Genomic DNA, 230686 nt, shown 5'->3' with positions numbered 1-230686 from the left:
GTGAGCAGGCGCACGCCGAGCAGGATGCCGACCGGCTTGCCGAGCACGAGGCCGGCAACGACGCCGATGGTCACGGGGTCCATCAGGGCGCGGACGATCCCCTCGCCGCCGCCCACGGCGACACCCGCGGCGAAGAACGCGAAGATCGGCACGGCGATGCCGCTCGAGAGCGGACGGAAGCGGTGCTCGAACTGCTCGGCGAGGTCCATGCCGTGGTGCTCCGGTTGGCGCTTGGACGCGGCAACGGGGATGGTGAACGCCAGTGCCACACCGGCAATCGTGGCGTGCACGCCCGAGGCGTGCAGGAACGCCCACGCGGCGAAGCCGATCGGCAGCAGCACGACCCAGGCACCCCACGCGTTGCGCGAGAACCACGCGCGGGCGCGGTGGGCGATCACGCCGTAGACGACGACGAGCACGGCGAAGACGCCGAGGGGGAGGAGCTGGATGTCGGTCGTGTAGAAGATCGCGATGATCGCGATCGCGATCAGGTCGTCGACGACCGCGAGCGTCAGCAGGAAGATGCGCAGCGGACCGGGCAGGTGCGAGCCGACGAGGGCGAGGACGGCGACGGCGAACGCGATGTCGGTCGCTGTGGGGATGGCCCACCCCGCCAGCAGGCTCGGCTGCGTGTGCACGATCGCGACGTAGATGAGGGCGGGCACGGCGACACCGGCGAAGGCCGCCGTCACGGGGACGATCGCGGTGCCGAATCGGCGGAGGCTGCCGGAGACGATCTCGCGCTTGAGCTCGAGGCCGACCATGAAGAAGAAGACGGCGAGCAGGCCGTCGGCCGCCCACGACCCGACGCTCAGCTCGAGGTGCCAGGGCTCGTAGCCGAAGCGGAAGTCGCGCAGCGCGAAGTACGCGTCGGCGGCGGGGGAGTTGGCCCAGATGATCGCGATGATCGCGGCGACCACGAGCAGCATTCCGCCCACGGACTCCTGACGGAGCAGTGTGGTGACGCGGTGGACTTCGCGGTAGCCCGGCCAGCTCGGCGCGCGCGTGTGGGTTTCGGTCATGGAGGAGGTCCCTTCCGGGGTCGATCGACAGATCGTCGACCAGACTTCCCGACACGCCTCGACCATTCTATCGGCCGTGCGGGCGGCATTCGCCTGGGGCCGGACCATCCGCGAGATCGCAGGTCACGGACGAACGCACACGCCCCGGCAGGTTCGGAACGTGTGCGCTCGTGCGCATCGGATGATCTCGGCACCGGATGCCGCGACCCCGGCGGCTCAGCTCGGGTCGCCGCCCAGCGGGCCGACCGCGGGGATCGGGCCGCCGTCGTCGGCGCCGGTCTTGCGGGCGCGGGCGATCGCGTTGCCGAGGTGGTAGATCACCAGGGCCGCGACCGAGCCGAGCACGATGGCGCCGAGCTGGAAGTCGCCCCACTGCATCGTGAACCCGGCGATCGCGAGCACCAGGGCCACCGCGCCGGTGTACTGGTTGACCGGACGTGAGAAGTCGACGCGGTTGTCGACCCAGATCTTGATGCCGATGATGCCGATCAGGCCGTACAGCGCCGTGGTCACGCCGCCGAGGACGCCCGGCGGGATGGTGTTGAACACCGCGCCCACCTTGGGTGAGAGGCTCAGCACGATCGCGGCGAGACCCGCGACCCAGTAGACCGCGGTCGAGTACACGCGGGTCGCGGCCATCACCCCGATGTTCTCGCCGTACGTCGTCGTGCCCGAGCCGCCGAAGGTTCCCGCGAGCGTCGTGGCGACGCCGTCGGCGATGAGGGCGCGCCCGGTGGAGCGGTTGGCGGTGGCATCCGTCATCGCCGCGACCCCGCGCACGTGTCCGACGTTCTCGGCGACGAGCACCAGGACGACCGGCAGGAACATCGCGATGACCGACCAGGTGGCCGGCTTCGTGAAGTCGGCGATCTCGAAGGTCGGGAGCCCGACCCAGGGGGCCTGCTCCACGACGGAGAAGTCGATGAGGACCTCACCCGTCGTCAGCTGGATGATGACGGTCGCGACGTAGCCCACGATCACGCCGAGGAAGATCGAGATGCGGCCGAGGAAGCCGCGGAACAGCACGCTGAACAGGATGACGGCGACGAGCGTGATGGTGCCGGGCAGGGGCTGCACCTGGAAGTTCGACCACGCCACCGGGGCGAGGTTGAAGCCGATCAAGGCGACGATGGCGCCCGCGACGACCGGCGGCATGACCTTGTCGACCCACCCGAGGCCCGCGAACTGCACGACGAAGCCGATCGCCGTGAGCAGCACGCCGACCGCGACGATGCCCGCGAGGGCGGAACCTGTGCCGGCGGTGGTCGTGGCGGCGGTGATCGGCGCGATGAACGCGAACGACGACCCCAGGTAGCTGGGGAGGCGGTTCTTCGTCACGAGCAGGAACAGCAGGGTTCCCACGCCCGAGAACAGCAGCGTCGTCGACACCGGGAACCCGGTGAGCACCGGCACGAGGAAAGTCGCGCCGAACATCGCGATGACGTGCTGGAGGCCGATCGCGACCGTCGCGCCCCAGTTCAGGCGTTCGCCCGGGGCGACGACGGCTCCGGGTGCGACGGTGCGGCCGTCGCCGTGCAGCTTCCAGCGGAACATGTGTCTCCTTGCGAGGGGTGGTCCCTTCGACAGGCTCAGGGACCTCATGGGGTGGTGCTCAGGGACCGGGTGGGGTGGGGCTCTGGGGCCTCGTGCGGCAGGGACGGTGGCTGAACTCGTCGAGGCCTCCGCGGGCGGGTCAGGACGCCGTGAGCAGGCGCAGGAGGGTCGCGTAGCGCTCGCGCGTGCGCTCGACGATCTCGGCGGGGAGGACGGGGGGCTCGCCCTGCTTGTCCCAATTCGCCGACAACCAGTCGCGCACGATCTGCTTGTCGAAGCTCGCCATGCGCTCGGCGGGGGTGGTGCCGGTGCGCCAGGCCTCGGCATCCCAGTACCGGGACGAGTCGGAGGTCAGAACCTCGTCGGCCAGGGTCAGCACGCCGTCGGCGTCGAAGCCGAATTCGAACTTCGTGTCGGCGAGGATCAGCCCGTGGGCCTCGGCGGTCGCGGAGGCGCGGTGGTAGACCTCGAGCGACAGATCACGCAGGGCGGTCGCGGTCTCGGCGCCGACGAGCTCTACGGAGCGTTCGAACGTGATGTTCTCGTCGTGCTCGCCCATCGGAGCCTTCCACGCCGGTGTGTAGAGCGGCTCAGGCAGGCGGTCGCCGTCGTTCAGGCCCTCGGGGAGGGGGATGCCGCACACCGTGCCCGACGCGCGGTACTCGGCCCATCCCGACCCGGTGAGGTAGCCGCGCACGACGCACTCGATCGGCTGCATGTCGAGGGAGCGCACGAGCATCGCGCGCCCCTGTACGGCATCCGGGATCAGGCTCACCGTCTCCTCGCCTTCGAGGCGGTGGTCGGAGACGAGGTGGTTCGGAATCGACGGCCCGCCGTCGCCGCCGGCGAGCTGGTCGAACCACCACAGGCTGAGGGTCGTCAACAGCTCGCCCTTGTCGGGGATGCCGGGTTCCAGCACGTGGTCGAAGGCGCTCACGCGGTCGCTCGCGACGACGAGGAGGTGTGCGGGAGTGGCGTCGGGGGCCGTCTCGGCGGGCACGTAGAGGTCGCGCACCTTGCCGGAGTAGACGTGGCGCCAACCGGCGAGCTCGAGGGGGGAGGCGGAGGTCACCCGCTCATTATCGCGGGTACGCGCGTCGCGTCCACGCGGCGCACCCGCGCGGATTCTCGCACAACGCCGCTCGCGGCGCCTGCCCCCCGGGCGAGGAGGGGCGGCTGACTACCCTCGGAGGAATGACCGATGACACCTCCGGACCCGCGGTAGCCATCGATCCTCACGCGGGCAGCCGGCACAAGACGATCCGCGGCTGGGTGTTCTGGCCCGCCGCCGCCATCGCGCTCGCGTTCATCGCCTTCGCGCTGTTCTTCCCCGCCGCGGCCGAGGCCACGTTCGACACGGTGCAGACGACCATCGTCTCGACCTTCAACTGGTACTACGTGCTGATCGCGGCGTTCTTCGTCGTCTTCGCCCTGGCGATGGGGTTCAGCCGCTTCGGCAACATCAAGCTCGGGCAGGATGACGACGAGCCCGAGTTCTCGACGATGTCGTGGTTCGCGCTCCTCTTCGCCGCCGGCATGGGGATCGGCCTCGTCTTCTACGGCGTGAGCGAGCCGCTCAGCCACTTCGTCTCGCCCCGCCCCGGCGTCACGGGCACCCCCGCGGAGCTCGCGCAACAGGCCATGTCGCAGACCTTCCTGCACTGGGGCGTGCACGCGTGGTCGATCTACGTCGTGCTGGGCCTCGCGCTCGCCTACGCCTTCCACCGTCGCAAGCGTCCCCGCACCATCCGGTGGGCGCTCGAACCGATCCTCGGCGCGCGCCTCGTGCAGGGCGGCTGGGGCAACGCGGTCGACGTCGCCGCCCTCGTCGGCACGCTCTTCGGCGTGGCGACCTCCCTCGGTCTCGGCGTCATCCAGATCAGTGCGGGTCTCGACTTCCTCGGGGTCGTACCGCCCAGCATCATCAGCCAGGCCGTGATCATCGGCATCATCACCGGCTTCGTCCTGTTCTCGCTGCTGTCCGGCGTCGGTAAGGGCATGAAGTGGCTCTCGAACATCAACCTCGTGCTCGCCGGGGTCCTGATGCTCTTCCTCCTCTTGGTCGGCCCCACCGAGTTCCTGCTCCGCGACGTCGTGCAGTCCATCGGCAACTACATCCAGAGCTTCGTCGGCCTGTCGTTCACCGTCAGCGCCTACGCGGGCGACGACGGCGTGGCCTGGCAGGGCGCGTGGACGGCGTTCTACTGGGGCTGGTGGATCTCGTGGGCCCCCTTCGTGGGCATCTTCATCGCGCGCATCTCGCGCGGCCGAACGGTGCGCGAGTTCGTGGTCGGTGTGATCCTCGTGCCCACGCTCGTCGGCATCCTGTGGTTCACCGTGCTCGGCGGGACCGCGATCTACGGCGAGCTGACCGGCACGGCCTCCTACACCGGTGCGGACGGCTCGGTCGACGTGTCGACGGCGCTGTTCCAGATGCTCGAGGGAGTCCCGGGTTCGGCTGTGCTGATCATCGGCTTCCTCATCCTCATCGCCGTGTTCTTCGTGACCTCGGCGGACTCGGGCGCACTGGTGATGAGCATGATCGCGACCGGCGGCGAGGAGGAGCCCAAGAACTGGGTGCGCGTGTTCTTCGCCCTCGCCACCGCCGTGATCGCCTTCGCCCTCCTCATCGCGGGTGGACTCCAGGCGCTGCAGACGGCGGCGATCAGCATCGCGCTGCCCTTCAGCGTCGTGCTCCTCGCGATCTGCTGGGCGACGGTGGTCGCCTTCCGCCGCGAGATGAAGGCGTACGACAGGGCCGAGCGTGCGCAGTTGCGCGACGCGATCGGGCAGCACTACGGCCTCGAGGTCGAGGAGCCCAACCAGCGGGGCATCTTCGGCCTGCCGGCCCGCTGGCGCCACCGCCGGTCCGCCGCGGCGCCGGGCGAGGGCGCCGCCGGCGCGCCCGTCGCCGACAAGGATGCCCACGAGACGGTGTCCGGTTCGTCCTCGTCAGGCTGAGTCCACTGTTCGACGCGAAGACGCCGCCCCGGTCCGCCGGCGCGGCGTCTTCGTCGTGAGTGGGCGGTGCGCAAGCCCACCGGCCACGGCAACCGCCGGGCGTTGACTGTCCCCGACACGCCGCACCGCGCGTGCGGGGTCGGCGTGTTCTGGACACTCGACGTTCACTCGCGCGGACTCGCGCGGCGGGCGCGTGAGGCGTATAGTCCATGTGGACTAGTCGAGACGGACCACACGAGCGGAGGAGAAGACGGATGCCGGAAAGCACTCGCCTCACGCCCGTCGCGGTCATGATCCTCGCCACCCTCCGCGAGGCGGACATGCACACCTACGAACTCGTGCGCCTGTTGCGCGAGCGAAAGGACGACCGGCTCGTGCCCCTTCAGAAGGGCACGATCTACCACACGGTCGCCCGGCTCCAGCGCGACGGTCTGCTCGCCGAAGCGGGCGTCGACCGCGAGGGGAACCGTCCCGAACGCACCACCTACACTCTGCTCGACGCCGGTCGCCGCGCGGTCGAGGAGTGGGTGCGCACCGAACTGCCGCAGATCGAGCGCTCGACCGACTTCCGCGTCGCGCTCTCCGAGGCGCACAATCTCGAGCGCGACGAAGTGGTCGCCCTGCTCGATCGACGCCGTGCCCTGCTCGTCGCCTCGGCGCACGAGCACCGCACGGGCCTGGACGGGGCGGCCCATCGCGGCGTCCCCGACCAGTTCATGGTCGAGGTCCAGCGGCAGGCCGCGCTCCTCGACGCCGAACTCGCGTGGCAGGACGCCCTGCGCGCGCGCCTCGCCGACGGCTCCCTCGCCTGGGGCCCCGACGAGATCCCGGAACACTTCACGAAAGAACGCGTCTCGAAGGAGACCACCCCATGACCGATTCCCGCGCCGCATCCGCGGCAACCTCTTCCACCGGATCGACCCGCACCGGGTCGCACGGCACCCCTGCCCGCAGCCCCTGGCCCGCCCTGTGGGCCCTGGTCATCGGCTTCTTCATGATCCTGGTCGATACCACGATCGTCTCGGTGGCCAACCCGGCCATCAAGGCGGCCCTCGATCCGGACACCAACAACCTCGACAACGTCGTGTGGGTCACCAGCGCCTACCTGCTCACGTACGCGGTGCCGCTGCTGATCACCGGCCGCCTCGGCGACCGCTTCGGCCCCAAGAACATCTACCTCGCGGGCCTCGCGATCTTCACCCTGGCCTCGCTCGCGTGCGGTCTCGCCCCCACTCTCGAGGTGCTGATCGTCGCCCGCGCCGTGCAGGGCCTGGGCGCCGCCCTCATGACGCCGCAGACGATGGCGGTCATCACCCGCACCTTCCCGCCCCAGAATCGCGGTGCGGCCATGGGTCTGTGGGGAGCCACCGCCGGTGTGGCGACGCTCGTCGGTCCCCTCGCAGGGGGCCTGCTGGTCGACGGCCTCGGCTGGGAGTGGATCTTCTTCATCAACATCCCCGTCGGCGTCATCGGCTTCATCGCCGCCGTGATCCTGGTCCCGCAGCTCCCGCGCACCGCGCACAAGTTCGACATCCTCGGTGTCGTCCTGAGTGCCGTCGGGCTCTTCCTCATCGTGTTCGGGCTGCAGGAGGGCGAGCACTACGCGTGGGCGGCCTGGATCTGGGGCATGGTCATCGCCGGCGTCGCCGTCATGGCGGTGTTCATCTGGACCCAGGCGCGCAGCACGGGCGAGCCCCTCGTGCCGCTCGACCTGTTCCGGGACCGCAACTTCTCGATCGCCAACCTGGCCATCGCCGCCGTCGGTTTCACGGTGACGAGCATGGCGCTGCCGCAGATGTTCTACCTGCAGCTGGCCCGGGGTCTCACGCCCACCGAATCGGCGCTGCTGCTGGTGCCGCTCGCGATCCTCTCGGGCGTGCTGGCCCCCTTCGCCGGCAAGCTGCTCGATCGCACCGACCCGCGCTTCCTGCTCGTGCCCGGTCTGCTGCTGGTCGGCGGATCGCTGGGACTGTACACGGCGCTCATCATGAACGACGCCCCGATCTGGGCCTTCCTCATCCCCGCGGCGTTCATGGGCATCGGCAACGCCGGGATGTGGGGCCCGCTGGCGACCACCGCGACGCGCAACCTGCCGCCGCGGCAGGCGGGTGCGGGTGCCGGCATCTACAACACCACTCGCACCGTCGGCTCGGTCATCGGGTCGGCATCCATCGCCGCCTTCATGCAGGCCCGCCTCGAGGCCAACCTGCCGGGGGCAGCGGATGCCGGAGCCAGCTTCGGATCGGGACCGCTCCCGGAGCAGGTGGTCGGCGGATTCTCGCAGGCGATGGGTCAGTCGCTCCTGCTGCCGATCGGCGTGATCGCCGTCGGCCTCGTCGCGGTGCTGTTCATGCGCCGTCCCGCAATGATCCGCCCGCACGGTGCTCCGCGCGACGCGGGCTCCGCGCAGCAGACGGCGCAGGCCGCACCCGCCTCCGCGGGGGAGTAGGACCCGGATGTCGGACGCCGTCACCCCGTGCGGGTGGCGGCGTTCGTCGTTCGTCGGCGCGGCGACGTCGAATCGCGTCCGGCTGGCGCGTGTCGAGCGAGAACCGTGTCGAGTGGAGGACGCGGAGCGAGCGGAGCAGGGATGCCGGGTGCGCTTCTTCCGCCGTCCCGGGTCCTGCTCCGGGCGCCGTCAGCGCCGTCTTTCGCGCACCCACCGCTGCTCGGCAAGGCCCGTGCCGGGGTCGATGAGAATCTCGCCGACCGGGGCGAACCCGTGTCGCCGGTAAAACCCGTGCGCTCTGCTATTGGCCCGGAAGACCAGAAGGTGTGCAGCCTCGTCGCCGATCGCCGCGTCGAGCATCCGGTCGGCGAGCCCCGTGCCCTGCACCTCGGGTAAGAGATAGAGGGTGTTCAGCTCGAGCTCCGGCAGCGAGAGCTGCGGGTCGGAGCGCGTCGTGCTCGCTACGGCGACGAGCCGTTCCCCGAGCGAGGCCGTGAAGGCTCGACGGCCGCCTGATGCGAGGCGCTCGGACCACCGCGCGGCGGAGGCGGCGGCATCCATTCCGCCCAGGAACCGGTCGGGCACGACACCCCGATAGGTCTGCTCCCACGCCGAAGTCTGGAATTGGGCGATCGCGCCCGCGTCGGCCGGGACCGCCCGCGCGATCACCATCGGCGACCTCACGCGCGCCGCTCGCAGCGCAGCGCTCCGACCGCGCGCTCGCCCCGTGCCTCACGCGTGTGCGTCTCGATCACGTCGAAGCCGGCGGCATCCACTCGACGAGCCAGCTCGCCGGCCGGCCACCGCCAGGCGCGCGTGACGGCGTGGTCGAAGGGCTCCAGCGACGTCCCGACGAAGAAGCCGACGAGCAGACCACCACCCGGGCGGGTCACGCGCGCGAACTCCCGCAACGGCGTCGAGATCTCCTCGGGCTCGTGGTGGATGGTCGAGAACCACGACAGGATGCCGCCGAAGGCGCCGTCCGCCGCGTCGAGTCCGTCGATCGAACCGACATCGAATCGGACACCGGGATGCGCCGACCGTGCGTGCTCCACGAATCGCGGCGCGAGGTCGACCCCACGCACATCCACGCCGCGGTCGGCCAGGTGTCGCGTCCAGTGGCCGGGGCCGCAGCCCGCATCGAGGACCGGGCCCGAGAGCCCCCCGGCCCACGCGTCGACGATCGCGCGGTCGACCGGGTGCACGGCATCCATCGATCCGAGCGCGGTGATGTATTCGTCGGCTCGGGCCTCGTACGCGATCGCGCTCATCCGTCGAGGGTACGGTGCAGGGCGGGGGTCGGGTCGGCCACCGAGCACGCGGGAGGCCTGTTACCCCGTCGGAACGCCTCGCCGTCAGGCGGGCGGCGGCGCGGTCGACCCGCGGACGATCAGCTCCGAGGGCAGGACCGCCGCAGCGTCGGGGGTGGTGCCGCTCATCGACTGCAGCAGCAGGTCGACGGCGAGGGCGCCGGACCGGCCGATCGGCATGCGGACGGTGGTGAGGCTGGGGGTGACGGCACCGGCGAGATCGATGTCGTCGATCCCGACGATGCTCACGTCGTCGGGGCATACCCGGCCGAGCTCGCCCATGCCGGCCTCCAGGCCGAGCGCGACGAGGTCGTTGTAGGCGATCACGGCGGTGGCTCCGCTCGCGATGGCCGCGGCGGCGTTCGCTCGCCCACCCTGGATCGACGCGGCGTGATTGCTCAAGCGGGTGAGGCGGATGCCGAAGCGCTCGCAGGCGCGCGCGACGGTGTTCGCGCGCTGGTCGTCGGCCCAGGAGCCGTGGGGGCCCGAGGCGTAGGCGATGTGTGCGTGTCCGAGGGCGGCGAGGTGCTCGACGGCCTGGCTCGGGCCGCGGTCGGCGTCCATGATTACGCAGGAGGCGCCGGGGATCAGTCGGTTGATCACGACATGGGGCGTCTCGCCGATCAGTGAGAGCACCTCCTCCTCGGGCAGGCGCGGGGAGCACAGCACGAGGCCGTCGGCCTTCATCGCGAGCTCGATGGACTCCCGCTCGCGGCGCAGATCTTCGTCGGCGTCGTAGAGCACGATGCGATGGCGCCCGTGCCACGCCTGGCCCTGGATGGCCTTCAGGAGGGTCGCGTAGACCGGGTTCGCGGCATCCGGGACCACGACCGCGATCGTGCGCGTCCCCATCGGAGCCTGGGGGGCCGCGTAGCCCAGCTCGGCGGCGGCGACGCGCACCCGCTCGAGCGTCGCGGGGGCGAGGCGGTCGGGTTCGCCGAAGGCGCGGGAGGCCGTGGCGATCGAGACGCCCGCATGCCGCGCCACCTCGGTGAGATTCGCCGCCATCCGTGCTCCTTCGTGCAGTCCTCCCATCATCGTGCATGGTTCCATGAAAACGGTTGACAAGTTTGTACAAACAACGCACACTGCTTGTATGCCGATCATCGACGATCCCTTTGGACCGACCGCGAGCCTGCACCGCGGCGCGCGGACGTCCGTCGCCTCTTCTCCCGCCCCGAGAGCCGCCGGCATCCTGCATCTCGGTCTCGGCAGCTTCCACCGGGCCCACCAGGCGGTCTACACCGCTGCGGCCCTCCGCGCCGAGGGCGGGGACTGGGGCATCGTCGGCGTGGCCTCCCGCTCGCGCCGGGTCGTCGACGCGCTGCACGCCCAGGACCACCTCTACGCCGTCGCCACGGTCTCGCCCGAGGCGACGACACTCGACATCCCCGGCGTCCACACCGATTCGTACGTCGCCGCCGCCGATCCGGCCCGAGTGGTCGCCGACCTCTCCGACCCCCGCATCCGGATCGTGACGCTGACGGTGACCGAGAACGGCTACAGCTTCTCGCCCTCGACGCAGCACCTCGACGTGACCGATCCGCGCGTGCAGGCCGACCTCCGCGGCGGCGCACCCATGTCCACCGTCGCCCAGCTCGCCCGAGGCCTGCAGGCGCGGGCATCCGCCGGCGGGGCGCCCCTCTCGATCCTGAGCTGCGACAACCTGCTCTCGAACGGCTCGCACACAGAGAAGCTCGTCCGCGAGTTCCTCCAGGAGCTCCCGGATGCCGAGGGCAGCGACGTCCTGACCTACCTCGACCGTGCCGTGACGTTCCCCTCGAGCATGGTCGACCGCATCGTCCCCTCGACCACCGCCGAGCTGACCGACCGGGTCGCCGGACTGCTCGGTGTGCGCGACGAGGTCCCCGTCCCGGCCGAGCCTTTCACCATGTGGGCCATCGAGGACCGCTTCGCCGGCGGTCGACCCGCTTGGGAGGCCGGAGGCGCCGTGTTCACCGACGAGGTCGGCGCGTACGAGCAGCTCAAGGTGCGCCTGCTCAACGGCACGCACTCGCTCATCGCCTACCTCGGCGCTCTGCGGGGGGTTCCGACGATCCCGGATGCCATCGCCCTGGCCGACATCGAAGCCGCCGCCGCGGCGGTCCTGCGCGGCGAATACGAGCCCTCGGTCACCGCTCCGGCCGGGGTGGACATCGAGCAGTACGAGCGCGACCTGTTCGCCCGGTGGGGGAACAGCGCGCTGGGGCACCGCACGAGTCAGGTGGGGTCCGACGGATCGGTGAAGCTCGGGCAGCGCATCCCGGGGCCGATCGCCCACGCCCTCGACCGCGGGGAGTTCCCGCACCTCATCGCGCTCACGGTCGCCGCCTACCTCGCCTGCGTCGCCCCGCCGGCCGGCTTCGACCCCGGCCCGCACGCCGAGGCGATGACCGACCCCGCGCGCGAACGGCTCACCGCGGTCCCGACGCGCGACGGGCGCGACCTCGCGCACCGCGCCATCGTCGACCTGCGGCTGTTCGGCGACGACGTCGCCCATCGGACGGCCTTCGTCGACCGGGTCGGCGACCTCGTCGACACCATCGTGCGGCGCGGCGTCGAGAGCGCGATCGCCGACAGCCTCGCGGCGGCCGGCAGCCTGGCGCACCCCGCGACCTGACCCCACCCCCGGTGCTCCCCGAGCGCCCCACCACCCCGGCGCTCCCGAAGCGCGAGACGACAGGAAAGAGACGCGATGAAGCTCCTCGCGATCCACGGCGCGGAAGACATCCGCTGGGAAGACCGCCCGACGCCCGAGCCGGGCGAGGGCGAAGTGCGCCTGCGGGTGCGCTACGTCGGCATCTGCGGGTCGGACCTGCACTACTACTTCCACGGCAAGAACGGCGAGTACGCCGTGCGCGAGCCCCTCACCCCGGGCCACGAGCTCTCCGCCGAGGTCGACCTCGACCCCTCCGGCCGTCTCGCGCCGGGCACCCCGGTCACGGTCCACCCGGCCCGCTTCGGCCCCTCCGTCGCCGGTCTCGAGGACCGCCCGCACCTGCGCGCGGGCGGCGACTACCTCGGCAGCGCCGCGGGGTTCCCGCACCGCCAGGGCGGGGCCGCCGAGATGCTCCTCGTCGAGGAGCACATGATCCGCGTCCTCCCCCCGGGGCTGTCCCTCGAGCGCGCCGCGCTCGCCGAGCCCCTCGCCGTCGCCATCCACGCCGTGGGCCTCGCGGGAGATCTGACCGGTAAGCGCGCTCTCGTCATCGGCGCCGGGCCCATCGGCCTGCTCGTCGTCGCCGCGGCCGTGAACGCGGGCGCCGCGATCGTGGGCGCCGGCGATGTCCGGCCCGAGCCTCTGGATCGGGCGCGCGCTCTCGGCGCGACCGAGACCTTCCTCGTGGGCACCGACGCGATCGCCCCCGAGTCGTTCGACGTCGTCTTCGAGTGCTCGGGAGTCGGCGTCGCCCTCACGCAGGCCGTTCGCGCGACCCGCCGCGCCGGCACCGTCGTGCAGGTCGGCATGCTCCCCGACGCCGAGATCGGGGTGAACCTCGCCCCGATGCTCGCGAAGGAGGTCACTCTGCGCGGCGCGTTCCGCTTCTCGACCGAGATCGACGACGCGATCGCCCTGCTGGCCTCCACCGATGCGCTCGACGCGGTCGTCTCGCACGTCCTCCCCGCGACCGACGCGGTGGCCGCGTTCGCCACGGCGCGCGACTCCTCGGCCTCCGCCAAGGTCCTCCTCTCCCTCTGACCCGCTTCACCGAACGATCATCATCACTACGAAGGAGTAATCCGATGAGCAGCTCTTCCGCCCCCGGCGTCGACGCGTCGTCGTCGACGCCCGTCGCCAAGCGGTCCGTGGGCGACCTCGCCCGCGCGGCCGTCTCGGGCTGGCTCGGCACCGCGCTGGAGTTCATGGACTTCCAGCTCTACTCGCTGGCCGCCGCCCTGGTCTTCAGCCAGATCTTCTTCGCCGGGGGCGACGCCGCGATGGCGGTCGTGCTGGCGATGGCCACCTACGGCGTGGGCTACGTGGCCCGCCCGGTCGGCGCGTTCTTCTTCGCCCGCATCGGCGACAAGATTGGTCGCAAGCAGGTGCTGTTCTACACGATCCTGCTCATGGGGGCCGCGACGACGCTGATCGGCGTGCTACCCACGTACGAGCAGGTCGGCATCCTCGCCCCGATCCTCCTCGTCATCCTCCGCCTGGCCCAGGGCTTCGGCGCGGGCGCCGAGATCTCGGGGGCGGGCGTCATGCTCGCCGAATACGCCCCCGACAACCGTCGCGGCGTCGTGGCCTCGCTGGTCGCCCTGGGCACGAACTGCGGCACGCTGTTCGCCTCGGGCATCTGGGCGATCCTGCTCGCCGTGATGATGGAGAGCGACGTCATCGCGTGGGGGTGGCGCATCCCCTTCATCGGCAGCGCGATCATCATGCTCTTCGCCCTGTGGGTGCGCTTCAACCTCAAGGAGAGCCCGGTCTTCGAGGAGCGCACCGATGTCGTCGACGGCAAGGCGCTCTCGCGCGCCGAGCTGCAGAAGGTCGCCACCGAGACCAACGACATCCGCACGCTCGAGTCGCTGCAGAAGAAGCCCCTCAAGGCCGTGCTCGTGTCGTTCTTCCTCCGCTTCGGCCAGGCCGGCAACTCCGGCATCGTGCAGACCTACCTGATCTCGTTCATCACGATCACCCTCGCCATCTCGAAGGAGGTCGGCCCCGAGATCGTCATCGTCTCGTCGCTGATCGGCTTCGTCACCATCCCCGTGGTCGGCTTCCTCGGCGACAGGTTCGGCCGCCGCCGCATGTACATCGTCATGTCGGCGCTGTCGCTGCTGCTGATCGTCCCGACCCTGCTGCTGATCAACTCGCGCGAAGTGGGTGCGATCTTCGTCGGCTACGCGCTGATCCACAACATCTCGGTGCTGGGTCTGGCGTCCATGGAGAACATCTCGATCCCCGAGATCTTCGGCGCCCGCAACCGCTACACCCTCACCGCCGTCGTCCGCGAGATCGCCGCCATCATCGCCACCGGTATCGGCCCCGTCGTCGCCGCCGCGTGGGTGGCCGCCGCCACGGGCAGCATCGTCCCGATCATGGTGCTCATGGGGGTCTTCACCGCCTCGGCCCTGGTCGCCGCGATCGTCGCCCCCGAGTGGACCGGTCGCGACCTGACCGACCCGCGCGCCGCGATGTGACCGCGGGGCGCGACGCCCCGCACCCCGGGCGGGCTCGTGACGGCGAGCCCGCCCGGCATCCCTCTTCCCTCCTCGAGAAAGACCCCGCATGAGCATCGAATCCGTCGACGTCATCGTCACCAGCCCCGGCCGCAACTTCGTCACCCTGAAGGTCACCACCAGCGACGGCGTCGTCGGATGGGGGGATGCCACCCTCAACGGCCGCGAGCTGTCGGTGGCGTCGTACCTCTCCGACCACCTCGCCTCGATGCTCATCGGCCGCGACGAGGACCGCATCGAGGACACCTGGCAGTACCTCTACCGCGGCGCGTACTGGCGCCGCGGACCCGTGACCATGGCCGCGATCGCCGCGGTCGACATGGCGCTGTGGGACATCAAGGCCAAGAAGGCCGGGATGCCGCTCTACCAGCTGCTCGGAGGCGCGAGCCGCGACGGCGTGCGCGTCTACGCCCACGCCTCGGGCACCGACTTCGCCGCGCTTTCGAACGCGATCACCGGCTACCGCGAACTCGGCTTCACCGCCGTGCGTGTGCAGACGGGCGTCCCCGGCCTTGGCCAGATCTACGGCGTCTCGGCCGCGGGCCCGGGCGTGCGCTACGACTACGAGCCGGCTAAGCGCTCCGGCGACCGCCCCGCCGAGGAGACCTGGGACACCCGCCAGTACCTCAACCACATGCCCGGGGTGTTCGCAAAGATCCGCGAGGAGTTCGGCACCGACCTGCGCCTCCTCCACGACGGTCACCACCGCATGTCGCCGATCGAGGCCGCCCGCTTCGCGAAGGACGTCGAGCCCTACGACCTCTTCTGGCTCGAGGACGCCACCCCCGGCGAGGACCAAACGGCGCTGCGCCTCATCCGTCAGCACTCGACGACCCCGCTCGCGATCGGCGAGGTCTTCAACACCGTGTACGACTACCAGACGCTGATCACCGAGCGCCTGATCGACTACGTGCGCTCGGCCGTGACCCACACCGGCGGCATCACCGCGATGAAGAAGCTCCTCGACTTCGCCGCGATCTACGGCATCCGCTCCGGCATCCACGGCCCCACCGACATCTCGCCCGTCGGAATGGCCGCTGCCCTGCACCTGGATCTGGCGATCCACAACTTCGGCATCCAGGAGTACATGCCGCACAACGAGCAGACGCTCGAGGTGTTCCAGACCTCGTTCACCTTCGACAAGGGCTTCCTGCACCCCGGCGACCAGCCCGGTCTTGGCGTCGAGCTCGACGAAGAGGCCGCCGGCGCGTTCGAGTACACGAAGGCGTACCTGCCCGTGAACCGCCTCCTCGACGGGACCGTCCATGACTGGTGAGCTCCCCTCCCGCACCGTCGCCTCGAAGCTCGTCGTCGTCGCCCGGGCGTCCGCCGCGTCGGATTACGTGCCGGTGCTCGCCGCTCTCGCCGAGGCGGGCGTGCAGAGCGTCGAGCTGACGCTCACGACGCCGGGCACCTTCGACGCCTTCGCCGACCTGCGCTCGTCGTTCGACGGCGACCTCGGCATCGGCACGGTCACGAACCTCGATCAGCTCGAGCGCGCGATCGCCGTCGGCGCCGACTACGTCGTCACCCCCATCACCTCGACCGCCCTCGTCGAGCGCGCGGTCGCCGCCGGCATGCCGATCGTCCCGGGTGGTCTCACTCCCACCGAGCTGTTCGCCTCGTGGTCGGCGGGCGCCTCGGCGGTGAAGGTCTTCCCGGCCGGACAGGTCGGCCCGGGGTACCTGAAGGACCTGCGCGGACCGTTCCCCGACATCGCCGTCGTCCCCTCCGGGGGAGTGGATGCCGACTCCGCGGCCGCGTGGCTCGCCGCGGGCGCCGTGGCCGTCAGCGTCGGCGGCCCGCTCCTCGGCGATGCGTTCCGAGGCGGCGACCTCGGCGCGCTCCGCGACCGGGCGAGGCGGTTCGTGGAGGTGTGCGCGTCGTGACGCGCGTCGTCACCCTCGGCGAGACCATGGCGCTCGCCCGCACGACCGAGATCGGCTCGCTCCGGCACGCGTCGGGGCTCGTGCTCGGCATCGGTGGGGCCGAGAGCAACGTCGCGGTCGGGCTGCGGCGCCTCGGCGTCGATGCGTCGTGGCTCGGTCGGGTCGGTGACGACCCCCTGGGCGAGCGGATCGCGCGCGAGCTGCGCGGGGAGGGCGTCGACGTCCACGCTCTCATCGATGCCGGAGCGCCCACGGGCCTGATGATCAAGGAGCGTCCGTCCGCGGCATCCACCGCCGTGCACTACTACCGCCGCGGCTCGGCGGGGTCCCGCGTGAGTGCCGCCGATGTGCCCGACGGGTGGGTCGAAGAGGCGGCGCTGCTGCACGTGACGGGCATCACGCCGTTGCTGTCCGACACCGCCCGCGCCACCGTTCTCGCGGTCGTCGAGCGGGCCCGCGACGCGGGCGTGCCGGTGAGCTTCGACATCAACTACCGTTCGGCGCTCGCCGCCCCCGAGATTGCGGGGCCGCTGCTGCGCGAGATCGCGGAGCACGCGACCCTCGTCTTCGGCGGCGTCGAGGAGCTCGAGCTGCTGGGGCCGGATGCCACCGCCTCGCTCCTCGCGGAAGGGGTCGCACAGGTGGTCGTCAAGCGCGGCCCCGAGGGGGCCGCCGTCTTCACTCCCGACGGCGTGACCGAGGCTCCGGGCTTCCTGATCGAGCCGCTCGACACCGTCGGCGCGGGAGACGCCTTCGTGGCCGGCTATCTCAGCGCCTGGCTCGAGGAGCGGTCGGGCGCGGACGCCCTCGTCCGGGGCAATGCCTGCGGGGCGATGGCCTGTCTCGTGCCCGGCGACTGGGAGGCGGCCCCGACGCGGCGCGACCTCGAGCGCTTCCTCGTCGGCGGTGGGGATCCGGTGCGGCGCTGAGCGTGACAGTCGCGCCGCACTGAGCGGTCCGCGGCCGATCGGTGCGCGGCGGGTGCGGGGCGCCGGGGATGCGGTCGTGTCGGGATGCGATCGAGGCGGCGGAGGCGTGGCCTCCTCGCCCGCTGTCAGTCCTGAGCGACCCTCGCCGCGATGTCGGTGCGGAACTGCCCGCCCTCCAGGCCGATGCGCTCGAGCCCCGCGTAGGCGGCCTCGCGCGCCTCGGAGAAGGTCGTGCCGGTCGCGACGACGGAGAGCACGCGTCCGCCCGTCGCGATCAGTTCGCCGTCGCGGTCGGCCGTGGCCGCGTGCGCGACGTGCACGCCGTCGACTTCCTCGGCCTCGTCGATCCCGGTCAGCACGCGGCCGGTGATCGGCGCTTCGGGGTAGCCCTCGCTCGCGAGCACGACGGTGACGGCGGTGGCCTCGGCGAACGCCGGGCGGGGCTCGTCCTTGAGCGTGCCGGATGCCGCGGCCAGCAGCAGGCGCGACAGCGGGTCGACAAGGCGCGGCAGCACGACCTGCGTCTCGGGGTCGCCGAAGCGGGCGTTGAACTCGATGACCTTGACGCCCTGCTCGGTGAGGATGAGTCCGGCGTAGAGGAGCCCGATGAACGGGGTGCCCTCGGCATCCATCTGCCGGATCACGGGCTCGGCGATCACGCGCGTGACGTGGTCGACGAAGGAGTCCTCGTCGCCGAAGCGGTCCGACAACCAGGGCAGCGGCGAATACGCGCCCATGCCGCCGGTGTTCGGGCCCTCATCGCCGTCGCGCAGGCGCTTGAAGTCCTGCGCGGGGCTGAGGGGGGCGACGTGATCGCCGTCGCTGAGGAAGAAGAGCGAGACCTCGGGCCCGGAGAGGAACTCCTCGATGAGCACGGCACCGGTGGGCAGGTACGTCTCGGCGTGGGCGATCGCGGCGGCGCGGTCACTCGTCACGATCACGCCCTTGCCCGCGGCGAGGCCGTCGGCCTTGACCACGTAAGGCGCCCCGTACGCGTCAAGGGCGGCCTCGACGGAGGCGAGGTCGTGCGCGCGCGCCGAGCGTCCGGTGGGCACGCCCGCGGCATCCATGATGCGCTTGGCGTAGGTCTTGGATCCCTCGAGCTGCGCTGCGGCCCTGCCCGGACCGAAGACCGGGATGCCGTGTGCGCGCAGCGGATCCGCCACGCCCGCGACGAGCGGGGCCTCGGGTCCGACGACGACGAGGTCGATGGCCTCGTCCTTCGCGAAGGTCAGCACCGCGGTGGGGTCGAGGGGGTCGAGGCCGACCAAGTGCGCCTCGCGCGCGATGCCGGCGTTGCCCGGCGCGGCGAAGATCGCGTGCGAAGCCTCTTCGGAGCGCAGGGCGAGGATGATGGCGTGCTCGCGCGCGCCCGAACCGAGGACCAGGATTCTCACGCGGCCAGCCTACCGAGCGGCGGGCGTCGGCTCCGGCGAGGGTTCGCGGGCGCAGACTGCGTGATGCGCGGACCTCGGTCGGCAAGGGCGCGGGGGAGCTGAGTTCGCGCAGATCGCCGACGTCATGCGGGGAGCCGCACAGGAACCGCCGCGCCCCGATCGCAGCGCCCCTGCCCGCCCCCTTGGGTCGTCCCGCCGCTCCGCCCGTGGCGTCGCCCATGGCCCGCCCCCGTCGCCCCCGAGTAGCGTGGATGCCATGCCTCCCCGCCGTATCGAGACCGGAGACGGACGCGCCGCGCTCGCCGCCGTGGCCGCCGGAGACGCTCCCCGCCCGGCGACCGCCACCGCGGTGCGCTACCTGCTGCAGCTGCTGGCGGAGAAGGCGCCGGGCAACTCCGTCGAGATGCGCGTACCGCCCTTCGGCGCCGTGCAGGTGATCGAGGGCCCGCGCCACACCCGCGGCACTCCGCCCAACGTCGTCGAGACCGATGCCGCGACCTGGATCGCCGTCGCCACCGGCGAGGAGCACTGGACGGATGCCGTCACCGCCGGCCGCATCGTGGCATCCGGGGTGCGCGCCGACCTGAGCGCGCTGCTTCCCCTGCGGCCGTAGGCCCTCGGCCTCCATCCCTGCCCTCTCCGTCCGGCCCGCCGCCGGTGCCTCGACGCCGAAGAACCCGACCCGCTCGCGGCGCAGCGGTGGGAGAATGTGCCTATGTCCGACCAACCCGCTCCCGAACGACCGGTGTACGTCCGCGACGACATCGAGACCGTCACGGTGCGCCGCGCCCCCAAGTACGGCGTCTTCTTGGCCGCGGGTGCCTTCCTCGGCATCCTCGTCGCCCTCATCCTCACGGTCGCCATCGACGGCAGCGACGTGAGCCCCTACACGCAGGTCGTGTACTCCGAGATGCAGGTCTTCGGCTTCACGGCGCTCATCTGCGTCGTGGCGGGAGTGGCGGTCGCCGCGATCGTCGCTCTCGTCTTCGAGCGCACCCTCGGCGCACGCACCCGCCAGGTGATCGTCGACCACGAGCAGTTCGAGGTCTGACCCTCACGCCAGTTCGGCGATGATCGGGTGGATCGCGGTGTCGAACGCGACCACGTCGCTGCGCAGACCGTCGGTCACCGCGACGGTGAGCGAACCGATCCACCACACGCCCCGCTGAGCCAGCGGCAGCACCTGCACGTTCAGCTCGAACGAGTGCGCCCGGCGGCCGACGACGCGCTCGTGCGCCGCGATCGCGCTCGCGTACGCGCGATACGACACCCCGGGGCGAGCCGCGGATTCCCGTGCGTAGCGATCATGGGCGAGTCGGGCGAAGTCGACGGCGTCGTCCGCGTGCCGGGCGATGGCCCTGCGCAGCACATCGGCGCCCTCCACCGGCAGGGCGACGAGGGTGTCGAAACCATCGACCAGTTCGAGCGGCACCGGTGAGGGGTGCGCCTGCGGTTCCACCGTCAGCGCCCAATAGCTCCGCCACTCGCGCTCGAGCTGCTGCTGGGCGGCATCCGTCCGCTCGTCGATCATCGGCGAGGGAACGCGCCGGAGTGCGGGCAGCTCCTCCGGAGAGCGGATGCCGAGCGCCTGTCGCAGATAGAGCGCGACGAGCACCGGCTGAGCCGCGTCTTCGCGGATCACCCATTCCGGCTGGCCGCCCGTCATGGCGCCATTGTAGGGAGGCGCGGCGGCGGGTGGGGCGGGCCTTGCGTCGAGCCCGGAACACCCGCGCGTGTCACCCCGGGTAGTCTGTTGCGGTGGCCTCCGCTCCCCACGAAAACCCGTACTCCGCCGCAGGCGTCGATACCGCCGCCGGAGATCTCGCCGTCGAACTGATGAAGTCCGCTGTGCGTCGCACGCACGGCCCCGAGGTGCTCGGGGGCGTGGGCGGCTTCGCCGGTCTCTTCGACGCCTCCGCGCTGCGCGACTACGCCAAGCCGCTGCTCGCGACCAGCACCGACGGCGTCGGTACCAAGGTCGCGATCGCGCAGGCGATCGACAAGCACGACACGATCGGCGAAGACCTCGTCGGCATGGTCGTCGACGACATCGTCGTGGTCGGTGCGCGTCCGCTGTTCATGACCGACTACATCGCGTGCGGCAAGGTCGTGCCGCAGCGCATCGCCGACATCGTCGCGGGCATCGCGCGCGGCTGCGCCATGACGGGCACCGCGCTCGTCGGCGGCGAGACCGCGGAGCACCCCGGTCTGCTCGGCGTCGACGACTACGACGTCGCGGGAGCCGCGACCGGCGTGGTCGAGGCCGACCGCGTCCTCGGCGCCGACCGCGTCAAGAGCGGCGACGTCGTGCTGGCCCTCGCATCGAGCGGCCTGCACTCCAACGGCTACTCGCTCGTGCGTCACATCATCACGGGCGCCGGCATCGCCTACGGCTCGGCTTCGGCGGAACTCGGCGCGACCTGGGGCGAAGCGCTCCTCGAGCCCACGCGCCTGTACACCTCGCCGCTGCTGCGTCTGCTCGACGACGCGGCGGTCGGCTCCGGCATCCACTCGCTCAGCCACGTCACCGGCGGCGGCATCGCCGCGAACCTCGCGCGCGTGCTGCCGCAGAACACGTGGGTCGACGTGGATCGTTCGACGTGGAGCCCGTCGCCCGTGTTCCGCGTGCTCGCCGACATCGGCGGACTCGACCTCACCGCGACCGAGGGCACCTGGAACCTCGGCATCGGCTTCCTCGCCGTCGTGGCGCCCGAGATCGCCGATGCCGCGACCGCGGCGCTCACGGCCGACGGCATCGCCACCTGGCAGGTCGGAGTCGTCCGCGACGACCAGCGCCCCGAGGGCGACTACGAACAGGGCGCGAAGGGCGTCGACGGCGGCGCCGTCCGTCTCGTCGGAACCTACGCGGATGCCGGTCACCCGGCGAACGGAGCGAAGTAACACCCCATGTGCGGCATCGTCGGCATGGCCGGGCAGGGCCCGGTCAACCAGGAGATCTACGACGCGCTCCTCCTCCTCCAGCACCGGGGACAGGACTCCACGGGCATGGCCACGGCCGAGTCCAGCGGCGTGTTCCACATCCACAAGGCCCGCGGCCAGGTGCGCGAAGCGTTCCGCACGCGCGACATGCGCGCCCTCCTCGGCGACATCGGCCTCGGGCACGTGCGCTACGCGACCAAGGGCACGGCATCCAACGAAGAAGAGGCGCAGCCCTTCTACGTCAACGCCCCCTACGGCATCGTGCTCGTGCACAACGGCAACCTGACGAACACGCGCGAGCTGACGACCGAGCTCTTCCACAAGGACCGTCGTCACCTCAACACCAGCAGCGACACGGAGCTGCTCGTCAACATCCTCGGCTCCGAGCTGCAGTCCGAGATCACCGGACCCGACCTCGACCCCGCGCAGGTCTTCCGCGCGGTCGGTCGCGTGCACGAGCGCGTCGAGGGCTCCTACGCCTCGATCGCGCTCATCGCCGGCTACGGGCTGCTCGCGTTCCGCGACCCGTTCGGCATCCGTCCGCTCATCCTCGGCAAGCGCCCCGCGGCGCAGGTGCCCGGCGGTGAGCCGCGCGACGAATGGATCGTGGCATCCGAGTCCCTCGTGCTCGAGAACGGCGGCTTCGAGGTCGTCCGCGACGTCGAGCCGGGTGAGGCCGTCTTCATCACCCTCGACGGCACCCTGCACGCCCAGCAGTGCGCCGAGAAGACGATGCTCGCGCCGTGCTCGTTCGAGTACGTCTACCTCGCGCGCCCCGACTCGGTCATGAACGGCGTCTCGGTGTACGAGACCCGCCTGCGCATGGGGGAGCGGCTCGCCGACACGGTCGCCAAGTACACTCCCGCGGGCGCCATCGATGTGGTCATGCCCATCCCCGATTCGGCACGTCCGGCGGCGATGCAGGTGGCCCGAAAGCTCGGCATCGAGTACCGCGAGGGCTTCTACAAGAACCGCTACGTCGGCCGCACGTTCATCATGCCCGGGCAGGCGGTGCGCAAGAAGAGCGTGCGCCAGAAGCTCAACGCGATGTCGACGGAGTTCCAGGGCAAGAACGTCCTCCTCGTCGACGACTCGATCGTGCGCGGTACCACCAGCCGCGAGATCATCCAGATGGCTCGGGATGCCGGGGCCAAGAGCGTCACGTTCGCCTCGGCCGCACCTCCCGTGCGCTACCCCCACGTCTACGGCATCAACATGCCCTCGCGTCACGAGCTCGTCGCGCACGGGCGCACGATCCCGGAGATCGCCGAGGAGCTCGGCTGCGACTACCTGGTGTACCAGGAGGTCGAGGACCTGAAGGCCGCCATCATGGAGGGCACCGACCTGGTCGACCTCGACATGAGCTGCTTCGACGGGCGCTACGTCACGGGCACCGTGTCGGAGGAGTACCTCGCCTGGGTCGAGGGCAGTCAGGAGTCTTGACCCCGGCGAGAGCGGCGGGAACGCTCGCACTGGTCGCTTCGGCCATCGTGCTGCTCGCGTTGACGCTGCGCATCGCCGTCGCGTCGTTGTCGCCACTGCTGCTGATCATCGGCCGCGACTTCGCGCTCCCGGCCGCGGTGGTCGGTCTCATCGGCATGGCCCCTCCCGTGGCGTTCGCGCTCGCCGGCATGGTCGCGCCCGCCATCGAGCGCCGCCTCGGTCTCGAGCGCAGCGTGCTCATCGCCGCCGTCGTCGCGGCGGTCATGCTCGGCCTCCGGGCGGCCGTGGTCGACGCGTGGACGCTCCTCGCCGCCACGGCGGGGGTGTTCGCGGCGGTCGGCGTGGCCAACGTGCTGATCCCCGCGGTCGTGAAGAAGTACTTCCCCGAGCGCATCGGCCTGATGACCACCGTGTACACGACCACGATGGCGGTCGCGACCTTCACGCCACCGCTGGTCGCGGTCCCGCTGGCCGACGCTGTCGGGTGGCGCGGATCGTTCGCCGTCTGGGCCGTCGTGGCGCTCGCGGCCGTGGTGCCCTGGATCGCGATGAGCCTGCGGGCGCGGGCCTCCCGCGCCGACATGGTGGAAGAGCCCCGCACCTCGGTGCTGTCGCGCGTGGTGCGCGTGCCGCAGACGTGGGCGCTCGTCGTCACGTTCGCGGTGAACTCCTCGATCGCCTACGGCCTGTTCGCCTGGCTCCCGCCCCTGCTGATCGATGTGGCGGGGGTGGATGCCGCCACGGCCGGCGGTCTGCTGGCGCTGTTCGCCTTCATGGGGTTGCCGGTGTCGCTCGTCGTTCCCCTGCTCGTTCAGCGCATCGGTCGGACGACGCCGTTCTACGCGGCGGCCGTGATCTCGGGTCTGCTCGGGGCGGGCGGCCTGCTTCTCGCCCCGACGGCGGCGACCGTGCTGTGGGTGGTGCTGATCGGCATCCCGCCCCTGCTTTTCCCGATGGTGCTCGTGCTCTTCGGGCTGCGCACGCGTGCGCACGAGACGGCGGTCGCCCTGAGCGGTCTCGTGCAGAGCGTCGGCTACGGCCTGGCGGCGCTGATGCCGCTCGCGATCGGCCTGACCCACGAGATCACCGGCGGGTGGACCGCGGCCCTCGTGCTGCTCGGGCTGGCGGTCGCGTGCGCCGTGCCGGCGGGCATCGTCGTCGCGCGGCGCGAGAGCATCGAGGACGCGTGGGAGCGCCGCACCGGGCGCACCTGGTGACGGACGCCACCGGGCGTGGTCATCGAGAGGTGCACGTGCGAACGGCGGTGACGATGTCGTCACCGCCGTTCAGCGTCGAGGGTCGGCGAATCGCGTTGTCGCTCACCCGACGCTGAGGCGTCGGCGCGTGAACGAAACGAGCGGAAGGCGTCAGGCCTTCTCGTCTTCGTATTCGTCGGAGTACTGGTCGGCCCACTTGTCGACGTACGCGTCTTCACCCGCCGCGGGTGCGCCGAGCTCGCGCTCGAGCGCCGAGTAGTTCACCGAGTAGGTGTCGTACTTCAGCTCACGGGCGATCTTGGTGTTCTTCGCCTTCTGACGGCCACGCCCCATGCGAGACCCCCTCACGATCGACGTCGAGGGCCGCATTGCGGGCCCTGCGTATTGCGGTTCCGGACCGAGCCGGTAAGAGTAACAGCCAGGATATCACGGCGCATTCCGGCCCAGCCGTCCGGCCCGAGAGGGCGCGGATGGCGGGCGGCTCGGCGCCGGTGTGGCGAGAGGAGCAGGCATGACCGAACAGTCCCGTTCGCACGGCGCCGCGGGAGCGGTGATCGCCGGAGTGGTTCCCGGGCAGTCGCCGCGGGTCGTGCGGGAGGCGGCCCGCTACGCGGCGCTCGCGGGAGCGCCCCTCGTGGTCGTGCACGTCGACACGACCCGGTTCGTCGCGTTCGAAGACCCCGACGGCTACGTGCACTCCTCCACGGTCGATGTGGCGGGTGCGGCGTCGAAGGCGGCGCTCGAGGAGGTGCGCCGCGCGGCCACCGAGGCCCTGGCCGGCGACGACGTGAGCTGGAGCGTGCAGCAGGAGATCGGTGACCCCGCGCTCGCGCTGATCCATCTCGCGGACCAGCTCGAGGCCTCTCTCCTCGTCGTCGGCACGCGCAAGCGCGGGCTGGGCGAGTCGCTGCGGGAGTTCCTCACCGGATCCGTCGCGGCTCGGCTCACGCATCGTCAGCGCCGACCGGTGCTCGTCGTCCCCGTGGGCGAGCCGGCCGGCGCCGACGATCAGCTGCCGTGGGAGTGACGCCCTAGCTCCGCAGGGCGTGCGCGACGGCGTCCGACGCCCGTTGCAGCGCCTCTTCGATCCCGTCGACCCCGGATGCCGAGAGCTCGCCGCCCCGGGCGACGTGCGCGCGGAGCTCCGAGCGCACGCGTCCGCGGAACTCCGTGATCGCCGCGTCGGCGCGCGACAGCTGCTCACGGCTGCGCGAGCGGGCGTCGTCGGCGGGAGTCGTCTGCGCCTGTTCGCGTTCCTCGCGGGAGGCGGCGGCGAGGTCGGCGCGCAGGCTGCGCATCGCGTCGCGGACGCTTCCGCGCACCTCGTCGGCGATGAGCCGGACGCTGTCGGCGAGTCCGGCCTGGATGCCCTCCAGGTCGCCGGAGCGCTCGGCGACCTCGGCGCGTCCGGCATCGGTGATCTCGTAGACGGTCTTGCGGCCGTCGACGGTCTTGGTCACCAGCCCCTCTTCCTCGAGCTTCGACAGGCGCGGGTAGATCGTGCCGGCGGAGGGGGAGTAGGTGCCGCCCGTGCGCTCGGACAGGGCCTGCATGAGGTCGTAACCGTGGCGGGGGGCCTCGTCGAGCAGGCTGAGGATGTACAGGCGCAGATCGCCGTGGGAGAAGACGGGGCTCATCACCACTCCTCCTCTCCGGCGAGCTCCTCGGGGCGCAGGCCCGAGATGCCGCGGCGTAGCACCGTGATCTCGCCTGAGACGGTGTTGGCCCGGACGTCGACGAAGCTCCCCGCGAGGGTGCCGGTCGATCCCGAATAGGTGGTGGGGCCCTTGCCCGAGCGCACGATGCCGTCGATCTGCACGCGGCCGCTCACCGAGCGCGAGACGTAGTTCGCCGGGAGCGACCGATCGAGCCGGATGGTCGCGGTGCCGCTGACGGAGTTGAGCGAGATGGACTGGGTGTGACCGCTGGAGTCGACGAGCATCGCCCCCGAGACGGTGTCGATCGAGGCCTTCGTGATGCGGCCGGTGGCGGCGACGTCGCCCGAGACGCTGTTGGCGCTGAGCGCGCCGTCGAGCTCGCGCACCTGCAGGTCACCGGAGACGGCGTTCAGGTCGACGTCGCCCTCGATGCCGTCGACGATGATGTCGCCCGAGACGGTGTTCAGGCGCACGTCGCTGCGCAGGCCCGCGACCAGGGCGCTCGCGCTGACGACGCCGAGCGTGAGGGCGACGGTGCGCGGCACGGCGACGCTGATCTCGGCCTTGGGGCCGCCGGCACCGAAATTACGGAAGACCTCGAGGAAGTTGTCCCACCGCAGCTGGGGGTGGTCGATCTCGAGACGGCCGTCGACCATCTCGATGCGGAGGTCTTTGACGGTGACGCCGTGCACCTCGATGCGGGCGTCGGGCTCGTCATGGGCGATCACGTCGACCTGCCCGCCGACGAGGCCGATCTTCAGTTCGCGCAGGGCCGCGACGTCGATGACGCGCGTCTCGCCCGGATGGACAATCCATTTCTCCATGGTCTGGTCTCCTCACTCGCGATATATCGCGTTGAGTCGAGTATCGCGATATATCGCGTTCGAGTCAACCCCCGCCGCGTGGGCGGTGGCGGCGTCCGGTGGTTTCGACGCGCTCAGCCACCTCTCGGTGCAGATGGTGACGTCCGGTGGCTTCGACGGGCTCAGCCACCTCTGTGTGGGCGTGGCACTGGGCCTCGCCATTCGCTCCGCGCCGCTCCGGAGTTCCCTGAGCCTGTCGAAGGGACCGGGACCCCCGGAAACGACGGATGCCACGCCCTCGGTGAGGACGTGGCATCCGGGGCGGGAAGACCCGCCGGGAGTCGAGGACGACGCGCACCCGAAACGCGTCGCTCCTCGATGAGGTCAGACGGGCTTGCGTCCGCTGATGAGACGGAACAGCAGCACGATGAGGGCGATGAGGCCGACGATGATGGCGATCCACAGCAGGAAGTTGGCCGCCTGGCCCAGTCCGCTGAAGATGGCGATGACGATCGCGGCGACGATGATGATGATGAGGAAGATGTTCATGGGGGGCTCCTTCTTCCCCGCGCGATGGCGCGGGACCTGGCGAGTAGGTCCATCCGCTGCGCTCCGCGCGAACGCCGCACGCACCGGATGATCGGTATCCACCGTGCCACCGGTGAGGGGCGCTGTCGGTGGGGTTGACGCTGCGCGAAACCGGCTGGTAGCCGCGTGGTTGTCAACCCCGCGGACGCCGCGACGGGCGCGCCCGTAGCGTCGGATCCTCGACGGAAGGAGACGGCCATGCCCCAGGGGCGAGGATCCAACAGCCTGAAGGACCCCGAACTGTACGAGGAGTTGCGCGCGCAGGGCGACTCGAAGGAGAAGGCGGCCCGCATCTCGAACGCCGCCGCCGCGCAGGGACGCGACAGCATCGGTGAAAAGGGCGGCCACGCCGAGAACTACGAGGACCGCACCGTCGACGAGCTGAAGAAGCGCGCGAAGGAACTCGGCATCACCGGCTACTCCGGCAAGAAGAAGGCGGAGCTGATCGACATGCTCCGCTCGCACTGACGCGAATGGCGCGACTGATCCGCGTCCGGCCCTACGAGGATCCGGGGTATCGCCGGGTGCGCTCGGGGTCGGGGTTCCGCTTCGTCGATCACACCGGGGCGGCCGTTCCCGACCGCGACGCCGAGCGCGCGCGCGGTCTCGTCATCCCGCCCGCGTGGCGCGAGGTGTGGATCGCGCGAGAGCCCAACGCCCACATCCAGGCGGTCGGCACCGACGAGGCCGGGCGGCGCCAGTACACGTATCACGCCGACTGGTCGAAGCGTCAGGACAAGGGCAAGTTCTCCCGTGCCCTGCAACTCGCCGAAGCCCTCCCGCGCGCTCGCGCTCGCGTGACGCAGTCGCTGCGGCGCAGCGACATCGATCGGGAACGCGTGCTGGCGGTGTCGTTCCGCCTGCTCGACCTGGTCGCGCCCCGCGTCGGCAACGCGCGCTACTTCGTCACGAACGGCAGCCGAGGGCTCACCACCCTCCAGCGCAGGGATGCCACGGTCGAGGGTGATCTCGTCCGGCTGTCGTTCCCGGCGAAGAGCGGCAAGCGCGCCGATCTGCGCGTGCACGACGCCGAACTGGCATCCCTCATCGGAGAACTCGCGCTGGGGCGACCGCGAGCGGCGCTGCTGAGCTACAAGCGCGGACGGCGACGCGTTCCCCTCACGCCGGGCGACGTCAACGCGTACGTGCGCTCCCTCACCGGAGGACCCTTCAGCGCGAAGGACTTCCGCACGCTCCGCGGCACGATCATGGCCGCCGAATCGCTCGCGAAGGTGGGAGCCGTCGGCGGCAAGAACGAACGCAAGAAGGCCGAGGTCGCCGCTGTCCGCGCGACGGCGGAGGCGCTCGGCAACACCCCCGCCGTGGCGCGGTCGAGCTACATCGATCCGCGCGTCTTCTCGCTGTACCGCAAGGGCCGCACGATGGAGTTGGGCGGATCGAAGGATGCCGCGATCAGACGCCTGATCCTCGGGGAGTGACGACGGCACGCGTGCCCGCACCGGTCGTCGAGCGTCTCCGGGACACCCGGACGCCGCGGAGGATCGGCCGGGTACCGTGGGCGCTCGACGACGGTGAGCGGGCCGGACGTGAGCGAAGGCCGGCGGGCGCCGGGGGAACGCGGCGGCGGCGTAGGGTGGCGCGGTGAGCATGTGGCGTGACGCGGTCCTCGTCGCGGTGGGCGGTGCCATCGGCACGGCCGTGCGCGCGGGACTCACCCTCGGTCTCGGCGACGACCTGGGTTCCGCCCTCGTGCCGATCATCAACGTCGTGGGGGCGTTCGCGATCGGCATCCTGTTCGGATGGCGGGCCCGGATGCCGGAGTCCTTGCGCGCGCAGCGCGTGCAGCTCTTCATCGGCACGGGGGTGCTGGGCGGGTTCACCACCTACAGTGCGCTCGCCGTGGAGTCGGCCGACCTCGCGCTGCTGTGGTGGGGAGTGGCGACGGTCATCGTCGGCACCGCGGCCGCCTGGGGCGGCGTGCTGCTCGGGCGCGGGGGGCGCGCACGATGACGCCCCTGGTCTTCGTCGCGGTCGCCTTCGCCGGCGGCGTCGGCGCGGCGCTGCGATACCTGCTCGACGTCACGATCCGCCGCCGCACGGGCGAGCGGTTCCCGTGGGGCATCCTCGTCGTCAATCTGACCGGCGCGCTGGCGCTCGGCATCCTGAGTCCGCTCCCGGCGGACGAGGCGTGGCGCTGGATCCTCGGCACGGGGCTGCTCGGGGGGTACACGACCTTCAGTGCGGTCGCGGTGACCACCGCCCTGCTCGCCGAAGAGGGGCGTACGCGGGCCGCGGTGTCGTACGCCCTGCTGTCGTTCGTCGGGTCGGTGCTCGCCGCCGCCCTCGGCCTCACGGTGGGTTCGCTGCTCTGAGCCGCGCCGGGCCGCGGAGGGGCATGGGATACTGGCTTCTCGATACACCCCTGTATCGAATCGTGATCCCGGAGGGTCCTTCGTGTCGTACCTGGCCGTTCTGAGCCTGAAGAACCGTGCCCTCATCGCCCTCGTCACGATCGTCGCGGCGATCTTCGGCGGCCTCGCGCTGACGAGCCTCAAGCAGGAGCTCATCCCCTCGATCGAGTTCCCCCAGCTCGCGATCGTCACGACGTACCCGGGCGCCTCCCCCGAGGTGGTCGAGGCCGACGTGTCGACGCCCGTCGAGAACGCGATCCGCGGGGTCGAGGGTCTCGAGTCCACCACCGCGACCAGCACGACGAACTCCTCGATCGTGTCGGCGTCGTTCACCTACGGCACCGATCTCGCCGCGGCGCAGCAGAAGATCCTGGCCGCGATCGCGCGCATCAACGATCAGCTGCCCGAGTCGGCCGACACCACGGTCGCTTCCGCCAGCATCGACGACTTCCCCGTGATCCAGCTCGCGGTCACCGGCTTCACCGACGCGCAAGCCACGCAGTCGATCCTGCAGAGCAGCGTCATCCCCGATCTCGAAGACGTCGACGGCGTCAACGGCGCCCAGATCGTCGGCGGCACCGGCCAGCGCGTCACCATCACCCCCGACACGACGAAGCTCGGCGACCGCGGCTTCAGCCAGCAGGCGATCACCGACGCCCTCGACGCGAACGGCGTGCTCTTCCCCGGCGGCTCGCTGACCGAGGGCGATCAGACGCTCACCGTCCAGACGGGCACCAAGCTCACCAGCGTCGACGAGATCGCCGCCCTTCCGCTCGTGCCGACGGATGCCGCGCAGTTCCAGGCGGGGCAGACGACCATCGGCGACGTGGCGTCCGTCGAGCTGCAGACGGACCCCGTGACCACCCTCTCGCGCGTCGACGGCCAGCCCGCGCTGACCATCGCCGTCACCAAGCTCCCCGCGGCCAATACGGTCGACGTCTCGCGCGGCGTGCTCGCCGCCCTGCCGGGTCTCGAGTCGCAGCTCGGCCAGGGCGCGACCTTCACCGTGGTCTTCGACCAGGCGCCGTTCGTGACGCAGTCGATCGAGGCGCTCGCGCAGGAGGGGCTCCTCGGTCTCGTCTTCGCGGTCGTCGTGATCCTGATCTTCCTCATGTCGGTGCGCTCGACGCTCGTCACCGCGATCTCGATCCCCACGAGTGTGCTCATCACCTTCGTCGGGCTCCAGGCCTTCGGCTACTCGCTGAACATCCTCACGCTCGGCGCCCTCACGATCGCCATCGGCCGCGTCGTCGACGACTCCATCGTCGTCATCGAGAACATCAAGCGGCACTACGTCGGCGACGCGGAGAAGATCCCCACCATCATCCGGGCCGTGCGCGAGGTCGCGGCCGCCATCACGGCATCCACGATCACCTCCGTCGCGGTGTTCCTGCCGATCGCGTTCGTCGGCGACGTCACGGGGGAGCTGTTCCGCCCGTTCTCGCTCACGGTGACGATCGCGATGGCGGCGTCGCTGCTGGTCTCGCTGACGATCGTGCCCGTGCTGGCGTCGTGGTTCCTCAAGCCGGGGAAGGTCGTGCGGGATGCCGAGGGCAACGCCATCGACCCCGAAGCGGCCGACGCGCCCCCCTCGCGTCTGCAGAAGGCCTACGTTCCCGTGCTCAGCTGGACGCTGAAGCACTCGTGGGTGACCCTGGGCCTTGCCGTGCTGGTGCTCGGTGGCACGCTCGCCTCGGTGCCGCTCCTCAAGACGGACTTCCTGGGCGACTCCGGCCAGAACACCTTCACCGTGACGCAGAAGATCGGATCCGCCCCGAGCCTGGATGCCGAGGACGCGGCCGCGCAGAAGGTCGAGGCGGTGCTGCTCGACACCGAGGGCGTGCAGACGGTGCAGACCTCGATCGGCTCCAGTGGTTCGGCGCTGCGCGACGCCTTCTCGGGAGGCGGTTCGGGCATCACCTACTCGATCACCTCGCAGTCGGGCACCGACCAGGTGGAGCTGCGCGAGCGCGTGCGCACCGAACTCGAGAAGCTGACGGATGCCGGTGAGATCGAGGTCTCCGCGCAGGGGAGCGGGTTCGGCTCGACCGACATCACGGTCGACGTGACCGCGCCCGACGCGACGACGCTGCAGCAGGCGAACGACGCGGTCGTCGCCGGTCTCGACGGACGCGACGGCATCGGCCAGGTCACCAGCAGCCTGTCGGCCTCGCTGCCGTTCGTGTCGGTGCGCGTCGACCGCGACGCGGCCGCCGAGCGCGGCCTCTCGGAGCAGACCGTCGGCGCCCTCGTGTCGGGCGCCCAGCAGCCGCGCCAGGCGGGCACGGTCGAGCTCGACGGTCGGGGCGTGACGGTCTACCTCGCGACGGCCAACCCGCCGCAGACCATCGACGATCTGCGTGCCCTCGAGATCCCCAGCGCCCGGGGCGCCGTGCGCCTCGATGAGATCGCCACCGTCGAGCAGAGCCAGACTCCGCCCTCGATCACCACCGCGCGGGGACTCCGCACGGCATCCGTGACGGTCACCCCCACGACCGACGACCTCGGCAGCTCTTCCGCGAGCGTGAACGCGGCCCTCGCCGACGTGCAGCTGCCCGAGGGAGCCACCGCGAAGGTCGGCGGGGCCGTCACCGACCAGCAGGACGCCTTCGGTCAGCTCGGTCTCGCGCTGCTCGCGGCGATCCTCATCGTGTACGTCGTGATGGTCGCGACGTTCAAGTCGCTGCGCCAGCCCCTCGAACTGCTCGTGTCGGTCCCGTTCGCCGCCACCGGCGCCATCCTGCTGCTGCTGGTGACGGGCGTGCCGCTCGGCGTCGCCGGGATGATCGGGGCGCTCATGCTCGTGGGCATCGTCGTGACGAATGCCATCGTGCTGATCGACCTCGTCAATCAGTACCGTGCGCGCGGGCTGAGCGTCCACGACGCCACGATCGTCGGTGGGGCGCGACGTCTCCGGCCGATCCTCATGACGGCGCTCGCCGCCATCTTCGCCCTGGTGCCGATGGCCCTCGGCATCACGGGCCACGGTGGGTTCATCTCGCAGCCGCTCGCGGTCGTCGTGATCGGCGGCCTCGTGTCGTCGACGTTCCTGACGCTGCTCGTGCTGCCGACCCTCTACAACCTCATCGAAGGAGCGAGCGAACGTCGACGGGCGCGGCGTGCCGCGCGCGACGAGGCGTCGTCGCCGTCGGTGGGCGCTGCGCCGATCGCGGACGACGGGCACCCGCTGAGCCGACGCGAGCTGCGCGAGAAGCACTGACGGCGCGCGGGCCCGCGGCGGGGCTCGCTCCGCTCGTCACGGCGGTGCGTCCGCGGCGCGGTCCGCACCCGCCCGCCTGAGCGACGATCGCGGGGCGGGCGGCGGATGCCGCGGGGCCCCGCGCCTCGAGGGGAGCCGAGGTCGTCGCGGCGTCGTCGCGGGCGTTCGCCCGAGTGGCGGTTGCGAGCGACCGCGTCGAGTGGGGGTCGGTCGTGGTCGCTCCCGCGCGAGGGCCGCGTGCCGAGGACGCCGCAGCGGAGCGGAGCCGGTCTGCGCCGACCGAGCGCATCGACGAGCCGCGGTCGATGCGTCCTTCGGCGCGGGCCGCGAGCGATGAGGCGGGGCGGCCGGCGAGGAGGGCGAGGACGCTCATGCGACGAGCGGTACGACCCGGGCCGCTGACGCGCGGGGAGCGGGTGCGCGACACGGACGCGGCGGCGGTCGTCGAGGAGACGACGCCGAGGGAGCCGGCCAGACGGCGGCTGCGCGCGCGGCGACCCGCGAGGTGGGCGCCGGAGCGCGAGGAGTCCGCGTGCGCGGGAGTCACGGCCCGTGAGGCGGCGCCGGCCAGTACATGCGTGAACATTCCCGACCAGGCGAACATCGCGGTGCACGAGATGGTCTCGAACAGAGCGAGATTGATCGTCGCCGAGACGAAGAGGGCGATCGAGACGACCAGCCACACGGTGGCGATCACGGTGCTCACCGCCATCCGCTTGCCGAGGCGGTTGAACATGATCGGCGCGCTGATCAGGAGGGCGAGGAAACCGAGGACCATCGAGCCCGCGACGCGATCGTGGAGGTCTTTGTCGGTGTTCAGCGGAATGCAGCCGACGAGAGCGAGATTGACGCCGACGACATTCAGGCAGATGAATGCCACGGTCGCAGCCCCTCGGCGCACCGGTCCCCGGCCGAGCCGACGGACGTCGCGGCGCACGCAGAACGCGAAGACCACGACGATGACCCCGCTGACCTTGAGCGTGGTGTTGAAGAACGCGCTCGAGAGGTCGCCGAAGATTCCCAGCTGGCTGAAATGCAGCTGCCACCACAGCGGGTCGCTCGTCGTCGCGATCGCCAGCAGCAGGCCCGTCACGAGCACGGTCAGTGCGGCGGCCCCGACGTGCAGCGACGGGAGAGAGCGCAGACGGCGGGTGAGGCCGGTCAGGTGCGGCGTCGACAGGGAGAAGGGGACGGCGGAGCGGAGCGCGCTGCTCATGATGGGGGATCTTTCCTCGTGACGGAACGAGGATCCCCCCACATCGCGAGACCCTCGGCCCCCGTCGGCTCATTCGGGTATGAACCGGGGCGAACCTTGACCCTTTGCCGCCCCCGGCCTTGACGGAAATCCGTCACGACGAATGGTATCGTTCGCGTCGCCCAAATAGGTACGGGGTTGTCCCAGCTTTCCCCAGGTCATATGCGAGATTTTATGTCCCCCAAATGGGGGACAAGGACACCTATGCCGAGAAGCGAACTCCCCATTCCCGGTGGAGAATGTCTCCCGGTTCGAGCCGTTCGAGATCGTCCCCCGTGGCGAAAGCGTTCGCGGGCGCCGTCATCGGCTCGATCGCGACGGCGAGGGAGTGGCCGGGGTAGCGGTCGGTCGTGAACACCTGCGCCCAGCGGAACCCCTCGTCCTGCCAGAGCTCGACGCGAGCCCCGTCGGGGGCGGTCAGGGTGTGGTGCGCGAGGCCCTCGGCATCCCTGTCCAGGCCTCGATAGCCGTTGTCGAGAGCGGCGTCGCCCAGGCGCACGCCCGCGCGCAAATCGGTGCCCGCGCCCACGGGGACCTCGTCGACGGGGATGTTGCGGTCGTCGAGGACGAGCGTCGTCGTGCCGGTCGAACGGACCACGAGGTCGGCGGTGGGAACCCCGCCGATCTGCAGGTAGGGGTGCACGCCCAGCGCGACGGGAGCGGCCGTCGCTCCGACGTTCTCGATGTCGTGGGCGACGTGGAGTCCGTCGTTCCGGAGGGAGAAGGTCACACGGGTGCGCAGGTGGAACGGATAGCCGGTCTGCGGGACGACGTCGGCTCCGAGCACGAGTCGTTCGTCGGACTGCTCGATCGGCTCGTACGCGCCGAAGCGCAGCAGGCCGTGGCTCGCGTTGCCGAACTTCGGCTCGCTGATCGCCAGCTGCAGGTCGGCGCCGTCGAAGGAGTACCGGCCGTCGCGGATGCGGTTCGGCCACGGGACGAGGACCACCCCGGATGCCGCGGGCGTCGGCACGTCATCGGGGTAGCGGGGCACGAGGTCGACGCCGTCGACGGTGAGCGCGCGCAGAGCGGCGCCGACCTGGGCGATCTCGGCGGAGGAGTGCGCGCCGCGCAGGTGGAAGCGCCGGCCGGTGGGATCAGCGGTCATGACGAGGCCTTTCGGGAGCGGGGCGGACGCTGCAACCACGGACGGAGCAGCCGGGTGACCCACGGCAAGACGGCGTAGGTCATGACGGGGGTGAGCATGAGGGTGGTGGCGAGCACGCGCAGGGGCAGGGGGATCTCGGCGAACCCCGGGACGAAGCCCAGCAACCACGACGCGAGGAGGTTCGTGGGGAAGAACCCGACCCAGATCGTCACGGCCTGCTTCCACCGAGGGGGAGCGGGGGGCACCGGCTGCTGCACGGGGGAGGTCGTGGCATCCGTCGGGGCGAGGACCGAGCCGAACGCGGCGTCGAACCACCCCTCGATGCCGGTGCGCCGCTCGGTGCGCTCCTCGCGCGCGAACGGGCGCCCGGAGTCGAGCCACCATTCACGCTGCGAGGAGGTCTCCCACTGCTCGAGCGTGGTGATGTCGCGGAAGCGGTACAGCATGTACCAGAGGTCGCTGTCCTCGCCCGCGCGCACCCAGCCCGAGCCGAGGAAGCCCGGGAACGCGGTCGCGAGGTCGGTGCCGGCCTGCATCCAGGAGGTCGCTTCGGCGGTGCGCGTCGGGTCGATGCGCCGCTCGATCGCCACCGTGATGGGGTGGGCGTCGGTGTCTGCCATGCGTCCATCTTCGGTCCTGTCGGCGCTTCCGTCGGCACCGGCCGTGACGAGAACAGGCGATGTCGCGAGAACAGGGGGCTCTCCGCCGAATCGGCCTGTTCCGGTGGCATCCCCTGTTCTCGTCGCACGCGGCGACCCGGGGCGTGGATGCCATTCCCAGGCGCGGGCTGTAACGTGGGGCGGTCGGCTCTGGACACCGCGTGTGATGCGCGGATGGGTTTGTGAGTCCAAGGGGCCGATGGACAGGACGCGATCGCGGCCTCGACCATCATCAGTGAATGGCCCCCGGCCGACGACAGTCCGGGTATCTCACCGCCACGAGCGGTGTCGCTGTTTCGCGCGAACAGAACCCAGGAAGTCCCCCATGCCCAAGAACAAGAAGCCCGCCGGCGGTCGCGCCGCGAAGAACTTCGAGCCGCGCTACGGCGCCAAGACCTCGTTCCAGGACCGCAAGCGTCGTCCCGGTGCCGAGGGCCCCGTCAAGCCCGGCAGCAAGAGCCCCAACCACCGCGGCTACCGCGCCGAGACCGAGGCCGCCCCCGACAAGCGCCGGTGGAGCGCATCGGATCGTGCCGGCCGCGACGAGGCCCGTGGCATCCGCCAGTCCGCTCGCGACGACCGTCCCGCCCGTTCGTTCGACGACCGTCCCGCGCGTTCGTTCGACCGGAACGACCGCCCCGCCCGGTCCTTCGACCGGAACGAGCGTCCCGCCCGGTCCTTCGACCGGAACGAGCGCCCGGCGCGTTCGTTCGATGGTGACGAGCGTCCGCGTCGTGACGCGGGTGAGCGCCCGGCCCGTTCCTTCGACCGGAACGACCGTCCGGCGCGTTCGTTCGATCGCAATGACCGTCCGGCGCGTTCGTTCGATCGTGACGAGCGTCCGCGTCGTGACGCGGGTGAGCGCCCGGCCCGTTCCTTCGACCGGAACGAGCGTCCCGCGCGTTCGTTCGACCGTGACGACCGTCCGGCGCGGTCCTTCGATCGCAACGACCGTCCCGCGCGTTCGTTCGACCGGAACGACCGTCCCGCGCGGTCCTTCGACCGGAACGACCGTCCGGCGCGTTCGTTCGACCGCAACGATCGCCCGGCGCGTTCGTTCGATCGGGACGACCGTCCCCGTCGTGACGCCGGTGAGCGTCCAGCGCGTTCCTTCGACCGCAACGATCGTCCCGCGCGGTCGTTCGACCGTGACGAGCGCCCCCGTCGCGACTTCGGCGACCGCCCCGCCCGTTCGTTCGACGAGCGTCCGCGTCGCGCCGACGGCCCGAGCCGCTCGGATTGGAACGCCAGCCCGAAGCGCTCGGCCGAGCACGAGCAGCGCGTCGACGTCGTGCACGAGCGACTGCAGGCCGAAGCGGTGGATGCCGCGACCGTGACCGGCGCCGGCTTCGCCGAGCTGGGTCTCGGCGACAACATCGTCCGCGCTCTCGCGGGCCTCGGTGCCGACAAGCCGTTCCCGATCCAGGCCGCGACCGTGGCGCCGATCCTCGAGGGACGCGACGTTCTGGCCCGTGGCCGCACCGGCTCGGGCAAGACCATCGCCTTCGGCGCGCCGCTCGTCGAGAGCATCCTGCGCGCCCAGGCCGGTCAGCGTCGTGAGTTCGGTCGCGCGCCGAAGGCGCTCATCCTCGCGCCGACCCGCGAGCTCGCCCTGCAGATCGACCGCACGGTGCAGGTCATCGCCCGCAGCGTGGGGCTCTTCACCACGCAGATCTACGGCGGCGTCCCTCAGGCGCGTCAGGTCGGTGCGCTGAAGAAGGGCGTCGACATCATCATCGGCACCCCGGGTCGCATCGAAGACCTGCTCAACCAGGGCAAGCTCGATCTCTCGCAGGTGCAGGTCGCCGTGCTCGACGAGGCCGATCACATGTGCGAGCTCGGCTTCCTCGAGCCCGTGCAGCGCATTCTGCGCGCCACCGCGAAGGGCAGCCAGAAGCTGCTGTTCTCGGCCACGCTCGACCGCGAGGTCGCGGCCCTGGTCGACGAGTTCCTCGTCGAGCCGGCCGTCTACGAGGTCGCCGGTGAAGACCAGGACTCGAGCACGATCGAGCACCGCGTGCTCGTGATCGAGCACCGCGACAAGGCGCAGATCCTCGACTCGCTCGTCGATCGCGAGGGCAAGACGCTCGTGTTCGCCCGCACCCGGGCCTACGCCGAGATGCTCGCCGAGCAGTTCGACGACGCCGGTATCGCCGCCGTCGCGCTGCACGGCGACCTGAACCAGCAGAAGCGCACGCGCAACCTCGAGAAGCTCACCTCGGGTCGCGTCAACGTGCTCGTGGCCACCGACGTCGCCGCTCGCGGCATCCACGTCGACGACATCGATCTGGTCATCCAGGCCGACGCCCCCGACGAGTACAAGACGTACCTGCACCGTTCGGGCCGCACCGGCCGCGCCGGTCGCAGCGGCACGGTGGTGACGCTCATCACGCGTCAGCGTCAGCGCCGGATGACCGAGCTGCTCGACCGTGCGGAGATCGAGGCGCCGTTCGAGCCGACGCAGCTGGGCGACGACGTGCTCGAGGAGATCTCGGGTCGTCAGCTCTCCGACGTCACGTCGTAATCCGTCACACCGGTAAGCCCCCGTTCGCGTTCGCGCGGCGGGGGCTTTCCCGTTGCCGTCGGTGGCCGCGACGTCCCGGCCTTCGCCGTCAGAACAGCCTCGGCTCGCTCGCCGGCGCGACCTGGGGGCGAGGGGATGCCGGGCCCCGGGTCGTGCGAACCGGCCCCAGGCTGCTGGTGGCCGGGGTGCGGGCCGCGAGTCCCGGTTGTGGGCGACCACGTGGGTGGTCGTCTTCGTCCCACCCGTCGAGTCGGTGCAGGCGCAACAGTGGGCGGAGGCGCTTGCCGAGCCACGTGCGGTACGCCTTGGGTGCGGTGACCGAGACGCCGGGATAGAGGCCGCGGTAGGACGACACGAGGTGCGGGTGCTCGCGTTCGAGCCACGCGAAGAACCACTGCTTGGCGCCCGGGCGCAGGTGCAGCGCGCCGTAGACCACCCTCGCGGCGCCGGCCGCACGCAGGCGGGCGAGGGCGTCGTCGAGCGCCGGGATCGAGTCGGTGAGGTGGGGGAGGATCGGCATGAGGAACACCGTCACGCGGAATCCCGCCGCCGTCGCGGTGCGCACCGTCTCGAGGCGCGCCTCGGCGCTGGGGGTCCCCGGCTCGATCGAGTGCTGAAGAGCGTCGTCGAAGACGGCGATCGACATCGCGAGCGAGACCTTCACCTGCTGGGCGGCGTCCGCCAGCAGCGGCAGATCGCGCCGCAGAAGCGTGCCCTTCGTGAGGATCGAGAAGGGTGTTCCGGTGTCGGTGAGGGCACCGACGATGTCGGGCATCAGGCGGTAACGCCCCTCGGCCCGCTGATAGGGGTCGGTGTTCGTGCCGAGCATGACCGGTTCGCGCGCCCAGGATCCGCGCTGCAACTCGGTCCGCAGAACGTCGGGGACGTTGACCTTCACCACGATCTGCGAGTCGAAATCGGCGCCGGAGTCGAGGTCGAGATACTCGTGCGTCTTGCGGGCGAAGCAGTACGAGCACGCATGGCTGCAGCCGCGGTACGGATTCACCGTCCAGTCGAACGGCATGGCCGACGCGCCGGGCACGCGGTTCAGGGCGGTCTTGCACAGCACCTCGTGGAACGTCATCCCCGCGAACTCGGGGGTCGTGACCGACCGGACGAGACCGTCGATGCGCTCCATGCCGGGCAGCGCCGCCGTGTCGTCGACGCCCAACTGCTGACCCTGCCACCTCATGCGAACAGTCGAACACATGTTCTACCCAGAAGCAAGGCCGACCTCTCCACATGCGTCCGCATGCACGAACCGCGAACCGCTACTGTGGCTGCGAAGCCCGCCCCGCGCGGGTGGACAGGGGGCGGACATGGATGCGGACCGGCACGTGTGGGGGCACACGCTCGTGAACGGGTCCGCGCGCCGGGTGGAGTCGCTGCATCCCTCCTTCGTGGTGCGGCATCCCACCCTGTCGGGATGGATCTGGCTCGGCGTCGCGGTGGTGCTGCTCGTGGTCTGCGAGATCTGGGTGGAAGACGAGACCGCCGGCGTCGTCCTCTCGCTGCTCGGCGCCCTGCCGTCGCTCGGCGCAACGCTGCTGGTGCTCGCGCAGACGCCGCGCACGCATCTCGCGTACGAGGAGTCCATCCTCGGTCACTTCTTCGCGCGGTTCTTCGCGGTCCTCGGCGCGCTGATCCTGTGGGTCGGCTCCGTCGTCCTCGGCGCGGCGGTCGCGGTGCAGCTGGCCGAGGACACCGGGGCCGATCCCGAGAAAGCGTGGGTCGAGGCCTTCGAGATCTTCGGTGCGGTCGTGCCGTTCATCGTCGCGATGCTCTGGGCCGTGCTCGTCTTCCGCTGCGTCGGTTACATCGCGCGCCTGCGCGGGTGGGCGGGCGTACCCGAGCGCCATCGGATCCCCGACGAGTTCCTCACCGAGCTGCCGCACACCCGGCGCGTCGTCATCGGGCTCGCGCACCCCTCGCTCCTGTTGGTCGCGGGAGTGCTGAGCATCGTGGTCGCCCTCTTCGCGGCGGCCGAGGTCGCATCCAGCGGCATCGCCTGACGCGCGGCGCGCCAGTGTCGCGGCGGGACGAGCGGTCGCAACCACCTCAGTCGGGCAGACGGGCCGCGATGAACCGCAGGGCCTCTGCGCCCGCCGTGAAGGACTCCTCTTGTTCGCGTCGTACATGGTCGGGCAGGTCGGGCTCCGCCAGGATCCCGCGCGTCACGCGCTGCCCGCCCGCGAGGATCTCCACCAAGAACTCCTCGTCCCCATCCGCCAGCGACACCGGCAATTCCGCGTCGTCGAGCGGCCACCCGCTGGGAGCGAGGGGGCCGGGATGCCGCGCGGCCGCCGCGCTGCCGGCAGCTTGAAGCCGTTCCGTGCGGGCCGCGATGACCGGGTCGCCGCCGACGCGTTCGACGGAGCCGGTGTTGCCGAGCTCGGCGTAGACGGTGTGCCAGACGGGCATCGGGAAGCTCAGCTCGTGGGTCGGCTCCGAGGTGTCGACGAGCGGGTCTTCGACCTCCTGGTCGAACGCGATCGAACCGACCGTGTCGTCGCCGACGGTGTCGAGGGCGACCCAGTGGCCGTCGGTCTCGTCGTGGTAGCCGATCTCCCCCGAGGGCGACACCTGCATCGAGGGGCCGCCGGGGCGCGGAACGAAGGGGGTCTCGGTGGCGATGTACGCAGAGGGGGACGGTGGAGGGGTTTCGGGCCGTGCCCCCAGGAGCACGCGCGTCAGAGCGGCTCCCGAGTCGAGGAGCTCGTCGAGGGCCGCCGTCAGATCGTCATCGGTCGGTGCCTCCTCGCCCCGGACGGCGGCGCGGAGCACGGTGCCGCGCAGCAGCTCCTTTGCGAACGAGCCCGTCGTGCCCTGCGCGCGGTCGGCTGCGGCCTCGATCGCCTCCGCCGACAGCGGCAGACCCTGGGCGTAGCGACGGAACAGTCGGCGTCGGTCGGCGTCGTCGGGGAGCGGGATCTCGACGCCGAGGTCGACGCGACCCGGTCGGGCGGCGAGAGCCTCCTCGAGGATCTGCACGTGATTGGTGGTCATGACGAAGGCGATGTCGGCATCCGGTTCCAACCCGTCCAGGGCGTCGAGCACGTCGAAGAGCACGGGCTCGGGCGAGAAGCCGCGATCGGCCGCCACCAGGTCGATGTCTTCGAGCACGACGAGGGCGGGGGCGAAGGTGCGCGCGATCTCGGCCGCCGCGGTGATGAAGCGGATGCTCGATCCGGTGAGCACGACGGCCGTCGTCTCCGGCGTGCGGGCGAGCAGGTGGCGCACCGTGAGCGTCTTGCCGGTGCCGGGAGGACCGTAGAGCAGGACGCCGCGCTTGAGGTGCTGTCCGGCGGAGCGCAGGGCCTCGCGGTGGTCGCCGATACCCACGACGTGATCGACAATCCGCTGCAGAACCCCCTCGCCGAGCACGATGTCGTCGGCGCCGACCTCGGGGCGGGGCAGGAAGGTGGCCCCGGCCTCGTGCCCGTACTCGGTCGGCACGAACGACAGCACGTGGCCGCGCAGCACGCTGCGCTCGATCATCAGTCGTCGGATCTCCGCGAGCGCCGCCGCCGTGGCATCCGGATCCGCGCCGATCACTTCGAGCTGGGGCTGCGACGGCATCGACCGCGGGTTCGCCGAGCGCTGCACGATCACGAGCGGGTGACCGTCGAAGGCGAGCAGCCGCACGCCGAACGAGACGACCCGCCGCTGGGCGGTGGCGCTCACGTCGCGCGACTCGTACGACACCGGTCCGGGAGCGAAGTGCGAGTAGGGGCCCGCGAACAGCTCGGATGCCGACACGTGCAACCGCTGCTCGCCCCCGGTCACGCCGATGAGGCGTCCGCCGCCGCGTTCGGTGAGCTCATCCAGGGCGATGTCGGCGTCGACGTAGCGGTGCGCCGACAGGGTCTCGGTGGTGACCGGGAGTGTGGTGACGTCCACGCCGAGATGAGCGCTCAGCTCCTCGCCGAGCGGGGTGCGCTCACCTGCCCTGTCGTCGGCGACGACGCGGTTCACGGTCTCGAAGTAGCGGCTCATGGCGCGCATGAGTGCGCGGTCGTCGTCGTCGAGCATGGTCCCCCCGGTCGGCTCACGGTGTCCCCAGACTGCCGGGCCGACGTGAGTCGGGCAACCTCCGGCCTGCCACGGGTCGACCGCAGCGGGCGTCCGGGAGACAATGGACGCAGTGATGTCCCCCGATCCCGAGCTCTCTCCCCGCCGCGCCGCGCGCGCGGAGGCCGAGCGACTCGCGACGGCGGCTGTATCGGTGGCCCCGGCGCCCATCACCCGACGCCAGTTGCGGGAAGCGGCGACCGGTGCCCTCGCGCTCCCGGCGCGGCCCGACGAACCGGCCGCGACGCCGCGGGGCGCGACGAGAGGTCGGCTCCCCGACCTCTTCGCCCCCCTGCCGCTCCGGCGCCGGCGGCGCCTCGCGCTCGTCGCCGGGGCGGCGGTCGCGGTGCTGGTGGGTGCCGTGGTGGTGGGGGCCGCGACGCTCGGGCGCAGCGCGGATGCCGAGGGCTCGGCCGCGGCGGACGCCTCCGTCGTGTCGGCTGCGGTCGCCGGTCCCCCCGCCGTCCCCGACGACGGGCTGCCGGTTCCGCAGGTCGCCGCCGTCGCCGCGACCGCCACCCCGTGCGACGACCCGGCCTTCACCACTGCCCTCTCGCAGGGCGACGACACCGCCGCGATCGCCGCTGCGGGCGGTGGGGCGGCGTTCCGCTCCGCGGTGGCATCCGGACTCGCCCCCTGCGTCTCGCTCAGCGACCCGGATCGCGAGTGGCTCGTCGTCAACAAGCAGCGCCCGCTCGATCCGCTCGACTACTACCCGGGTGACCTCGTCATGCCGTCGAACGTGCGCGCTCTGGAGCAGTCGGCCCTGCGCGCCGCTCCCGCCGAAGCCCTCAGCGCGATGGTCCGCGCGGCCTCCGACGCGGGGGTGGGCGAGATCGGCTATCTGAGCGCCTTCCGCTCCTACTCCACGCAGCAGTCCACGTACGCCGGTCGGGTCGCCGTGGGCGGCGTGGCCGAGGCCGATCGCGAGAGCGCACGCCCGGGGTTCAGCGAGCACCAGACCGGAAAGGCCGTCGACATCGTGCCGTGCAACGGCTCTTGCGCGACGCTCGACGACGTGGCGGCGTCGGCGCAGGGCGCCTGGGTGCGGGAGCATGCCTGGGAGTTCGGCTTCATCACGCGTTATGCCGAGGGACGCGAGGATGTCAGCGGCTACGAGCCCGAGGCCTGGCACCTGCGTTTCATCGGGCCGGAGCTCGCCCAGGCGTACCACGACGGCGGATACACCACCCTCGAGGAGTTCTTCGGGCTCCCGGCGGCGCCGACGTACTGAGCGTCGGGCAGGCGGCGTCCCGACGCTGCGAAGATGCACGCGGCTCCGCCGTCCCGCCCCCTGCGCACGGCCTCCGTCGAGCGGGCCGTCAGACCCGGCGTCGTCGCGCGGTGAGGCGCACCCCGGGCAGGGGCGGCGCGGGGATGCGCTCGGGTCCGTGGTCGACGACCTCGCCGAACCGGGAAGAGCGGGCCTCCCACGCCTCGCGTGCCTCGGCGATCTCGTCGTGCGAGCGGCCGACGAAGTTCCACCACATCACGATGTCGGCCTCGAAGGGCTCCCCGCCCAGCAGGAAGACCCGGGCGCCCTCGTCGCTGCGCAGCTCCAGGTGGTCGCGTCCGGTGCCGAGGTAGACCAGCCGCGTGTGATCGACGGATGCCGTCGACCCGGGCTCGATCGCGGGCGCCGGTCGTCTCGAGGCGTCGGCGTCGACGGCATCCACCCCCGTCATCGCTTCGGCGGCGCCGACCATGCCGGAGACGGCGTACTCCCACGTGGGGTCCAAGGGGATCCGCACGGTGGCACCGGCGGCCAGGCGCAGCTCCGCGCCGACGATCGGCGTGTGCACGGTCGCCGGCGACGAGACTCCGCCCAGTTCGCCCATCACGACGACCGCGTCGGATCCGTCGCCCAGGTCGAGCACGGGCAGGTCCTCGTGGCGCTCGAAGGCGGGGGCGCCGTGCCGACGCGACTCGGGCAGGGCCACCCACAGCTGCAGCGCGTCGAGAGGGATCGGTCCCTCGCCCACCGAGTACTCCGAGTGCGCGATGCCCGCGCCGCTGGTCATGAGGTTCAGGACGCCGGGCCGCACGACGACGTCGCTGCCCACGGCATCCCGGTGCCGCACCTCGCCCACGATCGGCCAGGTGACCGTCTGCAGGCCGATGTGGGGGTGCGGTTCGACGCGCATGAGGGTCTGCTGCGGACCGAACCGGTCGAGGAAGCACCACGCGCCGACCATCGGCAGCGAGCGGTGCGGGAGGGTGCGATGCACCTCCATGCCGCGCACGCCGCCCAGCGGCACCTCGCGCGCCTCGACCACGAGCGCGCGCGGCCCGTCGCACTCGACCGGGCCCTCCGCCTCGGGCGGGGCGACGTCGAGGCGGGTCACGACGCCTCGTCGGCGCCCTCGGGCCACTCGACCGAGAGGCCGTCGACGTCGTGCTCGCCGAGGTAGTGCGCGACGAACGGGCACGAGGGGATGACGGTGTCGCCGCGGCGCGCGAGGTCGGACAGTGCCTCGCCGGCTAGCTTCGAGCCGAGACCCTTCCCCTTGAAGGCCGGGTCGATCTCGGTGTGGGGGAGTTCGACGCGGTCACCGGCGGGCTCGAACTCCAGGAACCCCCCGAGCTCGTCTCCGACGTGGATCTCGTAGCGGTGCGCCTCGTCGTTGCGGGTCACGGTCAGTTCGTCGGCCATGGGGTCTCCTGTCGTCGGTGCTCACAGCAACGTATGCGCTGGCATGGATGTTCCGCCATCCCTGGACACGCCGCGCCGCTCGTCGCACCGTTCGCGCCGCTCACCGCACGATCGACGGATGCCGCGGGCGGCGGGGCACGGCATCCGCTTAGTGTCGGCGAGTCCGCAGCGCCGCGAACAGGAGGCATCATGAGCGCATCCGTCGACGACGACGTCGTCACCGACCCGAACCTTCCGCCCGTCGCGGTCCCGCCCGCCAAGCTCGAGAGCCGGTGGACCCCGGCGAAGATCGCCCTGTGGATCGGGATCGCCCTGCTGGGCGGCCTCGGCTGGACGATGCTCGCGATCGTGCGCGGGGAGACCGTCAATGCGATCTGGTTCGTGTTCGCCGCCGTCTGCACGTACCTCATCGGCTACCGCTTCTACTCGAAGGTCATCGAGCGCTACATCACGCGCCCCGACGACCGCCGCGCGACCCCCGCCGAGCGGAAGGCCGACGGCAAGGACTTCGTCCCCACCGACCGTCGCGTGCTTTACGGCCACCACTTCGCCGCCATCGCGGGCGCCGGTCCCCTCGTCGGCCCCGTGCTCGCGGCCCAGATGGGCTATCTCCCGGGCACGATCTGGATCATCGTCGGCGTGATCCTCGCCGGTGCGGTGCAGGACTACCTCGTGCTCTTCTTCTCTATGCGCCGGGGCGGCCGCACGATCGGTCAGATGGCCCGCGACGAGCTCGGGAAGATCGGCGGGACCGCCGCGATCCTCGCGAGCCTGCTGATCATGCTGATCATCGTCGCGATCCTCGCGCTCGTCGTCGTGAACGCCCTCGGCGAGAGCCCGTGGGGCGTGTTCAGCGTGTCGATGACGATCCCGATCGCGCTGTTCATGGGCCTGTACCTGCGCTACATCCGCCCGGGCCGCATCACCGAGATCTCGATCATCGGCTTCGTGCTCCTCATCGGGGCGATCGTCGCCGGCGGCTGGGTGGCCTCGACCGAGTGGGGCTACGCGGCCTTCCACCTCGACCGCTCCGTCATCGCGTGGGGCATCATCATCTACGGCTTCGTCGCCGCGGTGCTGCCGGTCTGGCTGCTGCTCGCTCCCCGCGACTACCTCTCCACCTTCATGAAGGTCGGCGTGATCGTGATGCTCGCCGGCGCCATCGTGCTCGTGCGCCCCGAGATCTCGGTCCCCGCGTTCAGCGAGTTCGCCGGTGGCCAGACGGGCCCGGTGTTCAGCGGCCCGATCTTCCCGTTCCTCTTCGTCACGATCGCCTGCGGCGCGCTGAGCGGTTTCCACGCCCTCATCGCCTCGGGAACGACCCCGAAGCTCGTCGAGAAGGAGCGCCAGACGCGCTTCATCGGCTACGGCGGAATGCTCATGGAGTCGTTCGTCGCGATCATGGCGCTCGTCGCCGCCCTCTCGATCGACCGCGGCATCTACTTCGCCATGAACTCCTCGCCTGCAGCCACCCTCGGCACCGTCGAGGGCGCCGTCGCCTTCGTGAACGGACTGGGCCTGGCCGGGGTGAACCTCACGCCCGACATGCTCACCTCCACCGCCGCAGCGGTGGGCGAGACCTCGATCGTCTCGCGCACGGGCGGCGCCCCGACCCTCGCGCTCGGCCTCGCGCACATCATGCAGCAGGCCCTCGGCGGTCAGGCGATGATGGCGTTCTGGTACCACTTCGCCATCATGTTCGAGGCGCTGTTCATCCTCACGGCGGTGGATGCCGGAACCCGCGTGGCCCGCTTCATGCTCCAGGACTCGATCGGCACCGTCATCCCGAAGTTCAAGGACCTCTCGTGGCGGCCCGGAGCCTGGATCTGCACCGCGATCATGGTCGCGGGCTGGGGCTCGATCCTCATCCTCGGCGTGACCGATCCGCTCGGCGGCATCAACACGTTCTTCCCGCTGTTCGGCATCGCCAACCAGTTGCTCGCCGCGATCGCGCTCGCCGTGGTGCTCGCGATCGTCGCCAAGCGCGGCCGCTCGTACTTCCGATGGTTGTGGATCGTGGCCGCGCCGCTGGCGTTCGCCGCGGTCGTGACGATCACGGCATCCATGTACAAGATCTTCTCGCCGGTCCCGGCGGTCGGGTACTGGGCCAACCACTTCGCGTTCCGCGGGGCGCTGGCCGAGGGCAAGACCGAGTTCGGCACCGCCAAGAGCGTCGCCGCCATGGAGGCCGTCGTCCGCAACACCTTCGTGCAGGGCGTGCTGTCGGTGATCTTCGTCACGCTCGCGATCGTCGTGATCGTCATGGCCGTGATCGTGACGGCGAAGGCTCTGCGCGCCGGGGGAGGGGAGAACCTCGAAGACGCGCCGGTTCCGTCGCGCCGCTTCGCCGCGGCGGGCTTCCTCGCCACGAAGGAGGAGCGCGCCATCGAGAAGCAGTGGGAGGCCCTCCCGGCCGACCACCCCGACCGTCCGACCGCGTCGTCGCACCACTGAGGCCGTCGATCATGGACCGCACGGATGCCACGGCCCCCGGCCCCCGCGAGAGCATGGGCACCCGCTTCGCGCGGGTGGGCCGTGGCATCCGGTGGTACGTGACGACCCTCATGGGCGATCGCGCCTACGACGTCTACGTGCGTCACCTCCGAGCGCACCACCCTCAGGCGCAGCCGCTCACGGAGCGGCAGTTCTGGCGTCAGCGATCCGACGAGCAGGACCGCAACCCCGGCGCCCGCTGCTGCTGAGTAGGCTGCCAGGATGCTCGACGCACCGTTGCTCGCGGGCGCCGTGGGTGTCGTGGTCGGCGCGGTCCTGACCCTGGCCCTCGTGTCGGCCCGGCGCTTCGCGCGCGGCTCACGCGATCTCGGCAGCGACGTCGACCGCGCCACGCACCGCACCCTGCACGTCGCCGCGGCCGCCGCGGCGGCGCTGCGCGGCGGCCGCGACGAGCCCGACGCCGAGCGTGCGGCCACGCACCTGCGCGCGCTGCTCGGAGCGGATGCCGTGGCGATCGTCGAATCGGGGGCCGACCGGGTGGCGCTCGACGGATCCGAGGCGCTGGCGACCTCCGCGCGCCGCATCGCCGCACGGGTGTACGACACGGGACGTCGGCAGGTGTTCTCCGAGGAGGGCGGGTCGGCGGTGGGCGCGCCCATCGTCGTCGACGGACGGGTGTGGGGAGCGGTCGTCGCGTTCGCCGACCAGGCGCGAGGCCCGCTCGTGCGCGCGACCGGTGACGTCGCCGACTGGTGCGCGGCCCAGATCGAGCTCGCCGGCCTCGACGCGTCGCGGGCGGCGTTGGCCGAGGCGGAACTGCGGGCGCTGCGCGCGCAGATCAGCCCGCACTTCATCTACAACGCCCTGACCGCGATCGCGTCGTTCATCTCGACCGACCCGCCGCGGGCGCGCGATCTCGTGCTCGAGTTCGCCGACTTCACGCGGTACTCGTTCCGTCGGCAGGGGGAGTTCACGACGCTGTCGGAGGAACTGCGCAGCATCCACTCCTACCTGGAACTGGAACGGGCGCGCTTCGGCGAGCGGCTCACCGTGCGGCTGCGCATCGCCCCCGAGACCCTGGCGACCGTCATCCCGTTCCTCTCCGTGCAGCCCCTCGTCGAGAACGCCGTTCGGCACGGGCTCGAACCCGGTGAGGGCGGAGGAGTGCTCACCGTGACCTCGATCGACGACGGCACGCACACCGAGGTGATCGTCGACGACGACGGGGTGGGGATGGATCCGCACGAGCTGGCGGCGCTGCTCGACCTCGACGCGCCGTCGACGCACGTGGGGCTGCGCAACGTCGACGCGCGTCTGCGCCAGCTGTACGGGCCCGCGGGCGGCCTCGTGGTCGAGACGAACGTCGGCTCGGGCACCTCGGTGCGTCTGCGCGTGCCCAAATCGCAGCCGCTGCACGAGACGGCGCACGCGTGAGCGTCGAGGTGCTCGTCGCCGACGACGAGGCTCCGGCGCTGCGCGAGCTCGCGGCGCTGCTGTCAGCCGACCCCCGCGTCGACGTGGTGCACACGGCGAGCGGCGGCGCGGAGGCGCTGCAGGTGCTCGAGCGGGGAGGAGTGGCCGTGGCCTTCCTCGACATCCACATGCCCGGGATCTCCGGATTCGACCTCGCGCGAGCCCTCGCGGCGCTGCGCGTACGCCCGGCGGTGGTGTTCGTCACAGCCGACGACTCCGGAGCGGTGCGGGCCTTCGACCTCGAAGCGGTGGATTACGTGCTCAAGCCCGTCCGCGTGGAGCGGCTGTCCCGCGCGCTCGGGCGAGCCCTCGCCACCGGGGTGGGCGCCGATGCGGCGGACGACGAGACGATCCCCGTCACGGTGGGCTCCGCGACGCGGTGGGTGCGACGGGCCGAGGTGCGCTGGGTGCAGGCCAACGGCGATTACTCGCGGCTGTACACCCCGACCGGCGATCACCTGGTGCGCGTGACCCTCTCGGAGCTCGCCGACCGCTGGGCCGACGCGGGTTTCGTGCGCGTGCACCGGTCGTACCTCGTCCATCGCGACGTGGTGCGGGAGGTACGTCTGTCGGGAACGGCCCCCACGGTCCTGCTGGGCGACATCGAGCTCCCCGTCAGCCGCCGCCTCGTCGCGGCCGTGCGGGAGGCGATGCGGCGATGACGGCGCAACCGGTCGCGGAGGAGCGACGGGAACGGCGGATGCCATGAGTCCCGACCCCCGTCCGTTGCCGCGCGTGCGGGTCACGGCATCCACCGCCGGTCGTGTCGCCCGGCCGCTCACGCGCGGGTTCGCGCTCCCGGGTCGCGTGGCCGACGAGGCCGACGCGGTGTTCTCGCGCGGTCTCGTGCGCGCGCAGCTCCGCCTCGCTCTCGCGTGCGCGACGTCGTTCGTGGTGATGGCCGCGGCGCTGACGGGGGTCATCGCGGCCCTGCCCGCGCTCGGAGACCCGGTGCTGTGGGTGGTCCCCCTGTCGTGGCTGCTGCACGCCTACGGCTTCTATCCGCTGATCCTGGTGTTCGCCGTCATCTATGCGCGAGCCGCAGCGCGCAACGAACGGCGTTATCGGCAGCTCGCCGACCCCGGGGAGGCCGGATGAACCCGGTGTTCGATCTGACGGCGGTCGGTCTGCTCGTCGTGGTCACCGCGGTCCTCGGGTTCGCCGGAATCCGCACCTCGCGCACCCGCAGCGACTTCTTCGTCGCCTCGCGCAGCGTCGGGAGCGTGTGGAACGCGTCGGCCATCAGCGGCGAGTACCTGTCGGCGGGCACGTTCCTGGGACTCGCGGGGCTCGTGCTGCTCTCGGGGGCGGAGGGCTTCTGGTTCCCCATCGGCTACGCCGCCGGCTATCTGCTGGTGCTGCTGTTCGTCGCGGCTCCCCTCCGCCGCAGCGGCGCCTACACGATCCCCGACTTCGTCGAGGCGCGCCTGGAGTCCCGCACCGTCAGACGGGTCACCAGCATCGTCGTCCTCGTGATCGGGTGGCTCTACATCGTGCCGCAGCTGCACGGGGCGGCGCTCGCGCTGGGCGTCGTGGCCGACGTCCCCCCGTGGACCGGCGGGGTCGTCGTCGCGGTGCTGGTGGCGGCGATCGTCGCCGCGGGAGGGATGCGGGCGATCACCGCGGTGCAGGCGTTCCAGTACTGGCTCAAACTCACGGCGCTGCTCGTACCCGCGGTGTTCCTGCTCGCGGCCCTGTCGGGCGGCGGCCGCGAGATCGACCCGGTGCAGGTCTTCCCCGCCGAGAGTGGACCGGGGGCGCTCGACGTGTACGCCACCGCGTCGCTGCTGCTGGCCCTGCTGTTGGGCACGATCGGCCTGCCGCATGTGCTCGTGCGGTTCTACACCAGCCCCGACGGGGCGTCGGCGCGGCGCACGACGGTGGTCGTCATCGTGCTCATCGGGGCGTTCTACGCGGTGTCGTCGACCATGGGGCTCATCTCTCGCGTCGTCGCCCCCGATCTCGCGCTCCCCGGGCTGGCGGACACGGTCGTGCTCGCCCTGCCCTCGCGCCTGTTCCCGGGGCTCGTCGGGGAGCTGCTCACGGCCCTGCTCGTCGCGGGCGCGTTCGCGGCGTTCCTGGCGACCTCGTCGGGGATCGTCGTCTCGCTCGCCGGGGTGGTGAGCCAGGATCTCTTCGGCGGCGGGGTCAGGTCGTTCCGTCTGTCGGCGGTGCTGTGCACCCTGGTGCCGCTCGCCGTCGCGCTGCTGACCGAGCCGGCCGGCCTGGTCGCGAGCGTCGGTCTCGTGTTCGTCTTCGCGGCGTCGACGTTGTCGCCGGTGCTGCTGCTCGGGGTGTGGTGGTCGCGTCTGACCGCGCGCGGGGCGGTCGCGGGCATGATCGTGGGGGCCGTGTCGTGCGGCGCGGCTCTGGTGGCGGGCGGGATGCTCCGCGGCGCGGGCGGGTGGGCGGTGGTGTTCACGCAGCCCGCGGCGTGGGCGATCCCGCTCACCACCGCGGTCATCGTCGGCGTGTCGCTGAGCGACCGCGGGGGCGTGCCGGTGCGCGTGGAGCGCTACCTCGCCCGGTTGCACACGCCCGATGCGTGAGGCCCAGGGCGGATGCCGCGGGTCGGGACCGCGGCGATCCTCAGCCGCGGGCGCGGTGGCGCCGGACGGCGGCGCGGTTCGCGCAGCGCACCGAGCAGTAGCGCTGACGGCCGTTCCGCGTGACATCGACGACGACCCGATCGCAGGGCTCCGAGGCGCACCGACCGAGGCGGTCCATTCCGCGGGTGACCAGGTGCAGTGAGGTGCCGACCGAGATGACGGCCGCGAGCACGCGCGGGAGCGCCTCGTCGCTGTCGCGGTAGTGCAGGTGCCACCCCTCGCCGTCGTGGTCGGTCAGGCGCGGGAAGGCCGCGACGGCCGCCATCTGCGCGTTCAACATCGCGGCGCGGGCCGCCGGGTCGGACTCGTCCACGACGCGTAGCCAGTCGTCGATGACCACCCGCGTCTGCGCATGGTCGTCGGATGCCACGGGGAAGCGCATCGTCATCCCCCTCTCGATCGTCCGCTCCTCGATCCCCGCGCGGTCGTCCGGCCAGTCGTTCGCGAGCGAAGCGGCGAGCAGGACCGCGTACTCCCCGTAAGGGTTGAGGTGCATAACGGCATTACATCACGCTGGTTCCATGACCGCCTCCCGAACCCGATCGGCCGCCGCTGCGGCATCCGTCCACGAACACGGCTGGATCACCGCCTCGGTGCACGCCACGAGCGTCGGTCACGTGCGCTACGTGCGCTGTGCGGGGTGCGGCGGGTGGCGCGTGGATGCCGATGTGGCGACGGCGGCGCCGCCCGCCGCCGTCTCGCGTGTCGTCGTGTGAGGCGCACGGGGCCGGCGTGCGCCGTCGCGGCGTCGGACGTCCCGCGGCGCTGTGCGGCGCCACCCGTCGGCGCCGTCCGCACGGTAGCGTCGATGAAGACCGTCGACGGAGGACGCATGGATGCCCTGACCCTGATCGCCACGATCGCGGGAGCGGTGCTGGCGATCGCGCTCGTGCTGCACGTCTGGTACGCGATCGGCCTGTCGCGCGTGCTCGCCGCGCACGGCGGCGAGCCGTGGCGTGCCTGGGTGCCGCTCGTGAACGAGGCGGAGGTCTTCCGTCTGGGCCGGCTCGACCCGGTGCGTGCCGTGCTGCTGATCGTGCCGTTCGTGAACGTCTACGGGCTCGTGCTCAAAGCGACCGCGGCGAACCGGATCGGCGAGGGCAGCGGTCGCGGGGCCGGAGCGACGGCGCTCGCGGTGGTCCTGCCGCCCGCGTGGGCCATGCTCCTCGCGCGGACCCCGCAGACGGCGGATGCCGAGGCGTCGGCTCCCGCGCAGATCACCGTTGCCGAGTCGGCCCGTGCCGACGAGGCCGACGGGCCCATCGCGGCGGTGCCGGGCATGCCGACCGCCGCAGCGACCACGGCGCCTCCGATGCCTCCCGCCGCCGGAGCAGGAGCGCGACGCGCCGCCTCGGAGCACGATGAGCCGTACGCGCTCCCCGTGCTGCCGGGGCCCCGCGAGATCGGTGCGGACGGGCCGGCGGCCGACGTCGAGCAGACCGCGTCGACGGCCCTCGACGGCGAGGTGGCGGCGACAGCGGCTCCGGCGACCGCGGCGCCTGCACCCGCCGCGCCGGTCACCGCCGCTCCCGTGACGCGGACTCCGGATGCCGGGTCGACGCCATCGGACGCCTCCACCGCAGCTCAGGCGGAGGCGGTCGACGCGCACCTCGGCGACCCGACCGGCGACCGCGTGTCGGAGACCACGGATTCCACGGCCGAACGCTCGGCCGGTCGCACTGACCTCGCCGCTCCCGTCGACGAGTCGACGCAGACCGCCCGTCCGCGTTCGCGCCGGCGGGGGGAGTGGACCGTCGCGCTCCCCGACGGTGCAGCGGTGGCGCTCACGGGTCGCACGGTGGTGCTGGGACGCAAACCCTCGAACGCCGACGAGTCGGTGCAGTACGTGGCCGTGCACGACGACAGTCGCACGATGTCAAAGGAGCACGCCCGCCTCGACTGGACCGTCACCGGCTGGACGATCACCGACCTCGACTCGACGAACGGCGTGACGCTCGTCCACGATGACGGACGCGTGGAGCGGCTGTCGGGCGGCGCCACGGCTCCGGTGCCGACCCGCTTCCGTCTCGGCGACGCCGGTCTCGAAGTGCGACCGGCGGCGGGCTGAACCCGGCGCGACAACGTCCGCGGGTCGATGCTCGCGTTTGCGGAGGCGCGCGGCCGAGCCGTCGCGTGCGCGCCGCTGTGCGATCGCGCCGTCACCCGCTGGCGCGACCGCGCCGTCGCCCGCTGGCGCGATCGCGCCGTCGCCCGCTGGCGCGATCGCGCCGTCGCCCGCTGGCGCGATCGCGCCGTCACCCGCTGGCGCGATCGCGCCGTCGTCCTCAGTCCGTGGCGGTGTCGTCGCCGTAGAGTCCGCGCCCGGTCGGCGCCGGACGGCGCGCGCCCGTGTCATCGCGGCGACGACTGACGAAGACCGCCATCGCGCCGATCGCGCCCAGCAGCACCAGCGCCCCCGCACCGATGCCGGTCGCCATCGTGATGGCCGCGGCATCCGGACCCGGGCCCACCGTGATGCTCACCGGGGCGGGCGTCGCCGTCGGGTCGGGTGAGGCGGACGACCGCACGAAGGGGTTCGAGGGTCCGCGCAGGCCCGATCCCGGGACGAGCACGAGGGCGTCGTAGGGCTGCACCACGCCCCATCCCGAGGTGTTGGACCGCGCGTCGGGCTGCCCGCGCACGGCGGTCACCTCGAGGCGGTACGCCCACTGGTCGGGCGTCTCGTCGGGATGCGCGGACGCGACGAGCGCGGCGGCGGCCGAGACGTATGCGGCCGCGTAGCTGGTCGCGGGGGCGTCGCCGGCCACCACGCAGTCGCCGCCCTGCGGCCACGACGAAGCGATCGCCTGGCCGGGCGCCGAGAGCTTGACGTGCGATCCGCGGATGCTCGCACTGGTCACGGCGCCCGACGTATTGGTCGCGGCGACGCCGATCGCGCCGGGGAAGCCGGCCGGGTAGCGCACGCCGTCCTTGTCGTCCTCCTCGACCGCGGCCTCCGAGTCGCGGTTGCCGGCGCTCGCCACGACGAGGCTTCCCTTCTCGCGCGCGTAGGCGACGGCGGAGGAGAGACCGCCGTCCTCGGCGGTCGTGCTCATCGAGACATTGATGATCTGCGCGCCGAGGTCCGCGGCGATCCGGATGCCGTCGGCCATGCGCGCGGTGTTGGGACCGAACCCCGCGTCCTTCAGCTGGTCCGACGTGCCGGCGAAGACGCGGATGGGGAGGATCTTGGCATCCGGGGCGAGACCCTGCACACCCGACTTGGAGATGACCTGTGCCGCGATCTGGCCGGCGATCACCGTGCCGTGGCCGTAGACGTCGGTGCGGGCGGTGGAGTCCGTGCCGTCGGGCACGAGGTTGATCCCGGGGAGCACGGAGGCGTCGAGGTGCGGGTTGGGCGCCACGCCGGAGTCGACGACGGCGACCACCACCCCCGCGCCCTTGGTGATCTCCCACGCGGCCGCGCTCTGCAGTTCGCCCAGGGCGGGGGGTGTGTCGGGAACGCGCGTCGAGGCGAGGCACGTGTCCTCCGAGGCCGAGAGCACCGGACGCGGCGCAAGCGGCGCGGCGTGGGCGGTCATGGGCACCGCGGCCGCCAGGAGGCCCGCGACGAGCGCGACCGCGCCGAGACGCGCGGCCCCGGCGCGACGGATCACTTCGCCTCCGGGGTGCGCTGCGCCGCGCTCTCGCTCAACGACGGACCCGTCGCCATCAGGGCCGTCCAGCCGTCGGGGATCGAACCGATGTCGTCGGACGAGTAGCCCAGGCGGGCGATGGTCTCGTCGTTCGCATTCGGGAGCGGGTAGGCGGTGCCCGTGGCATCCACCAGGGTCAGCACGCTGGTGTTCTGGTCGCCGCGCCCGCCGGCGCGGACGAGCGCGCCGTGGCTCGGGTCGACCCGCACGCCTGGCGAGACGGCGGTCGAGGTCGACTGCGTGGCCAGGGTCGAGACCGCCTGGCTCTCGGCGCCCTCGGCGCCCTCGAGCACGGCGCAGGGACGCTGACCGCTCGGGACCGTCTCGAAGCCCGTCGACGGCCACTGGTCGCCGATGCCCTTCGAGGCCGTCGCGAGACCGCGGATCTCGCTTCCGGTCACTTCCGTGACCTCGCCCTTCAGCGCGCTGCCACTGCCGAGCTGGTACAGCTGCCACGCGAGCGGAGACAGGGTCTCGAGCACCCCTCCGGTCTGCACGAGGAAGCGCTCGTCCTCGGGGGCGCCCGCCTGGCGGACCACCTGACCGACGCGCAGCGAGGTTCCCGAGACGCTCTCGCCGTAGTTCTTCAGGGTGATCGGGGTGAGCGCCGTGCCCGCGGTGAACAGGTCGAGCCACGACGCCGGAACGGTGACGGGGTCGAGCGCCGAGATCCCCGCGGCGCGCAGCACGGCGTCGGGATCCTCACTCGACACGGCGAAGCTCCGCTCGCCCTGGATCACGTGGAGGATGCCGTCGACCGAGACCACCACAGCCCGATCCGGCGCGGGAGTGGGGCCGGTGGAGGTCGAGACGCGCACGTCCAGCGCCGCGTCGTCGGACACGCAGGCGCTCCACCCCGTGTTGACGAGGCCGGATGCCGGCGGAAGCTCGTCGGGTGCGCCCGTGATGCCGAGGGTGTCGCCGACGGGGGTGCCCGCGAGGGTGGCCTGGTCGGTCGAGATCACGCCGTACTCGTTCGCCGGCAGCAGCAGACGCGCGCTGGCGGTGTTGATGACGGGGTGAAGGGTGCCGTCGACGGTCACGAAGCGCGCGCCGGTGTCGGAGACCAGCACGAGCTTGCCGTTCTCCCACCCGGTGGGCAGGCCCGGCCGGATGAGTCCGTAGAAGACCCCGACGAGGACGACGATGACCGTCAGCGCGATCGCGGCGATGACGGCACGCAGGGGAGCGGTCGGCTGCAGTTCCTTGCCGCCCGGGGCGCCGCTGACGAAGGCGGTGAGAAGGCGGCGGCGCGAGAAGTTCTGCGCCTCGATGAGATCGCCCTTGGTGGCCATCGCGTCAGGCCAACCCGGACGAGATCACCGCGAGCGGCAGCAGCGCCGCGAGCACGAGCAGCTCCGCGGTGTCCGCCACGCGGATGAGGCGCAGGCGGGTCTTCGGCGCGAGCAGGGTGATCGTCACGACGCTGACCGTCGCGACGAGCAGGACGACGAGGATGCCGACGCGCAGACCCGGCTGGGCGAGCGAGGCCACGACGCCGGCGACGACGAGCCCCAGGATGCCGGTGGCCATGACCGTCAGCACACCCGAGCGCGCGTAGGTCTGCCGCGAGGGGAACATCATGCCGGCGAAGGCGAGGGCGCACACGAGTGCGCCGGTGGCGTTCTGCGCCGCGACGAGGGGCGTGGCCACGATGATCGCCACGGCGAGAGCCAGGCGCAGCGCGATGAGGATGCGCTTGCCCTGCGCGACACGGGCGGCGATGTCGTCGGCGTCGATCGGCTGCGGATCGGCGAAGATCTCGACGTCGTTCTGCGGGGAGGCCACGCGGAGGCGGGTCGTGCTCATCGCGAGCCACGGGAGGGCGCCGGCGAGCGTCGCGACGATCCCGACCATGAGCGTCCACACCGTCGGGGCCGGGAAGAACGCGGCGAGCGTGCCGGTGACGCCGAGTGCGCCTCCGGCGACGAGCGGGGTGAGCTGGAGCTCGGCGCGGTCGCGGGTGAGCGCCAGAGCGACCCCGGCGATCACGAACGCCCCTCCGCCGGCGGCGGCGAGCGGCCAGCCCCACATGTCGAACGAGGCGGGGATCGCGAGGAACCCCGCGACGGCGGCGAAGACGGATGCCGCCATCCCGAGCCCCTGGCCCGCCTCGCGCTGACCGAGCCGGGCGACCACGGCCGAGACGACGAGCAGCACGAGGGCGCCTCCGCCGGCCACGAGCGCCCCGAAGGGCAGGGCGCGGCCCGCCGCGAGCAGCAGGACCGCGCACACCCCGAGCAGGGCGAGGCTGACGGCCAGCGCGGTGCGGGCGTTGTCGCGGGTGGTCCACGGACGGTTCTGCTGGGCGGTGGCGTCGATGACCGCCTCGACGATGTCGTCGTAGACGCGCGGCTGCGCGACGAGACCGCCGCGGACGAGCGTAAGCACTTCGCCGTCGACGATGCCCTGCGCCGAGGCGCCGAGCGAGGGGTCGATAGTGGATCCGTCGGCGCGCTGCAGGGCGTAGCCCGCGGACGTCATCGAGGCATCGAGCACTCCGAGCGAGCGGGCGAACCCGGGCAGGAACTCGATGACCGGCACCTGGGCGGGGATGGCGATGTCGAGCCGGCGCCCCTCGCTCTGCACGGAGAGTCGCAACAGCGCTCGTGTCGCGTTCATGACGTCAGCCATCCGCGGCCCCCTCTTTCCGGACCGAAGCCCCCTGCGGTCAGACCTCGAAATCCTATCGCCGCGCGTCGCGGCGGCGGTCGAGCGCCGTGCGGTGATCCCTCACCGCCGAGCCCTCGGTGTCGATCGCCCGGCGGTGAGGGATCAGCGCAGAGCGGTCACTGGAACCGCGCGGCCGAGGCCCGGTCGGCCGAGACGTAGTCGTCGGCGATCGAGTCGGTGGCGTTCGAGATGCGCGACAGGGCGTCGCGCATCTGCTCGAGCGTGGCGCTCCACTGCTGCTGGGCGTTGTTGTAGGCCACCTGCGCGGTGCCCTCCCACCCCCCGCGCAGGCGGGCGACCTCGGCATCCAGTCCGCCGAGGGCGGCGTCGATGCGGGCACTCTCGGATCGCAGCCGCGCGGCGGCGGCGTGCAGTGCTTCGGGGGTGACGCGGAGATCGCCCATGTCACTCTCCTCCGAGCAGCGAGCCGAGGCCCTGGATGGTGGTGCGGTGCTGCTCCTCGACCGCCTCCTGGTCGCTCGCGGTCGCCCGCAGGGCGGCGCTGAGGGTCACGAGCACGTCGTTCAGGCGCGTGGCTCCGGCCGTCCACTCGTTCACGAGCGCGTTGTACGAGCTCGCGGCGTCGCCCGACCAGTTGGCGGCGAGCTCGTCGAGCTCGGCGAGCACGCGGCGGGCGCTGTCGCTGATGTCGGCGTGCGCGCCCATCACCACTTCGGCGCCACGGACGAGCGCGCCCTCTTGGGCGGAGATGCGATCAGACATCGTCTTCTTTCTTGTCGGTGAAGGTCATCGGGCGACGCGGGTCACTCGTCGCGGCCGCCGGCCTGGGCGTTCTCGGACCGGGGACCGATCTGCTCGTCGTCTTCCATGCGCGGAGCGATCGGACCCGCGAGGCCGCGTGCCTCGTCCTTCTTGCGCTCTGAGCGAGAGCCGGGGCCGCCCATACCGCCCACCCCGCGCGTACCGGCACCCGCGGTGCGGCCGGATGCTGCGGCGGCACCGGACCGACCGGCACCGGCCGCGCCGGTGCCCGGGCGACCGTTCGCCGCGCCCGCGCGCCCGCCGGACGCGCCTGTGGTCGAGCCGCCCGCCCCACCGATGCCACCGGCGCGCGTGCCCGCAGCACCGAGGCCGCCGGCTCGTGCACCCGCGCCGCGCGCGGTGGAGTTCGCCGAGCCCGTTCCCGCCGCGCCGAGCCCGCCGACGCCACGTGTTCCCAGACCGCCGCCGGCGCCGGGGCGTCCGAGCAGACCGCCGGAACGCGCACCGCCGGCGCCACCCGCGCCGACCGATCCGCCCGCGGGGCCGCCGAAGAGACGGCCGCCGGGTACGCCGGGAGCACCCGCGCCGCCACCGATGCGTCCGAGCGCGAGCGCTCCTCCGCCACCGGCGATCAGGCCCGCGCCGAGACCCGATCCGAGCCCCGCCCCGGGGCCGCCGGGGGAGCCGACGAGCCCGCCGCCGCCGCCGGGGGCCGTCGGGATCCCACCCGGGAGGGTGGGGCTGCCGCTGATGGGGCCGTCCGGGGTGGGGTCGGGCGGGACGTTGCCGATGTCGATCGGCGGCTGCCCTCCCGGCGTCTGGCCGGGAGGGTTCGGGAACGGCCCGTACTCGCTCGGGGGAGGCTGGATGCCGCCGCCACCGCCACCGCCGCCGCCGCCGGGAGGCAGAGCGATCTCGCCGCCGCCGTTTCCGCCGCCCGGGCCACCGCCGGACACGTTCCAGTCGGGGTACGACTCGAAACTCCGTTGCTGCGATCCGTACCCGCCTTCCGGTACCTCTGTCTTGGTCGGCGGGAGGGCGGTACCCGAGATCACCACCGACGAGAAGGTCGGCGGCGGGTCCAGCTTCACGGCATCCATCTCACCGGAGTGCGTCTCGACCGCGGTGCGTGCGGCCTCCTCGCGCTGCGATGCCATGTAACCGTTGATCGCGCGGCTGGCTCCTTCGCCGGCCAGGAACGCGACCGGCCCGAACACGATCGACGCGCCGGCGGCCGCCCCGCGGACCATCGCTTCCTGGTTGCCGTTCATCTCGCCCGGTGGCAATGACGCCGCCGAGTCCCGCGCCCGGCGACGCACCTCATTCGCGTCGATCAGACGACCGTTGACGTGCTCACGCAGATACGTGATGTGCTCGCCGATCTCGGCGGCTGACGTCGCGAACCTCTCACGCGCCGCGTTTCCGGCATCTCCGTCGATGCCGGTGTCCTTCGACGCCGCATCGAGGACCTGCCTCAGAGATTCGAGGGCATTGGCGAGCTCGAAACGGGTGGGCATGTCCCACGGAACGCCACCCTCCGCGAGGTTCTGAAGGCGCTGCTCCCACGTACCTGTCACGGCGTGTTCCCCTTTCCGGCCTTGCGGCGTCGGGTGATGACGATGAGCACGATCACGACGGCGGCCACCACGAGGAGGATGCCGATGCCGATGACGGCCCAGATGACGAGTGATGCGATATCGAAACCGGATGACGGTGGTGCGGCGTCTTCGTACTGGTCCGCGCTGCGGGGTACGGTCACCGGGACGAAGCCATCGGTCTTGGCCGTGTCGATCTGCTCCTGCGTCGGTGCACCCACGGGCTTGCTCATGAGGGGCGACTCGTCGGGGAAGGTGGTCGGATCGACGCTCAGCAGGGTCGGGAGCCACGCGGCCCCGTACCCGTAGCCGTCTTCGGTGCGGGCCGGTTCGTGCTGCGTAGCGTTCGTGGTCGCGATCAAAGAGTGCACGAGCTGATCGCCGGTGGCGTCGGGGTATTTCTGCGCGGCGAGGGCGAGCATGCCCGCCACCATGGGCGCGGCGAACGACGAACCCACGGCTGCGCGCGACGAGTTCCAGTCGCCGTCGACCCCGACGGTCGGCAGATTGACGCCCGCAGCGACGACATCGGTCTTGGGCACGACGAAGGGCTTGCCGGCCCCGTCGGTCTGCACGGCGCCCTCACGGTCGATGGCGGTGGCGGCGACGACACCGTTGAAGCTCGCCACGTCCGTACCGCTGTCTACCGCAGTGTCCGCGTTGGGTGTGCCCACGACGATCGTCGCCCCGCGCGCGAGGGCGTACGCGATGGCCGGTGCGTCGTTCTCGTACGCTCTCCTCTGAACCGACGTCGTGATGATCTCGGCGCCGTCGTCCACGGCCTTCTTCACCGCGTAGCCGAACATCGAGACGTCGTCGTCCGTGTTCGGGCGGCAATAGTCCTCTTCCCGAAGGTCGAGGGTGCCGTATCCGTAGAAGGTCACGTCGGCGTCGGGGGCGATACCGCGAATGCCGCTCGCGCCGGCGCCGTTGCCGATGAGCAGGGCGGCCATCGTGGTGCCGTGAATGGAGGGTTCGGTCGCCGTCTCCGACACCGGTTCGGTGCGGGACTCGCAGAGCTGGGTGTCGCTGACGGTGAGGTTGCGGCCCTCGAAGATCGGCTGGCCCGGATCGATCTGTGCGTCGATGACGGCGATCTTGACGCCCGACCCCGTGATGCCGGCATCGTGCGCGGCCTGCACCTGATACGTGTCGTACCACCAGTCGTAGTCGCCGCCGGCTGCGGCCTGGGCGGTCGGTGCGACCCCCGCGATGGCGAGGACGCTGATCGCCAGCGCCCCACCCGCCGTGCGCAGGGTTCGAAGGCGGCGTCGTGTCACTGGGGTGCTCCGCCGAGAGCCGAACGGACGCCGGCCGCGCCGCCGGTGGGTGCCGGCTGAGCGGGTGCCGACTCGGGCTGCGACGCCGACTCGACGAGCGAGAGCGCGTTCTGCGCCATCGCCGAGCCCGACGTGTCGGTCTCCTGAAGTGATTGCGCGGCCTGCGAGAGGGCGTCGGCACTTCCCGCGATGGTCTGACGCAGCTTCTCGACCTCGGCGGCCACTTCCTGCGCGCACTGGCGCACGCGCTGTGTCAACGCTGCCGCCGCGGGCTCCGTGCCGTTGCCGTCGACGATCTCGATGGTGCCCGAAGAGGGGATCTCCTCCGGCACCTGCGTCAGCTGCAGAACGCGCTGGATGGCGAGGTCGAGGTTGAGGAAGATCGAGTCGGCCATGGGGGATCACTCGTTTCTCTGTGATCGGGATGCGAAGGGGGAATCCGCGCGTGACGAGCGCGCGAGCCCAGAGAACCGGCGGCCGCCGCAGCGACCGCCGGTCCGGGGTGGCTCAGGCGAAGCGGCCTGCGGCCGACTTGTCGGTCGAGGTGTAGCCCTGGGCGATCTCGTCGGTCTTGCCGGCGATCTGCTGGAGCAGCTCGTTCAGGCGGGTGATGGACTGCGTCCACTGGGCCTGCGCCTGGTCGTAGGCGGTCTGCGCCTCACCGTCCCAGGAGGAGCGCAGGGCGTTGACCTGCGACTCGAGCTCGTCGAGACGGGTGCGGATGCCGGAGGCGCCGTTGCGGATCTGACCGGAGAGGGCGATGACCTGCTCGGGACGAACGGACATGGACTGCATGAGAGTTCCTTCTTTCGTATCGAGCGGGTCAGCCGAGCAGCGAGCCCAGGTTGCCGATGGTCTGCTGGTGCGACTCTTCCGAAGCCGCCTGGTCGCGCTCGGTGCCGCGAAGGGCGTCTTCGAGCGTGACGAGCACGTTGTTGAGCTTGGTGGTCTCCTCGTTCCAGCGCTGCATGAGCTGCGTGTACGAGCCGGCCGCAGCTCCCGTCCAGAAGCCGGCCACCTGGTCGAGTTCGGTGCGGACCTTGCGCACCTGCTCGTCGATGCCCGACTTCGCGGTGTTGACCGCCTCGGCCCCGCGACGAAGCGCACCCTCCTGGGCTGCGATGAGATCTGCCACGTTGTCTCCTCGATGTTCCTCCGGGGCGCGCCCGGGCGTTGCGGATCATGTCTGCACGCACGGGATTCGGCCCCGAGCGCGGGATCGATGGAGTGGCCGGAGCCCCCCACCGGCCTTCGAACATACGTAATGCTCTGCGACGCGACAACCCTCTTGCGCATTTTGAAAGATGACAAAACTCTCATGTTTAGTCCCGGTGATGGGTGGAAACGTGAGACCCGCCTCCGTGCGGGCGGATACGCTGGTGCGGTTGAGCCGGCCCTCGGGTCGGTGGCGCGAGAACGAGGGGGACCGTTGAGCGCGGAAGTGATGCAGGGGCGACGCGTCGCCCTCATCGACGGCGCGTCGAGATTCGACCTCGTGGTGCCTCTGCGTGCCGAGGTCGGAGACGTCCTGCGCGCCGCGGGCACGGCGACCGAGCGGGATGTGCGCGTGGTGGGGCTCTCGGGTCGCGAGATCGACCGCTCGACGGCGATGACCGCGCTCGAAGACGGAGTCGTCCTCGTGCTGGTCGATCCCGCCGCCACGGTCGAGTCGGCTGAACGCCGCTCGACGCGGGCGCCGATCGCCGCGCGGGCGACGGCCGTATGGATGGTGCTCGCTGCGGCGGGCGGCATCCTGGCCTTCCTCTGTCTGCTCGACGCCGTCGCCCTTCCTGCCGACGTGCGCGCTCCCGTCGCCGCCACGTCCTTGCTCGCCGCTCTCGCCGCGGCCACGGTCTTCTCGCTGCGCGCGCGGCCGCGCACGCCGACACTCGCTCCCGTCGTGGCCGTCGCGGCCCTCGCCTTCGGCGGGGGAGTGGCGATCGTGCCCGACCTTCCGGCCTCGTCGGCGCAGGTGGCGGTGTTCACGGGTCTCCTCGCTGCGGCCGTCACCACCGGAGTCGGCGGAGTGATGGGGGCGACGCAGACCCTGCGCGCGCAGAGCCGCACCGCGACGATCGTCTCCGCCATGCTCGCGGCCGTGTGGGCGCTCGCGCTCCTGCTGCACCTCGACCCCTCGGCCCCGGCCGCCGTGACCCTCGGGCTCGTCCCCGTCGCCCAGCGGATCCTGCAGTCGAGCCTCGTCGACGTCGAACCCGGCACGTTCATCGACTACGGACGCTTCCAGAGCACCCGATGGACGGTGCGGCAGAGTCTGCCCGACGAGGTGCGCACGATCGAGGCCGATGACGCCGACGCCCTCGTCGAACGCTCGACCGCCCGGCTCACGGTCGGCGTCGTGCTCCTGGTCGCGGCGGGAGCCGCCAGCGCGTTCACCGCCCTGCCGACCTTCGCGGTCGCCGATCCCGTGGTGCTCGGCGGGCGCATCGCCCTCGCCGTCACGGTGGTGCTCGCCCTGCTGCTCGGCTCGCGCAAGAGCACGGTGCCCTTCCTCCGGTGGGTGGCCCGATTCGGCGCCGCCGTGGTCCTGGCGGCCGTCTTGACGGCGCTCGTGCCCACGATCCCGTCCGACATGCTCGTCGTCGTCGCGGGGGTCATCCTGCTCGCGGCCCTCGCCGTCGCGCTCCTGGTGGTCCCGGTGGGACGCGGCCTGCGGTCGTTGGGATGGTCGCGCACGGGTGACGTGTTCGAGGCGCTCGCGACGGCCCTGTCGCTTCCGGCGGGCATGCTGGCCGCCGGAGCGATCGAGGTCGCGCGTGCGATGATGGCGACATGACGCAGTCGCCGCCGTTCGGCGTGCCCGCGACGGTGGGGGTGCGCATCGGCGCCTTCAGCGTCGACGCCGCCCTCGTGGTCATCGCCGCCGGCGCGGCATCCCTCCTCGCCTCGCCCGTCCTCGGTGCCGCGGTCGCCGCGGAAGCCCTGCTGGGCCTGTGGATCCTCCAGGCGCGCCGCGGCTTCGGCCCGGGTGCGTTGTTGTTCGGCCTGCGCACCTCGCGTGCGGAGGCGCCGCTCGTGCCCGGTGCGGGAAGGGCCTTCGTCCGCGGGTCGCTGGTGCTGCTCGGGGGTCTCGTCCTCGTCGCCGGAGCCTGGGTCGTCGTCGCCTCGGCCGGGTTCGACCGCTCGGGCCTGCGGCGTTCCTGGGCCGACCGCGCGGCCGGTACCGTCCTGGTCGCCGCTCCCCGGGATCGGCAGGATCAGGATGCCGACGGCTCCTCCGCCCTTGCCGAACCCACCGTCCACGCGCGCTCCTCGGCCGGCCGCGAGCCGCTCCGCGTGTCCGCCGCCGCCGCGGCGCTGCCGACCGCGCCGGCGTGGGACACCCCGCTGCTGGCCGTCGATGCTCCGGCCGCGACCGATGCCCCGGCCGCCGTCGACGCCCCCGCCGCCGCGGGCGGGCGCACCCCCGCGGCCGCACCGCCCGCGCGGGCGGCCGAGGAACCGGTGGTCACGGGTGCCGTCGGACGCGCGCAGCTGCTCGTGGTCTTCGACACCGGACAGCGCGCGCAGATCGACCTGCCCGCCGCGGTCAACTTCGGGCGCGCCCCGGTCGCGACGGAGCCCGCAGACGTGCTGATCGCCGTCGACGACCCCGACCGTCTCATCTCCAAGACGCACCTGCGCCTCGAGCACGACGGCGAGACCGCGTGGGTCATCGACGCCGGTTCCACGAACGGCTCGGAGCTCATCGACGACGACGGAGCCGTCCACCCCCTGCAGCCCGGTGCGCGCACCCTGCTCGAAGACGGCACCCGGGTGCGTCTGAGCGAGCGCGTGTTCACCCTGAGCCGACTGATCGGAGGTCCGGTGTGAGCACGGGCCCGCGTATCGCCCCGCCGTCCCTGCCCAACGGGCGGGTCGTGCTGCAGCCGCCGCCCGAGCTCGTCCCGAGCGAGGGCGGCAGCGGCATCCTGACCTCCCTCCTGCCGATGCTCGGCAGTGTCGGCGCGATCGTGATGGTGACGATCTCCAACAGCGGACCGACGGGCTTCCTCATCGGCGGCATGTTCCTGCTGTCGTCGCTGGGCTTCGTGGCGGTGAACGGCTGGCGCCAGCGTGCGCAGCGCAATGCCGAGGTGCTCGGCAACCGGCGCGAGTACCTCGCCTATCTGTCCGAGCTGCGCGAGACCGTGCGCGTGGCCGCACGCAAGCAGCGCCGCCACGGCGGGTGGATCATGCCCGCCCCCTCGGCCCTGCCCTTCATCGCCGAGGAGCGCTCGCGCGTGTGGGAGCGCCAGCCCGGCGACGAGACGTTCCTGCTCGCCCGCATCGGCGTGGCCGATCAGCCCCTGAGCCTCACCCTCGAGGCCCCCGAGCTGCCGCCCCTGGCCCAGCTCGACCCGGTGGCCGCCTCGGCGGCGCACCGCTTCATGCTCACGCACGAGATCCAGCGCGATCTGCCGCTGGGCTTCCCCCTCGGCGAGTACGCGCGTATCGAACTCGTCGGCCCCGACGAGGAGGCCGTCCGCAGCCTCGCCCGCTCGCTCGTGGCCTCGGCGGCCACGCTCCACGACCCGGAGGACGTCATCATCGCCGTCCTCGCCGGACCCGCGCAGATCGGCGCATGGGACTGGGTGAAGTGGCTGCCGCACGCGATGTCGTCGCGCGTGCAGGACCGACTCGGACCCGCGCGCATGATCGCGGCATCCCCCGACGAGCTGATGGACATGCTGCCGGCCCAGCTCGCCTCGCGCGCCCGCTTCACTCCCGGCGGCGGGGTCACCCCGCACGTCGTGCTGGTGATCGACGGGGTCGAGTCGTCGTCGAACGCCCCGTTGACCGGGCTGGAGGGCGCGCAGGGCGTCACCGTCATCGACCTCCCCACCCGCTGGGACGAACTCGACGACCCGACGGTCGCTCGCGTGGCCCTCGCGGACGCCCCGGTCGCCGTCCGTACGCGGCGCGGCGAGGCCGCCCCCGCCACCGCGCCGGCGGAGTTCATCGATGGCGCCGGACGCGCGCAGTCCTTCGTCCCGGATGCCATGACCGTCGCCGAAGCGGAGGCGACCGCGCGCCGCCTCATGCCGCTGCGCCCCGCCCCGATGGTCGTCGTCGACGCCCCCACGACGCAGGGCCAGGCGGAGCTGACCGAGCTGCTCGGTCTGCCCGACGTGCGCGCGGTCGACTTCGATCAGGCGTGGACGCCGCGCCTGGAGCGCGATCGCCTGCGCGTGCCCATCGGTCAGGAGCCCTCGGGCGCGCCGCTCGTGCTCGACCTCAAGGAGTCCGCCTCGCAGGGCATGGGCCCGCACGGCGTGATGGTCGGTGCGACCGGATCGGGCAAGTCCGAGGTGCTGCGCACCCTCGTGCTCGCCCTCGCGATGACCCACTCGCCCGAGCAGCTCAACTTCGTCCTCGTCGACTTCAAGGGTGGAGCGACGTTCGCGGGGATGGCCGAGATGCCGCACGTGTCGGCGGTCATCACGAACCTCGGCAGCGAGCTCGCCCTCGTCGACCGCTTCCAGGACGCCCTGCAGGGCGAGGTCGTGCGCCGCCAGGAGCTCCTGCGCGCCGCGGGCAACTTCGCCAACGTCGGCGAGTACGAGGCGGCGCGGCGCGGAGGACGCACCGACCTGGCGCCCCTTCCGGCGCTGCTGATCGTCGTCGACGAGTTCTCCGAGCTGCTGACCGCCAAGCCCGAGTTCGTCGACAGCTTCCTCAACATCGGCCGCGTCGGCCGCTCGTTGCACGTGCACCTGCTCCTGGCATCCCAGCGCCTCGAAGAGGGCAAGCTCCGCGGCCTCGACACCTACCTGTCGTACCGGATCGGTCTGCGCACGTTCTCGGCATCCGAGTCGCGCACCATCATCGGCACGCCCGACGCCTACACGCTTCCGCAGGAGCCCGGCGTCGGCTTCCTCAAGAGCGACACCGAGAACCTCGTGCAATTCCGCGCGGCCTACGTCTCCGGGCGCCCGCGCGGCACGGCCGGTGTCGATGTCGCCGACCCCGCGTCCGTCTCGGGCGGTCCCGCCCGCGTCGAGGTGTTCACGGCCCTCGCCCAGCCCGACGACGACGGGTCCCCGGAGGAGATGGATGCCGCGCCAGCGGCCATCGCGGCCCCCGTGGCGGAGAAGCGCTCGACGTTCCAGATCGCGGTCGACCGCATGAAGGACCGCGGCCCCGAGGCGCACCAGGTGTGGCTGCCTCCGCTCGCGGAACCGTCGCCCCTCGATGCCCTCATGCCGGATCTGGCCGAGGATCCCGAGCTCGGACTCGTGTCGCACCGCTGGCGCAGCGCCGGCGCCCTCACGGTGCCGATCGGGCTCGTCGACATCCCGCTCGAGCAGCGCCGCGACCACTTGACCGTGTCGCTCGGTGGCGCCGCGGGTCACGTGGCGATCGTCGGCTCGCCCCTCAGCGGAAAGTCCACGCTGGCGCGGACCCTCGTCTCGGCCCTGTCCTTGACCGGGACCCCGCGGGAGTTCCAGTTCTTCGTGCTCGACTTCGGCGGGGGCGGCTTCACCGCGATGCAGCAGCACCCGCACGTGTCGGGCGTCGCGACGCGCACCGAGCCCGAGGCGGTGCGTCGGGCCGTCGCCGAGGTGGAGGCCGTGCTCGACGCGCGCGAGCAGTACTTCCGCCGCAACGCCGTCGACTCCATCGAGACGTACCGTTCGCGTCGCCGCGAGGGGCGCCTCGACGACGGCTTCGGCGACGTCTTCCTCGTCATCGACGGCTGGTCGACCCTTCGCTCGGAGTTCGAGCCGCTCGAAGCCCGGGTGCAGACCATCGCCGCCCGCGGTCTCAGCTTCGGCGTGCACGTCGTCGTCACCGCGAACCGGTGGCTCGAGATCCGGGCGAACCTCAAGGACCTCATCCAGACCCGCCTCGAACTGCGCCTGGGCGACCCGACCGACTCCGACGTCGACCGTAAGCAGGCGGCGAACGTGCCCGTCGGGCAGCCCGGCCGCGGTCTCAGCGCGTCGAAGCTGCAGATGCTCACGGCGGTGCCGCGCGTCGACGGATCCGACGACCCGGCCACGATCGCCGACGGCGTCACCGACATGATCGGCCGCGTGGCGGCGGCGTGGCACGGCGAGCCCGGCCCGAAACTGCGCCTGCTGCCGGAGAACATCACCCTCGACGAGGTGCGCGCGCTCACCGAGCCCGGCGACGGCCGCATGCTGCTCGGCATCGAGGAGGCGCAGCTCTCGCCCTTCGGCGTCGACCCCCGCGTCGAGCCGCATCTGTTCGTGTACGGCGACTCCGGAATGGGCAAGTCGTCGTTCCTGCGCGCGGTGGCGAAGGAGATCCAGCGCCTGTACACCCCCGCCGAGGCGAAGATCTTCGTCGTCGACTACCGCCGTGCGCTCCTCGGGGAGATCCCCGACGACTACCTCGGCGCCTACCTGACGTCGCACGACCTCGCGACCGGGGGCATGAACGACCTCGCGCAGTATTTCTCGACGCGCGTCCCCGGGCCCGACGTCACCCCGACGCAGCTGCGCGAGCGCAGTTGGTGGAAGGGGGCCGAGGGCTTCATCCTCGTCGACGACTACGACCTCGTCGCCACGAGCCAGGGCAACCCCCTCGCCGTCCTGCAGCCGCTGCTGGCGCAGGCGGGCGACCTGGGCCTGCACGTGGTGCTCACCCGGCGCTCGGGCGGCGCCAGCCGCGCGGCCTACGACCCGATCATCCAGCGGTTCACCGATCTCGGAGTGACCGGCATCCTGCTCGGCGGCAACCCCGAGGAGGGGGCGCTCATCGGCCGCGTCAAGCCGGAGCGCGCCGCTCCCGGCCGCGCGCAGATCGTGAGCCGGGAGCACGGGCTCGTGGCATCCCAGCTCGCGTTCTCGCCACCGACGCACTGAGTGCTCCTGTGCCGCGGCGTGCCGCGTGCCTCCTCCCCAGCCGCCCCGTCATCCCCATCGGATGACGGGGCGGTGTCGGTGTCGGCGGCCCGGGTTACCGTGGTGGGGTGACATATCCCGGCGCCGCCCCCGAGTCGTACGCCGACGCTCCGCCCGAGTCGTACGACGTCCCCGACGACCCGTACGCCGGCGCGCGGTGGGACCCCGACCAGCTCGCGCCGCCCGACGATTTCGATGCGCCACCGCCGCCGGTCGACCCCGCGTCGGCCTTCGCCCGCGCGGCCGCCGCGACGGGGACGGCCCGCGAGCTGCCGGCGGTGCGCGACTTCACCGGCCACGACCCGCGCGCCGTTCTGCACGAGGTGTACGGCTACGACGCGTTCCGCGGCGACCAGGCCGACATCGTCCAGCACGTCGTCGACGGCGGCGACGCGGTCGTGCTCATGCCGACCGGCGGCGGAAAGAGCGTCACGTATCAAGTGCCGGCGCTCGTGCGTCCCGGTACGGGGCTGGTCGTCAGCCCCCTGATCGCCCTCATGCACGACCAGGTCGAGGCGCTCATCGCCAACGGTGTGCGGGCCGGGTACCTCAACTCCACGCAGGCGCCCGCCGAGCGCCAGGCCGTCGAGCAGGCATACCTCGCCGGCGAGCTCGACCTCCTGTACGTCGCGCCCGAGCGGTTGAACGGCGCGCAGACCCTCGGGCTGCTCTCCCGCGGTCGCCTCAGCGTCATCGCGATCGACGAGGCGCACTGCGTGTCGCAGTGGGGTCACGACTTCCGCCCCGACTACCTGGCGCTCGGCGACCTCGCCGACCGGTTCCCCGGCGTGCCGCGCATGGCGCTCACCGCCACGGCGACGCCCGAGACCGCGCAGGAGATCGTCGAGCGCCTGCGCCTGCGCGACGCCCGCGGGTTCGTCGCGAGCTTCGACCGTCCCAACATCCAGTACCGCATCGACGCGAAGGTCGACCCGCGTCGGCAGCTGGTGCAGTTCATCCGCTCGCAGCCCGAGGGCTCCGCCGGCATCGTCTACGCCCTGAGCCGCAAGACCGTCGAGCAGACCGCCGCCTATCTGGCATCGCAGGGCCTCGACGCCCTGCCCTATCACGCGGGTCTCGACGCTTCGGTGCGCGCGGCGCATCAGTCGCGTTTCCTCCGCGACGACGGGGTGGTGATGGTGGCCACGATCGCGTTCGGCATGGGCATCGACAAACCCGACGTGCGCTTTGTCGCCCACATCGACCTGCCGAAGTCGGTCGAGGGGTACTACCAGGAGACCGGTCGCGCAGGCCGCGACGGCGATCCGTCGGTGGTGTGGATGGCCTACGGACTGGGCGACGTCGTGCAGCAGCGCCGCATGATCGATCAGTCGCCGGGTGATCGTTCCTACAAGATGCGCCTCGGTCAGCATCTCGACGCGATGCTCGCGCTGTGCGAGACGGTCGGATGCCGCCGGCAGAACCTTCTCGACTACTTCGGCCAACGCTCCGAGCCCTGCGGCAACTGCGACACGTGCCTCACCCCGCCCGACACCTGGGACGGCCTCATCGCCTCTCAGAAGCTGCTGTCGACGATCGTGCGCCTGCAGCGCGAGCGCGGGCAGGCGTTCGGCGCCGGTCACCTCATCGACATCCTGCGCGGGGCGAAGACCGAGCGCATCGCGCAGCAGGGGCACGATCGCCTGAGCACCTACGGTCTGGGTGCCGATCTGTCCGACCAGGACTGGCGCAGCGTGATCCGCCAGCTGCTCGCGCGCGGCGTCATCGTGGCCCAGGGCGACTACGGCACGCTCGCGCTGAGCGAGGCGTCGGCCGGAGTGCTGCGCGGCGAGACACCCGTCCCTCTGCGTCGCGACGCCCTCGGCCGCACGGGTGGCGGCGGGGGGAGTCGTCAGCGCAAGTCGAGCGCCGACGACGTCGCCCCCGACGATCGCGAGCTGTTCGAGGCGTTGCGCGCGTGGCGGGCCGAGAAGGCGCGAGAGCAGGGTGTTCCGGCCTACATCGTGTTTGGCGATGCCACCCTGCGCGCGATCGCCGCCGCCCGCCCCGGCGCGATCGGCGACCTCGACGGCATCACCGGTATCGGCGCCAAGAAGCGCGAGGCGTACGGCGACGGCATCCTGACGGTGGTCGCGGCGAACTGACCCCCGCCACTCCGGCGTGCGGGCCGCCGTTCGGGAATGTTGACCCCCCACAACGACCCCGCGCGGACGGATGCGCGTCCGTTGTGGTGAACCGACAGGAGGTTTGAGTGGTCGTTGTGGGACACCTACCGTGGAGTCATCCCTTTGCAACGTCGAAAGGTGCCGAAATGACCGACGCCGCCGTCCGTCCCACCACGCCCGCCACGAGCACGCGCACGCCCGTGGGCGGAGCGCCCACCGCCGCGCACACCGCGGCCGAGGCCGCCGAAGCCCGCATCGACACCGAGCGGGTCACCGATCTGCTGCTCGGCACGTGGGCCGAGACCCGCCGCGAGGCGCGCGAGATGATCAAAGACCCCGCGCTCTGGCGCGACGACAGCCTCGGCATGGATGCGCACCGCGAGCGCACCCTCAGCCAGCTCCACCTCCTCGTGCAGAACAAGGCCGTGCACCGGGCGTTCCCGAAGCGCCTCGGCGGTGAGGAGAACAACGGCGCCAACATCGCCGGCTTCGAAGAGCTCGTCGCGGCCGACCCCAGCCTGCAGATCAAGTCGGGCGTGCAGTGGGGCCTGTTCGGCTCGGCCGTGCTGCAGCTGGGCACGCGCGAGCACCACGACAAGTGGCTCCCCGGCATCATGAGCCTCGAGATCCCGGGCGCCTTCGCCATGACCGAGACCGGACACGGGTCTGACGTCTCGGCGATCGGGACCACCGCGACCTACGACCCCGAGACCGAGGAGTTCGTCATCCACACGCCTTTCCGCGGTGCGTGGAAGGACTACCTCGGCAACGCCGCCCTGCACGGCAAGGCCGCGACGGTGTTCGCCCAGCTCATCACGAAGGGCGTCAACCACGGCGTGCACTGCTTCTACGTGCCGCTGCGCGACGAGGAGGGGAGCTTCCTCCCGGGCATCGGCGGAGAAGACGACGGTCTGAAGGGCGGTCTGAACGGCATCGACAACGGTCGTCTGCACTTCGACCAGGTGCGCGTCCCTCGCACGAACCTCCTCAACCGCTACGGCGACGTCGTGGCCGACGGCACGTACTCGAGCGAGATCGCGAGCCCGGGGCGCCGGTTCTTCACGATGCTCGGCACCCTCGTCCAGGGACGCGTCTCGCTCGACGGCGCGGCCGCCTGGGCATCGGCCATCGGTCTGACGATCGCGATCACCTACGGCAACCAGCGCCGCCAGTTCGACTCGGGCAGCGGCACCCCCGAGGTGACCCTGCTCGACTACGGCAAGCACCAGCGGCGCCTCCTGCCGCGCCTGGCCACGACCTACGCCGAGATCTTCGCGCACGACGAGTTCCTGCAGAAGTTCGACGGCGTCTTCAGCGGAAAGGCCGACACCGACGCCGACCGCGAAGACCTCGAGACCCTCGCCGCCGCCCTCAAGCCCCTGTCGACCTGGCACGCGCTCGACACGTTGCAGGAGGCGCGCGAGGCGTGCGGAGGACAGGGCTTCCTGTTCGAGAACCGCCTGGTGGGTCTGCGCGCCGACCTCGACATCTACGTCACCTTCGAGGGCGACAACAACATCCTTCTGCAGCTCGTCGGCAAGCGCCTCCTCGCCGACTACGCGAAGCAGTTCAAGGGCAAGGATGCCAAGCAGCTCGCCGCCTTCGCCGTCGGCCAGACCGCCGGCAAGCTCTTCCACGGAGCGGGCATGCGTCAGTTGGGTCAGGCCGTCAGCGACTTCGGCTCGACCGCCCGATCGGTGGAGAAGGGTCTGCGCGCCGAACAGCAGCACGAGCTCCTGGCCGGCCGTGTCCAGCAGATGATCGCCGACATCGCGGGGCGCCTCCGTCCGGCATCCAAGCTCTCCCGCGACGACGCGGCGGCACTGTTCAACGAGAACCAGGCCGAGCTCATCGAGGCCGCGCGCGCGCACGGCGAGCTGCTGCAGTGGGAGGCGTTCACCGACGCCATCAACCGCGTCGACGACCGCGACACCCTGAAGGTGCTGACCTGGCTGCGCGACCTGTTCGGACTGCAGCTGATCGAGAAGCACCTCGCGTGGTACCTGATCCACGGTCGGCTCTCGACGCAGCGGGCCGCCGCCGTCTCCAGCTACATCGATCGCCTCTGCGCTCGGCTGCGTCCGCACGCGCAGGACCTCGTCGACGCGTTCGGCTACGGCCCGGAGCACATCCGCGCGTCGATCGCGTCCGGCGTCGAGGACGACCGGCAGAACGAGGCCGCGTCGTACTACGCCGCCCTGAAGGCTTCGGGCGACGCCCCGGTTCCGGAGAAGAAGCCCGCGCGCTAGCGGCATCCCTGTCGCCAGGACAGGGGATGCGACGAGAACAGGCCGATCCGTGCAGGGTCGGCCTGTTCTCGTGTGATCCCCTGTCCGCGCACGACCCGCGCTCGAGCCGTGCGTGCAGCGCGCTCCCTGATCGTTCGATGTCGGCGGTCCGGCCTAGCCTGGGAGCATGAACGACCTCGTGACCGGAGCCGACGGCGTCACCCGCTGCGCATGGGCCGGTTCCGACGCGGAGTATCAGCGCTACCACGACGAGGAGTGGGGCACCCCGCTGCACGGCGACCGCCCGCTGTTCGAGAAGATGAGCCTCGAGGGTTTCCAAGCGGGCCTCGCCTGGATCACGATCCTGCGCAAGCGTCCGCGCTTCCGCGAGGTGTTCCACGACTTCGAGCCGTCGGTCGTGGCGCGGTTCGGCCCCGACGACGTCGAGCGTCTGCTTCAGGATGCCGGCATCATCCGCCACCGCGGCAAGATCGAGGCCGCGATCGGCAACGCGGCGATCGTCGCGGCCATGGGCCCGGGCGAGCTCGATGCACTGATGTGGTCGTTCGCCCCGGCATCCCACACGCCCCCGGCGACCTTCGCCGAGGTGCCCGCGGTGACGCCCGAGTCGACCGCGTTGAGCAAAGACCTCCGCCGCCGCGGGTTCCGCTTCGTCGGACCGACCACCATGTACGCGCTCATGCAGTCGTCGGGCATGGTCGACGACCACGTTGCGGGGTGCTGGCGTGCGGCCTGACGGCCGCGCGGCCCGAAACGGGTAGACTGGACCCAGGAGCTTTCGCTCCGCGCGTCGTCGAACGCACCGGCCCCTTCTTCTCGGGCCTTTGACCTTCACGGCGAACGGATGCGCCACCCGGCGCCTTCGCCCACTTGGCCGCAGCATCGCGGCATCCCGAACCGCCGTGCGCGCGTGCGCCGCGGCAGGAGTATTCATGACGTCCCAGACTTTTGCCGACCTCGGCGTGCCCGCCCCTCTCATCGACGTTCTCGCCGCCCAGGGCAAGAACGAGCCCTTCCCGATCCAGGCCGACACCCTGCCCGACACCCTCGCCGGGCGTGACGTGCTCGGCCGCGGCAAGACCGGCTCGGGCAAGACCCTCGCCTTCTCGCTGCCGTTGGTCGCGCGTCTCGCCGCGTCCACCGATCGCCGTCGCGGACGCAAGCCCCGCGCGCTCGTGCTCGCCCCGACCCGCGAGCTCGCGAACCAGATCGACGAGGTCATCAAGCCCCTCGCCCAGCCCTTCGGACTCGTCACCACGACCGTCTACGGCGGCGTGAACCAGAAGCGTCAGGTCGACGCGCTGAACGCCGGCGTCGACATCCTCGTCGCGTGCCCCGGCCGCCTCGAAGATCTCATCGGCCAGGGCTTCGCGAACCTCGGCGACATCGAGATCACCGTCCTCGACGAGGCCGACCACATGGCCGACCTCGGCTTCCTCCCCGGAGTCACCCGCCTGCTCTCGCGCACCCCCGCCGACGGTCAGCGTCTGCTGTTCTCGGCGACGCTCGACAACGGCGTGGACAAGCTCGTCAAGCGCTTCCTGCGCAACGAGGTCCTGCACTCGGTCGACGAGGCGCACTCGCACGTCGCCGCGATGACGCACCACGTCTTCGCCCCGGCCGACGCGGATGCCAAGAAGGACCTCGTCCAGACCCTCGCCTCGGGCACGGCGCGACGCATCCTCTTCATGCGCACCAAGCACCAGGCCAAGAAGCTCGCGAAGCAGCTCACCGCCTCGGGCATCCCCGCCGTCGACCTGCACGGCAACCTGTCCCAGCCCGCTCGCGACCGCAACCTCGCCGCCTTCGGCGACGGCCGCGCGAAGGTTCTCGTGGCCACCGACGTCGCCGCCCGCGGCGTGCACGTCGACGGCGTCGAACTGGTCGTGCACGTCGACCCGCCCGTCGAGCACAAGGCGTACCTGCACCGCTCCGGCCGCACCGCCCGCGCGGGCTCCGCCGGCGATGTGGTGACGATCATGCTGCCCGAGCAGCGTCGCGACACCCTCGACATCCTCCGCAAGGCGAAGATCTCCGCCACCCCACAGCCCGTCACCCCCGCCTCGCCCGAGGTCGTGGCGCTGGTCGGCGAGGTCGCGCCGTACGTCAAGCCCGAGCCGGTCGTCGCCCAGCCGCAGGGCGGGGGCCGCTCGCAGGGCGCCAACGCCCAGCGCAAGCCCGCAGCCCGCACCCCGGGCCAGGATGCCGCAGCCCCGGCCGCCGGTGGCGGTCGCCGTCGTCGCGGACGCGGTGGCAGCGGTGGCGGTCAGGGTGCCGAGGCTCCCGCGGCCGCCGGTCACGCGCCCCAGGGCGGGCGCGGCCAGGGCCAGCGTTCGGGTGCCGGACGCGGACAGTCGGCCGGCGGCGCCCAGCGCGCCGGCGTCGCCCGTGCCCAGGGCGCGGGTCGCTCGGCATCCGGTGCCCCGACGACCGGCATGGTCGTCGGGGCCCGTTCGCCGCGCACGAATCGCCGCGCGCAGGGCTGAGCCCCCGTCCCCCGGTGCCCCCGCAGATCCGTCTGCGGGGGCACCGTCGCGTTCCGGTGGGGTCTTCCGGCTCCGCCCGTCCCGTGTGCCGGTGGGGCCTTCCTGCTCCGCCCGTCCCGTGTGCGCAATGGCGGATGCCGCGGGCGGCACGCCGCGGGCGGTCGCCGGTGTCGCGGCGTGTCGGAGCCCCGACCCGCCGCTGTGCTCGCGCCTGACCGGCCCGCCGCCTTCCGCCCGCCGCACCCCCGCCCGCCGCACCCGGCATGCCACACCCCCGCCCGCCGCACACGCCGCACCCCCGCCCGCCGCACCCGGCATGCCGCCCGGACCGGCGCACCCCGCGCCCTCGCTGGCCGATGTCGGTGGTCTGCGCCACACTGGGGACGATCCCGAGGAGGCGCCCATGACCGGTCCCGACGCCCACGACGTCATCCGCGTGCGGGGCGCGCGAGAGAACAACCTCAAGAACGTCGACCTCGACGTGCCCAAGCGGCGTCTTACGGTGTTCACCGGGGTCAGCGGGTCGGGAAAGTCGTCGCTGGTGTTCGGCACCATCGCGGCCGAGTCGCAGCGGCTCATCAACGAGACCTATCCCACCTTCGTGCAGCAGTTCATGGGCGAGCTGTCGCGGCCCGACGTCGATGCCCTCGAGAACCTCAGCGCGACCATCCGCGTCGATCAGGAGCGCATGGCCGCGAACGCCCGCTCCACCGTCGGCACGGCCACCGACGTCCACGCCATGCTGCGCGTGCTCTTCAGCCGCCTCGGTCAGCCGCACGTCGGGTCGTCGCAGGCGTTCTCGTTCAACGTGCCCTCGATCTCCGGAGCGGGCGCGGTGACGATCGCGACGGGTGCGAAGAAGGGGCAGAAGGAGCGCCGATCCTTCGAGATCACCGGCGGGATGTGCCCCGAGTGCGAGGGCCTCGGCCAGGTCGGCGACCTCGACCTCGACCAGCTCGTCGATGCGTCGCTCTCGCTGAACGCGGGGGCCATCCTCGTGCCCGGCTACACGGCCGACGGCTGGATGGTGCGCGTCTTCAGCGAGTCGGGCTTCCTCGACCCCGACAAGCCCGTGCGCGACTTCACTCCGCAGGAGCGCGACGACTTCTTCTACAAAGAGCAGACGAAGGTGCGCATCGCGAACACCAACATGACATACGAGGGGCTCGTCCCCAAGATCACCAAGAGCATGCTGCAGAAAGACCGCGACGCGCTGCAGCCGCACGTCCGCGCCTTCGTCGACCGTGCGGCCACGGTCGTCCCCTGCCCGGCGTGCGAGGGCACGCGTCTCAACGACGGCGCGCGCTCGTCGCGCATCGGCGGCGTCAACATCGCGGATGCCGCAGCCATGCAGATCACCGACCTCGCCGCCTGGGTGGGCACGATCGACGACCCCTCGGTGGCACCGCTCGTGCAGGGTCTGCGCGAGACGCTCGACGCCTTCGTCCACATCGGCCTCGGCTACCTCTCGCTCGACCGTTCGAGCGGCACGCTGTCGGGCGGGGAGGCGCAGCGCACCAAGATGATCCGCCACCTGGGCTCGAGCCTGAGCGACATCACCTACGTGTTCGACGAGCCCACCGCGGGCCTGCACCCGCACGACATCCAGCGCATGAACGAGACGCTCCTGCAGTTGCGCGACAAGGGCAACACGGTGCTCGTCGTCGAGCACAAGCCGGAGGTCATCGACATCGCCGACCACGTGGTCGACCTCGGTCCGCGCGCCGGCCGCGAGGGCGGCGTGATCCAGTTCGAGGGCGATGTCGCGGGGCTGCGGGCTTCCGACACCCTGACCGGTCGCTTCCTCGACCACCGCGCGCACCTCAAAGACAGTGTGCGCGAGGCCACCGGCGCGCTCCCCATCCGGGGGGCGAGCCAGCACAATCTCCGCGGTGTCGACGTCGACATCCCGCGCGGAGTGCTCACGGTGGTGACCGGGGTCGCCGGCTCCGGCAAGTCGTCGCTCATCCACGGCAACCTCCCCTCGTTCGACGACGTCGTCGTGGTCGACCAGACCGCGATCAAGGGCTCGCGGCGCAGCAGCCCCGCGACCTACACCGGCATCCTCGACGCGGTGCGGGCGGCGTTCGCCAAGGCGAACGGGGTCAAGCCGGCGCTGTTCAGCGCCAACAGCCAGGGTGCGTGCGCCGCATGCAAGGGCCTCGGCGTCATCGTGACGCAGCTGGGGTTCCAATCCACGGTCGAGACCGTCTGCGAACTGTGCGAGGGCACCGGGTTCTCCGACGACGTGCTCGAGTACACGCTCGACGGGAAGAACATCGCCGAAGTGCTCGCGATGTCGGTCGCCGAGGCGGGGGAGTTCCTCGTCGCCGGTCCGGCGGTGGCCGTCCTCGGTCGGCTGCGCGATGTGGGGCTCGGCTACCTCACGCTGGGACAATCACTCAGCACTCTGTCGGGCGGAGAACGCCAGCGCCTCAAGCTCGCGATCTCGATGGCGAAGTCCGGTGCCGTCTACGTCCTCGATGAGCCCACGACGGGACTGCACCTCGCCGACGTCGACACGCTCCTTCGGCTCCTGGATCAGCTCGTGGATGCCGGCAACACCGTCGTCGTGATCGAACACCATCAGGCGGTGATGGCGCACGCCGACTGGCTCATCGACCTCGGCCCCGGGGCCGGTCGCGACGGCGGCACGGTCGTGTTCGAGGGGACGCCCGCCGACCTCGTCGCCGAGCGCTCGACGCTCACGGGAGAGCACCTCGCACGCTACGTCGGCGGCTGATCGCCGGGGCGGTCGCGCGCGTCGTCGGTCTCCGGGCACGGGGACCGGCGCACGTCGCGTCGGCACGCGACGAGGTTCCGGTCCCGCAGCTCGCGGTGCGCCGCCGTCTCCGCGGGGGGCTCCGGTCAGCCGCGCGCGGGGAGCGATGCGTCGTGCAGGTGCCGGTCGCCGTGCGACAGCACCTTCACCATGACGCCGCGGCGGCGCAGGTCGGCCACCGCGCGCGTTTCGTCTTCGCGCGTCAGACCGAGCGCGTGAACGCTCGCCACCACGAGCACATCGCCGCGCGTCAGCGTGCCGAAGAATCGGTCGAGTCGGTTCGCCCATCCCTCGAGCGTCTCGGGAGCCGGGTGTCGGAAGCCCTCGATGGGAACCCCGAAGCGCGTCAGGTCGTCACGCTGCTGCACGACGGTGGGCATGTCGGGACGCGACACGACCAGTCCGACGAGGCGGGACCCCGCGGGGCGGGCACGCCACCAGTCCCGATCGCTCTGCAGCTCGGTGAAGCACTTCGGGCACTCGGCCGCGGTATGCATCACGGGCACCGCGGCGCTCCCGGCGGCATCCGTGGATGACGGCATCGTCGGGATCGGATCGCTCATGGAAACCTCCGCGACCATTGTGCCCCACGCTCCTGCGAAACCGCCCCCCGGGCCACGCCCGCGGCCCCTCGTCCCGCCGAGGGCGATGAGTGGCCCGGGAAGTGCCCTTCACGCAGTCCCGCGCCGGGCATACGTGGGACACGCTCGCTACCGCGAACGCCGACACCGACGCCACCCCCAACGCCAACGTGACCCCCACCCCGGCCCGACCCACCGCCCTCAGCCCCCGCACACGGAAGGGCCCGCCGCACGCGACGTGCGACGGGCCCGGGAGTCGGGACTCAGTGTGCCGAGTACCCGCCGTCGACGAGGTGGTAGCTGCCCGAGATGAACGACGCGGCGTCGCTGAGCAGGAACAGCGTCAACGCGGCGACCTCGGAGTCCGTGCCGAGGCGTCCGGTCGCGTGCTCGTTCTCGAGGTGCGTCAGGGCCTCGGGGGTCAGGCTCGAGCGCACCAGCGGGGTGTCGATGAAGCCCGGGCCCACGGCATTCGTGCGCACGCCCTGCTTCGTGTACTCGAGGGCGGCGACCTTCGTCAGACCGACCAGCGCGTGCTTGCTGGCGACGTAGGCCGCGTTCTGCGCGATGCCGACCGACCCGAGGACGGATGCCATGTTCACCACCGCACCGCCGCCGGAGGCGACGATGGCCGGCAGCTGGAACTTGAGGCCGTAGAAGACGCCGTCGAGGTCGACCGCGCGCACGCGGTCCCAGGCCTCGATGTCGTAGTCGCCGATGTTCTGGGGCGGGGCGCCGATGCCGGCGTTGTTCACGGCCAGGTGGAGTCCGCCGAAGGTCGAGCGGGCGAAGGCGACGGCCGCCTCGGAGTCCTCCCACTTCGCGGTGTTCTGCGCGAAGGCCGCAGCGGTTCCTCCCGCGTCGGTGATCTGCTGCACGACGCCCTGGGCGGCATCCTCGTTGATGTCGGTCACGACGACCGACGCGCCTTCCGCGGCCAGCTCCCGCGCGATCGCGGCTCCGATTCCGCTTCCGCCACCGGTGATGAGGGCGACCTTCTGGGCGAACCTGCTCATGGATGCACTTCTCTCCCGCCGTCGAGTCATCGCGGATCTCGCGGTGACCGCATGCGCGTGAATGAAAACCCCGACGCCGGCCGCGGTATTCCGCGTCAGTCGTCCTCGCCGTCGTCGATGCGCAGCTCGAGGCTGAGCTGGTCGGCATCGAGTTCGGCGAGGGCATGCCTGAGCGCGGCCGTGCTGTAGCGGCCGTCGCGGCCGACGTCGTGCAGACGGCGGCGCATCGCCTCGATCGAGGCGAGCCGCAACTCGAGGAAGTCGCGCACGCGCATCGAAGCCTCCTCGTCGGGCGGCTGCACGAGGCGGGCGCCCGCGCGCTCGATCATGTCGGCCGGGAAGGCGGCGCCGTCCCGCCGGACGAGCGAGCCCGACTGCACGGCCGCGATCGCGGCATCACGGAGCTCCGCGTCGAGGGCGCGTTGCTCCTCGCGCGACGGTCCCTCGCCCCCGTCGCCCGCGAGTCCGACCCGGCGGACGACGGCCGGCAGGGTCAGCCCCTGGAGGACCAGGCTGAACAGGGCGACCAGGAAGGCGACGAAGATCAGCAGCGGGCGTTGCGAGGTGTCCTCGGGGAGGGTCTGCGCCGCCGCGAGGGTCACCACGCCGCGCATCCCCGCCCAGACGATGACGCTCCCATGCCGCGCGCCCAACGGGGTGTCGCGGTAGTAGTCCAGATCGGCCAGGGTGCGCGAGATGCGCGTGCGCATCCACCCGATGCGCCGCGCGGCGCGAGCGGGGTCCTCGGCCCGGATGCCGAACTGCTCGGGCGCCGTGCGGTAGGCCTCCTCGAACCGGTCGAGGCGGCGCTGCGCGTCGTCGACGCGTTCCTGGTGACGGTCGGCGCGGCGACTGCGCCGCCCCTGGATCCAGATGAGCCACGACACGTACAGCGCACGGGCCGCGAGGGTGATGCCGAGCGCCGAGAGCGCCAGCCACGTCCCGTGCCAGAGGCCCTCGTGCTCGCGGAGGTTGGCCGTCACGATGTCCTTGAGCTCGAGTCCGAAGACGAGGAAGACCCCGCCCTCGAGGATCAGCTCGATCGTGCGCCAGTTGAGTCGGTCGCTGATGCGCTGCTCCGGGGTGAAGCGCCGTGCCGCGCCCTGTCCGGTCACGATGCCCGCGACCACCGCGGCGACCAGACCCGAGCCGCCCAGGTGTTCGGTCGGCAGGTAGGCGATGAACGGCACGGTGAAGCTCAACGCGGTGTTCGCGGCGGAGTTCGTCACACGCTCGCGCACGCGGAGGTTGACCCAGCCGACGACGGCGCCCAGCGCGAGGGCGATCGCCACGGCCCACGCGAACGAGGCCAGGGCATCGCCGAAGGCGAATCCGGATGCCACGGCTGCGACCGCCGTGCGCAGCAGCACGAGCGCAGTGGCGTCGTTGAGCAGGCTCTCTCCCTCGAGCATCGTCACCACGCGCGGCGAGATGCCCAGGCGCTTGGCGATCGAGGTGGCCACGGCATCCGTGGGGCTGAGGATGGCGCCCAGCGCGATCGCGAGAGCGAGCCCGAGGCCGGGGATGACGGCCCAGAAGAAGAGGCCGAGCACGAGCGAACTGAAGACGACGAGCAGCACCGAGAGCCCGGCGATGGGGGCGAAGTCGCGCCGGAACTCGATGGCGGGAAGCTGCACCGCCGCCGAGTACAGCAGCGGCGGGAGAACCCCGATGAGGATGACCTCGGGGTTGACCGCGAAGGCGGGGACGAAGGGGAGGAGGCTCACCCCCGCGCCGATGGCGAGCAGCACCAGGGGTCCGGCGATGTTGAAGCGCGGCCCGATGACCGTGGCGAGGGCGACGACCACCACGCCGGCGACGACGACGAGGAGCGGATCGATCACCCTCCGAGGCTAGCCCTCCGCCTCTTGCGTCCTCGACCGCGGGGTCTCAGCCCTCCGCGCGGAGGGCGTCGGCGACGGCGTGCAGTCCCGTCAGCGTCTCGGTGAAGCTCGTCGACAAGGGCGACAGCCCGATGCGCAGACCGTGCGGGTCGCGGTAGTCGGGGATCACGTCGTCCTCCCACAGCCGAGCGGTCACCGCACGCATCGCGGGGTGCGACAGCGTCAGATGCCCTCCGCGCTCGGCGGCATCGCGCGGAGACGCGAGGCGCACCCCAAGAGGAGCCAGGATGCCGTCCGCCGCGCGCACCGCGAACTCGGTCAGCGCGGTCGACTTGCGTCGAACCGCCGCGATGCCCGCCTCCGCGAGCAGGTCGAGGGTGTCCTGCATCGCGATCATCGCGAGCACCGGAGGCGTCCCCGACAGGAAGCGGCGCATGCCGTCGGCGGGGTGGTACTGCGGCCCCATCGAGAAGACGTCGGCCGCCCCCATCCACCCCTGCACCGGCTGGGTGAGGCGGCGCTGGTGGCGTGCGGCGACATAGGCGAACGCCGGGGAGCCGGGGCCGCCGTTGAGGTACTTGTAGGTGCACCCGACGGCGAGGTCGGCGCCCCACGCGTCGAGCTCCATCGGCACCGATCCGGCGGAGTGGCACAGGTCCCACAGCACGAGCGCTCCCGCCTCGTGCGCGATCGCGGTGAGCGCGAGGCCGTCGGCGAGGTACCCGGAGCGGTACGAGACGTGGCTGAGCAGCACCACCGCGGTGCGCGGGCCGACCGCGGCGCGCAGCAGGTCGGCATCCACGCCCCGCTCCGTGTCGACCTCCACCCAGACGACGCGGGCGCCCCGCTCGGCCGCGATGCCCTCGACGAGGTAGCGGTCGGTGGGGAAGTCGTCGCGCCCCACCACGATCTCGACCCGCTCGGGGTCGGCCGTGCTCTGCGCGTCAAGCGCGGCGCGGATCAGCTTGTACAGCAGCACGGTGGTGGAATCGCCGATCACCGTCTGCCCGGGGGCCGCACCGAGCGCGAGCGATCCGATACGGTCGCCGATCGCGAAGGGGAGCTCCATCCACGCTTCGTCCCAGCCGCGGATGAGGCGGCCGCCCCACTCCTCGGTCACGAACCGGGAGAGTCGTTCGGCGGTGGCCCGGGGCGGTCGGCCGAGCGAGTTGCCGTCGAAGTACACCAGCGGGGTCTCCGCCCCGACGAAGGCGTCGCGATACGACGCGAGCGGATCGTCGGCGTCGAGGGCCGCCGCCTCGACCTCGAGGGAGGCGTGCGGCACCTCCATGCGGTCGACGGATCCGAAGGCGGGGGAGGGGTCAGTCGACACGCGTGAGCTCCTCGGTCGGGACGACCGTCCCCCGGCTCAGCCAGGTGGGCACGTCGTCGGGGTCGGTGGGGGTCGGACCGGCGATGAAGGTCGAGACGGCGTCCGTCGCCGTGGAGCCGGGCCAGGGATCCGTCAGGGTGGCGACGAGGGCGTCGCCGCGAACGCCCGCCTCGTGCAGGGCGAGCAGCTCGCGGCGGTTCAGCCCCACCGGCAGGGGACCGTTGCCGAGGTCGGTGCCGTACAGCACCCGCCCTCCGCGCGCGGCGAAGGCGCGGACGTTCGCGATCGCCAGGCGCCGGGCCTCGCCGCGGTGGATGTCGAGGGTCGAGATCCACGCCTGCCCGGCCGCGACGGCCCGCGAGATCACCCGGCGCGACAGCGGAGCGTCGAAAGGGGCGTGGGCGAGGGCCGAGACGCCGGCGTCGATCGCGCGCTCCACCTGGCCGTCGCCTTGCGCGTGCGCGACGACCGCGATTCCGCGCTCGCGCGCGCTCTCGACGATCGCGGCGAGCGTGTCGTCGTCGGGGACGGGGCCCGCGTCGGCATGGAGGGCGACCTTGATGACCGACGCGCCGGCATCCGCTTGCGCGTCGACCGCGGTGCGCGCTCCTCCGTCGACTCCCGGATGCCGCGAACTGCCCGTCACGACGCGCACGATGCTCTCCGGTGCCCATGGCCGCCCGGCGGGGTAGCCGCCCGGGACGGTGAGGAACGCTCCCGCGTAGGCGACGTGGGGGAGTCCGTCCGGGCGTCGGGCGAGCGTGACGGGATCACCGCCGAGGTCGACGACGGCGGCGATCCCGCGCCGGGGGAGGTCGGAGGAGTCGACGAGGTGCAGATGCACGTGGTGGTCGACGAAGGCCGGCAGCATCGTGCCGCTCTCGCCGGTCAACGCCCGTCGGACCGACCGCACGGTCGTCAGATCAGCGAGAGTTCGCGGAGCTTGGCCTCGACGTCGGCGTTGGAGGGCTCGACGTGGTGGCTGGAGTCGGGGTAGACGACGACGGGGATGCTCGTGCGACCCGAGATCTCCTTGGCGACGTCGGCGGCGGCGGGATCGGCAACCAGATCGACGTACTCGTAGTCGATGCCGAGCTCGTCGAGCTGCTTCTTGGTGCGGATGCAATCACGGCACCAGTCGGCGCCGAACATACGGATGGATGCGTCGGAAGACATGGCTCCAGCGTACGCCGCCCGCGCTCGGCGGGCGCTGAGAACCCCACCCGACGGGTGGCGCATGACCGCTGGCCGGGGCTCAGGCGGTGACTTCGTCCTCGAGGGGCTCGATGGCGTGGACGACCTTCCCGACGCGGCTCTTCTTGGGCGCGTACACGACGAGCGCGTGGAAGACGAATCGCACGATGAAGGCGGCGATGAGCGTGAGCGCGGCGGCGACGACGCTCTGGATGTGCGCCTGGCTGACCAGGACCCAGATGACCGGGATGCGCACGATGGCTTCGACGCCGTTGAACGTGAACGACTTGATGAACCGGTGTCGCATGAGCCCGGACTCCGCGCGCATGTCGGCGAAGACGAGGTACTCGAGGGCGAGGAAGTTCGCCACGATGGTCACGACGCTCGCGATCACCGCGGCGATGAGGTACTGAACGCCGACGGCCTGAAGCGCCCACATGATCACGAGGTTCGCGACGGCCCCGAGACCGCCGACGAGGGCGAACGCGGACATGCGGCCGAATCGCAGCATCGTGAGCTGGGTGAGGAAGCGCATGCCCTGGCTGAACGACGCCTTCGACTCGCCGGCGAAGCGGGGAGCGAACGAGAAAGGCACCTCGGCGACGCGCATCTGCTTGCGCGCAAGGATCTCGAGCAGGATCTTGAAGCCGCGCGGCTGCAGGGTCTCGACCTCGAGGGAGCGCCGGTCGACGAGGAAGAACCCCGTCATGGGGTCGGAGCAGTTGTGCAGCTTCTTGGGGAACATGGCCTTGGTGAGAAGCGTGGACGCCCGCGACACCGTGGTGCGTACGGCGTTGGCCAGACCGTCGGAGGTTCCGCCGGCGATGTAGCGGGATGCCACGACCACGTCGGCATCGCCCACCTCGGCGCGCGCGAGCAGTTCGGCGATGACCTCCGGCGGGTGCTGCAGATCGCCGTCCATGACGACGCAGTAGTCGGACACCGCGGCCTTGATGCCCTCGACGACGGCGCCACCGAGCCCGCCCACGGGCTCGTCGCGGTGGATGAGGCGAACCGGAACGGCGGAGGTCGCTGCGACGGCCCGGATGATGTCGGGGGTGTCGTCGCGGGAGTCGTCGACGAAGATGATCTCCACGTCACGACCGAGCAGGGCGTCCGTCGTGCGACGAACGAGCTCGGCGACGTTCGGACCCTCGTTGAAGGTCGGAACGATGACGGAAATATCCATGTGTGCTCGCGTTTTCTCGGTAAGACAGAAGTACACAGCGTAGACCGGCCGACGCGTGCCCAAATTGGGATTGTGGAGGAGTTACCTGGGAGCTAGCGGGTGTTCACCCCAGCGTCCGGCCAGAAACCGCCCGTTACCGGCGCGATATCGCGTCGACGCTCAGCCGATCTTCGCTTTCAGATCGTCGACCGTCATTCCGTAATTGATACGGACGACAGGCAGGGCCAGCTTATCCGTGCCGATGCGGACATACCCCGGCTCGATGGTGCGTCCGAGCTCGAAGCCGGCTCGGCGCACGCCCTCCTTGGTCGTGTCGTTGTAGTGGCCGAACGGATACGCGACGACCTCCTTCGCCCCGAGGATCCGTGCGGACTGCTCCAGATCGGCGGCGATCGTGTCGGCATCCTCGTTGACCATGCGCCCCTTGCCGTCGGCGCCGGCGCGATGCATGTCGTGCGTGTGCGAACGCTGCAGCACGAACTTGTTCGGTGTCGGTTCGGTGCGGAACGACGTGATGACGAACGACGTGGTCAGCAGGTTCTTGCCGTCGACGATGGGAGCGGCGAGTTCGAGCCAGCTGGAGTCCGCGTCGTCGTCGGTGATGATCACGGAGTGTCGGGGCAGGAAGAGGGCTCCGTCGATGAAGGCGCTCAGCTCGTCCCACGTCGGCAGGTAGAAGTCCGCGTCCTTGATGTACGCCATCTGGGCATCGAAGTCGCCGACGTACGCGTAATTGCCGCGTAGCCAGCCGTCTTCTCCCTCGGGCTTCCGCGTGAACTGGTGGTACATGAGGATCGGGATGCCGGCATCCTCCGCCGCGTTCGCCTGGGGCGTGACCCACCCGGCGTGCAGCACCCGTTCGCGATCGGTGCAGGTCACGAGGTCGGCGCCGTTGACGCGGGTGGAGGCGGTCAGTGCGGAGGCGTCGGAGGTGGTCGGGTACCAGCCGGCGAACACCCGGCCGTCCGCGCGCGGGATCGGCAGCGCCTCGTAGCGGACCCCCTGCGTCTGCACCTGCGGGTCGAGGGCGATGCCGTCGCCCGCGAACGAGACCGCGCAGGCGTTCGGGTCGGTGGTGGTCGACAGCAACCGCTGCGCCGGGGAGAGAGGCGTCGGCGTCGGGGTGGGCGTCGGGGAGCTCGACGGCGCTCCGCTCGCGGCCCTCGTCTCGGACGGCGCGATCGGCGCACGGGTGAGGGCGAAGACGGCGACCGCCCCGGCGATCAGGGCGACGGCGACGGTCGCGACGAGGGTGCGCCGCGCGCGGACGCGGCGGCTGGCGCGCCGACGGCGGGCGGCTCGGGTGGTCGTCATGATGCCTCGGGATCGGGTGGGGCGGCTCGCCGCGATCCTAGCGGGGCGCTTCGCGCGCGCCCGGGACCCTTCGCGTCGCGATGCGCGGGCGCGAGAGGATGGGCGCATGATCCGTATCGGCATCGTCGGCACCAGCAGCATCTCCGAGCGCTTCGCCGAGGCGGTGGGTGCGGTGGACAACACGGTGGTCTCGCGAGTGGCCTCTCGAGACGAGGGCCGGGCGCGCGCCTTCGCCGACGTGATCGGCGCCCCCGGTGTCGCGGTCGGGCTCGACGACCTCCTCGCCGCCCCCGACGTGGATGCCGTCTACCTCGCCAGCCCCAACTCCGTGCACGCCGCGCAGATCGCTCAGGCGGTGGATGCCGGCATCCCGACCCTCGTCGAGAAGCCGGCCGTGCTGTCGGCCGCCGACTGGGACACCGCGGTGGGACGTGCCCGGGCGCGGGGCGTGGTGCTTCTCGAGGCCATGCGCACCGCTTACGACCCCGGGCTGTCCGCCGTGCGCGACCTCCTTCCGCGTCTCGGCGCGGTGCGACGGGTCTCTCTGCGCTACGAGAAGAGATCGGCGCGGTACGACCACGTCCTCGCGGGAGAGCAGACGAACATCTTCGACCCGGCGCTCGGAGGCAGCGCGCTGCGCGATCTCGGGGTCTATCCCCTGCATGCCCTCGTCCGCCTGTTCGGCGAGCCGAGGTCGATCCAGGGCGCGCGCGTGGGCATCGCCTCCGGGACCGACGGTCTCGGCAGCGCCCTCGCCGTCTACGACGGATTCATCGCCGACGTCGCCTGGTCGAAGATCACCGACACGGCCCTGCCGAGCGAGATCCAGGGCGAGGACGCCTCGCTCGCGATCGATGCCGTCGACGCGCCCCGACGGCTCACCGTGACCCCGCGCGGTCGGGCCCCGTACGCGATCGAGGTCGACGCCCCCGACAACCCGATGGTGGGGGAGGTCGAGCGTCTGCGACAGGCGATCGAGGGCGCCGACATCGCCGGGGACCAGGACCTCACCGCGGCGACGCTGCGCCTCGTCGACGAGCTGCTCGCCGTCCCGCTCGCGTAGACGGAGCTCCACGAGTTCACCTGTCGTTTCCCCCACGGCGAGAGGATCGACGGATGCGGCGGGCGGGATCGGTGGGCGAGGTCTTCCTCGCGTTCCTGAGGCTGGGACTCACCTCCTTCGGCGGTCCCGTCGCCCACCTGGGGTACTTCCGCGACGATCTCGTGACCCGGCGCCGCTGGATGGACGATCGGGCGTACGCCGACCTCGTCGCCCTGTGCCAATTCCTCCCCGGACCCGCATCCAGCCAGGTCGGGTTCGCGATGGGGCTCCAGCGCGCGGGCATCGCGGGCGCGCTCGCGGCCTTCGCGGCCTTCACCCTCCCCTCGGCGGTGCTGCTCGTCGCCTTCGCGGCGGGCGCGGCCGTGATCGGCGCACCGATCGGCGACGGGATCCTGGACGGGCTCAAGATCGTCGCGGTGGCGATCGTGGCCCACGCGGTGTGGGGGATGGCCCGCACCCTCGCGCCCGATGCCCGCCGAGCCGGGATCGCGGTGGTCGCCCTGGCCCTCGCGCTGCTGCTCCCCGCCGCTCCGGGGCAGCTCGGCGCGCTGGCGATGGGCGTCGTCGCGGGGCTGCTCCTGCTGCGCGGTGCGGACGAACCCCCGGGGGTCGAGCTGCCCCCGTTCGGCGTCCCCCGCGCGGCTGCCGTGTCGTGCCTCGTGCTCTTCGCGGTCGGGCTCGTCGCTCTCCCGCTGCTCGCCGCGGGTACCGGGGCGGGGGTGCTCGCCCTCGCCGATGCCTTCTTCCGCTCGGGCGCCCTGGTCTTCGGCGGCGGTCATGTCGTGCTGCCGCTGCTGCAGGCCGGTGTCGTGCAGACGGGGTGGGTCACGCCAGAGGCCTTCCTCGCCGGCTACGGCGCGGCGCAGGCCGTGCCCGGCCCCCTCTTCACGTTCGCGGCCTATCTCGGCGCCGTCTCCGACGTAGGACCGGGCGGCGTCGCGGGCGCCGCGATCGCGCTCGTGGCGATCTTCCTCCCCGGGCTCCTCGTGCTGCTCGGAGTCCTCCCGTTCTGGGACGCCGTGCGCACGCGGCCGCGTGTTCGGGCGGCCATGCGCGGGGCGAACGCCGCCGTCGTCGGCATCCTGGGCGCTGCTCTCTACACTCCCGTGTTCACCACCGCGATCACGGGGCCGGGGCCCCTCGTGCTCGCGGTGGGGGGATTCGTGCTGCTGGTCGCGGTCAAGACGCCGGCGTGGGCGGTGGTGCTCGTGGGGGCGGCCGGCGGCGTCATCCTGTCGCTCACCTGAGCGGCGGCCGAGAGCCGGTTCCGCACGGGGTGACACCGCGTCCCACCGATGCCAGGATGAGCGGACGGCCCCGGCCGCCGCGCCTGTTTTCGAGGGAGAGAACCGTGTTCCAGAGCCCCTATCCGAGCATCGACGTTCCGGATCAGAGCATCTACGACTACCTGTTCGCCTCGCTGGGGGACGACGATCTCGACCGGGTGGCCCTGGTCGACCCGTCCAGCGGGGCGGAGACCACCTACCGCGCCCTGCGCGCGCAGGTCGACGCCTTCGCCGGGGCGCTCGCCGCACGCGGGGTCGACACCGACACGGTCGTGGCGATGCTGTGCCCGAACGTGCCGGCTTTCGCGACGGTGTTCCACGGCATCCTGCGTCTGGGGGCTGCGATCACCACCGTGAACTCCCTCTACACGGCCCGCGAGATCGAGAACCAGCTGCGCGACGCCTCCGCCACCTGGCTCGTCACCGTCTCACCGCTGCTCGCGCAGGCGAAGGCCGCGGCCGACGCCGCGGGCATCGCCGACGATCACGTGATCGTGCTCGACGGTGCGGACGGGCACCCCGATCTGCGCTCGCTGCTCACCGAGGGCCGGACGCCGCCCGAGGTGTCGTTCGACCCTGCCACGCACGTCGCCGTGCTGCCGTACTCGTCGGGCACGACCGGAGTGCCGAAGGGGGTCATGCTGTCGCACCGCAACCTCGTCGCGAACGTGCACCAGTGCCGATCGGTCATCGAGATCTCACCCGACGATCGCGTTCTCGCCGTGCTGCCGTTCTTCCACATCTACGGGATGACGGTGCTGCTGAACCTCGCTCTGCGTCAGCGGGCGACGCTGGTCACCATGCCCCGCTTCGACCTCATGGAGTTCCTCCGGGTCGTGCAGGAGCACCGCTGCACGTTCCTCTTCATCGCGCCGCCCATCGCGGTTGCCCTCGCCAAGCACCCCGCCGTCGACCAGTTCGACCTCTCCAGCGTGCACAGCGTCTTCTCCGGTGCGGCCCCGCTCGACGGCGAGACCGCCGAGACGGCCGGCCGGCGCATCGGTGCCCGGTTCTTCCAGGGCTACGGCATGAGCGAGCTAAGTCCCGTCTCGCACGCCATCCCCGCCGGCTCGGGATTCCCGGTCAGTTCGGTCGGCGTGCTCATCCCGGGGTGCGACGCCAAGCTCGTCGACCCCGAGACCGGCGCGGAGCTCGAGCAGCACGGTGACGACGGGCTGACCGCGCCGGGCGAGATCTGGGTGCGCGGCCCCAACGTCATGCTCGGCTACTTGAACCGGCCCGACGCCACCGCCGAGACGCTCGACGCCGACGGCTTCCTGCACACCGGTGACATCGGCGTCCACCACGTCGACGGCTACTTCACGATCGTCGACCGGTTGAAGGAGCTCATCAAGTACCACGGCTACCAGATCGCCCCCGCCGAGCTCGAGGCGCTGCTGCTGTCGCATCCGAAGATCCAGGATGCCGCGGTCATCGGCGTGCGCGGGGACGACGGTGAGGAGATCCCCAAGGCGTTCGTCGTGGCGGCACCGGATGCCGGCCTGACGGCGGAGGACGTCATGGCGTTCGTCGCCGGCCAGGTCGCGCCCCACAAGAAGGTGCGGCGGGTGGAGTTCATCGACGTGGTGCCCAAGTCGACGTCGGGAAAGATCCTGCGGAAGGACCTGCGCGCGCGCGAAGCGGTGTGACGACGACGAAGGGCGGGGCGTCTAGCGACGGCCCCGCCCTTCGTCGTTCAGGTCACGGCGTGAGCAGGGCGCCGGTCTGCGCGGCGGACTCCTCCGCGCGCTTCTCCTCATCGTCGCGGCCGCGACGCTCGTCTGCGGCTTCCTGCAGCGCCGACTTCGCGCGCAGCGGGGGCGTGCGGAAGAACAGCGACAGCACGAACGCGAGCAGCACCACGCCCATCGCCACCCAGTAGACGCTCGTCGCCGACGAGTTGAAGCCGACCAGGAAGGGCTTGGTCAGACGCGCGTCGGCGCCCACGAGGAAGGAGGTGTCGTCCAGGGTCGAGTCGCCGATCGAGGTGTTCTCACCGCCGTCCTCGAATCGCTCCTCGAGCGTCGTCGCGACGGTGTCGACGAAGGCCGCGCGGTCGGCGGCGTTCGAGAAGTCCAGGCTCACCGATCCGTCGCTGCCCACGCGGGCGACCGGAATCTGCTGCTGGATCTGCGTCGCGGCGGCCGACGTCGCCTGGGTGATCGCCGCTTGCGTGGCCTGCGCCTGCGCGGCGGCCGGGATCTGCCCCGCGGCGACCTGCGCCGCCACGGCCCGAGTCGCGGCATCCTGTGCTTGCTGCACGCCCTGCTGCACCTGCTGGGTCACGGCATCGGTCGTCTGGGTCACGATGGGCGTGTAGATGCCCGACATGATCTTCTCGTTGGCCGGTGCCGAGGCGACCGTGGGGTCGAAGGCGGCGTCGAGGGCGTCGGTGAGGGTGCCGCGGTCGGAGAAGGACCCGATGATGTTCGACGGCATGAGCGTGAACAGCAGCGAGAGCAGGACGGCCGTGCCGAGCGTTCCACCGATCTGGCGGAAGAACGTCGACCCGCTCGTCGCCACGCCCATGTCGCGCAGACCCACGGAGTTCTGGCTGGCGATCGTGAGCGTCTGCATGAGCTGGCCGAGGCCCAGGCCGATCACGAGCATCGCGAGCGCGACGTGCCAGTAGGGGCTGTCGTACTTGAGGAAGGTCAGCAGGAAGAAGCCCACCGACATCAGCGCCGTGCCGAGGATCGGGAACATGCGGTAGCGACCGGTGCGCGCGATGATCTGACCGCTCGCGATCGAGGCGATCATGAGGCCCAGGATCATCGGGAGCATCTCGAAGCCGCTCTCGGTCGGCGTCGAGCCGAGCACGAGCTGCAGGTAGAGCGGCAGCGTGAGCATCGCGCCGAACATGCCGAAGCCCACGAGCACGCCGATGATCGTCGCCATCGAGAAGGTGGGGGAGCGGAAGAGCTTCAGCGGGATGAGCGCGTCGTCCTTCATCTTCGTCTCGGCGATGATGAAGGCCAGGATGCCGAGGGCCCCGACCGCGTAGCAGGCGATCGCGATGGGCGAGCCCCAGCCCCACTCGCGCCCCTGTTCGGCCACGAGCAGCAGCGGGACCAGCGCGACGATGACGGTCGTGGCGCCCCACCAGTCGATGCGCACCGAATGGCGCGGCTGCTTGGGGATGTGCAGGAACCGCCACACGATCGCGAGGGCCGCGATGCCGATCGGCACGTTGATGAGGAACACCCAGCGCCAGCCGGTGATGAAGAGGATCTGGTCGGCGCCGGCGAACAGACCGCCGACGAGCGGGCCGATGACGCTGGAGATGCCGAAGACGGCGAGGAAGTAGCCCTGGTACTTCGCGCGCTCGCGCGGGGCGAGGATGTCGCCCATGATCGCCAGCGGCATCGACATCAGGCCACCGGCGCCGAGGCCCTGGATGGCGCGGAAGGCGGCGAGCTCGGCCATCGAGGTCGAGAAGCTCGCGAGCACGGATCCGACGATGAAGATGAGGATCGCGAGCAGGAACAGTGGGCGACGGCCGAAGATGTCGGAGAGCTTGCCGTAGATGGGCGTCGAGATCGTCGAGACGATCAGGTAGGCGGTCGTGACCCAGGCCTGCAGGCTCAGGCCCTGGAGGTCGTCGCCGATCGTGCGGATCGAGGTTCCGACGATCGTCTGGTCGAGGGCGGACAGGAACATTCCGGCCATGAGGCCGAAGATCACGAACATGATCATGCGGTGGGTCATGACCGTGTCGGTGGTGCCGGTGTGCGCGCGCCGGCTGCGGGTGATGTCTGACATCTGTCCTCATCGAGAAGGGGTGGCGGGCGGCTCGATCGGGCGGGGCCGGGCGCCAGGTGTTTGCTAAAAGTCAACAAATAGTAGCGCCGTCCACCGGGGTCGGGGAACCACCTGCGGGTCGGCATCGCCCCGGGCCCGCAGAAATACCCCCGTGGGGGGAGTCGTGCCCCGGACCGGCGTCCGGAGTGCGGGCGGACCGTGCCCGTGCGCGCGGGGCGGGGTGCGGCGGGCGCCGGCGGCGGGCGCGGGCGCGGGCGCGGGCGGCGGGGTGCGGCGGGCGCGGATCGTGGCGGCCTCGCGCGAGAACAGGGAATCGCACCGGGACAGGGCGATGTCGGGGCTGGTCGTCCTGTTCTCGAACCCTCGCCTGTTTTCACGCGTGGCGCGTGGGGGAGGCCGACGCCCGGCGCAGCAGGTCAGCGTGCTGCGGTGGCTCGACGACCGAGCGGTCGGAGCCATGCGGGGCGGCATCCCTCGCCGGGGAAAAGCAAAACCCCCGCCATGTAGAAGCTAGGCGAGGGTTTCTGGGACCGTTGTAATGACGGTCCGTGTGGCTCCGACGGGCGTCGATCCCGTGACCTCACGATTTTCAGTCGTGCGCTCTACCAACTGAGCTACAGAGCCGAGCGGCATGTCTGCCGCTTCCTAAACGAAAGGCCTCCTCGAAAGAAGGCCCGTCGCTGTGGAGCGACCCTGACGGGACTTGAACCCGCGACCTCCGCCGTGACAGGGCGGCACGCTAACCAACTGCGCTACAGGGCCATGCATTTTCAATTGTACTTCACCGGAAAGTGACCCCAACGGGATTCGAACCCGTGCTACCGCCGTGAAAGGGCGGCGTCCTAGGCCGCTAAACGATGGGGCCGGATGAGGCGAAAACCTTGCGATTTCCTTCTCGCTTGCCGACGACCGAGCCTACTTCACATCTCGCGAGATTGCCAATTCGGGGCGTGGCGTACGCGGCTCGCGCGTGTCGGGGGCGCAGGATGGGCGCTGCCGACGGGAACTCGCCCTGTTGTGTGTGTGACTCGTGTTGCTACTGTGAGTCGAGTTGCGACCGGTGAGATGAGGTATTCCCGTGACGCTCGAGCGCCCCGTTGAGTCAGACGATTGCGGCTGCGCGCCCACCGCGAGCGAGCGGCGGCGCCTGTGGCCGACGTTCGATCGACGCAGCGCGCTGAAGTTCGGTGCCCTGAGCGCCGCGGCCCTCGGCGCGTTCGGCGCTGCGGCATCCGGGTTCTCCTCTCCCGCCGTCGCCGCCGACTACCCCTCGTGGGCCGACGTCGAGGCGGCGCGCGCGAACGAGTCGGCGAAAGCCGGCGAGATCGCCCGCATCCAGGGCCTCATCCAGGGCCTGCAGTCCGAGGTGGCGCGCACGCAGGCCGAGGTCGTCGCCCGCTCCGACGAGTACTACACCGCGCAGCAGGCCTACCTCGACGCCGATTACCGTGCGCAGCAGATCCAGGCGCAGGCCGACGCCGAAGCGGCCAAGGCCACCGACGCCGCGGCCAAAGCCGGCAAGGTCGCCGCGCAGCTCTATCGCTCCGGCGGCGACGACACCTCGCTCGACCTCTTCTTCTCGGGGTCGGCCGCCAGCGCCGACGACCTGCTGGCCAAGCTCGGCACGATGGACAAGCTCATCGAGCGCAACCGCTCGGTGTACGCGGCGGCCGTGACGGCGCGCGACTCCGCGACGCAGCTGAGCAACCAGGCCAACGACGCCCGCACCGAGCGCGATCGTCTGCAGAAGATCGCCGAGGAGAAGATGGTGGCCGCCCAGCAGGCCGCCCAGGCCGCGCAGGAGGCGCTGGCCGCCCAGCAGGCGAACCAGGTGGTCCTCGAGGCCCAGCTGGCTGCTCTCCAGGACACCACGGCCAAGACCGTCGCCGACTACCAGGCCGGTGTCGAGGCCGAGCGCAAGGCCCGCGAAGAGCGCGAGCGGAAGGCTCGGGAAGAGGCCGAGGCGCGGGACCGCGCCGAGCGCGCGCGTCGCGAGCAGGAAGAGCGCGACCGGCAGAACAACAACAACAACGGCGGTGGCGGCGGCGGTGGAGGCGGCGGCGGCTCCAACAGCGGCGGGGGTGGCGGAGGCGGCGGCCAGGCCACCGGCTCCGGCTGGGCGCGTCCGTCGTCGGCCGGAACCACCTCGGGCTACGGCCCGCGATCGAGCCAGTGCAACGGCAGCTACTGCGCGAGCTCGTGGCACCTCGGTCTCGACTTCGGCGCCGGCTGCTACTCGCCGATCTACGCGGCGTCGGCCGGGCGCGTGACCTACGCCGGATACAACGGCGGCTACGGCAACTACATCCGCATCCAGCACGACGACGGGTCGGCGACCGGCTACGCGCACATCGTCAACGGCGGCATCTACGTGTCATACGGCCAGCGCGTCGGCGCGGGGGAGCAGATCGCGGCGACCGGCCAGACCGGCAACTCCTTCGGCTGCCACCTGCACTTCGAGGTCTACCCGCCCTGGGGCGGTACGACCGATCCGGCCCCCTGGCTCCGCGATCGCGGCGTCTGGGTCTGATCCCGGTACGAGAAAACCCCCGGTCCGTCGACCGGGGGTTTCTTCGTGTCACCGAACTCAGAGGGTGTTGGGAGCCTCGCCCGCACCCTGCGTCTTGGTCTGCGCGTCGTGCTCGTCGAAGCGCGTGAAGGCCTCGGCCACGAGACGCTCGGCCTCGGCGGCGTTCGCCCACTCGTCGACCTTGACCCACTTGTTGGGCTCGAGGTCCTTGTAGTGCTCGAAGAAGTGCGAGATCTCCTTCTTGGTCCACTCGTCGATGTCGTCGACGTCCTGGATGTGGTCCCATCGCGGGTCCTTCGCGAGCACGGCGACGACCTTGTCGTCTCCACCGGCCTCGTCGCTCATCTTCAGCACGCCGACGGGACGCACCTTGGCCAGGATGCCGGGGTGCAGGTCGCGGTCGAGCAGCACGAGCACGTCGAGCGGGTCGCCGTCTTCGCCGAGGGTGTTCTCGAAGAAGCCGTAGTTGGCCGGGTAGCCGAACACCGTGTAGAGGATGCGGTCGAGGTAGACGCGGCCGGTGCCGTGGTCGACCTCGTACTTCACGCGGCTGCCGCGGGGGATCTCGATGACGGCGTCGAAAGCGCCCATACTCGTGCTCCTTAGATCTGTGGATTTCCGCGGCCCAGCCTAGCCGGAGCGTCCTTTGTCCCGCCGGTTCCCTGCCCCCCGACACAACGATGGAGATCCGTGCGGTACCCCGCGGACCCGCCCCGGACGTGCTGGAGGCTCTGACGAGGTTTCCCGTGTTGTGTTCGCGGCGGCCCTTCTGCCGGGAGGGATAGCGTGGACGCCATGCACGAACGGCGACCCGGTCTCGACCCTGCCGTCGCCGAGGTGCGCCGCGCCGTGCGCGCAGCCCTCGAGGGCCGCCAGGGTGCCGTGATCGTGGCGCTGTCGGGCGGGGCCGACTCGCTCGCCCTCACGGCGGCGACGGCGTTCGAGGCGGCGCGGCTCGGCATCCGGGTCGAAGCCGTCGTGATCGATCACGGGCTGCAACAGGGATCGGATGCCGTGGCGCATCGTGCGGCCGAGGCGGCGCGCGGGCTCGGCATCGACGCGCGCGTGGTCGCGGTCGAGGTCGGGTCCGCGGACGGACCCGAGGCCGACGCCCGCACCGCCCGGTACGCGGGCCTCACCGGCGCAGCGGCGGAGGTCGGCGCGGACGTGGTGCTGCTCGGGCACACCCTGGACGACCAGGCGGAGACCGTGCTGCTGGGTCTCGCGCGGGGGTCCGGGGCGACGAGCCTGGGCGGCATGCCGGCCGAGCGACGGGATGCCACCGGCCCGACGTGGCTGCGACCGCTGCTGGGCGTGCGCCGGTCGGCGACCGCAGCGGCGTGCGCGGCCGAGGGGCTCGAACCGTGGGCGGATCCCCACAACCTCGATCCCGCCTACACGCGGGTGCGGGTGCGCGAGCGGGTGCTGCCCGCACTCGAGGACGAGTTGGGACCGGGCGTCGCCGAGGCGCTGGCGCGGACGGCCGAGCAGTTGCGCGAAGACGCGGCGGCCTTCCAGGACATGATCGACGAGACCATCGAGGACATCGTCGAGCACGCCGAGGCGGGGATCTCGATCTCGGTCGCCGCCCTCGCCGCCAACCCCGCGGCGCTGCGCAACCGGATCGTCCGGTACGTCGTCGAGAGCGAGTTCGGCGTGTCGCTGACCCGGTCGCAGACCCTCGAGGTCGCCCGTCTCGCGGTCGATTGGCGGGGGCAGGGCCCGATCGATCTGCCCTCGTGCGTGGCGCGGCGCGTGGGGAATCGGATCGAGATCGTCGCGCGCGCGAGCGCTCCTGATCGCCGTCGGCTCAGCTGACGGAACGCTGTCGTGCGAGACGCTTCTCGACCGCCGACATCGTCGTGATCGACACCAGGGCGATCGCCGCCAGCCCGATCGTCAGCAGTGCGAGACCATCGAACAGGAGCCACTGGGCGAAGACACCGCCGAGCAGGTTGCCCAGAAGATATCCGGCGCCGACCACGACCGAGTACGCGCCCATGATGAGTCCGCGGTCGTCGCGGAACTCCGCCGAGATGTCGCTCAGATGGGTCAGTGCGGCGGGGGTGAATCCCGCCTCGAGGAACACCCCGATCATCACCAGCGGCAGCGCGACCGCCAGGGGCGCCCCGCGGTTGGCGAGCATCAGCCCGACCGAGGCGATCAGCGCACCTGCCGCCGTGACGAAGAGCACCGGGATGGTCGGAAGGCGCCCGATGAAGAAGGCCCACGCGACGATGCACAGGCTGAAGAAGAGCACGTAGACGCCGAGGACGATCGACAGTCCCGCCTCGTCGCCGCGGAACGCCCCGGGGAACAGCTGACCGTCCGCCCGTCCGTCGCCGGCCAGCACGAAGGTGATCTGCGAGGTCACCCACGTGCCCAGGATCGCGTTCACGGCGATCCACCCCGGGAGGAACGCCAGCAGGCGCGGTTGGACGAGGACACGCACGCGGTCGCCGAGCGAGGCGCGGGCGGGAGTGATCATGGACGCCGGCCCCGGCCGTAGGAAGACCAGCACCAGCAGGGACGCGACGACGTAGACCGCGGCGAGGACCGCGAACGTCCAGAGCCCGAGCGTGCCGTAGAGAAGGGGCCCCGCGACGGCGCCCAGGGCGATCCCGCCCGACGATGACAGCTCGTACAGGCTCGTGACCCGCCCGCGGCGTCGCGGATCGCCGTCGCTGGAGTCGGCGAGCAGCCCGAGCGTCGTCGGAGCCGCGATCGCCGCGCCCGCGCCGTCGAGCAGGCGCGATGTCCCGACGATCACGACGACCAGGGCGATCGACGGCACGGCCGCGAGCAGCGAGGCTCCGGGCGTGAGCAGGACGCCTGCCGCAGCGAGCAGGGGGGCGGTGACCAGAAAGATCTTCCGCCCGCGTCGATCGCTGGCGGACCCGGCGAGCGGGGCGAGCACGAGCTCGGCCAGGAAGCCGGTTCCCGACAGGATGCCGAGCAGCAACGGCCCCACCGAGGTCCCCTGTCGGGAGAGGTCGACGAAGTAGGACCCGAGCGCGAGAGCACCCGCGGCCGAGGCGATCCGCAGCATGAGTTGGGCGAGGATGACGGCGCCGGTGCCGCGCGTTCGTGGCGGGGATGACGTGGTGGAGGTCATCGATTCCCTTCCGGAGTGAGCAACGGCGGCCGGAAGGCGACGCTACCCGCCCCCGGTGCTTTCCGGGCGGCACGACGGCGATCCGCATCGCCGGGGCACGGCATCCGGAATCGAGCGACGTAGACTTCTCCAATGCGCGCGGCCGACATCTCCGACGACATCAGCGAAGTGCTCCTCACCGAGGAGCAGATCCACGACAAGCTCGCCGAATTGGCGACGCAGGTCGTCGCCGACTACGAGGGTCGCGACGTCGTGCTCGTGGGCGTGCTCAAGGGCGCGGTCATGGTCATGGCCGATTTCGCCCGTCACCTGCCCATGCACGTGTCGATGGACTGGATGGCCGTGTCGTCCTACGGCGCCTCCACCCGCTCGAGCGGCGTCGTGCAGATCCGGAAGGACCTCGACACCGACATCACGGGAAAGCACGTCCTGATCGTCGAGGACATCATCGACTCCGGTCTCACCCTGAGCTGGCTGCTCGAGAACTTCGCCTCGCGCGGGGCGGAGTCGGTCGAGGTGCTCGCGCTGCTGCGCAAGCCCGACGCGATGAAGGTCGAGGTCGACTGCCGGTACGTCGGTTTCGACATTCCCAACGACTTCGTGATCGGTTACGGGCTCGACTACGCGGAGAAGTACCGCAACTTGCGCGACGTCGCGGTGCTCGCGCCGCACGTGTATTCCTGAGGCGTTCGGAGCGGAGTCTCCGTACGCCCTCGACGAACGCACAGGCCCGGCATAGTCCACGGGCGTTAGCCTGATGCGACCGCGTTTCTGCGGAGGATCACGAAAGGGCTGGGCTCGCCCACCATGAATTTCAAGAAGATCACGCGCAACCCGATCGTCTACGTTCTGCTGGTCGGTCTGCTTCTGGTCATCGGTTTCTCCCTCATCTCCAACCTCAGTGGTGCCCGCCAGGTGTCCACCAAGGAGGGTCTGGACCTGCTCAAGGGCGGCACCGTCACTCAGGTCGTCACCAACGATCCCGATCAGCGCGTCGATCTGACGTTGTCGCAGCCCTTCGAGGGCGCGAACGACGTGCAGTTCTATTTCAGCCAGGCCCGCGCGGACGAGGTCGCCAGCGCGATCGACGCCGCGGCCCCCGCCGACGGCTTCAACGACGTCGTGCCCAAGCCCAGCTGGTTCGACGGCCTCATCGGCTTGCTGCTCCCGCTGATCCTCCTCGGCCTGCTCTTCTGGTGGCTGCTGTCCAGCGCTCAGGGCGGCGGCAGCAAGGTCATGCAGTTCGGCAAGTCGCGCGCGAAGCTCGTGACGAAGGAGACGCCCACCGTCACCTTCCAGGACGTCGCGGGCTCCGACGAGGCGATCGAAGAGCTGGACGAGATCAAGGAATTCCTGAAGGACCCCAAGAAGTTCGAGGAGGTCGGTGCGCGCATCCCCAAGGGCGTGCTGCTGTACGGCCCTCCCGGAACCGGTAAGACCCTGCTCGCCCGCGCCGTGGCCGGCGAGGCAGGCGTGCCGTTCTACTCGATCTCCGGCTCGGACTTCGTCGAGATGTTCGTCGGTGTCGGCGCCAGCCGCGTCCGCGACCTGTTCAACCAGGCCAAGGAGAGCTCGCCGGCGATCATCTTCATCGACGAGATCGACGCCGTCGGCCGCCACCGCGGTGCCGGCATGGGCGGCGGTCACGATGAGCGCGAGCAGACGCTGAACCAGATGCTCGTCGAGATGGACGGCTTCGACCCCAAGGTCAACGTCATCGTGATCGCTGCGACCAACCGCCCCGACATCCTCGACCCCGCCCTCCTGCGTCCGGGCCGCTTCGACCGTCAGATCGGCGTCGACGCCCCCGACCTGAAGGGCCGCCAGCGCATCCTCGAGGTGCACGGCCGCGGCAAGCCGCTGTCGGACTCGGTCGACCTCGAAGTCGTCGCGCGCAAGACGCCCGGGTTCACCGGTGCCGACCTCGCCAACGTGCTGAACGAGGCGGCCTTGCTGACCGCGCGCTCGAACGCGCAGCTCATCGACAACCGCGCCCTCGACGAGGCCATCGACCGCGTGATCGCCGGACCGCAGCGTCGCACGCGCGTGATGAAGGACAAGGAGAAGCTCATCACGGCGTACCACGAGGGCGGGCACGCCCTCGCCGCGGCGGCGATGAACCACACGGACCCCGTGACGAAGGTCACCATCCTCCCGCGCGGCAAGGCGCTGGGCTACACGATGGTGCTGCCGCTCGACGACAAGTACTCCGTCACCCGCAACGAGCTGCAGGACCAGCTGACGTACGCCATGGGCGGCCGTGTCGCGGAGGAGATCGTCTTCCACGACCCCACCACCGGCGCCTCGAACGACATCGAGAAGGCCACGAGCATCGCCCGCAAGATGGTCACCGAGTACGGCATGACCAACGAGGTGGGCCCCGTGAAGCTCGGCTCGTCGTCGGGCGAGGTGTTCATGGGCCGCGACATGGGACACGGCCGCGACTTCTCGGAGCGCATCGCCGAGCGGGTCGACGCCCAGGTGCGCGCGCTCATCGAGCAGGCGCACAACGAGGCGTACCAGGTCATCAACGACAACCGCGACGTGCTCGACCGCCTGGCCCTGGCGCTGCTGGAGAAGGAGACGCTCGACCACATCGAGCTCGCCGAGATCTTCACGGACGTCAAGCGCCTCACCCCGCGCCCGCAGTGGCTGTCGTCGGGCGATCGTCCCGTGTCGAACCAGCCGCCGGTCGATGTCCCGCGTCGCCAGGCTCCGGCCGGCATCGCCGCGTCCGCCGAGGCGGAGGCGCAGACGCAGGCCCAGGCGCAGCCCCGTCCGAGCGGACAGACGCGCCCGGCGACCGCCTGAGGCGCCGTGGCCGTCGATCGAGAGCGGGTCGCAGCCCTCGTCCGTGAGCTGCTGGAGGCGATCGGGGAAGATCCCGATCGCCCCGGGCTGCGGCAGACCCCGACCCGGGTCGCCGACAGCTGGGCCGAGTTCTTCTCGGGCGTGAACCAGGATGCCGGCGCCCCGCTGCAGCACACGATCTCGGTGTCACGCGGGCCCGCGCCCGACACGCTCCCCTCGGGAGCGGTGATGCTGCGCGACATCGCGTTCCGCTCGATGTGCGAGCATCACCTGCTGCCCTTCCGCGGCCGCGCCCACGTGGCGTACCTGCCGGGCGAGGAGGTCGTGGGCCTCGGGGCGCTGCCGAAGGTCATCGACATCCTGGCCGCCCGTCCGCAGGTGCAGGAGCGTCTCGGGGAGCAGATCGCCGACGCCATCGCATCCGCCCTCGATGCGCGGGGTGTGCTCGTCGTCCTGGATGCCACCCACGAGTGCGTGACCATGCGCGGCGGACGACAGCTCGACGCTTCGACCGTGACGATCGCCGCGCGCGGTGCGTACGCCGAGCCGGCTGCCCGTGCCGAGCTCGTCGCCCTGATCGGAGCACGCGCGTGACACTCGTGATGGCGATCGTCAACGTCACCCCCGACTCCTTCAGCGACGGCGGGAGGTACCTCGATCCCGACGTGGCGATCGCGCACGCGCGCCGTCTTCGCGCCGAGGGGGCCGACCTGCTCGACATCGGCGGGGAGTCCACACGACCCGGCGCCGAACGGGTCTCGCCCCGGGTCGAGCAGCAGCGCGTCCTGCCCGTCGTCGCCGCCCTGGCCTCCGAGGGGGCGTACGTCAGCATCGACACCATGAACGCCTCGACCGCCGCAGCCGCCGTCGCGGTCGGAGCCCGTCTCGTCAACGACGTCTCAGGAGGTCTCGCCGACCCCGAGATGCTCGACGCCGTGGCGCAGAGCGGTGCGGAGATGGCGATCGGCCACTGGCGCGGGCCGTCGAGCGAGATGTACGCGCGAGCGGAGTACGTCGACGTCGCCGCGGAGGTGACCGCCGAGCTCGACGAGCGCGTCGCGGCCGCGGAGGCCGTCGGGATCCCGTCGTCGCGCATCGTCGTCGACCCCGGTATCGGGTTCGGCAAGCGCGGCGAGCAGAACTGGCGGACTCTGGGTGCGCTGCCCGCGCTCGTCGCCCGCGGCCGACGCGTGCTCGTCGGCACGAGCCGCAAGAGGTTCCTCGCCGACGCGCTCGGCGACGACGCCGACCTCGCGCGCCGCGACCTGGCCACGGCCGTCACGAGCGCCCTCGCCGCCCAGGCCGGCGCCTGGGCCGTGCGCGTTCACGACGTGCCGACCACCCGCGACGCGCTCGCCGTCGCCCGCGCTTGGGAGTCCTGATGGATGCCGTCGACCACATCACCCTGACGGGCGTCCGCGCCTTCGGATACCACGGGGTCTATCCCGACGAAAAGCGCGACGGGCAGGAGTTCATCGTCGACGCGACGGTGGTCCTGCCTCTGGCCCGCGCGGCCGTGACGGACGACGTCGCCGACACGGTGCACTACGGCGAACTCGCCGAGCGGATCGCCGTGATCGTGTCGGGCGAGCCGGTCGACCTCCTCGAGAAGCTCGCCGCGCGCATCGCCGACGAGGTGCTCCGCGATGAGCGGGTCGAGTCCGTGACCATCACCGTGCACAAGCCTGCGGCGCCCATCCCCGTCCCCTTCGCCGACGTGTCGGTGACGATCACGCGCGGGCGCTCGTGAGCGTGCGGCTGGCCCACGGCATCGGAGAGGCGCCGCGCACGTCCCCCGTCGCCGCGGTGATCGCCCTGGGAGCCAACCTCGGGGAGCGGGCCGAGACGCTCGCCGCAGCCGTGACGGAGGTGCGGGCGTTGCCCCTCACCACGGACGTCGCGGTGTCGGCCCCGATCGAGACGACCGCCGTGACCCTGGACGGCGAGGACGACGACGCCCCCCGCTATCTCAACGCCGTCGCGACGCTGCGCACGCGACTCGCCCCGACGGCGCTGCTCGCCGCCCTGCACCGCATCGAGGCGCGGCACGGGCGCGTGCGCCGGGAACGCTGGGGCGACCGCACGCTCGACCTCGATCTCATCGCCTACGGCGGGGAGATCATCGACCGCGACGACCTCGTGGTGCCGCACCCGCGCGCGCACGAGCGCGAATTCGTGCTGGTGCCGTGGCTCGACGTCGACCCGGATGCCGTGATCCCCGGGCGCGGCCGGGTCGACGCCCTGCTCGCCGAACTGCGGGGAGGGGCGCGATGAAACGCACGGGTGCCGGCATCCTGCTCATCGCCGCCATCATCGGCGGCGTGGTCGGCTTCGTCCTCGACACGATGCTCACCGCGATGGGGCGCGCGACGTTCACCCCCGCGGCGAGCCTGCCCACGATCCTCGCGCTGGTCGGTGCGGTCATCGTCATCCTGGCGGTGCCGGTGTTCCGTGCGACGCGCGGGCGCAGCGAGCGGCGCATCGATCCTTTCCGCGCCCTGCGTGTCGCGATGCTCGCGAAGGCGTCGTCGCTCGTGGGGGCTGCCGCGTTCGGGTTCGGCGTCGGACTCCTCGCGTTCCTGCTGAGCCGGCCCGCGACCCCCTCGCTAGGCTCGATGGGATCGATCATCGCGACGGTCGTGTGCGCGGTCGTCCTCGTCGTCGCGGGGCTCGTGGCCGAGCAGCTGTGCACCCTCCGGAAGGACGATGATGACGACACCCCCGGGAACACCCCCGCCGGACCCGTCGGCATCTGAGGCGGTGGGCGCCGACGTGTCAGGTGCCGACGCGGTGCGCGCCGATGCGGCGGGTGCCGACGCGGTGCGCGCCGACGGGGCAGGCGCCGACGCGGTGCGCGCCGACGGGGCAGCCGCCGACGCGGTGGGCGCCGATGGGGCAGGCGCCGACGCGGTGGGCGCCGATGGGGCAGGCGCCGATGCGCTCGACGCCCGGACCTTCTCGCGCGTCCTGGAGCCGCGCGCCGCCGGCCGGCTCCCGCTCGGCGAGGGCACGTGGCACCAACTGGCGCGCGCGTACGTGTGGGTGCAGCTCATCTCGCAGGGAGCGGTATTCCTCCTCGTGCTCGCGGTGGCCATCGGCGTCCAGGCCTTCACCGGAGTGCCCTGGCCCTGGATCCCCGCCGGCATCGTTCTCGTCGTGACGGCGATCGGGCTGCTCATCACGCCGCGGCAGGCGCGCTCCTTCGGGTACCAGCTGCGTCAGGACGATCTCGTCTTCCGCCGCGGCATCCTGTGGCAGCGCGTCGTCGCGGTGCCGTACGGGCGGATGCAGCTCGTCGACATCACGCACGGCCCGCTCGACCGCGGATTCGGTATCGCGCAGCTCAAGCTCGTCACGGCCGCGGCCTCGACGGGTGTGACGATCCCGGGGCTCACGCAGGAGGCGGCCGAGCAGTTGCGCGACACGCTCGTCGCCGTGGCGGAGACGCGACGGACCGGACTGTGAGCGACACCGACGATCGCAACCGCGGCGAGGCGGTCGGGACCGGCGCAGGGGTGACGCCGCCGCCGTCGAGCGACGCGCCGGGGCCTCCCGCGGGGGCGCCCGTCGACGCCGCGGACGCGTCAGCGGGCGACGAGAGCGGCCTCGTGCCGGGTGTGGGCGTGCCGTCCGGCGACGGGGGCGTCATCGCGCCGGGCGCGAGCGGGCGGGAGGGGGCGCGGGCGGTCGTGCGCTCGCCGTACAGCGACGGTGAATGGCACCGACTGCACCCGTTGACGCCGTTGCTGCGCGGCGGCCTGTCCCTGCTCGTCATCGTGGGCCTCATCGTCGCGAATCTCCGCGAGCGGCTGCTGGAGCTGTTCTTCCCCGTCTTCACCGACCTGCCGCCCGGGGCCGTTCCGCCCGACCCGGTCGACTTCCTGCTGGCGAACAACCTCATCCTCATCGCGGCGGGAGCGGCGCTGGTGGTCCTCCTGGTGCTGCTGGGGCTCTTCCGACTGTCGTGGCGCTTCCACACCCTGCGTATCGGCGACGACGACGTCGAGGTGCGCTCGGGTGTGCTCTTCCGCACCCATCGCCGAGCCCCGCTGGACCGCGTGCAGGGCGTGAACCTGACCCGTCCGATGGTCGCGCGCCTTCTCGGGCTGGCGAAGCTCGAGGTCGTGGGGGCGGGCCTGGACGCCAACGTCAAGCTCGAGTACCTCTCGGGCAAGGATGCCGAGGCGGTCCGCGGCGACATCCTGCGGCTGGCGTCGGGTCGGCGTCTCGCCGAGGCGGGTGCCGGGCCGGGCGCGAAGCGCTCCCGCGTCACGGCGGCCGCCGACACCGTCGCCGACGGGCTGCAGGGCATCGTCGACGGTGAGGACTTCTCCGATACCGAGCCGGAGAGCATCGTCCGCATCCCCGTGGGTCGACTCGTCGCCTCGCGTGTGCTGAGTGGCTCCACCCTCGTGCTGATCGCCTTCGTGATCGGCATCGCCGTCGCGGCCTCCGTGTCGACGCTGTGGCTGCTCTTCACGGTCGTGCCGATGTTCCTCGCGTTCGGTGCGTACTACGTGCGCTCGATCGCGCGAGGGCTGCGGTACTCGATCGCGCCGACCTCGGACGGAGTGCGTGTGACGTTCGGACTCTTCACCACGGTGAGCGAGGTGATTCCGCCGGGTCGGGTGCACGCGATCGAGGTCCGTCAACCGCTCATGTGGCGTCCGTTCGGCTGGTGGGCGGTGACGGTGAACCGGCTGTCGGGACGCTCCTCCACCGACTCCAGCGCCGATCAGGTCGCGGCGGTGCTGCCCATCGGCACACGCGCCGACGTCGAGCGGGTGCTGCGGATCCTCGCGCCCGGCTTGTCGAGCGAGGAATGGACACTCGTGTTCCGTGACGGCATCCTGGGTCCGGTGGATGACGACCCCTACGTGACGACTCCGCGCCGCGCGCGGTGGCTGCGGCCGCTGTCGTGGCGCCGCAACGGCGTCCTTCTCACCGCCGACGCGCTGCTGCTGCGCCGGGGCTGGGTGTGGCGCTCGCTGACCGTGCTGCCGCTCGCCCGGCTGCAGTCGATCGGTGTGCGCCAGGGTCCGCTCGCCCGTGCGGTCCGCACCGCGACCCTCACGGGTCACGTCATCACGGGCACGGTGCAGACCCATCTCGGCGCGATCGACCGAGACGACGCGCTGCGCGTGTTCGAAGCCACCGCGCGCGGCGGCGTGGCTGCGGCCGCGGGTGACCGCACGCACCGGTGGGCCGGATGAACGCCGGTCGCGACGGGCGCCTCGGCGTCGGCGTGATCGGTGCCGGACGGGTCGGACCGGTCATCGCGGCGGCTCTTGCGGGCGCGGGACATCTCCTGACGGGGATCACCTCGGGGTCGGATGACGATCGCGTCGAGGCGATCCTCCCCGGGGTGCCGCAGCTCACGTCCGACGAGGTCGTGCGCCGCAGCGAACTCGTGGTGATCGCGGTGCCGCACGACCAGCTGCCCGGACTGGTCGCGGGACTCGCCGAGCTCGGTGCCTGGCAGCCCGGACAGCTCGTGCTGCACACCGACGCCGCACACGGTGCGCGCGTGCTCGATCCCGCCGCGCAGCGGGGGGCCATCCCTCTCGCCATCCACCCCGCGATCGTCTTCACCGGCGCGTCGTCGATCGACCTCCGCCAGCTCGCCCAGGCGTACGCCGCGGTGACGGCGCCGGCGCCCGTGCTGCCGATCGCCCAGGCGCTCGCCGTCGAGCTCGGGTGCGAACCCGTGGTCGTGGCGGAGGCGGATCGGCCGACGTACGCGGAGGCGATCGCGACGGCGACGGAGTTCTCCCGCTCGATCGTGCGCCAATCGTCGGAGCTGCTGAGCCGCGTCGGGGTCGACAATCCCGGCGGGTACCTGTCGGCCCTGGTGCGCTCGAGCGTCGACCAGGCGCTCGTCGAGGGCAGTGGCGCGGGCCGCCTCGACGGCGACGCTACGATCGACGGATGATCGCCACCCTCGAGGATCTGCGCGCCCGACTCGACGAGATCCGAGGGACCGACCGCGCCGCACAGGGACTGCGTATCGCCCTCGTGTCGACGCTCGGAGCCCTGCACGAGGGCCACGTCGACCTCATCACGCGCGCTCGGGAGCAGGCCGACGTGGTCGTGGTCTCGACCTTCGTCAACCCGCTGCGGTTCCGCACGGCGGACGACACCGCGGCCTACCCCCGCTCTCCCGAGGCCGATGCGCGCGTGCTCGACGACCTCGCGGTCGACGTGGTGTTCGCTCCGAGCGCGGCGGAACTGCTGCCGGCCGGCACGGCCACCACGCGGGTGTCGGCGGGTGACGTCGGACTCCGTTACGAAGGGCGGGTGCGCCCCTTCTACTTCGACGGAGTGCTGACCGTCGAGGCGAAGCTCTTCCACCTGGTCGCTCCCGATGTCGCCGTCTACGGGGAGCGCGACCTGCAGCGCGTCTTCCTCGTGCGGCGGATGGTGCGCGACCTGGACTTCCGCGTCGAGATCGATACGGTTCCCACGGTGCGCACCGACGACGGCCTGCCGGTGTCGAGCCGGATCGCCCTGTTGGACGAGGCGGATCGCCGCGCGGTCGCCAAGCTCCCGCGTGCTCTGGAGGCCGCGGCCTCGAACGCCGACATGGGCGTCGACGCGTGCATCGCGGCGGCCCAGTCGGCGCTCATGGGCGAACAGCGCATCTCCCTGGAGTACTTGAGCGTCGTCGATCCGGCGACCTTCCTGCCGGTCGATGAGGGCCACCGCGGCCGCGCGTTCGCGCTCATCGCCGCGACCGTCGGGGGCCATCGATTCATCGACAACGCGGAGATCTCGCTGCGCTGACGCGCCGCAGGCCCGACGCCACCGGCGCGGGAGCGCCGTGCGGGCGTGGGCTCGCCGAGGTCGACGGCCTCCGACCGGTGACGGCCGGGGGTCGCGGTGCCCCGAGGGGCCCGGGCCGGGCGAATACACTGGGGAGGACCCCGAGGAGCTTCCACGATGACCGACGCGCCCGCGAACGACGCCGCCGAACCCACCGAAGACGAGGTCTTCGAGCAGAAGGCGGTGCGCCTCGCCAAGCGCGAGCGACTGCTCGCCGAGCGCGACGACGCCGCGGGCGGCGCCTACCCGGTGTCGGTGCCGGTCACCACCACCATCACCGCGGTGCGCGCCCGCTTCGGAGAGCTCGAAGCCGGCGCGGAGACCGGCGAGACCGTCGGCGTCGCGGGCCGCGTGGTGTTCAGCCGCAACACCGGGAAGCTGTGCTTCGCCTCGCTGCAGGCCGGGGACGGCAGCCGCATCCAGGCGATGGTCTCGCAGGGCGCGGTCGGCGAGGAGTCGCTGCAGGCGTGGAAGGAGCTCGTCGATCTCGGTGATCACGTGTTCGTGTCGGGCGAGGTCATCTCGAGCCGCCGCGGCGAACTGTCGATCATGGTCGCCGAGTGGCGCATCGCGGCCAAGGCCGTGCTGCCGCTGCCCAACCTGCACACCGAGCTCAGCGAGGAGAGCCGCGTGCGCAGCCGCTTCCTCGACCTGATCGTGCGCGACCGCGCTCGCGAGACCGTGCTCGCCCGCGCGAAGGTCAATGCGAGCCTGCGCCGCACCTTCACCGAGCGGGACTTCGTCGAGGTCGAGACCCCGATGCTGCAGGTGCAGCACGGTGGTGCATCGGCGCGACCGTTCACGACGCACTCGAACGCCTTCGACACCGAACTCTTCCTGCGCATCGCGCCGGAGCTCTACCTCAAGCGCGCCGTCGTCGGCGGCATCGACCGCGTGTACGAGATCAACCGCAACTTCCGCAACGAGGGGTCCGACTCCACGCACAGCCCCGAGTTCGCGATGCTCGAGGCCTACCAGGCCTATTCCGACTACAACGGCATCGCCGATCTCACCCAGACCCTCATTCAGGATGCCGCGATCGCGGTCGCCGGTTCGACCACCGTCACGTGGGCCGACGGCACCGAGTACGACCTCGGCGGCGAGTGGGATCGCATCTCGATGTACGACTCGCTGTCGGCGGCATCCGGTCATGAGGTGACGCCCGAGACGTCGCTCGACGAGCTGCGCGCTCTCGGCGAGAAGTCCGGTGTCGACGCGCCGCCGCACGAGACGCACGGCAAGTGGGTCGAGGAGCTGTGGGAGCACTTCGTGAAGGGCGGCCTGACGCGCCCCACCTTCGTGATGGACTTCCCCGTCGACACGAGCCCTCTCGTCCGCGAGCACCGGTCCATCACGGGCGTCGTGGAGAAGTGGGACCTGTACGTGCGCGGGTTCGAGCTCGCCACCGGGTATTCCGAGCTGGTCGATCCGGTGATCCAGCGCCAGCGTTTCGTCGAGCAGGCGAAGCTCGCCGCGCGCGGCGACGCCGAGGCGATGCCGATCGACGAGGAGTTCCTCCGGGCACTCGAGCACGGCATGCCGCCCACGGGTGGCATGGGCATGGGCATCGACCGTCTGCTGATGGCCATCACCGGGCTCGGGATCCGCGAGACGATCCTCTTCCCGCTGGTGAAGTAGGCCTCTCGAAGACCCATTCCGGGAGGCGGCCCGCGTCGAGCAGGCTCAGCATGATGGTGCTCAGACCATGCTGCGAGTCGATGCGGAGCGCCTCTTCGGCGTAGGTCGCCGCGTGCGACGAGCGCCCCTGGGCCCACGCCAGCCACGAGCAGGCCGACAGGGGCCCGGGTCGGCGATCGAGCGGAACGGCCGCGGCGACTCGCCGAGAGGTCTCCAGCGCGGTGCGCAGGCGCTCGGGATCGGGCCGCTCGCCCTCTCCCCACATCGGGCGCGCGAGGTCTTCCGGGAAGGGCGTGCCCGCGCTGAACGCGGTCTGCGCGCGCAGCACCGCATCGCCGGTGGCGACGTCGGCGGCCCACTGCATGAGGGCGACGTCGCGCAGCGAGGGCCGCTCGAGGCAGAACGCCAGGGCTGCGATCACGGGCGACCGCATGCCCCCCGTCGCGGTGACCGCCCTCTCGAACAGGGCGGGCGGATCGGTCAGCAGCGACACGACCTCGTCGGCCTGCGCGCGGCGCGCGAGCGGCAGGCGACGGCGGTCCCTCGGCCGACCGAGGGCGTCGTCGACGTCGCCGAGCAGTCGTGCCACCCATTCCACGGCCTCGGCGTCGACCGCGGGCAGCGCTGCGGCGGAGAACTGATCGGTGCGGGGGAGACCGTCGGGCACCCGAGCCGCTGCGTCGGAGATCTCGGACAGCAGGCCCGGAGCCGCACCCGCGGGGTCGAGATAGCAGGCCCAGGCGTCGGGACCGACGACGAGGGCGTCGAGCACCCGCAGGCCGCAGATGCCCGCGCGCGAGACGACCTCGTCGATCAGCGCACGTTCCGGGAGCCCGGAGTCGCCGGCCACCGCCTCGTCGGTGTACACGACGGAGACGATGGCATCGGTGGAGGCGACCTTGCATGCCATGCCGATGACGGTCGACGCGATGCTCTCGGCTTCGGCGGGCCCGCCGCGGGGCAGATCGACGCGCATGGCCCCGAGCGATCGACCGTCGGCGAACGGGACGACGACGAGGCTGCGCCGCGGTGTGCACTCCAGCACGTGCGGCACGAGGGCGAGGAAAGAGGCGGACGAGGCGGTGCGGACGACGGTGGGGATCATGAGCAGAGGGTGCCGGGGGACGGGATCCCGGCGCGGCGTCGGAAAGCTCGATCGTGGATAACCCGGCGCCCCCGGCGCGTGGGGAGGAGTGGTGCGCGGGTATCCTGGACCGTATGGATGACACCTGGGTCGCGATGCTGTGGGCGATCCTGCCCACGATCGTCGTCTCGGTCGTGTTCTTCTTCATCCTCCGCAACGTGATCCGCATGGACCGCACCGAGCGCAAGGTCTATTCGCGCATCGAGGCCGAGGAACGCGCGAAGCGCGGACTTCCGCCGGTCGCCTCCCCCGGCGACGGCTCCGCGAACTGACGTACGCGCGACGGGTGTCGGGGCCCGTCGCTACGCTGGGTGGACAACCCCGCCCAGGAGGACACGTGATCAACGCCACGTTCGACGCGAGCTGGCTCGTCATCACGCTGTTCGTCGTCGATCTCGTGGTGCGCATCGCCGCGATCATCATCGTCCCGCGCAACCGCCGTCCCACCGCCGCGATGGCCTGGCTTCTGGCGATCTACTTCATCCCCTTCCTCGGGGTGTTCCTCTTCCTGCTCATCGGCAACCCGCGCCTGCCCCGCACGCGCCGCCGCAAGCAGGCCGCCATCAACGAGTACATCCACGACACCAGCGCGTCGCTGGAGTTCGGCACCCTGCGCCCCAACGCCCCCGACTGGTTCCGCGCCCTGGTTCGCCTCAACCGCAACCTCGGGGCGATGCCGATCGCCGGAGACAACGCCGCCACGCTCATCGCCGATTACCAGCAGAGCCTGGATGCCATGGCCGAGGCCATCCGCCGCGCCACGCGGTACGTGCACGTCGAGTTCTACATCCTGCAGACCGACGACTCGACCGACAACTTCTTCCGGGCGCTCGAGGAGGCGGCCGAGCGCGGCGTCGTCGTCCGCGTGCTGCTCGACCACTGGGCGAATCGTGGCAAGCCCTTCTACAAGCAGACCCTCCGGCGCCTCGAGGCGATGGGTGCGCACTGGCACCTCATGCTGCCGGTGCAGCCGCTGCGCGGGCGCTACCAGCGGCCCGACCTGCGCAACCACCGCAAGCTCCTCGTCATCGACGGCGACGTCGCCTACATGGGCTCGCAGAACGTCACCGATTCGTCGTACAACCTGCGCAAAAACATCCGTCGCGGCCTGCACTGGGTCGACCTCATGGTGCGCGTCGAGGGTCCGGTCGTGGCCAGCATCAACGCCGTCTTCCTCTCGGACTGGTACAGCGAGACCGACGAGACGCTGACCGACGAGATCGACCTGTTCTCGGTGAGCTCGGGCCCCGGAGACCTCGACTGCCAGATCGTGCCCTCGGGTCCCGGCTTCGATTTCCAGAACAACCTCAAGCTCTTCCTCGGGCTGCTCTTCGCCGCACGCGAGCGCATCATCATCGTCAGCCCCTACTTCGTTCCCGACGAGGCCCTCCTGCTTGCGATCACGACGGCGTGCCAGCGCGGCGTCCACGTCGAACTCTTCGTCTCCGAAGAGGGCGACCAGGCGATGGTCTACCACGCCCAGCGCAGCTACTACGAGGCGCTCCTGCGCGCGGGAGTGGTCATCTGGATGTACCGCAAGCCGTTCATCCTGCACAGCAAGAGCGTCACGATCGACGACGAGGTCGCGGTCATCGGCTCGAGCAACATGGACATGCGTTCCTTCGGTCTGAACCTCGAGGTGTCGATGCTGGTGCGGGGCGAGGAGTTCGTCCGCGACATGCGCGCCGTCGAGCACACCTACCGCAGCCTCAGCCGCCAGCTCACCATCGAGGAGTGGAAGCGTCAGCCCCTCCGCTCCACGATCCTCGACAATTTGGCGCGGCTCACTTCCGCGCTGCAGTGATCCCACGGCGTCAGCGCGTGGCGGTTCTCGCCGCCGGCATCCAGGAATCTCCGCCATCATGGGGCGGAACTCGCCCCGGAGGTTCGCATGTCCCGTGATCGCCTGTCCCGTCACCGTCTGACTCTCGTCGCCGCACTCGGCGCCGGCCTGCTGGCCGTCGGTGCTCTCACCGGCTGCGCCACCGGCGTGTCGTCGTCGCCGGAGGCGGCCCCTTCGACCGCGACATCGAGTCCGGATCCCGGGGCGTCGGCGTCGCCCGCGGAACTCGGCGCCGCCTGGCTCGACGCGGGTCGCGCGATCGCCGTCGTCACCCGCGGGAGCTCGACGTGCGTGCCCGTGGTCAGCGGCGAGCCGAGCGCGTCCGCAGACACCCTCACCGTCACCCTCGAGGAGTCGGCGCGTACGGACTGCACGCGTGACATGGCTCCGCGGGCCACGCTGGTGGGCGTGCCCGCGGGCGTCGATCCGACTCGACCGCTCGAGGTGACCGTGCAGGGCGCGGCCGAAGGCCGCACGACCCTCGCGGCGCTGACCACCGCCCCGTCCGACGCGGGGCAGTTCGCGCCGAGCGCCGGGTGGGTCGACGCCCGCACGATCGCCCTCGTGACTTACGGCAGTTCGGGCTGCCCGCCCACGGTGGAGTCGGTCACCACGACCGGAACGGAGATCGCGGTGCAGTTCGCCGCCCCGCCCGCCGATCAGGTGTGCACGATGGATCTCGCCCCCCGCGTCACCCTTGCCGACGTCGGAGAAGGGGCGCCCGCCGGAGCGGCGTCAGTGGTTCTGTCGGGCGACGGCGTCGACGCGACGGACCCCATCCCGGTGCTCGGCTCGCGCTGAGCGTCGCCTGAGGGGCCTCATGGGGCGACGACCAGCAGGTCGCCCACCTCGCACTCGAGCACGCGGCAGATGGCCGACAGCGTCGAGTAGCGGATCGCCCGCGCCCGATCGTTCTTCAGCACCGAGAGGTTGACGACTGAGACGCCCACGAGCTCGCTGAGGCGGGTCAGCGTCATCCCGCGTGCTTCCAGCAGCTCATCGAGACGGCAGTGGATGCCGGTGGGCCCCTCGTCGGCGACCGCCGGGCTCATACGAGCCCCTCGGTGTCGCGACGCAGGCGGTCGCCGACCGCGAAGACGGTGCTGGAGAGTCCCGCGACGAAGCCGATCACGATGAGGATCGGGAGATCGATCTGCTGGGTCAGTCCGCGGTCGTAGGTGCGATCCGACAGCCAGGCGAGGGCACCGTTCGCGACCATGTTCTGGAAGAACGGCACCGCGAAGGCCGCGATGAGCGAGACGATGCCGACCGCGACCACCAGTCGGGTGTGCCGGCGGCTGAAGATCTCTCCGCGGAGGATGCCGATGCACAGGATCAGGAGCAGAGTCACCACCGTCACGACGGCAGCGGCGAAGGTCCCCTCCGCCAGGAACAGCGCCCAGAGCGAGGCGAGGGGGAGCGAGGGGGCCGTGACGACCGCGCCGGTCAGCTCGACGGGCACCGACGCTCCGTCGGGGCCGATCGGTGCCTGGGCGATGGTGTCGAGGAAGTCGACGGGGACACGCACGTCACGGTTGCCGGCCGCCGCGACGATCGTTCCCACGGAGCGGATCACCGCCCAGAGGGCGATGGCGACGCCGGCGACGATGAAGAGCAGGAAGCTGCCGGTGTCGCCGCGGGAGAGGGTGCGCGAGGTGGATCGGGGGGATGCCATGGTCGCTCCTTAACGATATTCGTTGTTATCGATCGTCGATAAGGTATCGATGATCGATGGGTTTCACAATGCCGGGTGTCACGGCGGTATGCCCACGGCGAACACGCGTCTCTGGCATCCGGGCGCTGGTTACTCTCGATGTACGGCGCGCGGAGGCGTGCCTGTCAGCCCATTTCTGGAGGGACTGAGATGTTCGAGAGATTCACCGACCGTGCCCGTCGTGTGGTCGTCCTCGCCCAAGAAGAGGCGAAGATGCTCAACCACAACTACATCGGCACCGAGCACATCCTGCTCGGGCTGATCCACGAGGGCGAGGGTGTCGCTGCCAAGGCGCTCGAGTCGCTCGGCATCTCGCTCGACGCCGTGCGCGAGCAGGTGCAGGACATCATCGGCCAGGGTCAGCAGCAGCCGACCGGCCACATCCCCTTCACGCCGCGTGCGAAGAAGGTGCTCGAGCTGTCGCTGCGCGAGGCGCTGCAGCTCGGCCACAACTACATCGGCACCGAGCACATCCTGCTCGGCCTCATCCGCGAGGGCGAGGGCGTCGCAGCGCAGGTGCTCGTCAAGCTCGGCGCCGACCTCAACAAGGTGCGCCAGCAGGTCATCCAGCTGCTCTCGGGCTACCAGGGCAAGGAGCCCGCGGGAGTGGCGACCGGTGCCGGCGAGCAGCAGTCCTCGGGTGCGCAGGGCGGCTCGGCCGTCCTCGACCAGTTCGGACGAAACCTCACCCAGGCCGCGCGCGACAACAAGCTCGACCCCGTCATCGGGCGCGAGAAGGAGATCGAGCGCGTGATGCAGATCCTGTCGCGCCGGTCGAAGAACAACCCCGTCCTCATCGGCGAGCCCGGTGTCGGAAAGACCGCCGTCGTCGAGGGCCTCGCCCAGGCCATCGTCAAGGGCGACGTCCCCGAGACGCTGAAGGACAAGCAGGTCTACTCGCTCGACCTCGGTTCGCTCATCGCCGGTTCCCGCTACCGCGGCGACTTCGAAGAGCGCCTGAAGAAGGTCACCAAGGAGATCCGCACGCGCGGCGACATCATCGTCTTCATCGATGAGATCCACACCCTCGTGGGTGCGGGAGCCGCCGAGGGCGCGATCGACGCGGCATCCATCCTCAAGCCCCTCCTCGCCCGTGGTGAGCTCCAGACCATCGGTGCCACCACGCTCGACGAGTACCGCAAGCACTTCGAGAAGGATGCCGCTCTCGAGCGCCGCTTCCAGCCGATCCAGGTGGCCGAGCCGAGCCTGCCCCACGCGATCAACATCCTGAAGGGGCTGCGCGACCGCTACGAGGCGCACCACAAGGTGCAGATCACCGACGGCGCGATCGTCGCGGCGGCCAACCTCGCCGACCGCTACATCAGCGACCGCTTCCTGCCCGACAAGGCCATCGACCTGATCGACGAGGCCGGTGCCCGCCTGCGGCTGTCGATCCTGTCGTCGCCGCCGGAGCTGCGCGAGTTCGACGAGAAGATCGCCAAGGTCCGCGAGCAGAAGGAGCAGGCCTCCGAGGAGCAGGACTTCGAGAAGGCCGCGTCGCTGCGTGACGAGGAGAAGTCGCTCCTCGCCGAGCGTCTGCGCCTCGAGAAGCAGTGGCGCTCGGGCGATGTCGCCTCCCACGCGGTGGTCGACGAGGGCCTGATCGCCGAGGTGCTCGCCCAGGCGACCGGCATCCCGGTGTTCAAGCTCACCGAGGAGGAGTCCAGCCGCCTCATGTTCATGGAGAAGGCCCTGCACCAGCGGGTCATCGGCCAGGAAGAGGCGATCGCGGCCCTCTCGCGCACGATCCGTCGTCAGCGCGCGGGCCTCAAGGACCCCAAGCGCCCCTCGGGCTCGTTCATCTTCGCCGGCCCCACCGGTGTCGGAAAGACCGAGCTCGCCAAGGCGCTCGCCGAGTTCCTGTTCGACGACGAGGGCGCGCTGATCTCCCTCGACATGTCGGAGTTCGGCGAGAAGCACACCGTCTCGCGCCTGTTCGGTGCCCCTCCCGGGTTCGTCGGCTTCGAAGAGGGCGGCCAGCTCACCGAGAAGGTGCGCCGCAAGCCGTTCTCGGTCGTGCTCTTCGACGAGATCGAGAAGGCCCACCCCGACATCTTCAACTCGCTGCTGCAGATCCTCGAGGAGGGTCGCCTGACCGACGGTCAGGGTCGCGTCATCGACTTCAAGAACACCGTGATCATCATGACGACGAACCTCGGTTCGTCGGCGATCGCCGGTGGTCCCGTGGGCTTCCAGGTCGAGGGCAGCGCCCAGACCTCGTACGAGCGCATGAAGGGCAAGGTCGACGAAGAGCTCAAGCGCCACTTCAAGCCCGAGTTCCTCAACCGCGTCGACGACGTGATCGTCTTCCCGCAGCTGAACAAGGACGAGCTCCGTCAGATCGTCGGCCTGTTCGTGAAGCGCCTCGCCGACCGTCTGCTCGACCGCGACATGACGGTGGAGCTGTCGGACGACGCGAAGGACAAGCTCATCGAGATCGGGTTCGACCCCACGCTCGGTGCGCGTCCCCTGCGCCGCGCCATGCAGCGCGAGGTCGAGGACCGTCTGAGCGAGAAGATCCTGCACGGTGAGCTCGAGTCGGGCGACCACGTGAAGGTCGGCGTCGAGAACGGCCAGTTCACCTTCGACACCGCCCCGCGCGGAGAGAAGGTCGCGATCGGCGTCGGGACGGCCGGCGAGATCGCCGCGACCCCCGATACCCTCGCCGGGAGCTGACGCGTAACAGACAAGGGACCTGGATGCCACGGCATCCAGGTCCCTTCTGCGTTGCGGCGTACGCTGGGACGATGACCCCATCCGCGCCGTTCGTCGTCCGCCCCGCCGGAACGGCCGACGTCCGACGCATCCACGAACTGCTCGAGCCGTTCGTGCAGAAGCGCATCCTGCTGGGCAAGGACCTCGTCGTGCTCTACGGTTCGGTGCAGCAGTTCGTCGTCGCCGAGGCCGACGGTGTCGTCATCGGCTGCGGTGCGCTGCACGTGATGTGGGACGATCTCGCCGAGATCCGCACGCTCATCGTGCACGACGACTGGCTGCACCACGGCGTGGGGCGGGCGATCGTCGAAGACCTCGAGCAGCGCGCGCGAGAGCTGGGCGTCGCCCGGTTGTTCTGCCTGACCTTCGAGGTCGACTTCTTCACGCGGCGCGGATTCGCGCCGATCGGCGAGCAGGTCGTGGACCCCGACGTCTATTCGCAGCTCGTGCGGAGCCCTGACGAGGGCGTCGCGGAGTTCCTCGACCTCGCGCACGTGAAGCCCAACACGCTCGGCAACACCCGGATGCTCAAGCACCTCTGATCGTCCCCGCCTCCGCGGACAGGCCCGGAAGAGCCTGTGAGCGCGCCGTTGCGTGCGCGCCGTGGAATGCGGCCACGGCCGTGGCGCCTACCCTGGAACCATGACCGATGCCCCCCGTAGGCGGAGGCAGTCCCCGGCGGTCTACCGTCGTCGTCGTCTCGCGGCGGGCCTCCTGGCCCTCGTCGTGATCGGCCTCGTCGTGTGGCTCGTCGCGGCTCCGCCGTGGCGCTCCGCCCCGACAGCGCTCGACGCCCCCGCGCCCGCCGAGAGCACTCCCGCCGTCGCCCCTTCGTCGTCCGCCCCCGCGGCGGCACCGTCGACCTCTCCGACGCCGACCGCCAGCGCGCCCTCGGGGCCCGTCGAGTGCAGCGCGGCCGACATCACCGTCGAGGCGCTCTCCGACAAGGGCGAGTACGGCCAGGGGGAGAACCCGCAGCTGTCGATCCGGCTCACCAACACCTCGGCGAATCCGTGCACGATGAACGTCGGCACCAGCGCGCAGTCGTTCACCGTCACGAGCGGATCCGACGTCTGGTGGCGTTCGACCGATTGCCAGACCGAGCCGAGCGACATGGAGGTGACCCTGGCCGCCGGCCAGGTCGTCACCAGCTCCGCCCCGCTCACGTGGGACCGCACGCGGTCGTCCGTCGGGTCGTGCGAGAGCGAGCGCCCGTACGCCCCGGGCGGAGGGGCGACGTATCACCTGAGCGTGTCGATCGGCGGCATCCCGTCCGCGGGGACGGCGTCGTTCGTCCTGCAGTGACGCCGGGTCGCGGCATCCCTTCGGGGCGTGATCCTCGCGCCCCGAACGACGGAACGCGCCCCGAACCCGGGGGCTCCCTTGCCGAGGGAACGCGGCGGAGGGGCGGATGCCGCGGCATCCGCCCCTCCGCCGTTCTCGCTCAGGAGCGTCGGTCGCCGAAGACCTCGCCCTCCATCGCGTCGTAACCCTCCCTCTGCGGGTCGCCGTGCAGTCCGCCCGACAGGGCGTACTCCTCCTCGGGGGAGAGGACCAGGCGGTGGCGGCCGTAGACGGCGAAGGCGATGAAGATCACCGCGTAGACGACGATAATCGCGACGATGGCCAGCAGATACGCGGGGTTCAGCAGCAGCCCGAAGAACACCACCGCGGCGATGATCGCGGCCGAGTAGGCGCCGAACAGCCCCCACGGGCTCTTGTAGGGCCGGACGGCGTTCGGGAACTTCCGCCGCAGGACGATGAACGCGACCATCTGCAGGAAGTACGCCAGCACCGCGCCCCACACGGCGATGTTCAGCACGATCGCTCCGGCGGGGCTCGCGTCCCCGCCCGCCGCCTGCACGATCACCAGCGCGAGGAAGCCGAGGACCGCTCCGAACACGAGGGCGACCCAGGGCGTCTTGCGCGCCCCGGTGAGCGACAGCCAGCGCGGGTAGTAACCGGCGCGCGAGAGCGAGTACATGTTGCGGCCATAGGCGAACATGATGCCCATCAGGGACGCCAGCAGCCCGACCAATGCGAGCAGCGAGAGGAGGGCCGCGGCCTGATCGCCGACCATCGCGCGGAATCCGTCGAGCAGGGGCTCGAGCGATCCGCCGGTCTCCTCGGCTCCGAGAACGCCGGTGTTCAGGAACAGCACGATGAGGCCGGTCACGATGAGGGTGCCCCGCGCCCACAGGCCGGCGCGCGGGATGTCACGGGCCGGGTCGTGCGACTCCTCGGCGGCGAGAGGGAGCTCCTCGATGCCGAGGAAGAACCACATCGCGAAGGGGAGCGCCAGCAGGATCGAGCCCACGCCGAAGGGCAGGAACTCGGTGTTGCCGTCGGTGGGGGCGATGTTCCACAGCGAGCCCCAGTCGAACGCGCCGGACATCAGCGCCATCGCGCCGAAGACGACGATGATGCCGATCGAGATGATCGAGACGACGATGGCGAAACCGAACGAGATGTTCGCGCCCGCGGCGTTCAGAGCGATGAACAGCGCGTACAGGATGATCCACCACACGAAGGCCGGAAGGCTCACCCCGGTCAGCAGTTCGAGTGCCGAGTCGGCGTACTGGCCGGAGAAGTAGACGACGACCGCCGTGGTCGCGACGTACTCGATCGTTTCGGCCAGGCCCGTCGCGAGACCGCCCCAGGGTCCCATCGCCGAGCGGGCGAACGAATACGCGCCGCCGGTGTGGGGCATGGCGGCGGCCATCTCGCCGATCGAGAACGTGAGGCCGTAGTACATGACGACGAGGATGACGAAGGCGATCAGCATGCCGCCGAAACCGGCGAAGCCGATGCCGAAGTTCCACCCCGAGAAGTCACCCGAGATGACCGCGGCGACCGCGAGACCCCACAGGCCCCACACGCCCGCCGAGCGTTTCAGGGTGCGTTTCTCGAAGTAGCCGGCATCCGTTGCCGTATAGGTGGCTCCGGCGACCTTTTTGCGGGAACTGCTCGAGGTGGACATGTGACCTCCAGGAAGATGCGGGCAGGCGTCGGGCTCGCCTTTGCGGAAGATCATGGCCCTCTATTGGTCGACCTGTCTACCTTTGACGTGTAAGTTCCTCGTTACGTCCTCCGCACCGGAGGGCGTCGAAGAGGCGAGAGGGACACGACACATGGCGGGCAATCTCACCACCGACGACCTGGATGCCGCGATCGAGGCGGGAGAGATCGACACCGTCGTCGTCGCCTTCCCCGACGCGCAGGGCCGACTGGTCGGAAAGCGCGTGGCCGCGCGGTTCTGGCGCGACGAGGTGCGGGGGCACGGGGCCGAGGCGTGCAACTACCTGCTCTCCGTCGACGTCGACCTCAACACCGTCGACGGCTACGCGATGTCGAGCTGGGAGAAGGGCTACGGCGACATGCTGCTCGTCCCCGACCTCGACACCCTCCGTCGCATCCCGTGGCAGCCGGGTACGGCGTTGGTCTTCGCGGACCTGGCGTGGGAGGACCGCGAACGGGTCGTGCAGTCGCCCCGCGGCATCCTGAACGCCCAGCGCGAGCGGCTCGCGGAGCGCGGTCTCACCGCCTACGCGGGGACGGAACTGGAGTTCATCGTCTTCGACGACTCGTTCCGCGACGCATGGGCGAAGGGATACACCGGGCTCACCCCCTCGACCGACTACAACGTGGACTACAACCTCCTGGCCACCACGCGCCTGGAGCCGTTGCTGCGCGACATCCGTCTCGGCATGGACGGAGCGGGAATGTACTGCGAGGGCGTGAAGGGCGAGTGCAACTTCGGTCAGCAGGAGATCGCCTTCCGCTACGCCGAGGCGCTCGAGACCGCCGACAATCACACGCTCTACAAGAACGGCGCCAAGGAGATCGCCGACCGCCACGGCAAGTCGCTGACGTTCATGGCGAAGTTCAACGAGCGCGAGGGCAACAGCTGCCACATCCACCTCTCGGTGCGCGGCGACGGCGGCGATCCCGTCATGGCGGGCGACGGGGAGCACGGCTTCAGCCCGCTCATGGAGCACTGGATCGCCGGCATCCTGGCCACCCTCCGCGAGTTCACGCTGCTGTACGCCCCCACGATCAACTCGTACAAGCGCTACGCCAAGGGCTCGTTCGCGCCGACCGGTGTCGCGTGGGGCGTCGACAACCGCACATGCGCGCTGCGCGTCGTCGGCCACGGGGCATCGCTGCGGGTCGAGAACCGCGTGCCCGGGGGAGACGTGAACCCCTACCTGGCGATCTCGGCCATCATCGCCGGAGGCCTCTACGGCGTCGAGAACGAGCTCGAGCTGCCCGCCCCGCTCACCGGCAACGCGTACGCGGCGGGCGTCGACACCCTGCCCACGACCCTGCGCGAGGCGGCGCGACTCTTCAGCGAGTCGGCGATCGCCCGCGCCGCCTTCGGCGACGACGTCGTCGAGCACTACCTCAACCAGGCGCGCATCGAGGTCGAGGCCTTCGACGCCGCCGTGACCGATTGGGAGCGGGTGCGTGGTTTCGAGCGCCTCTGATCCGAGCAGGACCCCCGTGGTGGGGCTCACCACCTATCTCGAACGAGCGAAGCAGGGCGTGTGGGACGTGCGTGCATCGTTCCTGCCGCAGCAGTACTTCGACGCGGTGACCGCCTCGGGCGCCGCCGCCGTGCTGCTCCCGCCGCAGCCCCGACCCGCCGAGGCCGCCGCCGCCGTGCTCGAGGGCCTCGACGGGCTCATCCTCACCGGTGGTCTCGACGTGCAGCCCGAGCTCTACGGCGCCGAACGGCACCCGACCACCGACCCCGCGCGCGCCGACCGCGACGCGTGGGAGATCGCGCTGCTCGCGGGGGCGCGGGAGCGCGGCATCCCGGTCTTCGGCATCTGCCGCGGGCTCCAGCTCATCAACGTCGCGATGGGCGGGACGCTGCACCAGCACCTGCCCGATGCGCTCGGCACCGAGCGGTACCGCATCGGCGGCGGCGTCTTCGCCGAGAACGTCGTCGAGGTGGATGCCGACACCCGCCTCGCCGGCCTCGTCGGGGCCGGCGCGCTCACCGTCCACAGCTATCACCATCAGGGGGTCGACCGCGTCGCCGAGGGTCTCGTCGTCACCGCCCGGACGGACGACGGTCTGGTTCAGGCCGTCGAGACCGAGGGGGACGACTACCTCGTCGCCGTGCAGTGGCATCCAGAGGAGAACGCCGAGGACCGGCGGTTGTTCCTCGGTCTCGTGGCCGCCGCGGCACGCTACCGCGCCTCGCATTCCTCCGCGCACCAGGGAGTCTCCGCATGAGCACCTTCACCGTCATCGACCCCTCGACCGGATCGCCGATCACGACGCTGCCGCGCGCCGAGATCGAGCAGGTGGATGCCGCCGTCGCCGACGCCGTGCGCGCGCAACGCGCGTGGGCCGGGCTCGCCCCCGTCGCCCGCGGCGACGCGCTGCGGGCGTTCGCGCGCGTCGTCGAGGCGCACGTCGAGGAACTCGCCGCGCTCGAGGTGCGCAACTCGGGCCACCCGATCGGGTCCGCCCGGTGGGAGGCGCAGCACGTCGCCCAGGTGCTGAACTACTACGCCGGTGCCCCCGAACGCCTGATCGGATCGCAGATCCCGGTCGCCGGCGGTCTCGATGTGACTTACCACGAGGCCTACGGGGTCGTCGGGATCATCGTGCCGTGGAACTTCCCCATGACGATCGCCGCGTGGGGCTTCGCGCCCGCGCTCGCCGCGGGCAACGCCGTGGTGCTGAAACCGGCGGAGCTGACTCCGCTCACGGCGGTCCGCCTCGGTGAGCTGGCGCTCGAGGCCGGGCTGCCGGAGGGGCTGTTCCAGGTCATCGTGGGGTCGGGCTCGGTCGTCGGTCAGCGGTTCGTCTCGCACCCCGACGTGCACAAGGTCGTCTTCACGGGGTCCACCGAGGTCGGGACCGAGGTCGCTGCCGGGTGCGCGCGGATGCTCAAGCCCGTCACCCTCGAGCTCGGCGGAAAGAGCGCGAACATCGTCTTCGCCGACGCCGATCTCGAGAAGGCCGCGGCGGGGGTCCCGGGGTCCGTCTTCGACAACGCCGGCCAGGACTGCTGCGCCCGCAGCCGCCTGCTCGTCGAGCGGAGCGTCTTCGACCGGTTCCTCGAGATGCTCGAACCCGCGGTGGCCGCGTGGAAGGTCGGCGACCCGCACGACGAGTCGACCCAGATGGGCCCGCTCATCTCGGCATCCCACCGCTCCACCGTCGAGGGCTTCCTCGACGGCGTCGACGTCGCGTTCCGCGGCTCCGCTCCCCAGGGCGACGGCTTCTGGTTCGCGCCCGCGGTCGTGCTCGCCCAGCCCGGCGACCGCATCGCGCGCGACGAGGTCTTCGGGCCCGTGCTCGCGGTGATGCCGTTCGACGACGAAGCGGATGCCATCCGCCTCGCCAACGACACCGCCTATGGCCTCGCGGGCTCGATCTGGACCGAGAACCTGGGGCGTGGCATCCGGGTCTCGCGCGGGGTGCGCAGCGGTGTGCTGTCGGTGAACTCTCACTCGTCGGTGCGCTACGCGACCCCCTTCGGCGGTATGAAGGCGTCCGGCCTCGGCCGGGAGCTCGGTCCGGATGCCGCCGAGCACTTCACCGAGGTGAAGAACGTGTTCTACGCCACCGAGTGATCTGCCCCTCGCCCCCTTGTCCCACTTATGACGGTCCTCGTCCCACTTATGGCCACTTCGGAGGCTCCCAACCAGCCATAAGTGGGACGAGGTTCGGCTCGAAAGGAATCACCGCACCATGACCATCGACCTCACCCAGCGTCTGCGCGACCGCGTCGCCATCATCACCGGCGGGGCCAGCGGCATCGGTCTCGCGACCGCCCGCCGCTTCGCCGCCGAGGGCGCGCGCGTCGTCATCGCCGATCTCGACGAGACCACCGGCACGGCCGCCGCCACCGAGGTGGGCGGGGTGTTCCGACAGGTGAACGTCGCCGACGAGGCATCCGTCGACGCCCTCTTCGACGGCGTCGCCGCCGACCTCGGCAGCGTCGACATCGCCTTCAACAACGCCGGCATCTCGCCGGCCGACGACGACTCGATCGAGACGACCGAGCTGCCTGCCTGGGATCGCGTGCAGGACGTCAACCTCAAGAGCGTGTACCTGTGCTCCCGCGCGGCGCTGCGGCACATGGTGCCCGCAGGCCGCGGCTCGATCATCAACACCGCCTCGTTCGTCGCGCTGCTGGGCTCGGCGACCTCGCAGATCTCGTACACCGCGTCGAAGGGCGGAGTCCTCGCGATGACCCGCGAGCTCGGCGTGCAGTTCGCCCGGCAGGGGATCCGGGTGAACGCCCTGTGCCCGGGACCGGTGAACACCCCCCTCCTGCAGGAGCTGTTCGCCAAGGACCCCGAGCGGGCGCAGCGCCGACTCGTGCACGTGCCGATGGGCCGGTTCGCGGACCCCGCCGAGATGGCCGCGGCGGTGGCGTTCCTGGCATCCGACGACGCGTCGTTCATTACCGCGACGGCCTTCGTGGTCGACGGCGGGATCACCAACGCGTACGTGACGCCCCTGTGACCTGGGGCATGACAGGCTGAGGTGATGACCGAAGCGCCGTTGGACGATCTGCGCCGGGCCGTCTACCGACCCGTCCGCAGCGGCAACGCGCTCGAGGACACCACCGCGCGCATCGTCCAGACCGTGCGGTTGGGCCTGGTCGCTCCGGGGGAGTCGCTGCCCGCCGAGCGCGAGCTCGCGGCGCTGTACGGCGTGAGCCGCGACACGGTGCGCGAGGCGATTCGAGAGCTCGCCGATGCCGGGTGGCTCGAGACGCGGCGCGGTCGCTACGGCGGGACGTTCGTCGTCGATCCGGTGCCGCGCCCGTCGGAGCCGGCCGTGGTGTCGCCCGCCGAGCTCAGCGACGTCGTCGCCCTGCGCGGCGTCCTCGAGCCCGGGGCCGCGTGGGCGGCCGCCGGGCGCTCGCTCTCCGCCGACGAGCGCGACGTGCTGTGGGCCCGGCACGAGGCCGCCGCCGTCGCCGGGGGAGAGGACTACCGCCGGCTCGACACGCTGCTGCACCTGACGATCGCGGAGCTCGCCGGCATCCCCTCTCTCGTTCCCCTCGTCGCCGACAACCGCGCGCGGGTCAACGCGTGGCTGGACACGTTCCCGCTGCTGCCCCGCAACATCGATCACTCCACCTCGCAGCACGCCGCGATCGTGTCGGCGATCCTCTCGGGCCGACCGGATGCCGCCCACGCGGCGATGCGCGATCACCTCGCCGGATCCGAGGCGTTGCTCCGGGGGTTCCTGGCGTAGGTCGGCTGCCCAGCGGCGTCGCGGCCTCGCGGCCTCGCGTGCCCGTTCGGGACGCGTTGCTCGCCGTAGGGCGTGGGATCGCAGGTTCCGCCCCGAACCCGGGATTGCGGCAGCGGGCGGACGCCGGGGCGGGAGGGGCGGGGAATGGATGCCGCGGATAGGCTCGGAGGATGGCCGGGAGCAAGAAGCGCAAGGGAAAGAAGCACGACATGGACTTCAAGAACACCGCGCTCACCGACGCCCTGCAGACGCAGGACATGGCCGCCATCGCCTTCGCTCTCCGGCACGGACCCACGGTCGTTCCGCTCATGACCCCGGGAGACGCCGACGACCCGCGCAGCGTGGGCGAGGTCTGGACCTACCGCGACCCGAACACCGGGCAGCTGGCGCTGCTGCTCTTCAGCGACGCGGCGCACAAGCCCGAGACACTGCCGCCGCACGTCGCCTTGCAGTCGCCGCAGTGGCTCCGATCGTTCCTCGGCGCGCATCAGGATGCCATCACCACGGTGTTCATCGACATCGCGGGGCCGCACCCGATCCAGGCGTCGCCCGCCGACCTGATCGCCGCACTCGACGCCTGAGGCGACGGCCGCGGCGCGATTACCGGCGGCTCGCCGCCGTCCGTGTGCACAGCGGCGGGTGGAGGTGTCGACTCGCCGGTGGAGTGTGCGTACGGGACGGCGTGTCGTCCAGCGGGCCCGCCGTTGTGCTCGGACGGGGCGGTGGCCGAGCAGTGGGGCGTGGCGGTCGTCGCGGGTGCTCCGGCCGGGGGATGCGTCGAAGGTGAAGGACCCGAGTCGCGCGGGTGAAGGACGCGTGCGAGACTCGACGGCATGGAGTACGTGATCGCCGGCGCCGTGTGCGCCGCCGGACTTGTCATCCCCGTCGTCCTGGGAATGACCTCCCCGCACCGCCGTCGCCGGTCGGCTCCTCCGGGCCGCTGACGGCGGGGACGTTCAGCCCGCCCCGGGCACCGCGAACGGGGGGACGCTTGGCGTTGCGGTCACGGTATGCATCGCCCTCGGTGGGTCGACCGCCGCTGTCGCGCCGAACGTCGGGGGAGGGTCAGAATCCCGGGTCGGTGTCGTCGCGCGGGACGCCGCGCACCTGCAGCTCGTTCAACGCCTGCGCGAGCTTGCGCGACGAGGCGTCGAGCACGGTGTGATAGCCCAGCCGCTTCGCCTCGGACGCGCGCTGAGCGGCCTGCGTGACGTTGCGGATCTCGCCCGTGAGCGTCAGCTCGCCGATCGCCGCGAGACGCTTCGACACCTTGCGGTTCTTCACCGCGTTGGCGACGGCGATGGCGATCGCCAGGTCGGCGGCGGGCTCGACGAGGCGCACACCGCCCACGGTCGAGACGTACACGTCGCGGTCGGAGAGCGTGAGACCCATGCGGCTCTCGAGCACCGCGAGCACCATCGCGACGCGGGAGGAGTCGACGCCGTTCACGATGCGGCGGGGATTGGGAGCCGTCTGCCGCACGGCCAGGGCTTGGATCTCGACCGGCAGGGCGCGGCGGCCCTCCATCGCGATCGTGACGCAGGTTCCGGGCTCGGGCTCGCCGTGGCCGAGGAAGAGGGCGCTCGGGTCGGCGACCTCGGCGATACCGGTGCCGGTCATGTCGAAGCACCCGACCTCGTCGGTGGGGCCGAAGCGGTTCTTGAGCGCTCGCACGAAGCGCAGCGAGGTCTGACGGTCGCCCTCGAAGTGGCACACGACGTCGACGAGGTGCTCGAGGATGCGCGGACCGGCGATCGAGCCGTCTTTGGTGACGTGGCCGACGATGATCACCGGGAGCCCGCGCTCCTTCGCGACGCGGATGAGAGCGGACGCGACCTCCCGCACCTGCGCGGGCTGCCCCGCCGCCCCGTCGCTGTGGGCCGACGAGACCGTCTGGACGGAGTCGACGATGAGCAGCCCGGGCTCCACCTGGTCGATGTGCCCGAGGATCGTGGCGAGATCGGTCTCGGCCGCGAGGAACAGCTCGTCGTGCAGTGCTCCGGTGCGCTCGGCGCGCAGGCGCACCTGCGCGGCGGACTCCTCGCCGCTGGCGTAGAGCACGCGGCGTCCGGCGCGGGCGCTCTGCGCCGCGACCTCGAGCAGCAGGGTCGACTTGCCGACGCCGGGCTCGCCGCTCAGCAGGATCGCGGCGCCCGGGACGATGCCCCCGCCGAGGACACGGTCGAACTCGCCGACGCCGCTCGTTCGACGCGGGGCGTCTTGCGTGTCGATCTCGGTGATGCGCCGCGCGGCGCGGGCCGCTCCCGGCGCCACCGGCGTGATCGATCGGACGATGCCGGTCTGCTCGGCGGCCTCGACCACCGTGCCCCACGACTGGCACTCGCCGCAGCGCCCGACCCACTTCAGCGTCGTCCACCCGCACTCGGTGCACCGGTAGGGAGCGGGAGCGGTTGCCGGACGACGGGATGCCATGGGTTCAGGCTACGCGGGGCCTCCGACATCGCCCGCGCCTCGTCCACGGCATCCGGAATCGGCACGTCCGGGGAGCGCGCCGATGAACGCCCCCTGTGCGGGAAAACGGCGCGAGAGCGTATCTATCGGCAGGGAGAGCGTTCATCGCGGGTGGAGGCGAGGGCGCCTCAGCCGCGCAGCGAGTCGGCGACCGTCGTGAGGGCGTCCGCCGAGCGGCGCAGGAGCGTCTTCTCGTGGTCGGAGAACGGCGTCGCGGCGATGGGCACCGCGCCCCGTGCCGACACGATCGACGGCACCGACAGGGCCATGCCGTCGACGCCGTGGAAGGTAGACAGGACGGTGCTCACGGGGAGGATCGCGTGCTCGTCGCGCAGGATCGCCTCGACGATGCGGGCGCTCGAGAGCCCGATGGCGTAGTTGGTGGCGCCCTTGCCTTTGATCACCTTGTAGGCGGCGTCACGGACGTCGACGGCGATGGCATCCAGTTCGTCCTGGTCGAAGTAAGAGCCGTCGGGCAGCTCGAACTCCGTGATGGGGACCGAGCCGATCGTCGCGGTCGACCACAGGGGGAACTCGGTGTCGCCGTGCTCGCCGACGATCCACGCGTGGACGCTCGAGGTGGCGACGCCGGCGCGCTGGGCGATCTTCCACCGCAGGCGCGACGTGTCGAGCACCGTGCCGGAGGCGAAGATGCGCCGCGTCGGCAGGCCGGTGGCCTCCTGAGCGAGCACGGTGAGCACGTCGCACGGGTTCGTGACGATCACGTAGATCGCGTTCGGGGCGACCTCGAGCAGCTGCGGCATCATGTCGCGGATGATGCGGGCGTTGGTGGCGGCGAGCTCGGTGCGGGTCTGGCCGGGGTTCTGCTTCGCTCCGGCCGTGATGACGACGACGTGCGACCCCTCGGCGACGGCGACGTCGCTGCCGCCGGTGATGTCGCTCGATCCGGTGAACTGCGTGCCGTGGGCGAGGTCGAGCACCTCGGCCTCGACCTTCTCGGCGGCGATGTCGTACAGCGCGACGTGGCGGGCCGACCCGCGGATGAGAGCCGCGTACGCGACGCTCGCCCCCACGCTTCCCGCGCCCACGACCGTCAGCTTCGAGTTCTCGATCACGCTCATGGCTCGATCCTGGCAGCGCGCGCGAAACGGCTCCACAGGGGTGCTTCGACGGTGGAGGAACGGATGCCGGATGCCGATTCGGCGCCGATTCGCGGCATCCCGGAGAGTGTCGTAAGCTAGTCGGCGGTGACGTGTCCGAGCGGCCGAAGGTGCAACACTCGAAATGTTGTGTAGGTTCACCCCTACCGTGGGTTCAAATCCCACCGTCACCGCCACCACGAAGGCCCTGAATCCTCACGGATTCGGGGCCTTCGTCATGTTCTTCCCGAGATGTGCGGACAGGTGCGGCCTGCCACGATGAGTGCATGCCCGTCATCGAGTCCCGCTGCGTCGTCCCGGTCGATCCGAGCACGGCGTTCGCCGTCTCGCAGACCACCGGTGAGATCCGCAAGCGATGGGATCCGTTCATCCGACGCCAGTACTTCGTCGACGGCGCGACCGCCCCGGGCAAGGGCGTGCGGACCCACACCGTGCAGCGTTTCGGCTTCCGCATGGAGAGCGAGTACGTCTCATACAACCCGCCGTCGAACGTCGGCATGAAGATGACGAAGGGGTCGTGGTTCTTCGAACGACTCGCTGGCGGGTGGAAGTTCACCCCCGTCGCCCACGACCCGCACAGCACTCTCGCCGTGTGGCGCTACAACTTCGCGTGCCGCCCCCGGTGGCTGGCGCCGCTCGCCGAACGGATCGGCGCGCTGCTGCTGCAGCACGACATGGACCGGCGCATCCGGGGCTTCGCATCGAGGATGCAGCGACCCGCTCGTGCTGGCCGCGGTGCGCTGACCGCGTCGCCGGCGTACGGCGACGGGGAGCCCCGTTGTGCGGCGGCTCGTTTTCTCTCGATCCCGTCACCGATTCCGGCGAAGGAACGACACCCGGCCCGCGCTCGAGGAACCGCCTCGCGCTCAGCGGGCGGTCGAGCGACCGAGGACGAGCTGCGCGGGCTCGACGTGGCGGCCCGGGGCGTATTCGGTGCCGCCGATGACGTCGGCGAGGTAGTTCGCGGCACGGTCGCCGAGGGCGCTCAGGCGCAGATCGATCGTGGTGAGACTGTCGTCGTCCTGGCCGGTGGAGCCGGCGAGGTTGTCCATTCCGGTGATCGCGACGTCGTGGGGGACGCGGATGCCGGCCTCGGCCAGCACCCCGGCGACGGCGGTGGCGATCGTGTCGTTGCCGCAGCACACGCCGTCGAAGGCGACGCCCGAGGCGATGAGGCGCTGGGCGGCCGCGCGGCCCCACGCCTGCGACCAGTCGCCGCGCAGCACGAGGGCGGGGTCGAGCGCGAGTCCCGCCTCGCTCAGCGCGTCGGAGAGCCCCGTCGAGCGGTCGCGTGCGGAGCGGTCGTGGTCGGCGGCCGAGACGTGGGCGATGCGACGGCATCCGATCGAGACGAGGTGCTCGCCGGCGAGGCGACCGGCCCCGTAGCCGTCGTGGAGGAACGACGCGTCCTCGGCGTCGTCGGAGTGGCCGTAGGCGTAGACCACGGGCACCGTGAAGCCGGCGCTGATGGAGTGGATGTCGGAGCTCGAGCCGTCACCGATCACGAGCAGGCCGTCGATGCTGCGGGCGCGGAGCTTGCGGGCCGTCGCCGCGAACAGGGCGCGGTCCAGATGGGCGTCGGAGACGAGCACGGAGAGGTCGCGAGCGCCGAAGGCGGTGGTGGCGCCGGTGAGCACCGGCATCGTGAAGGCACCGGGGGCGTTCACGGTCAGCACCGCGACGGTGGCGCTGCGCCCCTGCGCGAGGAACTGCCCCAGGGCGTTGGGCTGGTAGTCCAGGCGCTTCGCGACGGCCAGGATGCGTTCGCGCGTGGTCTCGGAGACCTTGCCCTGTCCGCGGAGCACCTTCGACGCCGTGGGAACCGACACTCCTGCCAGAGCCGCCACGTCGCGGAGGGAGATCGCGTCTTTCGCCATTGCGGATCGATCTTAGGCCGTCGCGGCGCCGATGCCGCGGACGTGCAGGGTCACCGTCGAGCGCACCGTCGCCCCGGGGGCGACCTCGATCGAGCCGAGGGCGTCGCCCGGCTGGGCGTACGGGTCGGACGAGGGCTCGAGTCCCACGGCATCCACCTGCGCCCACCACGGGAAACCGGTCGATCCGCGGCGCTCACGCCAGACGAACAGGCGGGGGAAGAGCCGCGCGTCCCAGCTCAGCGCGAGCGCGAGCTCACGACCCTCGACGGTGAGCGAGCCCGCGGCCCCCGAGACGTCGTCGAAGCCCGCCGACGGCGCCGGGGCGACCGCGAGGCCGCCGCCGCCGGTCGAGACCACGGCGTCATCGAACAGATCGCCCGCGAAGGCCGGGTGCTCCGCCCACCCGATGCGGGCGGTCTCGGACGAGTGGTTGTGCACGGCGGTGTCGACGCGCAGCCCGCTCTCGACGAGCGAGACGACGCGGTCGACCTCGAGGGGGACCGTGCGCAGGTGCACGCGGGCGCGACACGAGGCGCCCTCCTGCGACAGCGTCCACGTGCGCCAGGCCGCCTCGCCGTGGAACGGCTGCGTCGGCGCGACGCCGGCGGGGGCGTCACCCGCGCGCGGGAGCAGGACGTGCCACCCGCCCGGGTAACGGCGGTGCCACTCGCCGCTGGAGTCGGGGAGCGAGAACGCGTCGCGCGCCTCGTCCGCCCAGGGGGTGGTCGCGAGGATCTCCCGGCCGGTCGGCACATGGGTCAGGCGGGCGATGCGCGCCCCCTCGGCGTCGACCTCGACGAGCAGGTCGTCCGATCGCAGCGCGACGCGCGCCGGCCCGGCGCTCACGCGGCGACCTCGGCGAGGCGGTCGCGGGAGGGGAAGCCGGTGTGGTCGCCCGGGTCGGCTACGACGCGGGCGGCGCACCACGCGGCACGGCGCAGGGCTCCGTCGACGGGGAGCCCCTCGAGGACCGCGGTGATCCACCCGGCGGCGAACGCATCGCCCGCGCCGACCGGGTGGTGCGGCGGGGGGATCTCCACGGCGGGCGAGCGTCGCACGCCCGCGGCGTCGCCCGCGACGGCTCCGTGGCGGCCGAGCTTGACCACCACCGTGCGCGGTCCGCGGGCCAGGAGGGTCGCGACGGCCTCCTCCGCATCGTCGAGGCCCGTGAGCACCCGCGCCTCGTCTTCGTTGCACAGCAGGGTGTCCACGTGCTCGATCACGTCGTCGACGGCGTCACGCAGCCCGGCGTCGTCGATGAGCTGCGGCCGATGGTTCGTGTCGAGCGAGACCGGGACGCCGCGACCCGCCGCCTCGTGCACCACGCGTTCGAAGAGCGCACGCGGCCCCTCGCCGAGGGAGGCCGTGATGCAGGAGACGTGCACCAGGTCGACGTCCGCGAGATCGTCGGCCGTGAAGTCGGCGGCGGTGAGTCCGGAGGCCGCCGAGCCGACGCGGTAGTGCTCGCTGCGCACCAGGTCGTCGCTCAGGCGCTGCTTGACGATGAGACCGGTCTTCTCCCCGGGCGCCGCGCGCACGAAGCGGTCGTCGATCCCCTCGGCCGCGAGCGTCGCGCGCACGAGGCCGGCGAAGGCGTCGTCGCCGAGGCGCGACATCCACGACGAACGGTGGCCGAGACGAGCCACGCCCACGGCGGTGTTCAGCTCGGCTCCGGCGACGGCGACCATCGACGGCTCCCCGCCGGCATCGACGAAGAAGGTCGCGAGCGCCTCGCCGAGGGTGAACACGTGCGCCATCAGCGGCCGATCGGTGCGAGTCCGCGGATGACGTAGAGGGCGTCGCCGGGGAACTCCGGCTGCGCGAGCCGCACGCTGCCGTCGACGAGACTCCAGCGCGCGGCGTCCGGGCGGCGCGCGGCGAGGTCGTACACGCTCACCTCGAGACCCGCGTCGGCGCGCCCGCGCAGGGTCAGGGCGAACGCCTCGGGCGCGTACACCGCGACGACGCCGTCGGGCGTGCGGCCCGCGACGGCGCCGGAGGGTTCGTCGACCAGCAGATCGTCGTCGCCGTCGAGGCCCCACAGCCGCTCGGCATCCACGATGCGCCGCACGAGGGCGACGTCGTCGGCGCCGGGGAAGGCCGCGGCCACCGCGAACGGGAAGGGATCGCCGTGCACGTCGGCCGCGGCGAAGCCCTCGCCCCGCCGGTGCCACGACCACACGCCGTGCGCGCCGTAGCCGAGGCCGGCCGCGGCGCCCGCGACGACACCCGTCCAGCTCGCCCGGCGGACGTCGGCGGCGGAGTGCCGTGCGCGCCCGGCGAAGCGCCCGAGCCCCTCGTAGCAGGGCTCGAGGTTGATGATCGGGCGGTCGACGTCCATCGCGCGGTAGTACCGGGTCAGCTCGGAGGGGAGGGTGTCCCAGGCCTCGTTGTGACCGGACTGCAGGCCGTGGAAGTCGAGCAGTCCGCCGTCGGCGAGGGGTGCCGGCATCCGGGCCGTGGGAGTGTCGTGCCAGGTGATCAGCTGGTCGGGCGCGAGCTCGCGCACCTGCGCCGCGACCGCGCTGTAGCGCGCCAGAGCAATGTCGTCGTTGAGGTCGTCGTCGCCCGAGACGATCCAGATCGGGTCGAAGCGCGCGAAGCGGGCGACGGCGTCGGCCACGTACGACGCCGTCTGCTCGGCATCCATCACGTGATCCGGGGTGAGACCGGCCCCCCACGTGCCGGGCACGAAGTTGTTCCACAGCAGCACGAGCATCGGCGTGAAGCCGTGCGCGCGGGCGGCGGCGAGCACGCGCTCGGCGTCGTCCCAGTAGGCGGGGTCGCCGGCGGCGAAGTCGAGCCGCCCGTCGCGGATCGCGTAGGGCGAGAGCGTGCCGCTGGAGCGATCGTGCTCGATCGGCAGGATGCTGAACAGCAGCGCGTTGAACCCCTGACGACGCCGGCGCTCGAGGTGATCGAGCCACTCGTCGGGGCGGGCGCCGCCGAAGGCGGCCCAGACGGTGTCGGCCAGGAGGAAGGCGGGCTCGCCGTCGCGGAGCAGCCAGCGCCGCGAGGGCGCGAGGGACCAGGTCATGCGGGATCTCTCTTCGGAGGGGGCGGAAGGGTCAGGGGGCGATCAACGCGCCGTCGGGCGCGCGCACCTTCGCGGCCCACGCGTCGTGGCCGGACAGCCCCGCGGGGAAGCGGGCGGCGGCCTTCTCGTCGACCTCGATGCCCCACCCGGGGGCGTCGTTGGGGGTCAGCCAGCCGTCGACGATGTCGATCATGCCGGGGAACACCTCGTGGGCCGCCTCGTTGTAGACGTGCCCCTCTTGGATGCCGAAGGCGGGCGAGGTGACGTCGAGGGCGACGGCGGCGGCGACCGCGAACGGCGAGGCGTCGCCGGGGGAGTGCCAGGCGGTGCGCACGCCCTCGATGTCGGCGAGGACCGCGAGGCGCCGGGCCGCGCTCACCCCGCCGACGTCGGAAAGGTGCGCGCGCAGGTAGTCGACCTGGTGCTCTCGCACGAGCCGGGCGGCATCGGTGAACGAGGTCGCCAGCTCGCCGACCGCGATCGGCACGGGTGACGCCTGACGCACCTCGCCGAGACGGTGCCAGTGCTCGGGGGCGAGCACGTCCTCGACGAAGAAGGGGCGGTAGGGCTCGAGACTGCGCGTCAGCGTGATGGCCTGGCTCGGGCTCAAGCGCGAGTGGACGTCGTGCAGCAGTTCGACACCGTCGCCGAGCTCTTCGCGCACGTGCGCGAAGAGGCGCGGCGTGGCGACGAGGTAGTCCTCGACCCGCCACCCCGCGGCGTGCTTCGCCCAGGCGAACTCGCCGACGAGCGGGGGCGCCCCGTAGTGGCCCGCGCCCTGCTGGCCGGACTGGATGCGCACGTGACGCTGTCCGGCCGCCATGAGCTTCCGGACGTGGTCGGTGGTCGCCGCGGCATCCGCGCCCTCGGCGTGCAGGTACGTGTCGGCGGCGGCGCGGACCCGCCCACCGAACAACTCGTACACCGGCATCCCGGCTCTCTTGCCGGCGATGTCCCACAGCGCCATGTCGAGCCCCGACAGCGCGTTGTTGCCGACCGGTCCCTCGCGCCAGTACCCGGTGAAGCGCACGAGGCGCGTGAGGTCGTCGATGTCGCCGGGGTAGCGGCCGACGACGAGCGGGCGCACGTGCTCGAGGAACGCCACGACCGCCTTCCAGCGCTGCGTGAACGTCGCACAGCCGTAGCCGTAGAGGCCCGGCTGGTCGGTGTCGACGCGCACCACGACGAGCGGGATCCCCTCGGGGGCGGTGACGATCGCGCGGAGGTCGGTGATGCGGACGTCCTCGCGCGGCAACCAGGGCTGTGGGAAGGCCGTGTCGGTCTCGGCGAGGGTCATCGTTCGCTCCTGATCAGGGACGCCCGTTCGGTGGCGGTGCCGTCGTGGATGGATTCGCTCGGCGCGAAGCCCAGCAGGTCGCGGGCCGCGCTCGTGTCGACGAGGGCGGCGCGCCCGACGACCGGGTGCGCGAGGACGGTGCCGGGGGCGTACCGCGCCACCAGCTCGGCCGAGTCGACCGGCAGCAGGGTGTCGGCGGCGCTGAGCGGGATCACGGGCGCGCCGACCACGTCGGCGTCGAGCGCGCGCTGCACGGCGCGGGTGGCGTCGTGCATCGTGAGGTACGCCCAGCCCTCGCGGGCGAGCCGACCCGGGTCGGCCTCGAACTCGAGGGCGACGTCGCGCAGCACGTCGGGCCACTTCACCAGGGGGAAGCGCAGCGCGACGACGTCGAGACCGTAGCGGCGGTGGGCGTAGGCCGCGGTGCGCTCGTCGACGAGCTTGGACAGCGAGTACGCATCGGCGATGTCGGGCGGCGTGTGCGCGTCGAGCGGGAAGGCCGGGGGGAACGCGCCGTGGGGGTTGTTCGGGTATCCGATGGCATTGATGCTGCTGGCGATCACGGCCCGACGCACCCCTCGCTCGCCGGCGCGGGTGAGCACGGTGAAGGTCGCGGCGGTGTTGACGCGGAACACGTCGATGGGGGTGCCGAGGGTGGGGTGCGGGATCGCGGCGAAGTGGGCGACGGCGTCGACGTCGTCCATCGCGCGGTCGACCACGTCGGGCGAGGTCGCGTCCCCCTCGACGAGGCGGTCGGCCGGGTGGTGCGACGAGAACGACAGCGACAGGGCGGTGACGGAGTGACCGGCGGCGACGAGGCTCTCGCTGACGGCGCGGCCGATCTCTCCGTCGGCCCCCGTGACGAGGATGCGGCTCATCCCTTCACCCCGCCCGCCATGCTCGCGCCCCGCAGGAACTGGCGCTGGAAGACGAGGAACAGCGCCACCGGGATGACGAGCGAGAGGAACAGCGCGGCCATCTGCACGCTGAGCTCGGTCTGATCGGCCAGGCGCGGCAGCGCCACCGAGACCGGCTGGTTGTCGGGGGTGGGCAGCACTAGCAGCGGCCACAGGTAGTCCTTCCACGACGCCACCACGGTCAGCAGGCCGACGACGCCGAGGATCGGTCGCGCCAGGGGCAGGACGATGCTCCACAGGATGCGAAGCGGGCCGGCGCCATCGATGCGCGCCGCCTCGTACAGGTCGGCGGGGATCGCCTCGAGGAAGCGCGAGATGATCAGCACGTTGAAGGCCGTCGCGCCCGCGGGGAGCCAGACCGCCCACCACGTGTCGATGAGCGAGATGCCGAGGACCGGCAGTTCGCGCACCGTGAGGTACAGCGGCACGAGCGAGACGATGCCCGGGATGAAGAGGGTGGCGAGGATCGCGCCGGAGAGCACCTTGCCCCAACGCGGGCGCAGCACCGTGATGACGAAGGCGGCGGTCGTCGAGACGAGCAGCGTGGTCACGACCGAGCCGGCCGCGAGGATCGCGGTGTTGGTGAGGTAGTGACCGATGCGGCCGCGTTCCCACGCGATGCCGAGGTTCTCCCACTGCACGACGCCGCTGGAGAAGAAGGAGAACGGGCCGCGGATGAGGTCCTGCGTCGGCGAGACCGCCGCGAGGGCGAGCCAGACGATCGGCCCGAGGCCGGCGATGATCAGCGCCGCGAGCACGAGGACGTGACCGACGCCGAGGCTGATCCGCACGGAGGGGCGCGAGCGGTCGGCATCCGAGATGTTGGTGCGGGTGAGGGGCTCGGGGGCGGCGGCGGGGCGGCGGCGACCGAGGGAGAGCAGGCTCATGAGCGGCTCCAGCTGCGCGTGAGGCGGAAGTAGGCCAGGGAGAACAGGCCGAGGACGAGGGCGAGGAGCACGCTGAGCGCGGTCGCCGCCCCGTAGTCGACGCGGGTGAAGGCGTAGTCGTAGATCGTCATGAGCAGCGTCTTCGTCGCTCCCTGCGGACCCCCGCCGGTGAACAGGAACGGCTCGGTGAAGACCTGCATCGTGCCGATGATCTGCAGCAGCAGCATCGTGCCGATGATCCCGCGCATCTGCGGGAGGGCGACGTGCCAGACGCGGCGCCAGATCCCGGCGCCGTCGAGCTCGGCGGCCTCGTACAGCTCGCCGGGGATGCTCGTCAGCGCCGCGATGTAGATGATGACCGCGGTTCCGGCTCCCGCCCAGGTGGTCTCCAGGACGATCGAGGGCATGGCGCTCGCGGGGGAGTTGAGCCAGGGCAGGGGACCGATGCCGACCCACCCGAGGACGGTGTTGAACAGGCCATCCGCGTCGGGGGCGTAGAAGAACTTCCAGAGCAGGATCGCCACGACCGGCGGCACCATGACGGGCAGGTAGGCGAGGGCGCTGAAGTACCAGGCGCGCGAGCGCATCTCGGAGATGAACACCGCGAGGGCGAGCGGCACCGGGAAGCCGAAGACGATGGCGAGCACCGTGTACAGCACCGTGTTGCCCGCGGCCTGCGGCAGACCCGGATCGCTCAGGACGTAGACGAAGTTGTCGAGACCGACGAAGTCGCTCTGCCCGGTCAACACGACGCGCTGCACGCTCATCACGAGCGAGCTGAGGATGGGTCCCCACGAGAAGTAGGCGTAGACGAGGATCGCCGGGGCGGCGATGAGCAGCGCGGTCAGGCCGGGGCGCCAGGGGCGTCGCCGGCGGGCGGTGCGCGCGGGAGTGGCGGTGGTTCGCGCGGCGGTGCGCGGACGCTCGTCGAGATCGGTCATGGACGTCTCCGGGGGAGGGAGGGGCGGGCCGCGCGGCGACCCGCCCCGGGTGGGGTGATCAGCGGCTGAGGCGCGACTGCACGTCGGTCTGAGCGGTGCTGAGCAGGGAGGGGATGTCGGCGTCCTGATCGGTCAGGACCGTCTGGACGACCGTGTCGAGGGCGCCGTACACCTCTTGCGCATTGTTGACCGGCTCGGCGACGACGGGGATGGATGCCGACGCGTCGAGGTACGAGGTGAAGTTCGCGCTCGGGACGTTGATGTAGTCCGCGATCCAGTCGAAGTACGTGGAGTACTGGTCGCTGTTGACGACGGGAAGCCCCGGGAGGCCCGTGACGGAGCCGGCCTCGTTCGACGCCTTCGCATCGTCGACGGCGGTGGTCTCGTCGAGGTAGCGCTGCAGGTAGAAGAACTTCACCCACTTGACCGCAGCGGCCTGCTGCTCGGCGCTCGCCTTCGGGTCGACGATCTGCACCGTGCCGCCGCCGAGGGTCCCCTCGTCGGCCTTGGCCTGCGGCATCCCGCCGATGCCGAAGCTGTCCGCGGGCAGCTTCAGGTTCTGCACGATGTTGTAGTACGAGTCGCTCGCGCCGATGATCATCCCGATCTTGCCGGCGGCGAAGTCCTGCCCCTGGGTGGGGATGTCGTAGAGGGTGTTCTCGGGCATGGTGCCGTCCTTCCACCGCATGTCGCTGATCAGCTGCAGCGCCTGCGTGGAGGGCTTGTCGTCGAAGGTGGCCTGCGAGCCGTCCTCGTTCTCGACGGTGCCGCCGAACGAGTAGGTCATGCCCGAGAACTGCCACCCGCCGGTGTTCGCGGTGGTGAGGATGGAGAAGCCGGCGGCGCCCGTGGCGTCGTGGATCTTCTTCGCGGCGGCGCGCACCTCGTCCCAGGTGGCGGGCGGGGAATCGGGGTCGAGACCGGCCTTGGTGAACAGCTCGCGGTTGTAGACGAGGCCGAAGGAGTAGGCGTTGGTGGGAATGGCGTAGGCGCGCCCCTCGCTGTTCTCGGCGAGCTTGAGCACCGTGGGGTTGAGGCTGTCGAGGAGGCCCTCGTCCTTCAGGACGTCGGTGAGGTCGGCGGCCTGGCCCCGCTTGATGAGACCGGCGGGTTCGGTCAGCGGCACACTCATGACGGTGGGCAGGCTGCCACCGGCCGAGAGTGCCTGGAAGGTCGACGCGTCGTAGCTCGTCTCGACCGGCTCGAGAGTGATGTCGGGGTTGGCCTGCTGGAAGGCTTCGACACGCTTGTCGAAGTAGGCGCGGTCTTCGGGTCGGTCGGCGCTGGGCCGGTCGCCGATCTGAATCGAGACCTTGCCGTCGGTGGTCCCCGTGGAGGGGGAGCTGCAGCCGGCGAGGGCTGCGACCGACAGGCCGCCGAGTGCGATCACGGCGGCGACGGAACGGACACGTTTCGTCATTGAAACTCCTTGGCGAAGAGCGGAAGCAAGAGGGAAATCGCTTGCCCTGAGATGTCTAGCACCTCATGGGCTGAGCGTCAAAGTGTGATTCGCTTCGGCGCGCCGTCGCGCATTCCGGTGTTGACAGATCGATCAGCCTCTCCCACACTGCTGGAGGGCAAACGCTTGCCTAGATTCCGAATCCGCTCGACGAGGAGAATTCGTGTCCGCCACTGCTGGAAACCGTCCCCCGCGCGTTCGCGGCGGCCTCATCGGGACGGGGTTGCTGTGCGCAGCGCTCCTGGTCCCGGCATCCCCCGCCCTCGCCGCCGCTCCGAGCGTCGCGCTCACACCGCTGGTCACCGGCAACCTCTTCCGCCAGGGGGAGACTCCGCGGATCGCCTATGCCACCGACGCCGCCCGGGTGGCGTGGACGGTCACCGACCAGACCGGCGCGGTCGTCGCCGACGGCGCCGAGGATGCCGACGGCACGCTCGAGCTGCCGGCATCCGGCCTCGGCTGGTACGCGCTCGCCGTCTCGGTCGACGACGACGCCGCGCGGGCCGAGACGAGCTTCGCCGTGCTGCCCGATCGCGATGCCGCCGACTCGGCGACCGCACGTTTCGGAGCGGCGACGCATTACGGGCAGTCGTGGAGCGTCGACTCCCTGCCCACGCTGGCCACGGGCGGCTTCGCCCAGCTGCGCGACGAGGTGTACTGGAGCGAGGTCGAGACGCAGAAGGGCGTGTACGACTGGGACCGCCCGCGCGCGGAGTTCCTCGACGCGGCGCGGGAGGCCGGCGTCCGTCCGCTCCTTCTCGCCGGCTACGGCAACCCGCTCTACGACGGGGGCGACGGGCCCACGAGCGACGAAGCCGTCTCCGCCTACGCGGCCTACGCCGCCGCCATGGCGACCGAGTTCGGCGACCAGGCCACGGGGATCGAGCTGTGGAACGAGTGGGACCTGGGGCTCGGGGGCAACACCCGCACCTCGCCCGAAGACTACGTGAACCTTCTCGCCGCGGCCTCCCCGGCCGTCAAGGCGGCGGCGCCCGACCTGCCCGTCATCGGGCCGGCGGTGGCGAACCTCAACACCGATTGGCTCGAGCAGACGTTCCGCCTCGGGGCGCTGCAGTACGTCGACGGGATCGTGCTGCACCCCTACAGCTACCCGGTCTCGGCCGACGCCCTCGACGACACCCTCACGCGCATCGACGCGCTCGTGCGGCAATACAACGGCGGGGTGAGCAAGCCGCTGTGGATCACCGAGCACGGCTGGCCCACCGGCACCAACGCCCGCGCCGTCTCGGAGCGCGAACAGGCGTCCGACATCGCCCGTTCCGCCGTGATCGCCGCGGCGCACGACGCCGCGCGCTACTACGTGTACGACCTCGTCTCCGACGGCGTCGACCCGGCCGAGACCGAGCAGAACTTCGGTCTGCTGCGCGCCGCCGACGACACGCGCGGGGCCTACACGCCGAAGCCCGCTTTCGCGTCGTACTCCGTCGCCGCCGCGCAGCTCGAGGGAGCGACCTCCGCCGGTCGCGACGACGCCGTCGCGGGGGTGCGGCAATACCTCTTCGACACGGCGGAGGGCCCGCTGCGCGTGCTCTGGGCGAATACCGCGCAGACCCTGCGGCTGAGCGGCACCGGCGCCGTGACGGTGACCGACGCCTACGGCCGAGCCGACACCCTGGATGCCGACGGCGGCGACGTGGTCGTCACGGTCGACGACGACCCGCTCTACGTGCGCGGCGACGTGACCGGCGCCGCAGCATCGGAGACGTCGGTCTCGTTGGACGGCGGTGTGGTGGGAGCGGAGGTGACCGGTCGCTGGAGCGTCGCGGGCCGCTCGGACGGCGCGGCGACCACGTGGCGTCTGAACCTTCCGGACGGGCGTGCGTTCACACAGAGCACCGACGGCACCGCACCCGCGACCACCGCCATCTCCGCGCCCGCACCCACGTCGACGGGATCGTACGAGACCGTGGCGCGGCTGTTCGACGGCGACCGCGCCGCCGGCCTGCTGCGGGCGCGCACGACGATCGAGCAGCCGGTCGCCCTGACCGGAACGCAGGCGATCTCGGCGGACGGCACGGACGTGCTCCGGCTGCGCCTGAGCAACGCCTCGGCATCCGACCTCCCCCTCCAGTCCCTGACGTACACGATGGGCGGAACGGATGCCGCGGCCGACGTGCCCGCCGTCCTGCCCGCGAGCGACGCCGTGACCGTCGACGTCCCCCTCGGCGAGCTCGACGCGCGCACGACGTTCTCCGCGGAGGCGATCGTCGACGGCGCCGCGGTACGGGTCGAGGGCGCCGTGTCGCCCCTCGACGTCGCCGCTGCCTATGGTGCGGCCCGCCACCGCGTCTCGGTCGACGGCACGCTCGACGACCTGACCGGCCTCACACCGGCGACGTTCACCCCGGAGGGGACAGACACTCCGCCCGCCGTCGACGACCAGTCGGCGCGCGCGTGGCTCACCTGGGACGACGACGCGTTGTACATCTCGGCCGAGGTCGTCGACGACGTGCACGACCAGCCGGCGACGGGCGCGAACATCTGGCAGGGCGACTCCGTGCAGTTCACCGTCGCCGGTGGCGCGCCGGGGGCGGCGAGCGTGTGGCACGAGTTCGGCATGGCGCTCACCTCGGAGGGGCCGCAGCTGTACCGCTGGCTCTCGGTCGGTCAGGGTGCGGGCGTCGTGCCCGGCACCGAGGTCGCGATCTCCCGCGATGAGGACACCCACCGCACCGTGTACGAGGTGTCGGTGCCCTGGACGGCGCTCGCCGGAGTCGATCGCGACGCCGCGCTGCTGTCGAGCGCGATCATCGTGAACGAGGCCGACGGCCAGGGCCGTGACGGCTACCTGGCCTGGGGCGGAGGCATCGCCGCCGAGAAGGACTCGGCGCAGTTCCACGCCGTGCGTCTGCTCCCCGCGGTCGAGCCGGAACCGGGCACCCCGACCGACCCGGGCACTCCGACCGATCCGGGGACTCCGACCGACCCGGGCACCCCGGCGCAGCCGGGTGGCGGCCGGGGGTCGGCGGACCCCGCGCCCGATGCCGGGGGTGCCACCGGCTCGGGGGCGCTCGCGAGCACGGGGACTCCCGCGGTGCTCGGCATCCTGTTCCCCGCCCTCGGCGCGCTCCTCCTCGGCGCGGGAGCGCTGATCGTCCGCCGGCGACTCGCCCGGCGCTGACCCCTCTCGCGATGCCGCCGTCGTGTCCGGCGGCGGCATCGCGACCGAAAGGACCCGTGTGATCCCTCCGTCCGTGCGGCTGATCGGCCCGCGCATCGGCCGCCGCCGCGACGTCTCCGTCGCCGCGGAGCCCCGCCCTCCCGTGTCGTGGACCGTCGACGCGCCGACGGGATGGCGGGCCGAGAGCGCCGAGCTGCGTCTCGACGACGCCGAACCGGTCGCGGTGCCCGCCCACGGGGTGCTGGTGCCGTGGCCCTTCGCCGACCTGGCCGCCGGCGCCCGCCACACTCTGCGCGTGCGCGTGCGAGGCGTCGACGACGATTGGATGCCGTGGAGCGGGCCCGCCGAGATCGAGGCGGTGGTCTTCCCCGGGCCCTGGACGGCGCCGCTGCTCGCCATCGACGGGCCCGACACGGAAGCCGCGCCGTTCGCCGTGCGGCGCGAGATCTCCGTGGCCGACACCGTGATCGCCGCGCGCCTGTGGGTCACGGCCCACGGTGTCTTCGACGCGGCGATCGACGGCATCCCGGTCGACGACGCGCTGTTCGCGCCGGGGTGGACGGCCTACCGGAAACGGCTGGGTCTCGCCACGACCGACGTGACCGCGCTGCTGCGCCCCGGCGCGACCCAGGTGCTGTCCGTCCGCGCCGCGGGCGGGTGGTTCACCGAACGGTACGGGTTCGGCGACACCGCCGAGCGCTTCTACGGCGACCAGGCCGCCGTGGGAGCCGTGCTGCGGCTGACGCACCGCGACGGGCGCGTCGAGGAGATCGGCTCCGACGAGCGGTGGCGGCTGACGCGGCGCACCGAGATCGTCTCCAGCGGGCTGTACGTGGGCGAGCGCGTCGACTTCCGCCGCGCGCAGGGCGGGTGGCGCGAGCCCGGTTTCGATGCGTCCGGGTGGGAGACCCCCGCGTGCATCGCGCCGATGAGCCTCCCGGCGGTGATCGACGTGGAGCCGGTGCGCCGCGTGCGCACCCTCCGCGGGTCGCGGGTGCTACCGAGCGCCGCCGGCACCCTTCTGCTCGACGTGGGCGAGAACGTCGTCGGGCGGGTGCGGCTCGTCGCCGACGGGGTCGCCGGCTCGCGCGTGACCGTGCGGCACGCCGAGGTGCTCGAGGACGGCGCACTGAACGTCCGGCCCCTCCGTGCGGCGGCGGCGGTCGACGAGTTCGTGCTCGACGGGACCGGGCCCCGCGCGTGCGGACCGGCCTTCACGTTCCACGGGTTCCGCTACGTCGAGATCACCGGCGGTGCGGTCGATCCTGGGAGCGTGGTGATCGACGTCCTGCGCACCGACCTCCGGCGCACCGGATGGTTCTCGTGCTCCGACGATCGGCTCGACCGACTGCACGCCAACATCGTGCGCAGTTTCGAGGGCAACGCGCTCGCGCTGCCGACCGACTGCCCGCAGCGCGACGAGCGTCTGGGGTGGACGGGTGACGCGCAGGTGTTCGCCGCGACGGCGATGACGCTGTTCGACGCCGGCGCCTTCTACGCGTCCTGGCTGCGCGACCTGCGCGCCGAACAGGAACCGCGCGGGGGACGGGTCCCCACCGTCGTGCCCGACCCGCTGCCGGCGGTCGGCGACGTGATGGCCGCGGGATGGGGGGATGCCGTGACGATCGTGCCGTCGGTGATGGCCGCTCGTCTCGGTGACGAGGCGATCGTCGCGGAGCTGCTGCCCTCGATGCGGGCGTGGGTCGACGCCGTCGCCGAGGCGGCGGGACCCGGGCGGCTGTGGGAGACCGGCTTCCAATACGGCGACTGGCTGGACCCCACCGTCTCGCGCCCCGACAAGGCCAAGGCCGACCCGGGACTCGTCGCGACGGCGTACTTCTTCCGCTCCGCCGACCTGGTCGCGCGCGCCGGCGGCGGGGAGGCCTACGCGCGGCTGGCGGAGGAGGTGCGCGCCGCGTTCTGCGAGGCGTACCTCACCCCGGCCGGGCGTCTGGCATCCGATGCCCCCGCCGCCTACGCTCTCGCGCTCGCCTTCGGGCTCGTCCCGGCCGAGCGCCGACAGGCCGCGGCCGATCGTCTCGCCTTCCTCCTGCGCGCCGGCGGATACCGGATGGCGACGGGGTTCCTCGGCACTCCCGTCGTGCTCGACGCGCTCCTCGACAACGGCCATGAGGCCGCAGCCGAGAGCCTGCTGCTGCAGACGATGTGTCCCTCGTGGCTCTACCCGCTGTCGATGGGCGCGACGACGATGTGGGAGCGCTGGGATGCCGTGCGCCCCGACGGGACGGTGCATCCCTCGGGGATGACGTCGCTCAACCACTACGCGCTCGGTGCCGTCGGCGACGTGCTGCACCGCCGGGTGGCGGGCCTGGGGGTCGAGAGGGCGCGCGTGCACGTGCGGCCGTGGTTCGTCGAGGCCCTCACGTGGGCGGAGGCGGTGCACGACACCCCCTTCGGTCGCGCCCGGGTGCGGTGGCGGCGCGCGGGGGAGGCGATCGCCGTGACGGCGACGGTCCCGCACGGCATGCTCGCGCGGGTCGAGCTGGGCGACCGGCCGGTGTTCGAGGTCACGGCGGGGGAGCATCGGTGGATGGTCGACGCACCGCTCGCGCCGCCGCGAGAGCCGGTCGGCGTCGACAGCGACCTCGCCGTCGTCGCCGACACCCCCGGCGCGTGCGCGGTCGTGTCGGCCGCCCTGGGCGCGCACGACGTCGACATGCAGGTCGAGTTCGACGCCTACATCCGCTGGGTGCCCGGCCGCCTCCTGCGTGCCGAACTCGCCGCCGTGGCCGCGCCGCCGGCGGTGGTCGCCGCCGTCGACGCCGCGCTGCGCGATCTGGATCGCTGAGGGCGCGCCCCCGCTCAGCCCACCTTCGGCTGCTGCTGCGTGATGCAGTGGATGCCACCGCCGCGATCGAAGATCGGACGCGAGTCGATCGTCACCACGCGTCGGCCGGGATAGGCGTCGGCGATGATCTCCGCGGCGCGCGCGTCGGCGGCGTCGTCACCGAAGCCGCACAGCACGACGCCGTCGTTGGTGACGAGGTGGTTGATGTAGCTCCAGTCGACCCAGCCGTGCTCGTCGCGCAGGGTGGAGGGGGCGGGGACGCCGGTGATCGTCACCGACCGACCGAGGGCGGCGAAGGCGTCGGTGAGCTCCCGTCGAACGAGGACCGAGACCTCGGCGTCGGGGTGCGCGGCATCCGTCTGCTCGTGCACGAGGACGTGGTCGGGCGAGGCGAAGGTCGCGACGATGTCGACGTGGCCGTTCGTGCCGAGGTCGTCGTAGTCGCGGGTGAGGCCGCGCGAGAGCCAGATGGCGTCGGTCGCGCCGATCGTGCGCGCCATCTCGGCCTCCACCCGCGCGCGGTCGGCGAAGGGGTTGCGCCGCGGGTCGAGCTGCACCGTGTCGGTGAGCAGCACGGTGCCTCGACCGTCGACGTGCAGGCCGCCGCCCTCGGCCACGAGCAGCGAGTCGATGCGCTCGGCGCCGGCGTGCGCGGCGACCACGCGCGCGAGCAGCGCCGACTTCTGCCACTCGGCCCAGTCGGGGGCGCCCCAGCCGTTGAAGATCCAGTCGACGGCTCCGAGCACGCCCGGGCGGTCGGGGTCGACGACGAAGGTCGGGCCCACGTCGCGCATCCAGAACTCGTCGAGGGGTGCTTCGACGATCTCGACGTCGGTCGACAGCATGCGCCGGGCGCGCGCGATCTCGGTCGGATCGACGACCATCGTCACGGGCTCGAACTGCGCCACGGCGTGCGCGACCTCGGTCCACGCGCGATAGCCCTCGTCGCGGGTCTCGGCACCCTCGCCGAGGGTGACGCCCTCGCGCGGGAAGGCCATCCACGTGCGCTCGTGCGGGGCGGATTCGATGGGCATGCGCCACATGGCGGGCTCCTGGGGTTCGGTACGGGGGCGGATTCAGCGGCGGGGGATGCCGCGCGGGGTCAGAAGCCGGTGCTCAGCACACGGTCCAGCGCATCGACGAAGACGTCGACCGAGGCCCGCGTGATCACCAGCGGAGGCTTGATCTTCAGCACGTTCTGGAAGTCGCCGGTCGGCTGCATGATGACGCCCCGCTCGAGCAGACGGTTGCAGATCGCCGCGGTCTCGGTCGTGGCGGGTTCGAGGGTCTCGCGGTCGCGCACGAACTCGAGCCCCAGGTAGAGCCCCGATCCGTGCACGGCGCCGACGAGGTCGTGCCGCTCGCCGAGCTCTTCGAGGCGGCGCTGCAGGTGTCCGCCGACGACCCGCGCGTTCTCCTGCAGGCCCTCTTGCTCGATCACGTCGAGCACGGCCATGCCGATGGCCGACGACACCGGCGATCCGCCGGTGGAGGAGAAGAAGTAACCCTGCGTACGGTAGCGGTCGCCGATCTCCCGGCGCGTGATGACGGCTCCGAGCGGGTGCCCGCCGCCGATGGACTTGGCGACCGCGACGATGTCGGGAACGGCATCCTGCTGCTGGAAACCCCAGAACCACTCGCCGAGCCGTCCGTAGCCGACCTGCACCTCATCGGCGATCGCGAGACCGCCGTGGCGGCGGACGGCCGCGTACACCTCGCGCAGGTATCCGTCGGGGAGCGCGACGCCGCCCGCGTTGCCGAAGTACGTCTCGGCGATCATCCCGGCGGGTCGCCGACCGGATGCCGCGAGCCCATCGATCACCGCGACCGCCTCGGGGGCGTACCGCACGGCATCCGCTCCCCGGTGTCTTCCGCGGTAGGAGTTCGCCGCGTCGACGGTGTGCACCCACTCGGGTCGCGTCTCGAGGGCGAAGGGGTTGTCGGCGATGGAGGTCGACACCGCATCGCTGGCGTAGGTCCAGCCGTGGTACGCCTCGCGCATCGCGACGATGTCGGGGCGTCCGGTCGCCGCCATCGCCAGGCGGATCGCGAGGTCGGTCGCCTCCGACCCGGAGTTGACGAAGAAGACCGTGTCGAAGCCGTCGGGGAGGGTCGCGGCGATGCGGTCGGCGTAGTCGGCGATCGCGCGGTAATGGAAGCGCGAGTTGGTGTTGAGCAGGTGCATCTGGCGCGATCCCGCCGCCACGACGTGCGGGTGGGCGTGACCGACCGAGGCGACGTTGTTGACCATGTCGAGGTAGACGCGGCCCTCGACGTCGATGAGCAGCTCGCGCCACCCGCGTTCGATGCGCGGCGGCACCCCGTAGTAGTGCTCCTGCACCTCGGCGAGCACCTCGTGGCGCCGTTGCAGGGAGTCATCGTGCGCCGGTGCGGTGGGAGGGAGGCCGAGGGCGGCTCCGGGATCGCCGGCGACCTCGCGCCACGCGTCGGCGAGGGCGCGGGTGGTGCGCGGGGGAGGGACGAGCCCGTCGACGCTCCGCCGCACCGACAATCGCGTCCGCGCGGGGAGGGTTCCGGATGCCGCAGCGGCGGCGGCTCCGCTGATCGTCAGGGCCTCGGCATCCTCCGTCACGATGAGCGCATCGCCGTCGACGCGGGTGTCGCCGTCGAGGAGCAGCGGTTCGGCGAGCCACACGAGCACGTCGGTGGGCACGGTCTCGGCGGTCGAGGGGAGCGGGTCGGTCGTTCCGGTGAGGCGCGCGCGCCACGCGGGGACGGTCGCGATCTCGGCGCCGGCGTCGAGTGCGGCGAGGGCCGCGTCGTCGAGGGTCGCGGCGTCGAGCCAGGCTCCCGCGTCGTTGAGCGGAGACTCGGTCGAGGCGTCCAGCTCGACGCGGCGCCCGGGCGGCAGCAGCGGCGTCCCGGTCCAGCCGGGCTCGCTCCGCCGCGGGCGACCGAGGGCCGCACGCGTCGCCGCGGTGAGGACGGGGAGGGGCACGGATGCCGCCTGCTCGAGGATGCGGAACTCCCGCTCGAGCGCCCCCGAGGCGTAGTCGTTGGCGTCGTCGAGGCGCACCTGCGCGCGCCCGCTGAGCACGAGGACGGATCCGCGGAGGACGACGAGGGGCCAAAACGCCGTGATCTCGTCGTCGCCGAGTTCGCGCGCCCGGTCGAAGGCGCGGATCGCGGGGAAGGCGCTCTCGGGGGTGGCGCCGTCGTGGTGCAGCACGGAGGAGACGGTGACGGCGATCTCGCCCACCCGCCACGACGCGCACACGTCGCCGAAGTCGATGACGGCGTCGGGCACTGTCGCGCCGGGGGCGCGCAGGACGTTGTCGTCGGTGACGTCGAAGTGCCCGGCCTGCAGCGGGAGGGCGTCGGCGACGGGCGCGAGGGCGGCCCGGGCCGCGTCGGTGGCGCGCTGCACGGTGCCGCGCACCTCGGCGTCCGGATCGAGGGGGAGCAGGGTGTCGATCACGCGCGCGGCGTGGCGGAGGTCCCACTGCAGCACGCGGCCGCTCGCGGGGTGCGTGAAGTCGGCGAGCGCGAGGCTCACCGCACCGGCAAGGGCGCCGAGTCCCTCCACGACCGCGGGCGCGAGGTAGCTCGAGCCGGTGAGCGTGCGCCCCGCGATGTTCTCGATCACGCGCGCGTGGATGCGCCCCTGGCTGGAATCCCACCAGGTCGACATCGGCCCGTGAGGGCCGTCGACGATGCGGGGGATGCGCACGTGCGGGCTCCGTTCGGCCACGCGGGACGCCGCGGCATCCTGCATGTCGATCTCAGCCTCGCTGAAGACGGGATTACTGAGCTTCAGCACGCCGAGGGGCTCAGTCGATCCGCGAGGGAACACACGGAAATTCTGGTCCTGCTGACTGCCGAGCGCCTGCACGTCGATCTCCACGCCGAACGTCTCGGCGAAGAGGGACTGCACCTCGTCGTCGCGGAGCGTCGGGGTGGGCAGGTCGACCTGGCGGAAGTAGTCGAACACCGGGACGGGGGTCGTGTCGTTCACGGGCTGTTCCTCGGGTGATGCGGGTGTCACAGGGGAGAGTCGGATGCCGTGCCGACGGCGCCGGCGACGGCTCCGCCGGCGTCGCGCACGGCGACGACGACGAGCGGACCGAAGGGGGCGACCCACTCGCTCACGGGCTCACCGTACGCGTCGGGCGCGACGCGGGCCATCCCGCGGAGGTGGTCGCCCTCGACCTCCACGTCGACCCGCACGCCGTCGACGTAGGCGGCGTGGTCGCGGGCCGTGCCGCCGGTGATCGTCGCGCGGAAGCGCACGAGTCCGCCGTCGCGGCGTACCTCGTCGACGACGACCGCGAGCTCTCCCTCGCCCGTCGGCCGGGGGGCGGCGAACAGCGCCTCGTCGGGCAGGGCGGGCGTGCGCGCAGGGGCGGTGCGGCGCTGCCCGAGGCCGGCGATCGCGGCTCCGAGCTGCACGAGGCGGACGTCGCTGTAGGCGGGCCCGGCGATGGTGAGGCCCACCGGCATCCCGGTGTCGTCCATGGTGCCCATCGGCACGGTGACGGTCGGGATGCCGAGGTGGCGGGGTACGAGGTTGCCGTTCGAGACCCAGACGCCGTTGCGCCAGGCGATGTCGGCCGAGGCGGGGTTCACGTCGGCGTCGGCGGGGCCGACATCGGACTGCGTGGGGAAGATCACGGCGTCGATACCCTCGGCGTCCATCCACTGCTCGACGTCGACGCGGCGGGTGTGCTCGAGGCCGCGGAGGCCGTCTTCGAGGCTTGCGACGTCGCGCCAATCCGGCTCCCACTGCGCGGCGCGGGCGACGTACTCGCCGATGTCGTACGAGATGTCGTAGTGCCAGATGCCGTAACGGTCGGGCAGGGCGCCGGGCGGGTGGGGGAAGATCAGCGCGGGGTCGGCGTCGGACAGCCGGGGCAGCGCCGGGTCGCCGTTGGTGCGGAGGAACCTGTCCATCGCCCACACCGCGAGGTCGCCCACCTCGTCGTCGAGGAACTCCCGCGTGACGAACCCGCGGTCGAGGAAGTCCTCGTCGCCGTCGTGCAGCTTCTCGTAGCGGTCGACGACGGGGAAAGCGGTCTCGACCACCTCGGCGCCCGCGGCCTCGAGGTCGCCGCGCAGGTCTTCCCACAGTCGCATCACGCTGTCGCGCGTGAGGATGGGCGAGGCGTTGTCGGGATCGCCGTTGACGTAGATGCGGGGCACCGCGAGGCGCAGGCCCGCGAGCGGCAGGGGCTCCAACCGGGTGAAGGAGTGGGGGCGCACCTCGGACGGGCGGGGGAGCGGGATCCACGGCTGGGTGCGCCACAGGTCGCCTTCGGTCTGCGGGTCGTCGGCGACGACGGCGTCCAGCACGTGCTGCAGATCGCCGATCGTGCGGGTGTGCGGCACGACGACGTCCATCGTCGGCACGAGCGGCCAGTTGCCGCGCACCGAGATGACGCCGCGCGAGGGCGTGTACGCGACGAGGGCATTGTGCGAGGCCGGCGCGCGACCCGACGACCACGTCTCCTCGCCCAGGCCGAAGGCGCAGAAGCTGGCGGCTGTGGCGGTTCCCGAGCCGTTGGACGAACCCGAGCCGAACGCCGAGGTGAGGTATTCGCCGTTGTACGGCGATTCGGCGCGTCCGTGGACGCCGCGCTGCATGCCGCCGGCCGCCATCGGGGGCATCGTGGTCAGTCCGAGGAACACCGCCCCGGCCGCGCGCAGGCGCTCGATCGCGAAGGCGTCGTCGCCGGCGATGAGGTCGCGGAACGCCGGGGAGCCGGATGCCACGGGCAGACCCTCGACGCGGTAGCTGTCCTTGGCCGTGAAAGGGATGCCGTCGAGGGGGCCGATCGTCTCGCCTCGGGCGCGACGCCGATCACTCGCCCGCGCGTGCGCGAAGGCCCGGGGATCGAGCACGGGGACGCTGGTGAGCCGGATGCCGGTGCGGTCGTACGCGGCGATGCGGTTGAGGTACCGGGCGACGAGCTCGACGCTCGTGACATCGCCGGCGTCGAGGGCGGCGCGCAGCCGGTCGATGTCGGCTTCGACGACGGTGAAGGCCTCGGTGGTCATGGCAGAAAACCTACACCGTTTGTTTTGTGAGTTCGAGAGGGATTTCCGTCCCCACGAGCGTTCCCTCCCCACTCGGCAAGAGCTACCCCTCGGCGGCGCCGTCCTGGCACGATTCGAGGATGGATGCCACGACCGACGAACCCGCACTCCTGCCCGACCGCCCACGCACCGATGCACGCCGACCCGTCGCGCTGATCGTGGGCGTCGTCGCGACCGTGCTCTTCGTGGCGCTGCGGCTCGCGGTCGACCTCGACGGGGGTGCGCCGCTCGCCTTCGACCAGTGGTGGGACGACACCATGGCCGCGCTCGCGAACCCCGTCGTGGTGATCATCGCCTGGATCCCCGCCACGGTGGGCGGCACCATCGGCATGATCGTGATCGGCATCTCCACCACCATCGTGTTCCTGCTGGTCAAGCGCCCGTGGGACGCCCTGAACGTGGCGGGGGCCATCGCCCTGGTCGTGCTGATCGGCGCCCCTCTGGCGGCCGTCATCGCCCGCGCGCGGCCCACCGACTCGCTGGCCGAGACGCAGGCGACCTCGTTCCCCTCCGGTCACACGGCGGTGGCCACGACGATCGCGATCACGCTCGCGCTCATCCTCCGCCGCGGATGGATCTGGGTCGCGGGGACGGTCTGGGTGCTGCTCATGATGTGGAGCCGCACCTACCTCCACGCGCACTGGCTGTCGGACGTCGTCGCCGGCTTCCTCGAGGGCGTCGCGGTGTCGACGCTCGTGTGGGCGCTGGTGGAAGTGTGGCGCGTGCGTCGCGCGCAACGGGTGGCCGAGGTCGACTCCTGAGCGCTAGCGTGCACGGATGACTTCCGCCTCCGCTTCCTCCGCGGCCGATAAGGCACAGGACTCCACCGCCTTCCGCGTCGCGGCGCGGATCGGCTACGTCGTCCTCGGGCTGCTGCACCTGCTCATCGGGGCGATCGCCATCTCGATCGCGACCGGCGGCGGGGGCGAGAGCGCCGATCAGAGCGGTGCGATCCAGCAGGTGGCGGCGGCGCCGGCGGGAATGCTGCTCCTCTGGGTCATCGTCATCGGTCTCGCCGCTCTGGCCGTGTGGCAGATCGCGGATGCCGTCGCCGAGCGCGATCCGGATACGAAGAAGCGCTGGGCGCACCGCGCGAAGTACGTCGGAACCGCCGTCGCCTACGGGGCGATCGGCGCCACGGCCCTCACGGCGGTGCTCGGAGGCCGTTCCGAGTCGGCCGACTCCTCCCGCACGCTGAGCGCCCAGCTCATGGCGATGCCCGGCGGCGTCTTCGTGCTCGTCCTCATCGGGCTCGTCGTGGCGGCGGTGGGCGTCGCGTTCGTGGTGCGCGGCGTCACGAAGGCCTTCATGAAGCGACTGTCGAGCCCGGGCGGGGAGATCGGCCGCGGAATCCGCATCTTCGGGATGGTTGGCTACATCGCCAAGGGCATCGCGGTCGGCGTCGCCGGCATCCTGTTCCTCGTCGCCGCCTTCGCGCACGATCCGAACGCCGCGGGCGGACTCGACGCGGCGCTGCGCGCTCTCGCCGGGCTCCCCTTCGGACAGTTCGTGCTGTGGCTCGTGGGCGCGGGACTCGTCGTGTACGGCCTGTTCTGCTTCGCCCGCGCGCGCTACGCCCGCATGTGACGAGCGTCGCTCAGGCGGCGCGGGGCCGAGCTCCGGCGATGAGCAGCGACAGGCCGAGTTCGAACGCGCGCGTGGCGACCGGATCCACCGGGTCGTGGGCGGAGAGCGTGGCGTAAGCGGCGGCGAAGCGCGGCACGGCCGCCTCCTGCCCGGTCGGGTCGAACATCACCGCCGGTCCGCTCATGTCGAGCACGCTGCCGAGGATGAACGACTCGAACGCCGTCAGCAGCGGCAGGATGTCCTCGCTCGTCCAGCCGACGCCCTCGGCCGCGACGGCGAAGTCCTCGTACTGCGACATCAACAGCGGCGCCGACGAGCGGTGCGACATGAGGAGGGGGATCGTCCTCGGATGCCGGCGGAAGGCGTCGCGGTACGAGCGGGCCCAGAGCAGGAGCCCCTCCTCCCACTCCCGGTCCCGCAGGAACGACGAGTCGATGCGCGACGACACGAGCGCGCGCACGTCCTCGACCAGCGCGGCCAGATTGGGCACGTGATTGTAGAGCGAGGTGGGGTGCACCTTGAGGCGGTCGGCGACGCGGCGGATGCTCGCGCCCTCGCTGCCGTCACGGTCGACGAGGGCGAGGGCGGCGCGGGCGATCGCGTCGCGCGAGAGCTTGGGCTGGGTCGGCCGGGGCACGGCGGGGCCTTTCGGTGGTGTCCGACCACGGTACGCGATGCGCGTGGCGCGGGCCGTGCGCGGCTGCGCGGGACGCTGCGGCATCCGCCCGCGCGGGGTGCGATCGCCGGGGATCGCAGCGGGCGTCCGGGCAACCCCCACCCGCCACCCAGGCGGGTCGGATATCCCAGGAAGACCACGCCGACGAGGAGACCCATGACCGCTCCAGCCGCTTTTCCCCGTCGACGCGCGGGTGTCGCCGGTTTCATCGCCCTCGGGCTGACGGCGCTCGCCGGGTGTGCGCCCGAGGGGCGGACGGATGCCGTCCCCACGGCGTCATCGTCCACCTCGCCCCGTGTGTCGGCGCCCGGCTCCGCGCCCGCCCTCGGCGACCCCGCGGTCGTGGTCGACGGACTGACGACGCCGTGGTCGGTGGCGTCCTCCGGCGGCGTGATCCTGCTCAGCCAGCGCGACACCGGCGAGATCCTCGAGGTCGTCGACGGCGACGCGCGCGTGGTCGGGGCGATCCCGGGCGTCGCGCCCGGCGGGGAGGGCGGACTCCTCGGCATCGCCGTCCGCGACGGCTTCCTCTACGCGTACGCGACCACCGCGGACGACAACCGCGTGCTGCGGTCGCCGCTCGAAGGCGAGCCCGGGGCACTGCGCCTGGGCGCCGCGCAGACGGTGCTCGACGGAATCCCGTCCGCGAACATCCACAACGGCGGGCGCATCGCCTTCGGGCCCGACGGGATGCTCTACGTCACCGCGGGCGACGCGTCGGAACCGCGAGCCGCCCAGGACCCGGAGGCGCTCGGCGGCAAGATCCTGCGCGTGGCCGCCGACGGCTCGATTCCCGCCGACAACCCCTTCCCCGGCTCGCCCGTCTGGAGCCTCGGCCACCGCAACCCGCAGGGGATCGGGTGGGATGCCGAGGGCACCATGTACGCGTCGGAGTTCGGTCAGAACACGTGGGACGAGCTGAACGTCATCGAGCCGGGCGCGAACTACGGCTGGCCCGAGGTCGAGGGCATCGGCGGGCGGGACGGGTTCGTCGATCCGGTGCAGCAGTGGGCTCCCGCCGAGGCGAGCCCCAGCGGCCTCGCGGTCGTGGACGGCGCGGTCGTGATCGCGAACCTCCGTGGCCAGCGGGTCCGCGTGGTGCCGACGTCCGATCTGGCGTCGGCCGAGGAGTATCTCGTGGGCGACTACGGCCGCCTGCGCGATGTGGTCGCCGCGCCCGACGGGGCCGTGTGGGTGGTCACGAGCAACACCGACCGCGGCGGAGGCGACACCGACGCCATCCTCCGGGTGCCGCTCGTTCGCGACTGAGGGCGCTCAGGGCGTGAGGACGGCGACGCCCGCCTCGGCGAGGGCCGCGGCGAGGTCGGGCGACGGCGGCGCGTCGGTGATGAGGTAGTCCGCCTTCTCGAGCGGCGCGATCTGCGCGAACAGGCGGCGATCGAGCTTCGAGGAATCGGCCAGGATCGCCGTGCGATCGGCTTTCTGGATCATCTCGGTCATCATCGTGGCGTCGCCGAGGTTGCTCGTCGAGAAGCCCGAGCCGTCGACCGCGCCGACCGCGATGAGCGCGTAGTCGCACCGGATGTCGACCTCGGGGGAGTGCGAGTTCATCGCGAGCGTGACGGGCCCCGTCGTCGCCTGCGTGATCGTGCGCACCGCGCCGCCGAAGATGAAGAGGTCGCGGAACGCCGAGGGCGAGATCTCCGCCGGGATGCGCAGATTGTTGGTCGCGATCGTCAGGTCGCGGTGGTTGCGCAGGGCGCGGGCGACGGCGAGCGTCGTGGTGCCGGCGTTGAGCATCAGTACGGAACCGTCTTCGATCAGCTCGACGGCGAGGGCCGCGATGCGTTCCTTCTCGGCGATCTGCATCTGCGAGCGCACGTCGAGGCCGCGATCGCGACCGGGAACCGACATGGCGCTGACGGCTCCGCCGTGCGTGCGCACGACGATGCCCTCGCGGTCGAGCTGGTCGAGGTCGCGGCGCACGGTGTCGATGGAGACGCCGAAGTGCGAGGCGAGGTCGACCACGGTGACCTGGCCCGAATCGGCGACGTAGGCGGCCAACTCCGCTTTGCGCCCCGCCGGCAGTCGCCGTTTCGTCGTGGCTGTGGATGCGTCCATGCGGTCGTGTCTAGCACAGGACCGCACGAACAGCGGCAGAATTCGCGGCAAAACAGCACGGAAGTGCGCTTCCGTGCGTGAATGTGCCCCGATTGCCCGCATTTGTTTGCCGGAATTGTCACGAATCTGCATCCATCCCTTGACCCGCCCGGCAGACCGGCGCATACTCGTGCTGAAAGACGCAAGAACGCGCAGAACAGCGCGAAATGCAGCAGATCTCAACGAGGAGAAACGATGGACAACAACGGGCGCCGGCGTCGGAACGCCATCAAGCTCGTCGGAGTCGCGGCAGCGGCCACGACCCTCCTGGCCATGGCGGGGTGCTCGTCGAACACCTCGGCCACCTCGGCCGACGGAGACGTCACGATCGAGTTCGCGCAGTGGTGGGAGCCGGAGCTCGGCGACGGCCAGTTCCGCGGTCTCATGGACCAGTTCGAGCAGGAGAACCCCGGCATCAAGGTCGACCTGGTGAGCGGCCCCTACGCCTCGACGAAGGAGCAGCTCTTCGCCGGTGCGGCCTCCGGCACCATGCCCGACGTCGTCGGTCTCGACGGTGCGTGGGTGAGCGACTTCGCCAAGCAGGGCGTCATCGCCGACCTGTCGCAGCTCATGAGCGACTCCGGCTACGACGACAGCCAGCTCGCCAGCCAGATCAAGGTCGACGGCAGCACCTACATGATCCCGGTGGTGAACTTCGTCTACCCGATGTTCACCAACGACGGTCTGCTCTCGCAGGCGGGCGTCTCGGCCCCACCGTCGACGCGCACCGAGTTCGCCGACGCGGCGAAGAAGATCAAGGCCCTCGGCGGCGACGTCTCGGGCTGGGTGCTCCCGCTCTCGCTCGAGGCCCCCAACGGCGTGCAGAACGACGTCATGTCGTGGGTCTGGGCCTCCGGAGGCTCCATGTTGAAGGACGGGCAGCCCGACCTCACCAACTCCGACGTGTCGTCGGCGACCGACTACATCCAGCAGCTGTGGGATGACGGCGTCATCGCTCCGGGGTCCTTCACCATGAAGGAGCAGGACAAGGTCGAGGAGTTCACCAACGGTCGCGTGGGGATGATGATCGACTCGCTCGCGCACATCAACCTCATCCGCGAGTCCAACCCCGACCTGACCTTCTCGATCTCGGCCATCCCCGCCGAAGACGGTTTCTCGGGCGAACGCGGCATCCCCTACGCCTCGTGGGGCATCGGTGTCGCCGAGAACTCCGAGCACAAGGACGCCGCCTTCAAGCTCGTGCAGTTCCTGATGAGCAAGGACGTCAACAGCGAGCTGTCGACCATGGCGAAGGCCTTCCCCGGCAACACCGAGAGCGTGCCCACGTTCGTGGAGGACGACGAGCTGTTCAAGACGGCGTTCGACATCTACAAGGAGGGCTACCCGGCGAACGAGTTCACCGGTCTCCCCGTCGCCGAGGAACTCATGCGCCAGTTCGGCGAGCAGTTCCAGTCCGCGCTCGACGGTCAGCAGTCGATGAGCGACGCGCTGAAGAAGACGCAGGACGAATGGACGTCGGAGTTCTGATCCGACCCCGATCCGGGATGCCGCACCGCCTTCGCGGTGGTGCGGCATCCCGCCCATCGAAAGCCGCACACCATGACCATGCGCACCCTGACTCCCCCCGACACCGAGGTCATCGTCACCGGACGACCGGTCTCGCGCCGCACCCGGCAGCTCCGCAAGGCAGGCGAGGCCTACGTCTTCCTCTCGCCCACGCTGATCCTGCTGTTCGTCCTGATGATCGTCCCGATCGTCATGGTGATCGGCTACTCGTTCCAAGACAACGTCATCCTGAACAAGAGCCCCGAGGTCGTCGGTGCCGACAACTACGTCGCGATCCTCACCGACCCCGGTTTCTGGAAGGCCACCGGCAACACCCTCTTCTTCACGCTCACCAGCGTCGCCGCCCACCTCGTCCTCGGGCTGTCGTTCGCGATGATGCTGAACTCCCGCCTCATCGGCGCCGTCCCCCGGGCGATCTTCCGCGGCCTGTACGTGCTGCCGTGGCTGTTCACCGTCGCCGTCATCGCGGTGCTGTGGCGGATGCTGCTCGCCCCCAACGGCATCGTCAACTTCCTGCTCAACACGAACATCGAGTGGCTCGCGTCGCCGCAGCTCGCGCTGGGCACGGTGACCTTCATCAACATCTGGGCCGGCTACCCGTTCTTCATGGTGAGCCTGCTCGCAGGACTCCAGGGCATCCCGAGCGACCTCTACGAGGCGGCGACCGTCGACGGCGCCAGCCCCGCGCAGCGCTTCTGGAACGTCACCATCCCTCAGCTGCGTCCGATCATCGTCAGCCTCGTCCTGCTCGATCTCATCTGGACCTCGCAGCAGTTCGCCCTCATCTGGCTGACCACGGGCGGCGGGCCGATCGACGTCACCGAGATGCTCAGCACCTTCACCTACAAGCTCGCATTCGCCAAGTACGACTTCTCCATGGCCTCCACCTCAGCGGTGCTGGTGCTGGCGATGTCGATGATCATCGCGGTGCTCTACGTCCGCCACCAGAAGGCGAGGGACTGACATGGCCCTGACCACCCCCGCGCGCCCGCGCGTGTCGACCGCACCGGCACGCCGGCGCCCGTCGAGCACCGCCGCCCGACGACGCCTCGCCAAGACCGCGGTCATGGTCGGTCTCATCCTCGGCGCCGTCTTCGCCGCCGGTCCCGTGCTGTGGATGCTGTCGAGCTCGTTCAAATCGAACACGCAGATCTTCGAGCTGCCGCCGCGTCTGATCACCGACACCTTCTCGTTCGACGCGTACGTGTCGATCTTCACCAACCCCGAGACCGTGCGGTTCTTCATCAACAGCTATGTCGTGGCGGGAGCGGTCACGATCCTGACGCTCCTCGTGGCCATCCAAGCCGCCTACGCCTTCAGCCGCTTCGAGTTCCGCGGCAAGCGCATCGTCAACGTCATCATCGTCAGCGTGCAGGCGGTGCCGCCCATCACACTGCTGATCCCGTACTTCGGTCTCATGGTCGGGCTGGGGCTGTACAACACCTACCCCGGGCTGATCTTCACCTACATGGTGTTCACGCTGCCCTACGCGATCATCATGATGACCGGGTATTTCAACACCCTGCCGAAGGAACTCGACGAGGCCGTCCGCGTCGACGGCGCCGGCTCCTTCACGGCCCTGTGGCGCGTGCTCGTGCCGATCTCGATCCCCGGGATCGTGTCGGTCGGCATCTACACGTTCATGATCGCGTGGAACGAGTTCCTCTTCGCCCTGACCCTCACGCGGACGATCGACATGCGCACGGTGCCGATCGGCATCCAGCTGCTCATGGGCCAGCACTCCTACGAGTGGAACCAGATCATGGCGATGAGCATCCTCGGCTCGATCCCGGTGCTGGTGCTCTTCCTCTTCTTCCAACGCTTCTTCATCAGCGGCCTCACGGCCGGCTCGGTGAAGAGCTGATCCCGACCAACCACCCCGAACAAGGAGAAATCCGTGCTCTACACCGGCAAGTCCATCCTCGACGTGGCGAACGCCCACAGCTTCGCCATCCCGGCCTTCAACATCAGCGACTGGGCGATGTTCACCGGGATCATGGACATCAGCGAGGAGAAGAACGCTCCGGTCATCATCGCCATCCACCCCGACGAGGTGTCGCACATCACGACCGACCTCATCCCCGCCATGCACGCCCGCGCCCACCGGTCGAGCGTGCCCGTGGCCATCCACTGGGACCACGGCGGAACCTACGAGCAGATCATCACCGCGATCCAGGCCGGGTTCACCTCGGTCATGATCGACGCCTCGCTCGAGCCCTTCGAGCAGAACGTCGCCCTGACCCGCAAGGTCGTCGAGGCCGCGCACGCGGTCGGCGTGCAGGTCGAGGGCGAGCTCGGCACGATCGGGGCGAACGACAGCTACGGCGAGTCGGGTGCGGCCGAGATCATCTACACCAACGTCGACGACGCCGTGCGCTTCGTCGAGCAGACGGGCGTCGACAGCCTCGCGATCGCCATCGGCACCTCGCACGGGCTCTACCCCTCCGACAAGAACCCCGAGCTGCGCCACGACCTGCTCGAGCAGATCAAGGCGGCCGTCGGCATCCCGCTCGTGCTGCACGGCGGCTCCAGCAACCCGGATGCCGAACTCGCCCGCGCCGTGTCGCTCGGCATCAACAAGATCAACATCTCCAGCGACATCAAGGTCGCGTACCACGACCGCATGCGCGAGGTGCTCGGCACCGACCGTCGTCTGCGTGAGCCCAACGCCATCCAGCCCGAGCCGATCGCGGCGATGAAGGTGACGGCGGCCGAGAAGATCGACCTGTTCGGCGCCGCCGGCAAGGCCGACCTGTACTGATCGGAGGATGATCGGCGCCATGGCAGAAGACCTCGTGCTCGGGCTCGGCGGAACCGTCGACTACGAGATCCGGTGGGATGCCGCCGTCCTGTCCGCACTCGCGGAGGGGTACGGCATCCGTTCCGACGAGCTGACCACCACGACGCCGATCATCGACGAGCGGGCGCTCGTCGTGACGGTGCTCGCCTTCCTCGCCACGGGCGGGGGAGGCGAGCGCTTCGTCCTCTCCTCCGACATCGTGGAGCGATTCGCGGCGCACTTCGACGTCGAGATCACCCTCGGCGGGACCGGAGTACGGGCGGGGATCGCCCTCGACCGCATCGGCGTCCCGACCGTGCAGCACCTCGTGAGCATCGACGACAACGTGCGTAGGCTGCTCCCGCGGTCGATGCGGGTGGTGTCCTCGGCCACGCGCGACACGCTCGATCCGCACCTCATCGTGCAGTACCCCGAGGGGACCACCGTGCGCCTGGTCGACGCGGAGGTGACCGCTCCCTCGTCGAACCGCCTCATCTTCGCCAATGACGCCCCGAACCGCGAGATGGCGATCGCCGCCGAGCTCGCAGACGCCCTCACCGACGCCGCCGCGTTCCTCGTCTCGGGCTTCAACACGATGCAGGATGCCGACCTGCTGGCGCGCCGGCTCGACGACCTCGTCGCGGCGATGCGGCGTCTTCCCGCGGACGCCCTCGTGTACTACGAGGACGCGGGGTTCTATCAGCGCGACCTGTCGGCGGTCGTTCGCGCGCGCCTGATCGACCGCATCGACGTCTACGGGATGAACGAGGACGAGCTCCAGGAGTACCTCGCCCGGCCCGTCGACCTCCTCTCCCCCGACGACGTCGTCGCGGCGCTCGCCGAGGCCCACGCCCTCATCCCGGCCCGCGCGCTCGTCGTGCACACGAAGTACTGGGCGATCGCGGTGGGGCCCCGCGCCGTGGCCCACCGGCCCGGGCTCGAGAGCGCGGTGCGCACGGCGGCGACGCGCTACCGCCTCGGCGACGCCTGCACCGCGGCCGACCTCGACGAGACGGCGCGTCTGCCCCGTCACGCCGGGGGAGCGGCGGTCGTCGCGGAGGCGGAGCGGGTTCTGTCCGCCGCCGGGGTCGCCGCGTTCGAGGTCGACACCCCGCACCCCACCACCATCGGTCTCGGCGACACCTTCGTCGGAGGGTTCCTCGCGGCCGTTCCGGTGGCGGCGCGGATCGCGACCGCCGCGGCCCTCGAACGGGCCCTCGACGCGGCGGCGATGATCGCGCGCTGATCGCAATCGCTCGGATCAGCGCGCCCCGGTGTCGGCATCCGGGTCGGAGAACGGCCCGCACGCCGCGATGACCCGGCGCAGCGCCACGGCGGCCTCCCACCCGTCGAGAGGCTCGTCATCGGCATCCAGCCGTCGAAGGCGCTGCGTGTAGGCGGTGAGCGCGGTGTCGGCCTCGTGGAGCTGCGCGGCGGTGCCCTCCGGCTCGGGCGGTGTGGTCACCAGGCGCGACACCGCGCGAACGGCCGCGGCGAGGGTGCGGCGCGCGTCGTCGGGGAGACGCGTGTCGGCGTCGGGTCCCGCCGTGAGCCGGGTGAGGGCGGCGACGAGCTCGCGGGTCGCGTCCGCGGTGCCGGTCAGCGCGTCTAGACGTCGTCGGCCGAGGTCGCGAGGCGCGTGGAGGCGGCGCCCGCGGGGGTTGTACCGACGGCTCTCGTCGGCCAGCTCCACCTCCTCGCGCACGTCGGCCAGCGTCGCCATGAGCCCCTCCGTCGCGGCCTCCGCGGCCTCGGGGTCGAAGGCGTGACCGGCCAAAGCGTCCGCCATGCGGTCCAGGGCGGCGCCCAGCGCATCGCGCAGCCGCGTCAGACGATCGTCGGCCCGCCCGACGCGCAGCGGAGGCACGACGACGAGGTTCACCACCACGCCCACCAGCACGCCGAAGGCCATCGTCATGAGGTACGACGACGAATAGCCGTCGGGGTCCGCGCCGCCCAGGAGCAGCACGAACAGCGCCGCGATCGCCACCCAGTCGCGGCCGACGCCGAGGGCACGCACCCCGGCCAGCAGCACGCCGATCAGGATCACGACCGCGACCGCGACGATGCGGGGGAGGCCCGTTCCCACCACCGCGAGCGATCCGAGTCCCAACCCGATACCGAGGGCGAGTCCCACCAGCGCCTGGACGCCGCTGGACGCCGAGCGCGCGACCGTGGGGTACATGCTCACGAGCACACCGAGTGGAGCGTAGTACGAGTACTCGCTCTGGGCGAAGGGGACGAACGGCGCGAGGTACCAGGCGAGGGCGGCGGCCACAGCGGTCTTGGCCGCCAGCAGCAGCCGATCGGCGGAGACGGCGTCGGCCCACCAGCGACGGGGATCGAGGGCGGGGGGAACGGTCATGGGCGCGGAGTGCGGGGGCGAGTCGGCACGTTCCCATGCTGAACGTCGGGCGCCCGGTCGTCGCGGGGGTTGCCGCGCCGGAGCAGTCGAGGTACGTCAGCGCCCGGGACGGTACGCGTTCCACAGCACGTGCGCGTGCCGGGCCTTCGCCTTCTCCACCCCGTCGTCGTCGTCGCGCGCCGCGCTGAACCACTCCGCGAGCCGGCTGCCCACGGCCCCGAGCACCATGCGCACGTCGGCGTGCTGCGCCGGCGGGACCGCGGCCTCTGCCGCCGGCATCCGCCCCTTCCGGGGGAGGTCGTCGTCGATGTGGCGCAGCACGAGCCGGGCGACCCCCACCGCGTGGCTGTTGACGACGCAGTGCGCCGCCCCCTCGATCTCCCACCGTCGCGCATCGCGGGCGCGCGTGACCAGGCGCGAGTGCAGTCGCCGTGGCGAGGGGCGGTCGAACTCGCCGCGCAGCAGCAGCAGCTTCGCGTGACCCGCCCCGATGCGGTCGGAGATGCGGTACCGCAGCATGTAAGGGAGCGTCTCGAGGAAGTAGACCAGGCCGCACAGCAGGTACGCCGAGACCGCGAGCAGTGCGACGTGCAGGGATTCGCGGGCGGTCGACTGCACGAAGCGCACCGCCTGCACCACGGCTCCCGACTCCTCCTCGTCGACGACCGGGCTCACGAGCACCGCGTGTGACAACTCGGGCCGGCGCGAGAGCACCTCCGTCACGACCTGCGTCCCCATCGAATGCCCGATGAGCACGGGGTCGGTCAGGCCGTAGTGGTCGAGCACGCCCTCCACCTGGTCGGCGAAGAAGGAGGCGGTGGGCTGTGCACCGGATGCCGGCACCCCGGCGAACCCGGGGAGGTCGAGGGCGTAGACCTCGCCCCTCTCGGCCAGTAGCGGCGCGAGGAATTCGAAGTAGGTCGACGCCACCCCGATGCCCGCGATCAGCACGAAGGAGCGCCCCTCGGTCGCGCCGGTCGACAGGCGCGTGATGCGCGTGCGGGCACGGGAGGAACGGTACGACTCGACCTGCACGTCGATCGAACGGTGGTCGGAGGCCATCCTTCAAGGATGCCGCACCCGGTGGGGCGACCTGTCAATCCCGGGGGGTGTGCCGGACTCCGCCGCCTAGCCTGCCGGAATGAGCGATACCTCCCGCGAAGAAGAGACCCTGGGTGCCGTCCGCGAGGGTGAGAACCCCGCCGAGAAGGACCCGTCCGACTGGGTCACCGGTGATGAGCCGATGACCGCTCCCCAGCGCAGCTACCTCGACACCCTCGCTCGCGAGGCAGGCGAGGAGATCCCGGCCGACCTCACGAAGGCCGAGGCCTCGGAGCAGATCGACCGCCTGCAGAACGAGACCGGTCGCGCCACCGAGTGACCGGCGTCGCCGAGCGTCCCGTACGTGCCGATCAGGCCGTGCGGGACGCTTCGTCGTCCGCGGCCATGGCGTCCGTGTCCGCTCGCTCGCCCCGCGCGATGTCGTCGAGGAAGTCGGCGACGATGCGGCGCTCCGCGGGCCCGAGCTTCGCCGCGGCCGCGGTGGCCGACGCGCGCCGTACCGACAGGATGCGGCGGGCGGGGGAGGAATCGGCGATCGTCTCGCGCACGACGATGGACCGTCGGTCGCCGGGGTAGGGCTCGCGCTCGACCCACCCGGCTTCGGCCAGGCGGTCGATGAGCGCCGTGGTCGCCGCCGAGGAGATCCCCAGCATGGCGGCGAGCATCCGCGGCGTGACCGGCTCGTCGTCGGGCAGCCGCTGCAGCAGGAAGCGCAGCACCTTCGCGTCGTTCGGGCCGATCCCCAACGTGGACAGAGCCGCACGCTCGGAGGCGATGCCCGAGTCGGTGAGGTCGTTGAGGGCCTTCACCACGTCGTCCGTGCTCGCCGTGCCACTCATTTCGCCTCCCCCCCGTGTCTCGCTGCGCTAGAGTCTCCGATGTCGATCTACGCGTGTGTCGAGTAGATAGCTGATCTACTTACCATCGTACCTGTGCACCACGCGCACCGGCAGGGGGCTGGACGAGCTCCCCTGACGTAAGCTGCCCTGGTGGAAAACGGGTCCGAGTCGTCGCGTTACTGGTACGGCGCGAGCGAAGAAGATCGCCGCCGCCGCGCCGTCGACGTCCTGCAGGCCTTCCGCGTTTACCGTGCGGCCGAGGTCGCGATGCGGCGTCGCACGCGCGAATCGATGTCGATGGGCGAGAACGAGCTCCTCGTTCTGCGATACCTGCTCAAGGCGGCCGGGCAGGACCGCCAGGTCTCGCCCAGCGAGCTCACGCGCTACCTCGGCGTCTCCACGGCTTCGACCACCGCGATCGTCGACCGTCTCGAGAAGACCGGCCATGTCACGCGCGTGCCGCACCCCACCGACCGTCGCAGCATCTTCATCGTGGCCACCGCGGCGAGCGACGAGGAGGTGCGCGCCACCCTCGGGTCGATGCACTCCCGCATGATGGCGGCCGTCGTCGACATGACGCCCGAGGAGAGCTCGGCCGTCGTCGCGTGTCTCGGTCGTCTGCAGGATGCGGTCGATCAGGTCGACCCCCACCCCGTGACGGTGGACGCCGCGCAGTGAGCGGATGCCGGTCGCACGGGCGCTAAGAAGGTAGGCGACCTTCCTTCCTCCGTAGCATTAGGCGCCCCGGCGGAGCCGTGAAACCATGAAGTCATGGATGACAAGGCGGTGGATGTGACCGAGACCGCTCGTGCGTCCGATGCCCTGCCGTCGGTCGACGGCGTGCAGGTCGCCTCGTTCCGCGGCGTCCTCTCGCGTCTGCGCGAAGACTATCCCGGCGAAGATCCCGCCCGCATCGAGGCGATCGTCCTCCGCGAGTGGGAGGCGTTCTCGGCAGGTCGGCCGCTGGTCGTTCCCGCCGCCGTCGAAGAGGGAGCTCGCGAGATCCTCGGTCAGCCGCCGGCCTGAACCGGACGGCACGCGAGGGCGTACGCGGGCGCTGCGGCCGGCTCAGGCTCCGGGCTGATCCGGTTCCGGAACGAGCAGCAGACCGCCGGAGGAGTTCGCGGACGTCGCGAGGGCCTCGATCCAGGCGCGGCTGAGGAGGGCGGGCTCGGGCTCGTCGAACACGAACCGCAGCGGAATCGACGGGTGCAGCCAGACGGTGCTGCGCCCCACCTCCTGTCCGGGGCCGTGCGTCCACGACAGGGTGAAGCTCTCGCCACGACGCAGCTTGGTCGCGATGACCACCTTGACGTGCGCGAGGGCGCGGTCCTCGATCTCGATCGGCGTCGCAACGTCGCCGTAGTACAGCGTTCCCACACCCGAACGCTACTCGCCGAGAGACCGACGGCTCCCGGGGGTTGCCCCACGGGCGGTGCGCGTGGCACCCGACCGGCCGGATCGCGGTTCCCGGACGAAGCTGCGTTCCTCGACTAGGATTTTCCGCATGGGCCGATTCATCTACGACACCGTCGCGAACGCCGTCGACATCGATGACCGCACGCTGGCGCACCTTCGCATCGTGGTGATGAACAAGCTGCGCCGCTCCGAGTCGTTCATGTTCGATGTCGAGGTCGGCGACGGCAGCGGTCGCCGCAGCTTCTGGATGCACCCGTCGGTGCCGATCCAGTTCCACTTCTACGGCAGCCGTCAGCCGCGCATCAACCGCGTGTGGGTCGAAGACCTCATGCTCGCGGCATCCGGCCCCAACGGCCTGGCCATCACGCCGGAGCCGAGCGAGGACGCCCACGTCGAAGAGGGCTGACCTCTAGCGCTTCTCGGCGTCCTGCGCGGGAGCGACGTCCTCGGGGACGAGCATGATGCCGCCCGAGGAGTTCGCCGAGTCGGCGAGCCGCTCGATCCATTCCCTGCTGAGGGTCGTGGGTTCGGCATCGTCGAAGACGAACCGCAGGGGGATCGCCGGGTGCAGCCACAGCGTGCTGCGACCGCGCTCCTCGTCGTCGCGGTGCCGCCACGAGAGCGTGAAGCTCTCGCCGCGGCGGAGCTTCGTCGAGATCACGACTTTCAGGTGGGCCAGAGCGCGGTCCTCGATGTGCACCGTGGTGCCGCTTCCGCCGTAGTGGATGGTCCCCATGCCCTCACGATACGCCAGGGGCCGCGCGGATACGCCCGCCATCGACGGGTGTCAAGACCACCACTCGCGTCCCGAGGGCCTGTCACAGTGGAGGCACTGCACGGAAGGAGGCGCCGTGACACATCCCCCCACCCCTCGGCATCCCGAACCGGCGGGCGACCCCGACGACCTGCCAGAGGTCTTCCGCGGACTGATCGGCATCGACGTCGTGGACGGTGAACTGGTTCCGCGCGCGACGGAGCCGCCGCGCGCAGCTCCGCCCGCATGATGCTCCCAGCGACCTCGTAGCCGCCGCGGCTACCGTCGGAGGCATGTCGGACCCGCTGGACGATCAGCAGATCACCGTTTCCGGGGCGGCGTTGCGGGCTCTTCGCGACGAGTTCCAGCGTTTCCTCATGGAGTACCGTTTCGGGCTCGCGGAGGTCGAGACCAAGATCTCGATCCTGCGCGAAGAGTTCCAGGAGATGCACGCCTACAACCCCATCGAGCACGTCTCGAGCCGGGTCAAGTCGCCGGACAGCCTGGTCGACAAGGTGCGGCGGAAGGGCATCGACGCCGACTTCGACTCCATCCGCTCCGCCATCACCGACATCGCCGGCATCCGGGTCACCTGCAGCTTCATCGACGACGCCTACCGGCTCTCCGATCTGCTCACCCGGCAGGACGACATCACCGTCCGCGACGTCAAGGACTACATCGCCGAGCCGAAGGCGAACGGGTACAAGAGCCTGCACGTCATCGTCGAGGTGCCGGTGTATCTCTCGACGGGGCGGGTCGACGTCCCGGTCGAGGTGCAGTTCCGCACCATCGCGATGGACTTCTGGGCGAGCCTCGAGCACAAGATCTACTACAAGTACGACCGTCTCGTGCCGGCGGACCTGCTGGCCGAGTTGAAGAACGCCGCCGACACGGCCGCCGAGCTCGACACCCGGATGGAACGTCTGCACCGTGAGATCCGCGGTCCGCGCCCGGGCGTCGTCTCGCTCTGATCAGCAGGTGGTCGAGGCGGCCGAGGGCGACGACAATGAGGGGATGAGCGACGACGCCGCCCGCCTGGACGAAGCCGCCGCCGAGCTGCTCGCCCTGCCTCCCGCACGGTTCACCGCCGCCCGGAACGAACGCGCTGCCGCCGCGGGCGGTGCCCTCGGGCGCGGTATCGCGAAGCTGCGGAAGCCGACGGTGGCGGCGTGGGCCGTGAACCTCCTCGTCGTCGACGGGCAGCTGGGGGAGGCCGTGGAGCTGTCGCGCGCGCTGCACGAGGCCCAGGACGACCTGGACGCCGCGGAGCTGGCGCGTCTGGGGCGCCAGCGCCGCCAGCTCGTCGCCGCCCTCGCGCGCCGCGCGGCCGACCTGGCGGCCGAGGCGGGCACCCCGCTCAGTGCGGCCGTCACGGACGCGGTCGAGAAGACCGTCAACGCCGCGGTGGTCGATGCGACCGTGGCGGCGGTGGTGCTCACCGGCAGACTCGTCGCCGCGATCGACCTGGCCGATCTCGACGCCTCCGCCCTGGGCGCCGCTGTGGCGGGCTCGGTCCCCGCCGCCGCCCCTGCCCCCGCTCCGCCCGACGACCTGGCGGCGCGTCGCGCGCGCAAGGCCGCGGAGCGCGCGGTGCGCGAAGCGGAGCGCGCGCAGGCGGACGCCGAACGCGAGAAGGCCGCGGCCGACAAGCGTCTCGCCACGGCCCGTGAGCGTGCAGATCGACTGCGCGAGCGGGTCGACGGGCTCCGCGCCGACCTGCGCCGTGCCGAGGCTGAGGCGACAGAGGCCGAGGGGACGGTGGCCGAACACGAGAAGACGCAGCGCGACGCCGCGGTGGCCGCCCGCGACGCGGCGCGCGCACGCGAACGCGCGGAGGCCGCGCGAGACGCGGGAGCGGACGCATGATCGACGCCGCGACCCTGTTCGATGCCGCCCGGGCCCGTCTCGTCGACGCCCCGCGCGAGCGGATCGGCGAGCTGCAGGAGGGGCGGCGGCTGCTCGGCATCCGGCGTGCTCCCCGCATCGTGCCGCGTGGAACGGCGTGGCACCTCGGGGTGCTGCTCGTGACCGATGACGAGGTGCTCGCGACCGGCGACATCGTCCGAGCCCGCGCCGAGGTGCGTCGTGGTTTCGCGGCGGAGTCGCAACGGCGCCGCGCCGAGCTCGCCGCCGCCGCCGCTCGGGGCGGTGTTCCCGAGGGCGAGACGGTGCACATCGGGTGGCATGCGGTGGATCCGACCCGGCTCGAGGCGGCCTCGCGGCCGCTCGCGGTGCGAGAGGGAGAGCCGCTCGTGCGGTGGAGCGTCGCGGGCGGCTGGATGCCGCTGGCGAGGTACCTCGACGAGCGCGTCGAGCTGCTGCGGCATCCGCCCGAGCGCGCGTGAGATCCCCCGTGCACAAAGACCCGCGCGCATAGTCGGGGGCGCCCCGGGTGTCAACAGCCGTGACCCCGCCCGTTCGCGGAAACGACGCTGGTCTATCGTGAGCGACGTGCAGCAGGTATGGCCAGGATCCAGTTATCCCCTCGGGGCCACTTACGACGGTAACGGGACGAATTTCGCCCTGTTCAGTGAGGGGGCAGAGAAGGTAGAGCTCTGCCTCTTCGATGAGGACGGAACGGAGACGTGCTTCGAGCTGATCGACGTCGACGCGTTCGTCTGGCACGCCTACCTCCCCAACATCCTCCCCGGGCAGCGATACGGCTATCGCGTCCACGGCGAGTACGACCCGGCGAACGGCAAGCGCTTCAACCCCGCGAAGCTCCTGCTCGACCCGTACGCGAAGGCCGTCGAGGGACAGGTCGACTGGGGCCAGGCGGTCTTCAGCTACGAGTTCGGCGACCCCGACTCGTTCAACGACGAGGACTCCGCCCCGCACATGATGAAGGGCGTGGTCGTGAACCCGTTCTTCGACTGGTCGGGCGACCGCCAGCCGAAGATCCCCTACGCCGAGAGCTTCATCTACGAGGCGCACGTGAAGGGCCTCACCCAGCTGCACCCCGACGTCCCCGAGGAGCTGCGCGGCACCTATGCCGGCATCGCGCACCCGGCCGTCATCGACCATCTCAGGAAGCTCGGCGTCACGGCGATCGAGCTCATGCCGGTGCACCAGTTCGTCAACGACTCCACGCTCGAGGAGAAGGGGCTGTCGAACTACTGGGGCTACAACACCATCGCGTTCCTCGCCCCCCAGAACACCTACTCCTCCACCGGCGACCACGGTCAGCAGGTGCAGGAGTTCAAGGCCATGGTCAAGGCGCTGCACGCGGCCGGCATCGAGGTCATCCTCGACGTGGTCTACAACCACACGGCCGAGGGCAACCACATGGGCCCGACGCTGTCGATGCGCGGCATCGACAACGAGGCCTACTACCGCCTCGAAGACGACGACAAGCGCTACTACACCGACTACACCGGCACCGGCAACAGCATGAATGTGGGCAACCCCCACACGCTGCAGCTGATCATGGACTCGCTGCGCTACTGGGTGCTCGAGATGCACGTCGACGGCTTCCGCTTCGACCTCGCCTCCACCCTCGCGCGCGAGTTCTACGAGGTCGACCGCCTCGCGGCGTTCTTCGAGCTCGTGCAGCAGGATCCGATCGTCTCGCAGGTCAAGCTCATCGCCGAGCCGTGGGACGTCGGCCCCGGGGGCTACCAGGTCGGCAACTTCCCGCCCCAGTGGACCGAGTGGAACGGCAAGTACCGCGACACGGTGCGCGACTTCTGGCGCGGTGAGCCGCAGGCCCTGGGTGAATTCGCCTCGCGCCTGACCGGTTCGGCCGACCTCTACGAGCACTCGGGCCGGTTCCCGGTGGCATCCATCAACTTCGTCACCGCTCACGACGGCTTCACGCTGCGCGACCTCGTGTCGTACAACGACAAGCACAACGACGCCAACGGCGAGGACAACAACGACGGCGAATCGCACAACCGCTCCAGCAACATGGGCGTCGAGGGTCCCACCGACGACCCCGAGGTGCTGAAGCGTCGGGCGCAGCAGCAGCGCAACTTCATCGCGACGCTTCTGCTCAGCCAGGGCGTGCCGATGCTGCTGCACGGCGATGAGCTCGGCCGCACGCAGGGCGGCAACAACAACGGCTACGCCCAGGACAACGAGATCACGTGGGTGGACTGGTCGAACATCGACGCCCCGCTCATCGAGTTCACGGCTGCCCTCGCCCGCCTGCGCAAGCAGCACCCCACCTTCCGCCGCAGCCGGTTCTTCGACGGCCGCCCCGTGAAGATGGAGGAGGGTGCGCCGGTTCCCGACGTGGTCTGGCTGCGCCCCGACGGCTCGCTCATGCAGCCGGAGGACTGGGACAACGGCTTCGGTCTCGCCGTGGGCGTCTTCCTCAACGGCCAGGGCATCCGCGAGCGCGACCGCCGCGGCGAGTCGATCAGCGACGACCACTTTCTCGTGCTGTTCAACGCCGGCGACGACAAGGTCGACTTCCAGCTCCCCGACTTCGACTACGCCCCCAAGTGGGACGCGTACGTCGACACCGCGGGGGAGCGGGCGAACACCGAGCCGCTCGGGCCCGGCGAGACGCTGCCGCTCGAGCCGAAGTCGCTCATCGTGCTGCGCGAGCACCACCTGCCCGAGCCCGAGGTCGACCACTCGGTCGCTGCCTCGCTCACGGCGCAGATCCCGGTGGTCGGCACCGACGACCTGCCCGGCCAGGCGCCCAAGCCGGAGCTGTGAGCGACATGCGGACTCCGCTCTCGACCTACCGCCTGCAGATCCGCGAATCGTTCACCCTCGACGACGCCGCCGAGGTCACGGGATACCTCCGTGACCTCGGGGTCTCGTGGGCGTACCTGTCGCCGATCCTCGAAGCCACGCCCGGCTCCGACCACGGCTACGACGTCGTCGATGTTTCGCGCGTCGATCCCGCGCGCGGGGGTGCGGAGGGTCTCGACCGTTTCGTGCGTTCCGCGCGCGCCGACGAGCTCGGCATCCTGATCGACATCGTGCCCAATCACATGGGCGTCTCGGAGCCGCGCAGCAACGCGTGGTGGTGGGACGTGCTGCGCCAGGGCCGCGCGTCGACGCACGCGGACGCGTTCGACATCGACTGGGACTTCGGCGGCGGCAAGGTGCGCGTGCCGGTGCTCGGCGATCACCTGGACGCGGTGGTCGATGAGATCTCGTACGACCCGGCGCCCGCCGACGACGCACCCGACGGTCTGATCCGCTACTACGACCACGCTTTCCCGGTCGCGCCGGGAACGGGGACGGATGCCGCGGCCTCGGGCTCGCGCGACGCGATCGAAGCCCTCCTCGACGCCCAGAACTTCGAGCTGCGGTTCTGGCAGGACGAGGCGGACGACCTCAACTATCGGCGCTTCTTCGCCGTCACGACCCTCGCGGGTGTGCGCGTCGAGGTGCCCGAGGTGTTCGACGCCACGCACGTCGAGATCCTCCGCTGGGTGCGCGAGGGGCTCGCCGACGGCCTGCGGGTCGACCACCCCGACGGTCTCGTCGACCCGGGCGGCTACCTCGACCGGCTCGCGGTCGCGCTCGAGGAGGCCGGTGACGGCGAGGTCGGCTACGTGCTGGGCGAGAAGATCCTCGAGCACGGCGAGGCGCTTCCCTCCTGGTGGAAGACCGCCGGCACGACCGGCTACGACGCCCTCGCCGAGATCGACCGCGTGCTCACCGACCCCGCGGGCGAGGCGGCGCTCGACGGCCTCGATGCGCGCCTGCGCGCCGACAGCGACCTCGCGCCGCTCACCGGCTGGCACGACCTGATTCACGACACCAAGCGCAAGATCGCCGATTCGATACAGGTCTCGGAGATCCGCCGGCTCGTGCGCGGCCTCCCGACGGCCCTCCGCGAGGAGTTCGAGGCCGACGTCCTCCAGGACGCCCTCGCCGAGATCCTCGCGTGCTTCCCCGTCTACCGCTCCTACCTTCCCGCCGGTCGTGCGCACCTCGACGCCGCCGCGGGCGAGGCCGAGGTGCGCCGGCCGGAGCTCGGCGACGTGATCGAGAAGCTCGTCCCGGTGCTCGCCGACACGAGCCTCGAGGTCGCGTGGCGATTCCAGCAGACGACCGGGCCCGTCATGGCCAAGGGCGTCGAGGACACGGCGTTCTACCGCTACACGCGGCTGGGCTCGCTGACCGAGGTGGGCGGCGACCCCGGCGAGTTCTCGCTCGGCGTCGCGGGCTTCCACACCGCGCAGGCGCTGCGGCACGCGTCATGGCCCACCGCCATGACGACCCTGTCCACGCACGACACCAAGCGCGGCGAGGACACGCGCGCCCGCATCGCGGTGCTCGCGGAGATCCCGGAGCGCTGGGCCGAGGTGCTGGCGGAGTTCCGGGGTATCGCCTCCACCGGGCACGGCCCCTTCGACGCGCTGCTGTGGCAGGCCATCATCGGTGCCTGGCCGGCCTCGGCATCCACTCCTGAGGGGCTGAAGATCTACCGCGAACGCCTGCACGCCTACGCCGAGAAGGCGGCACGCGAGGCGAGCGAGGTCACCGGATGGTGGGAGCAGGACGAGGCTTTCGAGGAGCGCATGCACGCGGTCGTCGACGCGGCCACCGGTCCCGCCGCCGAGCGCGTCCGCGCCTTCGTCGACGAGATCTCGCCCGCAGGCTGGTCGAACGGTCTCTCGGCGAAGCTGCTGCAGATCATGGGCCCCGGCGTCCCCGACGTCTACCAGGGCTCGGAGCTGTGGGAGCAGTCGCTCGTCGACCCCGACAACCGTCGTGCTGTCGACTTCGCCGAGCGGCGTCGGATGCTCGCCGAGATCGACGCCCCGGGGGCCCGCCCCCCGCTCGTGGATGCCATGGGGGCGGCGAAGCTGCTCGTCACCTCGCGCGCGCTGCGGCTGCGTCGGGAGCACCCGCTGGAGATCTACCGTCCGCTGGAGGCTGCCGGGGTGGCATCCGATCACGTCGTGGCGTTCGATCGCGGCGGCGTCTTCACCGTCGCGACGCGCCTGCCCCACGGGCTGCAGGCCGCGGGAGGGTGGCGCGACACGGTCGTGCTGCTGCCGGACGTGCCGGTCGTCGACGTGCTGACCGGTCGCTCGTTCGCCGGTGGCCCGACCCCCCTCGCCGACCTGCTGGCGTTCCTCCCGGTCGCCCTGCTGATCTTCTGACGCGAGCGCGTGAGGCGCCGAGATTCGTCGCCTCACGCGCTCCCGCAGCGACAATTTCTGGCACCTCACGCGTAAGGACATCTCATGAGCATCGACGTTTGGGCACCCAAGAGCACGCGGGTGCGGCTGCGCCGGCTGGACGACAGCGGCGACACCGTCGTGGAGGACATCGAGATGACGTCGGCATCGGACGGCTGGTGGACCGCGCCGATTGACCTCGCCGACGGCGAGCGCTACGGCTTCGTCCTCGGCGACGGCGACGACCTGCGTCCCGATCCGCGGTCGCGGCGCCAGCCCGGCGGCGTGCACGAGGCATCGGCGTGGTTCGACCCGTCCGTCTACGCGTGGAACGACGACGCCTGGACGGGGAAGCAGCTCGCGGGCGGGCTGATCTACGAGCTGCACCTCGGCACCTTCACGCCCGAGGGGACCCTGGATGCCGCGATCGGGCGCCTCGACCACCTCGTTGACCTCGGCGTCACCCACGTGGAGCTGCTGCCGGTGAACGGCTTCAACGGCACGTGGAACTGGGGCTACGACGGCGTGCTCTGGTACACGGTGCACGAGGCGTACGGCGGACCCGAGGCCTACCAGCGCTTCGTCGACACGGCGCACGCCGCGGGCCTGGCCGTCATCCAGGACGTCGTCTACAACCACCTCGGACCCTCGGGCAACTACCTGCCGGAGTTCGGCGAGTACCTCCGCGAGGGCAGCCGCAACACGTGGGGCGACTCGGTCAACCTCGACGAGGATGCCGTGCGCGCCTACATCGTCGAGAACGCCCTGATGTGGATGAGCGACTACCACGTCGACGGGCTTCGCCTGGATGCTGTGCACGCGCTGCTCGACCACCGCGACCCGCACGTGCTGCAGGAGATCGCGGAGCGCACCGACGCCCTGTCGGCGCACCGCGGCATCCCGCTCACGACCATCGCCGAGAGCGACATGAACGACCCGAAGCTCATCCTGCCTCGCGAGGCGGGCGGGTACGGGCTCACCGCGCAGTGGTCGGACGACTGGCACCACACCGCGCACGTCGCCCTCACCGGCGAGACGATCGGCTACTACGAGGACTTCGCCGATCTGGATGCGTTCCGCAAGGTGAGCGAGGGCGGCTTCTTCCACGACGGCACGTACTCGTCGTTCCGTGAGGAGAAGCACGGCAAACCGATCCCGGAGGACGTGCCGAACTGGCGCCTGGTGACCTTCGCCCAGGACCACGACCAGATCGGCAACCGCGCCGCGGGCGACCGCCTCTCGCAGTCCCTCGACTACGACCACCTCGCCGCGGCAGCCGTGCTGACGCTCACCGCTCCCGGGACGCCGATGCTCTTCATGGGGGAGGAGTGGGGCGCCACCACGCCCTGGCAGTTCTTCACCTCGCACCCTGAGCCCGAGCTCGGGAAGGCCACCGCCGAGGGGCGCATCGCCGAGTTCGCGAAGATGGGCTGGGACGAGTCCACCGTCCCCGACCCGCAGGACCCGTCGACCTTCGAGAACTCGAAGCTCGACTGGGACGAGGTCGGCGAGGGCGATCATGCGCAGCTGCTCGGTCTCTACCGGGAGCTGGCGAAGCTCCGGCGCGAGCGCCCTGAGCTGACCGACCCGTCTCGCGACGGGTTGTCGGCGGCGGCCCGCGAGGCCGAGGGCGGACGCGTGTACGAGCTGCGTCGCCGTGACCTCGTGGTCGTGGTCAACCTCTCGGATGCCGAAGCCTCGGCATCCGTCGCCTCCGGTGCGCGCGTGCTGCTCGCCACCGCGGAGGGCGTGGTGCTCGACGGCACTGCGCTGAGCGTGCCGGCGGGGGCGAGTGCGATCGTGGGGCCGGTGCTCTGACGTCTCGCTGACGGCCCCGTCCCGCGCCGGACGGGGCCGTCAGCGTGTCTGCGGGATGCGCCCCATCTCGGCCTGGATCGCCACGGCTGCGGCTCCCCGCGCCCACGCCGAGAAGCCGGCACGGTCGACGTGCACCCGCACCGGTGTCGAGCCGCCGGGACGGACGCGCGCGAGGGCCTCGTCGACGCGGTCCCGCGCGAGGTCGACGATCGCGGTCGCCTCGCCGGCGAGCACGATGTCGGCCTGCAGCGACAGGTTCGCGGCCAGAGCGCACAGGATGCCGAGGGCCTCGCCGGCGTCGTCGATCGCGGCCCGGGCCGTCGGTTCCCCGTCGCGGGCGAGCGAGAACACGTCGTCCGCGCCCCCCGTGCGTCCGAGGTCCCGCGACACCCGCGCGGTCAGCGCGCCGGTGGTCAGCAGGGCGTCGGCGCAGCCGCGATGTCCCTGCGGGCAGGTGGGGCCGTCGGCGAGGAGGGGGAGGTGACCGACGGTGCCGTGGGCCGCGTCGGGGGAGCGGACGGTGCGCCCCTCCACGACGAGGCCGAGACCGACACCGGCGCCGATCGTCACGACGGCGAATCCGGGGATGCCCCGTCCGACGCCGAACCAGCGCTCGGCGTCGGTGAGGGCTACGACGTCGTTCTCGAGCGCGACCGGGATTCCGAGCCGCTCGGCGAGCATCTCGGCGAACGGCACGTTCCGCCACTCGAGGAACGGGGCGTCCAGGGCGACACCGCCCTGCACGTGCCCCCCGAGTGCGACGCCGACGCCGCGTACCCCGCTCACGGCCTCCACGAGGCCCGCGATCGTCGTGGCGACCGCGTCGGGGGAGGTGTCGGCGAGGGCGCTCTCGTGCGCGGCGATCACCTGGGCGCGCATGTCGGTGGTGACCAGGTACAGACGCTCACCGGTCAGCTTCACTCCCACGAAGGTCCCGGCGGTGGGGGAGAGGTCGAGAGGACGCGATGGGCGGCCGACCGATCCCGGACCGCCGCCGTCGTCGTCGCGCTCGACGAGCAGCCCCGCGTCGAGCAGCGGACGCGTGAGACGGGTCAGGCTCGCCGGTGACAGGTGCAGGCGCGTCGCGAGGGCGCTGCGAGAGAGCGGCCCGTGGATGAGCACCTCGCGCGCGACGGCGGCTTCGCTGTCGGTGAGCATGGCGGCCTCCTCGTCGATCAAGCGCGAATAACTTCCGTGATAAAAATAATGCCATGTCGCATCCCGTCACCGCCGCCGAGACCGCCGTTCATCTCCGCAACGGCGGGACGAGCGTCGTCGTCGACCTCACCGCGCACCCGGCGCCCGCGATCATCCACTGGGGCGCCGACCTCGGCGAGCTCGGCGCGGAGGCCCTGTCGTCGCTGGTCGTCGCCGCGCAGCCGCAGCGCGTCTCGGGTGGCATCGACCAGACGCCCCGCCTCGCGATCGTGCCGACCGCGGCGGCCGGGTGGCCCGGCGCCCCCGGGTTCGTGGGAGGGCGCGGCGGCGTGGTGCAGGGAACGGTCTTCTCCCTGGCATCCGTCGATCCGACCGTCGACGCCGTGACGCTGCATCTCGTCGACGCGCAGCGCTCCCTGCGCCTTCGCGCGGAGCTGCGGGTGGACGCCGCGGGAGTGTTCACGCAGCGGCTCACGCTGGTCAACGACGGCGCCGACGACCTCGTCGTGCAGGCGCTGCAGCCGACCTTCCCGGTGCCGTGGGAGGCGACCGAGATCTTCGACACGACCGGGCGTCATCTGCGCGAGCGCTCGGCGCAGCGTCATGCCTTCACCTTCGGCACGCACCTGCGCGAGAGTCGTCGGGGGCGACCGGGTGCGGACGCCACGCTGCTCCTGGCCGTCGGACGGCCGGGCTTCGGGTTCGAGAGCGGGCTCGTGCACGGCATCCACGTGGGGTGGAGCGGCGATCAGCGCGTGTTCGCCGAGCGGCTGCCGCTCGGCGAGGCGCTGCTCGCGGGAGGCGAACTGCTCGCGTGGGGCGAGATCGTCGTCGCCCCCGGCGCCGAGGTGTCGTCGCCGATCGTGTACGGCTCGTGGGGCGAGGGGCTCGATCAGCTCGCGTCGCGCTTCCACGCCACGTGGCGCGCGCGTCCGCAGCACCCGCGACGCCCGCGCCCGATCACCCTGAACACCTGGGAGGCGGTGTACTTCGACCATCGTCTGCCGAAGCTGCTCGAGCTCGCCGACGTCGCCGCCGAGATCGGCGTGGAGCGCTACGTGCTCGACGACGGGTGGTTCCGCCACCGCCGCGACGACACCGCGGGCCTGGGCGACTGGTTCGTCGACGAAGGCGTGTGGCCCGACGGTCTGAGCCCGCTGGCCGATCACGTGATCGACCGGGGCATGGAGTTCGGTCTGTGGTTCGAACCCGAGATGGTCAACCCCGACAGCGACGTCGCCCGCGCGCACCCCGAATGGATCCTGCGCGGGCGCGACGAGCTGCCGCCCTCCGCCCGCCAGCAGCAGGTGCTGAACCTCGCCCGCCCCGACGCCTACGCCTACCTGCTCGAGCGCATGACGGCGGTCCTGCGGGCCTACCCGATCGCGTACGTGAAGTGGGATCACAACCGCGACCTCGTGGATGCCGCGACCGGGCCCGGCGGAGGCTCGGCCGTGCACGCCCACACGCTCGCCGTGTACCGCCTCATCGACGAGCTCAAGGCCGCGTTCCCCGGACTCGAGATCGAGAGCTGCGCCTCGGGGGGAGCGCGGGTGGATCTCGGCATCCTGGACCGCACCGACCGCATCTGGACGAGCGACTGCCTCGACCCGGTCGAGCGGCTCGAGACGCAGCGTCACACCGCGCTCGTGGTTCCGCCCGAGATGATGGGCATGCACCTGACCACCCCGCACGTGCATTCGACGGGGCGCACCGTGTCGCTCGCGTTCAGCGGCGCCGTGGCCCTGTTCGGCCATTTCGGCATCGAATGGGATCTCACGGCCCTCTCCGGCGACGACCGGGCGCTCGTGGCCGAGTGGGTGGCGCTCGCCCGTCGGGTGCGGCCGCTCGTGGCGACCGGGCGCCTGGTGAACGTCGACACGACCGACCCCGGGCTCGACGTCCGAGGCGTGGTGTCTCCCGAGCGCGACCACGCCTTCTTCACGATCGCGCAGACCGAGACGCTCATCGCCTCCCCGGCGGGCCGCGTGCGCCTGCCCGGGCTCGACCCCGACCGCCCGTACCGGGTGCGGCTCGTCACCCCGGGTGGGCTCGTGCAGGAGCCGGCGCAGTCTCCGCTGCCCTGGGCCCACCACGACACCGTGCTCACCGGGCGGCAGCTGGCCGTCGCGGGCCTGCGGCCGCCCGTCCAGAACCCCCAGCAGGCGGTGGTCGTCGAGCTCTCCGCGTGATCGGGTCGCGATCGTGATGGCTGCGGCTCAGGCGGAGATCGCGAACAGCCCGCCGACGCCCACGGCGTAGAGCACGAGCACGACGAACGAGTCGACGCCCATTCCGATGATCCGTCGCTGCGGACGGAAGATCAGGCCGACGACGTACACGAGCGTCAGGAGAGCCGCGAGCGCGGTCAGGTAGATGTCGGCGCCGTTCGCGCGCGGGAGCACCGCCGATCCCGAGATCACCGTGGCCAGCAGGAACAGCACGGGCAGGAAGGCGTTGCCGCCGAAGATGTCGCTGATGGCGAGGCTGTCGTCGCCCTGACGGATGGCCTGCAGGCCGGTCGAGATCTCGGGCAGGGATGTCGCCAGGGCCAGCACCGTCGCACCGAACAGTACGCCCGACAGACCGATCTGGGAGGAGGCCGCGTCACCGGCGCGTTCCAGGACGACACCGGCGACGAGCGTGGCGAGCGCGGAGACCGAGAAGACCGTCGCGGCCTTCTTGGTGCTCATCTTCTTCTTCGCGGGCGCGGGCTTCGGGCTCGCGTCGGGGGCGCGGCCGTCCTCGTGCCACGGCAGGTGCTTTCCGGCCCGCTGCACGAGCACCAGCCCGATGATCCACAGCGCGGCGATGAGGACCACGTCGGGCGTCAGCCGCAGCACCTCCAGGCTGTCGGGCAACTGGCTGCCGGCGATGACGACCGCAAGGACCGCCACCACGACCAGCCCTTCCAGCACCAACGTGAGCGAGGCCGCACGGTAGGTGAGCGGCTTGACGCCACGACCGCGTTTGCCGAAGGCGTCGAGGATGACGAGGACGACGGTCTGCAGGGCGATCCCGCCGAGGATGTTGCCGACGGCGACCTCGAGGTTGCCCGACATCGCGGCCGACACGGTGATGGCGATCTCGGGCAGGTTGGTCGCCACCGCGAGCACGATGAGCCCGCCCAGGGCGCTGCCCAGATGCAGCCGCGCGTCCAGAACGTCGGTCGCCTTCGAGAGCTGGATGCCGGCGACCCACACCACCGCGGCGGCGGCGACGAAGATGACGACGAGAAGGGCGAAGGGCAACGAGTCCACGCACCGATCAGACCACCGGTCGCCGTGGCATCCGATGCTCTTGTGCGGCGGATGCCGAGGGGTTAGGCGTCGTGGCTCCGCCGGAGCCCCGTTCGCCCAGGCCGTCGACGCGGCAGCGGATCGGGCGCCCCGCACGCCCTCGCGCGCTCGTGCCCGGTCAGTCGACGTTCGGGCGGATCAAGCGCAGTGTGCTCACGATCGCGGGGGGCACCAGCACGACGACGGCCACGATGATCGCGGTCACCCCGATCGGTGCGCTCTGGGGCTGTCCGCCGAAGCGCTCCACGGCCAGCCAGCTGAGGCCCCAGGCGAGGGCGAGCGCCGGAGCGACGCGCCACGAGCTGCGCCAGGCGATCGCGAGTCCGATGAGCGCCACGACGATCAGCACCGCGATGCCGATGACATCCGCTCCCTCTTCCCACGACGGCGGGACGACGGTGGTGAGCCACGCGGCGGTGTTGGCCACGGTCGCGAGGGTCACCCATCCGAGGTGCAGGCCCGTGACGCCGTCGATGAGCACGGAGTCGACCACGCCGCCGCGCGGCTCGCGGGTGGCGACGGCGACGCGGAAGGTCCAGCCGAGAGCGGCGAGGAGCAGGATGATCACGACGACGGTGAGGAACAGCGTTCCGAAGCGGGCGGCGACCAGCCAGAGTCCGTTCAGCGTCATGGTGAGCGCGATGAGCCAGCCCAGGGCGCGCTGGCGCGGGTTCGTGCGCTGGCGGGGGAGGGCCTGCCAGATCGCGTAGACGATGAGACCGAGGTAGATGATCGACCAGATCGAGAAGGCGGGTCCCGCCGGCGCGAGGTACGACCCGTCGGTGTCGAGGGCGCCGCCCTGCTGGTCTTCGACGGCGGAATTGCCGAAGGCGCCGGCTCCGATGACGGCCGCGATGAGCATGAACGACACCGCGGAGAGGACGACGATCTGGCGCGCGAGGTCTGCGCCCCGCCACTGAGCTGTTGCGTTCATACCGAGAACACTAGAAAAGCTAGGTAAATCCGTGCCTCGGGCTTGACTTTCCCGACCCCGACGTCACGTCGCCGGGCCGTCGTCCCTGCACATCGGCAGCATCCGCCCGCGCCGGCGTGCGGGCCGAGCCGCGCAGCGTGTCGCCGCGTCGGCCCGCCGTCGCGCGCTCCGCCGTTGCGCGGCCCATCGCTGAGCGGCCCGTCGCTGCGCGGCCCATCGCTGCGGCGCGGAACGGCGCCGGCTAGGCGGCGACGGCGCGAGCGGCGAACGAGCGCAGAAGCCGGGTGGGCTGCTCGACCGACGCGGTGCGCACGTGCGCCGACACCTCGTCGAACGCGTCGGCGTCGAAGTACCCGGCATCCCGGTACACGACCATGCGCTCCACGAACGCTTCGGTCGTCGGTTCGGGGTGGAACTGCGTCGCCCACAGCGCGCGCCCCGCCCGGTAGGCCTGCACCGGACAGGCCGCGTTCTCGGCCAGCAGCGTCGCCCCCGGCGGCACGCTCGCGGTGCCCTCCTTGTGCGCGGTCAGGGCCTCGAAATGCGGTTCCAGGATGCCGAACAGCTCGTCGGCGCGGCCCGCGTCGGTGAGCGAGATGTCGGCGGGGCCCGTGCCCTCGGGATGGCCGAGGGTCACTTCGCCGCCGAGGAAGCGCGTGACGACGCCGATCCCGAAGCACGTGAACAGCGCGCTCGTCCGGCCCTCGATCGCGGCGGCGGCCAATCGCTCGAGATCACTCTCGAGGCGGCGCTGCACGTCGGTCTTGTCGGGGTCGGTGACGTTGAACGGGCTGCCTCCCACGACGACCGCGGCGAACCGGTCGAGGTCGGCCGGGAGCGGCTCGCGCACGAGGTCATGGTGCACGAGCTCGTCGTCGCGCACCCCCAGCCCGTCGCGGAACGACGCCCACTCCGCCACCGCCGCGACCCGCTGAGGGCGCGCGCAGACGTACAGGAGGGGGGCGGTCACTCAGGGATTCTATGCGCGTCCCGTCGAGACCGCGCCGGAGGGGACACACGGTGACACCTGCGCGCGGGTCGCCCGGGGCGGAGCATCGGCCGTCCCACCCTGGTGGCGGGGAGGGCGACAGGATGCCGCCGACACGCCCCTCAGCCGGCGACCGGGCGCGCGAGCACCGCGACGTCGTCCAGCCGTACCCGCACGCGTTCGCCCACGGTCAGTGCGAGGTCGGCCCCGTGCTGCACGTCCACGCGCGAACCGTCCTCGGTCGTCAGCGACGAGCGACGGGCGTTGCCGAGGAACGTGCTCTGTTCCACGACACCCGCGACGCCGTCCTCGCCCGCACCGACGAGTCGGATGTTCTCCGGTCGCACGAACACCTCGCATGCCCCGTCCGGTGCCGGTGCGATGAGGGGCAGGCGTCGACCCCACACCTCGACCGTCCCGCCGTCGACGACGCCCGGGACAAGGCTCGACGCGCCGACGAACGCCGCCACCTCGGCGTCGGCCGGGCGCAGGTAGAGGTCTTCGGGACTGCCCACCTGCAGGATGCGACCGGCGACCATCACCGCGACGCGGTCGGAGACCGCGAGGGCCTCCTCCTGGTCGTGCGTCACGAAAACGGTGGTCGTACCGAGACGGAGCTGGATGCGGCGGATCTCGTCGCGCAGTTGCACGCGCACCTTGGCATCCAGGGCCGACAGGGGCTCGTCGAGCAGGAGGACGCGCGGCTCGGTCACCAGCGCGCGAGCGAGGGCGACGCGCTGCTGCTGGCCCCCGGAGAGCTGGTGCGCGTATCGATCGGCCAGATGCCCGAGCCCCACCAGATCGAGGGCGTCGCCCGCGCGTCGCCGCGCCTGCGCGGTGCCGACCCCCCGGCGCCGCAGCCCGAAGGCGGCGTTGTCGAGAACGCGCAGATGGGGGAAGAGAGAGTACGACTGGAACACCATGCCGATGTCGCGCTTGTTCGTCGGCACGGTCGAGACGTCGCGTCCGCCGATGCGCACGTCGCCTCCGCTCGCCCTCTCGAGCCCGGCGATCACGCGGAGCGCCGTGGTCTTGCCGCAGCCCGAGGGCCCGAGCAGTGAGACGAACTCCCCGGGGGTGACGTCGAGGTCGACGCCGTGGAGCACGCGGGTCGTGCCGTAGTCCTTCACGACACCGCGCAGCTGCACGCCGGCGCTCTCGCGCTCGCCAAGCAGCAGGGCGTTCGCGGCGGTGTCGGGGAGCGCGCGGATCGGGGAGTCGGCGGTGGTCATGAGGTCTTCCTTCCGGCGCCGATGCGTCCGACGCGTCCGATGACGAGCAGCAGCACGAACGCGAACGCGAGGGCCAGCAGCGTGAAAATGGCTGCGACCCAGCCGTCCTGCTTGTTGACGACGAGAAGCGCGGTCTGCAGCGTCTGCCGGTTGAGCAGCGACGCGATGGTGAACTCGCCGAGCACGACCGCCACCGAGATGAGCGAGGCCGCGAGCAGGCCCGACCGCAGGTTGGGCAGAATCACCCGCAGCAGCACGGCGCTCCATCCCGCGCCGAGCGTGCGCGCCGCCTCGGCCAGGGTCGTGACGTCGATCGCGTCGATCGAGGCCTGGATCGAGCGGTAGGCGAACGGGAGGACGAGGATGCCGTAGGCGAAGGCGAGCGTCCACGCTCCGGTTCCGAGGCTGCGGCCGATCTGCAGGTAGATGGGCGTGAGACCCACCACCAGCACGATCGCGGGGAGCGAGATCGGCAGCAGGGCGACGAACTCGAACACGCGACGCAGCCCGGGGAACGCGAGGGCGACGAGCACCATCGTCGGGGTGAACAGGCACAGCACCAGGGCCACGGTCACGGCAGCGAGCACGAGCGAGTTGCCCAGGCCCGTCCAGATCGGACGGTACTTCGCCGCGTTCGCGGGGTCGAAGATACCGGCCCAGTGCGTCAGCGACAGGCCCGAGGCGCCGGGGGCGGGCGCGAGCGTGAACAGCAGCGTGGCGACGAAGGGCACGGCGACGACGGCGGTCACGACGACGCCGATGATCCAGCGCGCTGCGCGCGGGGGAGCGAGGGGGTTCACGACCGCCACCTCGAAGCGCGTCTTTGCACGAGGGAGTACAGCGTCATCGCGAGGGCGACGACGACGATCATGCCCAGGGCGAGGGCCCCGGCGAGGTTCTCCCGCCCCAGAACCGTCTCGCTCGTCAATGCCGAGCGGATCTGCAAGGGCACGATCTGCGAACCCTGGCTGGCCAGGGCCGCGGCCGTCGCGTACGACGAGAAGGCGTTCGCGAACAGCAGCAGCGAGCTCGCGAGAAACGACGGGGCGAGCACCGGCATCCCGACCTGACGCCAGAACCCCGCGCGCGTGCCGCCGAGGGTCAGGTGCGCCTCCATCCACTGCGGCTTCAGTGCGGCGAGGGCGGGCATGAAGGTGATGATCATCAGCGGCACCTGGAACAGCAGGTAGGCGATGGCCACCCCGGGCAGGTCGTAGAGCCACATCCCGTTCTCGTACAGCGAGATCCCGGTCAGCTCGACCAGCGCCACGGTCACGACGCCCTTCGCGCCGATCGCGGCGATGAGCACGAAGGCGAGCATCACCCCGCCGAACTGGGCAAGGACTCCGGATGCCGCATCGACGGCTGTGCGCACCGCGCCCGACTCGGGAAGCCCCAGCATCGCCCAGCACACCAGGGCGCCGATGACCGCTCCGATCGCGGCCGTCACCAGCGACAGCATCGCGGAATTCGCGAACGTGGACAGCACCAGCGGGTCGCCGAGGGCGGCGACGTTGTCGAGCGTGAAAACCCCCGCTTCGTCGACGAAGCCGGAGGCGACCGCGAGGACCGTTGGCAGGACGAGGAAGAGCGCGATGTAGAGGACGAACGGCAGGAGGCCGACCGCGCTCCACCCGCGTCGCGCCGCGCCCCGCGGTGCCGGAGCGGACGGCTCCGGCACCGCGGGGGCGACGACCTGGTCGAGGACCGTCACTGGACCGCCGTCGCCCACTTCTGTCCGAGGGTCTCGCCGGCGGCGGTCGACTGCTGCTCCGTCGGGACGACGGTGTCGCCGGGGGCGGTCGGCAGCGCCTCGGCGAGGGCCTCGTCGATCGTTCCGGAGGAGGTCATCGCCTCCATGCGGGCCGGGCGCGCTCCGCCCTTGAGCCAGAGGTTCTGCACCTCGTCGCTGTAGAGGAACTCCTGCCACAGGCGCGCCGCCGCGGGGTGCGGGGCGTCCTTGTTGATGGCCTGGTTGTAGTACCCGGCGTAGCCCGTGCCCGGCAGTACCACGGTCTTCCACGTGGGGACGGCGGAGGCCTGCGCGGCGTTGAGGTAGTCCCAGTCGAAGACGACCGGGGTCTCGCCGCTCGCGATCGTGGCGTCGGTGGGGTCGACCTTGAGGAAGTTGCCGGCCGCGTTGAGCTCGCCGAAGAAGTCGATTCCGGGCGTGAAGTCGTCGAGCGTGCCGTCGTTCTGCACGGTGGCCAGGCCCACGGCGGCGAACGCCGAGCCCGCCTGCGTGGGGTCGCCGTTGATCGCGACGGCGCCCTTGTACGCGGGCTTCAGCAGGTCGCTCAGCTGCGTCGGGGCGGGGAAGCGCGCCGAGTCGTATCCGATCGACATGTACCCGCCGTAATCGCCGACGAACAGCCCCGAGGGCTCCTTCAGCGCGTCGGGGATCTCGTCGAAGGTCTCGACCTTGTACGCGGCGAACCGGTCGGTGTTCTGCAGGGCGACCGCCAGGCCCAGGTCGAAGACGTCGGGCGCGGTGTCGAGGCCCTCGTTGGCGGTCGCCGCCTGGATCTCCTCGGCGCTGGAGACGTCGGGGGACTGCTCGTTGACGGTGATCTCGGGGTAGCGCTGCGCGAAGAGGTCCAGGATCTCCCCGTAGTTGGCCCACGTGCGCGGCAGGGCGATCACGTTCAGCTGGCCCTCGGCCTTCGCGGCGGTCTCGAGGTCGGTCAGAGCGCCGAAGTCGGCGAGGCTCGTCGCGGTCGCGGCATCCGTGCCGCCGTCGGCGGGGGACGCCGCGCTGCCGCCCGCGCATCCGGCGAGGGCGAGGGCCGCGACCGTGACGAGGGCGATTCCGGCGATCGGGCGTCCGGCGAAGAAGCTCGGGAATGACATGGGGGTTCCTCTCGGATCTCTCGGGAGTGCCGGCGGCCTCCGCCGCGGGCATGAGACGGAGCGAACCTATGGGGCACTCATGACCGCCCGGAGCGCGCCGGGTGAACTCAGGTCATCCGCGGGTGAAACGGATCGCGCACGGGCGACCACACGAGAGGGGCCCCGCCGGTCCAGGCCGGACGGCGATCACGGTCCTCAGCGGGAGGAACGAGCGGTGCGGCCGCGCACGATCCCGACGAAGGTCTCGACGTCGTCGGTGGTGTTCTCGCGCAGCCACGCCAGGGCGACCGTGGAGCGCGGGCCGTCGGCGAGGACGCGGTAGTCGACGTCGCGGCGCTGATGAGCGCGCGCGAGCGACATCGGAACGATCACGACGCCGACGCCCGCGGCCACCGTCGCGATGGCCTCGGCGGTGTCGGCCGGGGGTGCGAACGCCGGGGCCACGGCATCCGGGACCTCCGTGTGCAGCACGTCGTCGGCGGGGACGATCACGATCTCGCCGGCCAGGTCGGCGAGGGTGAGCTCATCGGCTGCGAGGAGGTGCGACTCGGTGGCCGCCACCACCACGGGGAGTTCTTCGTACAGCTCGATGACGTGGACGTCGTCGGATGCCGCGAGGGGAAGCCGCACCAGGGCGGCGTCGACGTCGCCGAGCGCCTCCCGCTGCGCGGCGACGGGGATCTCGCGGAGCTCCAGCGACACATGCGGCAGGCGCTCGCGCCAGACGCCGATCCATTTGCCGGGCGTCGCCCCCGGGACGGCGCCGAGGCGGAATTCGCGCGGCTCGGGGGGAGGCGTCGGCTCGGCGCGGCGCGGGGTCTTCGGCGCGGGGCGCGGCCGTCCCTTCGACGCCGCACGAGCGGGCCCCCCTCGTCGCGATGCGCCGCCGCGACCGCGGGAGCCCGAACCGTTCGCCATGGTCCCAGGCTAGTCGCGCGGCTAACGTGAGGGGATGACCAGCGTCCTGGCACTCGTCTTCGCGGGGCTCGCGGCCCTGCTGCACCTCTACATCTTCGTGCTCGAGAGCGTGCGGTGGACGCGGCCCCGGACGTGGAAGGTGTTCGGCATCGCCGATCAGCGCGCCGCCGAGATCACGAAGCCGATGGCCTACAACCAGGGGTTCTACAATCTGTTCCTCGCGATCGGCGCCGCCGTGGGCGTGGTGCTGTGGATGGTGAACGGCACGGGCGACGTCGCGGGGCGGACGCTGCTGATCTTCTCGCTCGGTTCGATGCTCGCGGCCGCACTCGTGCTCGTCACCTCGGGGCGGAAGTACCTCCGCCCCGCCGCCATCCAGGGGACGCTCCCGCTCCTGGGACTCGTGCTGACGATCCTCGCCTGACCGGCCGGCCACCACACGCCCCCGGCGGCGCGCCGGCATCCCGCCCGGGGAAAACGAAGACCCGCACGCTCCGTGGAGTCGTGCGGGTCGATGAATGCCCCCTCGGCGGGGTCAGGCCGCGAGGCGCAGGCCCCGGCGATCGGTCGCGACGGCTTCGCCGTCATTGATGATCTCGTCGTCACCAATGAGCGACCCCACCGCGATCCGCGCGTTGTGGCCGACCTGGGTGCGGACGCCGATGTGCGCGCCGGCGCCGATGACCGCTCCCGCACAGATGTGCGCGTGCGGTTCGATGCGGGCCTCCGGACCGATGACGGCGTCGGATTCGATCCATGCGCCGCGACCCACTCGAACACCGGCCGCGATCTGAACGCCGGGTTCGACGTAAGCGCCGTTCTCCACGAGCGCCGACGGGTGGACCTTCGCGCCGTGCGCGACGAGTCCGCGACCATTGACGTGCTTGCGGTAACGCAGCGTCTCGCCGTGGTCGTTCTCGATGTCGATGTAGTTCTTTCCCACGATCCCCTCCGGTCGGCCTTCGGGTATGCCGACATGTCTGACAACGGGTGGGGAATGCTCTTCATTCCCTCGAATGGTTCTTCGTCGCCCCTCCCGCTATCGGTTTCCTCGATATCGAGAGATCGTCCGCGGGCCGTCGTCCGGCGTTGTGTTGTCCCCTTGTTCTCGCATGTCGAACCGACAGCTGCGGCCGGGTTGACAGCGGCCTGCGGGAGCGTCGGTTTTCGAGCGGATGCCGTGACGCGGGCGCATGCTGTGGACCCGCCCGGTGCGAGGCGGATCCGCGGGCAGCCGGGCGCGCGACACGGGCGGGAGATCCGGACTGGCGTGGTGCGAGGCGGGCCCGCGGTGCGTCGCCGCGCGTGAGGCGGACTCCCGTGGTGCGGGGCGGGCCGCGGTCAGCCGGGTTGGCAGGTGGGGCACCAGAACACGTTGCGCTCGCTGGTGTCCGTCGCCCCCAGGGTCGTGGCGCGGATCGGGGTCCCGCAGCGCCGGCAGGGCGCGCCCTCTCGCCCGTAGACCCAGAAGCGGCGACCGGGCCTGCTGTCGCCGGTGAACGTGCGCTCCGGGCGCGGCAGATTCGCTCGGATCATGCGCTCGCCGAGGGCGATCGTGGCGCGGGCGTCGATCTGCGTCGCGGGGGTCGTGGGGGCGATTCCCCGCACGAAGAGGAGCTCGTTGGCGTAGACGTTGCCGAAGCCCGCCACGTTGCGCTGATCGAGCAGGGCGACATGGGCGGCCCTGTCGTCGACCGCGACCCGTCGCACCGCCTCCGCCTCGTCCCAGTCGTCCGCGAGCAGGTCGGGGCCCAGGTGCCCGATCACGGTGTGCTCGTCGGCGGTGCGCAGCACCTCGACCATGGCGAGGTCGAAGCCGACGGCATCCACGCCCTCGACCCCGACGATCGCGCGGGCCTTGAACGCGGGGCGTCGCCATCGCTCGCCGGGACGGTAGAGGTCCCAGCGGCCCTCCATCTTGAGGTGCGAGTGCAGGGTGTACCCGCCGATGCGGTGGAGCAGATGCTTGCCGCGGGCCGCGACCTCGTGAACGGTCTCGCCGCGCAGGTCGGCGGTGGCGCTGCCGGGCACGCGGATGTCGAAGCGCGTGACGACCGTGCCCGCCAGAGCGGCGTTGAGCTTCGCGGCGGCGCGGTAGACGGTATCGCCCTCAGGCACGGGCGGCCTCTCGCAGGGTGTCGCCCGCGGTGAGCTTGCGCAGCGTCAGGCCCTTCGGCGACTCCACGAACCCCGCCTCGCGGAGGGCGCGCCCGACGGCCGTGCCGTAGACGAACTCGCCGTTCACCTGTTCCACCGTCAGCGTGTCGAGCCGCCTCTTCCGCGCCGTCTCCGCGAGATGGCGGGCAGCGGCCTGTAGCGACGCCTCGTCATCGGTGAAGGCCAGGGCGCTGCGCCCCCCGCGCTCGAGGTACAGCGTCAGCTCGCCGTCGACGAGCACGACCAGCCCTCCGGCCTTCCGTCCGGGCCGGTGCGTGACCCCTTCGATCGCGGGCCAGCCGAGCGCGGCGCCGTAGGGGTTGGCGGGGTCGGTCGCCGCGAGCGTGACGGTCCGCAGCGGTGGGGGATCGGCGACCGCGGCGAACTCGCGCAGGCGGTCGACGGTCGCGGATGCCGCGAATTGCGCGGCGCCCAGCTTTTCGATGACGTAGCCGCGTCGGCAGTGCCCGGCCTCCTCGAACCCGGCGAGGATGCGGTAGACCTGTGCGAACCCGCCCGGCACCCCCTCCGACTGGACGGCGCCGCGGGTGACGACGCCGTATCGGTCGAGAAGGAGGCTCGCGGTCGCGGTCGCGCGCGCCGCGGGATCCGGTTCGCGCTCGGGCAGGAGCGACCAGCGTCCGCCGAGCGAGGGCGGACGCGGAGCCGAGGTCGCGCGGGGCATGGCCGCGCCGCGGTACATCCGGGCTCGCGGAGCCCGCCGTGCGACGCGGTGCGACTGCCCTCCGCCACTGAGCAGGGTGCGCACGGGAGCGAAGGTGTCGTTCGTCACGCGCCCCGCCCAGGTGAGCGCCCACAGGGCGTCGTTGACGGACTGCTCGTTCTCGGCGCCGGCCAGCTGCTTCAGCTGCGCCGCGAAGTACGCTCCGCCCCCGGTGAGCGCCGCGAGCAGCCGCGCCTCGAGCGAGTCGGGGGCGGGGTGGTCGGCGTCATCCGGATCTTGCAGGGTGAAGGGCGCAGCCTCCGCTGGATGCAGGGCGATCCACCCGTCGCGGCCCGGCAGGGTGCCGTGGCCCGACCAGACGACCTCTCCTGTGGCGGTCAGCTCGTCGAGCAGGGCGGGGGTGTAGTCGGCGACGCGCGAGGGGAGCACGAGCGACTCCCACGCGCTCGCGGGGATGGGAACCCCCGCCAGCTGCTCGACGACGGCCAGGACGCCGTCGATGCCCTCGAGCGGTCGACCGAGGTGCTGCCACACGGGCAGGAACCGCGCATAGGCGGCGGGCGGCACGGGCTCGACGCTGCCCCGGATCGCGGCGAGGGAGCGCATGCGCAGCCGCCGCAGCACCTCGACGTCGCACCACTCGGTGTCGTCGCCGCGCGACCCGCCGCCGGTCCCTGAGCCCGTCGAAGGGTCCGGGAGGAAGAACCCGCTCGACAGGCGCCCCTGCGATTCGAGGCGCTGCAGAGTGAGACGCGCGACCGCGACACCCACTCCGAGGCGCTCGGCCACGGCATCCGTCGTGAACGGGGCGTGCGTGCGGGCGTAGCGGGCCACGAGGTCGCCGAGCGGATCGGCGAGCGGTTCGAGGAAGGCGTTCGGGATGCCGACGGGCAGCGCCGCGCCCAGCGCGTCGCGCAGACGGCCGGCGTCTTCGATGCCCGCCACGCGCGCGACACCGGCGATCGTCACGCGGATGGCGCGACGATCGTCGACGAGCGTCGCGAGGTGCTGTTCCGCCTCGGCGACGGCGTCCCCCTCACTGTCGAGACGGGCCGCCACCTCGGCCGCGTCGAGGGGGCCCAGGATGCGCAGCAGGTCGGCGACCCCCTCCACTCCCCGAGCGCGTCGGTCGGGGTCGAGGCGTTGCGCTTCGCGCTCGAACTGCGCGATCACCTCGGGGTCGAGCAGCTCGCGCATCTCGACCTTGCCCAGCAGCTCGCTCAGCAGGGCCGGATCGACCGAGAGTGCGGCGGCTCGACGCTCGGCCAGGGGGGAGTCGCCCTCGTACATGAAGGCGCCCACGTAGCCGAACAGCAGATCGCGGGCGTACGGCGAGGGCTGCGAGGTCGTGATCTCGACGAGGCGGATCCTCCGCTCGCCGATCTGCCGGGTGAGGCGCAACAGGGCGGGCAGGTCGTAGACGTCTTGGAGGACTTCGCGCAGCGTCTCGAGGATGATCGGGAAGCTGGGATGCCGCTTCGCCACCTCGAGCAGCTGAGCGGAGCGCTGCCGCTGCTGCCAGAGGGGGGAGCGGCGATTGGGGTTGAGCCGGGGGAGCAGCAGGGCACGAGCGGCGCATTCGCGGAACCGCGAGGCGAACAGCGCCGAGCCGCCGACCTCGTCGGTCACGATCTGCTCGAGCTCGTCGGGCTCGAAGACGAAGAGGTCGGCGCCGGGCGGTTCGGCCGCGGCATCCGGAACGCGCGCGATGATGCCGTCGTCGCTCGCCACAGCGGCGCCCTCGACGCCGAGCCGTTCGCGGATACGCGCGTTGACGGCCAGGGCCCAGGGCGAGTGCACCTGCATGCCGTACGGGGAATGGAGGATGATGCGCCAGTCGCCGACCTCGTCGCGGCTGCGCTCGACCGTGAGCGTCTTGTCGGTGGGAAGGCTCCCCGTGGCCTCGCGCTGCTCGGCCAGGTAGGCGAGGAGGTTGGTGATGGCGTTGTCGTCGAGTCCGGATTCGCGCAGCCGCTCCTCGGCCTTGGCGCGGTCGACTCCGGCGATGTCTCGCGAGAACTTTCCCAGCGCCTCGCCGAGTTCGGCGGGGCGCCCGATGCCGTCACCGTGCCAGAACGGGAGCTTTCCGGGTTGTCCGAACGCCGGGACGACGTTCACGCGGTCGTGGGTGATCTCCACGATGCGCCAACTGGTCGTGCCGAGGGTGAACACGTCGTTGACCCGCGATTCGTAGACCATCTCTTCGTCGAGCTCGCCCACGCGGGCGTTCTGCGATTCTCCGGCGACGAAGACGCCGAACAGGCCACGGTCGGGGATGGTGCCGCCGCTGGTCACGGCGACGCGCTGGGCGCCCGGGCGCCCCGTCAGCGTTCCGGCATCGCGGTCCCACACCAACCGGGGACGCAGCTCGGCGAACTCGTCGGAGGGGTAGCGGCCGGCGAGGAGGTCGAGCGTCGCCTCGTAGGCCGACCGGGGGAGGGACCGGAACGGTGCGCTGCGCTTGACCGCGTCGAACCATTCCTCGACGTCGATCGATCCCAGGGCCGATGCGGCGACGGTCTGCTGCGCGAGGATGTCGAGCGGGTTCTGGGGCACGGAGATGGCCTCGATGCGCCCGCCCAGCATGCGTTCCGTGACCACGGCCGTGTGCAGCACGTCGCTGCGGTGCTTCGGGAAGAGGGCGGCGCGGCTCACCTCGCCGACCTGGTGGCCCGCGCGCCCGACGCGCTGGAGCCCGGATGCCGCGCTCGGCGGCGACTCGACCTGGATGACGAGGTCGACCGAGCCCATGTCGATCCCGAGCTCGAGACTGCTCGTGGCCACCACGCAGCGCAATGCGCCCGACTTGAGCTCGTCTTCGACCTGGGCCCGCTGTTCCTTCGAGACCGAACCGTGGTGAGCCTTCGCGAGGATCGCGGACACCCCGGCGGACGAACCCGCCTGCGCCATCTGGACCGCCGGCACGGTCGGCTCGGGCACGTCGATGCCCTGGCGCTCGGCGTAGATCTCGTTCAGTCGTCCGGTCAGCCTCTCGGCGAGCCGACGGGAGTTCGCGAACACGATGGTCGATCGCCGCTCCAGGATGCGATCGACGATGGCCTCCTCGACGTGGGGCCAGACCGACCCCGCCATCTCGGTGCTCTCGGGGCGCTCGGAGAACCACTCGCCCTCGCCGGCGTCGTCGGGCGCAGGGGATCCCGGCGGCGGAGGCGGGTTCAGCATGTCGTCGACGGGCACGACGACCGAGAGGTCGAAGGCCTTCGTGGCCTTCGGCGCCACGATGTCGACGGGCTGCGCTCCGCCGAGGAACCGCGCCACCTCGTCGATCGGCCGCACCGTGGCCGACAGACCGATGCGCTGGGCGGGCGCATCGAGGAGGGCGTCGAGACGCTCGAGGCTCACCGCGAGATGCGCGCCACGCTTGGTGGCGGCGACCGCGTGCACCTCGTCGATGATGACCGTGTGCACGCCGCGCAGGGTCTCGGCCGCCTGGCTCGTGAGCATCAGGTAGAGCGACTCGGGGGTGGTGATGAGGATGTCGGGCGGATCGGTGACGAGCTTTCGGCGGTCGCTCGAGCTGGTGTCGCCCGATCGCACGCCCACGCTCACGGCCGGGACGTCGATGCCGAGCCGTCGTGCCGACTGGCCGATGCCGACCAGGGGAGAGCGGAGGTTGCGCTCCACGTCGACGCCCAGCGCCTTCAGGGGAGAGATGTACAGGACGCGGGTGTTCGTCGCCGGGGTCTTGGCGGCGGTCTTCCTGCCCCGGCGCGCGGGCGCGGCATCCGCAGCCTCGGGGGCCTTCTCGCGGAAGATCCGGTCGATCGCGAAAAGGAAGGCCGAGAGGGTCTTGCCCGAACCGGTCGGGGCGACGACGAGCGCATTGCGACCGGACGACACGGATTCCCACGCGCCCTTCTGCGCGTTGGTGGGCGCGGAGAAGGCGCCCCGGAACCAGTCCTGCGTCGCAGGACCGAATTTCTCGAGCACGTCGGCCATGCCGACATCCTCTCCCGGACCTCCGACATCGGCTCGGGCTTGACGTTCGCTGGTCGCGGAACAGCGGCATCTCGTCACACCGAGCCGTGAGAGCGGACGAGGAGCGAGACCGTCCGGGATCGGGCGCGGGGGCGGGAGATCTCGGAACAGGCGCGCGGCCTCGGCGCCCAGCCGCCCGCCTCATGGCGCGTTCTCGGACAGGCGCCCGTCGTCCACCCGCAGCCGGAGGTCGAGGCCGAGGCGCGCGAGGAACGCGTCGTCGTGGCTGACCACGAGGACGGCGCCCCGGTAGGCCTGGAGCGCCGCAACGAGCTGATCGACCGTGTCGAGGTCGAGATTGTTGGTCGGCTCATCGAGCACGAGCAGCTGCGGCGGGGGATCCGCGAGGAGCAGCCGCGCGAGCGCGACGCGGAAGCGCTCGCCGCCGGACAGCGACCCCACGGGTCGACCGACGGCATCCCCGCGCACGAGGAACCGTGCCAGTCGATCGCGCACGAGCGCCACCGGAACGCGCGGCGCCGCCGCGCACACGGTGTCGAGGACGGATGCCGCGTCGTCCAGGCCGTCGAGACGCTGCGGCAGATAGCCGATGTGCTCGACGCTCGCTCGCGCGCGGATCGGCCCTGCGGTGTCTACTTCGCCCACGAGGCTCTCCAGCAGCGTCGTCTTGCCGATGCCGTTGCGACCCACCAGGGCGACGCGCTCGCGACCCGTGACGATCCACTCGCGTTCGCCGTCGCCGAGGGACAGGATCCGTCTCCCGGCCGCGTTGCCCGGATCGGGCAGGTCGATGCGCACCACGTCGTCATCGCGCACCCGGGCCGACGCTTCGCTCAGCGCCGCGCGCGCGGCATCCTCCTTGCCCGTCATCTCCGTGCTCAGCCGCCCGGCGCTCACCTGCGCCGCGTTCGCCCGTCCTCCCGCGATGATCTTGGGGACGCGCTTCTCGACCTGCGCCTTGTGCGCGACGCGCGATCGGGTGGCGAGCTTGTCGTACGACTCGATGCGCTGGCGACGCTCGCGGCGCAGGGACTGGGCCGCGTCGCGCTCGGCGCGCACGGCGGCCTCCTGTTCCGCGTCGCGCTGCGCACGCCACGCGCTGTAGGGGCCGCCGACGACGCTCAGGGTGCGGCCGTAGAGCTCGGCCGTGGCATCCATGCGCTCGAGCAGGCCGACGTCGTGACTGACGACGATCAGCGTGACGGGCCAGCTCTCGACGAGCTCGCTCACGCGCGCCCGGGCGTCGCGGTCGAGGTCGTTGGTCGGTTCGTCGAGGAGCGTGATGTCGGCCGCGCGGGCGCGGAGCCCGACGAGCGCGGTGAGCATCGTCTCCCCTCCCGAGAGCTCCCCGACCGTGCGGTCCAGGGCATCGGATGCCAGACCTGCCTCGGCGAGCAGGGTGTGGGCGCGGGCCTCGACATCCCAGTCGTCGCCGACCGCGTCGAAGTGGTGCGGTGCCACGTCGCCCGACTCGATGGCGCGAAGGGCGGTGAGCGCCGTCTCGACGCCGAGGAGTGCCGAGACGGGCCGGTGCGGATCCGCCGCCGGACGCTGCGGGAGCATGACGACGTCACCGGATGCCGAGACCGTGCCGGACGTGGGGGTGAGGTGCCCCGCGGCCACGCGCAGGAGCGTGGACTTGCCGGCTCCGTTTCGGCCGACGAGACCGGTGCGCCCCCGGCCGAGGGCGCCGGAGACCTCGTCGAGGGCGACGGTTCCGTCGGGCCACACGAGGCGGACGCGGTCGAGAACGAGAGAAGGGGAGAGAGCTGACATGACGGGACTCCGGGGACGCGGGATGCGCGGACACCGGACCCGTCCGCGTCAGCGGAGGGCGGCCGAGAAAACGGCGGGTCGACGGGTCAGCGCGCGGATAGGGGCGCGGAAGCGTCGACGTTCTTCACCGGAGGAGACCTCGTTCTCGGGGACAGGAATATCCACCGTAACCGCAGACCGGTCGTGGGGGAACCCCCGGCCGCATCGAGGGAGGGCGCCACGACATCCGTGAGCGTGGGCACGGCCGCCGGTGCGCGAGGTCGCACCGGCGTCACGGCTCACCCGGTGCTCGACGGCGACGCGAGCGCGAGTCGCGCGTCGAGGAACGCCCGTACGTCGTCGAGCTCGTCGTGCGAGATCGAGTGGGTGAGACCCGGGTAGACACGGCCGCTGAGCTCGCTGTGGACGGGGAGCCACTGCGCCGTCGCGTCGACGAGGGCCGCGGGGATGACGTCGTCCGCCGCTCCGCGTCCCCAGAACACCGGGGGTCGACGCGCGGCGAGGACGGCGTCTCCCGGGAGCTCCCCGCCCGCGGCGTACCCCGCGAGGACGACTGCGAAGGAGACGGCGTCGGGATCGGCGCGCAGCGTCTGCAGGGCCACCGCGCCGCCCTGCGAGAACCCGAGAAGGCCCACGGGCGCCTCGCCCACGGCATCCCGGACCCAGGCGAGCACCGCGCGCGCGGCCAGGGTGACGGCGTCGGGGTCGCGACCGTCGAGGCCCTCGATCGGGTACCACGACGCGCCCGGCATGGGCCACGGCGGCGCGAGGGGCGCCCGCACGCTCGCGACCACGAACCGTTCGGGCAGGTACGGCGCGAGACCGAACAGGTCGTGCTCGTCGGAGCCGTAGCCGTGGAGCAGGAGGAGCACCGGCCGGTCGCCGCGCTCGCTCGGGGGGACGGACCACCGCACGACGGACGGGTCGAGGGAGGGATGCGCACTCATGCCGCCATTGTGGCAAAGGCCTCCGACACGGCGGCATGCGCGAGGGGTGGCGCGGGCGAGGACCCGGGAGCCGTCGCGCGCGGACCGCACCGGCGGATCGCCCGGCGACCGCGCCGGCATCGGAAACGCGGCATCCGGAGCAGACGTTGATATACAGGGAGCATGCCCGTGCGCACCCCCGACCCCGAACCCGGCGACAACGGCGACGAGCGCGAACCGCTCTCCGCCTCGTTCTCAGGCGCGCAGGGAGGTCCCCACCCCAATCCGGGCTGGCTGAGCGAGGTCGAGCTCGCGGAGGCGCGTCGACGCCTGCCGATGCTCTACGTCGAGGCGCTCCCGGTGCGCACCGACGGCATGGGCGCGGTGACGCAGGTCGGTATCCTGCTGCGGGCGACGCCGCTCGGCGAGATGACCCGCACGTTGGTGTCGGGCCGCGTGCGCTACGGCGAGACGGTGCGCGACGCGCTCTTCCGCCACCTCGAGAACGACCTCGGACCGATGGCGTTCCCCCTGCTGCCTCCGCAGCCCACCCCGTTCACGGTGGCGGAGTACTTCCCGCTCCCGGGCGTGAGCGCCTTCCACGACGACCGGCAGCACGCCGTGTCCCTCGCGTACGTCGTGCCCGTCACCGGCACGTGCGAACCGCGCCAGGACGCGCTCGAGGTCACGTGGCTGTCGCCGCAGGAGGCGGCATCCGACGCGCTCTCCGACGAGATGGAGGGCGGTCGCGGCACGCTCATCCGGCTCGCGCTGGCCTCGGTGGGCGCCCTGCGCTGACCTTTCCTCCCCAGCGGCGGGTCGCCCGGAGGTTCTCCACCGCCCATTGCCCGGCGTCGGAGGCTCTGCCTAGGGTCGAAGGATGCCGGATTCTCCCCTGGAACCCCTGACCCTGCCCCGCGACCTCGACGGCTGGCGCGCCTTCGCCCATGAGCGCCCGCGCACTCTTCTCGATCGGGTGGCCGAGATCGACGCGCGACTCGTCGCCGAGGCCGAAATGACGCTGCGGGAGCGTCTCGCGCTCTGGAACGAGGCGGATCTCGCGCTCGCCGAGGCCGCGGCGCCCTCCCACCTCCTCAGCGAGTCGCACCCCGATGCCGGTGTCCGCGACGCCGCCGAGAAGCAGGCGCAGGCCGTGGATGCCGTGCAGTCGCGCCGCCTCCTCGATCGCGGGCTGTGGAGCGTCTTCGCCGAGGCCGACCCCGACGGGCTCGACGCCGACGAGCAGCGCTTCCTCGAGCACGTGCGGCGCGACTTCCGTCGCGGGGGCGTCGACCTCGCGGATGCCGACCGAGAGCGCGTGCGGGAGCTGACCGATCGCGACACCGAGCTATCGCTGACGTTCTCGCGCAACATCCGCGAAGGCCGTCGCGAGATCAAGGTCCCGGCGTCGGCGCTCGACGGCCTGCCCGACGACTTCCTCGCGGAGCACCCCGCCGACGACGAGGGGATGGTCACGCTCACCACCGAGTACACCGATCTCATGCCCGTGCGCGAGTATGCGCGCGACCGGTCAGTGCGCCACGCGCTGGTGGGCGCGTACAACGACCTCGCGTGGCCCGGTAACGAGCCCGTGTTGGCCGAGCTGCTCGCCGTCCGTGCCGAGCGGGCCCGGATGCTCGGATACGGCGACTGGGCCGATTACGAGACCGAGACGCGCATGATCGGCTCGAGCGCCGCGGTCGCCGCGTTCCTCGAACGGGTCGCGGAGGCGGCGGCCCCGGCGGCGACCGCCGAGTACGAGCGCGTCCTCGCCCGCCTGCGCCGCGACGACCCCGCCGCCGACGCCGTCACGATCGCGGACTTCTGGTACGTCCTCAGCGCGCTCAAGCGCGAGGAGTACGACGTCGACGCGCAGCTGGTGCGATCGTACTTCCGCTTCGACCGCGTGCTCGACGGGGTGCTCGCCACCACCGGGCGCCTGCTCGACGTGGAGTACGTGCCCGTCGAGGCTCCCTCGTGGCACGACGACGTGCGCACGTACGACGTCGTCCGCGCGGGCGAGCGACTCGGTCGCATCCACCTCGATCTCCACCCCCGCGAGGGCAAGTACAACCACGCCGCATGCTTCGGACTCGCCTCCGGCATCGCGGGACGCGCGCTGCCGGAATCGGTCCTGCTGTGCAACTTCTCGCGCGGACTGCTCGAGCACGACGAGGTCGTGACCTTCTTCCATGAATTCGGTCATCTCGTGCACGACATCCTCGGCGGCCACCAGAAATGGGCGCGGTGGACGGGGGTCGCCACCGAGTGGGACTTCGTCGAGGCGCCCAGCCAGCTGCTCGAGGAATGGGCGTGGGACGCCGAGGCGCTCGCCGCCTTCGCCGTGAACGACCAGGGCGACTCCATCCCCGCCGACCTCGTCGCGCGCATGCGCACGGCCGACGCCTTCGGGCGCGGTCTCGAGGTGACCAGGCAGCTCGGGCACGCGACGACCTCGTACCGCCTGCACGTCGATCGGCCCGCCGACCTGCAGTCCGCGGTCGACGGCTACTACCGCGCCGCGAGTCCGGTGACCCCGCTCGACGGCTCGCACTCGTATGCCGGGTTCGGTCACCTGACGGGCTACGGGGCCTGCTATTACACCTACCAGTGGAGCCTCGTCATCGCGCGCGATCTGCTGTCGGCGTTCGGCGACGACCTCTTCGACGTCGACACGGCGACGCGTTACCGTCGCGAGATCCTCGAGCCCGGCGGCACGCGCGACGCGCGTGAGCTCGTGGAGGCCTTCCTCGGACGCGAGAGCACGTTCGACGCCTACCGCGACTGGCTCGCGGGGGCCTGAGACGACGAGGGCCGCGGCATCGGCGATCCGGATGCCGCGGCCCTCGCTCTCGCGTCGTTCCCGCCCGCGACGGGTGTCGATGCGTCAGATCACGCGGCCGTCTCGCGCGCGATCGCGGCGACGAAGGCGTCGATGTCGTCTTCGGTCGTGTCGAAGGAGCACATCCAGCGCACCTCGCGGCGCATCTCGTCCCAGTCGTAGAACCGGAAGCTCGCGCGCAGGCGATCGGCCACTCCGACCGGCAGGGTCGCGAACACGCCGTTGGCCTGCGTGGGCTGCGTGAATTCGACGCCCTGGATCGAGCCGTCGGCGAGACCCGCCTCGACGCCCGCGCGCAGGCGCTGCGCCATCGCGTTGGAGTGCCGGGCGTTGCGCAGCCACAGGTCGCCGTCGAGAAGGGCGACGAGCTGAGCCGAGACGAAGCGCATCTTGCTCGAGAGCTGCATGTCGAGCTTTCGGAGGTACGTCAGACCGGTCGAGGCTTCGGGGTCGAGCACGACGATGGCCTCGCCGATCATGGCGCCGTTCTTCGTTCCGCCAAAGCTCAGCACGTCGACCCCCGCGTCACGGGTGAAGGCGCGCAGCGGCACGTCGAGGGCGGCGGCGGCGTTCGCGATGCGCGCGCCGTCCATGTGCAGCCGCATGCCGTGCCCGTGCGCGTGCGCCGCGAGCTCGCGGATCTCGTCGACGCTGTAGAGGGTGCCCAGCTCGGTCGACTGCGTGATCGAGACCACCAGCGGCTGTGCGCGGTGCTCATCACCCCAGCCCCAGGCCTCGCGGTCGACGAGCTCGGGTGTGAGCTTGCCGTCGTCGGTGGGGACCGTGAGCAGCTTGATGCCGCCCACGCGCTCGGGTGCTCCGCCTTCGTCGACGTTGATGTGCGCGGTGGATGCCGAGATCACGGCGCCCCAGCGGGGGAGCATCGACTGCAGCCCGACGACGTTGGCGCCCGTGCCGTTGAAGACGGGGTACGCCTCGACGCCGTCGCCCAGCAGCGAGACGAACAGCTCCTGCAGGCGCGCGGTGTAGACGTCTTCGCCGTACGCGACCTGGTGGCCTTCGTTGGCCGTCGCGATCGCGGCGAGCACGTCGGGGTGGATGCCGGAATAGTTGTCGGACGCGAAGCCGCGCACCGACGTGTCGTGGAGGGAAGTCACCCCTCCAGCGTAACTTTTCCCGGCTCCTCCCCAGGGGGGATCGCTCCACGGATATCCGCACACCGCGTCGGGGTGTCGGCGGTCCCGACCACAATGGAGGCATGCGGTTGGACCCCGAAGCACTCAGCATCGCCGGCGAGATGTTCTCGGCATCCGCGATGATGCGCGCCGACCGCCTGCTCGTCTACGGTTCGGTCGAGGTGGGCGACGCCCGATCCGTCAGCGGCGTGCTGGTCGTCACGGCGCAGTCCTTCGGGGCGTCGGGGCACGAACACCTCGAGCTCCGCGTCCCCGACGATCTGTCCCGCCTGTCGGGCTGGTGCTCGTGCGGGCGCGGCCCCGAGTGCGAGCACTCGTGCGCGGCGGCTCTCGTGCTGTTCGACCGCCTCATCTCGGCGGGGCGCCCGCCCCGCGCCGAGTGGCAGCGCTCGCTCGACGAACTGTTCGCCGCCGCCCCGGTCGTCAACGACGAGGCCCCTTTCGATCTCTGCCTGTTCCTCTCCATCCGTCGCGGCGGCGGGCGCGGACACGGAACGGCGCTCACCCTCAGCGCGCGGCCGGGGGTCCGGGGCTCCCGCGGCACGTGGATCAAGGGCCGGGCCGGCTGGTCGGCCCTGGCGGCCCTTCCAGCTGATCCGCGGGCACGCGCCGCGCTCGACAGCCTGGGGCGATTGGGGCGCTTCAGCGCCGGCGCGTACCTCTCCGACGAGTGGATGCCGCTCTCCGCGGTCCCGCCCCACTCGCTGTGGCTGCAGTTGGAGGCGGTCGTCGCCGCCGGGGTCCCGCTCGTGTCGGGTGCCGGTGTCCATCACCCGGTCCGCGTCGTCGACGAGCCCGTGACCGCGGCGGTGTCGCTCGACCGCCGCGGCTCCACCCTGCACGTGCGCGGGACGGTGGAGGGCGTCGACGTCGAGACGGCCGCCCTGCCCTCCTGGGTGGTGGGCGACCCCGCCGTGGCCGTGGCCTTCGTCGCCGACCGCGACGGCGACGACGAGCGGATCACGCTCGCGCGGCTGGCGACACCCGCGTCGGGACCGGTCCGCGGGCTGCTCGCCCGATCGAGTGCGCTCACGGTCGACGAGCGCGGATCCGAGACCTTCCTGCACGACTACCTCCCGCGGCTGCAGCTCGACGCGCCGGTGGTGTCGCCGCGGGGCACGGTCGAGGTTCCTCCGGCGCCGCGCCCCGTGCTCGAGGTGACCGTCGAGCATCTCGAGGGGTCCACGTCGCTCGCGACGCGGTGGGACCGCTCATCGACGCAGGGCCGTCGGCACGACGAGCACGAGGGCGCCGTGTGGCGCGCGGTCTCCGCCCTCGCCGATGAACTTCGGATCGACATGCCCGCGCCCTTCACGACGGGGACCGCGCCGGCCCGCGCGATGGCGCCCGCGACGGCGGCCGTGTTCGCCGGCGAGATGCTGCCGCAGCTGAGGGCCCTCGCGTCCGTCCGCGTGGAGGTGCGCGGCGACGACCCCGAGTACCGCGCATCGGCCCAGGCTCCCGTGGTGCAGCTCAGCACCGGCCCCGACGACGGCAGCGACTGGTTCGACCTGAACGCCCGGGTGACCGTGGGCGACGTCGAGGTCGACTTCACCGCCCTCTACACCGCCCTGGCGCTCGGCGACCGGGTTCTCTTCCTGGGCGACGGGGAGTACGTCCGGCTCGACAGTCCGGAATTCGATCGCCTCCGGTCCGTCATCGACGAGGCCCGGACCCTCGCCGATCGGCCGGGCGACGAGCTGACGATCAACCGCTACAACGTCGGGCTGTGGGACGACCTGTCCGAGCTCGGCATGCTCGCCGTCCACGAAGCCGAGTGGTGGCTGCGCGTGCGGGGGCTGACCGACGAGGCGTCCCTCACCCGGATCGAGCCCCCGGAGGGCCTGCGGGCGACCCTCCGCGACTACCAGCGCTCGGGCCTCGACTGGCTCCACTTCCTGCGCACCCAGGGGCTCGGCGGCATCCTCGCCGACGACATGGGACTGGGCAAGACAGTGCAGTCGATCGCGATGATGGAAGCGGCGCGTGCCGACGACCCGACGCTTCCGCCCTTCCTGATCGTCGCGCCGACGAGCGTCGTGGGCAACTGGGCACGGGAGTGCGCGACCTTCGCGCCCGACCTCGAGGTCCGAACGATCGCCGCCACACGGGCGCGGCGTGCGAACAGCATCGCCGAGGCCGCGGCCGGGGCGCACGTCGTCGTCACCAGCTACGCCCTGTTCCGTCTCGAGCAGGAGCAGTACGCCGAGGTCGCCTGGTCGGGACTCGTGCTCGACGAGGCGCAGCAGATCAAGAACCCGTCGTCTCGCGGATACCGGGCGGCCCGGGCCCTCGCGGTGCCCTTCACGCTCGTCATCACCGGCACGCCGATGGAGAACAACCTCCTCGAGCTGTGGGCGCTCATGTCGCTCGTGGCGCCGGGACTGCTCGGAACCCGCGAGTCCTTCACCGAGCTGTACCGCACGCCCATCGAGAAGGGCGCCGATGCCGAACGGCTCGATCTCCTGCGCCGACGTATCCGGCCGTTCCTGCTCCGGCGGACCAAAGATCTCGTCGCCGCCGAACTCCCGCCCAAGCAGGAGACCATCATCGAGGTGGCCCTTCACCCCGCGCACCGCAAGCTCTACGATCGGCGGTTCCACCGCGAGCGTCAGCGTCTGCTGGGGCTGCTCGACGACGACGCCGAGGGCAACCGGTTCGCGATCTTCCGCTCCCTCACGATGCTGCGGCAGCTGGCGCTCGACCCCGCGCTCGTCGACGAGGGCGACGCGCCCTCGGCGAAGCTCGACGCGCTCGAAGACCTGCTGGTCGAGGCGGAGGCGGAGGGGCATCGCGTGCTCGTGCTGAGCCAGTTCACGCGGTTCCTTCGAGCGGCTCGCCAGCGCTGCACCGACGCGGGCCTGGCATCCGGGTATCTCGACGGCACCACAATCAACCGTCAAGCCGAGATCGACCGGTTCCGTGACGGTGATGACCCGGCGTTCTTCGTCTCGCTCAAGGCCGGCGGGGTGGGGCTCAACCTGGTGGAGGCCGACTACGTCGTGCTGCTCGACCCGTGGTGGAATCCCGCCGTCGAGGAGCAGGCGATCGACCGCGCCCACCGCATCGGGCAGACCCGACCCGTCATCGTGTACCGGTTGGTCTCCTCCGACACCGTCGAAGAGAAGGTCGTGGCACTTCGGGAGGCGAAGTCCGAGCTCTTCTCCCGCGTGCTCGACGGGGGCGCCGACGACGGCGACGTCAGCTTCGCCGGGGGACCGCGTCTGACGGCCGACGACATCCGGAGCCTCCTCGACTGAGCCGCACGCAGGGCGCCGCTCGATCGCGGAGCCCGTTCGGCGTCGCGACCTCGGGGTGGTCCGTCCGACGGTGCGATCGCGAGCGATCCTCCGGCGGTCGCGGAAAGCCGTCGCTCAGTTCGCCGTCGCTCGCACCGTCCGGGTGACGTGGCGTGCGATCCATTCCCGGCTGAACGGCTGAGAGCGCAGGAGCCAGCGGTGCAGGAGGGGGCCCACGAAGAGCTCGGCGCACTCCTCGGGATCGACGGCGCCGGCATCCCGGAAGCGCCGCGCGATCGCCGCCATCTGCGGAGCCAGGAGCAGGGCGCGGTACTGGGCGGCCACCTCGGCGTCGATCTGCACCTCCGCGGTGACCGCGCGCAGGAGAGGCTCCGTCTCCGCTCCCGTGAGTTCGGAGACCATTCCGGATGCCAGGGTGACCAGGTCGGCGCTCAGATCGCCGGTGTCCGGGACGACGACATCTCCGTCAGGACCCTCGCTGCGAGCGAGGAGGGCGTCGAACACGATCGCGCCGGTCGTCGGCCACGACCGGTACAGGGTCTGCTTGCTGACCCCCGCACGCGCGGCGACTCCTTCCATGCTCAGCGACCCCACCCGACCCTCGCGGAGGAGGCCGAGGACGGCGTCGTGCACGCGTTTGCGGGTCGCCGATCTCGCCATGCGGCCATCGTATGCGAGAAACGAGACGGTCCGTCCATTTTCGCGTACGGTGACGCTATGACCTCTTCGAAGACGTGGATGATCACCGGCGCGAGCAGCGGCCTGGGGCGGGCGCTGGTCGCCCGCGTCCTGGCGGCCGGTCACACCGTCGTCGCGACGGTTCGACCGGGGAAGGAACTCCCCACCCACGACAGGCTCACGGTCCTTCCGCTGGACGTCCGCGATCGGGGGGCGGCGCGCGCCGCGGTCGAGACGGCCGCCGCGAGTGGGGGAGGGCTGGACGTCCTGGTGAACAACGCCGGGTACGGCCTGATCGGCGCGGTCGAGGAGGTATCCGAGGACGAGGTTCGCGCAGTCGTCGAGACCGACATGCTCGGGCCGCTGTGGCTCAGTCAGGCAGTGGTTCCCCTGATGCGAGCGCGGGGATCGGGGCGCATCGTGCAGATCTCCACGGTGGGCGGTGTCGGCGTGATGCCCCTTCTCGGCCTCTACAACGCCTCCAAGTGGGGATTCGAGGCGTTCAGCGAGGCGCTGGCCGCCGAGGTGCGAGGATTCGGCGTGCGCGTGTCCATCATCCAACCGGGTGCCCTCGACACCGACTGGGCGGGCTCGAACATGCGCTTCGCGCAGGCTCTCCCCGTCTACGACGACCTCCGCACGCGGCTGTTCGGTCGAGCCGAGATCCCCTGGCCGGCGTCATCCGAACCGACCGGTGGAACGCGACCGGAGGATGCCGCGGAGCAGATCTTCGCGCACGTGTGCGACGACGGCGATGAGCGTCTGCGCGTGCTGATCGGCGAGGACGCACCGGTTCAGGTCCGCGCGGCTCTCGACGCACGTCTCGCAGACTACGCCCGCGACCCCCGCTTCCCGACCGTGTGAGCGGTTGACACGGCGCCGGACCGGGTGGCGAACGGGTCTGGCCGATGTCGGAGGGCGGGTCTAGCGTGTGCTCATGTCCGCTCCGCAGCCTCCCGAAGCCCTGGTGGCCGGCGCCGTCGAGGGTGGGCAGCGCACGTTCCTGGCCGTCCTGATCAACACCGCCGCCGCCAACGTCACGACGAGTTTCCTCTGGTTCGCGCTCACGTTCTGGGTCTACCTCGAGACCCGTTCGGTGCTGGCGACGGGCATCGTGGGTGGCGCCTACATGCTGCTGCTCGCGATCTTCGCGATGGTCTTCGGCTCCCTGGTGGACCGGCATCGAAAGCATCGCGTCATGGTCTTCTCCGGCGTGGTGACGCTGGGAGCCTTCCTCCTCGCGGGCGCGCTCTGGATGGCCTTCCCGGAGGCGGCGCTGCTCGATCTCGGCGGACCGTGGTTCTGGCTGTTCTCCGGGATCATCCTGGGCGGCGCGGTCATCGAGAACCTCCGCAACATCGCGCTCTCGACCACCGTCACCCTCCTCGTGCCGGTCGAGCGTCACGCGAACGCGAACGGCCTCGTCGGCACGGTCCAGGGTCTCGCGTTCGTCGTGACGAGTGTCTTCAGCGGGCTCTCGGTCGGATTCCTCGGCATGGGGTGGACGCTGGCGATCGCCGTGGGGCTCACCATCGTGGCGCTCGTGCACCTCCTCACGATCCGCATCCCCGAACCTCGTCCGGCGGCGGGCGTCGAACGGGGTCCTCTCGTCGACCTGGGCGGAGCCGTGCGAGCGGTCCGAGCCGCACCGGGGCTGTTCGCCCTCATCGTCTTCTCGACGTTCAACAATCTCATCGGCGGCGTCTACATGGCGCTCATGGACCCCTACGGTCTCGAGCTGTTCCGCATCGAGATCGACGGCCGTGTCTACGACGCCGAAGTGTGGGGCGTCGTCCTCGCGGTGACCGCGACCGGTTTCATCATCGGCGGAGGGCTCGTCGCGAAGTTCGGACTCGGCAAGAACCCGATCCGCACCATGCTGTGGATCGTCATCGCCATGGGCGCGCTCGGAGCGGTGTTCACGCTCCGCGACTGGTGGTGGCTCTACGCGATCGGTATCTGGGTGTACATGGCGCTAATCCCTCCCGTCGAGGCGGCGGAGCAGACCGTCATCCAGAAGGTCGTGCCGTTCACCACCCAGGGCCGTGTCTTCGGCTTCGCCGCGGCATTCGAGTCGGCGGCCGCCCCGATCACCTCGTTCCTCATCGCCCCGATCGCCCAGTTCGTGGTCATCCCCTACATGGAAGGAGCGGACGGACGCGCCACGTGGGGATGGCTGCTCGGCGACGGACAATCGCGCGGCATCGCACTCGTCTTCGTGATGGCGGGTCTCGTCATGGTCGTGGTCGGCGTACTCGCCTTCTCCACGCGGTCGTATCGCGTCCTGTCGGCGCAGTACCGATCGGCCGCTGTCACCGGCGATGTCGATGCCGCGCCCGCCGCATCCGATGACGGGGATGCCGTCGGTGACGGGGCCGTCGTCCCTGTCACGGCGTCTGCGGCGGCGGCGGTTCCCGATGGGTCGCGCCGTGACGACGCCGCGACACCCGGCGCCTCAGACCGAGAGTCGACGGAACGCGGGGCCGCGCGCGATCCCCATCCCGGAGGCTGACCTCAGGCGCCCGCCCCGACCTCGATCACGACGTCGTTGAACGCGTCCGCCGTGTCGTCCCACAGGGCGACGAAGGCGGCGGCCAGGGCCTCCTCGAGACCGTCCAGGCTCTTCACGCGGAAGATGACGGCCGCCGCGGAGATCGCGCGTTCCGCGTCGCGGGCGTTCTTCGCGAATCCCTGGGCGACCGCACGCGTCCACGCCTCGCTCGCAGCCTTGACGGCCGCGTAGTTCGCGCCGCCGGCGAGAGGGCGGGCGACCGAGGTCGACGACACGATGGCGAGACGGCCGGCGGGCGAGGCCCGCAGGTCCTCGTCGAAGGCGCGGCTGACGGCCCGGAGCGCTGTGAGCGAGCGGAGCAGGAACGCGAAGTCCTCGTCACTCTGACCGGCCAGCCCGCCGCCGCCACGCCATCCCCCGACGAGGTGGAGGACGCCGTCCACGTCGCCGTGCGCGGCGTGCACGCGCTCGCGCAGCGCGGACACGGCATCCGCGTCGGTGAGGTCGCACAGCTCCGCGTGGGCACCGGGCGCGTCCGCCGCGGCCTCGGTCAGACGCGTCGCGTCGGAGCCCACGATCACCACCCGCGCGCCCGCCTCGAGCAGCGCGCGCGCCGCGGCGCGGCCCACCGCGCTCGTCCCGCCCGCGAGGAGGACGAGGCGCCCCCGCACCAGCTCCTGTGCCTGCTCCGGCGTCGGCGTCTCCGTCTGCGTCACGTCGCTCATGCGTCCTCCGTCATGCTCGGCCGGTCACGTTCCCTCGAGTGTCCTCGTCACAAGCCGCGCGCGCGAGTGCCCCGCGGCTCGTGCCAGGGGCCGCGACCCTGTCCAGTGTCCAAGACACGCCGCTCCTCGCGGCCCAACGCGGCGTGTCCTGGACACTCGAACGCTCGTGAGTGCGGCCGCGGCGCCGCGGCGCGCCCGGAGCCGGGCCGCGGCGTCAGTCCGTCCCGCGGATGCCCTCCGTGGAGGCGATCACCGGGCGCATCTTCTTCTCCAGCGCCTCGAAGAACATCGACAGGGGGAACTCGTCGTCGAGCACCGCGTCGGTGTACCCCTTGGGCAGGCCCGCGAGCACGTCGTCGGGGAGGCCTCGCGCCCATACCGAGGCGGGGTGCGGGGTCACGACGGCGCGCACGAGGTCGTACGCGGCGAGCCAGTGCGCCGTCTTCGGTCGGTCGATCGAGCGCCAGTAGAGCTCGTCGATCGCGTCGGCCAGGGCCACGACCGCGGCCGGCACCTCGTCCCAGTCGAACGCGAGCGACGTGTCGGTCCAGTGCAGCACGCGACGCTGGTGGAGCCACGCGAAGAGAAGCTGCCCGCCCAGTCCGTCGTAGTTGCGCACGCGCGACCCGGTGATGGCGAAGCGGAAGATGCGATCGAAGATGACGGCGTACTGCACGAGCTCGGCGTGCTCGAGCATCGCGCGCTCCGCCTCGTCGAGGTCGTCGCGCGCCGAGAGGCGGGCCTGCAGCGACACGCACTCGCGGAAGGCGGTGAGATCGCAGCGCAGTTCCTCCAGCGAGTAGAGGAAGAACGGCATCCGCTGCTTGATCATGAACGGGTCGAAGGGCAGGTCGCCGCGCATGTGCGTGCGGTCGTGGATGATGTCCCACATCACGAACGTCTGCTCGGTCAGCGCCTGGTCGTCGAGCATGCGCGCGGCGGCCTCGGGCAGGTCGAGCTTCGTGATCTCCGCGGCGGCGCGCGTCACCCGGCGGTACCGCGCGGCCTCGCGGTCCTGGAAGATCGCGCCCCAGGTGAAGGTCGGGATCTCACGCATCGCGACCGTCTCGGGGAAGAGCACGGCGGAGTTCGTGTCGTAGCCCGCGGTGAAGTCGATGAGGCGCAGCGAGACGAACAGGCGGTTGGTGTACTCCGTCTCCAGGCGGGCGATGAACTCGGGCCAGATCGCCTCGACCAGCACCGCCTCGACGTGACGCGAGCTCGAGCCGTTCTGCGTGTACATGGGGAACACGACGAGGTGACGGATGCCGTCGACCCGGTGCTCCTGGGGCTGGAACGCCACGAGGGAGTCGAGGAAGTCGGGCGTCCCGAGCCCCTCGGCCTTCCATCGACGGAAGTCGGCGACGGAGGCGGAGAGGTAGGCGGCGTCGTGCGGGAACAGCGGCGCGAGGGCGTCGATCGCTTCGACGACGTCGTCGATGAGGGGCCCCGCGGCGGCGGTGTCGTCGATCGAGCCGTCCTTCGCCTGCAGCGTCTGCAGTGCTGTCGCGGCGGCCTTGAGCCGGGTCCAGGCGGGGGTGTGCTCGACCGCGTCGACGGTGCGACCGCCGAGCAGATCCTGGTCAGCACGGATGGGTGTCGCGGTGGTCATGGCATCCTCCGATCGGGACTGTAAATATTCCTGCTAAAACGTTATGCTAACGGAAAACTTACGGCACGCACCAGGGTGCCGTTCGGGTGCACTGCTACTGTCGAGCGCATGACCGAGGTCCCCGCGCGCGCCCCCCGCCTCGACGACGCGGTGGACGCGGCGATCGTCCGCGAGATCTCGATCGATGCTCGTGCGACGCTCTCGCACCTGTCCGAGCGCGTCGGCCTCTCGGTCTCCGCCGTGCAGTCGCGTCTGCGCCGCCTCGAGGCCCGGGGCATCGTGCAGGGGTATCGTCCGATCCTCGACGCCGAGGCCCTGGGTCGTCCGCTCGCGGCCTTCGTCGAGATCACCCCGCTCGACCCCGCCCAGCCCGACAACGCCCCCGAGCTGCTCGCTCACCTGAGCGCGATCGAGGCCTGCCACTCGATCGCGGGCGAGGCGGCGTACATGCTCTTCGTGCGGGTCCCGACGCCGCGCGATCTCGAGGCGCTGATCCGCGACATCCGTGCCGCCGCACAGGTCAACACGCGCACGACCGTCGTGCTGCAGACCTTCTTCGAAGCGCGCCCGATCGAGCCCGCCGACTTCCCCGGCTGACGCCGCCCCGGTGTCCTCCTTCCGAGGCTCCCGGATACATCCCCAGGCGGATGCCGCGCCCGGCGTCGCCGCGTAGCGTGAGGACGATGCTCACCCTCCGCCCGCTGCAGCGCTATCAACTGGTCACCGACCTCGGTGTCGCCGGGGTCTTCGGGCTGCTCGCCCTTGCTGTCGAGCTGGCGGGCACCTCGAGCGGGGCGCTGGCCCCTCTCGCCGTCGTCGGGGAGAACGTCGGCGCGGTCCTCGTCGCCCTCGCCCTCACCGCTGCGCTGGCGATGCGCCGCCTGCAGCCCGGACTCGCCCTCGTGCTGGCCTGGGCGGGGGCGTTCCTGCAGATGGGCTTCGGACGTCAGCCGTCGCCCACCGACCTCGCCATCTTCGCCGTGCTCTACACGACCGCCGCGTACGGCAGCAGGCGGGTCTTCTGGTGGGGGTTCGCCTCGGGCATCGCGGGGGCGGCGATCGTCCCCCTCTACCTCGTGGGTCGGGGCTTGTCGGCGCCGCTCACGATCAACGACTGGTTCGCCGTGGGCGCCCTGCTGCTGGCATCCGGGTTCGCGCTCATGCTCGCGTGGGTGTCGGGCGCCCTGGTGCGCACGGCCGTGCGCGCCGCAGCGAACAGCCGGGCGCAGCGCGCCGCCGAGGCCGAGACGATCGCCGAGCAGCAGCGCGTGCGCATCGCCCGCGACATGCACGACGTGGTCGCGCACTCGCTCGCGGTGGTCATCGCGCAGGCCGACGGCGCACGGTACGCGGCCGCCGCCGATCCCGCGGCGGCCTCCGACGCCCTCGCGACGATCTCGTCGACCGCGCGGGCGGCCCTCACCGACGTGCGTGTGCTCCTCAGTCAGCTGCGCCACAGCCAGGGAGAGGGCCCCCAGCCGACTCTCGCCGACCTCGATCAGCTCTTCGACCGGGTGCGTGCGGCAGGTGTCGAGCTCGATGTCCGTGTCGACCCGGTCCCGCCCGGCGAACCGCCCGCCGCGATCCAGCTGGCGGTCTTCCGCATCATGCAGGAGGCCCTCACCAACGCGCTCCGCCACGGCGTCGATCCCCGCGTGCGCGTCCGTCTCGGGTGGTTCGCCGACCGCGTCGAGCTGTCGGTCCGCAACGCCCGCTCCACGTCTGCTGCCGTCGGCGTGCCCGCTGCCGGCGGCCACGGGCTCATCGGGATGCGCGAGCGCGCACAGCTCGTCGGCGGTCGGCTGACGGCCGAGCCCGAGTACGGCGAATTCGTCGTCCAGGCCACTCTTCCGATCGGCTCCCCGCAGTGAGCGGACGGATGCCGAGAACCCATCCCCGCACGAGAGGCTCCCTCGCATGACCGCCCCCGTCCGCATCGTCCTCGTCGACGATCAGGCCCTGTTCCGCGCCGGCATCCGCATGGTGATCGACTCGCAACCCGACCTCGAGGTGGTGGGAGAAGCCTCCGACGGACGGGAGGGGATCGAGGTCGTGCGGGCGACGCGCCCCGACCTCGTGCTGATGGACGTGCGCATGCCCGTGATGGACGGCCTGACGGCGACGGCCGAGATCCTGCGCGAGCCCGACGCACCCCGCGTGGTCGTGCTCACGACGTTCGATCTCGACGAGGCGGCCGCTCGGGCGATCCAGCGCGGCGCGAGCGGATTCCTGCTGAAGGACGCCGAGCCGGAGTTCCTGCTCTCGGCGGTGCGGACCGTGCACGCCGGCTCCGCCGTCATCGCGGCGGAGGCCACCCGTGAACTCTTCGCCCACATCGCCGACGGCGCCGGTGCCGAGCCGGTCCCCGAGGCCTTCGGCGCGTTGACCGAGCGCGAGCAGGAGATCTTCGCGCTCGCCGCCACGGGGCTCAGCAACGCCGAGATCGCCGAGCGCGAGTTCCTGTCGGAGGCGACCGTGAAGACCCACATCAGCCGCATCCTGACCAAGCTCGCGGTGCGCGACCGCGTGCAACTCGTGGTTTTCGCCTACCGGCACGGGCTCGTCTGAGGCCGGCTCTCACCTCGTCAGGCGCAGCTCCGTCAGCGACCCGCCCCATCGCTCGTCGGCCCGGGCGGCACCGTCGGGCGCGAAGCCGTGCTTGGCGTAGAACGCGAGGGCGCGCTCGTTGTCCGACAGCACCCAAAGACTGGCGGCGCCGGTCCCGACGGCTGCCTGCAGCAGCGCCGCCCCCGCGCCCGTGCCGTAGTGGCTCGCGAGCACGTACAGGGCGTACAGCTCCGACTCCGACCGCGGGCGATCGGCGTCGCGCGTCGGCCCGCCCGAGGCGAAGCCGATCACGCGGTCGTCGACGACGGCCACCCAGGCGTCCCCGAGGCGCTCGGCTCCCGGGGGTGTCTCCCCGCGCAGCCGCGCCGCCCACCGCCATTCCGAGAGCTCGACGTCGAGCTGTTCGACGAGCGCGCCGGGCACTTGCGCGGTGCGTGCCTCGCGCCAGCTCTGCACGTGCACGTGGGCGATGCACCGGCTGTCGCCGGGCGTCGCCGCGCGCACGTGCACGTCGCTCATCCCTCGGCGTTCGGCTCGTCTTCGGGGTCGTGCGCCCAGGTCGGGGCGAGCGCTCGGATCCGGGCGGCGCGCCACTGCCACGTCGCCCACAGCCCGGGCCACAGCGCGGGGGCCGTCGCGCCGCCGATGGTGAGGCGTTCCCGCCACAGGGTCTTCCCCGGCTCACCGGGGGCGGCGGAGACCGCCATCTGGTGGTCCCACACGTCGAGGGTCGAGAGCGGTCCGGTCAACGGAACGCCCCAGTCGCGGAACACGCGGACGCGACCGTGCGCGTCGCTGGTCTCCCGATCCGCCACCGAGATGAGCTGGCGCCCGACGGGTACGACACCGGCCACGCTCATCTGCACGGGCACGTCGTCACCGGATTCGAAGGTGGGGGGCATCTGGGTCAGCCCGTCCACGGTGAGAAGGGGTCCGTACAGCTCCGCGACCGCGCGCGGGGAGTGCAGGGCGCGCCACGCGGCGTCGGGGTCGCAGTCGATCACGAACTTCAGCAGGATCCGCATGTTCAGATGGTGCCCGATCCGCCTGGGGGTGAGCGATGGGTTGACGGCCGCGCCGTGACGAACCGCCCCCCGCCGCGGCATCCGTCATCAGCGGGGAGGACCGGCGGGCGCGACGTCCTCGTCGTTCTAGCATCGAGGGATGCCGATCGACCCCGCCCTGTCGCAGTCCGACTACCAGGTGCGCCTGGAATGGGGCCTCGGTGGGCTCCGCCGTCTCGCCCCCGCCCACGTCGTGGTGATCGTGCAGCCTCTCGGCCTGACCGCCCACGCCCTCGCCGCCGTCGAGAACGCCGCCGGCCTCGACGTGTCGGCGGACGACGACGAGGTGGCCGCGCTCGCCCGGGCGGCGCACGAGACGGGCGCCCACGTGGTCGCGGCAGGTCTGCGCAACGCGGCGGCGGTGGCGGCGCACGTGCTCGAGGTGCAGCGCTCCCGCGGCGAGCGCACCAGCATCTCGATCCTCGCCGCCGGGTCGACTGACGATCAGGGTGTGCGCTTCGCCGTCGAGGACCTTCTCGGTGCGGGCGCCGTGATCGCCGCCCTCGGCGACCTCGGCATCGACCACGCCTCGCCCGACGCCGCCGTCGCCGGCGAGGGTTTCCGTGCCCTGGGCGGGGCGGTGCGCCACCTGCTCACGGCGAGCGGCGGGGGACGCGCGCTCGCCGCCGACGGGGGTCGCGACGCCGTGCTCGCCGCGGCCGCGCGCGACGCGGCATCCGTGGTCCCGGTGCTGCGCGACGGGGTCTTCGTCGGCGCGTGAGCCCCGAGGCCCGGGCGTCAGCCCGCGAACGACTTTCGAGGCCGAAGTGTTGTCAGCGCGGGCCGGGACGGATGACGCGACGACATCATCGGGCCCGCCCCTCGCGGACGGCCGCGGGCCCGGCGACACCCGCCGCAGGCCATCACCGCGGAGTGGCGGCAGCGCGACGTTCGGCGCGCGTGATGTCGCGGTGCACCCACGACAGCGCGAAGCGCGGGTCGAACGACGGAGCGCATTTCGCGCAGGACGTCGGCCGCGTCGCGCGTCGGTGACGATAGGCGACGTGCCCGGCGGGGCAGGTGCCCACCCACGGGGCGAGCTCGTTCGCCGTCTCTCCGGCGTGGGTCGTGCCGCCGACGTAGCCGAGCTCGAGCGCCGTGCGCTTCCAGCGCGGCCCGTGGCCGGCCGAGGGCCCCGCGAGCGCGTGCGCGACCTCGTGCAGGAGCGTCTGATGGTTGGTGTCGTCGTCGTATCGGGCGGCCAGATACCGCGAGACGCTGATGCGCTTGCGGCTGTAGTCGCACAGCCCCGCGCGTCGCTTGGCGTTGTCGAACGCGAACGTCCACGACGCGTCGAGGTGCAGGGTGATCAGCGCCTCGGCCCACGTGCGTACGCGCTGCAGATCGGACATGACCGGAAGATTAGGCGTGGCCTACGACATTCAGCTCGCGACGACCTCGCGCGTGCGTCGACGGTCGGCTGCGTCGATCGCCAGCAGCGTGGACTCGAGCTGCGCGTCGGTGGCTCCGGCGTTCTGACGGAGGAAGAGCGCCTGCTTGAAGTCGCGACGGGCGCCCTCGTAGTCGCCCTCGTCGTAGTGCACCTTGCCGCGGTGCTGCAGCGCGAAGGCGGCGATGCTCGCCCAGCCCTGTCCCTCAGCCTCTTCGGCGCACATGGTGAGCTCCTGCTCGGCGGCGGCGTAGGCGCCCCGGCACTGCATGATCGTGGCGTGCAGGATGCGCGCGCGCAGCAGATCGCGGCGGGTCCCGGCCATGCGGGCCACGCGCACGGACTGCTCCGAGACGGCCAAGGCCTCGTCGAACCGGTCGAGCACCTTCAGCAGCCACACCCGCTCGAGGAGGGCATGCAGACTGCGCTGCGACCCGATCTCGTCGAGACGCTCCTGGCACTCGCGGGAGTCGGTGATCTCACGCAACGTGTCGGGGTCGTACCCGTGGATGTAGCTCACCGTCGCTCCTCTCGGTCGGGCAGGAGTTCCAGTCTGCGCCGACCTCGTGCCGACACCGCACGCGCCACGCGGTCGAGGGACGAAAGCCCCTTGCCCGACATCCGGCGACGTCAGCGTTCGAAGATGGATGCCGAGGGCTTCGGCGACGGCGTCGCGTCGGCATCCGTGGCGGGACGCGACCCGCGCATGAACTCGACGATCTCGCCGCCCTGGGCCACCTTCGCGGGGTGGGGTCCCGCCGCCATCAGGCGCGGCAGCCACTCGACGGGAAGGGGCGCGGCGGAGGCGGCGACCACGAGGTTGCCGAACCGGCGACCCTTGAGCACCTGCACCTCGGCGAGCACGATGACCTCGGGGAGGACCTCGCGGATGGTTGCGACCTGCCGACGGGCGAAGGCCAGGCCGGGTCCGTCCGAGACGTTGACCAGGAGGACACCGTCGGGTGCCAGGAGACGGGATGCCGCGCGGTAGAACTCCACCGTGGTGAGGTGGGCCGGGGTCTGTGCACCCGAGTACACGTCGCTGACGAGCAGGTCGACGGCCCCGTCCAGGCCCGCGGGCAGCCGACCGAGTCCCTCTCGCGCGTCGCCGATGCGCACGCGCACCGAGGCGCCGCGAGGAAGGGGCAGGTTCTCGCGCACGAGGTCCCACAGCGCGGGCTCGAGTTCGATCACCTGCTGACGCGACCCCGGCCGCGTGGCCTCCACGTAGCGGGGGAGCGTGAGGGCACCCGCGCCCAGGTGCACGGCGGTGAGGGGCTGGCCCGGCATCCGGAGCCGGTCGATGACGGCGCCCATCCGCGCGACGTACTCGAAGTGCAGGTGCGTCGGGTCGTCGAGGTCGACGTGCGACTGCGGGGTGCCGTCGACGACGAGCTCCCAGCCCGAGACGAACCCCGAAGGAGAGACGCGTGCGAGCGACCCGTCCGACAGTCGAGCCGTCGGGGCGTCGTCGGGTTCGATGCGCATGCGGGCCATGCGTTCACGCTACCGGCCCGCCCCTCGCCCGCGGGGCGGCCGCCGGGCGGGGCGTCGACCGGGCCGGGCGGCGGTGAGGGGGCTCGGGCGGCGGCGAGGCCCGACCGGGCGTCGGGAACGGGGGATCCGTCGAGGACAGGATGCCGCGGGCTCCGAGCGTCCTGTTCTCGGGGCATCCCGTGTTCCGGTGAGGGGCGCGGCACCGCCCCAGCCCCCCCGCCGCTACCGTGGCAGCATGCAGGTGGACCTCAACGCCGACCTCGGCGAGACGGTCGGCGGGATGCCGACCGCCGACGACGAGGCGATGTTCGCCGTGGTGTCGAGCGCCAACGTCGCCTGCGGCGCGCACGCGGGCGACGCCGCCTCGATGCGGGCCTCCGTCGAGCGGGCCCGCCGCTTCGGCGTCGCCGTCGGAGCGCACCCCTCGTACGACGACCGCGACAACTTCGGCCGCGTGCGCCGCGACCCCGCCCCTGCCGACCTTCGCGCGAGCATCGCGGCGCAGCTCGACGCGCTCGCCGCGGCGGGTGCCGAGCTGCGCTACGTCAAACCCCACGGCGCGCTGTACCACGCGGTGATCGACGACGCGGGGCAGGCGGCCGCGGTCGTCGCCGCCGTCGCCGACCACTCCGCCCGCCTCGGTCGGCCCCTGCCCGTGCTCGGTCTGTCGGGGGCGATCGCCGAGGCTGCGGTATCCGCGGGACTTCCTTTCGTGCGCGAGGCCTTTCTCGACCGCGGTTACACCCGCGACGGCGCGCTCGTCCCGCGCGGGACCCCGGGAGCCCTGCTCGACGACCCCGCCCGGGTGGCGGAGCGCGCGCTGCGGCTGGTGCGCGAGGGAGTGGTCGACGCCGTCGACGGCACCTCCCTCCCGGTCGACGCGGCCTCCCTCTGCCTGCACGGCGACAGCCCCGCCGCGGTCGAGATGGCGCGGGCGGTGCGCATCGCTCTCGACGACGCCGGTGTCGCGGTGCGCGCTCCGTGGTGACGTCCTCGGGGGATGCCGATCGCGCGGCATCCGTCACCCTGCGGCCCATGGGGGAGCGGGCCGTGTTGGCCGAGGTCGCCGACCTCGCCGGTGTCGTGGCCCTGCACGCGGCCCTCGCCGTCGCGCCGCCCGCGGGCGTGGAGGAGCTGGTCCCGGCCGCGCGCACCGTCCTCGTCGCGTTCGACCCGCGCCGCATCGGTCGCGCGGCGGTCGAGGAGTGGATCCGCCGCGCCGCCCTCTCGCCCGCCGGAGCCGCGCCGCCCGGCCCTCTCGTCGAGGTGCGGGTGCGCTACGACGGCGCCGATCTCGACGAGACCGCCGCGCTGCTGGGCATCCCCGCGGGCGATCTCGTGGCCCGGCACGCGGGGGTGGAATGGACGGTGGCCTTCACGGGCTTCGCCCCGGGGTTCGCCTACCTCGTCAGCGACGAGTGGCGCCACGACGTGCCGCGCCTGGCGCAGCCGCGCACCCGCGTGCCGGCCGGGGCCGTGGGGATCGCGGGCGCCTTCAGCGGGGCCTATCCGCGTGAGACCCCGGGAGGCTGGCGGCTGATCGGTTCGACCGACGCGGTGCTCTTCGATCCGGATGCCGCCACGCCGGTGCTGCTGCCCCCGCGAGCGCGCGTGCGTTTCGTCCCGGAGCGCGAGCGCGTCGCCGCCGGACCCCTCGCCGCGCCGCCGCCTCCGGAGGCGGCGACGGGCTCAGCCCCCTCCGCAGCTGTCGCGACCGCCGACGCCCGCCCCGCCCTCCGCGTCCTCCACCCCGGCGCGTTCACCACCGTGCAGGACCTCGGCCGCGCCGGTCGCGCCGCCCTCGGTGTCGCGCGCTCGGGGGCCCTCGATCGGCGGGCGCTGCGCGTGGCCAACCGCCTGGTCGGCAACGACGAGGCGGCCGCCGGTCTCGAGATCGCCCTCGGCGGCTTCGTCGCCCGCGCCGAGCGCGACGCGTGGGTGTGCGTGACCGGAGCCCTGGTCGACGTCGTCGTCGACGGCCGCGCGGTGGACGCCTACGCGCCCCAGTTCGTTCCCGTCGGGGCCGAGGTGCGCCTCGGGTCCGCTCGTGCGGGGCTGCGGGCCTACCTCGCCGTCCGCGGGGGGATCGCCGCCCCGGCCGCTCTGGGCTCGCGAGCGCGCGACGTGCTGGCGGGGCTCGGCCCCGCTCCCGTGCACGCGGGCGATGTGCTGCATGCCGGGTCCGCGGCATCCGCCGTTCCCGTGGTCGACGCCTTCCCCTGGACGGTTCCTCCCTCGCTGCACGAGGTCGCCGTCGCGGAGGGTCCCCGTTCCGACTGGTTCGCGGCCGACGCATGGGCGACGCTTCTCGACACCCCCTGGAGCGTCTCGAGCGACGTGGATCGCGTCGGCGTCCGTCTCGACGGCCCCGCCCTCGACCGCGGTCGACACGACGAGCTGCCCAGCGAAGGGATGCGTCCGGGGGCGATCCAGGTGCCTCCGCACGGCCGCCCCGTCGTCCTGCTGGCCGATGGCCCCGTCACCGGTGGTTATCCCGTGATCGCCGTGGTGACGGATGCCGCGTTGGATGCGCTGGCGCAGGTGAGACCGGGCGATCGCGTGCGGTTCCGGCGCGTCTGAGGGCGGGCCCGAGAGGGAATGGGCGACAGGCGCACGCGGTTATACCGCAGGTCCGCAGACGCGTCAAGAATTCGACTGGACACGGCGAGTCCTGCCGCGTATGCTTGGACTTTGCGCTCCTCGATTCCCCCTGCCCTCATATGGTGGTCGGCTGAGCCTGCCCGTCCCCGCCTCACCGCGGTGTGCGACGAGCAGGTTATCGGGGCAGGAACGCACTCCACCTGACGACAAGGAATCACGAGCCCCTCGCCCGGGCTTCTGGAGGTTATTCCCTTGGCTGCTGCGAGCAACGCATCCACCACCACCACCCCGAAGAGCGGACGCGGAGCATCCCGCCTCTCGTTCGCGAAGATCTCCGACAAGCTGACCGTTCCCGATCTGCTCGCGCTGCAGACCGAGTCGTTCGACTGGCTCGTCGGTAACGAGGCCTGGAAGGCGCGCGTCGCCGAGGCCCAGGCCGCCGGTCGCACCGACGTGCCCGAGATCAGCGGTCTGGAGGAGATCTTCGAGGAGATCTCCCCGATCGAAGACCTGAGCGAGACCATGCAGCTCTCGTTCACGAACCCCTACCTCGAGCCCGAGAAGTACTCGATCGAAGAGTGCAAGGAGCGCGGCAAGACCTACGCCGCCCCGCTGTACGTCGAGGCCGAGTTCATGAACCACCAGACCGGTGAGATCAAGACGCAGACGGTCTTCATGGGCGACTTCCCGCTCCAGACCGACAAGGGCACGTTCATCATCAACGGCACCGAGCGTGTCGTCGTGTCGCAGCTCGTCCGCTCGCCCGGTGTCTACTTCGACAAGACGCCCGACAAGACCTCCGACAAGGACATCGTCTCGGCCCGTGTCATCCCCTCGCGCGGTGCCTGGCTCGAGTTCGAGATCGACAAGCGCGACCAGGTCGGCGTGCGCATCGACCGCAAGCGCAAGCAGTCGGTCACCGTCTTCCTCAAGGCCCTCGGCCTGACCAGCGAAGACATCCTCGCCGAGTTCAGCGGCTTCGACTCGATCGAAGAGACGCTGTCGAAGGACACGATCCTCACCAAGGAAGACGCCCTCCGCGACATCTACCGCAAGCTGCGTCCGGGCGAGCAGGTCGCCGCCGAGGCCGCGCGCGCGCTGCTCGACAACTTCTACTTCAACGCCAAGCGCTACGACCTGGCCAAGGTGGGTCGCTACAAGATCAACCAGAAGCTCGGTCTCGACAAGCCGCTGAGCGACTCGGTGCTGACCGTCGACGACATCGTCGCGACCATCAAGTACCTCGTCCGCCTGCACCGCGGTGACGTCACGTTCGACGGCACCCGCAACGGCCAGGCCGCGGAGATCCGCCTCGACACCGACGACATCGACAACTTCGGCAACCGTCGCATCCGCGCCGTCGGCGAGCTCATCCAGAACCAGGTCCGCACCGGTCTGTCGCGCATGGAGCGCGTCGTCCGCGAGCGCATGACCACGCAGGACATCGAGGCGATCACGCCGCAGACCCTGATCAACGTGCGCCCCGTCGTCGCCGCGATCAAGGAGTTCTTCGGAACGTCGCAGCTGTCGCAGTTCATGGACCAGAACAACCCGCTCGCGGGTCTGACCCACAAGCGCCGCCTGTCGGCCCTGGGCCCCGGCGGTCTGTCGCGTGAGCGCGCCGGCGTCGAGGTCCGTGACGTCCACCCCTCGCACTACGGCCGCATGTGCCCCATCGAGACCCCGGAAGGCCCGAACATCGGTCTGATCGGCTCGCTGGCCTCGTTCGCCCGCATCAACGCGTTCGGCTTCATCGAGACGCCGTACCGCCGCGTCGTCGACGGCCGTGTGACCGACACGATCGACTACCTCACCGCCAGCGAGGAGAGCGACCACATCGTCGCCCAGGCCGGTGTGGCCCTGCAGGCCGACGGTCACTTCGTGGAGGACCGCATCCTGGCCCGCCGCGGTCAGGGTGGCGAGGTCGACCTGTTCCCCGTCGACGAGATCGGCTACATGGACGTCTCGCCGCGCCAGATGGTGTCGGTGGCGACCTCGCTCATCCCGTTCCTCGAGCACGACGACGCCAACCGCGCCCTCATGGGTGCGAACATGCAGCGCCAGGCCGTGCCGCTCGTGCGCAGCGAGTCGCCCGTCGTCGGTACCGGTATGGAGGGCTTCGCCGCGATCGACGCCGGTGACGTCGTCACCGCCGACAAGTCGGGTGTCGTCCTGGAGGTCTCGGCCGACGTCGTGACCATCCAGCTCGACGAGGGCGGAACGCAGGACTACTTCCTCCGCAAGTTCGACCGCTCCAACCAGGGCACGTCCTACAACCAGCGCGTGGTCGTCTCCGCGGGTGAGCGCATCGAGGCCGGCGAGGTCATCGCCGACGGTCCCGCGACCGAGAACGGCGAGCTCGCCCTCGGCAAGAACCTCCTCGTGGCGTTCATGACGTGGGAGGGTCACAACTTCGAGGACGCGATCATCCTCAGCCAGGACCTCGTGAAGGACGACACGCTGTCGTCGATCCACATCGAGGAGTACGAGGTCGACGCGCGCGACACCAAGCTCGGCAAGGAGGAGATCACCCGTGACCTCCCCAACGTCAGCCCCGACCTGCTGAAGGACCTCGACGACCGCGGCATCATCCGCATCGGCGCCGAGGTGCGTCCCGGCGACATCCTCGTCGGCAAGGTCACGCCCAAGGGCGAGACCGAGCTCAGCGCCGAGGAGCGCCTGCTCCGCGCGATCTTCAACGAGAAGAGCCGCGAAGTCCGTGACACCTCGCTGAAGGTGCCCCACGGCGAGCAGGGCACGATCATCGCGGTCAAGGAGTTCAACGCCGAAGACGGCGACGACGAGCTCGGCTCGGGCGTCAACCGCCGCGTCGTGGTCTACATCGCCCAGAAGCGCAAGATCACCGAGGGCGACAAGCTCGCCGGCCGCCACGGCAACAAGGGCGTCATCGCCAAGATCCTCCCGATCGAGGACATGCCCTTCCTGCCCGACGGCACGCCGGTCGACATCATCCTCAACCCGCTCGGCATCCCCGGTCGAATGAACTTCGGTCAGGTCCTGGAGCTCCACCTCGGCTGGATCGCCCAGCAGGGCTGGAAGGTCGAGGGCACCCCGGAGTGGGCCGCCCAGCTGCCCGAGTCGGCTCGCGAGGCCGCCCCCGGCACGAAGGTCGCGACCCCGGTGTTCGACGGCGCCTTCGAGGCGGAGATCGCGGGTCTGCTCGACTCGACGATCCCCAACCGCGACGGCGACCGCATGGTCGACTCCTCGGGCAAGACGCTGCTGTTCGACGGCCGCTCCGGCGAGCCGTTCCCGGCGCCCATCTCGGTCGGCTACATGTACATCCTGAAGCTGCACCACCTGGTCGACGACAAGATCCACGCGCGTTCGACGGGTCCCTACTCGATGATCACCCAGCAGCCGCTCGGCGGTAAGGCCCAGTTCGGTGGCCAGCGCTTCGGTGAGATGGAGGTGTGGGCGCTCGAGGCCTACGGTGCCGCGTACGCGCTGCAGGAGCTCCTCACGATCAAGTCCGACGACATCCTCGGCCGCGTCAAGGTGTACGAGGCCATCGTCAAGGGCGAGAACATCCAGGAGCCCGGCATCCCCGAGTCCTTCAAGGTGCTCATGAAGGAGATGCAGTCGCTCTGCCTGAACGTCGAGGTCCTCTCGGCCGACGGCACCGCCGTCAACCTGCGCGACACGGATGACGACGCCTTCCGCGCCGCGGAGGAGCTCGGCATCAACATCTCCAGCCGCTTCGAGTCCTCGTCGATCGACGAGATCTGAGCTTCCAGCTCAGCGACCCAGCTCAGATTTCAGAGAATTCCGACACAGGAGAACCAGTGCTCGAATCAACCACTTTCGATCAGATCCGTATCGGTCTGGCCACCGCCGACGACATCCGTCGTTGGTCCTTCGGTGAGGTCAAGAAGCCCGAGACGATCAACTACCGCACGCTGAAGCCCGAGAAGGACGGCCTCTTCGGCGAGCAGATCTTCGGACCCTCCCGCGACTGGGAGTGCGCCTGCGGCAAGTACAAGCGCGTCCGCTTCAAGGGCATCGTCTGCGAGCGCTGCGGCGTCGAGGTCACCAAGTCCTCGGTCCGCCGTGAGCGCATGGGCCACATCGAGCTCGCCGCGCCCGTCACGCACATCTGGTACTTCAAGGGCGTGCCCTCGCGCCTCGGCTACCTGCTCGACATGGCGCCGAAGGACCTCGAGAAGGTCATCTACTTCGCCGCCTACATGGTCATCTCGGTCGACGAGGATGCTCGTCACCGCGACCTGGCCACGCAGGAGAACAACATCCGTCTCGAGCTGAAGACGCTCGGCGACCGCCGCGACGCCCGCGTCGCCGCTCGCCTCGCCAAGCTCGAGGAGGAGCTCGCCGCTCTCGAGGCGGAGGGTGCCAAGGCCGACCAGAAGAAGAAGGTCAAGGACGCCGCCGAGAAGGACATGACGGCGGCCCGCAAGAACGCGGACGAGCAGATCGCCAAGCTCGAGCGCGTGTGGGAGGACTTCCGCACGCTCGAGGTCGGCGCCCTGAAGCCCGAGGACGACGTGTTCCACGAGCTCCAGGACCGCTTCGGCCAGTACTTCGAGGCCCACATGGGCGCGGAGTCGATCAAGCGTCGCCTGGAGACCTTCGACCTGCAGGCCGAGGCCGACAGCCTTCACCTGCAGATCTCCGAGGGCAAGGGTCAGCGCAAGATCCGCGCGATCAAGCGCCTGAAGGTCGTCAACTCGTTCCTGCAGACCGGCATGTCGCCGGCCTCGATGGTGCTCGACGTCGTCCCGGTGATCCCGCCGGAGCTTCGTCCGATGGTGCAGCTCGACGGTGGCCGCTTCGCGACCTCCGACCTGAACGACCTCTACCGTCGCGTGATCAACCGCAACAACCGCCTCCGTCGCCTGATCGACCTCGGTGCCCCCGAGATCATCGTCAACAACGAGAAGCGCATGCTGCAGGAGGCCGTCGACGCGCTGTTCGACAACGGCCGCCGCGGTCGCCCCGTCACCGGTACCGGCAACCGCGCCCTGAAGTCCCTGAGCGACATGCTCAAGGGAAAGCAGGGTCGCTTCCGCCAGAACCTGCTCGGAAAGCGCGTGGACTACTCGGGCCGTTCCGTCATCATCGTCGGACCCCAGCTCAAGCTCCACCAGTGCGGTCTGCCCAAGCAGATGGCTCTCGAGCTGTTCAAGCCGTTCGTGATCAAGCGCCTGATCGACCTCGGTCACTCGCAGAACATCAAGGCCGCCAAGCGCGCCGTCGAGCGCTACCGTCCCGAGGTCTGGGACGTGCTCGAGGAGATCATCCGCGAGCGCCCCGTGCTGCTGAACCGTGCACCCACCCTGCACCGTCTCGGCATCCAGGCGTTCGAGCCCCAGCTCGTCGAGGGCAAGGCGATCCAGCTGCACCCGCTCGTGTGCGCGGCGTTCAACGCCGACTTCGACGGTGACCAGATGGCCGTTCACCTGCCCCTGTCGGTCGAGGCCCAGGCCGAGGCCCGCGTGCTGATGCTCGCCTCGAACAACATCCTCAAGCCGTCGGATGGCCGCCCGGTGACCCTGCCCTCGCAGGACATGATCATCGGTCTGCACCACCTCACCACCCTCAAGGAGGGTGCTGTCGGCGAGGGCCGTGCGTTCGGTTCGGTGGGCGAGGCGATCCTGGCCAAGGACGAGGGCACCCTCGATCTGCAGGCCAAGGCGCGCATCCGCATCCCCGGACTGACGTTCCTCGAGGGTCAGGCGCCCGAGGGCTACGAGACCCACGGTCTCGTCGACGCCTCGCTCGGCCAGGCGATCTTCAACGACACGCTCCCCAAGGGCTACCCGTTCGTTCGCGAGCAGGCCGACAAGGGCAAGCTGTCGCAGATCGTCAACAAGCTCGCCGAGGAGTACCCCAAGGTGGAGGTCGCTGCGTCGCTCGACCGCATCAAGGACGCCGGTTTCTACTGGGCCACCCGTTCGGGTGTCACCGTGGCGCTGAGCGACATCCTCACCCCGCCGAACAAGGCGGAGATCGTCGCGGGCTACGAGAAGCAGGCCGCGAAGGTCCAGGGCCAGTACGAGAAGGGTCTCACCACCGACGCCGAGCGTCGTCAGGAGCTCATCAAGATCTGGACCGAGGCGACCGACGAGGTCCAGAAGGCGATGCGGGACAACTTCCCCGCCGACAACACCATCAACCGCATGGTCTCGTCGGGCGCCCGTGGTAACTGGCTGCAGATCCGCAACATCGCGGGTATGCGCGGCCTGGTGAACAACCCCAAGGGTGAGATCATCCCGCGTCCGATCATCTCCTCGTACCGCGAGGGTCTGTCGGTCGCCGAGTACTTCATCGCGACGCACGGTGCCCGTAAGGGTCTGGCCGACACGGCCCTCCGTACGGCCGACTCGGGGTACCTGACGCGTCGTCTCGTCGACGTCTCGCAGGATGTCATCATCCGCGAGGAGGACTGCGGCACGTCGAAGGGCCTCGAGCTCCCGATCGCCGCGGCCGACTCGACCGGTTCGCTGGTCAAGGACGCCAACGTCGAGAACTCGGTGTTCGCCCGCACGCTCGCCACGGCGGTCGTCGACGCGCAGGGCACCGTGCTGGCCGAGGCCGGCGACGACGTGGGCGACGTGCTCATCGACAAGCTGGTCGCCGGTGGCGTCGAGACGATCAAGGTCCGCTCCGTGCTGACCTGCGACTCGGCCGTCGGTGTCTGCGCGAAGTGCTACGGCCGTTCGCTCGCGACCGGAAAGATCGTCGACATCGGCGAGGCCGTCGGCATCATCGCGGCCCAGTCGATCGGTGAGCCCGGTACCCAGCTGACGATGCGTACCTTCCACACCGGTGGTTCCGCGTCGGCGGACGACATCACGCAGGGTCTGCCCCGCGTGCAGGAGCTGTTCGAGGCGCGTACCCCCAAGGGTGCGTCCCCGATCGCCGAGGCCGACGGTCGCATCACGATCGACGAGACCGACAAGGCCAAGAAGGTCATCCTCACGCCCGACAACGGCGACGAGCCGGTGGTCTACCCCGTCCTGAAGCGCGCGACGCTCCTGGTCGAGGACGGCCAGCACGTCTCGGTGGGTGAGCCCCTCCAGGTCGGAACGCTCGACCCCAAGGAGGTCATGCGCGTGCAGGGTGCCCGCGAGGTGCAGAAGTACCTCGTCAACGGCGTCCAGGGCGTGTACCGCTCGCAGGGTGTGCCGATCCACGACAAGCACATCGAGGTCATCGTCCGACAGATGCTCCGCAAGGTCACCGTCGTCGACCACGGCGACACCGACCTGCTGCCCGGTGAGATGGTGGACTTCAAGCGCTACCAGACCATCAACCGCGAGACGGTCGGCGAGGGCAAGCGCCCCGCGTCGGGTCGTCCCGAGCTGATGGGTATCACCAAGGCGTCGCTGGCGACCGAGTCGTGGCTGTCGGCCGCGTCGTTCCAGGAGACCACCCGCGTCCTGACGCAGGCGGCCATGGAGGGCAAGAGCGACCCGCTCGTCGGCCTCAAGGAGAACGTCATCATCGGAAAGCTCATCCCCGCCGGAACCGGTCTTGCGAAGTACCGCAACGTCACGGTCGAGGCGACGGAAGAGGCGAAGAGCGAGCGGTACCCCAACCGCATCTTCGCGTCCGACGGTGCGTACTCCGACGCCGACCTGAGCTACGTCGACTTCGACAGCTTCTCGACGGACGACTTCACGCCCGGCACCTACAACTGATCGCGGGGTGGAGCCGCTCGCCGGCTCCACCCTGATCGACGGATGCCACGCCTCGACGCGGCATCCCGATCACCTCGAAGGCCCCCGGCTCGCGCCGGGGGCCTTCGTCGTGCGTGCGGAGCGTCTCGCGTGGACGGCGCCGGTGTCGCGTCGTGCCGGCGGTGTGTCGCGCGGGTGCCGGGACCGGGACGCGGCGTGTCGAGGGGAGGGTGCGCCGGGGGTGTGCGCCTACCGTGGATGCGGAGGAACCCATGGCCCGAATCGGTGGACGCAGCCTGTGGTTGGCATGGCCGGCCGGCATCTTCTGCGCCGCGGCCGTGGCGGCGCTGGGGATCCTCGCCGCGCCCGGCATCCCGACCGCCGTGAGCTTCGTGGGCGACACCCTGCGCGCGACGACCGATACGCCGACGGCCACCGCGGCCCCTGCCGCGGAGCCCGCGGGCGACTGCCGCCACCTCTACTCTCAGCCCCTGTGGTCGTCCCTGGTGTGGTCGCCCGAGGCGTTGCTGTGGCAGCGCCGCACCGCCCCGCTCTCGACCCCCGAGGCGGTGGCGGCCGCGAGTCCCACCGTCGTCGTCACCTGCCACTGGCGCGGCGTCGACGGGCGTTTCGTGGAGACGACCGTCTCGACGGTCACGCCCGAGGGGGCGGCCGCGGCGCAGGCGACGCTCGCCGCGCAGGGATTCGGCTGCGCGGCCGACGGCGATGTCACGCACTGCGAACGCGCGACCGGCGACGTCCTCGAGGTCCACGACCTGCGCGGGGATCGCTGGGTCTCGTCGACCCTCACGGGCTGGATGCCGGACGCGTACGCCGCGACCGTGGCATCCCACGCGTTCTTCGGGGAGTGAGCGCAGGCCGTCGCGCGATCAGCCGAACACCGAGGAGATGATGCTCGCGGTGTAGCCGGTCGGGGCGAGGTTGGAGTACTGGGTGTCGACCAGCACGTCGTCGCGCCAGAAGAGGGTGCGACCGTCGTTGACGGGGTAGGTGTCGTTGATCCAGGTCTTCTCGCAGCGGGTGCCCTCATCGGGCGTGTAGCAGCTGAAGCCCTGGGTGGTCACCAGGTCGTTGAGCATGTCGAGGGCGGGGCCGCGGTCCACGCGCGAGATGGTCGTCATCAGACTCGTGGTGTCGGCGGCGGGGTCGCGCCAGATGCAGATCAGCGATCCGTCCGACTGCACGCCGGACGGCCCCAGCGAGGGGTCGTTGAGCGGCACCGTCCCGAGCTGCGAGAGGACGTCGGCGGAGAGCATCGCGCGGCAGTCCGCGGGGATGCGCACGGCCGTCGCGGTCTGCGTGATGGTGGGGATCGGGGTGGGACTGGTCGAGACGACCGGCGCCGACTCCTGCGGAGACGCCTCGTCGGCCGAGGGCGCGCACGCCGTCGTGCCGAGCGCGGCCGCGCCGACGATCGCGGCGACGAGGGCCGTGCGAGTCAGGCGACCGGGCATGCGTTCAGCCTAGGCGTCTCATCGGACTCAGGCGAGACGCACATCCACGGCACGCCTTCCGGGCGACACGCCGGGCGCGGGTTAGCCTTGCGGCGCAAGCACCGCGTGAGGAGACCCCATGAGCGACCACCAGCCGCACGGCGACCCCGTCGCTGAGCCCACGAACTCGTACGGAGACCCCGTCGCCGAGCCCCGTGACGACGCGCACGACGTGGTCGGGCGCGCCCACGAGGGCCTCGCCGACGCCGAGGCCGCGCAGCGCGACGCCGTCGACAGCGACGCGGCCCAGGCCGCCTGGGACGAGCGCGAGGCACACGAGCGCGACGAGGCCGCCGCACGGCGCGACGCCCGGAGCGAGCACACGGCTCCGGTCGTGCACGATGCGTCTCCCGTCGAGCCCCAGGCCTCCGCCGCCGCCGGGCGCACGTCATCCGTCGATCTGGACGACGAGGACGCACGCTGGGCCGCCTACGCCGCGTCGGCCGAACCCGAGCACGACGCGCCCACCGCACGATACGCGACCGCCGAGACCGAGGCGCCCCGTCACGACGACGCGCCGACGACGGTCGCACCGGCCGTCGCCGCGGGGGTCGCAGGGACCGCCGCGGGCGCGTCCGCCACGACCGCGACGCCCGTCGCCGACGAGCCCACCCGTGCCGTCGGGGCACCGCAGCCCATCTTCGTGCAGGCTCCCGAGGCGCCGCGTCCGCGCGGCAACCGCGGCGCCGCCGGCGCGATCGGCCTGCTCGCCGCCGTCGTCTTCGCGGTGCTCTACCTCGCGGCGACGCTCGGCCTCGGCCTGCTGACCGGCGCCTTCGGCGTCTCGGAGCTCGGAGGCGAGGCGCTGGCGGCGCTCGCCACCGCGGGCCTGTGGGTGCCGACCGTGGCGTTCTTCCTCGGCTTCTGGTTCCTGGGCGCCCTCATCAACCGGGGTCGCTGGGGTCACTGGGTGGTGTGGGGTCTGGTCGTCGGCGTCATCGCCTGGGCGGGGCACCTGCTGGGCGTGCTGTTCGCCGCCCCCTTCTGGCGCATCACCTCGAGCGAGTCGCTCGACCTGCTGCAGAACAACGTCCTCGCGCCGCTGGCGATCGTGGCCTTCGTGCTGGGGCGCGAGCTCACCATCTGGTTCGGCGCCTGGGTCTCGGCACGGGGTCGCCGCGTGACCGAGATCAACACCGAAGCGCAGCGCGAGTACGAGCGCACGCTCGAGGCCGGTCCTCAGCTCTCGCAGCGCTGAGATCGACACGGATGCCATGACGAACGAGCCGCGACCGGCGGGGGTCACCCCGCCGGTCGCGGTCGTCTTCGCGGCGGTCACCTTCATCGCCCTTTCGATCGGCGGGCTCGGGGTGGCGAGCCTCGCGTTGGACGCCGACGTCATCCCCGTCCGCGGGCTCGGCTCGATCCCCGGCGTCATCGGGCAGGTCGCCGCTCTCGCCCTGTTCGCCGGGGTGCTCCTGTGGGGCCTGCGGGCGGACCCGCCGGGATACCTCACCGCGGTTCCGTGCGCCATCGCGGCTTTCGTCGGCGAGGCCGCCGGGATCGTCGTCGGCGCGGTCGTCAGCGGAGCAGACCCGGCACGCGGTCTCGCCGCTGCCGGGAGCGTCGTGCTGGGCTTTCCCGGGCCCGTGATCGCGGCGGCCGGGCTGCTCGCCGGCCTTCTCGGGGTGTTCCTGTGCCGGACCCGGTCCGAGGGGCCCCGATGGCGGTGGGAGGACGACGAAGACGCCCCCTGATGATCACGCGCGGCCGATCCGGCACTCCCGTCCGGACGTCCTGGCGGCTCCGCGCCGTGGCATCCCCACGTGCCCGGGCGTGTCGCACTAACGTAGGCGCCGTGGAGCGGTCGCTCGAAAGCCAGGTCAGCCAGGCCGTGGATGCCTGGCTGCGATGGCTGCCGCGCTGGGAGCCCGCGAACCATCGCGGTCGCGTCGCCCCGTGTCGCCGGTGCTTCGGCTCGCCGGTCCTGTCCGCCGCGGGGCTGGGCTCCGACGTTCCGCACGGGGTGCAGCACGGTCTCTCGACGCGCGTGAAGGGCATCGTCGACCACGCCGTCGCCGACTACACCTCGCGCAACCTCCCGATGCTGCAGGCCGAGCTCGACCAGCAGGCCGAGCGCAATCGCCGCCGCTCGTATCGGCCCGCCGAGGGGCTCGAACCGGAGTTCGACGGGATGCCGCTGGACCCCGACCCCGAACCCGGGTCGCCCTTCCTCTTCACCCTCTCGGGTCTCGCCGCGGAGGAGGACGCCGAGATCCCGGCCCTCCCGCCCCTGTCGGATGCCGCCAAGGCGGCGCTGCGGCAGGAGGTCGGTCTGGCCGACGACTACGCGAACATGATCGGGCGGGAGGTGTGCACGATCCTCCTGCACCATC

At 71.4% G+C, this 230686-nt stretch carries 196 protein-coding genes, 4 tRNA genes and 3 pseudogenes (2 of these 203 running past the window's edge); 110 read left to right on the top strand and 93 right to left on the bottom strand.

Features of this window, described 5'->3' with window-relative positions:
- From nhaA to RWH45_RS05315, 3 genes are all read right to left on the bottom strand, one after another.
- Positions 1-1022, bottom strand: partial view of a Na+/H+ antiporter NhaA gene (gene nhaA / locus RWH45_RS05325; RefSeq protein WP_315993839.1) — the 5' portion only. It extends 310 nt beyond the left edge of the window; only the first 1022 of its 1332 coding nucleotides appear in the window; its start codon is at positions 1020-1022; its stop codon lies beyond the left edge, outside the window.
- 216 nt (positions 1023-1238) lie between these two features.
- Entirely contained in the window at positions 1239-2576 is a 1338-nt protein-coding gene (locus RWH45_RS05320; protein ID WP_315993838.1) for a uracil-xanthine permease family protein, read from the bottom strand.
- A 139-nt stretch (positions 2577-2715) separates the two neighbouring features.
- Complete coding sequence (locus RWH45_RS05315) at positions 2716-3648, bottom strand: phosphoribosylaminoimidazolesuccinocarboxamide synthase (protein ID WP_315993837.1); 933 nt, start codon at positions 3646-3648, stop codon at positions 2716-2718.
- 122 nt (positions 3649-3770) lie between these two features.
- Between RWH45_RS05315 and RWH45_RS05310 the strand changes: the two genes are divergently transcribed.
- From RWH45_RS05310 to RWH45_RS05300, 3 genes are all read left to right on the top strand, one after another.
- The gene (locus tag RWH45_RS05310) at positions 3771-5537 is read left to right on the top strand and encodes a BCCT family transporter (RefSeq protein ID WP_315993836.1); all 1767 of its coding nucleotides are present in this window, start codon (positions 3771-3773) and stop codon (positions 5535-5537) included.
- Between the two features lie 254 nt (positions 5538-5791).
- A complete protein-coding gene (locus RWH45_RS05305; RefSeq protein ID WP_315993835.1) occupies positions 5792-6412 on the top strand; it encodes a PadR family transcriptional regulator in 621 nt (206 codons plus the stop codon).
- Complete coding sequence (locus RWH45_RS05300; protein WP_315993834.1) at positions 6409-7986, top strand: DHA2 family efflux MFS transporter permease subunit; 1578 nt, start codon at positions 6409-6411, stop codon at positions 7984-7986. Before RWH45_RS05305 ends, RWH45_RS05300 begins: the two co-directional genes overlap by 4 nt.
- A 189-nt stretch (positions 7987-8175) precedes the next feature.
- On the opposite strand, the gene RWH45_RS05295 is transcribed toward RWH45_RS05300, so the two are convergent.
- The 3 genes from RWH45_RS05295 to RWH45_RS05285 form a co-directional block, all read right to left on the bottom strand.
- Positions 8176-8658, bottom strand: coding sequence for a GNAT family N-acetyltransferase (locus tag RWH45_RS05295; RefSeq protein WP_315993833.1), 483 nt, complete (start codon positions 8656-8658; stop codon positions 8176-8178).
- 8 nt (positions 8659-8666) lie between these two features.
- Complete coding sequence (locus RWH45_RS05290) at positions 8667-9257, bottom strand: class I SAM-dependent methyltransferase (RefSeq protein WP_315993832.1); 591 nt, start codon at positions 9255-9257, stop codon at positions 8667-8669.
- An 84-nt stretch (positions 9258-9341) separates the two neighbouring features.
- Positions 9342-10304, bottom strand: coding sequence for a LacI family DNA-binding transcriptional regulator (locus tag RWH45_RS05285; RefSeq protein ID WP_315993831.1), 963 nt, complete (start codon positions 10302-10304; stop codon positions 9342-9344).
- An 88-nt stretch (positions 10305-10392) separates the two neighbouring features.
- Between RWH45_RS05285 and RWH45_RS05280 the strand changes: the two genes are divergently transcribed.
- The 6 genes from RWH45_RS05280 (at position 10393) to RWH45_RS05255 (ending at position 17298) form a co-directional block, all read left to right on the top strand.
- The gene (locus RWH45_RS05280; RefSeq protein ID WP_315993830.1) at positions 10393-11916 is read left to right on the top strand and encodes a mannitol dehydrogenase family protein; all 1524 of its coding nucleotides are present in this window, start codon (positions 10393-10395) and stop codon (positions 11914-11916) included.
- Positions 11917-11991: 75 nt separating this feature from the next.
- On the top strand, positions 11992-12996 hold the full coding sequence (locus tag RWH45_RS05275; RefSeq protein WP_315993829.1) for an L-idonate 5-dehydrogenase: 1005 nt from the start codon (positions 11992-11994) through the stop codon (positions 12994-12996).
- 44 nt (positions 12997-13040) lie between these two features.
- Positions 13041-14441 (top strand): MFS transporter, encoded by a 1401-nt coding sequence (locus RWH45_RS05270; protein WP_315993828.1) that lies wholly within the window; start codon positions 13041-13043, stop codon positions 14439-14441.
- 88 nt (positions 14442-14529) lie between these two features.
- Positions 14530-15756, top strand: coding sequence for a D-mannonate dehydratase ManD (gene manD / locus RWH45_RS05265; RefSeq protein WP_315993827.1), 1227 nt, complete (start codon positions 14530-14532; stop codon positions 15754-15756).
- Positions 15746-16369, top strand: coding sequence for a bifunctional 4-hydroxy-2-oxoglutarate aldolase/2-dehydro-3-deoxy-phosphogluconate aldolase (locus RWH45_RS05260; RefSeq protein WP_315993826.1), 624 nt, complete (start codon positions 15746-15748; stop codon positions 16367-16369). The genes manD and RWH45_RS05260 overlap by 11 nt, the downstream gene beginning before the upstream one ends.
- Entirely contained in the window at positions 16366-17298 is a 933-nt protein-coding gene (locus RWH45_RS05255) for a sugar kinase (RefSeq protein ID WP_315993825.1), read from the top strand. The genes RWH45_RS05260 and RWH45_RS05255 overlap by 4 nt, the downstream gene beginning before the upstream one ends.
- A 125-nt stretch (positions 17299-17423) precedes the next feature.
- Here the strand turns inward: RWH45_RS05255 and purD are convergent, their stop codons facing one another.
- Entirely contained in the window at positions 17424-18695 is a 1272-nt protein-coding gene (gene purD / locus RWH45_RS05250; protein ID WP_315993824.1) for a phosphoribosylamine--glycine ligase, read from the bottom strand.
- A gap of 256 nt (positions 18696-18951) precedes the next feature.
- Here purD and RWH45_RS05245 point away from each other — a divergent pair, with 256 nt between their 5' ends.
- The gene (locus RWH45_RS05245) at positions 18952-19308 is read left to right on the top strand and encodes a sterol carrier family protein (RefSeq protein ID WP_076673345.1); all 357 of its coding nucleotides are present in this window, start codon (positions 18952-18954) and stop codon (positions 19306-19308) included.
- A gap of 102 nt (positions 19309-19410) precedes the next feature.
- The gene (locus RWH45_RS05240; protein ID WP_315993823.1) at positions 19411-19746 is read left to right on the top strand and encodes a potassium transporter Trk; all 336 of its coding nucleotides are present in this window, start codon (positions 19411-19413) and stop codon (positions 19744-19746) included.
- A gap of 3 nt (positions 19747-19749) precedes the next feature.
- Here RWH45_RS05240 and RWH45_RS05235 read toward each other — a convergent pair whose 3' ends face one another.
- A complete protein-coding gene (locus RWH45_RS05235; protein WP_315993822.1) occupies positions 19750-20361 on the bottom strand; it encodes a zinc-binding alcohol dehydrogenase in 612 nt (203 codons plus the stop codon).
- 92 nt (positions 20362-20453) lie between these two features.
- On the opposite strand from RWH45_RS05235, the gene purM reads away from it, so the two are divergent.
- Genes purM through RWH45_RS05220 form a run of 3 tightly spaced genes read left to right on the top strand, consistent with a single transcriptional unit; the run spans position 20454 to position 24295 of the window.
- A complete protein-coding gene (purM, locus tag RWH45_RS05230) occupies positions 20454-21596 on the top strand; it encodes a phosphoribosylformylglycinamidine cyclo-ligase (protein WP_315993821.1) in 1143 nt (380 codons plus the stop codon).
- A 6-nt stretch (positions 21597-21602) separates the two neighbouring features.
- Positions 21603-23078, top strand: a complete 1476-nt coding sequence (purF, locus tag RWH45_RS05225) for an amidophosphoribosyltransferase (RefSeq protein WP_315993820.1) — start codon at positions 21603-21605, stop codon at positions 23076-23078.
- On the top strand, positions 23075-24295 hold the full coding sequence (locus RWH45_RS05220; protein ID WP_315993819.1) for an MFS transporter: 1221 nt from the start codon (positions 23075-23077) through the stop codon (positions 24293-24295). Before purF ends, RWH45_RS05220 begins: the two co-directional genes overlap by 4 nt.
- A gap of 150 nt (positions 24296-24445) precedes the next feature.
- Here the strand turns inward: RWH45_RS05220 and RWH45_RS05215 are convergent, their stop codons facing one another.
- Positions 24446-24628, bottom strand: a complete 183-nt coding sequence (locus RWH45_RS05215) for a DUF3073 family protein (RefSeq protein WP_116537293.1) — start codon at positions 24626-24628, stop codon at positions 24446-24448.
- A gap of 178 nt (positions 24629-24806) precedes the next feature.
- Here RWH45_RS05215 and RWH45_RS05210 point away from each other — a divergent pair, with 178 nt between their 5' ends.
- Positions 24807-25322, top strand: a complete 516-nt coding sequence (locus tag RWH45_RS05210) for a universal stress protein (protein ID WP_315993818.1) — start codon at positions 24807-24809, stop codon at positions 25320-25322.
- A gap of 4 nt (positions 25323-25326) precedes the next feature.
- Here RWH45_RS05210 and RWH45_RS05205 read toward each other — a convergent pair whose 3' ends face one another.
- From RWH45_RS05205 to RWH45_RS05195, 3 genes are all read right to left on the bottom strand, one after another.
- A complete protein-coding gene (locus RWH45_RS05205) occupies positions 25327-25932 on the bottom strand; it encodes a PadR family transcriptional regulator (RefSeq protein ID WP_315993817.1) in 606 nt (201 codons plus the stop codon).
- Positions 25932-26777, bottom strand: a complete 846-nt coding sequence (locus RWH45_RS05200; protein WP_315993816.1) for a DUF4097 family beta strand repeat-containing protein — start codon at positions 26775-26777, stop codon at positions 25932-25934. Before RWH45_RS05200 ends, RWH45_RS05205 begins: the two co-directional genes overlap by 1 nt.
- Positions 26778-27140: 363 nt before the next feature.
- Positions 27141-27305: a hypothetical protein gene (locus tag RWH45_RS05195; protein ID WP_298870623.1), complete on the bottom strand. Its 165-nt coding sequence runs from the start codon at positions 27303-27305 to the stop codon at positions 27141-27143.
- Between the two features lie 237 nt (positions 27306-27542).
- Between RWH45_RS05195 and RWH45_RS05190 the strand changes: the two genes are divergently transcribed.
- The 5 genes from RWH45_RS05190 to RWH45_RS05170 all read left to right on the top strand — a co-directional run bounded on the left by RWH45_RS05190 (position 27543) and on the right by RWH45_RS05170 (position 32936).
- The gene (locus tag RWH45_RS05190) at positions 27543-27812 is read left to right on the top strand and encodes a DUF7218 family protein (protein WP_315993815.1); all 270 of its coding nucleotides are present in this window, start codon (positions 27543-27545) and stop codon (positions 27810-27812) included.
- 5 nt (positions 27813-27817) lie between these two features.
- Positions 27818-28783 carry a DNA topoisomerase IB gene (locus RWH45_RS05185; RefSeq protein ID WP_315993814.1) on the top strand — a complete coding sequence of 322 codons (966 nt, stop codon included), beginning with the start codon at positions 27818-27820 and terminating at the stop codon, positions 28781-28783.
- Between the two features lie 169 nt (positions 28784-28952).
- Positions 28953-29315 (top strand): fluoride efflux transporter FluC, encoded by a 363-nt coding sequence (locus RWH45_RS05180; RefSeq protein WP_315994593.1) that lies wholly within the window; start codon positions 28953-28955, stop codon positions 29313-29315.
- Positions 29312-29677 (top strand): fluoride efflux transporter CrcB, encoded by a 366-nt coding sequence (gene crcB / locus RWH45_RS05175; RefSeq protein ID WP_315993813.1) that lies wholly within the window; start codon positions 29312-29314, stop codon positions 29675-29677. The genes RWH45_RS05180 and crcB overlap by 4 nt, the downstream gene beginning before the upstream one ends.
- Positions 29678-29759: 82 nt before the next feature.
- Positions 29760-32936 carry an efflux RND transporter permease subunit gene (locus RWH45_RS05170; protein ID WP_315993812.1) on the top strand — a complete coding sequence of 1059 codons (3177 nt, stop codon included), beginning with the start codon at positions 29760-29762 and terminating at the stop codon, positions 32934-32936.
- A gap of 589 nt (positions 32937-33525) precedes the next feature.
- Here RWH45_RS05170 and RWH45_RS05165 read toward each other — a convergent pair.
- The 3 genes and pseudogenes from RWH45_RS05165 to RWH45_RS05155 form a co-directional block, all read right to left on the bottom strand.
- Positions 33526-34152, bottom strand: a pseudogene (locus RWH45_RS05165) (DUF998 domain-containing protein); the annotation flags it as partial.
- A 241-nt stretch (positions 34153-34393) separates the two neighbouring features.
- A complete protein-coding gene (locus RWH45_RS05160; RefSeq protein ID WP_315993811.1) occupies positions 34394-35299 on the bottom strand; it encodes an aldose 1-epimerase family protein in 906 nt (301 codons plus the stop codon).
- Positions 35296-35919, bottom strand: a complete 624-nt coding sequence (locus RWH45_RS05155; protein WP_315993810.1) for an antibiotic biosynthesis monooxygenase — start codon at positions 35917-35919, stop codon at positions 35296-35298. Before RWH45_RS05155 ends, RWH45_RS05160 begins: the two co-directional genes overlap by 4 nt.
- Before the next feature lie 364 nt (positions 35920-36283).
- On the opposite strand from RWH45_RS05155, the gene RWH45_RS05150 reads away from it, so the two are divergent.
- On the top strand, positions 36284-38482 hold the full coding sequence (locus RWH45_RS05150) for a DEAD/DEAH box helicase (protein ID WP_315993809.1): 2199 nt from the start codon (positions 36284-36286) through the stop codon (positions 38480-38482).
- 88 nt (positions 38483-38570) lie between these two features.
- On the opposite strand, the gene RWH45_RS05145 is transcribed toward RWH45_RS05150, so the two are convergent.
- On the bottom strand, positions 38571-39674 hold the full coding sequence (locus RWH45_RS05145) for an Rv2578c family radical SAM protein (protein WP_315993808.1): 1104 nt from the start codon (positions 39672-39674) through the stop codon (positions 38571-38573).
- Positions 39675-39801: 127 nt separating this feature from the next.
- On the opposite strand from RWH45_RS05145, the gene RWH45_RS05140 reads away from it, so the two are divergent.
- Positions 39802-40494, top strand: coding sequence for a hypothetical protein (locus RWH45_RS05140; RefSeq protein WP_315993807.1), 693 nt, complete (start codon positions 39802-39804; stop codon positions 40492-40494).
- 46 nt (positions 40495-40540) lie between these two features.
- On the opposite strand, the gene RWH45_RS05135 is transcribed toward RWH45_RS05140, so the two are convergent.
- Positions 40541-42514 carry an AAA family ATPase gene (locus RWH45_RS05135; protein WP_315993806.1) on the bottom strand — a complete coding sequence of 658 codons (1974 nt, stop codon included), beginning with the start codon at positions 42512-42514 and terminating at the stop codon, positions 40541-40543.
- A gap of 115 nt (positions 42515-42629) precedes the next feature.
- On the opposite strand from RWH45_RS05135, the gene RWH45_RS05130 reads away from it, so the two are divergent.
- A complete protein-coding gene (locus RWH45_RS05130) occupies positions 42630-43787 on the top strand; it encodes a M15 family metallopeptidase (protein ID WP_315993805.1) in 1158 nt (385 codons plus the stop codon).
- Between the two features lie 88 nt (positions 43788-43875).
- Here the strand turns inward: RWH45_RS05130 and RWH45_RS05125 are convergent, their stop codons facing one another.
- Positions 43876-44898 (bottom strand): pirin family protein, encoded by a 1023-nt coding sequence (locus tag RWH45_RS05125; protein ID WP_315993804.1) that lies wholly within the window; start codon positions 44896-44898, stop codon positions 43876-43878.
- The gene (locus tag RWH45_RS05120) at positions 44895-45206 is read right to left on the bottom strand and encodes a GNAT family N-acetyltransferase (protein WP_315993803.1); all 312 of its coding nucleotides are present in this window, start codon (positions 45204-45206) and stop codon (positions 44895-44897) included. Before RWH45_RS05120 ends, RWH45_RS05125 begins: the two co-directional genes overlap by 4 nt.
- A 189-nt stretch (positions 45207-45395) precedes the next feature.
- On the opposite strand from RWH45_RS05120, the gene RWH45_RS05115 reads away from it, so the two are divergent.
- The 6 genes from RWH45_RS05115 to RWH45_RS05090 are packed head-to-tail and all read left to right on the top strand — an operon-like array spanning position 45396 to position 51682.
- Positions 45396-47660 (top strand): carbon starvation CstA family protein, encoded by a 2265-nt coding sequence (locus RWH45_RS05115; RefSeq protein WP_315993802.1) that lies wholly within the window; start codon positions 45396-45398, stop codon positions 47658-47660.
- Between the two features lie 11 nt (positions 47661-47671).
- Positions 47672-47908: a YbdD/YjiX family protein gene (locus RWH45_RS05110; protein ID WP_315993801.1), complete on the top strand. Its 237-nt coding sequence runs from the start codon at positions 47672-47674 to the stop codon at positions 47906-47908.
- A 13-nt stretch (positions 47909-47921) separates the two neighbouring features.
- A complete protein-coding gene (locus RWH45_RS05105; RefSeq protein WP_315993800.1) occupies positions 47922-49094 on the top strand; it encodes a sensor histidine kinase in 1173 nt (390 codons plus the stop codon).
- The gene (locus tag RWH45_RS05100) at positions 49091-49795 is read left to right on the top strand and encodes a LytR/AlgR family response regulator transcription factor (protein WP_315993799.1); all 705 of its coding nucleotides are present in this window, start codon (positions 49091-49093) and stop codon (positions 49793-49795) included. Before RWH45_RS05105 ends, RWH45_RS05100 begins: the two co-directional genes overlap by 4 nt.
- Before the next feature lie 43 nt (positions 49796-49838).
- Positions 49839-50231: a heavy metal transporter gene (locus RWH45_RS05095; protein ID WP_315993798.1), complete on the top strand. Its 393-nt coding sequence runs from the start codon at positions 49839-49841 to the stop codon at positions 50229-50231.
- Positions 50228-51682: a sodium/solute symporter gene (locus RWH45_RS05090; RefSeq protein ID WP_315993797.1), complete on the top strand. Its 1455-nt coding sequence runs from the start codon at positions 50228-50230 to the stop codon at positions 51680-51682. The genes RWH45_RS05095 and RWH45_RS05090 overlap by 4 nt, the downstream gene beginning before the upstream one ends.
- Before the next feature lie 40 nt (positions 51683-51722).
- Here RWH45_RS05090 and RWH45_RS05085 read toward each other — a convergent pair whose 3' ends face one another.
- Positions 51723-52238 (bottom strand): CGNR zinc finger domain-containing protein, encoded by a 516-nt coding sequence (locus RWH45_RS05085; RefSeq protein WP_315993796.1) that lies wholly within the window; start codon positions 52236-52238, stop codon positions 51723-51725.
- A 25-nt stretch (positions 52239-52263) separates the two neighbouring features.
- Between RWH45_RS05085 and RWH45_RS05080 the strand changes: the two genes are divergently transcribed.
- Positions 52264-52458: a hypothetical protein gene (locus tag RWH45_RS05080; protein ID WP_315993795.1), complete on the top strand. Its 195-nt coding sequence runs from the start codon at positions 52264-52266 to the stop codon at positions 52456-52458.
- Between the two features lie 116 nt (positions 52459-52574).
- Positions 52575-53810 carry an FHA domain-containing protein gene (locus RWH45_RS05075; RefSeq protein ID WP_315993794.1) on the top strand — a complete coding sequence of 412 codons (1236 nt, stop codon included), beginning with the start codon at positions 52575-52577 and terminating at the stop codon, positions 53808-53810.
- Positions 53811-54027: 217 nt separating this feature from the next.
- On the opposite strand, the gene RWH45_RS05070 is transcribed toward RWH45_RS05075, so the two are convergent.
- From RWH45_RS05070 to RWH45_RS05025, 10 genes are all read right to left on the bottom strand, one after another.
- The gene (locus RWH45_RS05070) at positions 54028-55359 is read right to left on the bottom strand and encodes a S8 family serine peptidase (RefSeq protein ID WP_315993793.1); all 1332 of its coding nucleotides are present in this window, start codon (positions 55357-55359) and stop codon (positions 54028-54030) included.
- Positions 55356-56693 carry a type VII secretion protein EccB gene (gene eccB / locus RWH45_RS05065; RefSeq protein WP_315993792.1) on the bottom strand — a complete coding sequence of 446 codons (1338 nt, stop codon included), beginning with the start codon at positions 56691-56693 and terminating at the stop codon, positions 55356-55358. Before eccB ends, RWH45_RS05070 begins: the two co-directional genes overlap by 4 nt.
- A gap of 4 nt (positions 56694-56697) precedes the next feature.
- Positions 56698-58032 (bottom strand): type VII secretion integral membrane protein EccD, encoded by a 1335-nt coding sequence (eccD, locus tag RWH45_RS05060; RefSeq protein WP_315993791.1) that lies wholly within the window; start codon positions 58030-58032, stop codon positions 56698-56700.
- 155 nt (positions 58033-58187) lie between these two features.
- Positions 58188-58475 carry a WXG100 family type VII secretion target gene (locus RWH45_RS05055; RefSeq protein WP_315993790.1) on the bottom strand — a complete coding sequence of 96 codons (288 nt, stop codon included), beginning with the start codon at positions 58473-58475 and terminating at the stop codon, positions 58188-58190.
- 1 nt (position 58476) lies between these two features.
- Positions 58477-58794, bottom strand: coding sequence for a WXG100 family type VII secretion target (locus RWH45_RS05050; protein WP_076673392.1), 318 nt, complete (start codon positions 58792-58794; stop codon positions 58477-58479).
- Between the two features lie 41 nt (positions 58795-58835).
- Entirely contained in the window at positions 58836-60371 is a 1536-nt protein-coding gene (locus RWH45_RS05045) for a hypothetical protein (protein WP_315993789.1), read from the bottom strand.
- Positions 60368-61669, bottom strand: coding sequence for a S8 family peptidase (locus tag RWH45_RS05040; protein ID WP_315993788.1), 1302 nt, complete (start codon positions 61667-61669; stop codon positions 60368-60370). Before RWH45_RS05040 ends, RWH45_RS05045 begins: the two co-directional genes overlap by 4 nt.
- Positions 61666-62064: a hypothetical protein gene (locus RWH45_RS05035; RefSeq protein ID WP_315993787.1), complete on the bottom strand. Its 399-nt coding sequence runs from the start codon at positions 62062-62064 to the stop codon at positions 61666-61668. The genes RWH45_RS05040 and RWH45_RS05035 overlap by 4 nt, the downstream gene beginning before the upstream one ends.
- A 112-nt stretch (positions 62065-62176) precedes the next feature.
- Complete coding sequence (locus RWH45_RS05030) at positions 62177-62464, bottom strand: WXG100 family type VII secretion target (protein WP_315993786.1); 288 nt, start codon at positions 62462-62464, stop codon at positions 62177-62179.
- A 28-nt stretch (positions 62465-62492) separates the two neighbouring features.
- Complete coding sequence (locus RWH45_RS05025) at positions 62493-62804, bottom strand: WXG100 family type VII secretion target (RefSeq protein WP_055831852.1); 312 nt, start codon at positions 62802-62804, stop codon at positions 62493-62495.
- 294 nt (positions 62805-63098) lie between these two features.
- Here RWH45_RS05025 and RWH45_RS05020 point away from each other — a divergent pair, with 294 nt between their 5' ends.
- From RWH45_RS05020 to RWH45_RS04985, 8 genes are all read left to right on the top strand, one after another.
- Complete coding sequence (locus RWH45_RS05020; RefSeq protein ID WP_315993785.1) at positions 63099-64463, top strand: hypothetical protein; 1365 nt, start codon at positions 63099-63101, stop codon at positions 64461-64463.
- A complete protein-coding gene (locus RWH45_RS05015; RefSeq protein WP_315993784.1) occupies positions 64460-65500 on the top strand; it encodes an FHA domain-containing protein in 1041 nt (346 codons plus the stop codon). The genes RWH45_RS05020 and RWH45_RS05015 overlap by 4 nt, the downstream gene beginning before the upstream one ends.
- On the top strand, positions 65497-69501 hold the full coding sequence (eccCa, locus tag RWH45_RS05010) for a type VII secretion protein EccCa (RefSeq protein ID WP_315993783.1): 4005 nt from the start codon (positions 65497-65499) through the stop codon (positions 69499-69501). The genes RWH45_RS05015 and eccCa overlap by 4 nt, the downstream gene beginning before the upstream one ends.
- Positions 69502-69608: 107 nt before the next feature.
- Positions 69609-71645 (top strand): DNA helicase RecQ, encoded by a 2037-nt coding sequence (gene recQ, locus RWH45_RS05005; RefSeq protein WP_315993782.1) that lies wholly within the window; start codon positions 69609-69611, stop codon positions 71643-71645.
- A gap of 167 nt (positions 71646-71812) precedes the next feature.
- On the top strand, positions 71813-73915 hold the full coding sequence (locus RWH45_RS05000; RefSeq protein WP_315993781.1) for an acyl-CoA dehydrogenase family protein: 2103 nt from the start codon (positions 71813-71815) through the stop codon (positions 73913-73915).
- A 166-nt stretch (positions 73916-74081) separates the two neighbouring features.
- Entirely contained in the window at positions 74082-74651 is a 570-nt protein-coding gene (locus tag RWH45_RS04995; RefSeq protein WP_315993780.1) for a DNA-3-methyladenine glycosylase I, read from the top strand.
- Positions 74652-74847: 196 nt separating this feature from the next.
- Positions 74848-76401, top strand: a complete 1554-nt coding sequence (locus tag RWH45_RS04990) for a DEAD/DEAH box helicase (RefSeq protein ID WP_315993779.1) — start codon at positions 74848-74850, stop codon at positions 76399-76401.
- 403 nt (positions 76402-76804) lie between these two features.
- Positions 76805-79144, top strand: a complete 2340-nt coding sequence (locus RWH45_RS04985; RefSeq protein ID WP_315993778.1) for an ATP-binding cassette domain-containing protein — start codon at positions 76805-76807, stop codon at positions 79142-79144.
- 125 nt (positions 79145-79269) lie between these two features.
- Here the strand turns inward: RWH45_RS04985 and RWH45_RS04980 are convergent, their stop codons facing one another.
- From RWH45_RS04980 to RWH45_RS04945, 8 genes are all read right to left on the bottom strand, one after another.
- Positions 79270-79746 carry a dehydrogenase gene (locus tag RWH45_RS04980; RefSeq protein ID WP_315993777.1) on the bottom strand — a complete coding sequence of 159 codons (477 nt, stop codon included), beginning with the start codon at positions 79744-79746 and terminating at the stop codon, positions 79270-79272.
- A gap of 281 nt (positions 79747-80027) precedes the next feature.
- Complete coding sequence (locus RWH45_RS04975) at positions 80028-80780, bottom strand: SDR family NAD(P)-dependent oxidoreductase (RefSeq protein ID WP_315993776.1); 753 nt, start codon at positions 80778-80780, stop codon at positions 80028-80030.
- Positions 80781-80875: 95 nt separating this feature from the next.
- Positions 80876-82624, bottom strand: a complete 1749-nt coding sequence (locus RWH45_RS04970) for a cation:proton antiporter (protein ID WP_315993775.1) — start codon at positions 82622-82624, stop codon at positions 80876-80878.
- A 46-nt stretch (positions 82625-82670) separates the two neighbouring features.
- On the bottom strand, positions 82671-83915 hold the full coding sequence (locus RWH45_RS04965; RefSeq protein ID WP_315994592.1) for a kynureninase: 1245 nt from the start codon (positions 83913-83915) through the stop codon (positions 82671-82673).
- Between the two features lie 31 nt (positions 83916-83946).
- Positions 83947-84870, bottom strand: coding sequence for an amidohydrolase family protein (locus RWH45_RS04960; RefSeq protein ID WP_315993774.1), 924 nt, complete (start codon positions 84868-84870; stop codon positions 83947-83949).
- Between the two features lie 5 nt (positions 84871-84875).
- Complete coding sequence (locus tag RWH45_RS04955; protein ID WP_055959528.1) at positions 84876-85133, bottom strand: glutaredoxin family protein; 258 nt, start codon at positions 85131-85133, stop codon at positions 84876-84878.
- Positions 85134-85212: 79 nt separating this feature from the next.
- Positions 85213-86340: a glycosyltransferase gene (locus tag RWH45_RS04950; protein WP_315993773.1), complete on the bottom strand. Its 1128-nt coding sequence runs from the start codon at positions 86338-86340 to the stop codon at positions 85213-85215.
- 159 nt (positions 86341-86499) lie between these two features.
- A complete protein-coding gene (locus tag RWH45_RS04945; RefSeq protein WP_315993772.1) occupies positions 86500-87654 on the bottom strand; it encodes a polysaccharide deacetylase family protein in 1155 nt (384 codons plus the stop codon).
- 106 nt (positions 87655-87760) lie between these two features.
- Between RWH45_RS04945 and RWH45_RS04940 the strand changes: the two genes are divergently transcribed.
- From RWH45_RS04940 to RWH45_RS04930, 3 genes are all read left to right on the top strand, one after another.
- Positions 87761-88717 (top strand): Gfo/Idh/MocA family protein, encoded by a 957-nt coding sequence (locus tag RWH45_RS04940; protein WP_315993771.1) that lies wholly within the window; start codon positions 87761-87763, stop codon positions 88715-88717.
- Positions 88718-88770: 53 nt separating this feature from the next.
- Positions 88771-89964, top strand: a complete 1194-nt coding sequence (chrA, locus tag RWH45_RS04935; protein ID WP_315993770.1) for a chromate efflux transporter — start codon at positions 88771-88773, stop codon at positions 89962-89964.
- A gap of 104 nt (positions 89965-90068) precedes the next feature.
- The gene (locus tag RWH45_RS04930) at positions 90069-91652 is read left to right on the top strand and encodes an AMP-binding protein (RefSeq protein WP_315993769.1); all 1584 of its coding nucleotides are present in this window, start codon (positions 90069-90071) and stop codon (positions 91650-91652) included.
- Positions 91653-91704: 52 nt separating this feature from the next.
- On the opposite strand, the gene RWH45_RS04925 is transcribed toward RWH45_RS04930, so the two are convergent.
- The 4 genes from RWH45_RS04925 to RWH45_RS04910 all read right to left on the bottom strand — a co-directional run bounded on the left by RWH45_RS04925 (position 91705) and on the right by RWH45_RS04910 (position 94630).
- The gene (locus RWH45_RS04925) at positions 91705-93765 is read right to left on the bottom strand and encodes an MDR family MFS transporter (protein ID WP_315993768.1); all 2061 of its coding nucleotides are present in this window, start codon (positions 93763-93765) and stop codon (positions 91705-91707) included.
- Between the two features lie 551 nt (positions 93766-94316).
- Positions 94317-94389: transfer RNA gene (locus RWH45_RS04920), tRNA-Phe, on the bottom strand.
- A 64-nt stretch (positions 94390-94453) separates the two neighbouring features.
- A tRNA-Asp gene (locus RWH45_RS04915) sits at positions 94454-94527 on the bottom strand.
- A gap of 30 nt (positions 94528-94557) precedes the next feature.
- Positions 94558-94630, bottom strand: a tRNA-Glu gene (locus RWH45_RS04910).
- A gap of 213 nt (positions 94631-94843) precedes the next feature.
- Here RWH45_RS04910 and RWH45_RS04905 point away from each other — a divergent pair.
- Positions 94844-96295 (top strand): peptidoglycan DD-metalloendopeptidase family protein, encoded by a 1452-nt coding sequence (locus tag RWH45_RS04905; RefSeq protein WP_315993767.1) that lies wholly within the window; start codon positions 94844-94846, stop codon positions 96293-96295.
- 57 nt (positions 96296-96352) lie between these two features.
- Here RWH45_RS04905 and RWH45_RS04900 read toward each other — a convergent pair whose 3' ends face one another.
- Positions 96353-96886, bottom strand: coding sequence for an inorganic diphosphatase (locus RWH45_RS04900; protein ID WP_136586076.1), 534 nt, complete (start codon positions 96884-96886; stop codon positions 96353-96355).
- A gap of 204 nt (positions 96887-97090) precedes the next feature.
- Here RWH45_RS04900 and tilS point away from each other — a divergent pair, with 204 nt between their 5' ends.
- Positions 97091-98113 carry a tRNA lysidine(34) synthetase TilS gene (tilS, locus tag RWH45_RS04895; protein ID WP_315993766.1) on the top strand — a complete coding sequence of 341 codons (1023 nt, stop codon included), beginning with the start codon at positions 97091-97093 and terminating at the stop codon, positions 98111-98113.
- Here tilS and RWH45_RS04890 read toward each other — a convergent pair.
- A complete protein-coding gene (locus RWH45_RS04890; RefSeq protein ID WP_315993765.1) occupies positions 98106-99410 on the bottom strand; it encodes an MFS transporter in 1305 nt (434 codons plus the stop codon). The two genes, tilS and RWH45_RS04890, sit on opposite strands and share 8 nt — an antisense overlap.
- A gap of 132 nt (positions 99411-99542) precedes the next feature.
- On the opposite strand from RWH45_RS04890, the gene hpt reads away from it, so the two are divergent.
- The 12 genes from hpt (at position 99543) to lysS (ending at position 110681) form a co-directional block, all read left to right on the top strand.
- Positions 99543-100094 carry a hypoxanthine phosphoribosyltransferase gene (gene hpt / locus RWH45_RS04885; RefSeq protein WP_315993764.1) on the top strand — a complete coding sequence of 184 codons (552 nt, stop codon included), beginning with the start codon at positions 99543-99545 and terminating at the stop codon, positions 100092-100094.
- Between the two features lie 123 nt (positions 100095-100217).
- Positions 100218-102221 carry an ATP-dependent zinc metalloprotease FtsH gene (ftsH, locus tag RWH45_RS04880; protein WP_315993763.1) on the top strand — a complete coding sequence of 668 codons (2004 nt, stop codon included), beginning with the start codon at positions 100218-100220 and terminating at the stop codon, positions 102219-102221.
- A 6-nt stretch (positions 102222-102227) separates the two neighbouring features.
- A complete protein-coding gene (gene folE, locus RWH45_RS04875) occupies positions 102228-102815 on the top strand; it encodes a GTP cyclohydrolase I (RefSeq protein WP_315993762.1) in 588 nt (195 codons plus the stop codon).
- Complete coding sequence (folP, locus tag RWH45_RS04870) at positions 102812-103603, top strand: dihydropteroate synthase (RefSeq protein ID WP_315993761.1); 792 nt, start codon at positions 102812-102814, stop codon at positions 103601-103603. Before folE ends, folP begins: the two co-directional genes overlap by 4 nt.
- Positions 103603-103971 (top strand): dihydroneopterin aldolase, encoded by a 369-nt coding sequence (gene folB / locus RWH45_RS04865; protein ID WP_315993760.1) that lies wholly within the window; start codon positions 103603-103605, stop codon positions 103969-103971. The genes folP and folB overlap by 1 nt, the downstream gene beginning before the upstream one ends.
- A complete protein-coding gene (folK, locus tag RWH45_RS04860) occupies positions 103968-104495 on the top strand; it encodes a 2-amino-4-hydroxy-6-hydroxymethyldihydropteridine diphosphokinase (protein WP_315993759.1) in 528 nt (175 codons plus the stop codon). Before folB ends, folK begins: the two co-directional genes overlap by 4 nt.
- Complete coding sequence (locus tag RWH45_RS04855; RefSeq protein ID WP_315993758.1) at positions 104492-104977, top strand: DUF3180 domain-containing protein; 486 nt, start codon at positions 104492-104494, stop codon at positions 104975-104977. Before folK ends, RWH45_RS04855 begins: the two co-directional genes overlap by 4 nt.
- Positions 104978-105131: 154 nt before the next feature.
- On the top strand, positions 105132-105686 hold the full coding sequence (locus tag RWH45_RS04850) for a PH domain-containing protein (protein WP_315994591.1): 555 nt from the start codon (positions 105132-105134) through the stop codon (positions 105684-105686).
- Complete coding sequence (locus RWH45_RS04845) at positions 105683-107434, top strand: PH domain-containing protein (protein ID WP_315993757.1); 1752 nt, start codon at positions 105683-105685, stop codon at positions 107432-107434. Before RWH45_RS04850 ends, RWH45_RS04845 begins: the two co-directional genes overlap by 4 nt.
- Positions 107431-108153: a DUF2520 domain-containing protein gene (locus RWH45_RS04840; RefSeq protein WP_315993756.1), complete on the top strand. Its 723-nt coding sequence runs from the start codon at positions 107431-107433 to the stop codon at positions 108151-108153. The genes RWH45_RS04845 and RWH45_RS04840 overlap by 4 nt, the downstream gene beginning before the upstream one ends.
- Entirely contained in the window at positions 108150-109004 is an 855-nt protein-coding gene (panC, locus tag RWH45_RS04835; RefSeq protein ID WP_315993755.1) for a pantoate--beta-alanine ligase, read from the top strand. The genes RWH45_RS04840 and panC overlap by 4 nt, the downstream gene beginning before the upstream one ends.
- Before the next feature lie 156 nt (positions 109005-109160).
- Positions 109161-110681, top strand: coding sequence for a lysine--tRNA ligase (gene lysS / locus RWH45_RS04830; protein WP_315993754.1), 1521 nt, complete (start codon positions 109161-109163; stop codon positions 110679-110681).
- Here the strand turns inward: lysS and RWH45_RS04825 are convergent.
- Complete coding sequence (locus RWH45_RS04825; RefSeq protein ID WP_315993753.1) at positions 110632-111786, bottom strand: DUF4192 family protein; 1155 nt, start codon at positions 111784-111786, stop codon at positions 110632-110634. The genes lysS and RWH45_RS04825 overlap by 50 nt on opposite strands.
- Before the next feature lie 113 nt (positions 111787-111899).
- Between RWH45_RS04825 and RWH45_RS04820 the strand changes: the two genes are divergently transcribed.
- The 3 genes from RWH45_RS04820 to RWH45_RS04810 all read left to right on the top strand — a co-directional run bounded on the left by RWH45_RS04820 (position 111900) and on the right by RWH45_RS04810 (position 114469).
- Positions 111900-112097, top strand: coding sequence for a hypothetical protein (locus tag RWH45_RS04820; protein WP_315993752.1), 198 nt, complete (start codon positions 111900-111902; stop codon positions 112095-112097).
- A 65-nt stretch (positions 112098-112162) separates the two neighbouring features.
- On the top strand, positions 112163-113629 hold the full coding sequence (cls, locus tag RWH45_RS04815) for a cardiolipin synthase (protein WP_315993751.1): 1467 nt from the start codon (positions 112163-112165) through the stop codon (positions 113627-113629).
- Between the two features lie 87 nt (positions 113630-113716).
- Positions 113717-114469: a hypothetical protein gene (locus RWH45_RS04810; RefSeq protein ID WP_315993750.1), complete on the top strand. Its 753-nt coding sequence runs from the start codon at positions 113717-113719 to the stop codon at positions 114467-114469.
- A gap of 17 nt (positions 114470-114486) precedes the next feature.
- On the opposite strand, the gene RWH45_RS04805 is transcribed toward RWH45_RS04810, so the two are convergent.
- Both RWH45_RS04805 and RWH45_RS04800 read right to left on the bottom strand, forming a co-directional pair.
- Positions 114487-114720 carry a helix-turn-helix domain-containing protein gene (locus RWH45_RS04805; RefSeq protein ID WP_315993749.1) on the bottom strand — a complete coding sequence of 78 codons (234 nt, stop codon included), beginning with the start codon at positions 114718-114720 and terminating at the stop codon, positions 114487-114489.
- Positions 114717-115343, bottom strand: a complete 627-nt coding sequence (locus RWH45_RS04800; RefSeq protein WP_315993748.1) for a hypothetical protein — start codon at positions 115341-115343, stop codon at positions 114717-114719. Before RWH45_RS04800 ends, RWH45_RS04805 begins: the two co-directional genes overlap by 4 nt.
- Positions 115344-115532: 189 nt before the next feature.
- Here RWH45_RS04800 and RWH45_RS04795 point away from each other — a divergent pair, with 189 nt between their 5' ends.
- The 3 genes from RWH45_RS04795 (at position 115533) to RWH45_RS04785 (ending at position 119402) form a co-directional block, all read left to right on the top strand.
- Positions 115533-118058, top strand: coding sequence for an ATP-dependent Clp protease ATP-binding subunit (locus RWH45_RS04795; protein ID WP_315993747.1), 2526 nt, complete (start codon positions 115533-115535; stop codon positions 118056-118058).
- A 71-nt stretch (positions 118059-118129) separates the two neighbouring features.
- The gene (locus RWH45_RS04790; RefSeq protein WP_315993746.1) at positions 118130-118639 is read left to right on the top strand and encodes an amino-acid N-acetyltransferase; all 510 of its coding nucleotides are present in this window, start codon (positions 118130-118132) and stop codon (positions 118637-118639) included.
- A 100-nt stretch (positions 118640-118739) separates the two neighbouring features.
- Positions 118740-119402, top strand: a complete 663-nt coding sequence (locus RWH45_RS04785; protein ID WP_315993745.1) for a hypothetical protein — start codon at positions 118740-118742, stop codon at positions 119400-119402.
- A 139-nt stretch (positions 119403-119541) separates the two neighbouring features.
- Here the strand turns inward: RWH45_RS04785 and RWH45_RS04780 are convergent, their stop codons facing one another.
- The gene (locus RWH45_RS04780) at positions 119542-121077 is read right to left on the bottom strand and encodes an amino acid permease (protein WP_315993744.1); all 1536 of its coding nucleotides are present in this window, start codon (positions 121075-121077) and stop codon (positions 119542-119544) included.
- A 151-nt stretch (positions 121078-121228) separates the two neighbouring features.
- Between RWH45_RS04780 and RWH45_RS04775 the strand changes: the two genes are divergently transcribed.
- The 6 genes from RWH45_RS04775 to RWH45_RS04750 all read left to right on the top strand — a co-directional run bounded on the left by RWH45_RS04775 (position 121229) and on the right by RWH45_RS04750 (position 126913).
- A complete protein-coding gene (locus RWH45_RS04775; protein ID WP_315993743.1) occupies positions 121229-122584 on the top strand; it encodes a glutamine synthetase family protein in 1356 nt (451 codons plus the stop codon).
- Positions 122565-123341: a gamma-glutamyl-gamma-aminobutyrate hydrolase family protein gene (locus tag RWH45_RS04770; RefSeq protein WP_315993742.1), complete on the top strand. Its 777-nt coding sequence runs from the start codon at positions 122565-122567 to the stop codon at positions 123339-123341. The genes RWH45_RS04775 and RWH45_RS04770 overlap by 20 nt, the downstream gene beginning before the upstream one ends.
- The gene (locus RWH45_RS04765; protein WP_315993741.1) at positions 123338-124693 is read left to right on the top strand and encodes an aldehyde dehydrogenase family protein; all 1356 of its coding nucleotides are present in this window, start codon (positions 123338-123340) and stop codon (positions 124691-124693) included. Before RWH45_RS04770 ends, RWH45_RS04765 begins: the two co-directional genes overlap by 4 nt.
- A gap of 118 nt (positions 124694-124811) precedes the next feature.
- Positions 124812-125591 (top strand): 3-oxoacyl-ACP reductase, encoded by a 780-nt coding sequence (locus RWH45_RS04760; RefSeq protein ID WP_315993740.1) that lies wholly within the window; start codon positions 124812-124814, stop codon positions 125589-125591.
- Positions 125592-125615: 24 nt separating this feature from the next.
- On the top strand, positions 125616-126332 hold the full coding sequence (locus RWH45_RS04755; RefSeq protein ID WP_315993739.1) for a FadR/GntR family transcriptional regulator: 717 nt from the start codon (positions 125616-125618) through the stop codon (positions 126330-126332).
- A gap of 170 nt (positions 126333-126502) precedes the next feature.
- Positions 126503-126913, top strand: a complete 411-nt coding sequence (locus tag RWH45_RS04750) for a dehydrogenase (protein WP_315993738.1) — start codon at positions 126503-126505, stop codon at positions 126911-126913.
- 484 nt (positions 126914-127397) lie between these two features.
- Here the strand turns inward: RWH45_RS04750 and radA are convergent, their stop codons facing one another.
- Both radA and RWH45_RS04740 read right to left on the bottom strand, forming a co-directional pair.
- Positions 127398-128765, bottom strand: coding sequence for a DNA repair protein RadA (radA, locus tag RWH45_RS04745; protein WP_315993737.1), 1368 nt, complete (start codon positions 128763-128765; stop codon positions 127398-127400).
- Positions 128766-128932: 167 nt separating this feature from the next.
- Positions 128933-129886 (bottom strand): L-lactate dehydrogenase, encoded by a 954-nt coding sequence (locus RWH45_RS04740; RefSeq protein ID WP_315993736.1) that lies wholly within the window; start codon positions 129884-129886, stop codon positions 128933-128935.
- Between the two features lie 125 nt (positions 129887-130011).
- Between RWH45_RS04740 and RWH45_RS04735 the strand changes: the two genes are divergently transcribed.
- Positions 130012-130101: transfer RNA gene (locus RWH45_RS04735), tRNA-Ser, on the top strand.
- A 90-nt stretch (positions 130102-130191) separates the two neighbouring features.
- A pseudogene (locus tag RWH45_RS04730) lies at positions 130192-130669 on the top strand (SRPBCC family protein).
- A gap of 122 nt (positions 130670-130791) precedes the next feature.
- On the opposite strand, the gene RWH45_RS04725 reads toward RWH45_RS04730, so the two are convergent.
- The 9 genes from RWH45_RS04725 to RWH45_RS04685 are packed head-to-tail and all read right to left on the bottom strand — an operon-like array spanning position 130792 to position 140301.
- The gene (locus RWH45_RS04725) at positions 130792-131802 is read right to left on the bottom strand and encodes a LacI family DNA-binding transcriptional regulator (RefSeq protein WP_315993735.1); all 1011 of its coding nucleotides are present in this window, start codon (positions 131800-131802) and stop codon (positions 130792-130794) included.
- Positions 131803-131814: 12 nt separating this feature from the next.
- A complete protein-coding gene (locus RWH45_RS04720) occupies positions 131815-132648 on the bottom strand; it encodes an aldose epimerase family protein (protein ID WP_315993734.1) in 834 nt (277 codons plus the stop codon).
- The gene (locus tag RWH45_RS04715; RefSeq protein ID WP_315993733.1) at positions 132645-133559 is read right to left on the bottom strand and encodes a sugar kinase; all 915 of its coding nucleotides are present in this window, start codon (positions 133557-133559) and stop codon (positions 132645-132647) included. The genes RWH45_RS04720 and RWH45_RS04715 overlap by 4 nt, the downstream gene beginning before the upstream one ends.
- A complete protein-coding gene (locus RWH45_RS04710; RefSeq protein WP_315993732.1) occupies positions 133559-134839 on the bottom strand; it encodes an apiosidase-like domain-containing protein in 1281 nt (426 codons plus the stop codon). Before RWH45_RS04710 ends, RWH45_RS04715 begins: the two co-directional genes overlap by 1 nt.
- Before the next feature lie 31 nt (positions 134840-134870).
- The gene (locus RWH45_RS04705; protein ID WP_315993731.1) at positions 134871-136136 is read right to left on the bottom strand and encodes an enolase C-terminal domain-like protein; all 1266 of its coding nucleotides are present in this window, start codon (positions 136134-136136) and stop codon (positions 134871-134873) included.
- Entirely contained in the window at positions 136133-137014 is an 882-nt protein-coding gene (locus tag RWH45_RS04700; protein WP_315993730.1) for an NAD-dependent epimerase/dehydratase family protein, read from the bottom strand. The genes RWH45_RS04705 and RWH45_RS04700 overlap by 4 nt, the downstream gene beginning before the upstream one ends.
- A complete protein-coding gene (locus RWH45_RS04695) occupies positions 137011-137940 on the bottom strand; it encodes a carbohydrate ABC transporter permease (protein WP_315993729.1) in 930 nt (309 codons plus the stop codon). The genes RWH45_RS04700 and RWH45_RS04695 overlap by 4 nt, the downstream gene beginning before the upstream one ends.
- Positions 137937-138881, bottom strand: coding sequence for a carbohydrate ABC transporter permease (locus RWH45_RS04690; RefSeq protein ID WP_315993728.1), 945 nt, complete (start codon positions 138879-138881; stop codon positions 137937-137939). The genes RWH45_RS04695 and RWH45_RS04690 overlap by 4 nt, the downstream gene beginning before the upstream one ends.
- Before the next feature lie 58 nt (positions 138882-138939).
- Complete coding sequence (locus RWH45_RS04685; RefSeq protein WP_315993727.1) at positions 138940-140301, bottom strand: extracellular solute-binding protein; 1362 nt, start codon at positions 140299-140301, stop codon at positions 138940-138942.
- Between the two features lie 202 nt (positions 140302-140503).
- Between RWH45_RS04685 and RWH45_RS04680 the strand changes: the two genes are divergently transcribed.
- Both RWH45_RS04680 and RWH45_RS04675 read left to right on the top strand, forming a co-directional pair.
- Positions 140504-143482 (top strand): sugar-binding protein, encoded by a 2979-nt coding sequence (locus RWH45_RS04680; RefSeq protein ID WP_315993726.1) that lies wholly within the window; start codon positions 140504-140506, stop codon positions 143480-143482.
- 58 nt (positions 143483-143540) lie between these two features.
- The gene (locus RWH45_RS04675; RefSeq protein WP_315993725.1) at positions 143541-146291 is read left to right on the top strand and encodes an alpha-L-rhamnosidase; all 2751 of its coding nucleotides are present in this window, start codon (positions 143541-143543) and stop codon (positions 146289-146291) included.
- 14 nt (positions 146292-146305) lie between these two features.
- On the opposite strand, the gene RWH45_RS04670 is transcribed toward RWH45_RS04675, so the two are convergent.
- The 3 genes and pseudogenes from RWH45_RS04670 to RWH45_RS04660 all read right to left on the bottom strand — a co-directional run.
- Positions 146306-147334 carry an agmatine deiminase family protein gene (locus tag RWH45_RS04670; protein ID WP_315993724.1) on the bottom strand — a complete coding sequence of 343 codons (1029 nt, stop codon included), beginning with the start codon at positions 147332-147334 and terminating at the stop codon, positions 146306-146308.
- Between the two features lie 59 nt (positions 147335-147393).
- Positions 147394-150267: an aminotransferase gene (locus RWH45_RS04665; protein ID WP_315993723.1), complete on the bottom strand. Its 2874-nt coding sequence runs from the start codon at positions 150265-150267 to the stop codon at positions 147394-147396.
- A gap of 365 nt (positions 150268-150632) precedes the next feature.
- Positions 150633-152306, bottom strand: a pseudogene (locus RWH45_RS04660) (amidase); the annotation flags it as partial.
- A gap of 119 nt (positions 152307-152425) precedes the next feature.
- Here RWH45_RS04660 and RWH45_RS04655 point away from each other — a divergent pair.
- A complete protein-coding gene (locus tag RWH45_RS04655; RefSeq protein WP_315993722.1) occupies positions 152426-153106 on the top strand; it encodes a phosphatase PAP2 family protein in 681 nt (226 codons plus the stop codon).
- A 16-nt stretch (positions 153107-153122) separates the two neighbouring features.
- Positions 153123-153932, top strand: coding sequence for a DUF1206 domain-containing protein (locus RWH45_RS04650; RefSeq protein WP_315993721.1), 810 nt, complete (start codon positions 153123-153125; stop codon positions 153930-153932).
- Positions 153933-153942: 10 nt separating this feature from the next.
- On the opposite strand, the gene RWH45_RS04645 is transcribed toward RWH45_RS04650, so the two are convergent.
- The gene (locus RWH45_RS04645; protein ID WP_315993720.1) at positions 153943-154569 is read right to left on the bottom strand and encodes a TetR/AcrR family transcriptional regulator; all 627 of its coding nucleotides are present in this window, start codon (positions 154567-154569) and stop codon (positions 153943-153945) included.
- A gap of 195 nt (positions 154570-154764) precedes the next feature.
- Here RWH45_RS04645 and RWH45_RS04640 point away from each other — a divergent pair, with 195 nt between their 5' ends.
- Positions 154765-155877: a PQQ-dependent sugar dehydrogenase gene (locus RWH45_RS04640; RefSeq protein ID WP_315993719.1), complete on the top strand. Its 1113-nt coding sequence runs from the start codon at positions 154765-154767 to the stop codon at positions 155875-155877.
- A gap of 6 nt (positions 155878-155883) precedes the next feature.
- Here RWH45_RS04640 and RWH45_RS04635 read toward each other — a convergent pair whose 3' ends face one another.
- Entirely contained in the window at positions 155884-156690 is an 807-nt protein-coding gene (locus tag RWH45_RS04635) for a DeoR/GlpR family DNA-binding transcription regulator (protein ID WP_315993718.1), read from the bottom strand.
- A 234-nt stretch (positions 156691-156924) separates the two neighbouring features.
- On the opposite strand from RWH45_RS04635, the gene RWH45_RS04630 reads away from it, so the two are divergent.
- The 5 genes from RWH45_RS04630 (at position 156925) to RWH45_RS04610 (ending at position 162281) form a co-directional block, all read left to right on the top strand.
- On the top strand, positions 156925-158217 hold the full coding sequence (locus RWH45_RS04630; protein WP_315993717.1) for an ABC transporter substrate-binding protein: 1293 nt from the start codon (positions 156925-156927) through the stop codon (positions 158215-158217).
- Between the two features lie 72 nt (positions 158218-158289).
- Positions 158290-159219 carry a carbohydrate ABC transporter permease gene (locus tag RWH45_RS04625; RefSeq protein ID WP_315993716.1) on the top strand — a complete coding sequence of 310 codons (930 nt, stop codon included), beginning with the start codon at positions 158290-158292 and terminating at the stop codon, positions 159217-159219.
- A gap of 1 nt (position 159220) precedes the next feature.
- Positions 159221-160120, top strand: coding sequence for a carbohydrate ABC transporter permease (locus RWH45_RS04620; protein WP_315993715.1), 900 nt, complete (start codon positions 159221-159223; stop codon positions 160118-160120).
- 33 nt (positions 160121-160153) lie between these two features.
- The gene (locus RWH45_RS04615; protein ID WP_076673539.1) at positions 160154-161017 is read left to right on the top strand and encodes a ketose-bisphosphate aldolase; all 864 of its coding nucleotides are present in this window, start codon (positions 160154-160156) and stop codon (positions 161015-161017) included.
- 19 nt (positions 161018-161036) lie between these two features.
- On the top strand, positions 161037-162281 hold the full coding sequence (locus RWH45_RS04610) for an ADP-dependent glucokinase/phosphofructokinase (protein WP_315993714.1): 1245 nt from the start codon (positions 161037-161039) through the stop codon (positions 162279-162281).
- A gap of 15 nt (positions 162282-162296) precedes the next feature.
- Here the strand turns inward: RWH45_RS04610 and RWH45_RS04605 are convergent, their stop codons facing one another.
- Both RWH45_RS04605 and RWH45_RS04600 read right to left on the bottom strand, forming a co-directional pair.
- Positions 162297-163400, bottom strand: coding sequence for an FUSC family protein (locus RWH45_RS04605; RefSeq protein WP_315993713.1), 1104 nt, complete (start codon positions 163398-163400; stop codon positions 162297-162299).
- Positions 163401-163496: 96 nt separating this feature from the next.
- The gene (locus RWH45_RS04600) at positions 163497-164462 is read right to left on the bottom strand and encodes an alpha/beta fold hydrolase (protein WP_315993712.1); all 966 of its coding nucleotides are present in this window, start codon (positions 164460-164462) and stop codon (positions 163497-163499) included.
- Positions 164463-164541: 79 nt separating this feature from the next.
- On the opposite strand from RWH45_RS04600, the gene RWH45_RS04595 reads away from it, so the two are divergent.
- Positions 164542-164781 carry a DUF3072 domain-containing protein gene (locus RWH45_RS04595; RefSeq protein WP_315993711.1) on the top strand — a complete coding sequence of 80 codons (240 nt, stop codon included), beginning with the start codon at positions 164542-164544 and terminating at the stop codon, positions 164779-164781.
- 31 nt (positions 164782-164812) lie between these two features.
- Here the strand turns inward: RWH45_RS04595 and RWH45_RS04590 are convergent, their stop codons facing one another.
- The gene (locus RWH45_RS04590; protein ID WP_315993710.1) at positions 164813-165301 is read right to left on the bottom strand and encodes a MarR family winged helix-turn-helix transcriptional regulator; all 489 of its coding nucleotides are present in this window, start codon (positions 165299-165301) and stop codon (positions 164813-164815) included.
- A 150-nt stretch (positions 165302-165451) separates the two neighbouring features.
- Here RWH45_RS04590 and RWH45_RS04585 point away from each other — a divergent pair, with 150 nt between their 5' ends.
- Complete coding sequence (locus tag RWH45_RS04585; protein WP_315993709.1) at positions 165452-165979, top strand: MarR family winged helix-turn-helix transcriptional regulator; 528 nt, start codon at positions 165452-165454, stop codon at positions 165977-165979.
- Between the two features lie 93 nt (positions 165980-166072).
- Complete coding sequence (locus RWH45_RS04580; RefSeq protein WP_315993708.1) at positions 166073-166327, top strand: hypothetical protein; 255 nt, start codon at positions 166073-166075, stop codon at positions 166325-166327.
- A gap of 42 nt (positions 166328-166369) precedes the next feature.
- Here RWH45_RS04580 and RWH45_RS04575 read toward each other — a convergent pair whose 3' ends face one another.
- Positions 166370-166681 (bottom strand): DUF7882 family protein, encoded by a 312-nt coding sequence (locus RWH45_RS04575; protein ID WP_315993707.1) that lies wholly within the window; start codon positions 166679-166681, stop codon positions 166370-166372.
- Between the two features lie 127 nt (positions 166682-166808).
- On the opposite strand from RWH45_RS04575, the gene RWH45_RS04570 reads away from it, so the two are divergent.
- Entirely contained in the window at positions 166809-167126 is a 318-nt protein-coding gene (locus tag RWH45_RS04570) for a DUF7882 family protein (protein WP_055959437.1), read from the top strand.
- 3 nt (positions 167127-167129) lie between these two features.
- Here RWH45_RS04570 and RWH45_RS04565 read toward each other — a convergent pair whose 3' ends face one another.
- Positions 167130-167456 carry a DUF7882 family protein gene (locus RWH45_RS04565; RefSeq protein WP_315993706.1) on the bottom strand — a complete coding sequence of 109 codons (327 nt, stop codon included), beginning with the start codon at positions 167454-167456 and terminating at the stop codon, positions 167130-167132.
- 115 nt (positions 167457-167571) lie between these two features.
- Here RWH45_RS04565 and RWH45_RS04560 point away from each other — a divergent pair, with 115 nt between their 5' ends.
- From RWH45_RS04560 to treZ, 7 genes are all read left to right on the top strand, one after another.
- Positions 167572-167724, top strand: coding sequence for a hypothetical protein (locus RWH45_RS04560; RefSeq protein WP_315993705.1), 153 nt, complete (start codon positions 167572-167574; stop codon positions 167722-167724).
- Between the two features lie 43 nt (positions 167725-167767).
- Positions 167768-168445 carry a GTP pyrophosphokinase gene (locus RWH45_RS04555; protein ID WP_315993704.1) on the top strand — a complete coding sequence of 226 codons (678 nt, stop codon included), beginning with the start codon at positions 167768-167770 and terminating at the stop codon, positions 168443-168445.
- Between the two features lie 43 nt (positions 168446-168488).
- Entirely contained in the window at positions 168489-169340 is an 852-nt protein-coding gene (locus RWH45_RS04550; protein WP_315993703.1) for a transposase, read from the top strand.
- On the top strand, positions 169337-169819 hold the full coding sequence (locus RWH45_RS04545; RefSeq protein WP_315993702.1) for a glutaminase: 483 nt from the start codon (positions 169337-169339) through the stop codon (positions 169817-169819). The genes RWH45_RS04550 and RWH45_RS04545 overlap by 4 nt, the downstream gene beginning before the upstream one ends.
- A 97-nt stretch (positions 169820-169916) precedes the next feature.
- Complete coding sequence (glgX, locus tag RWH45_RS04540) at positions 169917-172139, top strand: glycogen debranching protein GlgX (RefSeq protein ID WP_315993701.1); 2223 nt, start codon at positions 169917-169919, stop codon at positions 172137-172139.
- 5 nt (positions 172140-172144) lie between these two features.
- Positions 172145-174550 (top strand): malto-oligosyltrehalose synthase, encoded by a 2406-nt coding sequence (gene treY, locus RWH45_RS04535; protein ID WP_315993700.1) that lies wholly within the window; start codon positions 172145-172147, stop codon positions 174548-174550.
- Positions 174551-174634: 84 nt separating this feature from the next.
- Positions 174635-176386, top strand: a complete 1752-nt coding sequence (gene treZ, locus RWH45_RS04530) for a malto-oligosyltrehalose trehalohydrolase (protein ID WP_315993699.1) — start codon at positions 174635-174637, stop codon at positions 176384-176386.
- Between the two features lie 39 nt (positions 176387-176425).
- Here treZ and RWH45_RS04525 read toward each other — a convergent pair whose 3' ends face one another.
- Complete coding sequence (locus tag RWH45_RS04525) at positions 176426-177544, bottom strand: ROK family protein (RefSeq protein ID WP_315993698.1); 1119 nt, start codon at positions 177542-177544, stop codon at positions 176426-176428.
- Between the two features lie 53 nt (positions 177545-177597).
- Between RWH45_RS04525 and RWH45_RS04520 the strand changes: the two genes are divergently transcribed.
- Positions 177598-179736, top strand: a complete 2139-nt coding sequence (locus RWH45_RS04520) for an alpha-galactosidase (protein ID WP_315993697.1) — start codon at positions 177598-177600, stop codon at positions 179734-179736.
- Positions 179737-179763: 27 nt separating this feature from the next.
- Here RWH45_RS04520 and RWH45_RS04515 read toward each other — a convergent pair whose 3' ends face one another.
- From RWH45_RS04515 to RWH45_RS04480, 8 genes are all read right to left on the bottom strand, one after another.
- Positions 179764-180804 carry a sodium:calcium antiporter gene (locus tag RWH45_RS04515; protein ID WP_315993696.1) on the bottom strand — a complete coding sequence of 347 codons (1041 nt, stop codon included), beginning with the start codon at positions 180802-180804 and terminating at the stop codon, positions 179764-179766.
- A 157-nt stretch (positions 180805-180961) separates the two neighbouring features.
- Positions 180962-181777 carry a TspO/MBR family protein gene (locus RWH45_RS04510; RefSeq protein ID WP_315993695.1) on the bottom strand — a complete coding sequence of 272 codons (816 nt, stop codon included), beginning with the start codon at positions 181775-181777 and terminating at the stop codon, positions 180962-180964.
- Positions 181778-182018: 241 nt separating this feature from the next.
- A complete protein-coding gene (locus RWH45_RS04505; RefSeq protein ID WP_315993694.1) occupies positions 182019-182747 on the bottom strand; it encodes a glutamine amidotransferase-related protein in 729 nt (242 codons plus the stop codon).
- 140 nt (positions 182748-182887) lie between these two features.
- Positions 182888-183997, bottom strand: coding sequence for an ABC transporter ATP-binding protein (locus RWH45_RS04500; RefSeq protein WP_315993693.1), 1110 nt, complete (start codon positions 183995-183997; stop codon positions 182888-182890).
- Complete coding sequence (locus tag RWH45_RS04495; RefSeq protein WP_315993692.1) at positions 183994-184797, bottom strand: ABC transporter permease; 804 nt, start codon at positions 184795-184797, stop codon at positions 183994-183996. Before RWH45_RS04495 ends, RWH45_RS04500 begins: the two co-directional genes overlap by 4 nt.
- Positions 184794-185711 carry an ABC transporter permease gene (locus RWH45_RS04490; protein WP_315993691.1) on the bottom strand — a complete coding sequence of 306 codons (918 nt, stop codon included), beginning with the start codon at positions 185709-185711 and terminating at the stop codon, positions 184794-184796. The genes RWH45_RS04495 and RWH45_RS04490 overlap by 4 nt, the downstream gene beginning before the upstream one ends.
- The gene (locus RWH45_RS04485) at positions 185708-186847 is read right to left on the bottom strand and encodes an ABC transporter substrate-binding protein (RefSeq protein ID WP_315993690.1); all 1140 of its coding nucleotides are present in this window, start codon (positions 186845-186847) and stop codon (positions 185708-185710) included. Before RWH45_RS04485 ends, RWH45_RS04490 begins: the two co-directional genes overlap by 4 nt.
- Before the next feature lie 195 nt (positions 186848-187042).
- Positions 187043-187765 (bottom strand): LysR substrate-binding domain-containing protein, encoded by a 723-nt coding sequence (locus RWH45_RS04480; protein ID WP_315993689.1) that lies wholly within the window; start codon positions 187763-187765, stop codon positions 187043-187045.
- 34 nt (positions 187766-187799) lie between these two features.
- Between RWH45_RS04480 and RWH45_RS04475 the strand changes: the two genes are divergently transcribed.
- Entirely contained in the window at positions 187800-188189 is a 390-nt protein-coding gene (locus tag RWH45_RS04475) for a DUF1304 domain-containing protein (protein ID WP_315993688.1), read from the top strand.
- Between the two features lie 111 nt (positions 188190-188300).
- On the opposite strand, the gene RWH45_RS04470 is transcribed toward RWH45_RS04475, so the two are convergent.
- The 5 genes from RWH45_RS04470 to RWH45_RS04450 form a co-directional block, all read right to left on the bottom strand.
- Complete coding sequence (locus tag RWH45_RS04470) at positions 188301-188708, bottom strand: transferase (protein WP_076673580.1); 408 nt, start codon at positions 188706-188708, stop codon at positions 188301-188303.
- A 398-nt stretch (positions 188709-189106) separates the two neighbouring features.
- The gene (locus RWH45_RS04465) at positions 189107-189883 is read right to left on the bottom strand and encodes a DNA-formamidopyrimidine glycosylase family protein (RefSeq protein ID WP_315993687.1); all 777 of its coding nucleotides are present in this window, start codon (positions 189881-189883) and stop codon (positions 189107-189109) included.
- Positions 189876-194567 (bottom strand): ATP-dependent helicase, encoded by a 4692-nt coding sequence (locus tag RWH45_RS04460; RefSeq protein WP_315993686.1) that lies wholly within the window; start codon positions 194565-194567, stop codon positions 189876-189878. Before RWH45_RS04460 ends, RWH45_RS04465 begins: the two co-directional genes overlap by 8 nt.
- A 180-nt stretch (positions 194568-194747) precedes the next feature.
- A complete protein-coding gene (locus tag RWH45_RS04455) occupies positions 194748-196343 on the bottom strand; it encodes an ABC-F family ATP-binding cassette domain-containing protein (protein WP_315993685.1) in 1596 nt (531 codons plus the stop codon).
- Between the two features lie 278 nt (positions 196344-196621).
- Complete coding sequence (locus tag RWH45_RS04450) at positions 196622-197290, bottom strand: alpha/beta hydrolase (protein WP_315993684.1); 669 nt, start codon at positions 197288-197290, stop codon at positions 196622-196624.
- A gap of 162 nt (positions 197291-197452) precedes the next feature.
- On the opposite strand from RWH45_RS04450, the gene RWH45_RS04445 reads away from it, so the two are divergent.
- A complete protein-coding gene (locus RWH45_RS04445) occupies positions 197453-198067 on the top strand; it encodes an NUDIX hydrolase family protein (protein WP_315993683.1) in 615 nt (204 codons plus the stop codon).
- An 82-nt stretch (positions 198068-198149) separates the two neighbouring features.
- Entirely contained in the window at positions 198150-200072 is a 1923-nt protein-coding gene (locus tag RWH45_RS04440) for a M3 family metallopeptidase (protein WP_315993682.1), read from the top strand.
- 89 nt (positions 200073-200161) lie between these two features.
- Here RWH45_RS04440 and RWH45_RS04435 read toward each other — a convergent pair whose 3' ends face one another.
- Positions 200162-201229, bottom strand: a complete 1068-nt coding sequence (locus RWH45_RS04435; RefSeq protein ID WP_315993681.1) for a threonine aldolase family protein — start codon at positions 201227-201229, stop codon at positions 200162-200164.
- A 101-nt stretch (positions 201230-201330) separates the two neighbouring features.
- Between RWH45_RS04435 and RWH45_RS04430 the strand changes: the two genes are divergently transcribed.
- The gene (locus RWH45_RS04430) at positions 201331-204528 is read left to right on the top strand and encodes a DEAD/DEAH box helicase (protein ID WP_315993680.1); all 3198 of its coding nucleotides are present in this window, start codon (positions 201331-201333) and stop codon (positions 204526-204528) included.
- A 114-nt stretch (positions 204529-204642) separates the two neighbouring features.
- Here RWH45_RS04430 and RWH45_RS04425 read toward each other — a convergent pair whose 3' ends face one another.
- Positions 204643-205188, bottom strand: a complete 546-nt coding sequence (locus tag RWH45_RS04425; protein WP_315993679.1) for a TetR-like C-terminal domain-containing protein — start codon at positions 205186-205188, stop codon at positions 204643-204645.
- Between the two features lie 57 nt (positions 205189-205245).
- On the opposite strand from RWH45_RS04425, the gene RWH45_RS04420 reads away from it, so the two are divergent.
- A complete protein-coding gene (locus tag RWH45_RS04420) occupies positions 205246-206070 on the top strand; it encodes an SDR family NAD(P)-dependent oxidoreductase (RefSeq protein ID WP_315993678.1) in 825 nt (274 codons plus the stop codon).
- A 73-nt stretch (positions 206071-206143) separates the two neighbouring features.
- The gene (locus RWH45_RS04415; protein ID WP_315993677.1) at positions 206144-207718 is read left to right on the top strand and encodes an MFS transporter; all 1575 of its coding nucleotides are present in this window, start codon (positions 206144-206146) and stop codon (positions 207716-207718) included.
- Between the two features lie 2 nt (positions 207719-207720).
- Here the strand turns inward: RWH45_RS04415 and RWH45_RS04410 are convergent, their stop codons facing one another.
- Together RWH45_RS04410 and RWH45_RS04405 are read right to left on the bottom strand one after the other, a co-directional pair.
- Positions 207721-208443 (bottom strand): SDR family NAD(P)-dependent oxidoreductase, encoded by a 723-nt coding sequence (locus RWH45_RS04410; protein WP_315993676.1) that lies wholly within the window; start codon positions 208441-208443, stop codon positions 207721-207723.
- 214 nt (positions 208444-208657) lie between these two features.
- Positions 208658-210055 (bottom strand): DUF6421 family protein, encoded by a 1398-nt coding sequence (locus RWH45_RS04405; protein WP_315993675.1) that lies wholly within the window; start codon positions 210053-210055, stop codon positions 208658-208660.
- A 108-nt stretch (positions 210056-210163) separates the two neighbouring features.
- Here RWH45_RS04405 and RWH45_RS04400 point away from each other — a divergent pair, with 108 nt between their 5' ends.
- From RWH45_RS04400 to RWH45_RS04390, 3 genes are all read left to right on the top strand, one after another.
- Positions 210164-210652, top strand: a complete 489-nt coding sequence (locus tag RWH45_RS04400; RefSeq protein WP_315993674.1) for an Lrp/AsnC family transcriptional regulator — start codon at positions 210164-210166, stop codon at positions 210650-210652.
- A gap of 86 nt (positions 210653-210738) precedes the next feature.
- Complete coding sequence (locus RWH45_RS04395; RefSeq protein WP_315993673.1) at positions 210739-211926, top strand: sensor histidine kinase; 1188 nt, start codon at positions 210739-210741, stop codon at positions 211924-211926.
- Positions 211927-211972: 46 nt separating this feature from the next.
- Positions 211973-212623 carry a response regulator gene (locus RWH45_RS04390; protein ID WP_315993672.1) on the top strand — a complete coding sequence of 217 codons (651 nt, stop codon included), beginning with the start codon at positions 211973-211975 and terminating at the stop codon, positions 212621-212623.
- Between the two features lie 9 nt (positions 212624-212632).
- Here RWH45_RS04390 and RWH45_RS04385 read toward each other — a convergent pair whose 3' ends face one another.
- Together RWH45_RS04385 and RWH45_RS04380 are read right to left on the bottom strand one after the other, a co-directional pair.
- Complete coding sequence (locus RWH45_RS04385) at positions 212633-213142, bottom strand: GNAT family N-acetyltransferase (RefSeq protein ID WP_315993671.1); 510 nt, start codon at positions 213140-213142, stop codon at positions 212633-212635.
- Positions 213139-213648 carry a hypothetical protein gene (locus RWH45_RS04380; protein ID WP_315993670.1) on the bottom strand — a complete coding sequence of 170 codons (510 nt, stop codon included), beginning with the start codon at positions 213646-213648 and terminating at the stop codon, positions 213139-213141. The genes RWH45_RS04385 and RWH45_RS04380 overlap by 4 nt, the downstream gene beginning before the upstream one ends.
- 139 nt (positions 213649-213787) lie before the next feature.
- On the opposite strand from RWH45_RS04380, the gene RWH45_RS04375 reads away from it, so the two are divergent.
- On the top strand, positions 213788-214408 hold the full coding sequence (locus RWH45_RS04375) for a 2-phosphosulfolactate phosphatase (RefSeq protein WP_315993669.1): 621 nt from the start codon (positions 213788-213790) through the stop codon (positions 214406-214408).
- A 142-nt stretch (positions 214409-214550) separates the two neighbouring features.
- Here RWH45_RS04375 and RWH45_RS04370 read toward each other — a convergent pair whose 3' ends face one another.
- From RWH45_RS04370 to RWH45_RS04360, 3 genes are all read right to left on the bottom strand, one after another.
- Positions 214551-215039, bottom strand: coding sequence for a SprT-like domain-containing protein (locus tag RWH45_RS04370; RefSeq protein WP_315993668.1), 489 nt, complete (start codon positions 215037-215039; stop codon positions 214551-214553).
- A 30-nt stretch (positions 215040-215069) separates the two neighbouring features.
- Positions 215070-215597, bottom strand: a complete 528-nt coding sequence (locus tag RWH45_RS04365; RefSeq protein WP_315993667.1) for a hypothetical protein — start codon at positions 215595-215597, stop codon at positions 215070-215072.
- Between the two features lie 110 nt (positions 215598-215707).
- Positions 215708-216574: a spermidine synthase gene (locus RWH45_RS04360; RefSeq protein ID WP_315993666.1), complete on the bottom strand. Its 867-nt coding sequence runs from the start codon at positions 216572-216574 to the stop codon at positions 215708-215710.
- 235 nt (positions 216575-216809) lie between these two features.
- On the opposite strand from RWH45_RS04360, the gene pxpA reads away from it, so the two are divergent.
- The 5 genes from pxpA to RWH45_RS04335 all read left to right on the top strand — a co-directional run bounded on the left by pxpA (position 216810) and on the right by RWH45_RS04335 (position 227708).
- Positions 216810-217562, top strand: a complete 753-nt coding sequence (gene pxpA / locus RWH45_RS04355) for a 5-oxoprolinase subunit PxpA (RefSeq protein ID WP_315993665.1) — start codon at positions 216810-216812, stop codon at positions 217560-217562.
- Positions 217556-219154, top strand: a complete 1599-nt coding sequence (locus RWH45_RS04350; RefSeq protein ID WP_315993664.1) for a 5-oxoprolinase subunit B/C family protein — start codon at positions 217556-217558, stop codon at positions 219152-219154. Before pxpA ends, RWH45_RS04350 begins: the two co-directional genes overlap by 7 nt.
- Positions 219155-219427: 273 nt before the next feature.
- A complete protein-coding gene (gene rpoB / locus RWH45_RS04345; RefSeq protein WP_315993663.1) occupies positions 219428-222925 on the top strand; it encodes a DNA-directed RNA polymerase subunit beta in 3498 nt (1165 codons plus the stop codon).
- A 56-nt stretch (positions 222926-222981) separates the two neighbouring features.
- Positions 222982-226857, top strand: coding sequence for a DNA-directed RNA polymerase subunit beta' (gene rpoC / locus RWH45_RS04340; protein WP_315993662.1), 3876 nt, complete (start codon positions 222982-222984; stop codon positions 226855-226857).
- A gap of 251 nt (positions 226858-227108) precedes the next feature.
- Positions 227109-227708 carry a hypothetical protein gene (locus tag RWH45_RS04335; RefSeq protein ID WP_315993661.1) on the top strand — a complete coding sequence of 200 codons (600 nt, stop codon included), beginning with the start codon at positions 227109-227111 and terminating at the stop codon, positions 227706-227708.
- A gap of 18 nt (positions 227709-227726) precedes the next feature.
- Here RWH45_RS04335 and RWH45_RS04330 read toward each other — a convergent pair whose 3' ends face one another.
- Entirely contained in the window at positions 227727-228311 is a 585-nt protein-coding gene (locus RWH45_RS04330; protein WP_315993660.1) for a hypothetical protein, read from the bottom strand.
- A gap of 118 nt (positions 228312-228429) precedes the next feature.
- Between RWH45_RS04330 and RWH45_RS04325 the strand changes: the two genes are divergently transcribed.
- The 3 genes from RWH45_RS04325 to RWH45_RS04315 all read left to right on the top strand — a co-directional run.
- Complete coding sequence (locus RWH45_RS04325; RefSeq protein WP_315993659.1) at positions 228430-229548, top strand: ABC transporter; 1119 nt, start codon at positions 228430-228432, stop codon at positions 229546-229548.
- A gap of 16 nt (positions 229549-229564) precedes the next feature.
- The gene (locus RWH45_RS04320) at positions 229565-230047 is read left to right on the top strand and encodes a DUF6121 family protein (RefSeq protein WP_315993658.1); all 483 of its coding nucleotides are present in this window, start codon (positions 229565-229567) and stop codon (positions 230045-230047) included.
- A gap of 101 nt (positions 230048-230148) precedes the next feature.
- A protein-coding gene (locus tag RWH45_RS04315) for a spermidine/putrescine ABC transporter substrate-binding protein (protein ID WP_315993657.1) crosses the window boundary here: on the top strand, positions 230149-230686 show its 5' portion. The gene runs 125 nt beyond the window's last position; only the first 538 of its 663 coding nucleotides appear in the window; it begins with the start codon at positions 230149-230151; its stop codon lies off the right edge, out of view.

Source organism: Microbacterium galbum (assembly GCF_032464915.1).
Taxonomy (GTDB): Bacteria; Actinomycetota; Actinomycetes; order Actinomycetales; family Microbacteriaceae; genus Microbacterium; species Microbacterium galbum.
The sequence above is the reverse complement of the archived record's forward strand: the minus strand, read 5'-3'. Positions and strand labels throughout refer to the sequence as shown.

What these genes read in the sequence shown, in the direction of transcription:
- RWH45_RS05320 (WP_315993838.1), bottom strand. Translation starts at nt 2,576, where the DNA reads ATGTTCCGCTGGAAGCTGCACGGCGACGGCCGCACCGTCGCACCCGGA.
- RWH45_RS05310 (WP_315993836.1), top strand. Translation starts at nt 3,771, where the DNA reads ATGACCGATGACACCTCCGGACCCGCGGTAGCCATCGATCCTCACGCG.
- RWH45_RS05305 (WP_315993835.1), top strand. Translation starts at nt 5,792, where the DNA reads ATGCCGGAAAGCACTCGCCTCACGCCCGTCGCGGTCATGATCCTCGCC.
- RWH45_RS05300 (WP_315993834.1), top strand. Translation starts at nt 6,409, where the DNA reads ATGACCGATTCCCGCGCCGCATCCGCGGCAACCTCTTCCACCGGATCG.
- RWH45_RS05295 (WP_315993833.1), bottom strand. Translation starts at nt 8,658, where the DNA reads ATGGTGATCGCGCGGGCGGTCCCGGCCGACGCGGGCGCGATCGCCCAA.
- RWH45_RS05290 (WP_315993832.1), bottom strand. Translation starts at nt 9,257, where the DNA reads ATGAGCGCGATCGCGTACGAGGCCCGAGCCGACGAATACATCACCGCG.
- RWH45_RS05285 (WP_315993831.1), bottom strand. Translation starts at nt 10,304, where the DNA reads ATGGCGGCGAATCTCACCGAGGTGGCGCGGCATGCGGGCGTCTCGATC.
- RWH45_RS05280 (WP_315993830.1), top strand. Translation starts at nt 10,393, where the DNA reads ATGCCGATCATCGACGATCCCTTTGGACCGACCGCGAGCCTGCACCGC.
- RWH45_RS05275 (WP_315993829.1), top strand. Translation starts at nt 11,992, where the DNA reads ATGAAGCTCCTCGCGATCCACGGCGCGGAAGACATCCGCTGGGAAGAC.
- RWH45_RS05270 (WP_315993828.1), top strand. Translation starts at nt 13,041, where the DNA reads ATGAGCAGCTCTTCCGCCCCCGGCGTCGACGCGTCGTCGTCGACGCCC.
- manD (WP_315993827.1), top strand. Translation starts at nt 14,530, where the DNA reads ATGAGCATCGAATCCGTCGACGTCATCGTCACCAGCCCCGGCCGCAAC.
- RWH45_RS05260 (WP_315993826.1), top strand. Translation starts at nt 15,746, where the DNA reads ATGACTGGTGAGCTCCCCTCCCGCACCGTCGCCTCGAAGCTCGTCGTC.
- RWH45_RS05245 (WP_076673345.1), top strand. Translation starts at nt 18,952, where the DNA reads ATGCCTCCCCGCCGTATCGAGACCGGAGACGGACGCGCCGCGCTCGCC.
- RWH45_RS05240 (WP_315993823.1), top strand. Translation starts at nt 19,411, where the DNA reads ATGTCCGACCAACCCGCTCCCGAACGACCGGTGTACGTCCGCGACGAC.
- RWH45_RS05235 (WP_315993822.1), bottom strand. Translation starts at nt 20,361, where the DNA reads ATGACGGGCGGCCAGCCGGAATGGGTGATCCGCGAAGACGCGGCTCAG.
- purF (WP_315993820.1), top strand. Translation starts at nt 21,603, where the DNA reads ATGTGCGGCATCGTCGGCATGGCCGGGCAGGGCCCGGTCAACCAGGAG.
- RWH45_RS05215 (WP_116537293.1), bottom strand. Translation starts at nt 24,628, where the DNA reads ATGGGGCGTGGCCGTCAGAAGGCGAAGAACACCAAGATCGCCCGTGAG.
- RWH45_RS05210 (WP_315993818.1), top strand. Translation starts at nt 24,807, where the DNA reads ATGACCGAACAGTCCCGTTCGCACGGCGCCGCGGGAGCGGTGATCGCC.
- RWH45_RS05205 (WP_315993817.1), bottom strand. Translation starts at nt 25,932, where the DNA reads ATGAGCCCCGTCTTCTCCCACGGCGATCTGCGCCTGTACATCCTCAGC.
- RWH45_RS05200 (WP_315993816.1), bottom strand. Translation starts at nt 26,777, where the DNA reads ATGGAGAAATGGATTGTCCATCCGGGCGAGACGCGCGTCATCGACGTC.
- RWH45_RS05195 (WP_298870623.1), bottom strand. Translation starts at nt 27,305, where the DNA reads ATGAACATCTTCCTCATCATCATCATCGTCGCCGCGATCGTCATCGCC.
- RWH45_RS05190 (WP_315993815.1), top strand. Translation starts at nt 27,543, where the DNA reads ATGCCCCAGGGGCGAGGATCCAACAGCCTGAAGGACCCCGAACTGTAC.
- RWH45_RS05185 (WP_315993814.1), top strand. Translation starts at nt 27,818, where the DNA reads ATGGCGCGACTGATCCGCGTCCGGCCCTACGAGGATCCGGGGTATCGC.
- RWH45_RS05180 (WP_315994593.1), top strand. Translation starts at nt 28,953, where the DNA reads ATGTGGCGTGACGCGGTCCTCGTCGCGGTGGGCGGTGCCATCGGCACG.
- crcB (WP_315993813.1), top strand. Translation starts at nt 29,312, where the DNA reads ATGACGCCCCTGGTCTTCGTCGCGGTCGCCTTCGCCGGCGGCGTCGGC.
- RWH45_RS05160 (WP_315993811.1), bottom strand. Translation starts at nt 35,299, where the DNA reads ATGACCGCTGATCCCACCGGCCGGCGCTTCCACCTGCGCGGCGCGCAC.
- RWH45_RS05155 (WP_315993810.1), bottom strand. Translation starts at nt 35,919, where the DNA reads ATGGCAGACACCGACGCCCACCCCATCACGGTGGCGATCGAGCGGCGC.
- RWH45_RS05150 (WP_315993809.1), top strand. Translation starts at nt 36,284, where the DNA reads ATGCCCAAGAACAAGAAGCCCGCCGGCGGTCGCGCCGCGAAGAACTTC.
- RWH45_RS05145 (WP_315993808.1), bottom strand. Translation starts at nt 39,674, where the DNA reads ATGAGGTGGCAGGGTCAGCAGTTGGGCGTCGACGACACGGCGGCGCTG.
- RWH45_RS05140 (WP_315993807.1), top strand. Translation starts at nt 39,802, where the DNA reads ATGGATGCGGACCGGCACGTGTGGGGGCACACGCTCGTGAACGGGTCC.
- RWH45_RS05135 (WP_315993806.1), bottom strand. Translation starts at nt 42,514, where the DNA reads ATGCTCGACGACGACGACCGCGCACTCATGCGCGCCATGAGCCGCTAC.
- RWH45_RS05130 (WP_315993805.1), top strand. Translation starts at nt 42,630, where the DNA reads ATGTCCCCCGATCCCGAGCTCTCTCCCCGCCGCGCCGCGCGCGCGGAG.
- RWH45_RS05120 (WP_315993803.1), bottom strand. Translation starts at nt 45,206, where the DNA reads ATGGCCGACGAACTGACCGTGACCCGCAACGACGAGGCGCACCGCTAC.
- RWH45_RS05115 (WP_315993802.1), top strand. Translation starts at nt 45,396, where the DNA reads ATGAGCGCATCCGTCGACGACGACGTCGTCACCGACCCGAACCTTCCG.
- RWH45_RS05110 (WP_315993801.1), top strand. Translation starts at nt 47,672, where the DNA reads ATGGACCGCACGGATGCCACGGCCCCCGGCCCCCGCGAGAGCATGGGC.
- RWH45_RS05105 (WP_315993800.1), top strand. Translation starts at nt 47,922, where the DNA reads ATGCTCGACGCACCGTTGCTCGCGGGCGCCGTGGGTGTCGTGGTCGGC.
- RWH45_RS05095 (WP_315993798.1), top strand. Translation starts at nt 49,839, where the DNA reads ATGAGTCCCGACCCCCGTCCGTTGCCGCGCGTGCGGGTCACGGCATCC.
- RWH45_RS05090 (WP_315993797.1), top strand. Translation starts at nt 50,228, where the DNA reads ATGAACCCGGTGTTCGATCTGACGGCGGTCGGTCTGCTCGTCGTGGTC.
- RWH45_RS05085 (WP_315993796.1), bottom strand. Translation starts at nt 52,238, where the DNA reads ATGCACCTCAACCCTTACGGGGAGTACGCGGTCCTGCTCGCCGCTTCG.
- RWH45_RS05080 (WP_315993795.1), top strand. Translation starts at nt 52,264, where the DNA reads ATGACCGCCTCCCGAACCCGATCGGCCGCCGCTGCGGCATCCGTCCAC.
- RWH45_RS05075 (WP_315993794.1), top strand. Translation starts at nt 52,575, where the DNA reads ATGGATGCCCTGACCCTGATCGCCACGATCGCGGGAGCGGTGCTGGCG.
- eccB (WP_315993792.1), bottom strand. Translation starts at nt 56,693, where the DNA reads ATGGCCACCAAGGGCGATCTCATCGAGGCGCAGAACTTCTCGCGCCGC.
- eccD (WP_315993791.1), bottom strand. Translation starts at nt 58,032, where the DNA reads ATGGCTGACGTCATGAACGCGACACGAGCGCTGTTGCGACTCTCCGTG.
- RWH45_RS05055 (WP_315993790.1), bottom strand. Translation starts at nt 58,475, where the DNA reads ATGGGCGATCTCCGCGTCACCCCCGAAGCACTGCACGCCGCCGCCGCG.
- RWH45_RS05050 (WP_076673392.1), bottom strand. Translation starts at nt 58,794, where the DNA reads ATGTCTGATCGCATCTCCGCCCAAGAGGGCGCGCTCGTCCGTGGCGCC.
- RWH45_RS05035 (WP_315993787.1), bottom strand. Translation starts at nt 62,064, where the DNA reads ATGGCCGACTCGATCTTCCTCAACCTCGACCTCGCCATCCAGCGCGTT.
- RWH45_RS05030 (WP_315993786.1), bottom strand. Translation starts at nt 62,464, where the DNA reads ATGCAGTCCATGTCCGTTCGTCCCGAGCAGGTCATCGCCCTCTCCGGT.
- RWH45_RS05015 (WP_315993784.1), top strand. Translation starts at nt 64,460, where the DNA reads ATGACGCAGTCGCCGCCGTTCGGCGTGCCCGCGACGGTGGGGGTGCGC.
- RWH45_RS05000 (WP_315993781.1), top strand. Translation starts at nt 71,813, where the DNA reads ATGACCGACGCCGCCGTCCGTCCCACCACGCCCGCCACGAGCACGCGC.
- RWH45_RS04995 (WP_315993780.1), top strand. Translation starts at nt 74,082, where the DNA reads ATGAACGACCTCGTGACCGGAGCCGACGGCGTCACCCGCTGCGCATGG.
- RWH45_RS04990 (WP_315993779.1), top strand. Translation starts at nt 74,848, where the DNA reads ATGACGTCCCAGACTTTTGCCGACCTCGGCGTGCCCGCCCCTCTCATC.
- RWH45_RS04985 (WP_315993778.1), top strand. Translation starts at nt 76,805, where the DNA reads ATGACCGGTCCCGACGCCCACGACGTCATCCGCGTGCGGGGCGCGCGA.
- RWH45_RS04980 (WP_315993777.1), bottom strand. Translation starts at nt 79,746, where the DNA reads ATGAGCGATCCGATCCCGACGATGCCGTCATCCACGGATGCCGCCGGG.
- RWH45_RS04975 (WP_315993776.1), bottom strand. Translation starts at nt 80,780, where the DNA reads ATGAGCAGGTTCGCCCAGAAGGTCGCCCTCATCACCGGTGGCGGAAGC.
- RWH45_RS04965 (WP_315994592.1), bottom strand. Translation starts at nt 83,915, where the DNA reads ATGGAGGTGCCGCACGCCTCCCTCGAGGTCGAGGCGGCGGCCCTCGAC.
- RWH45_RS04955 (WP_055959528.1), bottom strand. Translation starts at nt 85,133, where the DNA reads ATGTCTTCCGACGCATCCATCCGTATGTTCGGCGCCGACTGGTGCCGT.
- RWH45_RS04950 (WP_315993773.1), bottom strand. Translation starts at nt 86,340, where the DNA reads ATGGATATTTCCGTCATCGTTCCGACCTTCAACGAGGGTCCGAACGTC.
- RWH45_RS04945 (WP_315993772.1), bottom strand. Translation starts at nt 87,654, where the DNA reads ATGACGACCACCCGAGCCGCCCGCCGTCGGCGCGCCAGCCGCCGCGTC.
- RWH45_RS04940 (WP_315993771.1), top strand. Translation starts at nt 87,761, where the DNA reads ATGATCCGTATCGGCATCGTCGGCACCAGCAGCATCTCCGAGCGCTTC.
- chrA (WP_315993770.1), top strand. Translation starts at nt 88,771, where the DNA reads ATGCGGCGGGCGGGATCGGTGGGCGAGGTCTTCCTCGCGTTCCTGAGG.
- RWH45_RS04925 (WP_315993768.1), bottom strand. Translation starts at nt 93,765, where the DNA reads ATGTCAGACATCACCCGCAGCCGGCGCGCGCACACCGGCACCACCGAC.
- RWH45_RS04900 (WP_136586076.1), bottom strand. Translation starts at nt 96,886, where the DNA reads ATGGGCGCTTTCGACGCCGTCATCGAGATCCCCCGCGGCAGCCGCGTG.
- tilS (WP_315993766.1), top strand. Translation starts at nt 97,091, where the DNA reads ATGCACGAACGGCGACCCGGTCTCGACCCTGCCGTCGCCGAGGTGCGC.
- RWH45_RS04890 (WP_315993765.1), bottom strand. Translation starts at nt 99,410, where the DNA reads ATGACCTCCACCACGTCATCCCCGCCACGAACGCGCGGCACCGGCGCC.
- hpt (WP_315993764.1), top strand. Translation starts at nt 99,543, where the DNA reads ATGCGCGCGGCCGACATCTCCGACGACATCAGCGAAGTGCTCCTCACC.
- ftsH (WP_315993763.1), top strand. Translation starts at nt 100,218, where the DNA reads ATGAATTTCAAGAAGATCACGCGCAACCCGATCGTCTACGTTCTGCTG.
- folB (WP_315993760.1), top strand. Translation starts at nt 103,603, where the DNA reads ATGGATGCCGTCGACCACATCACCCTGACGGGCGTCCGCGCCTTCGGA.
- RWH45_RS04855 (WP_315993758.1), top strand. Translation starts at nt 104,492, where the DNA reads ATGAAACGCACGGGTGCCGGCATCCTGCTCATCGCCGCCATCATCGGC.
- RWH45_RS04840 (WP_315993756.1), top strand. Translation starts at nt 107,431, where the DNA reads ATGAACGCCGGTCGCGACGGGCGCCTCGGCGTCGGCGTGATCGGTGCC.
- panC (WP_315993755.1), top strand. Translation starts at nt 108,150, where the DNA reads ATGATCGCCACCCTCGAGGATCTGCGCGCCCGACTCGACGAGATCCGA.
- lysS (WP_315993754.1), top strand. Translation starts at nt 109,161, where the DNA reads ATGACCGACGCGCCCGCGAACGACGCCGCCGAACCCACCGAAGACGAG.
- RWH45_RS04825 (WP_315993753.1), bottom strand. Translation starts at nt 111,786, where the DNA reads ATGATCCCCACCGTCGTCCGCACCGCCTCGTCCGCCTCTTTCCTCGCC.
- RWH45_RS04820 (WP_315993752.1), top strand. Translation starts at nt 111,900, where the DNA reads ATGGATGACACCTGGGTCGCGATGCTGTGGGCGATCCTGCCCACGATC.
- RWH45_RS04810 (WP_315993750.1), top strand. Translation starts at nt 113,717, where the DNA reads ATGTCCCGTGATCGCCTGTCCCGTCACCGTCTGACTCTCGTCGCCGCA.
- RWH45_RS04805 (WP_315993749.1), bottom strand. Translation starts at nt 114,720, where the DNA reads ATGAGCCCGGCGGTCGCCGACGAGGGGCCCACCGGCATCCACTGCCGT.
- RWH45_RS04800 (WP_315993748.1), bottom strand. Translation starts at nt 115,343, where the DNA reads ATGGCATCCCCCCGATCCACCTCGCGCACCCTCTCCCGCGGCGACACC.
- RWH45_RS04795 (WP_315993747.1), top strand. Translation starts at nt 115,533, where the DNA reads ATGTTCGAGAGATTCACCGACCGTGCCCGTCGTGTGGTCGTCCTCGCC.
- RWH45_RS04790 (WP_315993746.1), top strand. Translation starts at nt 118,130, where the DNA reads ATGACCCCATCCGCGCCGTTCGTCGTCCGCCCCGCCGGAACGGCCGAC.
- RWH45_RS04785 (WP_315993745.1), top strand. Translation starts at nt 118,740, where the DNA reads ATGACCGATGCCCCCCGTAGGCGGAGGCAGTCCCCGGCGGTCTACCGT.
- RWH45_RS04780 (WP_315993744.1), bottom strand. Translation starts at nt 121,077, where the DNA reads ATGTCCACCTCGAGCAGTTCCCGCAAAAAGGTCGCCGGAGCCACCTAT.
- RWH45_RS04775 (WP_315993743.1), top strand. Translation starts at nt 121,229, where the DNA reads ATGGCGGGCAATCTCACCACCGACGACCTGGATGCCGCGATCGAGGCG.
- RWH45_RS04765 (WP_315993741.1), top strand. Translation starts at nt 123,338, where the DNA reads ATGAGCACCTTCACCGTCATCGACCCCTCGACCGGATCGCCGATCACG.
- RWH45_RS04760 (WP_315993740.1), top strand. Translation starts at nt 124,812, where the DNA reads ATGACCATCGACCTCACCCAGCGTCTGCGCGACCGCGTCGCCATCATC.
- RWH45_RS04755 (WP_315993739.1), top strand. Translation starts at nt 125,616, where the DNA reads ATGACCGAAGCGCCGTTGGACGATCTGCGCCGGGCCGTCTACCGACCC.
- RWH45_RS04750 (WP_315993738.1), top strand. Translation starts at nt 126,503, where the DNA reads ATGGCCGGGAGCAAGAAGCGCAAGGGAAAGAAGCACGACATGGACTTC.
- radA (WP_315993737.1), bottom strand. Translation starts at nt 128,765, where the DNA reads ATGGCATCCCGTCGTCCGGCAACCGCTCCCGCTCCCTACCGGTGCACC.
- RWH45_RS04740 (WP_315993736.1), bottom strand. Translation starts at nt 129,886, where the DNA reads ATGAGCGTGATCGAGAACTCGAAGCTGACGGTCGTGGGCGCGGGAAGC.
- RWH45_RS04725 (WP_315993735.1), bottom strand. Translation starts at nt 131,802, where the DNA reads ATGGCGAAAGACGCGATCTCCCTCCGCGACGTGGCGGCTCTGGCAGGA.
- RWH45_RS04715 (WP_315993733.1), bottom strand. Translation starts at nt 133,559, where the DNA reads ATGGCGCACGTGTTCACCCTCGGCGAGGCGCTCGCGACCTTCTTCGTC.
- RWH45_RS04710 (WP_315993732.1), bottom strand. Translation starts at nt 134,839, where the DNA reads ATGACCTGGTCCCTCGCGCCCTCGCGGCGCTGGCTGCTCCGCGACGGC.
- RWH45_RS04705 (WP_315993731.1), bottom strand. Translation starts at nt 136,136, where the DNA reads ATGACCCTCGCCGAGACCGACACGGCCTTCCCACAGCCCTGGTTGCCG.
- RWH45_RS04700 (WP_315993730.1), bottom strand. Translation starts at nt 137,014, where the DNA reads ATGAGCCGCATCCTCGTCACGGGGGCCGACGGAGAGATCGGCCGCGCC.
- RWH45_RS04695 (WP_315993729.1), bottom strand. Translation starts at nt 137,940, where the DNA reads ATGAGCCTGCTCTCCCTCGGTCGCCGCCGCCCCGCCGCCGCCCCCGAG.
- RWH45_RS04690 (WP_315993728.1), bottom strand. Translation starts at nt 138,881, where the DNA reads ATGACCGATCTCGACGAGCGTCCGCGCACCGCCGCGCGAACCACCGCC.
- RWH45_RS04685 (WP_315993727.1), bottom strand. Translation starts at nt 140,301, where the DNA reads ATGACGAAACGTGTCCGTTCCGTCGCCGCCGTGATCGCACTCGGCGGC.
- RWH45_RS04670 (WP_315993724.1), bottom strand. Translation starts at nt 147,334, where the DNA reads ATGTGGCGCATGCCCATCGAATCCGCCCCGCACGAGCGCACGTGGATG.
- RWH45_RS04655 (WP_315993722.1), top strand. Translation starts at nt 152,426, where the DNA reads ATGGATGCCACGACCGACGAACCCGCACTCCTGCCCGACCGCCCACGC.
- RWH45_RS04650 (WP_315993721.1), top strand. Translation starts at nt 153,123, where the DNA reads ATGACTTCCGCCTCCGCTTCCTCCGCGGCCGATAAGGCACAGGACTCC.
- RWH45_RS04640 (WP_315993719.1), top strand. Translation starts at nt 154,765, where the DNA reads ATGACCGCTCCAGCCGCTTTTCCCCGTCGACGCGCGGGTGTCGCCGGT.
- RWH45_RS04635 (WP_315993718.1), bottom strand. Translation starts at nt 156,690, where the DNA reads ATGGACGCATCCACAGCCACGACGAAACGGCGACTGCCGGCGGGGCGC.
- RWH45_RS04630 (WP_315993717.1), top strand. Translation starts at nt 156,925, where the DNA reads ATGGACAACAACGGGCGCCGGCGTCGGAACGCCATCAAGCTCGTCGGA.
- RWH45_RS04625 (WP_315993716.1), top strand. Translation starts at nt 158,290, where the DNA reads ATGACCATGCGCACCCTGACTCCCCCCGACACCGAGGTCATCGTCACC.
- RWH45_RS04620 (WP_315993715.1), top strand. Translation starts at nt 159,221, where the DNA reads ATGGCCCTGACCACCCCCGCGCGCCCGCGCGTGTCGACCGCACCGGCA.
- RWH45_RS04610 (WP_315993714.1), top strand. Translation starts at nt 161,037, where the DNA reads ATGGCAGAAGACCTCGTGCTCGGGCTCGGCGGAACCGTCGACTACGAG.
- RWH45_RS04605 (WP_315993713.1), bottom strand. Translation starts at nt 163,400, where the DNA reads ATGACCGTTCCCCCCGCCCTCGATCCCCGTCGCTGGTGGGCCGACGCC.
- RWH45_RS04600 (WP_315993712.1), bottom strand. Translation starts at nt 164,462, where the DNA reads ATGGCCTCCGACCACCGTTCGATCGACGTGCAGGTCGAGTCGTACCGT.
- RWH45_RS04595 (WP_315993711.1), top strand. Translation starts at nt 164,542, where the DNA reads ATGAGCGATACCTCCCGCGAAGAAGAGACCCTGGGTGCCGTCCGCGAG.
- RWH45_RS04590 (WP_315993710.1), bottom strand. Translation starts at nt 165,301, where the DNA reads ATGAGTGGCACGGCGAGCACGGACGACGTGGTGAAGGCCCTCAACGAC.
- RWH45_RS04580 (WP_315993708.1), top strand. Translation starts at nt 166,073, where the DNA reads ATGGATGACAAGGCGGTGGATGTGACCGAGACCGCTCGTGCGTCCGAT.
- RWH45_RS04570 (WP_055959437.1), top strand. Translation starts at nt 166,809, where the DNA reads ATGGGCCGATTCATCTACGACACCGTCGCGAACGCCGTCGACATCGAT.
- RWH45_RS04565 (WP_315993706.1), bottom strand. Translation starts at nt 167,456, where the DNA reads ATGGGGACCATCCACTACGGCGGAAGCGGCACCACGGTGCACATCGAG.
- RWH45_RS04555 (WP_315993704.1), top strand. Translation starts at nt 167,768, where the DNA reads ATGTCGGACCCGCTGGACGATCAGCAGATCACCGTTTCCGGGGCGGCG.
- RWH45_RS04550 (WP_315993703.1), top strand. Translation starts at nt 168,489, where the DNA reads ATGAGCGACGACGCCGCCCGCCTGGACGAAGCCGCCGCCGAGCTGCTC.
- RWH45_RS04545 (WP_315993702.1), top strand. Translation starts at nt 169,337, where the DNA reads ATGATCGACGCCGCGACCCTGTTCGATGCCGCCCGGGCCCGTCTCGTC.
- treY (WP_315993700.1), top strand. Translation starts at nt 172,145, where the DNA reads ATGCGGACTCCGCTCTCGACCTACCGCCTGCAGATCCGCGAATCGTTC.
- treZ (WP_315993699.1), top strand. Translation starts at nt 174,635, where the DNA reads ATGAGCATCGACGTTTGGGCACCCAAGAGCACGCGGGTGCGGCTGCGC.
- RWH45_RS04525 (WP_315993698.1), bottom strand. Translation starts at nt 177,544, where the DNA reads ATGCTCACCGACAGCGAAGCCGCCGTCGCGCGCGAGGTGCTCATCCAC.
- RWH45_RS04520 (WP_315993697.1), top strand. Translation starts at nt 177,598, where the DNA reads ATGTCGCATCCCGTCACCGCCGCCGAGACCGCCGTTCATCTCCGCAAC.
- RWH45_RS04510 (WP_315993695.1), bottom strand. Translation starts at nt 181,777, where the DNA reads ATGAACGCAACAGCTCAGTGGCGGGGCGCAGACCTCGCGCGCCAGATC.
- RWH45_RS04500 (WP_315993693.1), bottom strand. Translation starts at nt 183,997, where the DNA reads ATGACCACCGCCGACTCCCCGATCCGCGCGCTCCCCGACACCGCCGCG.
- RWH45_RS04485 (WP_315993690.1), bottom strand. Translation starts at nt 186,847, where the DNA reads ATGTCATTCCCGAGCTTCTTCGCCGGACGCCCGATCGCCGGAATCGCC.
- RWH45_RS04480 (WP_315993689.1), bottom strand. Translation starts at nt 187,765, where the DNA reads ATGGCGAACGGTTCGGGCTCCCGCGGTCGCGGCGGCGCATCGCGACGA.
- RWH45_RS04475 (WP_315993688.1), top strand. Translation starts at nt 187,800, where the DNA reads ATGACCAGCGTCCTGGCACTCGTCTTCGCGGGGCTCGCGGCCCTGCTG.
- RWH45_RS04460 (WP_315993686.1), bottom strand. Translation starts at nt 194,567, where the DNA reads ATGGCCGACGTGCTCGAGAAATTCGGTCCTGCGACGCAGGACTGGTTC.
- RWH45_RS04455 (WP_315993685.1), bottom strand. Translation starts at nt 196,343, where the DNA reads ATGTCAGCTCTCTCCCCTTCTCTCGTTCTCGACCGCGTCCGCCTCGTG.
- RWH45_RS04450 (WP_315993684.1), bottom strand. Translation starts at nt 197,290, where the DNA reads ATGAGTGCGCATCCCTCCCTCGACCCGTCCGTCGTGCGGTGGTCCGTC.
- RWH45_RS04445 (WP_315993683.1), top strand. Translation starts at nt 197,453, where the DNA reads ATGCCCGTGCGCACCCCCGACCCCGAACCCGGCGACAACGGCGACGAG.
- RWH45_RS04440 (WP_315993682.1), top strand. Translation starts at nt 198,150, where the DNA reads ATGCCGGATTCTCCCCTGGAACCCCTGACCCTGCCCCGCGACCTCGAC.
- RWH45_RS04430 (WP_315993680.1), top strand. Translation starts at nt 201,331, where the DNA reads ATGCGGTTGGACCCCGAAGCACTCAGCATCGCCGGCGAGATGTTCTCG.
- RWH45_RS04425 (WP_315993679.1), bottom strand. Translation starts at nt 205,188, where the DNA reads ATGGCGAGATCGGCGACCCGCAAACGCGTGCACGACGCCGTCCTCGGC.
- RWH45_RS04420 (WP_315993678.1), top strand. Translation starts at nt 205,246, where the DNA reads ATGACCTCTTCGAAGACGTGGATGATCACCGGCGCGAGCAGCGGCCTG.
- RWH45_RS04415 (WP_315993677.1), top strand. Translation starts at nt 206,144, where the DNA reads ATGTCCGCTCCGCAGCCTCCCGAAGCCCTGGTGGCCGGCGCCGTCGAG.
- RWH45_RS04410 (WP_315993676.1), bottom strand. Translation starts at nt 208,443, where the DNA reads ATGAGCGACGTGACGCAGACGGAGACGCCGACGCCGGAGCAGGCACAG.
- RWH45_RS04405 (WP_315993675.1), bottom strand. Translation starts at nt 210,055, where the DNA reads ATGACCACCGCGACACCCATCCGTGCTGACCAGGATCTGCTCGGCGGT.
- RWH45_RS04400 (WP_315993674.1), top strand. Translation starts at nt 210,164, where the DNA reads ATGACCGAGGTCCCCGCGCGCGCCCCCCGCCTCGACGACGCGGTGGAC.
- RWH45_RS04395 (WP_315993673.1), top strand. Translation starts at nt 210,739, where the DNA reads ATGCTCACCCTCCGCCCGCTGCAGCGCTATCAACTGGTCACCGACCTC.
- RWH45_RS04390 (WP_315993672.1), top strand. Translation starts at nt 211,973, where the DNA reads ATGACCGCCCCCGTCCGCATCGTCCTCGTCGACGATCAGGCCCTGTTC.
- RWH45_RS04385 (WP_315993671.1), bottom strand. Translation starts at nt 213,142, where the DNA reads ATGAGCGACGTGCACGTGCGCGCGGCGACGCCCGGCGACAGCCGGTGC.
- RWH45_RS04380 (WP_315993670.1), bottom strand. Translation starts at nt 213,648, where the DNA reads ATGCGGATCCTGCTGAAGTTCGTGATCGACTGCGACCCCGACGCCGCG.
- RWH45_RS04375 (WP_315993669.1), top strand. Translation starts at nt 213,788, where the DNA reads ATGCCGATCGACCCCGCCCTGTCGCAGTCCGACTACCAGGTGCGCCTG.
- RWH45_RS04370 (WP_315993668.1), bottom strand. Translation starts at nt 215,039, where the DNA reads ATGTCCGATCTGCAGCGCGTACGCACGTGGGCCGAGGCGCTGATCACC.
- RWH45_RS04360 (WP_315993666.1), bottom strand. Translation starts at nt 216,574, where the DNA reads ATGGCCCGCATGCGCATCGAACCCGACGACGCCCCGACGGCTCGACTG.
- pxpA (WP_315993665.1), top strand. Translation starts at nt 216,810, where the DNA reads ATGCAGGTGGACCTCAACGCCGACCTCGGCGAGACGGTCGGCGGGATG.
- RWH45_RS04335 (WP_315993661.1), top strand. Translation starts at nt 227,109, where the DNA reads ATGGCCCGAATCGGTGGACGCAGCCTGTGGTTGGCATGGCCGGCCGGC.
- RWH45_RS04330 (WP_315993660.1), bottom strand. Translation starts at nt 228,311, where the DNA reads ATGCCCGGTCGCCTGACTCGCACGGCCCTCGTCGCCGCGATCGTCGGC.
- RWH45_RS04325 (WP_315993659.1), top strand. Translation starts at nt 228,430, where the DNA reads ATGAGCGACCACCAGCCGCACGGCGACCCCGTCGCTGAGCCCACGAAC.
- RWH45_RS04320 (WP_315993658.1), top strand. Translation starts at nt 229,565, where the DNA reads ATGACGAACGAGCCGCGACCGGCGGGGGTCACCCCGCCGGTCGCGGTC.